Raw genomic sequence first — 230,686 nt, 5'->3', positions numbered from 1 at the left:
ATAACAATTGTCTTCTTTGGCGATAGCCTGCTTGGCGTAGTAAATCCCGTAAAGCACCTTAGACTTGTGGTAAATCTCACTTTCGGGACTGTTCAAATATTTTGCAGCCTTTTTATCATTAGTGAGAATACGACCACCAAAACCTAAAACCCTTCCGCTTAGCGAATGTATAGGAAACATGACACGCCCCTTAAAACGGTCAAATTGCTTTTCCTCTTTTACGATGCTAAGCCCGGTTTTCTCTAAATACTCCAGTTTATAGCCTTTGCGCAGCGCTTCACTGGTAAAGGCCTCCCATTCATCGGGAGAATACCCCAACTGAAATTTTTCTATGGTTTCATCAGTAAAACCGCGTTCTTTAAAATAGCTGAGTCCAATAGCCTTTCCCTGTTCGGTTTTTAGTAAGGTTCTGTGAAACCAGTCGCGGGCAAATTCAGACACCACATACATACTCTCGCGCTCGCCGGCGAGCTCCTTCTGCTCATCGGTTTGCTCGGTTTCTTCTACCTCGATATTGTATTTTTTAGCCAGGTATTTTATGGCTTCGGGATAGGTAAAATGCTCATGCTCCATTAAAAATGCCACGGCATTGCCTCCTTTTCCGCTTGAAAAATCTTTCCAGATCTGCTTTACCGGAGAAACCATAAAGCTTGGTGAGCGCTCGTCTGTAAACGGACTCAAACCTTTAAAATTAGAACCCGACTTCTTTAATTGCACAAAATCACCTATCACCTCCTCTACACGGGCAGTCTCAAATACATTGTCTATGGTGGTTTTTGAAATCAATTCTGAGGTTAGTTGTTATCGGTTAATTGTTAATTGGAGTTTGCTTTCTGCTAAAGATAAAACAGGCTGCAAATTTACTACATTAAAAAATCCTGCACGATCAGGAACCCTGCTGAAAGATTATTTTCTAAACTTACGCAACCAATATCTAAAAACGCGATCTGAATAATAAACCAACACATTATGAAAAAATTAAAATTAATCGCGTTTTCGGTATTTGTAGCTATGCTAAGTTCTTGTGACCCTGATCAGGAATCGACACAGGAGCAAGATCTCCAATATCTCAATCAGCTGCTTTCTGAAATTGAAGTTTTGGCAAACAGCAAAGACTGCACTGATGCTGAAGAGTGGGATTTTACAGGTATCGGCACTAAATCCTGCGGGGGATATGTCGGATTTATCGCCTACCACAAAGACATTGACACCGAACTCTTATTCCAAAAAATTGAAGAGCATATAGAAGCTCAAACCATCTACAACCAAAAATGGGGGATTGCCAGTGACTGTGCCATAACTGTTGAACCTACCGGAGTGGTTTGCGAAGAAGGTAAGGCGGTTTTAACGTATTGAAGCTTTAGATTTCACTATATTTTAAAAAAAATAAAGCTCTGGCAACTTCAAAAGAAATTCCAGAGCTTTATTGATTGTTTCTGTAGAATTTGCCAACGCTGCAAGCACTAGTCCATATCAAAACGCAGACCTACAGAAAAATTGCGCTCTTCAATAGGATTGTCTTTAAATATGGGATTCAGGTCATACTTAACATAAAGAGCAGTATCTCCAAAGGCCAGATAACCACTTACGCCGTAAATGAAATTGTTAGTGTTGAAATTCTGCTTGAATTTATCTTTACGCTCATCTCCGTTTTCTTCATACTTCAGTTTTTGGATGGTTAACAAATTGAAACCGGCATAACCTCCCAAACCCAATTTAAACTGATTTTTGGTTGAATACCTGATGTAATTGTCTCCGGTACGCTTGGTTGAAGGTCCGATCTCAAAATGCACCGGAAAAACCAGATGATCCATTCTGAATTTTGATTTATCAAGATCAACAGGATAGGTTTCTAAAACCGTTCGTTCCCCATCTTCTACAAAATACTGGTTATCATCGAGCTTTAAGCCGTTAAACATAAAACTAAAACCGTATTTCAATCTCAAAAAATTGGTGTTATCAAACACGCGGGTTTTCCACGCGATGCCCAGTTCAAAAAAGCGACTGCCTCCAATTTTATAAGGCGAATCATTTAGCGAACGACCTTCACTCAACGCGTTATTGAAGCCGATACCCAAAACCAGGTCTGATGTGGTACGGCGATCGTAAACCACCTCTTCTTTATCACTGCCCAGTCTTAATTTTTCGTTTCCAATAAAAATCCCAAAAACCGAATCGTCTTCAATGGAATCCTCGTTACGCTCCAGCAAGTCGATCTTGCTTTCGATGATCGCAAGCTTGTCTTCGATATTTCGGGCGTGTTTGGTCGCTGCCTCCTTTTTCAAAAGATCAGCCTCTTCTTTGCTGATTTCTCCATTTTCAAAACGCTTGTTAATAGCAAGCACTTCAATTTTCAAAGCCTGTTTCTCATCGATAACCACCTGTTCTTTCTGGGCGTTTAATTGCTCGATGGTTTCTGCAGTGGTCTCGCTCTGAGCCTGCATTTCAGGGGTCGCAAATCCCAAAACTGCGATAAAAAGTAAAATTAAAGTTCTCATAATGTTTAGTTTAGTTTCAGGTCACCTCCCTCCGCCCCAAAGGCGGAGAGCAGCTTCCCAAAGATTGATGAATGAATGTTTGTTAATTGTTGCGCGAAGCCACAGCCTCCCGTGCTTTTAGAAATCCCTCTTTTAGCGCTTCAAAAACACGGTCTTTAAAGGAAGGATCCAATTCTTCTTCGACCTCGTAGAGCAGTGCCTCAGCATTTACCGCATTGCGGTCCTTAGCCAGTAGTTGTTCAGAAATGATATCGCGTTGTGCATCGCGCAGCAGTTTGTCAATTTCGGCATCAGAATAGGCTAAGCCTGCGTTTTGCTGCTCGGTAACCGTAGTTAAAAGCTTCTCAACCTCAGCATCTATTTTTTGCTGCACAGGCTCCTGTAATGGCTGATTTCCTGTTTCCTGAACCGCGACAGACTCTGTTTTTTTAACGCTCGTATTAGCAGGAACCGGTTTTACAGTTTCCGGTTTTTGCTGTCCTTTTTCTGCGGAAACTACCGGGGTCGTCTCTTCAAATTGCTCCTGTTGGGGCTGAAACAACTCCTGCTGAGAACGGGTTTCTATCTTTTGCTCTTCAACCGGGGTATCTACAACCGGATTTTGGTTTACTTCAGGAGTTATAAACAGAACCTTTCCGGCCAGGATTAATATTCCTATAAAACCTGCGGCCACTAACCAAACGGTGTATCCCTTTTTAGTTTTCCGCTTTGCGGAAGTATCCAAACCCTGCTCAATGCGTTCCCAGGCTGAAGCCGAAGGTTTAAGTTCGCGCTGCTCCAGTTTTTCTCTAATATTTTCTTCAAATTTTACCGGTGCCATAGCTGTAGGTATTAAATTCTTTTAATTTTTGCTGAAGCAGTTTGCGTGCCTTAAACAACTGACTTTTTGAGGTGCTTTCTGAAATATCAAGCTTTTGCGCAATTTCCTGATGCTTGTAGCCTTCTACCGCATACATCACAAAAACGGCACGGTAACCTTCGGGAAGCGCATCTATCAACGCCTGAATTTCCGCTACTTCCAGATTGCTGTCCTGCGGACTGTAGGTAGGATCATCACCTTCCTGCTCATAATCTGTAAACTGCATTTTGCTTGTCTTGCGCAGATACGAAATAGACTCGTTAACCATAGTGCGACGCACCCAACCCTCAAAACTACCCTCATCGCGAAAGGAATCCAGATTCTGAAAAACCTTTAAAAAGCCGTTACACATAGCTTCTTCGGCCTGCATGAGATCACTAAGATATCTTCGGCACACGCTCAGCATTTTTGGCGCATGAATTTCATACAGTCTTCGCTGGGCCTCGCGATGCCCGCCTGCCGCTTTTTTAATGAGCTGCTTTTCGTTATTGAAAAATGTAATGACTTTCACAAAACCTGTTTTAAACTGCCTGGTTAGACTCTTTATTAAGTCAGACTGAAATTCTTAAAACCGCTTTCTTAAGCAAACGGCCTTATCAAAACTGCCTTCATTTATAGAGACGCAGAAAATTGAGAAATGGTTGCCTGAGGTTTGAAAATAATTTGAAAAAATTTTAAATAAATTGATTTACAGCTATTTATGTTTTAAAAAATTAAAAAACATACTGAACCAAAACCAATCTGGCTATGATCAGGTCTGCGTGTTTCGTATCAATTCTAAAAACAAGCTTCACAAACCCTTACTTCAAAGGAAGGGCTTACGAGACGAATTGTTTTCAAAAAATCTATTTCTCACGCTCGATGACGTAATTCACCATCAGGATTAGCGATTCTTTATAGGGCGAGTTGGGGTATTTTCTGAGCAGGTTTAGAGCTTCCTGCTGAAGGGCTTTCATCTTGGTGACTGCATAATCTAAACCACCAATTTCTTTCACATAAGCGATAACTTCATTTACCCGGGTTTTATCCTTATTGTGATTCTTAACCGAATTGATGAGCCATTTGCGCTTTTCGGGGGTGCTGTTATTTACCGCATAAATAAGCGGAAGCGTCATTTTCTGCTCTTTGATATCGATACCCGTAGGTTTACCGATGCGCTGCGTTCCGTAATCAAAAAGGTCATCTTTAATCTGAAAAGCCAGGCCGATGAGTTCGCCGAACTTGCGCATATTCTCTACATCCTTTTTGCCGGCGTGAACCGCGCAGGCGCCCATAGCGCAACAGGCGGCGATTAAAGTTGCCGTTTTCTGGCGAATGATCTCGAAGTAGATTTCTTCGGTAATATCGAGTTTGCGGGCTTTTTCGATTTGCAGGAGTTCGCCCTCACTCATCTCGCGTACCGCTACGGAAATAATTTGGAGCAAATCAAAATCTTCGTTATCAATGGAAAGTAATAATCCTTTAGAAAGCAGAAAATCGCCAACAAGAACTGCAATCTTATTCTTCCAGAGGGCATTTAGACTGAAAAATCCGCGGCGACGATAGCTGTCATCAACCACATCATCGTGTACAAGCGTCGCGGTATGTATCAATTCTATAACCGAAGCACCACGATACGTACGGTCGTTAAGACGCTCGTCACCCAGCATTTTGGCCACCAGAAATACAAACATGGGCCGCATTTGCTTCCCTTTTCGGTTTACAATAAAGTGCGTGATGCGGTTAAGCAGGGGTACTTTTGATTTCATCGAAAGCGAAAACTTTTGTTCAAAAAGTTCCATTTCGTGCGCAATAGGCTGCTTAATTTGTTCGACTACTTTCAATTCCTATTTCTATTATTATTTTAATTGCTTTTACTAACCATTTTTATTAGCAAGCTGCCCACAGGCGGCGTCAATATCTTTTCCTCTGGAGCGACGTACGGTTACCGTAATACCACGGTCTTCAAGCTTGGCCACATAGCGATTAATCGCCTCGGGATCTGCCTGCTGAAACTGCCCATCGTCAATAGGGTTGTATTCTATAAGATTAACCTTGCTGGGAACAGCCAGACAAAAATCGATCAAAGCTTCAATGTCCTTATCCTGATCATTGATACCCCGCCAAACCACATACTCATAGGTAATGCGTTTTTTAGTCTTTATGTACCAATACTGAAGCGCTTCTTTGAGTTCGTGCAAAGGCATTTGCTCGTTAAACGGCATAATATCGGTACGCACCTCGTCTAACGCAGAATGCAACGAGACGGCAAGCTTGAATTTCACCCCGTCGTCAGCCATTTTTTTGATGATCTTAGGTACTCCCGAAGTGGAAACGGTAATACGCTTGGGCGACATATTCAGTCCGTCTGGCGCTGTGATTTTTTCGATAGAGGCCACCACGTTTTTGTAATTCATCAAAGGCTCGCCCATACCCATAAACACAATGTTTGAAAGCGGACGGTTGTGATATAAACGGCTTTGCTGATCTATTGCCACTACCTGATCGAAGATTTCGTCAGGATTTAAATTACGCATACGTTTTAAACGTGCTGTGGCACAAAACTTACAATTGAGACTGCAGCCCACCTGAGAAGATACGCAGGCGGTGGTGCGTGAAGCGGTAGGAATCAAAACCGATTCTACAGTAAGACCGTCGTGCAATTTAACCGCATTTTTGATGGTGCCGTCATTGCTGCGTTGCATCTGGTCTACCTTGATGTGATTGATGACGAAATGGGTATCGAGAAAGCTTCGGGTTTCTTTAGACAGATTGGTCATATCATCAAAGGAATGTGCACCTTTAGTCCACAACCACTCGTAAACCTGATTGCCGCGAAATGCCTTTTCGCCCTGCTCCACAAAAAAATCACGCAACTCCTCGCGTGTTAATGCCCGTATATCTTTCTTGCTGTCTTTCACGCTGCAAAGTTACCAATTAAGAGGCTGTTAGCTTAAAATCATTTCAAACTTTTAGCAATAAACCATCTCGGGACAAACTCACAAGGCATCCCAAGTAAAAAAAGCCTTGATTTTAAAGCATCCCGATAGCAATCGGGACTGAACATTATACCCTTTGGCAGAGCCAAAAAAAAATCCCCGATACAGCGTACCGGGGATTTTTATAATACTATCAGTTTAATTAGATGATGAGCATTGCATCACCATAGCTGTAAAACTTGTATTTCTCTTTAACGGCAAGCTCGTAAGCCTCTTTCATAAAATCGTGACCTGCAAAAGCAGATACCATCATCATAAGCGTAGACTTAGGCGTATGGAAATTGGTAATCATACAGTTTGCAATGCTGAAGTCGTAAGGAGGAAAAATAAACTTATTTGTCCAGCCGCTAAACTCGTTAAGTGTGTGGTTTGAACTTACCGCACTCTCCAAAGCACGCATAACTGTGGTACCAACAGCACAAACTCTTCGGTTTTCCTGAATCGCCTTATTGATAACCTGAGTTGCAGGTTTCTGTATAAAAGCTTCTTCACTGTCCATTTTATGTTTGGAAAGGTCTTCAACCTCAACCGGGCTAAAAGTTCCCAAACCTACGTGAAGGGTTACTTCGGCAAAGTTGATTCCTTTAATTTCAAGGCGTTTTAGCAAGTGTTTGCTAAAGTGTAAACCGGCAGTTGGCGCGGCTACAGCCCCTTCTTCTTTTGCGAAGATAGTTTGATAACGCTCTGCATCTTCCGGCTCTACCTCACGCTTGATGTATTTAGGAAGCGGGGTCTCACCCAGCTCGGTCAATTTATTTCTGAATTCCTGATACGAACCGTCATAGAGGAAACGCAGCGTTCTACCGCGGCTGGTGGTGTTGTCGATTACCTCAGCAACCAAACTCTCATCATCCCCGAAATACAGCTTGTTCCCGATACGTATTTTACGGGCAGGATCTACTAAAACATCCCAAAGACGGGTTTCAGAATTCAATTCGCGCAGTAAGAAAACCTCGATGCGGGCACCGGTTTTTTCTTTATTACCGTAAAGACGAGCGGGAAAAACCTTGGTATTATTGAGCACCATTACATCTTCGGGCTCAAAATAATCGATAAGGTCTTTAAATAACTTATGTTCTATTGTTTTGGTTTTGCGGTTAAGAACCATTAAGCGGGCTTCATCCCTGTTTTCTGCAGGATATTCAGCCAGCAATTCTTTTGGCAAATCAAAGTTGAAATTTGAAAGTTTCATTCCCATGAGCGGTCTTTTTAAGGTATTTAAAATAGCGTGCAAATATACAACCTCAGGGTAGGGGTTGTCAAGTAAAACAGCGTTTAATTTGTGACGCAGTGACTTATGCCTGAAGCAGCAGGTATTTTAAGGCTTTAGGTGAAAAAATCAGCGCTCGTTTATTTCAAAACCAAGGGATTTGAGGTCATCCCAATAATCGGGATAGGATTTATTTACGACCTCGGCATCTTCAAAAGCAATAGGAACACGCAATGCCATAGGCGCAAAAGCCATCGCCATGCGATGATCCTGATAGGTTTTGATGGTAACATCTGCCTGGTAGTTTGTTCCCGGTTTCAGGTGTAAGGAGTCGTTAGACACGCTAATTTCAGCGCCCAGCTTGGTAAGTTCAGCCTTTAAAGCTTCAAGCCGGTCGGTTTCTTTTATTTTGAGGGTATGAAGACCGGTTAAATCACAACCTATTCCCAGGCCGTAGCAGGTAACAGCGATTGTTTGCGCAATGTCAGGACTGTTTGCCAGGTCGAAAGCAACACGTTTCGATTTGGGCTCCTGTATTTTTTTCAGAAGGATTTCAGTATCCAGATAGGTAGTTTCCACGCCCAGTTCCGTATAGATTTCGGCCAGTGCCGAATCACCCTGTAAACTGTTTTTCTTATAGCTAGACAATTTCAGCGCTGCTGAATCACAAAGTGCTGCAAGACTGTAATAATAGGAAGCGCTGCTCCAATCAGACTCCACCACCATTTCGCTTATATCTACCGAAGATACCGGTTTGACGGTAATGATTTGGCCTTCAAAAGTACTGTCAATTCCCAATTGGGTGAGTAAAGACCGGGTCATTTCAATGTAAGGCACTGAAGTGATTTTCCCAATAAGTTCGATTTCAATTCCATTAGGCAGAGAGGCGCCCACCATCATCAAAGCCGAAATGTACTGGCTGCTCACATTAGCCTCAAGAGCCACTTTATTTTGCTCCAGCTTTTTACCTTTAATCAAAAGCGGCGCGAAACCCTCATTCTTAAGATAGGTAATATCTGCACCCAGACTATTGAGGGCGTTAACCAAAAGACCTATGGGTCGCTCCTGCATACGGCTGCTCCCGGTAAGTATAGTTTCGCGACCTTCATAAGCCGCAAAATAAGCAGTTAAAAAGCGCATTGCAGTACCAGCATGGTGGATGTCTACCGTCTTTTCTGTAGATGCCAGCGCCTGCTGCATCATATCACTGTCTTCGCTATTAGACAGATTTTTTATTTCAAAATTGCCAAAGAGCGCCTGTAATAGTAAAAGTCGGTTGCTTTCGCTTTTAGAGCCGGTAATACGTACGGTTCCGTTAAGGTTGGGCTGTTTTTGCTGAAGTTTTAGAATCAAAATGCAGTATTAAAACGTAGTTGTTATTTCAGTTTTGTATTGGAGTGATGCCTGTCGTGATCCCTTTTGGTTTTAAGATCCAGTTTTTTATCGAAGGCTTCCTGAAGGTCAATTCCGGTCTGGTTGGCCAGGCAAAGCACTACAAAAAGCACATCGGCGAGTTCTTCCCCCAGATCTTTGCTTTTATCGCTTTCCTTTTCGCTTTGCTCCCCATAACGACGTGCGATAATGCGGGCGACCTCCCCTACCTCTTCGGTAAGCTGAGCCATATTGGTAAGTTCATTGAAATAGCGTACTCCGTGTGCTTTGATCCAGTCATCAACGGCTTTCTGAGCGTGGTCAATCTTCATAAAACAGGAATCTTAATTTAGGTGTGCTAAATTAAAGCAAAGCGCCTAACTATCCCATATTAAGGTTGTCAAATACTGAAATCTTCGAGCTTTAGACCTTTTCCAAGACCACTTTCTCATTCTCCTTTTCTATCCTTAGCCTGTAAAACTCTTTGAGTAATTGATAATATTCTGTTGGAATCAAATTTTGTTTGATTTCAAAATGCAATTTTGCCTGCAGCATCCCTCCTTCTTGCTCTTTAATTGTATACGTAAAATTACCTGCATCAAAAGGAATTGCCAGGTTAACATCTTTTGGCAATGTCACTACCTGATATTCTTCCGGAATCTGAATGTTAACAAGAATTTCTGAAACAAAAGGATAGTCAAAGTTAATGGGATATTGACGAACTTCTGACTTAAACGGATTTTCATTTAATTTCAGGAAAATCAGTGGCGAAATAAAAAGTTTATCCCCAACCTGGTCAGCGGCTTTATCCAAATTAAATGAAAAGGACTTATATAGGGGTTCTTCGAATTTTTCCAGGCCTTTCAACTCGTAATCATTAAAAGATTCTAAGCCGTATCGTGTCAGTTCACGAATTCTCCATTCTTCAGGGTTATGCAGAGCATGAGCCTGCCTGAAGTTAAGCGCTTCTAGACTTACCAATCGTTGTAAGACTGATCCTTCAAGGCTTCCATCCTTTTGAAGTTGGGCTGTAACAAAAGTTTCTGAAGATGGAGCAACAGTCTCATAAAGATTAATTTCCTGACTTATGCCATTTTTATTAATCATTCTACCCGTCCAGTTATATACCCTTCCAGGAAGAATATTTACTGCTGATAACGGCTCTGTAGCATCCAGTAAAAGCGTTTTACCCATACTTCTTATACCCGCAATTACATAATTAAACCCTTCGAGTGTAGGAAAAAGTGGTAATCCATTTGATTTTGTACTTATCACCACGGGGTTTGCCTCAAAGCCACATTCCCGAAGTAAAGCGACAAGGATTAGATTAATTTCAGCACTATTACCCACACCTTCTTTTAAGACCTTGCGCAAATTGTTATCTACTAAAACACGATATTCTCCATTCCACGTCAATTTAGATTTTACAACTTGCAATGCAGCATCTATTTTAGCTTCATCAGTAGTATTGTTCTCCTTAATGTCCTTTACAATTTCAAATAAATAGGATGTGTTTTCGAGATGAGGGCCAAAGTCCGGATGCTTGAATATACTTTCAGCTACTTTTTCCCAGGTAGTTGCATATTCTTTTTTTTCACCTTTTTGAAATTCGGTTGATACCAACTCATACACAATAGACATCCTGTAATTTTGAAGATTATCTATATAGGGCTCTTCCTTTAAAGCAGGAATATCATTCTTCTTATATTCTGCAATTATCTCGGTAAAAGACATTACCTGATTATATCGGGAAGCGTGAGTACTGTAACCAAAGGCGCCTTTTTGATAATGACTCATACTTAAAGTGCGATGTTCTACCTTCTCTTCTGGCTTTATATCAAAGAAGCCTCTTCGCATCCTACTAAATGTAAAAGGGCTTGGCGTTGCTATTCTGGCATAGTAATCAACGACGGGGATATCTTCCTGAAGGATTAAATCATCTATCTTATAGAATGGAGAAATGAGTTTATACCCCCATTCAACCACAGAACCGACCTGAACATTGGGCATGGTGAAAGCTGTTTCATCAAAGTGTTCAGAAACCTCACGCTCAAATATTGCCGATTTTTCAAGTTTTTCTATATCGACCATACCATTCTCCAGATTATGGGTTTTACCCCACACCTCGGTAATGAGCTCTTTATCTTGGTCACGCTTGTATGAAGATATCTTTTTAGTGGCATAATCTAATCCTGTTTTATTGAGAATTTTAATACGCTCGGTGTACTCATTAACAATAATAAAACCATCCTCTTCTGTATAATCGAAATAAGTCTCCCTGTACTTATTCAAATAAATTGCCGGTGCAGCCGAATCCTTCGCATAAACCGTCATTTTAAGTTCCTCTTCTGAAACCGGTTTCAGTTTTGAACCTTGAGCCAATGCAGCCTGGAAAAAAAGCATTAGAAATAAAGAAGCAATTCCTCTTCTGAAATCCATAATTAATTCATATTTTATCAAGTACAACTTTCTCATTCTCTTTATCTACCCGGAGTTTGTAAAACTCTTTAAGAGACTCGTAGTATTCCACCGGAATTACGTGCTTTTTCAGCTTAAACCGCATCATAACCTGCAGTATCCCATTATTTTCGGCTATTGAATAAAAGAACGTACCGGAATCATCGGGCAAACCCAAATTAGTACTCTCAGGCAGGGAAGAAACTTTATAGCCCTTGGGCAACTGCATATTTATAGTGATGTCTTTTGAAAATGGATAGTCAAAGGAAATAGGAAACTGGCGGCTATCTGATTTAAACGGATTTTCTGATAAGCGCAAAAACCCAAGCGGACTCACAAAAATCTTATTTCCTACCCGATCTACACCACGCTCAACCTTAAAATTGAATGACCTAACGATAGGTGCTTCAAATGCATCAACCCCTTCAAGATCGTAATTGAGTATTTCACTAACAGCGTATTTTTCCTGCTCCTCCTCTTCCCATTCTGACTTATCGTGCGAAAAGTAATTGTGCCTAAAATTAAGAGCCTCAAGACTGCTCAATCGCTCTTTATAATCGCCTTCAATTATACCTTCTTCGGAAATAGAAGCCTTTAAAAATATGGTTGAAGCAGGCGCTATGTTTTCAAATAAATCAATTTCCTGCGAAACACCCTGAAAACTAACCATTCTTCCCGTCCAGTTATACACTCTGTTAGGAAGTATGTCTGGACTGCTCATTTTATCTGTTGCATCAAGGAGAATGACTTTGCCTTTGTTTCTCACTCCCGCAATGACGTAATTATAACCCTCCAAAGTAGGATATAATGGAATGCCGTATTGCTTTGAACTTAACAAAACCGGGTATACCTCGAGACCACACTCCTTAAGTAAGGCAATGAGGGTTAAATTGATTTCGGCCACACTTCCAGAGCCTCTTTCATATGATTCATCAAGTTCATCTTCAGCATATTTAGTATACTCGCCGTCCCAGGTCATTCGGGATTTGATGTGATCTAGAATAAAATCGATCTTCTCGGCATCGCTCAATTGCTTTTGAAAAATCATCTCTTTCACGTCTTTTAAGAAACGGGTTCGCTCGAGGCGCTCTCCAAAACGGGAATCTTTAAAAATCGTGCGGGCTACCTCATCCCAGGTTGTTGCATATTCTTTTTTATTTCCCCTGGTAAATTCGGTAGAAACCAACTCATAGATTACGCTCATTCGGTAACTGCGCGGGTTGGTCACATAAATCTCTTCTTTAAGAGCAGGCACATCTTCTTTTTCGTAAACGGCAACAAGCTCTGAAAACGACAATCTTGCGCTACGGGAGTTTTGAGTATTAGTGCCGTAACTATCTTTCATATTGTACGTTACACCCAGAGTGCGCTTTTCAATTTTCTCATCCGGCTGTACATTAAAATACCCTCTGCGTATTCTTCTAAAAGTAAATGCTCCGGGAGTTCTTATGGTAGCGTGATAAGCGACAACCGGTATATCTTCCTGAAAAATAAGATCATCTACCTTGTAAAAAGGAGAAACCGTCTTGTAACCCCATTCTACGACCGATCCCACCTTGGCATCGGGCATGGTAAAGGCCGTTTCATCAAAGTGTTCAGAAACCTCACGCTCAAATATTGCCGATTTTTCCAACTCTTTCGAATCAATCTTACCATTCTCCAGATTATAGGTATTTCCCCAGACTCCTGTGACAAATTCTTTACTTTCGTCGCGTTTGTAAGAAGATATCTTTTTGGTGGCATAATCCAATCCGGCTTTATTCAGAATTTTGATACGTTCGGTAAATTCATTGATTATGAGGAAACCATCTTTATCTGTATAATCAAAATAGGTCTCTCTGTGTTTGTTTAAATAAATTGCCGGTGCAGCCGAATCCTTTGCATATAGGGTCATTGTTAACTGATCTTCGGTCACCTTATCTAAAGGATTTTTTTGAGCGAAACCTTCAATCGAAAACAATACTCCAAAGCACACTACTGCGGTGTAAAACTTATACCAATTCAAATCTTCTATATTTTAGCTAAAACAACTTTTTCATTCTCTTTAGAAACCACCATAGCATAAAACTCCTTTAGCCCCTGATACAAATCTGGTGTGATTATAGAGCTGTTAATTACCATTTCTGTGGAAATCTGAATGGTATTGTTGGTGTTTGAAATGAGGTATTTAAACGAGCCCAAATCATCTCCAAAAGTAAAAATCCCGTTCTCCGGAAGGCTTTCAACAGTATAGCCTTTGGGCAAATTAATGGTAATAATATACCGGTCTTTCCAGGGATAACCAAAATCTACCGGATGCCGCCTTTGCTCAGACTTAAAGGGAGTCTCCTGACTGGCTAAATGCAGCAACGGACTGATAAATACTTTATCGCCTACGCGCTCTACCCCATCTGCCATTTCAAAATCATAACTTATTTGTACCGGCTCGTATGGATTCTCCAGATTTTCTATTTGAATTTGGTTAAGTTCAATACCCGAATACCTCCGCTCATAGGCTTCAAGCTGCTCCTGCTCATCTTTACCCCCAAAGTTTTTGCGGTGACGCAAACCATAGTGACCTGTAAATTGACTTCTCACTTTGGTATTCAATGCAAAATTTTCATCAATTTCAGCATTAACCATTGTGTTTTCCTGAGCATGACTCCCGGGATTGAGACTTACCCAGTCTGAAGTACCGTCTTCACGTATAAGCCTGCCATTCCAGTTCAATAAAGCCTCTTCAAGCAAATTAACGGCCCCAATCTTGTTTGTAGCATCCATCAATAAAACAGTACCCTCTATAACCACCCCTGCGATGACGTGGTTAAACCCGTTGCGGGTGGGAAAAATAGGGATCCCATTATCGCGGGTGCTCAAAATAACCGGATTTGCATCAAGCCCGGCATAACGCAGCATATTAACTAAAGTTAAATTGATGTCTGCACTGTTTCCGGAGCCTTTTTTATATGCGTTTTTAGCACCTTCATCGGCATATATACCTAAATACCCATTCCAGGTCATTCTGCTTTTGGCATACTCAAAAATGCGAACAACCTTTTCTTTAGGATCGCTTACGCCTTGCAAAATCTCATCTAAATCATCATCAAAATAACGATCGCTTTTAAGCTGACCACCAAAACCCTCAGAATCATAAATGGTTTTACAAACAGCTTCCCAACTACTGGTTCTGGTTTCTATAGGCTCGTTAGGAAACTTGGTGTACGACAGTTCAAAGCTAACAGCAGCTCTGTAGTTGTCTATATTAGAGGAGAAGGCTTCTTCCCGCATCGCAGGCACATCCTGCACCTTGATGGAATAGGTCTTATTCATCAAATCGATACTTTGGGATTGCAAAGTCCCTCTGCTTCCTCCCCGTAACCCGGCATTATAAGCACCTACCCGGGAAGTAAAATTTATCTTATCTGCCTTATTGGTTTCCTGTATATCTAAAGGAAATAAACCTTTTCGATGCAATTGAAAAACCAACCACTCCGGACTTTCAAAGGTTAGTTCTGCCTTGTTTACCGGGATGTCTTCCTGAAATCTTATCTCATCAACATCGCTAAGGTAGGGAGAGAAAAATTTATACCTGAATTCAACGATGCAACCGGGTTGTAAATTGGGCATTGTAAATTTTTCGACATTAAAATTTTTACTTCGCTCTTCTTTAAAAATACCGTCATTATCTAATTTATACTCTTCGATCTTCCCATTCTCAAGAGTGTAGGTAACCGCCTTTAAGTTAGATACGTTTTCATCTTTGGTTCCGCCTACAAAAACGGGAATTACGTGGGTTCCCCAGTCAAAACCGTCTTTGTTATAAATTTTAATACGCTGAAAAATTTCGGTTGTAAGAGTAAAACCGTCATTAGGCGAATATTCAATATGTGAATATTGCTCTTTATAAAGTATTGCTGCATTTGCTGCAGAATCTTTAGGATGTACCTGTTCCTGTAATTCTTCTTCAGAAACTTTACCAAATCTGAAATCCTGACCGTAGCTTAATGCACTTCCCAAGAGAAATGCGTAGAGTATTAGTTTATGCATAACTTAAATTTTCTCGATAAATAACTTTTGATTATCCTCGCGTACTACATTCTTGTAGAATTCCCGATACTTTTCGTAAGCTTCAACGGCATAGCTCCCTTCGTTTAATTTGAAGGTACGCTTGTAGCTTACCGTATTTTCATTTACCTGTATTTCGGTTTGATAGCTTCCAAATTCTTCCTCCAGGAGTGCGGGCTCGGCAATTGCGCCAAGCTTGTACCCTTCGGGTATTTTAAAGCTAAGCTCGTGCTGACGGATAAAGCCTCGGAGGATAACGAAATCTGATTTACGGTCTGTATAACGGGGAGGAATCATGTCGTTAGACCATGAAAAGGGATTTATTTTCGCCAGATAATCCTCGCCTATTTTGGAAGCGTAATTGCGGGCATTTAGTTTTAACTCCTCTTCATAAACCACGCGGTCGCGATCATTTACAAGTTTAATATCTGAAACGCTCAGACTTTTTACCCCGGAAAAATTCTCGTAGTAATAATCACTAAGATCTTTCTGATCTTTATTTTCCAGACCCATTTTTGAGGAATAGAAAATTCCTTTAGAAGTTTCGGTATACGTGCCGGTAAGGTTTCCTTCGGCATCCAGTTCAATCTGAGCAACGATCTGCCCTATATTATCCTCCTGATTGTATTTCGTTGTTCGTGCAAGTTTGCCACCTTCCTCCGTAAGCAGCAAAACATCCCGATCGTCTGTGAAGGTACCCATATAAGCAAAGGGCGTTTCCTGACTGGTACATTCTAAAAATTTAATTTCATCACCCAACTGCACCCCCAGGATAGCATGATTTCCCTGAATGGCAACAACATCTGTATCTAAAGACTGTTTATCCTCGTCTGCATAAAGCAATGTGTAATAGGATTTAACACCTGCAACATTGAGCAGGCTTTGAAGATAATTACTTAAGGCCTTACAATCGCCGTAACTCAATCTGTGCACGTCTGATGCTTTCATAGGTTTCCAGCCGCCTATTTCAACCTGAATACTTATATAACGTACTTTGTCCTGTAGGTATTGATATAATGCCCTTGCCTTTGCTTCATCGTCTGGTAAGTCTTTCACCAAATTTTGTACCTCCTGAATAGTTGCTGCATCCAGCTCCTGAGTATCCTTAATTAAATCATCATATACCCATTTTCCAAATGCCTCCCAGGTACCACCCACCCCGGGTACACCTTTGAGATAAAACTTATCGAAATAGGCTTTTACCCGTGGAAATCGCTTTTCAAACGCCGGAGATTTATACTCATAAGATACCGGCTTTATGTCACGTGCGACCCACACAGTCTGCTCGGGCGTTTCAGTATATTCAATATCGTAACCCTCAAAATTGGTCGCCTTAAAGTGCAGGCTGTCTTCGGGTTTATGTATGATTGTAAATTTAGAAAACTGCGTGCCGCTGTCATATTGAGAAACCGGCATCCATGATCTTACAAAAGCCGTGGTTTCTGAAACCGTTTCTGAAGAAAACCGAATGGTAAAAGGATAGCGTGTTGGAGTATAGTCAAGAGCCAGAACACGATTATCCTCGTAAAGACTAATCTCACTTACCGCACTATAATCCTTAAAATCACGCTTTTTTATTTTTTCAGTCTCATTACCTATAAGATCATAGATAATGGCTTCAATATGGGTAACCTTTGAGTTATTATCATAACCTACACCTGCTTGCACATCCCGCAAACCAGCTTTATTATAAACGGTTACAATACGGTCAATAGTCGTTTTTAATTTTCCTTCATCAGAAAAATCAAGGGTAATATCTTCATACCGCAATACACTATCTGCCCCCTCTGAAAGTGCAGGATCTACACTTAAGGCGGAAAAATCTTCTTGGTTTTGACTAAATGTTAGTAGGGGGGTAACAAGTAGAATAAAAGCTAACGTTCTAATCATCATAAGAAAGTTGCCAATATACTAAAATATTGTTAAAAACTATTCTTTATTTTTTGAATCGATAAAAATAGTCACCGGTCCGTCATTTATAAGAGCTACTTTCATATCTGCTCCAAAGACTCCCGTTTTCACCTGTTTATGCAATTTTTTGGAGAGTTCACTGTGAAATTTTTCATAGAGCGGGATGGCCACATCAGGCTTGGCAGCCCTTATAAATGAGGGCCTGTTTCCCTTTTTGGTAGAAGCGAAAAGGGTAAACTGACTTATAAGTAAAATAGCTCCTTCCTGATCCTGAATACTCTCATTCATCAATCCTTCGGCATCGCCAAAAACACGTAAGCCGCAAATTTTAGAGCTGAGCCATTCTATATCTGCATCGGTATCTTCGGGCTCAACCCCAAGCAATACCACAAAACCTTTACCAATCGTGCCGGTAATCACATTGTCTATAGTAACCGAAGCTTCACTAACGCGTTGTATGATTGCTCGCATGAATTTTTGGTTTTATTGATTTTGATCGTAGTTGGTTCTGCGGTAGTTTTCATCGTCTCCTTCCAGAATTTGGCGGTAACTTTGATATCTGGACCAGTACAATTTATCTTCTTCCAGGGCAGCCTTTATAGCGCAATGCGGTTCTTCAAGATGCAGGCAATTATTGAATTTACACTGATCTTTCAGCTCAAAAAATTCGGGAAAATAGTCTCCTACCTCCTCTTTTTCCATATCAACCACTCCAAAACCTTTGATTCCGGGGGTGTCGATAATACGGGCGCCAAAATCAAGGTCAAACATTTCGGCAAAGGTGGTTGTATGCTGCCCCTGCATATGCTGATCGCTGATCGCTTTGGTTTTTAAATCGAGCGCAGGCTCAATGGCATTTACCAATGTGGATTTCCCTACCCCGCTGTGGCCTGAGAATATACTGGTCTTACCCTGCATCAGAGCCTTTACTTCTTCTATATTTTTGCCTGTTTTAGCCGAAATGCCAATACACGTGTACCCGATATCCCGATACAGTTCTGCCAGAAATTTTACCTCGCCAAACTCCTCATCACTCAACGCGTCTACCTTATTAAACAGAAGCACCGCTTCAATATGATAAGCCTGGCAAGTGACTAGAAATCGGTCTATAAAAGCCGTAAATGTAGGTGGATTGTTTAGCGTGATGACCAAAAAACACAAATCAACATTAGCCGCAATGATGTGCGTTTGCTTTGAAAGATTAACCGATTTACGGATAATGTAGTTCTCCCGATTTTCAATATCTTTTATGACACCCGTTACGGCATCACCGGTTTGCTCGAGCTCAAAGACTACACGATCGCCTACCGCGACAGGATTGGTACTTTTAATACCCTGTATTCTGAAGCGCCCTTTAATACGGCAATCGTAGAACGTGCCATCTTCTGCCTTAACGCTGTACCAGCTTCCTGTTGATTTGTAAACGGTTCCTTTCAAATGGTATTTTTACTATTTTAGTTTTGTAAAACTACTTTATTTTAGACGAATCAAATTCCTTAAACCTTAAATTCCTATTATGAAAAAAACTACGTTTTTGTTTCTGCTGTTTGTAAGCTTAAATCTGAGCCTTTTTGCACAGGTTTTTGAATATCAAACGGTAACCGTTATTGAATCTATTATTCCCAATGGTCTGGGAAGATCCCGAATGATCTCTACCCTTGAAAGTCGGGATTATAAAGAATTTACTTCAGAACGTTCTGAAGAAGATGATTCCAGAAACAAGTCAGACCGAAGCGAGATTCGTCTTAAGAACTTTGAGGAAACCAAACTTTTAAACTTCTTCAATATCGGAGGTATTCGTTTTCAAAATATTGCAGCAAACGATGCAGTTGTTACTTCCAAAATTAACACCATGGCCGAAGAAGGCTGGGAACTGGCCTTTGTTAATAGCGGAGTTGAAAGCTATGGAGGCGAAGGGGATGAGAATGGCATCTATGTAACCCGCTATATTTTTAAACGGGTTAAGCAGGTTCAAGAGTAAAAAAAATAGGCTGCCGTTTCCCGGCAGCCTATTTTTTTGTTTTAAGCTCAAGATCTTAAGCTTCCTCCATTCTGGAGATTTTTTTCTGGTGGTTAATCGATTCCTGGTGAATCGCTTTAAACACACGCAAAATAAACTCTTCGCTCAAATTGTGTTGCTCTCCTTCAAGAATCATAGCCCCAAGAATTTCATTCCAGCGTTTAGACTGAAGAATAGCTACGTTGTTTTGGGTTTTTAACTCTCCGATCGCGTCTGCGATTTTCATACGCTTGCCCAGATTTTCAATCAACTGATGGTCGATAACATCAATTTGGGTACGCAGGGTATTCAGTTTATTATTAAACTCTGCAGCAGTACCTTCCTCTTTACGGATTTTCAGATCTTTCATAATCTGAACCAAAGTAGAAGGGGTAATTTGCTGCTTGGCATCACTCCAAGCGTTGTCCGGATCGTAGTGTGTTTCTACCATAATCCCGTCATAATTTAAATCAAGACCGGTTTGGCACAAATCAAAAATGATATCGCGGCGTCCTGCAATATGTGAAGGATCTAAGATCAAAGGTAGATCAGGGAATTTATTCTGAAGATCTACAGCCAACTGCCACTCCGGATTGTTGCGGTATTTGGTTTTCTCATAGGTAGAGAAACCTCTGTGAATCACACCCAGGTTTTTAACATCCTGCGCGTAAAAACGCTCGACTGCACCTAACCATAAGGCCAAGTCAGGATTTACCGGGTTTTTGATAAGTACCACTTTATCAGTTCCTTTTAAAGCTTCAGCAATTTCCTGAATGTTGAATGGAGAAACCGTGGTACGCGCACCAATCCACAAAATATCAACATCGTGTTTAAGGGCAAGTTCTACGTGGTTGGGGTTTGCAACCTCGGTAGTGGTAAGCATTCCGGTCTCTTCTTTGGCTTTCTGCATCCACTTCAGACCTAAAGCACCTACTCCTTCAAACATTCCCGGGCGGGTACGTGGTTTCCAGATACCTGCTCTAAAAACAGTTGCATCGGTATCTTTGAGTTCGTGAGCAATTTTAAGTACCTGCTCTTCGGTTTCTGCGCTACATGGACCAGCTATTACAAGCGGGTGGTCCAGATTGAAAGCGTCTAACCAGTTTCTAAGTTCTTTCTTATTTTCCATATTCAACAAATTTACAGCTTTAAGCCAATTACGATAATCCTTTAAGTATTGATTTTATGTGGTTTGTGTTGTGCATCTCGTTATAAACCTCCTCGTAATCCCCTGCTTCGAGCACGTTTTTGAAATGCGTTAAATTAGTTATGTATTCAGATAAGCTTTCGAGTACGTTAGCTTTATTTTCTTTAAAAATAGGAGTCCAGGTAGCAGGATTACTTTTTGCCAGACGCACGGTTGAAGCAAAACCACTCCCGGCCATATCAAAAATATCCTTCTCATTTTTCTCCTTTTCGATGACCGTTTTACCCAGCATAAAACTGCTGATGTGCGACAAATGCGAGACGTACGCGATATGCTTATCGTGTGAATGCGGATTCATATAGCGGATTTTCATTTCTAAAGCTTCAAAAATCTGCAAGGCTTTATCCAGCAAATCGTGACGTGTTTTTTCTACTTCGCAAAGTATCATCGTCTTGTTTTTAAACAGATGCTCAATCGCTGCCGAAGGCCCCGAAAACTCCGTTCCTGCGATAGGATGTGCTGCCAAAAACTGATCGCGTCGTGGATGCTCCTTTACGGCATCGCACACACTGCCTTTTGTGGAACCCACATCTATAACCAGCGCATCTTCCTTTAACGCATCGAGAATGGGCGGCAAAAACAGATTTGCCTGATCAACAGGTATTGCCAATATGACCAGATCTGCCTGATTAATGGCCTCAAATCGTGACGAATGATCGATAACGCCCAGGCCAATAGCTTCATCCAGGTGATCTTCATTGCTATCTACACCATACAGCACAGAATCGGGCAAAATGCGTTTAAGATCGCGGGACAGGGAGCCTCCTATAAGGCCTATTCCAAGTATGTGTATGTTTTTAAATTCGTTCACCTTATTTAAATCTACTAATGGCTTCCTTAATTTTTTCTTCAGTTACGCAAAGCGAAAAGCGTATGTAACCGGCACCTTGTGATCCAAAAATAGTCCCCGGGGTAATGAAAACACTTTTATTGATCAAAATATCATCGATAAAGGCTTCGGCATCCCCTGCTCCTTCAGGCAATTTGGCCCAAATAAACATACCCGCTGTATCCTTATCATAGCTGCAACCCAGGATTTCTGCAAACTGCCACATCAACTCCCGCCGGCTTTTATAAACCTCGTTCAACGATTGAAACCACTCTTTTCCTTCCTTTAAAACAGCAGCAGCTCCTTTTTGAATGCCATAAAACATACCGCTATCCATATTGCTTTTAACCGTAAGCACCGTGTTTATGTATTCCGGGGCACCCAGCAACATACCCACGCGCCAGCCAGACATATTGAAGGTTTTACTCAGGGAGTTAAGCTCAATAGCGACTTCTTTAGCACCTTCAACTGCCAGAATACTTTGTGGATTTTCGTTTAAAATGAAACTGTAGGGATTATCATTCACCAAAAGAATCTGGTTTGCTTTCGCGAAAGCGATCAGTTTTTCAAAATCTGCCTTCGAGGCCTTGGCTCCGGTGGGCATATGCGGGTAGTTGACCCACATTAATTTCACTTTGCTTAAATCTCTTTGAGAAAGCGACTCAAAATCGGGCATCCAGTTGTGCGCTGCGTCCAGATTATAATAAACCGGCTCCGCCTCTACCAAATGGGTTACAGAGGTGTAGGTTGGATAACCGGGATTGGGAATCAACACCTCATCCCCGGGGTTTAAAAAGGCCATGCTGATGTGCATAATACCCTCTTTTGAACCCATTAGTGGGAGAATTTCGGTCTCTGCATCCAGATCAACATGATATTGTTGTTTATAAAAATCTGACATCGCCGCAGTAAGCTCGGGCAGGCCTTTATAGCTTTGGTATTGATGAGCCGGACCGTCAACCAGAGCCTTCGTTAACGCGTCTATCACGTGCGGAGGCGGTGGCAAATCTGGGCTTCCAATACCCATATTGATAATGGGTTTGCCCTGTGCTGCCAGTGCCCGCACTTCTTTCAGCTTTCGCGAAAAGTAGTATTCTGCAGTTTGATTTAACCGGTTTGCCGATTCTATAATCATGATTTTCGGTTTTTATATTCCCCAAGCACTTTAAACTCCTGTGCCATAATCTCTAATAGTTTTTTAGCCTTTTCAAAATCTTCATAACGCTCAAAGGTAACATCAACAAAAAAGGCGTATTTCCAGGGTGTTTCAATTACCGGTAAAGACTGAATCTTCGTTAGGTTTAACCGGCAATCGCTCATCACATTGAGCACTGCCGCAAGGCTTCCCCGCTTGTGGTCTGTGAGGAATTTTACCGATGCCTTATCGGGTACATCAGCCTCGGTGCGTCCGTTTGTATTTAGAATAAAAAAACGCGTCGAGTTTGCCTTTATGGTTTGTATATCTTCTGCCAGCAACTCGAGACCGTAAATCTGTGCAGCTGTTTTACTGGCAATCGCTCCTACCCCCCGGGTTTTAGCATCTGCAATACGCATAGCTGCCGCAGCCGTATCATCCTGTTCCACCAGCCTGATGTGTTCATGATTCTGAAAGAAATCATGGCACTGCAACAAAGCCATAGGATGAGACCAGACTTCTTTAAGGTCTGAAAGCTTTTGCCCCGGCAAAGCCATTAAATTCTGACTGATTTCCAGATAACGCTCTCCCTCGATGTTCAGGTTGTTTTTGTCAATTAAAGCATAATTGGGAATGATGCTTCCGGCGATCGAATTTTCAATAGCCATCACCGCATCTGTTGCAGTCTCTTTAAGCAAACTGCCCACTACATCCTGAAAACTGCCGCAAGCCACTACTTCGACCGCTTCACCAAAAAAGTCCTGTGCCACTTTGTGGTGAAAAGACCCCCGTATTCCCTGTATGGCTACTTTATGTTTCAATGCGTTGCTGCTGTTTTTTTATTTTTAATCCTTTTAGTTTCAACAAAAAAAAATCCCGATTTATTAAATCGGGACCTAAGTGCTTTATGTACTATAAGTTACTTTATAGCGGTCCCGTCTCTCTCCAGAAGAAAAAGAAGTAATAGCGATTAAAGAAGTAACCTAGATTGATCATTATCTTGATTTTTACGCTGCTAAAGTACTTAAATATTTAAGAACGCCTAGAAGAATGGGCAACTTTTACACATATCCAAATAAAACTTTACTTTTATTAAATGAACTTTAATGAGGCATCCGTATTTGTGAGATTTGTTAGAAATTTCATTATTCAACAACGTTTTCGTACAGATTGTATTTATTCTGCCTGCTAATTTTATGTTTTAATATAGAAGAGGCTGCAGTCTAATTGAGTAATTTTAGCCTTAAGCATAATTACAGCTATGTCTATACGGGTTAAAGATATTTCAAAGAAATTTGGTGAGCAGAAGGCTCTTGACACAGTAAATTTCGAAATTCAAAAGGGAGAAATCACCGGTTTTCTGGGACCCAACGGAGCCGGAAAAAGCACGTTGATGAAAATACTCACCACTCTGCTTAAACCTACTTCGGGGGAAGCTTCGGTGATCGATTTTTCTACAGAAAACGCTCCACGTAGCGTACAGCAACATGTGGGCTATCTGGCCGAAAACAACCCGCTCTATCCCGAAATGTATGTGCGGGAGTACCTAAAACTCATGGCCAATTTGAGTAAAGCACCTGCAAAACGTGTTGATGAGGTCATAGAAATGACCAGACTCAGCCCTGAAGTTTCAAAAAAAATAAAGCAACTCAGCAAAGGCTACAAACAGCGCGTGGGTCTTGCAGCCGCCCTCTTACACGATCCCGAGGTGCTTATTCTTGATGAACCCACAACAGGACTAGACCCCAATCAGCTTCGTGAAATAAGACAGCTCATACGCAGTTTGGGAAAAGACAAAACCGTGTTGCTTTCTACCCATATAATGCAGGAAGTAGAAGCGATGTGCGACCGGGTAATCATCATCAACAAAGGTAAAATTGTCGCAGATCGCAGACTTAAAGAGCTTACCGAAGCTACAGACCAACTTATTGAAGTAGAATTTGATTATCGGGTTGAAGAGGTAGCGCTTCAAAAATTACCTCATGTAAAGCAGACCAAAAACACCAGGGGTTTTGTTTATGAAATCACTTTTGAAACCACAAAAGACATGCGGCCTGCGCTTTTTGACTTTGCCCACGATAACGGTCTCAAAACCCTGCAACTCAACCGAAAAAATCAAACCCTAGAGCAATTATTTCACGAGCTTACCAGCAATTAACAAGCCTATGATTCTCTATAGTTTTGCCGTCTTTCTGATCGTCATAGCCCTATTGCCTTTAACTCGGGGTACTCATTGGATCGTAAGAGGCTGGGATTTTATTCGTGTTCAAACCTCTTTTCTGCAAATTCTCACCATCCTGCTTATAGTAATTTTAGAATTTCCCGAGGAATCCTGGGAATACACAACATTAATAAGCCTTGTTGCTGCATTTATATTTCAGGTGTTTGTGGTTTTCCCGTACTCCAAATATTATCCTTTAAGCCAGGCAAAGCCGAAGAATGCCGAATCTTTAAAACAAATAAGTTTAATAAGCAGCAATGTCTTACAAACAAACCGGGACTATGATAAACTCATCAGGGAAATTCAGGATAAAGATCCCGATCTCTTTCTGGTTATGGAAACCGACAGCCAGTGGGAAGAGGCCCTGCAGCTTTTTGAAGCAGACTATCCACACGTAGTAAGGGTACCTCTCGATAATTTATACGGTATGCACCTGTACAGCAAACTCGAACTTTCTGAAACGCAGGTAAATTACCTGGTCGAAAAAGACGTGCCCTCTATTTTCACCAAAGTACATTATGGTGGCTTTAAGCCGCTACATCTCATTTGTGTACATCCCGCCCCTCCCAGCCCTACGGAAAACGAAACCAGCGAGGAACGCGATGCCGAATTATTAATAGTAGGTAAAGCGGTGCGCGAACTTGACGATGACGCTCAGGTTATTGTTTGCGGAGACCTTAATGATGTGGTCTGGTCGCGCGTGAGTAAATTGTTTGCCCGAATCACCGGGTTGATTGATCCTCGTATAGGCCGGGGTCTCTTCCCCACTTTTCATGCCGATTACTGGTATCTGAGGTTTCCTATTGACCACCTGTTTCACTCCAAAAATATTACCGTTGATAATATGAACCGGTTAGGGCATATTGGGTCAGATCACTTCCCGATGTACTTTACCTTTTGGCTTGAAGAGTTCAAAAAAACTGAAAAACCCGAAATAGATCAGGAAACTGAAGAAGAAGTTGAGGAACGCATTGAGGAGGGTATTGAACGTGCCGAATAATTTTAAAAAAAGCTGAAATATTTACGGAGGCCTTGTAAATAGTGGCTTTACATAAATTCTCACTTATACTATAAAAAGAAAGCCTCCTTGCGGAGGCTTATTTGCCAGAATTAAGTGTCCATTGCTGAACTAGTCCCTAAACCCAATCTGACATTTTCTTAGGGGCCACCCTGGCTAACACTTCAAAACCAAAATTTAAAGATCTGGTGGCCTCTTAATCTTTCGAGCTACAAATATACTAAACTATTTTCAGTTATATTTTCAAAAATAATATATTTTTTATAAAAATTACTTGTATTAATCTACGAAGCCTTTTAATGGCTGTGATTATTGAAATCCGCAGGTTTCTTTAAAAAGATAAATGAGTTCATAATCATCTGCTATCGTCAATTCCTCATCAGTAGCAGTGAGCCTTACATTAAGAGGATAAGCGATTCCCAGAGATTGAATAGCGGCGTATTGAGCAGCAAAATATTCCTGTGCTTCGATCGCTGAACCAAAATCTACAGGATTGGTATTGACCAGAAGCGTCAGCGGATAGATCACTTCAAAGCAGCTTCCGGCTTCTGTAATCACATCGGTATAGGTAATTGCCTCATAACCGCAATCCTGCACAACCTGCATAAAGCCAGCTTCATCAGTTATCAAAACCTCCTGACCCGAATCACGTTTCACAATGCGGAATGGATAAGCAATTGAAATAATATGCCGCTCCAGGGTTTCCGACAAAATAACTTCAAGCAACCGATCGTAATTTTCGACCACGATAGTTTCACCCGTGTTATAACCTAAAGAAACAGGATAAACAAACTGAAAACACAACTCATTGAGTCGGCTTTTTGTAAGGGCAGTTTTTTCTTCGGCACTTTCTGAAATCCTCTCCAGAGTTATACGCAGGGCTGTGCTCGTTTCAAAAGTATCTTCAGGAAAAGTTTCTGATTGAGATACGGGTTCGACCGCACAGGCGGTTACTAAAAATGTTACAAGTATTAATAACGGATTTAAACGCATTTTGAGTTGTATTGAAGATGAACTCAAATATACACTATTAAGTCTTTAATCGGCTAATAAAAACACTTAAGCCGATTTACCCCTATAGCTCTGAAGGTTTTTCTGATTTTGTGCTTAGACCAAATTTCTCGATTACCTTCCCAACGGTAAGACCCTGTACAATTATGGAGAATACCACTATGATATAGGTTATTATAAGAAATAAATCCCGGTGCATTTCCTGAGTCAGACTTAAAGCCAGGGCGATTGAAATCCCCCCGCGCAAGCCGCCCCAGGTCATAATTTCATTTGTTCGGGGCACAAAGTCGAGCTTTTTGGCAAAGTAAGATATAGGCAGTAGCAAAGCGATATAACGACAGGCCAGCACCACCGGAATAGCTATAAGTCCTGCAACAACAGCATCAAATTCAAAAGTTAAAATGAGTAACTCCATCCCAATGAGCACAAACAGAATGGTGTTGAGCAAAATATCGAGAAGTTCCCAAAACTTGTCTACATAAGTCTCAGTAAGATGCGACATCGTATTTTTTCGGGAGGTATCGTTACCTACCAGCAGGCCTGCCGTTACCATTGCCAGCGGGGCCGAAGTATGCAACTTTTGAGCAATTACAGTACCGCCCATAACTGCTGCCAATGTAATGATTACCTCAATATCATAATCGTCTATACTTTTGAGCAGCTTGTATGTGATATATCCCAAAATCAAGCCCAATAAAATCCCTCCAAAAACTTCAATCCCAAATAACTTGATCACATCTAAAGCCGTAACGGGCTCTGCTGAGCCTGCTATACGAAACAAGGTCAAAAAAATTACAACTCCTACCCCATCATTGAAAAGCGATTCCCCTACAATTTTGGTCTCGAGTTGCTTGGGCGCTCCGGCCTTTTTTAAAATGCCCAAAACAGCGATTGGGTCTGTAGGCGAAATAAGTGCCCCAAAAAGAAGGCAATAGATAAAATCTACCGGAATCCCCAAAAGTACCAGTATAAGATATAATGCCCCTCCCACTAAAAAGGTGGAAGTCAGCACGCCTATGGTAGCAAAAGCCAAAACAGGGCCCCTTTGCACCTTGAGCTGCTCAAAATTGGTGTGCAAAGCACCTGCAAAGAGCAAAAAACTCAACATCCCGTCGAGCAGGACTTTTTCAAAATTTATACTTGTAATGAGCTCTCTTTCGGCCTCAAGCAAGGCGTCGTTAAAATGACTTAAACCTACTGCTGCCAGAGTAAAAAGGAGCGTTATGACCATTAAACCTATGGTATTTGGCAATTTTAAAAAACGCACATTGACGTAGCCAAATAGTGCCGAAAGCACAATTAAAATAGTACAGATGAGGTAAAAGTCCATAAAACTGCCGGTTTTTTATAAGGTATTCGTATTCACTTCTATCCAGTATCCATCGGGATCTTTCAGGTATATCTGACGCACTCCATCCGGCCGGGTGTTGGTAGTACCGGCTTCTCCGGGCCAATTTTCAAAAGGAATTTTCTTCTGCTTAAGAAACTCCATAAAAGCGTCTAAATTATTAACGTTAAGAGCCAGATGCACGCCTTTATGCGGAGTGAATTCTTCACTGCTTTCGATCAAATGAATTTGGACCTTATTATCCAGCTCAAACCATCTGAACTTCGGTCCAAGACCTGCGTTATCAATCTCCTTCAATCCCAAAATTTCGCTGTAAAAAGCAGCTGCACTATCGAGGTCTTTAACTAAAAGTGCGTCATGATCTTTGGTAAAGGTAAATTGCTGCGCATGTGCTGTCTGCATAACTAAAAGTATTACTGCCGTATTGAATATAATTTTTAAGGCGTTCATATTAATAAATTTCGTGAATCATATTGGCGATTAAGGCAGTCCATCCGGTTTGATGCGAAGCTCCCAATCCCCTGCCGGTGTCTCCGTGAAAATACTCATAGAAAAGTATCAGATCTTTAAAGTGTGGATCTTTATACATTTTTTGATAATTCTCATTTACCGGTCTGTTTCCGTCCTCATCCTCCTGAAAAAGAGTCAACAGACGCTTCATCAGGTCGTTGCGAATATCATTAAGACCCATAATCTTTCCGCTTCCTTTAGGATATTCTACCTCGAGACTCTTGCCGTAATAATCCCTAAACTCTTTGATGGCCGTGATAAACAGATAATTAAAAGGTAACCACACCGGGCCGCGCCAGTTTGAATTGCCTCCAAACATAGATGATTCTGACTCGGCAGGCTCATACTTAATCTCGTAATTTGTCCCGTCTATGTCTATTCTGTAAACCTTTTCGTGCACTTTAGAGAGTGACCTCAGCCCGTGCTTGCTTAAAAACTCCTTTTCATCAAAAACAGCATTGAGCATAATCTTCACCCGCTCTTTGGGAACCAAAGCCAACAGCAAATCTGAATCTTCAGAATATTCCTGAATCACAGGATACTTCAAATTCTCTTTACGGTATTTTCTAAACCAGTTTATACTGTATTTAAAATTAGGCAGTCTGTCTAAAGTCGTTTTACTTATGTGCAGCACGGCTACCAAAGACATCAAGCCCACGATAGACCGCACTTTTATAGGCTGAAAGTTTCCGTTTTCAAAAACCAGCTTGTCGTAAAAGAATCCCTCTTTTTCATCCCAGGTACCCTCATACTCCTCATTGAGCTGGTTGAGCGCTTCTGCAATAAAAATAAAATGCCCAAAGAACTTGGTCGCCATTTCTTCATAGGAAGGATCAACCAATGCGATCTTGATCGCGATCTCGAGCATATTGAGGCAATAAAGCGCCATCCATGAAGTACCATCAACCTGCTCCAGAGTTGCATTACCCGGGATTCCGCTGCTTCGATCAAAAACCCCGATATTATCAAGACCTAAAAAGCCTCCCTGAAATACGTTGTTTTGCCTCTTGTCTTCCTGATTAACCCACCAGGTGAAATTGAGCGACAGCTTGTTGAAAATGCGTTTGAGGAAATCAATATCCTCATAGCCGGTGCTGTCCCGTTCTATCTTATAAATCTGAAGTGCTGCAAAAGCCTGAGTAGGCGGATTAACATCACTAAAATTCCACTCGTAAGCCGGGATCTGCCCATTAGGAGCCATATACCATTCCTTGGTAAATAGCAGTAATTGTTTTTTGGCAAACTCGTGGTCTATGTAGGCCATCGTGATGCAGTGAAAGGCACTGTCCCAGGCGGCATACCAGGGATATTCCCACTTGTCGGGCATCAGATGAATGTCGTGATTTCTCAGGGTTTTCCAGTTGTGATTGCGACCGCTGGTGCGACTTTGCGGCGGTGTTGATACTTTAGGATCACCTTTAAGCCACTGCTCTACCTCGTAATTATAATATTGTTTGGTCCAAAGTAAACCTGCAAAGGCCTGCCGTTGAATTGCCTTAGCCTCGGGATCTTTAATAGCGTTGATACCTTCATAAAAATCCAGGCACTCCTGGAATCGTGTATCAAAGGTGTCATCAAAGTCTTCATTAAAGGCTGCCTCAAGCTCTTCTTTTGAGAGTCTTAATTTAAAAACCACCGTTTCTCCCGCAGGCACATCACGCTGATAGTGCGGGGCAAACTTCGTTCCTTCGGTTTTCTTTTTGGCCAGCTTATAGTCTGCCTTGATTACCGTATCATGGAAAAAATCTTTTTTGTAGGGATGATCATTGGGCTGCCCGTAAAGTCGCTGATCGTTGGTTTCATTTTCGGTAAACAGAAAATGCTCGGGTTGCTCAAAGTAGAAATTGTATTCTCCGGTATAGGGATGATTAATGTGTACCGAAGGCGTTTTGCTCTTTTTATTTTGTGTTATCTGGGGTTTAAAGGGCATATCCCGAATGCTCCAGAAATTACGAATCCACAATGTGGGTAGCACGTGCAGCTTAGCACTTTTTGAGTTTCGGTTAGTAACCGAAATACGGATGCAAATATCATCGGGACCTGCTTTTGCATATTCGGTTACAACATCAAAATATTCATTTTTATCAAAAAGACCGGTATCCAGTAGTTCATATTCCTGTTGCTTTCGATCTCTGCTTCGGTTTTTTGCAACCATTTCATCATAAGGAAAAGCATTCTGCGGGTATTTGTACAAATGCTTCATGTACGAATGTGTAGGGGTATTTTCCAGATAATAATACAGCTCCTTTACATCTTCGCCATGATTCCCTTCGGGCCCGGTAAGTCCAAACAAGCGCTCTTTTAAGATATTGTCTTTACCATTCCATAGAGCGAGGCCAAAGCACACGTTACAGTACCGGTCTGTAAAACCGGCAAGACCGTCTTCTCCCCAGCGATACATTCTGCTTCGGGCGTGATCGTGCGGAAAATACCCCCAGGCATCTCCGTTTACACTATAGTCTTCGCGTACGGTTCCCCATTGGCGCTCACTCAGGTAAGGACCCCAGTGTAACCAGTCTTCTTCCTGTGCATAATGCGCGTCAAGACGTTTTTGTTCTTGAGTATTTTTTTTAACCATTTGTAGTAAATCCGGGATAACAGGTCATACCTCCGTCAACAAAGAGGGTCGTACCATTAATATATTCTGATTCGTCTGATGCCAGCCAAGCAGCCGCACTGCCTATATCTTCGGGAACACCGATGCGCTTGTAGGGAATGAGTTCATTTAATTTATTAAGTGCTTCCTGAGTTTCCCAGGCATCGCGATTGATATCGGTCTTAATGGCTCCCGGCGCTATACTATTACAACGCACTTTAAGTGGTGCATATTCCTGACAGATACTTTCCATCAACATAACCAGCGCGCCTTTGGAAGCGGCATAATTGGTATGCCCTGCCCAAGGAATTATCTGATGCACAGAGCTCATATGAATAATTTTCCCTAAAGATTTTGAAACACCCTCACGCATGCCTCTGCGCATAAATTCGCGCAACGCCTCACGGGCACACAGGAACTGGCCGGTTAGATTGACATCAATAACCAACTGCCAGTCTTTTAGACTCATCTCATGAAGCGGGGCGTCCCGTTGCAAACCCGAATTGGCTACCAAGATATCTACGGTCCCAAATTTTTCAATAGTTTGCTTAAACATGGCCTGCACCTGATCTTCCTTACTCACGTCGCATTTAATAACAAGAGCCTCACCACAGGTATTGTCCTTATTGATTTGGGCTGCGATTTCCCGCGCCTCCTTTTCTGAAGAATTGTAGTTTACCACTACATTTGCACCATCTCTTCCCAGTGCAAGGGCTACGGCTGCCCCTATACCGGTGCTGGAGCCGGTTACTATTGCGGTCTGACCTTTTAAACGTTCGTTGGGTTTTTGCATATATTTTTAGTTTACTAAACTTACAAATCTTCTAAATTAAACTATTACTCATAGGTTAAGCCCGGTATTAACGTATTTTATAATGACACAAACACGAAATTTGATAACCTTTCAGCAGATTAAACTCTGGTTATCAAATCCTGAAAAAAATACTGCTTAACTGCTAAAAATGCAAGCTCTGAGCCGGCATTTGTTAAAGAAGTTTATGAATTGAAGTGGTAAACTCAGACGGAAGCTTTCCAAACTGCTCTTTAAATATCTTGCGAAAATACTTGGGATTATTAAAGCCCACTGCCGAAGCTGCTTCAGAAACGCTATAGCCTTCCTCACGCATAAGCTGGCTCGCCTTATTTACTTTAATGCTGCGCACATAGCTATTGATGTTCTCTCCGGTAAGGACGGTAATTTTCTTATAGAGCGAAGTTCTGCTCATCCCCAGTTCGCGGGTGAGCTTGAGAATAATAGAACCTTCAGAATCTTTAAACTTTAATACTGCCTTTTCAAAATCTGCCAAGAAAACCTTCTCCTTGTCAAGTACGCGGGTCTCTGTAGAACTAAGCTCCTGAGTATCTCCCAGACCTTTAAAATAAGTTTGCAGCAGCATTCTGCTATCGAGCAGATTTCGCACACGCGCCTTGATCAATTCGGGCTCAAAGGGTTTTGTAAGATAGTCGTCTGCACCTTCTTTATAACCGGTTACCTTAACGGCAGTATCTGCCTTGGCAGACAACATGATGATAGGAATGTGGGACGTCTCCTTAGCAGATTTGAGTTCGTGACACAAATCTATCCCATCTTTTACCGGCATCATGACATCGGTAATAATAAGATCTGGCGAAAATTTACCGGCCATGCCAATTCCTATTTCGCCATTTTCAGCGTGTATTAAATCATATTTTTCACTCAAAATAGCGTCTAAGAGTTCCAGAATATCCGGATTATCTTCAACCAGTAAAATGAGTTCGCGCTCTTTATCTCCATTTAAAATAGCCTTCTTATCATAGGTCTTGGTCTCATAACTACGCATATATACGGCAGAAGACTTTCCTGCTTTAGTCCCGGAAGCCAATGGCTCTGTGGCGTATTTAATTTTATCGGAAGGTATTTGCGATAGATCAAAAGGTATTTCTATGACAAAAGTACTTCCCTCACCCGGACGGCTGTACACCCGAAGACTACCGTTATGAAGCTCTGCAAAACGTCTGGATAAAGACAGCCCAATGCCCGAACCATTGCGTTTTACCGAGCTGTTTGAATGGTAGAACCAGTTAAAAATATGATCAAATTCTTCCGGCAATATGCCTACTCCCGAATCTTCTACCGATAGGCTGTAGGCCCTTTCGTCTGCGGTGAGTTTAATCCTGATTCGGCCCTTTTCTAAGGTGTATTTTAGCGCATTACTCATCAGGTTATTAAAGATAATCTGCAGCTTGTCTATATCGTTTGTGACGCTTAGATGAGAAAGATCAGACTCAAAACGCAGATCTATTTCCTTAACCTCGGCAGCATTGGCGTGCAGGTTTATCCATTCATCCAAAACCGGAATCAAATCATAGGTTTGTACATAAAGAATACTTAGCCCTTCTTCGGTTTTTCTAAAATCAAGCAACCGGTTTATAGAAGCCAGAAGCTCAGAAGCATTTTTCCTGATGAGATCTACCCGTGCATTATGACGTGTGGTTTTAAGCTCCTGGGCCAGAATTTCAAGCGGAGCCAGAATCAGGGTCAGCGGGGTTTTCAACTCGTGAGAAAATCCGGAATAAAACCGCATACGCTCTTCGTTAAAGTCGTGCTCCAACTGGCGTTGTCGTTTTTCGAAGAGCAGGGAGTTTTTGAGCTTTAAGCGTTCGGAATAGTATTTAAACCCAAGATAAATAAGAACAACCGCTAAAACAAAATACAGCAGATAGGCCGGCATCGTAAGCCAAAAAGGCGGCGTAATGGTCAAAGGTAACTCGCGGGTGGTTGCTGCTCCAGATTGCTCAACGGCTTTAATTATAAGTTTATACTTTCCTGAAGGCAGGTTTGTAAAATTGATGTGACCGTTAGTTCCCAGTTCGACCCAGGTGTTGCTGTACCCTTCAAGCAAATACGAGTATCTCACGTCCTGTGAAAACGGATATTTTAAAAGCGCAAAATCTATTGAAAATAACTTCTCTCGGTAGGTAAGCTTCAGGAGATCAAGTGCATTGAGGCTTTTCGGTAAGAGTGCAGCTTCGGCTTCAGGCTGTATTGCCACCTGTTCATTATTCACACTTAATCCTTTAAAAACTATACCGTATTGTTTGTCTTCGCCGTACAAATTTTCGGGCTTGAAAATATTTAAACCTTTATTCCCCCCAAACCATAAATTTCTGCGTTCATCCAGAAGTGCAGTACCTATGTTAAACTCACTTTTTTGGATTGCCCGGGGATTTAAGAGATTAGAAACCGTGTTGGTTTTAAGATTATAGGCGCTCAATCCATTATTTGTGCTTAACCACACTTCATCCTCGTCATATCTTACAATACTGTTTACCGTGGTATTAGGCAGGCCATCTTCTTCATTGATTATGTCAAAATCAGCAGTGCGGGTATTGAAACGGATGAGTCCACCAAAACGGCTGCCCGCCAGGAGTTCTTCATCATTAATTAAAATAAGTGAAAAGAATATATCTGACGGAAGTCCTTTAAGCCGCTGTGAATTAAAATTTGAATACTGCCGGGTAACCGGATTGTATTTTAGAATACCATCCCCATAGGTTGCCATCCAGAAATTGCCGCGACTGTCCTGAGCTATAGCCCGAATATCCCGTTTACCCAACAATTCGACATAATCAAAAGTATCATTGACTTCGTCGTATTTATAAAGTCCGCCCCGGTTTGTACCTACCCAAATGGTTTTCTGATCATCTTCAAAAATGGTACGCACATCATTACCGGCAGCCTGACTTTCCTGAAGATAATGCGACCAGATCCCATTTTTCATTTTATTGAGTCCGCCCTTGTAGGTACCAGCCCAAAGTCGCCCCTTTGAATCTTCAAGAAGAGCCAGCACATAGTCGTTACTAAGGCCAGACTGATCCCGGCTTGAGGCAAAAGGAGTTATTTTTCCGGTTGCAGCGTGATACAAATCAATACCACCGCCATCTGTACCAATATAGACATTGCCTTCGCGGCTGTTTGCTAAAGAAGCGATACGGTCGTGACTTAGCAGTCCCCGCACCGATGATTCTTCATTTATAAGCTTAATAGGTTCCCCTTTAGGGTTTACAAAATTGAGTCCGTTACTGGTGCCAATCCACATATTACCTCCCCGGTCTAATTTAAGAGCCGAAACGGTACGGTTAAAAACACTGCTTCCGTCTTTGCGCGGTAAAAAACGGGTAAGCTGTATTTCACCTTTTCCTTCAACGAAAGACTTCATGTTTAAGATATTGAGCCCTCCATTGCGGGTACCAATCCACATTCTGCCCTGATTGTCTTCGGCAAAACATAAAATCTCTTCATCGCTGAGCGCATCTTCAGAACCGGCACCCAGCGAATTAATCACACCATCCCTGCGAAGTACAAAAAGACCGTTTTGGGAACCAATCCACAGATTTTGACCGGCATCGAGATGAAGGGCCTGTACGCCGGGTTGCTCCTCATTGTCAGGAAGCTGTTCAAAATAAATTCGGCTTACTGTTTTAGATCTGAGATCAATACGATTAAGGCCTTTGCGATAGGTTCCCACCCAAAGAATCGAATCTCCCTGAAGCAGCATACTGGACACTTCGTTATAACTCAAGGAAGCTTTGTTTTTGGGTTCATGCCTGTATGCGGCAAGCTCACGATAGTTAGCATCAAATACCCGAACACCTGCATGGGTATAGCCCACATAATAATTACCGTTTGCACCCTTTTTTACCGCACGTACATTATCTGAAGGAAGATCAAAAGCAGCAATCTTCGTAAAAGCATCTGTTTTGCCGGAATACAGATCTAAGCCTTCATCTGTTAAAACTAAAAGGTCACCGTTCTGCTCATAATTAATATGATCTACATAATTATTATAAAGACTTAGGGTGTCTGTACTGCGATGTCTGTAAATTTTAAATGAACTACCATCGTAGCGATTAAGGCCGTCGATGGTTCCTACCCAGATAAACCCCGAAGCATCCTGCTCAATACTGTTAATGTAACTGTTTGAAATACCGCTTGATAGATCAAAATTATAAAAGGTGAGTTGCTCATCAATATTTTCAACCGGCTTACAACGCACTTGACCACTAAGCGTGTAACCACAAAAAATCAGAAGAACTAAGGGAATTAACTTCATAAACTTTAAGAGGGGTTTAACAATTATCAAATTTACAATTTCGGGCTTTAAAACTTGTTACATCACTAAAATTAAGGGTTTATTATTCACAATTACCATTTTGTACCCCTTAAAATGACAGTGCCCCCCCTTTATTTAACATAAAATTGTTAGAAAATTGTAACGTCAACGAAAACGATTACGTGAAGAAATTGACACAATAAAAACAACTAAAACACGAATGTATGACTAATTATTATTTGACTAAAAAGGCCGCTGTTCTCTACAGCATGCTGCTTTTTCTGTTTTCCTGGAGCATAACTGCACAGGAAAAACAAATAACGGGTGTAGTAACAGACATGAACAATACACCCTTACCCGGTGTGAGTGTTCTCGTTAAAGGCACCTCTACCGGTACTGTTACCGGTTTTGACGGCGATTTCAGCATCACGGCATCTGCCGCTGATGTACTGGTTTTCTCGTATGTAGGATTTACAGAGCAGGAAATCACTGTTGGAACTAAAAATACGATCAACGTTAAAATGCAGGAAAACGTTGCAGAACTCAACGAAGTCGTTTTAGTAGGTTATGGCCAAAAGTCTAAAACTACCCTTACAGGATCTGTTTCAACCGTAAAAGGAGAAGAATTGGTTAAAAGTCCGCAGCCTAACCTGTCCAACTCGTTTGCCGGTAGGTTATCTGGGGTTGTAGCCAACAACAGATCTGGTGAACCGGGAGCTGATGGCGCGACCATCCGCATTCGCGGGATCAGCACCACAGGCGACAACAATCCTCTGGTAGTAATAGATGGTATCCCAAACCGATTGGGAGGTCTGGAGCGTCTTAACCCAAACGACGTAGAAAACATCACCGTACTTAAAGATGCTTCTGCTGCAATTTATGGGGCTCAGGCTGCAAACGGGGTTATTTTAATAACTACCAAACGCGGTAAAATGGGTAAACCCAGCTTTAGCGTAACAGCAAACCAGGGATTTTCAACACCGGCGAACTTACCAAAATTAGCCGACTCGCCTACCTACGCTACTATTCTTAATGAAATCAACTTCTACCGAAACCCAAGCGGTGGTATGAATCAGATCTACAGTCAGGAAGAAATTGCCTTATTTGCTAACGGAAGTGACCCTGACAACTACCCAAATACCAGCTGGACCGATGAAGCAATCAGCGACTGGTCGCTACAGGACAACGAAAATGTTTCTATACGAGGGGGTGGTGAAAATTTCAGATATTTTACCTCTTTAGGCCGTACCAATCAGGATGGTATTTACAAAGATGGAATCAACAATTACAAGCAGGTAAACCTGCGAGCCAACCTGGATGTTGATGTGACTTCAAACCTCACCCTGGGCGTAGACCTCAACTACCGCAAGGAAGATCGTATATTCCCAACACGTAGTGCGGGAGATATTTTTAGAGCGATCTACAGAACCTATCCTACAATCCCTGCCCGTTATTCTAACGGTTTGCCTTCTGCAGGTGTTGAACAGGGACAGAACCCCATTATTATTCCTACCGGAATTCCGGGAACTGATGTACAGCCTACAACGGTATTGAACTCAACCCTTACGTTAGACTATAAATTACCCATTGAAGGTCTGTCTATAAAAGGTTTTTATTCTGAAGACCGAAGCTTTGCAGCCCGTAAACGCTTTGCAATTCCCTTTACGGTCTATCAGATCGACAATAGCACAAACCCGCCTTCATTTAATGAAGTAACCGCAGGCCCAGATTCCCGTACACCCGAATTATTACAGGCTCAGGACAACAACCAGCTCCAAACGGCAAACATACGCCTTAACTTTGAGCGCAGTTTTGGACTGCACCACATCAATTCGTTTATCGCTTATGAGCAGCAGGAAAGTGACCGCAGCTATTTTGATGCGTTCCGCAGTGGGTTTATCTCAGCCGAAATTCCTGAGTTTAATCTGGGTGGTGGTGAACCGGAGCAAAGTACTAACAGCGGTTTTAGCCAGCGTTTTACCCGTCGTAACTACTTTAGCCGTATTTCTTATGATTATGACCAAAAATATTTGGCAGAAGTACAGGCCAGATACGATGGTTCTTCCCGCTTTGCAGACGGAAACCGCTATGGCTTTTTCCCAAGTATTTCTGCAGGTTGGAGAATTTCAGCAGAAGAGTGGTTTAAATCTGAAGATGTAAAAAACCTAAAAGTTAAAGCCTCTTACGGTTTATTAGGTAATGACCGAATCAATCCGTTTCAATACTTAAACACCTTCGCATTACGTCCTACAGATTTTGTAGATCCAAACGGCACTCCATTACCTATTTTTATCATCAACCAGCTTGCAAACCCCGGAATCACCTGGGAAACTGCCCGAAAACTGGATATTGGTGTAAGTGCAGACCTGTTTGACAGCTTCAGTATTGAGCTTGATTACTTTCACGAAGTGCGTAGCGATTTGTTAACTGCTCGTAGCGGGTCCTTACCTTTAGTTTCAGGTATCGTTAATGAGGTGGGTCTGGATGCAATCATTCCGCAGGAAAATATTGGTGAAGTTAAAAACCGTGGTTTTGAAGCCGTGTTGGGCTATGATAAAACCTGGGGTGAGTTTAACTTTTTTGCCGATGCAAATTTCACCTTCAATAAAAATGAAGTTGTCTTCTTAGACGATCCACAGGGTATCCCGGATTATCAGTTATCAAAAGGAAAACCCCTTGGTTCAGAACTACTTTACGAAGCAATTGGTATCTTTAGAACTCAGGAAGATTTAGACAATAACGTAACGCTTCCCGGGCAGCAATTGGGAGACCTCATCTACCGCGATGTGGATGGCGACGGTGAAATTACACAGTTAGACCGTGTACGTCAGGAATTGACAAATGTTCCGCAAATTGTTTACGGTTTAACTCTGGGAGCTAATTATAAAAACTTTGATTTGACCGTCTTATGGCAAGGTCAGGCGCGTTCGGTGCAGTATGTAGCTCCGGAGTCTGGAGAGGTAGGAAACTTCTTCAGCAGCTGGGCAGACAACCGCTGGAGCCCTACCAACCCTAACGGAAGCTATCCACGCGTAGATGTACGTACCTCTTCAAGCATTAATGAGGGATTGTTCAGAAATGATTTCTGGCTGGTGAACACTTCGTTCTTAAGGCTGAAAAACGTGGAGTTGGGCTACAGCCTGCCTCAAAGCAGCTTGTCGTTCTTAGGCATCTCAACGGCTCGAATTTATGCAAGCGGCTACAACCTGGTCACTTTTACCGAGTCTAAAGATGTTGACCCGGAAGGTGCCAGCAACAACGGGCAATTCTATCCGCAATTAAAAACATACAACATAGGTATTAACGTTAACTTTTAAGTGATGAAGAAATTAATAATGATGTTAGCTCTGGGCAGTCTTTCATTGGTTCATCTGAGCTGTGATGAAGATTTACTGGATGTAGAAAGTACAAGTTTAACAGACCAGGCCGTATGGGCAGACCCTGTATTAGCAGAAGCTTTTGTAAGAGGTTTGTACACCGGTGTGCGCCTGGCAGACAAAGAGCCCGGGCATAATGGTGGTGACACCCCTGCCGGTTTTGGGCGTGGTTTTCACTGGGCGATGTGGGCTTCGGTTTCTGACGAGGCCATCTACAGCAATGATGACGCAACCTACCTGGTACAACGCGGCCAAATGAGCCCAAGTAACTACGGTTTTATGAGTACAACCTGGGGACGCAGCTTCCGAAATATTCGCGAGGTAAATTTGGCGCTTTCCAATATTGATACAGACTCCTCGCCTTTTGATCAGGAAACCAAAGATCTATTGATAGGTGAATTGCATTTCATACGTGCGTTCAGGTATTTTGAACTGTTAAGAGGTTTTGGCGAAGTCCCCCTTATGGGAGACGAGGTTTACGACCTAACCAGCAATTTTGACGCGCTTTACGATAGAAAGAGTAAAGACGAAGTGGTGGCTTATATCGAAAGTGAACTGGAATTGGCTATAGATTTACTGCCTGCTTCTAACGGAGCACGTGCAACAGATGCAGCAGCAATGGCTTTAAAATCAAGATTATTATTGTATGCAGCAAGCCCGTTATTTACTGATGGTGTAGACGACACTGCAAAATGGGCCAAAGCCGCTCAGGCCGCCAAAGATGTGATGGACCTTAACCGCTTTAGCCTGGTTACCAATCTCGATTCAGACCCTTCTGAAAACTTCAGAAAACTGTTTGTTACCCAAAGTATGACCAGCGAAGACATCTTTATGCGCTTTTATATGCCTGCCAGCAACAGTGGCGGTCGCGCTATTCCTATTGAGCGTATGAACGGACCTAACGGTTCAGGTGGCTGGGGAGGTAACTGCCCTATGCAAAACCTGGTAGATGATTTTGAAATGATAGACGGCTCCGACATCGAGGATGCAAACTCAGGATACGACCCGCAAAACCCTTATGTAAACCGTGATCCGCGTTTTTATGCAACTATTGTTTACAACGGTTCTACCCTTAGAGATCGTGCTTACGAGTCTTTTGTGCCTAACGGAAAGGACAGCCCCGATGGTAACGAGCCCTGGAACACCTCTCCTACCGGTTACTTAATGCGCAAATTCATTCAGGAAGATATAACCCTGAACGACTGGAATAATATGGGAGCTTCTCCCTGGAGGTATTTTAGATATGCTGAAATTTTGCTCAACTATGCCGAAGCACAAAACGAAGCTGCAGGTCCTGATCTGTCTGTTTACAACGCCGTAAACGCGGTGCGCCAGCGTGCAGGTATGCCGGTTTTAAGCGGACTCACCAAAGCCCAGATGCGTGAAGCCTTGCAAAACGAGCGCAGAGTAGAATTAGCTTATGAAGAGCATCGTTATTTTGATGTACGTCGCTGGATGATCGCAATGGATGTTGAGAACGAACCTGCAAAATCTATTGAAATTACCAGAGCTTCAAACGGCAACCTTACCTATGAGGAAGGTATTGCCCTGGAAGGCAAAAAGTTTGAAGAAAAACACTATTGGTTCCCAATACCTTTAAGCGACATCACCGCATCGGGTGGTAAGCTTCAACAAAACCCGGGATATCAACAAGGTAACTAACGTTTTCCATAAAAGGGAAGGAATTATTTTCCTTCCCTTTTTTTATTTAAAAACCTGAAAGATGAAACATAAACCCGCACTTAAAACTCTTGCAGCACTTTTCTGCCTGATCCTCTCCGCTTCGTTTCTAACGACTCAGGCTCAGGAAAGCGGCAAGAAGCTTTTTAATGACAACTGGCAGTTTTACCGGGGAGATCTTGATCTCAAGGAACAGGATCTTCAAAACGCAAACTGGCGAGCTGTAAGCCTACCCCACGATTGGAGTATTGAAGGCCCTTTTGACCCTCAATGGGCAAGCGGCACAGGCTTTTTACCCGGTGGTATCGCCTGGTATCGCAAAAACTTTGATATCGATTCATACGATACCCATAAACGCTATGCGATATATTTTGACGGCGTTTATAAAAACTCGGATGTTTGGATCAACGGGACGTGGATTGGCAGAAGGCCTAATGGCTTTATAGCTTTTGAATACGACCTCACCCCTTACCTCAAGCAAAGCGGAAATGAGATTTTGGTACGTGTAGATCATGCTCAATATGCCGATTCGCGTTTTTACACCGGCTCCGGCATTTACCGTAACGTGTACCTAAAAACCAAAGCCCCCGCTCATTTTAAAACCTGGGGTATCAGTTTTCAAACTCCCAAAGTAACTCCCGAAGAGGCCGGCATTCTGATAACGGCTGCTTTTCAAAACACCTTAAATGCTTCGGCTAAGCTGGAGGTAAATGCCGCTCTTAAAGATGCTTCCGGTTACACCCTTTATACCGAAAGTCTTCCTGCAGAAACGCTCGCAAATGCTTCCGCAGCTGTTACCTTTAAAGGAATCGTCAAAAGTCCAAAACTTTGGTCCCCAAAACACCCCAACCTCTATACCTTAACCCTAAACCTCCTGAAGAATGGAGAACTAATAGATTCCCAAACGCAACAGGTAGGTTTTAGAAGCTTTCACTTTGATGCCAATACCGGTTTTACTTTCAATGGGGAAAATATGTTGCTGAAAGGGGTTTGCATACATCACGATGCCGGTGCTCTGGGAGCTGCTGTGCCTAAGGAAGTATGGGCAGAACGCCTGCAAATTCTGAAAGATTTGGGTTGCAATGCCATACGCATGAGCCATTATCCACATCAGGATTACCTTTATGAACTTTGTGACGAGATGGGTTTTTTGGTGCAGGATGAAGCCTTTGACGAATGGGCACGTGGTAAAAATAAATGGATTGAAGGCTGGAATGTAGGCACACCCGGCAACGATGGTGCTTTTGAGGCCTTCTCCGAATGGGGAAAACGCGATGTTCAGGATATGATCAGGCGCAACCGCAACAGACCTTCAATCATTATGTGGAGCATTGGTAACGAGATTGACTATCCTAATGATCCGTACACGCATCCGGTTCTCGACACCGGAAGAAATCCGCAGATTTTTGGACGCGGCTTTAAACCCGGCAATCCATCAGCTGAAGCTTTAGGCATATTGGCCAAAGAACTTGTCGCCGCTGCAAAAGAAATCGACACCACCAGACCCATAACTGCGGCACTGGCCGGTGTACCTATGTCTAATGAAACCACCTATCCCGAATCTTTAGATCTCGTGGGTTACAATTATCAGGAATACCGGTATGCGGAAGATCATCAAAAATATCCCGGTCGCATTATTTACGGAAGTGAAAATGGGGATGCCTATTCAGCCTGGAAAGCAGTGACCGATAACCCGTATATCGCTTCTCAATTTATCTGGACGGCTTTCGACTTTATAGGCGAAGCACTTCCCTGGCCTAAACGTGGCAGTGAAGCCGGCATTCTGGATCTGGCCGGAAAGCCCAAGCCCGATTTCTTTTTCAGACAGAGCTTATGGAGTGATAAGCCTGTGCTTTACATCGGGGTAACAGACAGTGCAGAGAACGCTCAGAAACGCCGTAAAATCAAAACAGAATGGTCAGGAGAGGCAGGAGAAATGAAGTACATTCCTTTTTATACCAATGCCGATGAAGTAGAACTGGTTCTCAACGGAAAATCTATGGGTAAACAACCGGTCACTTACGCAGATAATGCCATGCCTCATTTTAAAATCCCCTATCAGGAAGGAAAACTGGAAGCCCGCGGTTACGTAAATGGAATTGTGGTTGCACGCAGTATGCTTCAAACACCGCAAAAGCTTAAAGAAATCAAACTCACCAAAGCGGCTTTACCAAAAGTCATCACAGAATCTGAAGTTTTAATAATCGACCTTGAGCTGGTTGATAAAAACGGAACGCTTATAAGGAACGAAGACCAGGAAGTGAACTTTGTAATCGATGAATCTTTAGTCCTGCTGGGAGTTGAAAATGCAGATCAAAGCAATCACCGCTCCTTTACAGCTTCAACACAAGCTACCTACAATGGAAAACTCAGAGCCTATTTCAAAAAAACAGGCAGAAGCGGAGTGTTGAAAATCATTCCACAAAATAAAAAGCTAAAATCACGGAGCTATACGATTGAATAGTACCTAACACACTGCAGAAAAGTCCGTTTGAAAAACCAAACGGACTTTTTTCTTTTAAAGACTTGCTATACGGTCGAGTTCTATTTCATTAACCGGCAGTTCCATAATTTCTATTACGATTTTATGAAGGTCGGGGATAACCTGACTAGCCAGCGGGGTAAGGCTGTTGAACAAAACACAGATTCCCAGATCTTCTTCCGGAAACAAAGCGATTTCATTTCTAAAATTACTCACGCTGCCGCCGTGGTGAATCATTTTACTTTGAGCTCCGCTTTCGGCATTTACAAACTCGTGTATGCGCCAGCCGTAAGCGTAGGAAGAACGCAGGTGACCCTTCCAGCGTTGATAGTATTTACGCTCATCGGGCAATTCTATCTGAGGTTCAAAAACTTCAGCCAGACCGTCTTTATCAAGCACTTCTTCTTTATGTCCTAAAAGAAAGCGCATCCATTTGCCCATATCATCTGCACTGGCGTTAATTCCCCCGGCCGGAACCGCATTAAAGTATTTTCTGTTTACGGGTAATCGCTGCCATCCCTTGTAGGTGCTTTTATGCGGATATGCATAATTACCGGTGTTGACCATACCTTCATAATCTGTAGAAATGGTTTTCATATCAAGCGGGGTAAATAGTTTATTTTGCAGCAATTGCTGAATGGTATTCCCGGTTGCAGCTTCCATCATAGTTCCGCTAAGCGCAAACATAGCATTCTGATAGCTGTGCACCAGCCCCGGTTTTGTGTAGGTATTGATAATTCTAAAACGCGAAGCGACTTCTTCTAATGGAAGTCCATCTTCTATGAGATTGGTATAACAGTGGTACGGTACGCCTGTAGAATGCGAAAGCACTTCCCTAAGAGTAATTGCACGGGCGTGATTTTTATTTTTTAAATCGAACTGCGGCACTGCCTCGATAAGTTTATCATCCCAGGAAATGGCTCCTTCCTTTACCTCAATCCCGGCCAGAACACCCGCGAAACCTTTAGAAAGAGAACCGAGTCTGAATACCGTCTTTGCATTAACCGTGTCTGTCTCCTTAAACGCATTGCGCTTACCGAAGCCTCCCTGAAACATAACCGAATCACCGGCAACGATATTTACACCGGCACCAATGATCAGTCTTTTTTTAATGGCATCTTCAAAGTAGGCGTTCAGGGCCTGCTCAAGAAGTTTTTTGCGGGTTTCAAAAGCCTGGGAAGCACGCTTTTCTTCTTTGGCCTGTATGGGATTTACAAACTCTGCAGAAGGAAGTTTGGGCTTTGGGGATTTGTACTGATTAGAACTAAAAATAGCGAAGAAAGACATCAATACGACCACCGTACTGAATACCACAGGTTTTTTAACAATCATTTTGAAGTTGGGGGTTATTTTGTTAATCGGCTCGAATATACGATAAAAAACACATAAAACCGTTTAAGTGCTATATAAATTAAAAATTTAACATAATTCAGAAGTGCTGACTCTCAGCACCAAAGCTTGATTTTGCTACTAAACAAGCCTGTTTTTAGAATCTTTTCGCAGACTAAAAAAGAGCTTATCGAATTCAGAATTGTAAGATTTAATCCTACATTTTAACTATAAATAAGTCTTAATTAATTCCTAAAAATCTGAGATTCTTTAACTGTTCAACAAGAAAAAAGCCGCTTTAGTATGTACGAAGTAAACCTATTTTAAACTTTAACAAATTTCGAAAAGCTGAACATCATCAAACCTCTTTAAATCAGATCAATACGGAAAAAGAGAAGCCGAAAATCAGGCGACAGCTAAATGTTACTTTCAGAAGCATAACATATAAAAAAAGGCTTCCATTTCTGGAAGCCTTTTTGGGCAATGTGGCTCCAAAGCTTTTCCTTTATTAAGATTTTCTTGTTTTACTTCCATCTGCTTTTTCAGTATTACCCATTCCATCCCAAAATCGGAACACTATATTGGAATCCCAGTTTTGACAGCTTATTCCTGACGTCTACAATTATGTAAATAGTTATAATCGAAAAATATCTGCAACGGTTTGAGTAAATAATTCATTCCATATTTTATAGTCGTGACCACCATCATATTCCTTGATTTCCAACTTCGCCTCTTTCCCGCTGTAACAACCTTTTAAATTTTCAGCAGCATCTCTCAAAAATTGGGGTTCCTCACTACCATAATAGAAATACAAGTCTGGTAGACTAGAAGCGTTGTACCAATCTTCAACACTAACTTCGCCGCCAAAAGGTGAAAAACACAAATAGGTCCCAATTAGTTCCGGATGCGTCTTTAATAAACTGAGCCCGAAGCCTGCTCCATTGGACACTCCATAAAAATACCTCTCTTCAGATTTGAGATCCTTATTAAAATCTGACTCAATTGCTGGTATAAGTTCCTCCGTAAAATAACTCATATGCTCATTAAACCTCTTTTTCAACAATGAATCACGGGAGTTGGTTTCCACATATTCAAAATATCTAAACTTTAAATAAACCTTATCACCGTTGCCTCGAGTCATACTTGTGCTATCTGCATCTTTTTTATTTGCATGACTTTGAACAAAAATAATAGGCTCAATAATCTCATTTTGAACGAGGGAATCTAAGATTTTCTTATAATAACTATTCTCGATATTGTCTTGCCCATCTGTACCATAAACTATTGGGTAACTATTTGCTTTTGAAAATCCCTTTGGCAAATAAATGTTATGCCTCCTATATTCATTTAAATTTTCACTGTAAATAGAGTCTATATAGAATCTGGAATCGGAATTTTGCTGTAAATCTTTTGATTCAAAAGTTGTAACTAACAAACTAAAGCCAGCTAAAAGTAGAATTAGGTATTTCATAAACACGATTGACCTGCTTAATTATTTCAAGAATTATTTTCAAGTTGAGGATTTAAAATAAACCATAAAACTTTATTTGTAGTCATAAAAACTAAATTTTTAGGGTATGAGGCTAATCCATTCCGTCTAACCTATATAAGTTTCTCCTAAAAAGAGTCATCCTAAGTATTTAGATAAAATACAAATAACGATGCTTAAAATAAAAAAGGCTATTTACCTATGTAACCTTCGTGGGCAATGAGGCCCCGAAGCTTCGGGGGAACCCGCCGACCCTTAATTGGATCATTCTCAAAAGTTGTGTGTGAATTGAATGAATAGTTTGATTTTTGTTTTCTAAACAGGAGGCATTGGACGCATATATAGATTTACTTAAGATTTTATTACCAGAATTATTGATTACCCATTTTAACCTTACCGGTCATCAAACAGAGGGAGATATACTGCACCTGCATTTTGAAGAAAAACCAGAGGTCCCTAAAGAGTTTTCTTCAAGCCTGGTCACAGCGCACGGGTTCCATAAAGAAATAACCGTTCAGGATTTTCCTGTGCGTGGCAAAAAAGTATTCCTGCATATAAAGCGACGTCGATGGCTCAACAAACAAGACAAAAAAGTTATTCAGCGTGACTGGAACTTAGTAGCACAGGGAACCCGAATGACCGTCGAGTTTGCTGCTTTTTTAAAAGTACTTAATCAATACTAAAGCTTCTGACTGTCATACCATAGGTGGGTTCTACGGAGTAAACGGTAAAAAACTTCAACGCCAGTACAAAGACCAATTAAGCGACTTCAAAACTTGGGAGCAAAAACCACATGCTAAGCAATGGCTCATCTTTCCAGAGAATATAGGAAGATACTTATCTATTGACGAAACTGCGCTATCCAGAGGGGAGCTCTACACCATAATCACAAATAAAAAAGCAAAAGGTAAAAAAGGATGCATTGTTGCGATCTTTTCCGGCACTAAAGTAGAGCCTATCATAGAGCAGCTCCTTCAAATACCAGCAAAGAAACGAGCCAAAGTCAAAGAAATCACTTTGGATATGGCTAATTCAATGAAGACCATTGCAAGAAAATGTTTCCCAAAAGCAATACAGGTTACAGACCGATTCCATGTACAGAAACTGGCACTGGAAGCCTTACAGGATATAAGGATCAAACACCGATGGGATGCTATAGATATGGAGAACGAACAAATTAAACAAGCCCGGTTAAAACAGAAAAGTTTTACTCCCAAAACCTTTGACAATGGGGATACCAAAAAACAGTTATTAGCCAGGAGCCGGTATCTGCTCTATAAAGCACCTTCAAATTGGACAGAAAACCAATACCAGCGAAGTAAAATACTCTTCGAGCACTATCCAGATATAAAGTTGGCATTTAAGCTCACGCAAAGACTTAGGGATATATTCAACAAAGCAAAATCAGTGGAAGTGGCTTATACAAAACTGGCTCATTGGTATAAAGATGTAGAGAACACAGGATTTAAGGCATTCAATACCATTGCTAATACCATAAACATTAATTATAGATCAATACTCAATTACTTTATAAACAGAAGTACTAACGCTTCAGCTGAGTCCTTCAATGCAAAGATCAAAGCATTTAGAAGCCAATTTAGAGGAGTAAAAAACATAGAATTCTTTCTATACAGATTAACTACAATTTTTGCTTAAACACAACAATTAGGATTGATCCTTTAAAAGTCCTTTTAAGTAATTATATTTTTAGGCTTTTTGGAATTCAACTCCCATCAAGTGGGCAATGTAGCCACGAAACTTCGGGGGAACCCACCGATCCCTAACTCCCAATATAGCAGCGCAAAATAAAAAGCATAAAAAAAGGCTTCCATTTCTGGAAGCCTTTGTGGGCAATGAGGGATTCGAACCCCCGACCCCCTCGGTGTAAACGAGGTGCTCTGAACCAACTGAGCTAATTGCCCTTCTCGTTAGCGGATGCAAATATAAACCAATATTTAAGACTGCAAAACACTTTTTGAAAAATAATTAAACTATTTCTGCTACCACAAAAGTACTCCCGCCTATAAAGATCAGATCCTCAGCAGTTGCCGCACGTTTAGCCGCCTCTAAAGCCTCTGAAATAGTTTTATATTTTTTTCCATTCAGGCCAAATTGCGCCGCCTGATTTTGTAAAACTGCCGCATCTAATCCTCGTGGAACATCCGGTTTACTGAAGTAATACTGTGCCTCAACCGGAAACAGCGGTAAAACACTTCCCAAATCTTTATCTGAAACCACGCCCAAAACGATGTGCAGCTGTTCAAACTCTTCCTGACCCAGCTGTGCAAAAACCTGTTTTAATCCTTCGGTATTATGACCGGTATCACAAATAATCCTTGGGTCTGAGGCCTGTAAAACCTGCCATCTGCCCATTAAACCGGTATTGGTAACTACCCGGGCGACTCCATCAATCAAATGCTGCTCCCCTATTTCCAGATCGGTAAACAAGCGCAGTACCTCAACCGATTTCTGCACGGTCTTGATGTTATGCACCTGATAACTGCCTTTAAGTTCACTTTCCAAAACCGGAAAGGTCTCGTCACTGGCAAAAAACAATGGCGCTTGTTCCTGTGCTGCCTTTCCCTCAAAAACGGCTGTAGTTTCTTCCTGTCGCTCCCCTATAACCACCGGTATTTGAGGCTTGATAACTCCGGCTTTTTCACCTGCGATCTCAGCCAGGGTATTTCCTAAGAATGCGGTGTGGTCCATACCAATATTGGTAATTACCGAAAGTATAGGTGTAATGATGTTGGTAGAATCGAGCCTGCCGCCCATTCCCACCTCTATAACTGCAACGTCTACCTGTTGCTCTTTAAAATACTGAAAGGCCATCCCTACGGTGAGTTCAAAGAACGACAGCTGATGCTGCTCTAAAAAGGGCTTATGCGCCTCTATGAAGCTTACCACGTATTCTTCGGCGCACAACTCGCCATTGATGCGAATGCGCTCTCTAAAGTCTTTTAAATGCGGTGAAGTGTATAAGCCCACCTTGTAACCGGCTTCCTGCAATACCGAAGCCAGCATATGGCTGGTAGAGCCCTTACCATTAGTACCTGCAACATGAAGGGTTTTATAAGCAGTATGGGGATGACCCAGATGCTCATCAAGGAGAATGGTGTTTACAAGATCTTTTCTAAAGGCGGAAGCTCCCTGACGTTGATACATAGGAAGACGATTAAACATCCACTGTACCGTTTGCTCGTAGGTCATTACTCTGAAAGGCTAAACTTATAGATGATTTTACCGATTTGTCGTGAAGGAGCATCGGTATCGCTGTTGAATTTTGTTGCCAAAGCGGCAGCTTTTGCAGGATCAAGCAGGCATCGGCTGTTGTTTGTGGTACCTCGCACGCCGGGCACGGCTTTAATCACATTTCCGTTACGGTCAACCTCTATGCTTACCACCACAATACCGGCCTCATTACATTCCTGCACGCGCTTGGGCTTGCTTAAGGCTTTACGCCCGCCCAGCTGGTAATTGCCATCACCATCTAAACCTTTACCGGTGCCGTAATAGCTTGAAGCGTTGGGATCGCCATTTGGATCGCCCTTATCTCCCGCCTGATTGCTATCACCCTCACCACCCGAAGCTGTCCCCGAACTTTTGGGTCCGTTGAGGATGCTTGACAGGGCATCGGTAGTTGATTTATCGGGTTTGGGGTCCGGCTTTTTAGCCTCAACCGGTTTGGTTGTGGTTTGTTTAGGCTGCTCTGTAACCTGTTTTTTAATGTCTTTTTTGGGTTCGTTTTTAATAACCGGTGCTTCTTCAGCATCCTGAGTTACTACTTCTTCTTTGATTTCGGAAGATTTCTGAACCTGAGGTTCGGGAGTTGTATTTCGGGGAGCAGATTGTATGGCTGCTTTAGGCTGAATGTTACCGGAGCCTACATCTGAGGTTCCAAAGTTTATGGCGATACCACTTTCCGGAGGCGGATCGAGATATTTCAGGCCTGCAAAAAACAGCACAACGAGTAAAAGCGCATAAATCACCGTAGTTAGGGTGAATGATTTTCGCTTATGTTTGGTATCTAAAAAACTCAAGGCCTGTAGTATTTAGTTATCTGACTGTTACAAAATCCGGTCCATTCTTGAAATGCGTTAAGGATTGAAGCGGCATCCTCCTAATTGCCATCAGGATATTCTGCTCCTGATGGCAATTAGGAGATACAGCTGAAAGCCTGACGGCGATAGCCGGAACGCACAACACTTAATTAGGCCGAACCGCTAAAACGATCTTATACCGGTTGCGGTTTGCGATATCCATCACGGCAACGGCTTCTTCAATAGGAACTCCTTCTTCTGCCCGAAGAATGATTACCGGCTCCTCCACACCCTGAAGTTCGCTTTGAATAAAGGCTTCCAGGTTATTTTCGGTCACACGCTCTTTATTGACGTAAAAGTCTAAATCTTTGGTAATGCTCACCGAAAGATTTTGCTGATTGCTGGTCTTTCCTTTTGCTTTTGGCAAAATAAGATCTAGCGCATCGGGCGTAATGGCCGGAGAGGTAAGCAGAAAGAACACCAGCAACAGAAACACGATGTCTGTCATGGAGCTCATACTAAACTCGGGGCTTACTTTATTTCTTCCGCGTAGGTTCATCTTAGGCGGGTTCGTTTAAAAGGTCTAAAAAGTCAACTGCGGTTGCCTCCATCTGGTGCACCACTTTATCGGTGCGCACCACGAGGTGGTTGTAACCGATATAGGCCACAATACCCACGATCAAACCGGCAACGGTAGTAGTCATCGCGGTATAGATACCTTCTGCAAGGTTACCCATCTCTGCCTGACCGCTACTGGTAGCCAGTTGATGAAAGGCTAAAACCATCCCGATTACCGTACCCAGGAAACCAATCATAGGCCCTGCACCGGCAATAGTTGCCAGAACACTTACATTTTTCTCCAGACGGTACACTTCTAAACGGCCCGAATTTTCTATTGCTGTGTTGATGTCTTCAAGCGGACTCCCAATACGGCTGATGCCTTTTGCGGTTAATCGCGATACGGGACTGTTTTGCTGCGCGCACAAAATTTTTGCGGCCTCAATATTACCGTTTGCCACGTGATCTTTAATCTGGTTCATAAAGTTGCTGTCAATACCGCTCGCGGCTTTGATTGCAAACAAACGCTCAAAATAGATGTAAATGGCCACAAACAGAAGTACAAAAAGCACGATAATGATAATCTGCCCGGAAATACCACCGCTCATCAATAAATCAAACAACGAAAGGGTTTTTTCTACTGGTTCTTCTTCCGCGGCTAACGAAGGCAAATTTTCTGCACCTTCCTGCAACAAGGTTGTCAACATAGTGTTCTTAGATTAGATATGAGGTTAACGCATAAAGCAGCATAAAAGTATATGCTGCCTGTTTGATTTGGTTTGTTAAATTATAAGACCATATAGACCCCAAGCAATCCTACACCACCCAATACGATGGTATAAGGTAATGCCATTTTTACCATTTTACCATAGGATAAATTGATAAGCGGAGCCAGTGAAGAGGTTAGCAAAAATAAGAATGCTGCCTGCCCGTTAGGCGTCGCAACACTAGGCAGGTTAGTACCGGTGTTGATCGCTACCGCAAGATGGTTAAACTGCTCGCGGGTAATATTACCGGCATCGTAAGCCACCTGTACCTCGTTAATGTATACAGTTGCCACAAATACGTTATCACTAATCATCGAGAGAACGCCATTAGCCAAATAGAACATTGAAGGCTGTGTCTCTACCGGAAGAGTTAATACATAATCGATAATAGGTGTAAATAAATGCTGATCGTGAATCATCGCAACAATCACAAAGAACACTACCAAAAGACCGGTAAACGGAAGCGCTTCTTCAAAGGCTTTACCCAGGCTGTGCTCATCGGTAATACCCATAAATGCGGTTTGAACTACAATCAGGAACAGACCTATAAATCCTACCGGAGCCAGGTGAAGTGCCAAGCTTAAAATAAGCAGAATAGCAGAAATTCCCTGAACCCAAAGTCCGTAAGTTTCCTTTTTGGTACGTTTTTCATCAACTTCTTTGGTGTAGTTCTCGATAATACCTCTGGCTACATCGGGAAGCTTAGCTCCAAAGCCGAAGATTTTGGTTTTCTCAAGAATAAAAGTGGTTAACAGACCGGAAATCAAAACCGGAATCGTGATTGGCGCCATACGCTGGAAAAACTGTATAAAATCCCAGCCCATTTTTTCACCAATCAACAGGTTTTGAGGCTCTCCTACCAGAGTACAAACCCCGCCAAGAGCGGTACCCACCACACCGTGCATAATCAAGCTACGCAAAAAGCTTCTAAACTGCTCTAAAGTTTTACCGCCAAGGGCCTCGCGATCTGGCACCTCATCCTTATCATAATCGGCGTTTTCCATCGAAAGTATCTTATGGTAAACACCATAAAATCCTACAGCTACACTTATTAATACCGCGGTTACGGTAAGCGCATCCAGGAAAGCCGAAAGCACGGCTGCCAGAAACACAAAGAGCATCGAGAGCGCTACTTTAGATTTTATCTTGGTAAATACTTTAGAGAAGATATACATCAGCATAGGCTTCATAAAGTAAATACCGGCAACCATAAATACCAGAAGCAATACTACTTCCAGGTTTTGGGCTACCTCTCCATAGGCTGCTTCAGGACTGGTTAATCCTAAAATCAAAGCTTCCAGAGCCAGTATACCACCTGATTGCAGGGGATAACACTTAAGCGCCATGGCCAGTGTGAAAATAAATTCCCCTATAAATAACCACGCGGTTATCGTAGGACCTAAAATATAATAGGAAAAGATATTGAATACCAGAAAAGCGATCATCGCTAACTTAAACCACCTGGGGCTGCTGCCTAAAAAGTATTTTAACATGTGTCTTAGTTGTTGTTGGTTAATGTTCTCTTTATAATCACACCAGTTGTTGCAGGGCCAGTTCAAAAGCCGTACGGCTTATGTTCTTACTGCTGCTGTTGTGATTGTATGTTTTTTCTATTGCATTTTTAATTGTAAGCGAGGTATCGTTAAAGATAGCCTCATCAGTCATTTGAACGCGTCGCTCCATAAAATAAGCAAAAACACGTGCCATCCCGCAATTGGATATAAAATCAGGAATTACAGATACCCGCTCATCGGTATGTTCCATAATGGGACCGAAGAAAATTTCCTTATCTGCAAAAGGCACATTTGCGCCACAGGAAATCACTTCCAATCCGTTAGCGATCATTGAGTCTATTTGCTCCTGAGTCACCAGACGTGATGCCGCACAAGGTAAAAATAATTCTGTTTTTAGTTCCCAGATGCGCGAATTGGCTTCTTCAAAAGAAATCAAATTTGCTGCCGCGAGCTTATTGCCCTGCTTTGCCAAAAATAAACTCTTGATCTCTTCAAAGCTAAAACCGGCTTCATTAATGAGCCCTCCGGCTGCATCGATAATACCTACGATTTTGGCACCCTGCCGCGATAAATAATAAGCCGCTGCAGAACCTACATTACCGAAGCCCTGGATTACGGCACGTTTACCGGTAAGATCACCGCCATAAATATCATAAAAATGACGTGCGGCCTCTGCCACTCCGTAACCGGTTATCATATCGGCAACGGTGTACTTTCGGGTAACATCAGGGGAATATGCCGGGTTTTCAAGCACTTTAATAACACCCTGTCGCAACTGACCAATCCGGTTGATCTTATCTGCTTCGGTGGGTTTAAAATGCCCGTTAAAGACGCCTTCCTGAGGATGCCATACCCCGCTTTCTTCGGTGATTGGGATTACTTCGTGTATTTCATCTACATTAAGATCACCTCCGGTGCCGTAGTAACTTTTCAGCAAGGGCGATACCGCTGCATACCAGCGCTCGAGCACCCCTTTTTTACGGGGGTCTGCCGGGTCAAAATTAATACCGCTCTTGGCGCCGCCAATAGCAGGCCCCGAAACGGTGAACTTCACCTCCATCGTCTTGGCAAGGGATAACACTTCATTACGGTCAAGACCTTTACGCATTCGGGTACCCCCTCCTGCTGCTCCACCGCGAAGTGAATTGATCACCGTCCAGCCTTCTGCTTCAGTCTCGGGATCATTCCAGTGAAATACAATTTCGGGTTCCTTGTTTTCGTAACGTTGTAGTAAATCTTTCATTAAATAATTTAGAGGGTTCACAAATATAACGACTTCGCTTGTTTTCCCTATGTTTTTGATATTAATTTAAGGGGAATATACCAGTCCTGCACAATGATCCTGCGGGGCTCCTGTTACACAGCCAAGTACGTTTGGAGTGTTTCGCAGGCGCAAAACCCCCATAAATGCAAAAATGAGCGCTTCTTTAAATTCGATGGTCTGCGCATCAGGAATTATCAAGGCCAGATTAGAAAGCGCTGCTATACGCTCAATAAGAAAACTGTTATAAGCTCCGCCACCGGTTATCAAAATAGTTTTGCGCGCAGCACCCGCCACGCTAAATCTTAGATTCTGTGCAATTTGTGCAGCCATATGCTCGGTATAGGTGGCGATGCAATCCGGTACAGAAAGCTGCGAATCTTTAAGAATTGGGAATATCGTTTCGGTCACCCACTCCAGGCCGAGGGATTTTGGAGCCGGTTTTTGGTAATACGCCAGGGTATTAAGCTGTTCTAAAGTTGGGGAATGCACACTGCCAGACCTCGCAATCGCCCCGTCCCTGTCAAAATCCAATCCCAGTTTACGGGCGTAGGTATTGAGAACGATATTAGTAGGACAGATATCATAAGCCACACGGCGCCCTGCTTCCTCAAAGGAAACGTTGGCAAAACCTCCTATATTAAGACAGGCTGCATAGTCCGCAAAAAGCAGGCGATCTCCTATAGGCACCAATGGCGCACCCTGACCTCCCAAAGCCACATCCTGCACCCTAAAATCACAAATAACCAGTTTACCGGTATAATCTGCCAGCTCGGGTAGATTTCCTATTTGATAGGTAAGACCCGCTTCGGGACGGTGCAAAATGGTATGCCCGTGCGAGGCAATTGCATCAAAATGCCTGATGGGATGCTTTTTTACAAACGCATTAATTAGCGAACTCAAGTAACGCGTATAGTCTTCATCGAGCAGCTGCAGCGCATCGGCAGAAAGGGAAACAGCATGCTCCAATCGCCCTACCCAGTCTTTAGTGTACGGAATGGTCTCACTTTGCAAAACTTCATAGCGCCAATTTTCAGACTTCTGAAAGCGTACATAGGCCAAATCAACGCCATCAAGCGAAGTACCACTCATAACGCCCAGAAGCACATAAGATGTTGCATGCATAGTTTTTGAAATTAAATAAATTCTTAGTATTTTTCGCTTATGTTATCAATAATTTAATTTAATAGTATAATATCTACTATTTTTGAATTTTTGTTAAAATATTTAGAGTGGTCGCATTTTTATTATGCAAGCATAGTAAATTTTCAGACATTTGAAAAAACCTTACGCAAAGGTTTGAGTTGGATCTTTTATGTCGGCTCTAAAATCTTTTAAGGGTCTTTGCGTGCCGCCGAAGTTATTAAGAAAAGAATAGAATTTTAATTTAATACCAAATATTGACCATGAATTTCAGTTTGAGTGAAGAACACGAAATGATACGTGATGCTGCCCGTGAATTTGCGCAAAGCGAATTGCTTCCGGGAGTTATTGAGCGGGATGAGAAACAACAGTTCCCTAAAGAACTCATTAAAAAAATGGGCGAAATGGGATTTTTGGGCATGATGGCTCCTACTGAATTTGGCGGAGGCGGCATGGACACCATTTCTTATGTTTTGGTGATGGAAGAATTATCGAAAATTGATGCTTCGGCCTCTGTGATCGTATCGGTAAATAACAGCCTGGTCAATTATGGTCTGGCAGAATACGGAAGCCAGGAACAAAAAGAAAAATACCTGTCTAAACTAACAACCGGTGAGAAACTGGGTGCATTTTGTCTTAGTGAACCCGAAGCCGGAAGCGACGCCACCTCACAGCGAACCACAGCGATTGACAAAGGTGATCATTATATTCTTAACGGAACAAAAAACTGGATTACAAACGGCGGATCTGCAGATTATTATCTGGTCATTGCTCAAACCGACAAAGAGAAAAAACACCGGGGTATCAATGCGTTTATCGTTGAGAAAGACTGGGAAGGTTTTGAGATTGGGCCCAAAGAGCAAAAACTGGGTATTCGCGGCAGTGACACCCATTCTCTTATATTTAATGATGTAAAGGTTCCTAAAGAAAACCGTATTGGTGAAGATGGTTTTGGATTTAAGTTTGCGATGAAAACGCTAAGCGGCGGTCGCATTGGTATCGCAGCTCAGGCTTTGGGTATCGCTTCAGGAGCTTATGAACTTGCTCTTGATTATTCCAAACAGCGCAAGGCTTTTGGTACCGAGATTTGCAACCACCAGGCCATCGCCTTTAAACTGGCCGATATGTATACCGAAATTGAAGCCGCACGTCATTTGGTTATGAAAGCCGCCTGGCTAAAAGACCAGAAGCAAAATTATGACCTGGCCAGCTCGATGGCTAAACTATATGCTTCCAAGGTAGCTATGGACACCACTGTTGAAGCCGTACAGGTTCACGGCGGTAATGGTTTTGTAAAGGAATACCACGTAGAACGCCTGATGCGCGATGCTAAAATCACCCAGATCTATGAAGGAACTTCTGAGATTCAAAAAATTGTGATCTCCAGATCGATTATAGATAACTAGAATAAAAATCTGGTTAAATAAAAAAGCTGTCCATCAAGACAGCTTTTTTAATTTTTGTGGAGATCCTGATTTTGCTAAAAATTATAGCCTAATCTGAAAAAGATGTCTGGAAAAAAATAAACCGAATTTCCATATGTTTCTTCCAAATCTGCCGCAAAGCCCGCACCCAATCCCAGTTCAAAACTAAAATGATCCCAATATACGCGACGCATACCTCCATTGAACGTCATTCCCAATGTGGTATTGATGCGTACATCATCGTTAGAAATCAAAAACAAATCGGGCACAAAAAAGGACCTCAGGCTTAGAAAGTCTGCCGAATTATTTGCTGTGTTTTTTCCTTTTCGAGACCGGCGATCCAGATTGCGGTACCATCTGGGTTCTACATGCAGAATGGGAGCGAGAATATAATTAAATTCATTATTGCTTCCGTAAAAAGCCGCATCAAAACCCAATTCGGTTCTTAAGGCAATGGTTCGGCTTAATTTTGATTCATTATGTGCCCAAAAGCCTAGAAGCCCCGTTTGCACTCCCCAAATCGAAGTTTCAACTGATACGCTGTCTTTGGTTTGGGCACCGGCATTTGTAACGTTTAAAAGGAGCACTACTAGTACTAAAAATGTTCTGAACATGATCGTTTTTTGAATGATTGAGCTACAATACTAGAACATTAAATCCTAAAATACGCTTGAGCCATAAAAAAACCCGGTCTGTTTTAGACCGGGCTTTAAATAGTTTTGTTACAGGAGTTTTATTTTGCGAAATACACGTAAATCGCAACAACTATAACACAAATAAGACCTCCTACGGGTTTTACATATTTATAAGGCTCAATAGAAACTTTCTTGGTGTATTCAAGTTCAAATGGAGTTGCTCTGGGGTATAACTTACCAATAATGAGCATAATGATGATGTTAGTAACAAATAAGATTGCCATAACGTGGAGATAGTGCGGGTACGCATCTACACTGATCATTCGTAAAGTTTCAGCATCTGTTATTCCACTTGTTTCTGCTGCTTCCACAGCATTCCCGCGAATCATAGGATCAAGCCAAAACTGGCTGATGATGTATAACAGTGAACCACTGAAAATACCGATTTTTGCTGCAATAGCAGGTACGCGTTTCGTAGCGTAACCAATTACAATTACAGTAAAAATAGGAATGCTATAAATCCCGTTTATCTCTTGCAGGTACTGAAACAAACTGCCGGCATTTGAGATCAACGGTGCAATAAACATCGCTGCCAGAGCCAGACAAACCCCAAAGATTTTACCGTATTTAACCACGGTTGACTCAGAAGCGTCCTTATTAATGTGTTGTTTGTAAATATCAATACCAAATAAGGTAACCGAACTGTTCAATACACTATTAAATGAACTCAGGATTGCACCAAATAAAACGGCTGCAAAAAACCCTACTAAAGGTTTTGGCAAAACCGCACGTACCAGTTCAGGGTAAGCCAGGTCGCTACTGTCAAGACCTCCTTCAAAATAATAGAAAGCGATCATTCCCGGAAGCACCAAAATTATTGGACCTAAAATCTTTAAAAATGCGGCCAGCAACAGTCCTTTTTGTCCTTCCGCGAGACTTTTAGCCCCTAAAGCCCGCTGAATAATTTGCTGATTGGTACCCCAGTAAAATAATTGCACCAGCATCATTCCCGTAAAAATGGTCGAAAATGGCACTTCCTGCCCCGGCTCTCCCGTAGAGTCAAAACGCTCCGGATTAGAATCAATAAGTACATTAAGACCGTCTATAATTCCACCATCACCAATAGCCATAAGACCAAAAACAGGGATCAACAAACCTCCAATGATTAGCCCCACTGCATTTATACTGTCTGAAACAGCAACCGCCTTTAGGCCACCAAATACAGCGTATATCGAACCGATGATTCCTATACCCCAGATACAAATCACCAGGGCCGTCATATCAGAAACCCCTAGTCTTTCCGGAATATTAAACATCCCGCTTACCGCTACAGAACCAGAGTACAAAATCACCGGAAGCAAGACAACAACATAACCCGTTAAAAAGAACGCAGAAGTTATCGTTTTAGTTGAAGTATCAAAACGCTCGGCGAGAAACTGCGGCACCGTGGTAAGCCCCCCTTTTAGATAACGAGGCAATAGAAAAATGGCAGTTACCACGATTGCGAGAGCCGCCAGAGTTTCCCAGGCCATAACCGAAAGTCCGTCTTTGTAAGCGCTTCCGTTAAGACCTACAATTTGCTCGGTCGAGAGGTTAGTAAGTAACAGGGATCCGGCAATTACGCCGGCAGTAAGACTTCGTCCTCCCAAAAAATAGCCGTCAGAGGTCGATTCATCAGAATTTCGTACGGCCCACCATGAGATGACGGCTACAAGAATTGTAAATGCTAAAAAGGAAATTATTGCCATAAGCTAAGGAGTTAAGGTTTTTCGCGAGAGCTGATTTAACAAATTTTTAAAACGCCACTAAAGTAATACAATAAACATTTTAAGACGAAGTATTGAGGTTTAAAATCTGTCAGAAAGCCACAAATGAGTATCATTTTTTGATAAATCGTTTAAAATCATAAGACTTTTTTATCGCTATTACGTTATAGTATCATCTACACTATATTAGCCCGAAACATCTTTTTTTAAATGTAAAAAATACGTTTAATTAAACTTTTAGTATATTTGTCCTCAAAATTGAAGTATTAATTAGCACGGAAAGGTTTTGCAAAACAACAACATCATCTCACACTCGCCAGAGCAACTTGCCCAAATTGGGAACTTTAAGGCCGAAGTAACCCTTAACTCACCCGGAAGGGTAAATCTTATAGGGGAACATACCGATTACAACAATGGCTTTGTAATGCCTACAGCTATTGACAAATCGATTATTTTTTATCTCAAGAAAAACAAGTCTCAAACGCAATGCAGCGTTACCAGCCTCAACTTTCAAAGCACCTACGAATTTGATTTGAGCAAGCCCGATGAGACCGGTGAAGAATGGACGCGTTATATTACCGGCGTGACTGAAGAAATCAAAAAAAGAGGGCGCAGCCTTTCTGGTTTTGACTGTCTGATGTTTAGCAATTTGCCCATGGGCGCAGGCATCAGTTCGTCTGCAGCGCTGGAGTGCGGCCTGGCAGCCGGACTCAACGAACTTTTTGATTTAAAGCTTACCCCGCTTGAAATAGTAGAGCTTTCTCAAAAAGCCGAACACAATTATGTAGGCACTATGTGCGGGATTATGGACCAGTTTGCTTCGGTGATGAGCAAAGAAAACCACGTGATCCAACTCGATTGCGAAAGTCTGGATTACAAGCTGGTTCCTTTCAATATTGAGCCTTATGCGCTACTGCTGCTAAACACCAATGTATCACACAGCCTTTCGACCAGTGAATACAATGTGCGTCGCAACGAATGTGAGCAGGGCGTAAAATTGCTTCAAAACTGGTATCCTGAAGTTAAAGCCTTGCGGGATGTAGAACCGGAACAACTCGAAGCGCATAAAAACGATTTTGACCCGGTGATTTACAATCGCTGTTCGTATGTAATTGAAGAAAATCAACGCGTAAATGAAGCCGCAAAGGCCTTAGAACGCAATGATCTGGAGACTTTTGGAAAGCTTATGTACGGCTCGCACGAAGGACTTCAACATAAATATGAAGTAAGTTGTAAAGAACTTGATTTTCTTACCGATTTTTCACGAAATTATGATGCGATTTTAGGCTGCCGGATGATGGGTGGAGGTTTTGGAGGCTGTACCATAAACCTGATTCATCAGGATTTTGTAGAAGCCTATATTGCTTTGGCCAAAAAAGCATACTATGAAGCGTTTAATATCAATCTAACCGCCTTCAAAGCTATGCCGGCAGATGGCGGAAAAGTAATCTGATCCCCTTTCACTTAATGTAATTTTTGAAACAAAAAACGGAATACCATGCTTGACTTTAATGATAATTCACACAGAAGGTACAACATTCTTACAGGAGATTGGGTACTTGTTTCTCCGCACCGTACCAAGCGTCCCTGGCAGGGAAAGGAAGAAGAGGTAATTATTGAAGAACGCCCTTCTTACGACCCTTCCTGTTACTTATGCCCCGGAAACGAGCGTGCAGGCGGACATAAAAATGAAGAATACAAAGAGCCATGGTCTTTCACAAACGATTTTGCCGCACTTAAAAGGGATGTTCCCGAAGAAAAATTTAAGTCGGGATTACTGAAAGCGGAGGCTGAAAGCGGAACCTGTAAGGTCGTCTGCTTTTCTCCCGATCATTCCCTCACGCTTCCGGTGATGGACGTTGCCGAAATTGACAAGGTTATTGCCCTATGGCAGCGTGAGTTTAGAGAACTCGGTGCCAAGAAAGATATCAATCACGTTCAGATTTTTGAAAATAAAGGTGCTATTATGGGCTGCAGCAACCCGCACCCGCACGGCCAAATCTGGGCGCAGCGCACCATCCCCCTTGAGGTCACCAAAAAATGCAAACAGTTAACCGAATACTGGAATAACAATAAGGTAAGTCTGCTTAGCGATTACCTCAAGCAGGAACTTCAGGCCAAAGAGCGTATTATTGTTGAAACTGAGTATTTTGTAGCTCTGGTGCCCTACTGGGCAGTATGGCCTTATGAAGTGATGATTATTCCCCGTAATCAACACCGCACTATTTTAAGCCTCACTGAAGAAGAGCGAAAAGATTATGCAAAAATCATCAAGGCAGTGACTATCAAATATGATAACCTGTTTAAGATTTCATTTCCGTACAGCTCCGGTATACACCAGGCGCCTACAGACGGGAGAGATTGGGACAGCTGGCATTTTCATATGTTGTTCTACCCACCGCTGCTACGATCTGCAACGGTTAAAAAGTTTATGGTAGGCTATGAAATGTTTGCAACTCCCCAGCGCGATATCACTGCAGAGATGGCTGCCGAAACTTTACGTAACTTACCGGACGTACATTATAGCAAAACCTAAATATGGCACACAAAACCACCTTAAAAGCAATTGCAGAACATCTTAATCTTTCGATCTCCACGGTCTCTAAAGCTTTAGCAGACAGTCCTGAGATTAGTGATGCCACAAAGCTGGTGGTTAAAACCGCTGCACGACAACTCAAATACAGGCCAAACGCAATGGCCAGGGGCCTCAAAAGCAGCCGCACCAAAACCATTGGAGTTGTTATTCCCAACATCATGCATAACTTTTTTGCTAAAGTGATTATGGGAATGGAAGATGAAGCCACTAAAAACGGGTATTCGCTGGTAACCTGTATTTCAAACGAATCGCTTCAGAAAGAAAAGCAGAGCATCCATATGCTTAGTGATGTTTCGGTAGATGCGATTATCATAAGCCTCAGTTCAGAGACTCAGCAAACTGAAGAATTAGAACACCTTAATGACATTCTTTACTTTGACATTCCGCTGGTGCAGTTTGATCGTGTAAATGAGAAGCTGCTTTCGCACAGCGTGGTGATCAACGACTTTAAAGGTGCTTACGACTCTACTATGCATTTGCACAAAACGGGATGCAGGCATATCGCACTGCTGTCTATCCTAACCAACACTTCTGTGGGTAAAAAACGGGCTGAAGGCTATGAAGCTGCTGTACGTGAACTGGGCTACGAACCCAAAATAATAAATACCAGACTCGAAAATCTGGAGGCTGACCTCAGCGCTTTTTTAAAGGATAATGCTCTGGACGGAATTGTCACCACAGACGAATCGAGCGCTATCTACGCGATGAATGCCCTGCGCATAAATAACCGTATTGTACCGGATGATGTAGGCGTAATCGGCTTTACCGACGGTGCTTTAGCCCGCAATTATTTCCCCCCACTTACTACAATAAAACAACAGGCTGAGATAATTGGTAAGCGCACCATACAAATCGCGATAGAAAGTCTTGAAGCTAAAACCAAAAAAGACCCTATTCAGGAAACTATTGAGACCGAACTGGTTATACGCAAAAGCACACGTACGATCTAAAATGAAAAGCTGTGCGCGTTATTGAATACCGCGCACCTTTTTTTCCCATTTCCAGGCAGAATCTAACGCATCTGCCAGGCTAAGTTCTGATTTCCAGCCAAGCTCGTTGTTGGCTTTTTCGGTATCGGCATAGGCTGCAACCACATCTCCTTCGCGGCGGTCTACAATTTTATATGGGAGTTTTACCCCGGAAACTTTTTCAAAAGTCTCGATTACTTCTAAAACCGTACTTCCGGTACCGGTACCTAAGTTAAATACCTCGTAGTTGGATTTATTTTTCCCTTCAATCAAGCGGGTTAAAGCCATCACGTGAGCCTGAGCAAGGTCAACCACGTGTATATAATCACGCACGCAGGTGCCATCGCGGGTAGGGTAATCATTACCAAAGACTGAAAGTTCTTGACGCAAGCCGGCTGCTGTCTGGGTGATAAAAGGCACCAGGTTTTGTGGTACTCCCAGAGGCAACTCGCCTATTTCAACACTCTCGTGTGCCCCGATAGGATTAAAGTAACGCAGGGCAATCGCTTTAAAGTTTTGGTATTTATGAGCCGTATCCCTTATGATCTCCTCGCCTATTTGCTTGGTGTTTCCGTAAGGAGATTCGGCCGGTTTTACCGGGGCACTTTCGGTTATGGGCAATTCATCAGCCTGCCCGTAAACGGTACAGGACGAACTAAAGATAAAGCTGGCTTCGTTTTTCTCTACGAGTTCCTGTAACAGGTATATCAGAGAATTCAGGTTGTTTTCGTAATACAATAAAGGTTTGTGTACACTTTCGCCCACGGCTTTTGAAGCTGCAAAATGAATTACGCCCTCAACATCTGCGTGCTTCTTAAAGAAGGCAGACACAGCATTACGGTCGCGAAGGTCTAATTTTTCAAACTCGGGTCGGGTCGAAGTAATAGCTTCAATACCATCTAAAACAGATTCTGAAGCATTAGAAAGATCATCAATAATGACCACTTCATAGCCTGCATTTTGTAATTCAACCACGGTATGAGAACCTATAAAACCAAGTCCTCCGGTAACCAATATTTTCATGTATTCGTTTTTATATTTTTAGTCTTATCGCATTAAAGAAATAAGGTCCTAAAATTCTAAATAATTATTTTCAACAGAAAGCTTTTCTAACGCTGCATCGATATCAAAACCTTTTAAAGATTCGATAATCATATCTGGGCCATACGCATAGGCGGCAAGATCTTTCTGTTTAGATACTCCCGAAAGGGTTAAAATGGTTTTATAACCCATTTGAATGGAGCCCAGAATATCGGTATCCATCGTATCTCCTATCACTATGGTCTGATCTGTGGTCAATCCTAATTTTTTGCGTGCGGCACGCATCATCACCGGACTTGGTTTTCCAACAGAAAAAGCTTTACGGCCACTGGCCTCTTCAATCATTTTTACAATGGCTTTAATACCCAGATTGGCCCAGCCCTTTTTCATAGGCGAAGGGTCAAGGTTGGTTGCGATAAGTTTTGCACCACCTAAAATCATATCTACGGCATTATTTGCCATCTCAAGCGTAAAGTTTCGGCCTTCGCCTACCACTACATAATCAGGATCCTGAGTCACGAGACTATAGCCATGCTGATGCAGGCTGCTCAACAGACCTCCCTCTCCCAAAACGTAAGCAGTACCGTTAGGCTTGGTAAAACCTAAAAACCACGCGGTAGCCATGGCACTGGTGTACACATTGTCTTCGGTGATTTTTATCCCCATAGGCTTAAGCTTATTCACAACATCAATAGGACTGCGCTGACTGTTGTTAGTCATAAACAAAAAGGGAATACCGCGGTCCTGTAATGTCTTGATAAATGTATCTGCACCCGGAATTAAATCGTTACCGCTGTAGATAACTCCGTCCATGTCAATTAAAAAGCCTTTGTCCATAATGGTTTTGTTTTAAGCGTAAAATTAACGTTTAAATTCTAAAATTGCTCCTGTAGCCTGTACTTTTTAGGCAGTAAACTCCTGATCGTAAAAATGGGTTGCGTCGTAGATGAGTTCATCTAATTTCTCGTTTTCTTCCTGCACGCGCCGCTCATCCCAATCTAAATAATTTACAAAATCTTCAATAGCCAGATCCCGATATGCATTTACCGTTTTGATATCAAAATACAGACGACCGGTACGACGTACAAAGAAATCGGCCAGGCTGTTTGTCATCTCAAAGTTTACCGAATACCAAAGTTCGGCACGCACCAGACGCTCATTAACATCCTGATTTCTAAAATAATTGATCTTATTTTTTATTATGTCGGCCTGCTTACCATAGGTTGAAGTAAGATACCAGGCTTTATACTCGGGTTTATCGATTTTCAGATAATCAAGAGCGGCTTCCAGTTCTTTACGGTAGGTCTCTACTTCTTTGGTATTGCGCATAGCATGCGAGGTAAGTGCAATATGCTCGGTACGGGATTCTTCAAACTGCTCGGCATAGTCGCCCTTAAGACGCTTCAGCACCGCTTCATTTACCCGTTGCGCCATTTTGCGGTAACCGGTAAGTTTTCCGCCGGCGATAGAAATCAAACCACTTTCACTCTCAAAAATTTCATCTTTTCGCGAAAGCTCAGAAGGGTCTTTTTCATCCTCGTGAATTAAAGGCCGAAGTCCTGCCCAGCTCGATTCAATATCTTCTTCGGTCAGGTGGATATCAGGGAAAGTTGCATTTACTGCATCGAGTAAATAATGAATATCGTCTTTTGTAGCTACGACCCGATCGAGGTCACCGGAATAATTGGTGTCTGTCGTGCCCACATACGTAACTCTGCCGCGCGGGATGGCAAAAATCATTCGGCCATCGGGGACATCGAAATACAGGGATTGATGTACGGGTAATTTTTTGCGCTCAAAAACCAGGTGCACCCCTTTAGTAAGGTGCAGGTGCTTGTTATTCATCGACTCGTCTTTCGCCCGAAGTTTATCGACCCAGGGACCCGCAGCCGAAACAAAGGTGCGCGACTCAATCTCAAAAAGGCTTCCGGAATTGTGATCCCGGCATTTTACGGCTGTGATTCGGCCTTTATAATCGTAAACGAAATCGCTCATCTCACAATAGTTGAGGCAAATGGCCCCAAAACCGGCGGCTTTCTTCAACAATTCAATTGTAAGCCGGGCGTCATCGGTTCTGTATTCCGCATAAAACCCGCCACCCAAAACTTTGGTTTCGTCCAGAATAGGTTCGCGCTTTAAGGTTTCTTCCTTAGAAAGCATTTGGCGCTTATCATCGCCTTCTACATTGGCCAGAAGATCGTAAACCTTTAAGCCTACTGAAGTTAAAAATTTACCGTACTGCCCGCCTTCGATTAAAGGCAAGAGCATTTTTTCGGGCACTACAAGGTGTGGTGCCAGTTTGTGCACAATCGCGCGCTCGGTCCCGGTCTCTTTAACCAGACCTATTTCCATCTGTTTGAGATAGCGCAGACCGCCGTGAACCAGCTTGGTGCTTTTATTGCTCGTGCCGCTGGCGAAATCATTTTTCTCCACCAGACACACACTCATCCCGCGGGTAATGGCGTCGAGGGCGATACCCGCTCCGGTAACTCCGCCACCAATGACCACGAGATCAAATTTTTTCTTTTTAGCTTTCTTGATATAGCGCTTACGGTCAACAATACTGAAACGCAACGGCTTCTTCTCTTTCACCAGACTTTCGGCATAACCAGAACGGGTGCGTAAAACGGCAAGTTCCCAGCCTTCTTTTTTATGATTGCGCTCTCGGATGCCCATTTCGGGTTTAAAGATGTGATCAATTTTTCTCAGGGAAGCGATGTCATTTTGCGACCAGACTCCGGCTTTAATACCTGCCAGCAGTGCTGCGCCCAGCGCAGTCACTTCGAGCATTTGAGGCCGGTCAACCTCAGCATCCAGAATATCTGCCTGAAACTGCATCAGGTAATCGTTAGCGCAGGCACCACCATCTACTTTGAGGCTTTTGATCTGATTGCCGCTGTCTTCAGTCATGGCCGTAATCAAATCATCTACCTGATACGCCAAAGCTTCAATCGTAGCCTTAACGAGTTCTTTTCTGCCGGTACTAAAAGTTAATCCCTGAATGCTTCCTTTGGCGTTTCCATCCCAATACGGCGCGCCCAGACCGTTAAAAGCAGGCACCATATACAAATCATTTAACGGCGGAATACTTTTACAGATAATACTGGTTTCGTTAGCATCATCAATGAGCTTTAGCGAATCGCGAAGCCATTGTACCGAAGCTCCGCCTACAAAAACACTACCCTCAAGGGCGTACTTTGGTTTTTTATTTTCAAGGGTGCAGCATAAGGTAGTGATGAGTCCGTTTTTAGAAAACGAGGGCTTTTTCCCGGTATTGAGCAGCATAAAGCAACCCGTACCGTAGGTGTTTTTGGCCATCCCAGACTTGTAACCACCCTGACCAAACAAGGCTGCCTGCTGATCACCTGCAACCCCGTAAATCGGATAGGTATGACCCTTGTGCGTGATGCTTCCAAAATCGGAAGACGACGCCTGAACCCTGGGCAACATCGATTTCGGGATTTCCAAAATCTCGAGCAATTCGTCATCCCATTTCAGCTTTTTGATGTTGTACAACATCGTGCGGCTCGCGTTGGTATGATCGGTAAGATGCTGACCGGTAAATTTGTAAATGAGCCAGGTGTCTATGGTACCAAAGAGCAAATCGCCGTTTTCGGCCTTTTCGCGGGCGCCATCCACATTATCGAGAATCCATTTTATTTTGGTGGCCGAAAAATAACTGTCGATGACCAGTCCCGTATTTTTTGAAATATAGCGCTCCAGGTCACGCTCGCGCAAACCCTGACAGATGGGTTCGGTGCGCTTGTCTAGCCATACAATGGCGTTATAAACCGGCTCGCCGGTATGTTTATCCCAAACGACAGTGGTTTCCCTCTGATTGGTGATTCCTATAGCTTTAATCGCATTGGGTTCAATCCCGGCTTCGGCAATCACCTGCTCAAAAGCGGCCTTTTGATCGGTATAAATTTCCATGGGATCGTGCTCCACCCAACCCGATTGCGGATAGTGCTGGGTGAGTTCTTTTTGGGAAACCTGTACAATAACGCCCTGCTCGTCAAAGAGTATGGCGCGGGTACTGGTCGTTCCCTGATCAAATGCGATTATATAGGATTTACTCATAACTAAAGGTATAACGTACATCGTGCTCGTAACGCTGCGCAGGTTTTAAAACCGTGCTCGGGAAATGCTCGTGATTGGGCGTGTCGGGAAAATGCTGCGGCTCCAGACACAGACCGGGACAATTTCCTGCGATTTTACCGTGTTTGCCTTCAAAATCAACAATACCGTTTGCGCTGTAAAACTGAATTCCCGGCTGGGTGCAGTACAACTCCATCTTCAATTTTCCATCCGGTGAAATCAATTGCGCGGCGGGTGCATCGCCTCTGTTTTCGTTCAAAACGAAATTGTGATCAAAGCCACCGTCAATCGCGGCGATAGCGGCTTTCAAATCAACCGGCTTTTGTAAATCAAACGGACTTTCTGCAACCGGTTTTAGTTCACCAGACGGCACATTTTGCGGAGTCTTGGGCAAATAAGCAGACGCGTTGATCTGCAATTGGTGATTGGTAATTCCATTACCTGAAGCGGCATCCATATTAAAATACTCATGGCGGGTAAGGTTTACGATGGTTTCCTTATCGGTAGTCGCTTCATAGCGCATTGCCAGCGTATTGTTTTCTTCCAGTTTTGCGTAGAATTTGGTTTCCAGATTTCCGGGAAAACCTTCATCGCCATCGGGGCTGGTATAGGTAAAAAGTACGGCGTCACCCAGATCGGTAACAGACCAGATTTTTTTACCAAAAGATTCAAAACCGCCGTGAAGTTGATTTTTACCTTCATTTGCCGAAAGTTGTACTTTCTTACCGTCCAGGACGGCTTCGGCATTAGCGATACGGTTGGCATTTCGGCCTACTAACTGGCCCATAAAATAATTATCCTCTTCATACGACCCAAGGTCTTCATAGCCCAGCACCACATCGGTTTGGGTGGAGCCTGTAGGAACTATAAGGCGCTGTAATATGGCTCCGTAGGTTAAAAAATGGGCTTCCATGCCCGCTTTATTTTTAAGTTTCACGTTATAAACGGCCTGGCCGTCCCGCGTTTTTGAGAAAGGTTGGATCGTGATCAAAAGAATACTGTTTAAAACCCTAAATATAGAAAATACATTTGCGAAACGCTTTCATCTCAATCATCAACTTTTAAACGGATGCGCTTTTCAAGCCTTTTGTAACAGCTCTTCAGTTTAAAAAACCACAAATAGCTCCTTTGCGTATCTATAAAAAAGCCCCTTCTAATTTAATTAACATGAAAGTCAAACCAACCGCCTTAACTTGGCGGCATCAAATACTGAAACGACCTGCTTCTATGCATTTAAAATGGATGATTGTCCTGCTTTTTCTTTCCTTTTCGGGCTTTGCCCAAAAAAAATCAATCGGCAAACTGCTTAGAACCTACAACAGTGGCAGTGTACCTTATATTTCTGTCGAAGAATTGAAAATGAAACAAGATGAGTATCTCATTCTTGATTCGCGCAAAGCGGAAGAATTTGAGGTGAGCCATCTCCCCAATGCCATACGCGTGGATGATCGGCTCGACGAGACTACGCTGGAGCGCATTCGCAAATCGAATAAGAAAATTGTGGTCTATTGCAGCGTGGGGGTACGCAGTGAAGATTTTGGCGAAAAATTGCAGAAGAAAACAGGTCAACCTGTTTTTAACCTGTATGGGGGCATTTTTGCATGGAAAGACGCCGGGTTTCCTATTTTTAACGATGAGGGTAAACCCACAGAGCGCGTGCATACTTTTTCAAAAAATTGGCAAGATTATTTAAGCACAGGCATTGCGGTTTATTAATTTTGACAGCCATTCTTAAAACCAAACTATGGGTCTGTTAAGCAAAAAAGACACCGGGGCCGAGGCCGATTTTGAAACCGAATTTCACTTTCCCACATCAGATAAAACCCTGCTGATTTTTAACCGCAATCCCGAACTGGGCAAGGTGAAAACCCGCCTGGCGGGTGGCGTAGGTGATGAAGCAGCCCTTGAGATTTATAAATTTCTGCTGAAACACACCGTGAGCATCACGCAAAACCTGCGGGTAGACAAACAGGTTTTTTATTCCGAAAAAATACGATCTGAAGATCTTTGGGATACCGAAAAATACATCAAAAAACTACAGCACGGCCAAGACCTGGGTGCTCGTATGCAACAGGCCTTTTCGTGTGCATTTAGCGATGGCTATCGCAAAGCGATCATCATTGGCAGCGATATGTACGACCTGTCACAAAGCGATCTTGAAGAAGCCTTCGCTGCTCTGGACCATCACGATTTTGTTATAGGCCCGGCACAAGATGGCGGGTATTATTTATTGGGAATGAAGTTTCTCAAACCTGAACTTTTTCAGCATAAAAACTGGGGAACCGAGACGGTTCTCGAAGACACGCTGCAAGATCTAAAAAGCGAATCGGTTAAATTGCTTGAGGTGCGTAATGACGTAGATTATTACGAAGACATTAAAGATATTGATGCCTTTAAGCCCTTTTTACCCGATCATTTAAAATAAGATGCCGAAGTTTATCCTATCTTTTTGGCAAAATACCTTTTAAACTAAATTGATGAACTGCACCTTACAATTAGACTACTTCAAAGTGCTACTTGTTGTGCATTACATCTCACCAATTAAAAAACACTTAAAATCTTAAACAGATGAAACGATTTATTGAAGAGTCTGCGCATTTCCTTAAAGAGCGTGGCTTTGAAGCTCCCGAAATTGGTATCATTCTAGGTACCGGCCTGGGGCAATTTGTAGATAAAGTAGAAATCATCAGCTCGGTGAGCTATAATCATATCCCCAATTTTCCTACAGCTACTGTAGAATTCCATACCGGCAAACTCATCTACGGAAGCCTGGGTGGTAAAAAAGTGGTGGTTATGCAGGGGCGCTTTCATATTTATGAAGGCTATACCCTACAGGATGTGAGCTACCCGGTGCGGGTGATGCGCGAGCTGGGCATTTCAAAATTACTCATCAGCAATGCCGCAGGTGCCATCAATCTCAACTTCAAAAAAGGCGAGATTATGCTTATTGAAGATCATATCAATTTGCAGGGCGGTTCGCCCCTGGCCTTTAAAGGCGTAGGTCTTTTAGGAAGCCGTTTTACCGATATGAGCGCGCCTTATGATGCCGAAATGGGCAAAATTCTAAAGGAAATCGCAAACGAAAACAACATTACCCTGCACGAGGGCGTGTATACCTCAGTAGTAGGACCTCAGCTTGAGACCCGTGCCGAATACCGATACCTGAAAATCATTGGTACAGATACGGTGGGGATGAGTACAGTTCCCGAAGTGATTGTGGCCAACCATCTGGATTTGCCGGTTGCCGCAGTATCGGTGATTACCGATGAATGCGATCCCGAAAATCTGGCACCGGTAGACATTCAGGATATTATGGATGCTGCCGCCAAAGCAGAACCCGATATGGTGCTTCTGTTCACCAAACTCATCGAGAAACTGTAGATTTTCAGGCTGAAAAATGCTTGTAGAATAGTCTCAAAATGCAGAACCCCGGTTTTATCCCGGGGTTTTTGCCTATTTTTCTTCAGTTTTAAAACCAAAGACCGACAAATACCGTAACTGTAATGTCGGTTTATTTCATTAAACCCAAAAAACACATTGATAAAATGGCCAGTAACAACTATTACGATCCTGCAGACCTTAGAAAATTTGGTAAAATCACCGAATGGAGCGAAGAGCTGGGAACTAAATTCTTTGATTATTACGGAAAAGTATTTGAGGAAGGTGCGCTTACCGCACGCGAGAAAGCCCTAATCGCTCTTGCCGTAGCCCATACCGAGCAATGCCCTTATTGCATTGATGCCTATACCAAAGACACCCTGCAGCGCGGCGTGACTAAAGAACAAATGATGGAAGCCATACACGTAGGTGCAGCCATCAAAAGCGGAGCTACCCTCGTACACGGCACCATGATGATGAATAAGGTTAATAAACTGGAAATGTAAGTTTTGAACGGTATTTCTATCAACTTAATCCTATATTAGCTACCGCTGAAAAAGAAAAATTAAAACTTCTATGTCTGTTACCACAACAAAAAAATCTTTACATAAACGCCATGATGATCTGGCCCAGGCCAATAAGCAACTCGAGATTCTCTCGGGAGGTATTTTTGCCGATGGAGAGTTGCCCACCTTTGCCAAAAAAATAAAGGAGACCGGGCAATTTCCGCTCAGACCTAAAAAGCTGGAAATCCTGCAGATCAACGTGGGCTACATGTGCAATCAGGTGTGTGAGCATTGCCACGTAGATGCCGGCCCTGACCGAAAGGAAATTATGACCTGGGAAACGATGGAGCAGTGCCTGGAAGTGATTAAAAACACCGGCGCGCATACCCTCGATCTTACCGGTGGTGCACCCGAGATGAATCCCCATTTCAGACGCTTTGTAGAAGAAGCCAGCAAAGCGGGAATCAAAGATTTTATCGTGCGCAGTAACCTCACAATCATCAGAGCCAATAAAAAATACCACGATTTACCGGAATTTTTCAAAAAACACAACGTGCACGTGGTGAGCTCTATGCCTCACTGGACGCGTGGTAAAACCGATAAACAACGTGGTGAAGGGGTTTTTGACAAGTCGATCAAAGCTTTGCAGGAACTCAACGCAGTTGGTTATGGGATGCCGGACAGCGATTTACGCCTCGACCTTGTGTACAATCCTAACGGAGCTTACCTGCCTTCAGACCAGGCCGGGATGGAAAAAGACTTCAAAAAAGCCCTGATGGAAGATTTCGGCATTCAGTTTCACAACCTGTTTGCAATTACCAATCTGCCCATCGCGCGCTTTCTCGATTACCTCATCGCTTCCGAAAATTATGAAGACTATATGTACCAGCTTGTGGAGGCATATAACCCCGCCGCTGTTGCAAACGTGATGTGTACCAATACCATTTCGATAAGCTGGGACGGATGGCTGTACGATTGTGACTTTAACCAGATGCTCGATCTCAAAGTTAACAGCAAGGTGAAGCACATTTCAGAATACAACGAAGATTTATTAAACGACCGCAACATCATCATCTCGCAACACTGCTACGGCTGTACCGCCGGTGCAGGAAGCAGTTGCCAGGGTACTGTTGCCTAGCTTACGGCTATGAATACCAAAACCGCCATACTTATTTTTGCCCGCTCCGCGCAGGCAGATGCCGGTCACAAAAGACTGCGCAATGGGGTTTCGGTATTTGAAAAACTCAATTTACAGATTGAGAACACTGTAAAGAAAACCGGTCTTCCCTATTTTATTTATACCGAAGATTTGCAACGCGGTGCAGATTTTGCCTCCAGATTTACCAATGCGCTTCAGGATATTTACAAGTTGGGTTTTGATAACGTAATCAGTGTGGGGAACGACAGCCCGCAGCTTACCAAAAATCATCTGCTCACCGCAGCTGAAAAACTCAAAACCTGTCCGCTGGTTCTGGGTCCCTCACACGACGGCGGCTTCTACCTGATGGGCTTGAATAAAACCCATTTTGACGCCCAATCCTTTTTGAATTTACCCTGGCAAACCGCCTCACTGACGCGCAGTATCCTGCGTTTGGTTCAGGCTAAAAAAATACATGCTGAATTGCTTCCGGCGCTACGCGATCTGGATACTTCGGCAGACGTTACGCTGCTATTGAGCAGCACCAAAAAGCTTTCGTTTCAGTTACGGAAACTTTTAGCAAAATCTGCTGTTCAGAACATTCACAGGTTCAGCTTTAAATCCCTTAACGCCTGGCTTTTTTCCCATCCGGTTTACTTCAATAAAGGTTCGCCCCTTAGTATCGCTTAAAACGCTATTTCAGGCAGGGCTTCCTCACCGAAGCCTCACAAGTACTAATCCTATCTTTATTTAATGAAACACCTTTATTTTGGGCTTACGCTCTTGCTTTGTGCATTTGCAAACGGCCAGACTTTAATTTCGGGTACCGTAACCACCTCTAGTGACGGTTCTACAGTCCCTTTTGTAAACGTCGTCGCCGTAGATGCCGATGCCAACACCATCACAGATGAGAACGGTTATTACAGCTTAAGCGTTTCTGCGAAAGCGACCCAATTGCGCTTTTCGGCAATTGGGTTTATCACACAAACTATCTCAATAAACGGGCAGCAAACCATCAATATCGTTTTGCAGGAATCTACTACAGATCTTGATGAAGTCGTAATTACAGCCTTGGGACTGGAGCGCGAAACCAAAGAGCTAGGCTATGTGGTTCAAACCATTGAAGCCGAAGAAGTATCAGCCGTAAAAGCGCCTAACTTTCTGGACAATCTCGCGGGGAAACTAGCCGGGGTTACCGTATCGCAGGGTGCAACGGGAGTGGGTTCTTCCTCTAAAATTACCATTCGCGGGGAGGCTTCTTTTTCCAATAACAATCCGCTGTTTATCGTAGACGGAACGCCCATCAACAACAACACGGTTTTCAACAACACCAATGAAGCCGCTGCCGGTTTTCAGGAAGTAGATTTTGGTAACGGTGCGATGGAAGTCAATCCCGATGATATCGCTTCGGTAAGTGTATTGAAAGGTCCCAGCGCCGCTGCCCTCTACGGAACCCGGGCGTCAAATGGTGTAATCATTATCGAAACCAAAAACGGAAGCAACAGCAAAGGTTTAGGAATCAGCGTTAATACCTCAGTGTTTGTGGATACACCTTTTAAACTGCCCGAATTTCAAAATCAATACGGGCAGGGCAACTCGGGTCAGTTTGAGTTTGTTGACGGTCTGGGTGGCGGTGTTAACGACCTCATCACCTATTCCTGGGGTCCGCGTTTAGATCAGGGCACCCTCATTTCTCAATTTGATTCTCCGGTTACCTTACCAGATGGAACAGTTGTACGCGGGGGAGACACAGCGCTTTATGACGGACTTCCCATCACGCCTACTCCATTCAACTCGCACCCGGACAATCTGAAAGACTTTTACCAAACCGGAGTCACCACCATCAACAACGTTGCCATAGGCAGCGGTTTTGAAAAAGGCAATTACCGCCTTTCCTTTACCGATTTGCGCAGTGAAGCCATCATTCCCGGTGTAAATCTCGACCGCCAGACGGTGGCCGCCAAACTCAACTTTAAGCCTACCGATAAGACCCGTTTCAATGCGACGGTCAATTATGTGAATTCGGGAAGTGACAACCGCCCGTCTAACGGGTATGGAAGCGAAAATGTCAATTATTCACTGGTTGCCTGGGGTCCGCGCTCCCTGGATATGAACAGCCTGCACCGCTACTGGCAACCCGGACTTGAGGGTGTGCAACAGTTTTCATTTAACTACACCTATTTTGACAATCCGTTTTTCATTATGTATGAAAACCGCAACTCCTTCAATCGCGATCGCGTTTTTGGAAACCTGTCGCTTAAACACCAGTTTACCGAAAATCTAAGCCTCGCCGTACGCAGCGGGATGGATTACACTTCCGAAACCCGCCAACTGCGTCGTGCCTTCAGCTCGAACCGCTTTAAAAATGGGGGTTACGCCGAGCACGATGTGTTGTACAGAGAGGTAAATACCGACTTCCTGCTGAATTACAACAAGATTTTTGGTGACGTATCTGTTGACGTTTCGCTGGGCGGAAACCGACTCGATCAAAAGGCCTCAACCAAACAAAGTCAGACCGTAAACCTCGCACAACCCGGCATTTTTAACCTCAACAACGCGGCTTCACCCATCGATGTGTTTCAGTTTGAATCGCGCAAGCGCATCAATTCGTTTTACGGCATAGCCAAACTGGGCTACCGGGATTTTCTGTTTCTCGACATCACCGGGCGTAACGACTGGTCAAGCGCGCTTGCCACGCCCTTTTCGGTAGATGGGACTTCATTTTTCTATCCTTCGGCCTCTGCGAGTTTTATACTCTCTGAAGTGGCAAAGCTTCCGGAAACCTTCTCGTATGTGCAACTGCGTGCCAGCGTGGCTCAGGTGGGTAACGATACCCAGCCGTATCAAACCAGCGGCGCTTTCATTTCGCAGACCCCATACAACGGGCAGCCTACCTTCAGCAATCAAAATTTTATCCCGAACGCAAACCTCAAACCGGAGCAAACCACTTCGTTCGAGGTAGGCGCTGATATTCGGTTTTTAAAAGACCGCATCAGGCTTGACGCGACTTATTACAACAACCTGACTCAAGATCAGATCATCTCGCTGCCTATCGCGATTTCTTCGGGCTACAACCAGCAGGTAGTAAACGGTGGCGAGGTACGCACCCGCGGAGTCGAACTCATTCTTAACGCCACGCCGGTATTGAACTCAAACTTTAAATGGAACACCACTTTTAACTTCAGCACTTCCCGTTCTGAGGTTGAAAGCCTGCCGCAGGCAGACGGGCGTTTGACTTTGGCTTACAGCCGAATCTACGACAGTGCCAATCAAACCGTGTGGTTTCAGGTGGAAGAAGGCGGAAGAATAGGCGATATCTACGGTACCGGTTACCGTAAAACCGAAGATGGCCAGTTTATTCTCACACCTTCCGGAAGCTATATCGCAGACAACACCCTAAAAAAACTGGGCAATTACAACCCCGATTTTATGCTGGGCTGGAACAACGATTTCACCTACAAAAACTGGAACCTGAGTTTCCTGTTTGACTGGCGTCAGGGAGGCGAACTCGTCTCGCGAACACGTGCTTTGGGGACTGTGGGCGGTCAGCTTGCCGAGACGGCAAACCGTCCCGAAGCAGGAATCGTACCGCAGGGTGTTGTGAATACCGGCACCGCAGAAAATCCGCAGTACGTGCCCAACACCACCGCCGTTTCGGCAGAAACCTATTACCGCCAGTTTTACGACCGCAACCACGAGGAAAACAACATTTATGACGCGTCTTTCCTGAAGTTGCGCCAATTTTCAGTAGGCTACACTTTTGATCTGAAAGACGGTTTTCTGGGTCTTGCTAACGGCATGAACATCAATCTGGCACTGGTGGGCCGCAATCTGTTTGCGATTTCGGAGATTCCGCATTTTGACCCGGAACAACTTGCGGTACAGGGCAACACCTTTGTAAGCGGGGTTGAAGATATGAGTTATGCCACCAGCCGCAGCATCGGCTTAAAAGCGGGCTTTAATTTTTAAGGCCTGAAGGCTCAAAAACATTTAGAAGATGAAAAAACTATACAGCATATTGATTCTGGGTCTGACGCTTTTTACGGCCTGCACCACAGATTTTGAAGACCTCAACACCAATCCCAATGCGCCGGTAAACGTGCAGCCGGGCTTGCTCCTGCGGCAGGTGATTTATGATTTTGGCGAACAAATGAGCTACGAGGGTTTTGCCGCCGGTGATTTGCTGTCTCAGCATCGCACCGCGCTCGATTTTAACCTGTTTGACCGTCACGCACTGAAGTCGCCTCAACTGGGTGGCAATCCCTGGCCGGTTTTTTACACCAATTTGCGGGATAATGAGATTTTACTCAAACAGGCGCAACGTGTGGAAACCTTCAGGGTTTATGAAGGTCCGGCCCTGATTTTAAAAGCCTATATGGCTCAGGGGCTTACCGATTTGTTTGGCGACGTGCCTTACTTTGAAGCCTTCAACGGCATTGACGGGACGGTGACTGCTGCCTACGACGCACAGGAAGACATCTATCTCGCCGAAGGCGGAATTCTGGACAATCTGGACAAAGGTATTGCTGCTCTTGAAGCCTATCAGGGAGCGGTTGCTTTAGAAGGCGACCTGTTGTTTTCGGGAAATCTGGAAAACTGGGGAAAATTTGCAAATTCCCTAAAGCTGAAAGCCCTGATGCGAATTTCCGGGCGTGAAGATGTGGCGGCTCAAATTGCGGCTATTTACGCTGAAGGAAACTTTATCGCGAGCAATGCAGACAATGCGACTTTTGATTTTACTGCAAGCGCTCCAAACAGCTTCCGCTTTGCACAATTGCGTGCAGGGGATTTTAACAACTTTGTACTTTCAGAAACTATGGAAGACATTTTAAAAGAGCTGAATGACGATCGCATTGCGGTATTCTTTCGCCCCTTTGCAAATTCGACTTCCGGAGATTTCAATGGTTTGATCAATGGCATCAATGCCTCCCAAACTTCCATTGAACCGGCAAACTTTTCGCTTGCGGGAACCCTTTTCAGAGAACATACAGCAGACCTCAACGCCAATTTTATGACGGCTTGGGAAACGCATTTTATTTTGGCCGAAGCAGCTGCAAAAGGCTATATTAACGCCGATGGGGCAAACCTGTATAACACCGGCGTGACGCAGGCTTTTGAATACTGGCTTACCGACTTGCCTGCAAATTACCTTGCGGGACCGGCGGCATACAACGCCCCAGGAACGACCCCGGTGCAGCAAATCATCACCCAAAAGTGGATCGCCAATATCATAAACGGCTACGAAGGTTGGATTGAATGGCGCCGCACGGGCTTCCCGGCTTTTAAACCGGTTGCTGCCAGTCTTAACGACGGCAAAATACCGGTGCGTATGCCCTACCCGGCAGAAGAAGAAGCATTGAACGCAGACCATTACCGGCAGGCGGCGCAGGCCACAAATGGTAACAGTCTGGACACCCACGTATGGTGGGATAACTAAAAAACTAAGAATTTGAGTACACTAATGTGGCAATGGGTTTTGATTATCGGGTCAAGTTTGATCCTGTTTTTACTGTCCCCGCTTGCCAAATCGACTGATGATTTTTTTAAGGCGACCCATCGCAATAAAGCGCCTAATGTGTTTATGCTTACCGGGAGCCTCGTCATCTCTTGGATTTTTGCCAAGAGCATTACCAATGCCGCAAACCTGGGCCTTGAGTTCGGGATCGTAGGCGGAGTCGCATACGCGGGCTACTACCTCTCCTTTGCTGTTGCCGGGATACTCATCTACTTTATGCGTAAAAAAGGAGGCTTTACGAGTCTGCATCAGTTTTTAACCACAAGGTTTGGGAAAAACGCGATGCGTGTCTTTTCGATCCTCATCTCCATACGCCTGTTTAACGAGGTATGGAGCAACACTATGGTTATAGGCAGTTACTTTGGCGCGGTGGATACCGAAGCCTATTACGCCGCCATTATCGTTTTTAGTTTACTCACGCTGGCATACTCGCTAAAAGGCGGACTCAGCAGTTCGATTTTTACCGACGTGATCCAGATGGGGCTTTTCACCATTTTATTATTTGTGGTGTTATCAAACATTTACTCGGTTCCCGGTTTTACCGTGAGCCAAACGGCCAGCAGCGGAATCTGGAGTTTTGAAACGGGATTAAACCTGCTTTTTGCGGCCCTGATTCAGTCGTTTAGTTATCCCTTTCACGATCCTGTATTGACCGACCGTGCTTTTTTGAGTTCGCCGCGGGTAACCCTTAAAAGTTTTCTCTGGGCCAGCGTTTTGGGCGGTGCCTGCATCATCCTTTTCAGCATCGTGGGCGTGTATGCTCAGGCCATGGGAATGCAGGGGCAGGCAGCGGTTGAAGTAGGCAAAGCCTTTGGTACCGTTATTTTACTCATCATCAATTTTATTATGATTACTTCGGCGGCTTCTACTCTGGACTCTACCTTTTCGTCCTTCTCAAAACTGGTTGCGGTTGATTTGAATTGGGGCGAAAGCATCACGCTGGGGCGTATCGCTATGGGCGTTCTGGTCATTTTGGGAACTATTCCCATCTTTTTAGATGCCAAAATCCTGTCGGCTACCACCATCTCGGGGACTATGGTTATTGGTCTTACACCCGTATTTTTATTTTGGAAACTGCCCGCGCCTAAAATCAGTTTTTACCTGAGTGTGGGTTGCGGACTCCTGTTTGGTTTTCTCCTGCTGTTTGACCTCATCCCAAAAAACTGGATTCTTACTCAGGGGAATTATGCCGATTTGCTTTGGGTAAATATCTGGGGAATCGCTTCATGTTTAATCGTATATCTCATAACTTCATGGATAAAGCTGTGGTAGACCTGGGTTCGCTAAGCGGAAAAGTGCTGCTTTTTGGAGGTGTTTACAGCAATTTGCAGGCGCTGGAAAAGCTGAAGAGCATTGCCGAAAAACAAGGCATTCCTCCTGAAAATTGCATCTGTACCGGAGACATTGTGGGCTATTGCGGCCAGCCGGAAGAAGTGGTGCAACTCTTTAAAATATGGGGTGCCCGAAGCATTCTGGGGAATGTTGAGATTCAGTTGCGGGACGGCGCTGAAGATTGCGGTTGTGATTTTAGAAAGGGTTCGCGTTGCGACGGTTTTAGCCAGATGTGGTTTCCGTATGCACAGAGTAAACTCAGCAAATCTTCGCTTGATTTTATTTCGGAATTGCCTGATCACCTCGTATTCCGCTTTGCGGAAAAAGAAGTCTTTGTGGTACACGGCGATTACTTCAATGTTTCGGAATTTATCTATAAGTCAACTCCCTGGGAGAAAAAAAAGGAAAATTTTGATGCCCTTCAAACCGATGTGATCATCGCAGGGCATTGCGGCTTGCCGTTTAACCATGAGCACGATGATAAGCTGTGGATCAATCCGGGTGTGATTGGGATGCCGGCCAATGACGGGCAGCCGCACGTATGGTACGCACTTTTAGAAGAACAAAACGGAAGCTTCGGCTTTACCCATCACACGATGCAGTACAATCATAAACTCGCCAACGCACACATGCAAAACGAGTTTCTGCCGCAGGAATACGCCCGAACCCTGATCACCGGAATTTGGGATAACACCGAGATCCTTCCGCCCTACGAAAGCGGGTTACAGGGTTTTGGCATTCAACTTTAAAAAATACAAATCAAAAAAAAGAACTATGAGCTACTTAGAAACGACCAAGAATGTATATCGCGATGCCGCTTTAACGCCCGATGTAGGACTTTGCTGCACCACCAATCCCATCTGGGAATTACCGGGTCTGAAAATCCCGAAAATCATGCAGGAAATGAATTACGGCTGCGGCAGCACGGTAAACGCACGCGACCTCACTAACAATCCGCGGGTGCTGTATGTAGGCGTGGGCGGCGGCATGGAGCTGCTGCAATTTGCCTATTTCTCGCGCCAGAAAAGCGGTGTGGTGGGCGTTGATGTGGTTGACGAAATGCTCGAAGCTTCGCGTAAAAATTTTATAGAAGCCGAAGCGCAAAATCCCTGGTTTAAAAGTGATTTTGTAGACCTTAAAAAGGGAGATGCCCTAAACCTGCCGGTTGAGGATAACAGCATCGACGTGGCCGCTCAAAACTGCCTCTTCAATATTTTTAAAGCCGAAGATTTAAAGAAGGCAATCGCCGAAATGTATCGGGTGCTGAAACCTCACGGAAGATTGGTGATGAGCGATCCTACCTGCGAGCAGGATATGAACGAAACGCTGCGTAATGACGAGCGTTTGCGCGCACTGTGCCTCAGTGGAAGCCTTCCGATTAGTGAGTATGTAAAAGCCCTAACCGATGCCGGTTTTGGAACTATCGAAATTCGTGCCCGCAAGCCCTACCGCATTCTCGACCCGAAAAATTACCCTACAGACGAACTCATCTATATCGAATCTATTGAGGTAGCCGCCATCAAAGACCCTATGCCCGAAGACGGTCCGTGTATTTTTACCGGAAAAGCTGCGATTTATTACGGGTCTGAAAATCACTTTGATGACAAAAAAGGCCATGTATTACTGAAAAATCAGCCGCTAGCCGTTTGCGATAAAACCGCGGGAGCCTTAAAGGCTTTAGGTCGTGACGATATTTTTATCAGCGAAAGCACATTTCACTATGATGGTGGTGGATGTTGCTAACCACTGGCCGGCTTGCAGCCGGTGGCAGAAAATAAGAAAAGCCCCGCATTGCGGGGCTTTTTTAGTTATAAATAACTATTTCCGAATTCTCATCTAATTCAAAATTCAAAAAGGTTCTATACTTTACCCGCTTACCATAAAGAACAAGAGGTTCCCACTTTTTCAACTTATTGACAATTTCAAGTGTAACAGACTCGAACGCATTTCGAGGTTCGGAATATTTATTCTTTGGTAAATTGAGATCATAAATCGTGTCTACAATTTCAATTTCTATGTTTTTTCGAGGACTCAGGTTTGCTCGTGTCAAATTACCTTCTCTATCTACATCAATCCAAAACGGAGCAAAGCTCTTCGGCTTTAAGTTCAAATTCTTGAAATTGTATTCAGATAAAATAGAATCCAGGTTTGTTATCGGCTTTGCTTGGTAATAATGATATCTATATTTACTTATATCCAGAGCATTGCCATTATTCAAGACCTTTTGCTCAGCATTTGAAATTTTGTGGTTACCATTTACAGGTTTACTGTTAGAGCAGTAGAAACTAAATTTTTGCTCTCCGCCAATTTCTTTACTGTAAACCAACCAGTACTCTCCAAGTTCTACATTCCAGTTGCAAGATGTGAAACTACCTATAAAACCTCCCTCAGCAGGTAGTTCATAATTTAAAAAATCTGGATTATCTCCTGATTTATAATGTTTGAAAACCTCAAATTTTACAGTGTAAGTTAAGGAGTCTGCTGAATAGATTTTACTAACAGCCTTACCTTCAAATACATAATCTGATTCAAAAAATTCCAGAGCAGGTTTTGGCACATCACAATCACAAGCAAATCCGTGATAAGCAAAATTTAAAATGGAAAGGATTAGCATTAATTGCTTCATATCAAATTCATTAAATTATGCTCCTAGACTCCAAGAACCGTGCTAATCATAAGCACCAATATAAAACAGGCCTTAAAAAGCATCTTATATTCTTTCTACAGATCAAAATCGAAAAAATAGGCTTTCTCTAGCCTTGAATCGTACCAAAAATATTTATGATAGTTATTCCCATTAGACCAACTATACTTCTGTAGTTTCCTAATATCTTCTTTATTCCACCAGTCAAAATCGTGCTGAAGACTAAAAGCATTATCAACATTAATGGTATCTATGTCTAGATTGTGAATTTCAATAATTTCCTGGGCGGTCGCCTCATTACAGCTGAAAGAAAACATATAATCTGAATTGATTCCAATTGCGTCATCAAAGCAATAAATGTTCTTAACGTCGGGACTTAATTTGACTTTGATAAATTCTGCAAAGCGCCTTTTATTGGCCGGAGTATCACTTATTTCAGAATCAAACGTAGGAAATAATTTATCCTTTACCTGTGTTTTCTTCTCGGTGATTAATTCGCAAGAAATGCAGCACAAAAGCATAATACTACTGAGAACAAATGCGCCTAAAGATTTCATGAAAAATAATTTAAAGCCACTACTTCCCGTTATATCCAAAGCGACGCAGCTCGCGCTCGCTGCTTCTCCAGTTTTTGTTGACCTTTACGTAAAGTTCCAGATGCACCTGCTTGCCAAAGAATATTTCGAGATCCTTTCGGGCTTCGATGCCTACACGTTTTAGGGCTGCACCTTTATGGCCGATGATGATGCCCTTCTGGCTATCGCGCTCTACCATAATGATGCTGCGCATCCGAATAATGTTGTCCTCTTCAAAAAATTCTTCGGTATCGATCTCCACCGAATACGGAATCTCCTTTTTGTAATGCATCAAAATCTTTTCGCGAATGATTTCATTTACAAAAAAACGTTCGGGCTTATCGGTAAGGGCATCTTTAGGATAAAACGGCGGAGAAACCGGCAAAGCCTCGAGAATGCGGTTAAATACTTCGGTCACCCCAAAATTCTCCAGTGCCGAAATAGCAAAAATCTCTGCATTAGGCACCTGCTCCTGCCAATGCGTACGGCTGGCTTCGAGCAATTCTTCATTACCCTGATCGATCTTGTTGATCAACAGCAACACCGGAATATCCGTATTGCGTATTTTCTTAAAAAACTCCTCGTCTTTGAGTTCCTTTTCGCCCAACTCAACCATGTACAGCAAGACATCAGCATCTTCAAAGGCGGACTTTACAAAGTCCATCATCGAGGCCTGCAACTCATACGCAGGCTTAATGATACCGGGCGTATCGCTTAGAATCACCTGAAAATCATCGCCGTTTACGATACCTAAAATACGGTGTCTGGTGGTTTGCGCTTTTGAGGTAATGATAGAAAGCCGCTCGCCTACCAGCGCATTCATCAGGGTTGATTTTCCCACGTTGGGGTTACCAATAATGTTGACAAAACCGGCTTTATGCGGTTTGTTTTCAGCAGATTCGGGCTGTAACGGATTGTTATTTTGAGATTCCAAGCAACTTAAGTTTTAATATAGGCTGCAAAGATACGGTTAAAAATTAGGGTTTGGGATTTCCGCTCTCGCGGAATTAAGACCCCTCCGTTTTCAGCAAAGCTGAAAACACCTCCCCTTTTTAAGGGGAGGAGCTATTTCCTAAGCGCTTCGCACTATTCAAAAATAAGTCGTCCGGTATAGGTCTCTTCAACCTCAACGACTGGCGGGCGGTTGACGGAGATCAGGTCGCCGGTGCTGAGCACCCTGCCACGTAAAGCCTGAATGGGATTTACAATCACTTTGTTGGTCCCGCGGTGGAATACTTCGAGGTTTTGCACTTCAAAATCGGCGCCTTCAAAGCGGATATCGCCTTCTAGGAATTCGAGATTGGCGTTTTCGGCTTTGCCGGAAATGAAGAAATTCGAGAGTCCGTTTGCCGTAATGTTTAGCGTGTTTACATCAAGCTCCAATCTGAAATCCCCGTCTTTATGATAAAGATCCTCTTCCTCCAAATCCTCGCTGGTGAGTGTGAGCGCATTGAAGGTAAGGACACCCTCACTTTGCACCTCGTAACCCGAAGCATTGCGGATTTCGGTAAGATTTGGGGTAGTCACCACAACCCTGCTGATGTTGTAATCGCGCACCAGGTTACAGCCGTTGTCGTTAAACAACGTTAGCACTCCGTCAGAAACGCTGATTTCAATATCGTTTACCAGGTTTTCGCCGGTCTCCAAAACTACTTTTTGCTCGGCGCCCTGTTTGACGATGAGTTGCAGGCGCTCTTCGACTACAATTTTGTTGAAATTCTCAAGGGTGTATTCGATTGCAACCCGCTCTCCGGGAGCCTGAAAGCAGTTCAGGCCCTTTTCTGAATCACAGGAAAGCAACAGGAGAAAAGCAACTAGAAAGAAATGATTTTTCAAAGCCAATTTTAATAAAGGCTAAAAATAAGCAACTGCTGCAAGTATTGTTATTGTTATTGCTATTATTATTTGAAATTGAAACACCCATCCCTCCTTTGATACGATGCAACTTGGGGCGCATCACTCAGGAAACCTATTCCAAAGAAGGGAGTTGTTACTCTTGTTCACCCTCAGCCATAAAAATCTCGCGGTTGAGTTTATCGCGACGTTCGCGGGCGAGGCGCAATACGCGGTCGTATTTCGCATACTCGCTCTCACTGTATTTCTTTATAAAATCTTCGTAGAGTTTTAAAACCGCACGCCGGTCTTCGTAATAGTTATCTGCTACGATGACTTTGGTGTATTCGGCATTTTTATTTTTAGGGTTTTCTTCTAAAGAAAGGTTTACGTACTTCATTGCATTTTTCCAGTCCTTTTTCATCTCATAGGTACGGGAAAGGGTATAGTACTCCTCATCTAATGGCTGGTCTTTAAAGAAAACAGCAAGTAGACCGTGCGACTCTGCAGCTTCCAAATCTTCAACGTGATTGTATAGCTTGGCGAGGGTCGCGTGGAGGTACTCATCTTCAGGTGAAAAATCTAAAGCTTCCAGATATTGTTCGATTGATTTCTCATACATCCGGTCTTTGTAATACGAATTCCCCAGTTTCTCGTGAATGAATTGCGTGCTTTGACCCAGTTCGATTAATCGTTCAAACCAGGTAATCGCTTCTTCATTCCAGCCTTTGTAATAATAACTCTGTGCCAGTGTACCGATGATTTCCACATTGGTAGGATAACTTTCCAGAGCTTTAAAGGCTAATTTTTCAACCATAGGATACTCCTTTAGTCTTAAATGAAATACCGCAAGTTCGCCCAAGGCTTTTTGATGGGTACTGTCTAATGCAACGGCTTTCCTATAATCTAAAACGTGAGGAAAAATGTTTTTTGCTGAAGTAGTTGTAGAATCTGTGGCATCAATTTTTATATTACGGGGTATATTTTCTTTTGCTCTTCCGCGCTGGTAATAGAAATCGGGATTGGTTTGATAGACGTTGATCAATTCGGTAAAAACCGAATCGGCTTCTTTGAATTTGCGTTTGGTGATGAGCAGTTTACCGTATTCATTCATCGCGATGACTTCATTTGTACCGGTCGCAGCCTGCGCATAGTAATTGAGAGCATCATCAAGCGTTCCTTTGGCCTGATGCGCGCGCGCGAGTTTAAGGTAGACCGAAGTGTCTTTTTTATCCAGGCTTTCATATTCGGCTATGGCCTCGCTGTAGTTACCTACGGCATACAGGCTGTCTGCAACGGCCGAGACCGAAACAGATTGTGCTTCGGCCCGGCTGGCTAGTATTAAAAAAATAAATAGATAAAGTTTGTGCATCTTTAGTTTGTCTGAAAAACAATAGGCAGTGAGTACAATACATTTACCGCCTCTCCATTTTGTTTGCCCGGAGTCATATCGGGTAATTGACTTACCACACGTATAGCCTCCTCTTCTAATTTAGGATGAGGACCCCGAGAATCGACATCGGTAATTCGACCATTTTTATCAATTTTAAAACGCACATAGATTCGATTGATGCCCGTAAGGCCTAATTCTTTTCCTAAGGCTATATTGAAGTTTTCATTTACTAATGACGACACCTTTTCAGACATACATTTTTTGCGCTGGTCGTTATCTAAACCTTCACAACCCGGAAAGGTTGGCACCTCTTCTATTACGGCAAAAGGCACGTCTTCATATTTCTTTTGACTTTCGGTCTCCACGACTTCTATAATTTCAACTTCTTCACCTACAGGAGCCTCATTAAGTGGAATCGCCTCATCAAGCCCTTCTACGACCTCAATGACTTCCACTTTTTGTTTATACTGCGCTTCGAGTTCCTGTAAAGAATTTAATTCTTCGGGAGTAATGCTCTCTTTTGCATCAAGAGTTGCCCGTAAATCCTGAATCTGCTCCTCCAGGCTTAGGGTGGTCTCATTTTCGGCTAGTCCGCTATCATCGGTACAGCCCACATAGGTGAGAATACCGGCGATAAGTGGGAGCAGGAAGAGATACTTCCATTTTGCATTGCTTTTTGATTGTTTTTGTAACATAACGATTCGTTTTTTGATTAATGAATGATTGAAAAAGGTATTGATGAATGAGATTTGTTGCGTACCAAAAGCGGTATTGAGCAACTGATTGTAATAGGATTTGATTTCGGTTTTGCGCAGTGCGTGAGCATCTGCAATGTACTCGTGCAGCTCGGCTACTTTGTTTTGATAGACATACACCAGCGGATTAAACCAGAATACCACCCGCAGGACTTCAAAGAGCATCAGGTCGAGCCCGTGCCAGTGCTTCAGGTGTACCTCCTCGTGCGCCAAAATATGCCGGCGCGCTTCGGTGTTGATCTTTTCACCCAGAAAAATGGTTCCCAAAAAGGTAAAAGCCGCATCGCTATTTGGAATTTCGATAATGTTCGTTCCGCTTTCCGAAGACTTTTTAAACCGGAAATAGCGCTTGATCTCAAGGTATTTCCGGAATAACATTCCGGTGCTAAAAAACACTCCGGCTGCATAAATAAGCCAGTATATACTCCAGTCTGTTTGTGTTTCAGCAGTAACCGGACTTGCCTGCGGTGCCGCGGCATTTATCACGACTTCGGGCAAAAATGTAATGTTTTCGCGAAGCGGAATTTGATTTTGAAAGATTTCAAACTGCATAAACGGCAAGGCGAAAGCCACCAGCGCACTACCTATTAAATAGGCGCGATTGACGTTGAAAAAGGTTTCTTTGCGCAACCAAAACTGGTATACAGCCAAAAACAACGCCTGAATCACAAAAACTTCGAGTAGATACCGTACCATAATTAATCGTCTTTTTTATTGATTTCCTTTAAAATAGATTCGAGTTCGCCTGCGGTCATCTCTTTTTTCTTGACGAAAAAGGAAACCATACTTTTAAAACTCCCGTTGAAGTAATCATTGACCATTTTTGACATCGAAGCGCTGCTGTAGTCTGACTTGGCCACGAGCGGAAAGTAAATATGCCCCCTGCCCTGTTTCTTGTAGCCCACAAATTCTTTGGTCTCCAAAATGCGCACAATGGTTGATACCGTGTTGTAAGCGGGTTTAGGCTCGGGCATTTGCTCTAAAATGGTTGCCACATTTCCTTCTCCCAAATCCCATAGGATTTGCATGATTTCTTCTTCTGCTTTGGTAAGTTGTTTCATAATTTCTAACTAGTTAGGGATTAGTTTTTTGTTCCTGAACACTTCAAATATAACTAATTTATTAGTTTAACTAACTAATTAGTTTAAAAAAATTTGAAAATAATTCGTTTAAGACCTCAAAATAGTCCAAAAAAATGAAATTCTCAGGCTTTGATTACAGGCTTTTAGGCGGAGACCGAGATGCTCACCACGTAACCTTCAGAATTGCGTACATTAAAGACGGTTCCATCTTCAAAAAGCAGGTACTGGCCTTTAATACCTTTTAAAACGCCCTGATATTCGGGTGTTTTCTCAAGATTCAGGCTTTTGAGTTTGGTAGGATACTGCAACACGGGAAACTCAATATTGGTCTCTGAGTTGCTGGCAATAAAATATTCGAGTGCTTCCTCGGGGATGTATTGCTTAAGGGCGTCGCGTTTAGCTACCAGATCCTCGTCTTCAATAGCATTGGTAAGCATCTTACGCCAATTGGTTTTATCTGCTATATGCTCTTTTAGGGCAACTTCAGTAATCCCTGCAAGATAGCGGTTGGGCACCTCAACAATTTCTATTGCTTCATGCGCACCCTGATCGATCCAGCGCGTTGGGACCTGGGTTTTTCGGGTTACTCCTACTTTGATGTTGCTGGAATTGGCCAGGTATACAATATGCGGCTGCAGTTGCACTTTTTTCTCATATTCCAGATCGCGGTCTTCCTCATCGAGATGGGCTTTGCTGAGTTCGGGCTTCATTATCCAGTCTGCAGCCTGAGGCACCTTATAGAAATCTTCATAGCAGTAGCCCTGGCGGTAGATTTTCTTATTTTTACCGCAAGCCAGGCACTGGTATTTTAAAAATTCAATACGCAGTTCTTTGTCCAGAAGTTGATTAACGTGAATGAAATCATCCTCAAAAACAAGATAATATTGCACGGGATGATCAAGCTCGGTTTGCATTTTGGTAAGTACGCCCTGGTATTGCATAAAAGTGACTGCTATTGGAAATTTTCAGTTAAAAAAAAGCTAATTTTAGACGCCCTTTTTTAACAATTCAAGAATTTAAAGCTCAAATATACTAACAAAATGCCGATACCCTTAGTCAATTCTATCGCAAGCTGGTTCTTAAAGAAACGGATTCACCAGATGGAATTGTTTCTAAAATATCCACACGACGTGCAGCACGAATTGCTGCACAAGCTCATTCAAAAAGCGAAGGGCACAGAGATTGGAAAAAAGTACGGGTTTAAAGAAATACGCTCCTACCGCGATTTTGCAGACCGGGTACCGGTAACAAACTACGAGCAGGTAAGCGATCTTATAGAACGCGGGCGTCAGGGCGAAAGCAACATCTTCTGGCCATCAACCGTAAAATTGTTTGCTCAAAGCAGCGGTACGACCAATGCAAAAAGCAAGTACATCCCGGTAAGTCCCGAAGCGCTTGAAGATTGCCACTATGCAGCCAGTAAAGACCTCCTGTGCGTTTACCTCAACAACAATCCGGACTCGCAGTTGTTTACCGGAAAAAGTCTTCGCTTAGGTGGCAGCAAGCGCCTTTATGAAAGCAATGGCACCTCGTACGGCGACCTTTCTGCGATTCTGATAGACAATATGCCGTTCTGGGCCGAATTTAGCAGCACTCCCGGCAATGAAGTCTCCCTGATGAGTGATTGGGAAATCAAGATGAAAGCCATTGTGCAGGAAACCATTCAGGAAAAGGTCACCAGCCTTGCCGGCGTACCCTCGTGGATGCTGGTTTTGCTAAACAATATTTTAGAAACCACCGGCAAGCAACAACTCTTTGAGATCTGGCCCAACCTGGAAGTTTACTTTCACGGCGGAGTAAGTTTTGAACCGTATCGCGAGCAGTATCAAAAAATCCTGCCCAGACACCATTTTAAATATTACGAGATCTATAATGCTTCTGAAGGTTTCTTTGCTATTCAGGACCGCAATGGCTCAAGCGACCTGCTTCTGATGCTTGATTATGGTATCTTCTACGAGTTTATACCTATGGACGCCTACGGGCAGCCTGAACAAAAAATCATTTCCCTTTCTGAAGTTGAAGTCGGCAAAAATTACGCTATCGTCATCACTACAAATTCCGGTTTGTGGCGTTATAAAGTAGGTGACACCATTCGCTTTACTTCGGTAAACCCGTATCGCATTCGCGTAAGTGGGCGCACCAAGCACCACATCAATGCTTTTGGCGAAGAACTGATTATCGAAAATGCCGAGCAGGCCCTTAAAAAAGCCACCGCGCTTACCCATTCTGAAATTGTAGATTATACAGCCGGCCCCATTTTTATGGAAGGCAGAGAGAAAGGCGCCCACGAGTGGTTTATAGAATTTAAAGTGTTACCCCACAATAAAACCGAGTTTGAGAACGTATTTGACAAAGCGCTGCAGGAAATCAACAGCGATTATGAAGCAAAGCGAAAGAATAACATGACCCTGAATCCCCCAAAAATTCATTTCGCCCGTACCAACCTGTTTTACGACTGGTTAAAATCTAAAAATAAACTGGGTGGCCAGCACAAAGTTCCCCGATTGAGCAACAGCCGCGATATGCTGGAAGAATTGTTGATTTTAAACAGCAATCAGCATCAACCCAATCCTAACCCATAAAAACCATTCAACGAATTTTAAAACCCTTAAACTAAAATTTTATTTAATGTCCCCCCTATCCCCTAACTTGGACGTAACAAATCAAAACTCACATTACTTTTACTCAAAGTTACTCGCTTTGACTCTGGCAGTAATCTTCCACTCAGGATTACTGCCGGCACAAAGCAAACTACGTGATCACGATTTAGCGCTAAACAGCGAAACTCCCACAAAATCAAAATCCGAGACTAAGACTTCCGTTTATTTTTATACCGAAGAATTACCTTTTAATACCAGTGCACACGAATATGCGACGGGCTTTTATGATAATAATCTTATCGTGGTTTCTACCCGCAAGGTAAATTCAGCTAAAAGAAGTCTTTTTGATCAGAGTGAATACAAACTTTTAGGATTTACTAAATATCAAAACCTGTGGAAACAGCCGCAACTGCTTCCGGGTATTTTTACAGGAACTGAAGATCACGGCGGCCTTACCTTTACCGAAGATCTCAAACGGGTTTACTACACCAAAGCTTCAACCCAACATCCTAAATCTTTTCAGCTGTATACTGCCGAACGGCACTCTAAGTTCAGTAATTACTGGAGAAATCCGGTTAAGGCTTTGGTGATTGACGAAACCTATTCTGTTGAAAATCCCTGGCTGTCGGCTTCCGGAAAACTTTTGTTTTTTGCAAGCAACAAACCCGGCGGTTATGGAGGTTATGACCTTTATGTAGCTTCGGTAAGGGCTGATGGTAGTTTGGGAAACCCAAAAAACCTGGGGCCCAAGGTCAATACTCCCGGAGACGAAAATTTTCCGAGTCTGAGTACAGACGAAACTCAATTTTATTTTGCATCTAACCAATCGGGCGGTTATGGAGGCTTTGATCTCTACCACTGTTTTACGAGTCAGGGCGATTTCAGCACTCCGCAAAATCTGGGATCTACGGTAAACACTACCTCAAATGAAGTAGGACTGATTCCGGTTTCCGGAAGCACCGGCTTCTTCAGCTCTGATAAAGATGCCTTACGTCAAAATGGTCTCAACGTTTACAGTTACCAGATCGCAGACTAAAACTCCATTTACCATGAGTCTAAACAAAAACACCCGGCAGCGAACTGTCGGGTGTTTTGGTTTATAAGCTTCTATGATTTATGAAACTGCTTTCAGCTTCTTAATCGTTGACTTTTCGAGCTTAAATTCGGCATACTCCTTATCTACTTTAAATTCTGTAGTGTCAGAGCTGGGCAGTTCAAACATCGCATCGGTGAATATTGCTTCACACAAGGATCGCAAACCTCTCGCGCCTAATTTATACTCAATTGCCTTCTGAACGATATAGTCCAGTGCATCCTGAGTGATTTCAAACTCAATATCATCCATATCAAAAAGCTTTTCGTATTGCTTAATGATCGCGTTTTTCGGTTCGGTTAAAATCGCACGCAGGGTTGCTGCATCAAGCGGATCCATATGCGTTAGAACCGGCAAACGACCTATAATTTCAGGGATGAGTCCAAAATCTTTGAGGTCTTTTGGAATGATGTATTTAAGCAGATTATCACGTTCAATAACATCGTCGCTCATACTGGCACTAAAACCTACTGCCTGCATATTGAGACGCTTGCTGATGACACGGTCAATACCGTCAAAAGCACCTCCGGCTATAAAAAGGATATGCTCGGTATTGACTTCAATAAATTTCTGATCGGGATGCTTACGCCCACCCTTCGGCGGAACGTTTACCGTGGTACCTTCAAGCAATTTCAAAAGTGCCTGCTGTACCCCTTCACCACTCACATCACGCGTGATGGATGGATTGTCGCTTTTACGGGCGATTTTATCAATCTCATCAATAAATACAATACCGCGCTCGGCTTTTTCCAGGTTGTAATCGGCAGCCTGAAGCAGACGGGTTAATATACTCTCAACATCCTCGCCTACATATCCTGCTTCGGTAAGAACTGTGGCATCTACAATCGCAAGCGGTACATTAAGCATACGTGCGATGGTTTTTGCCATAAGGGTTTTTCCGGTACCGGTTTGCCCCACCATTATGATATTACTCTTCTGGATGTCGATATCATCTTCGGTATCGGGCTGCAACAACCGCTTGTAGTGGTTATAAACCGCAACAGACATTACCTTTTTGGTAAAATCCTGCCCGATGATGTATTCATCTAAAAAGCTCTTGATTTCCTTGGGCTTTTTAAGGGTAAGGTCGCTGTTTAAATTGCTTTTATTGATGTCTTTTGCTTCCTCGAGCACAATTCCGTGAGCCTGCTCGATACAGCGGTCACAAATGTGCGCATCAAGACCTGCAATAAGCAAATTGGTCTCGGGCTTTTTGCGGCCACAAAAGGAACATTCTAATTCTTCTTTCGCCATAATTCGATCATTTTGATCTCAGGGTAATCCCTAAAATCCTGTTTACAGATCTAAACCTGTGTGTACTTAGTCTCTTGCGAGTATTTCGTCTATCATACCGTATTCGAGCGCTTTATCTGCTTTCATCCAGTAATCACGGTCACTGTCTTCATATACCTTGTCATAAGGCTGACCTGAGTGTTTTGAGATGATTTTATACAACTCTTCTTTTAAGGTTATAATCTCGCGGGCTGTGATCTCAATATCACTGGCCTGTCCCTGTGCACCGCCTAAAGGCTGGTGAATCATCACTCGTGAGTGTGTAAGACCGCTACGCTTGCCTTTGGCACCTGCGCACAAAAGCACAGCTCCCATAGAGGCCGCCATACCGGTACAGATAGTCGCCACATCAGGCTTAATAAACTGCATGGTATCGTAAATCCCCAGACCGGCATACACGCTACCACCCGGTGAGTTTATGTAAATCTGAATATCTTTAGAGGCGTCAGTACTTTCTAAGAACAACAACTGAGCCTGTACGATGTTTGCTACCTGATCGTTAATCCCTGTTCCCAGGAAAATGATACGGTCCATCATTAAACGTGAAAACACGTCCATCGCGACAGCATTCATCTGGCGCTCTTCAATAATATTAGGCGTAAGACCCACGGGATGCATACTGCTTACGATCTTGTCGTAATAGGTGCTGCTGATCCCCTGATCTTTAATCGCGTATTTTTTAAATTCTTCTGCGTAATTCATAGTGTTTTTTGAATGTTTCAGGATACCATCCCAAAATTGAAATTTCATTAAAAAAGGTGTAGACACACCTCCTAAATTTTAAGTAAAAAAGGCGTTTCAACCCCAAAGTTAAAACGCCTTAAAGATACTATATAATTTAGAGAATTACTAGTTGTAAACTTCTTTGACAAACTCGTCAAAGGTCACTTCCTTCTCTTTTAATTTTACGTGCTCTTTGAAGAAATCAAGCAATTTTTTGTTCATCAACTGCTCAGAAAGGCGACGTACCTCATCCTGATTGCTCAAAATGCGGGCAGCAATACCCTCAAGCTCCTCATCGGAAGGGTTCATCTGGCCATATTGTGCCATTTGCGCCTTAATCATTTCTTTAGCGTATTCTTTAATTTCTTCGAAAGTAATCTGCAGGTTGTTATCTGCAATGATTTTACCCTCGATAAGCTGGTAACGCAAGCCTTTTTCAGAACGCTCGTACTCTTCTGCGGCCTCTTCAAAAGTCAACTCTTTCTCTCCGCTTTGCTGAATCCATTTCTTTAAAAATTCTGCCGGAAGATCAAAATTGGTGTTTTCGATGAGCTTTTCGGTCACATCATTAAGCAACTGCTGATCGCTCTGTTGTTTGAATTGCGCCTCTCCTTCTTCTTTAATCTTTTCGCGAAGCTCAGTAACAGAAGTCACCACACCTTCACCGTATAATTTATCAAAAAGCTCCTGATCTAAATCTGCAGGCTCTCTGTGATTTACTTCGGCGATGGTAAAAGAAACTTCAAGATTTTGCTCCTTAGCCTCGTCTTCAGTAAGACCCAAGTGCGCACGATAATCTCCGGCTTCAGCAAATAAACCTTTGGTAGTAACAGTTATGGTATCACCTACTTTAGCTCCTAAAAATGCCGAAGTATTCGCTTTGCCTTTCAGCTTAGAAACTTCAAAAGTGGTCTTTTTATTAAGCTCTGCTTCTTCGTTTACAAAACTACCGCTTACTTCATCACCGGCTTCAACTTCCTGCTTGCTGGTGATTTTACCGTATTGCTTCTGAATAGTCTTGATTTGATTGTCAAGCATTTTATCATCAACAACTATTTTATAGCTGGTGATTGCCTCTTTAGGCTGTAAATCCACCTCAAACTTAGGAGAGAGACCCAGTTCAAATTCAAAAGTATAATTGTCCTCATCCCAGTTAAGATCTTCCTGGCCTTTGGGTAATGGATTACCCAAAACATCCAGTTTTTCTTCGGTAAGGTATTTTTGAAGGTTGTCCTGAAGCAATTTATTTACCTCATCAACTTTAACCGCTTTGCCGTACTGCTTTTGCACAAGCCCCATAGGCACGTGACCCTTTCTAAAACCTGGGATATTTGCAGATTTACGGTAATCCTTTAGCACTTTTTGCACTTTCTCGCTGTAATCATCTTTAGCAATAGCTACTTTGAGTACTGCATTGAGCTCATCAATATTCTCTCGTGTAATATTCATCTTCTAGTGGAATTTTCCTATAAAATTTGGAGTGCAAAAGTACATCTTTTTTAGACGCCTGCAAAGTTTATAACCACTTAGCATTCAGCCGGGTTCTATTCTTCTTTAATCAAAGCGAAAAGCAGGGATTGAAAGAGCGAAAGCAAGAGGCTAAAAATCAATGCCCACCAAATACCATCTACAACAAAACCACTAACAAAATATCCTGCCAGCAAAATGATGATCGCATTTATAAAAAGCAGAAAAATACCGAAGGTGAGAATGGTAATGGGTAGCGTTAGAATTATTAATATGGGTTTTACAATAAGCCGAAGCAATGCAATCACTACAGCCACAACAAGAGCGGTTAAGAAAGATGTGACGCTAACGCCGGGCAACAAATAGCCCAAAACGATAACCGCAATAGCGGTAAGCAATAGTTTTACCAGTGTTTTCATAATATTTGGTTTTTACCCGACGGGATTAAATGCCCCCTGATAATTTATTTAAAAATAAAAAAACGCCGTCAGTAGCTGACGGCGTTGTATCATAAAACCTACTTAAATATTTAATTGGCCTGGCTAGCAGTTATGGTGTTGTAATCCCCAATATTTACTTTAGGAACCGTTGAACCATAGGTAGCATTAATAGCATCGATAGCCAGGTTTGCAAGATACGCATAGCCTCTTGGCGTAGGATGCACTCCATCTAGAGAAAACGCGCCTCCGGTAGCAAACGTGGAGGTTAAGGTTCCGGCATCATAACTAATTCCTCCATTAGCCAACTGTTGTAAAGTCGCCCGTGCATCTACCAGAGCAAGACCTCTAGCCTGAGCAACATTTGAAATAGTCGCGTTGTAGGCCGTTTGCGCATTAGCAATTGCCGTAAGCTCAGCAGTATCTAAGGCATCTTTATCATCAATACCATTAACAGCAGCTAAAACCAGTCCTGCTTCCTGAGGGGTAATTTGCATTTGCTGCTGCAGTTTACCTAAAACCTGAAGTACTTGAGGAGAAAGGGCTACAGAACCATATCCCTGAGTTCTTAAAGCAGCCTGATTTATGGTTAATAACAACAATTCGTTTTGGGTCATCTGACGGAAACCAAGCGGATTGGTCTGCGTTACCGGAACATCAATAATGAAACGATTAGGACCGGCGCTAAATCTAATAGCATACTGCGCTCCCAGTGCCTGAGCCTGCGTTGCGGGAACACCTTGCTGTATCGCTCCCTGAATAAAAATGCCACTCACTGCTCTAAAGAATCCGGTTAGACTGGCTGCCTGTTCTGCTGTAAGCACAAGTGCATTATTGGGCACCGTTGTGAAAAATGGGATTGAAGTAACATCAGGAATGTTAAACAAAACCCCTCCGGTAGCCGAACCATCTAATGCTTCAACTTCCTGACTGTAAACGCTCGCAAAAACATTAGGATCTGTAATATCATTTGGGCCGTAGGATGCAGGATTCAAATTTCCTTTTTGATCAACACCTACACCACCACTGGTAGCGTAGCTCAAAATATCGTTGTTACCTATCCATAAGGAGAAAAAGCTTGGACTCTGCGCAACTGCATCAGCAATAACTGTTGCATTAGGGCTGCTCGCAAAACGCACGAAGTATGGGTTAGCTGCCGGTAAGTTTGCTATGTTTCCATAACCCGGAGCAACCAGATGAAAGCTTTTTGCTCCCGGCACTCCCATATTATTGAATGGCCCTGAAAGTATATTTGTTATATCTGTGGTTGCTGAACCTTCGAGACGAACAGGCCCGGGGTTACCACTACCATCCACTGAAAGAACAAAGCGATTTTGAAAACCCGGCAAAGCTGTACCGCCATTGACCAAACCGCCTAAATTATCATTCATTAAAGGCTGCGTAAACTCACCGCCGCCCACCAGGGCAAACTGCCCCGCAAGAATATTGGGAAAGCTGTTTTGTTGGCCGGTAATGTATAAGGCTCCGTCAGCATATCCCGAAGTAAGGGAGTTACCTACTGCAACGTAGTTAGAGAAATCTGCAGAACCGCTGGTATACACTCCGCCGTCTTCGATGGGATTGTCTAATTCTGCTTCACACGCAGTGAGAAACACGGCAGACAGGGCCACTATTTTTATATAATTTTTCATCTTTAAAATTGTTATAATGTTTTAGTTACCGGAAACCTCCTGACTTAAAAAGAGACTTTACCGGCTGCTTCACCTGTACTGCTTCAGTTACATTTTATAGGTAACCCCTATACCCGGAATAAAAGCACTTGATTTATAAGTACCCCCAAAAGATGAGCCGTCATCAACATAATCGTATGACTCGTTGATTTCTTTAAATCTCACATATAGGAAAGAGGCGTCAATTGCAAAACTGTTTGAAATATCAAAAGACAGACCTGCGGTAAAACCATTGGCATCGTTACGAGGAGTTTCGGGGGCGAAATAGCCCGAACGTATAGGTGACTGGTCAAAATAATAACCCGCTCTTAAGGTGAATTTCTCACTTGGCGCGTAGGCCATACCAAACTTATAAAGCGACGAGTTGCGATAATTTCTGGGGTTGATAGATTCCCTTCCGTTACCGAATACAATATCCAAATCAGTATAAACATCCCAAAAAGTTCGGGTAAAGTCAAAGTTGAAAACCCATTTATCAAAATCATAAGAAAGACCCACAGTAAGCTCGGCCGGCAAAGGCAGCGAAGCTTCAAAACTGGTATCCCCATTTGAAGGGGTAAGCGGAGAATTAGGGAAATTTGCAAAAGTTGCAGTGCCTTCTGTTGATTCTAAAATAATTTCTGAGCGGTAATGCGCTCCTATTCTGAAATTATCAGAAACATTAAACAAGGCTCCCAGCGACCAACCCCAGTTGGTAACGCCGCTATCGTCTACGGTAATATTAGATCGATTACCTTCAAGATCGGTAAGGGTACGGTTTGCATTACGGTTAAAATTCACATTACCGGTAACGAAAATAGGACCACCACCAATACTCATAACGTCATTAATTTTAAACGAAAGCAAAGGCTGAACAAATATTGCCGAAAGTTCAATGTTATTTACCAGATGCGATCCTGCCCAGTCTGTTGGCCACTCTACGGTACTACCATAAGGGGTATATACCGCAAGACCTGCACTCATCCACTCTGTAAGAGCATAAGAGCCGTAAAGATAGAACGGCGTACCCATAGGGCTGTCTGTCTTTGCAAACTGACCTGTACTTTCATTTTGCCAGGCTACACTGGAGAACACTCCAAAACCACCTGCCGAAATATTGAGCTTATTCTCTAAATAAACCAATCCCGCAGGATTAAAAAATGCAATTTCGGCCGTGTTCACATACGCCACACCTGTGTGCCCCATTGCCAGAGCTCTTTGCCCTTGAAGACCTACCCGGTAGCCTCCCGCAAACGTTGTAGCAGAAGCCAGGAGAAATAAGGACGCTAGTAAAATTTTTCTCATGATACGATTTAAATAATTATGACTAAGAGGGAAAAATATTGAAGAATACACGTCTAAATTGCTATGTATGCATAATAAATTTCTAAAACAATGTTATAAAATTTTCTTGAGTTCTTAGAATAAATAGTCACTTTTTATGAATACTCTAAAACTAATTCGATTTAACAGCTATTTTAAGACATACAACACCACGACTCTCTAAGAATCTTTAGCTTTTTTCCCTTCATTCAAAACAAGAATAACAGGAGCCTAGTTATGCATTTTGAAGAAATTGCAGCACCTCTTTATAAAAATCCTCCGGATTTTCTGCGTGAAGCCAGTGACCGGCATCTTTAATGCCTACAATTTTAGCCTGGGGAAAGTGCGCCTGAATAAGATGTGAATCTTCGGGCTTAATATAATCTGACTTCAGGCCATTTAAAAACAACACCGGACCATCGTACACAGTCTGAGTGGGCAGAGCCTCCCCTATAGATTCAACCTTGTCAATCAAAACCGGAAGATTTACCCGTAATGCAAGGGTTTTATCTTTCTGCCAGTACAGGTTTTTAAGCAAAAACTGGCGTGTGCCCCAATCCTTAATTCGGGTGCTTAAAAAATCATCTGCTGCACCGCGCGAACTGCGTGCTTCCTTATTTTGCGCAAGCGCCTGTAGCCCTTCAAGAATTTCCTGATGGTGTGGCGCATAATATTTGGGTCCAATGTCGGCTATAATAAGCTTATCAATCAGCTCAGGATATTGCATCGCAAAGAACATTGCGGTCTTGCCGCCCATTGAATGCCCCAGCAAAATAATATCACTCAACTCATGCGCATCGCAATATTCCTTTAAATCTGCAGCAAGAACATCGTAATTAAACACATCGCTGTGAAAGCTACGCCCATGATTGCGCTGGTCAACCAGATGTACCTCATAGCCTGCCTCAGCAAACTGATTGGCCATCGTTTTCCAGTTATCCCCCATACCTAGAAAACCGTGCAGAAAAACAAAAGCTTTTCCTTCACCCGTTATACTGCTGTGTAAACCCATTACGACAGCGCTTTTAAATACGACTCAATGGTTTTTTCCAATCCCATATAAAGTGCTTCCGCAATTAAAGCGTGACCTATAGACACTTCGAGCAATCCGGGAATACTGTCTGCGAAATATTTAACATTCTCCAGTGACAAATCGTGTCCTGCATTCAGACCCAGATTGAGATCCTGAGCCAGGAGCGCTGCTTCCACATAAGGTTTTACCGCATTAGGATGTCCCTCTTTAAAACCCAGCGCAAAAGCTTCGGTATACAACTCGATGCGATCTGCACCGGTTTCTTTAGCTCCTTCCACCATTTCCAAAATGGGATCAACAAATATAGAGGTGCGTATTCCGTTAGCTTTAAATTCTGAAATGACTTCCTGTAAAAACGACCGGTGCGCAACGGTATCCCAACCCGCATTTGACGTGATGGCATCAACGGCGTCAGGAACCAGTGTTACCTGAGCAGGTTTAACCTCAAGCACCAGATTGATGAATTTTTCTACAGGATTCCCTTCGATGTTTAATTCGGTTTTAACCACTTTTTTAAGATCACGGGCATCCTGATAACGAATGTGACGCTCATCGGGCCTCGGGTGAATAGTAATACCCTGTGCCCCAAAAGATTCGATATCTAAAGAAGTTTTAACGAGATCAGGCACATTACCGCCGCGTGCATTGCGCAGCGTTGCGATCTTATTAACATTTACGCTTAATTTAGTCATTTCAATAATTGTAACTTTGTCTGCAAAAATACAAAGTAACAGGGCGTTGCCCCTTACTTTTTTGATTAAATTGCTTGAAGTGCAACTATGGAAATTACCGACTACATATTAAAAGATATCGATCCTCTTGAAGAACAGCGCCTCATAGGCGATGCTCAGGAACTTTTCTCACAGACCACTTACTCTCACATCCCCATTATTCGGGAAGGTGTATATGTAGGCTGTCTTAACGAAAACGACGTGCATTGTCTGGAAGCTTCTACCCGGATTGCAGATCACGCCCATATGTATGAAGTCTTTTTTGTGACTACCGAAACCAACTGGCTGAATGTTGTAGAAGTTTTTGCGCAAAACAGCACCAATTTAATGCCTGTGCTCGACGCCGAAAGCGCCACGTATCTGGGTTATTATGAACTGGCCGATGTGATGACCTATTTCAACAACACGCCATTTCTCAATGAAGCCGGAAGCATTATCGTGATTGAACACGGCATACACGATTACAGTTTCAGTGAAGTGAGCCAGATTGTAGAGTCAAATGACGGAAAAATCCTGGGAGCATTTATTTCCAGAATTGCCAATGATGTCGCTCAGATCTCGATCAAAATTGGTTCTAACACCAGCTTTAATAACATTTTGCAGGCTTTTAGACGCTATGGCTACACCATCGTCTCCCAGCATCAGGAAGATGCCTTTGTTAAAGAACTGAGAGATCGCTCTCAATATCTCGAAAAATACCTGAACATCTAGCAACTATCCTTTATGAAAGTAGGTATCTACGGTCAATTCTATCACGAAGGTTCTGGCAAATATGTGCAGCAGCTTCTGGACCTTCTCGATCAGAAAGGTGTTGAAGTAATCATCGAAGAGCATTTCTTAAAGCTTATTCACGCTAACGAAGACATTGAGAAAACCTACTCACATTTCAGCACATTTGAGGAGCTCGACAATTCTTACGATCTTTTTTTTAGCATTGGCGGGGATGGCACGATCCTGCAGACCATTACCTATGTGCGCGATCTCAATATTCCTATTGTAGGTATTAATACCGGAAGGCTGGGTTTTCTCGCAACGGTAAACAAGGAAAAGCTGGTTTCTTCTGTAGAAGAAATTTTAAAGAAAAATTACAGCATTACCGAACGTTCACTCATATGCATAAAAGCTTCTACTCCTAATGCCACGCTGGAAGAACTCAATTTTGCATTAAATGAAATCACGGTAAGCCGAAAAAATTCGACCTCTATGATTTCGGTAGAAACCTCTCTTAACGGGGAACATCTTACCAATTACTGGGCAGACGGTCTTATCATCTCGACACCCACAGGCTCTACAGGATACAGCCTGAGTTGCGGAGGCCCCGTAATAATGCCAAAGACCTCAAGCTTTATTCTTACTCCCATCGCCCCTCACAACCTCAACGCCAGGCCCATAGTAGTACCGGACTCCACGGTGATTAAATTAAAGGTAAGTGGCCGAGAAGCCGATCATCTGGTTTCTCTGGATTCCCGTATTGCCACGCTACCCGTTGAAACAGAAATGACCCTGACCAAGGCGCCTTTCAGCATTAAATTGGTTTTGCTCGAAGAAGACACCTTCTTAACCACGCTTCGCAAAAAATTACTTTGGGGCGAAGACAAACGCAACTAAACAATAAATCGGGACACTTCCTGTTTATGAGGAAGAAAAGAATCGCACGAGCGCGACACGAAACAATATTGTTATATTTGCAAACTTTTTAAAATCGATGAGGTATTTTACAGTTCTTATTCTTGCCATGCTTTTTGGGGTTGAAGCAAACAGCCAGACCTACGAAATAGGACTCTATGCCGGAGGCAGCAATTTTATAGGAGATGTAGGAAAATCCAATTACATTAACCCAAATGCACTGGTTTTGGGAGGAATTGCCAAATGGAACCGCAGCCCCAGACACGCCTTTAGAGCTACATTACTTTACGCAAATCTTCAGGCCTCAGATCTGGAAAGTGATGATTTACGAAGACAAAATCGAGGGTATCAATTTAGCGGTTCGCTTATTGAAGGATCCCTAGGAATTGAATACACCTTCTGGGATTTTGACATGCACGCCAGTTTTAACAGACCTGCCAGCCCTTATTTATACACGGGCTTAACCGGTTTTTATCACGATTCGTTTGCGCTTGATGCGGTAGAAAATGAACTGGTAAAAACAGACCGGGAGCTCGACCTGGCCATCCCCATGGTTTTAGGCTTTAAAGCTCAGGTAAGCAGCAGTTTTGTTCTGGCTGTTGAAGTAGGCGCACGGTATACCTTTGCAGATAATCTGGACGGAAGTTTTCCGGGAGATGAAGCTTATGACAATGTAAGTTTTGGCAATATCAATAATAAAGACTGGTATATGTTTTCAGGAATGACAATAACTTATACCTTTGGCAGGCAACCATGCTATTGCGGTTTTTAATACAATTTGAATGGAATTTTTAAGCCAACTTAACCTTGAGAGACTGCCCCAACACATCGCCGTTATTATGGATGGCAATGGAAGATGGGCAAAAAATCAGGGATTATTACGGGTAAAAGGCCATAAGAAAGGCACTAAAGCCGTACGACAAACCATCGAGGCATGTGCAGAACTGGGAGTACCTTATGTAACCCTCTATGCATTTTCTACCGAAAACTGGAACAGACCCAAGTTTGAAGTAGATACGCTGATGAACCTTTTGGTTTCCTCTTTAAAGAAGGAAATTAAAACACTTCAGGATAATGATATCTCACTTTCGGCGATAGGCAGTTTAAACAGCCTGCCCGAAAAAGCCCAGAACGAGCTTAATGAGGTTATCGAAAAAACAAAAACGAATTCCCGTTTAAAGCTTACCCTCGCCCTGAGTTACGGCGCGCGGGAGGAGCTTATAAAAACAGTTCAGGAAATCAGTCAAAAAGTTAAAAAAAACTTAATTTCGCCACATTCAATAAACGAGTCAGTCATTAAGGAGCATTTGTACACACACGATTTGCCTGACGTAGACTTACTTATACGTACCAGCGGTGAGCAGCGTATAAGTAATTTTTTATTGTGGCAAATTGCCTATGCCGAGTTGTATTTTACACCGGTCCTGTGGCCCGATTTTACGAAAGAACATCTGTACGAAGCTATTTATAACTATCAGAAAAGAGAACGACGATTTGGAAAGACGAGTGAGCAAATTAATTAAACAGATGCCTGTTAAACAGCGCCTTTTAATGTCCCTATTAGTAAGCTGTTTTACGTTTACCTCCCTTTTTGCACAGCAGGATTTACCGGTGTCAAACGGTAAACAATACACTATCGGTGAGATATCGGTAGTAGGTGCAAAACAATACAACGAGCAAACCGTAATTGCCTTTACCCGCTTGAGACCCGGGGAGCAGGTTTACCTTCCCGGTGACCGCATCAGCAATGTAATCAAAAAGCTCTGGGATCTTGATCTTTTTAGCGACATCAATCTCTACGCAACCATCAATGGCGATGTGGTAGACCTCAAATTTGAAATTGAGGAGGTACCCGAGCTTAATAAAGTAACCGTAAATGGTATTAAGGAGAAAAAAGCCAAAGACATCATTAAAGACAATGATCTTAAAAAAGGCGCCAAGGTTACCGAAAACCTGATTACCAAGACCAAATTCTATATTGAGAACAAATACAAGAAAGAGGGTTATCTCAACTCTAAGGTAAGCATCATCACCCGGCCTGTAACAGACTCTGTAGGTGGGCAAAAGGTAGATATGCTCGTCAATGTAGAACTCAGCGACCGTGTGAAGATCGAAGACATTGATTTCATTGGCAATGAGCAGTTATCAGACTCCAAGTTGCGCAAGCAAATGAAAAACACCAAGCAGAAAAACCTCATCCGCTTCTGGAAACGCTCTAAATACATCGCAGAGAACTATGCCGAGGATAAAGTTTCGGTAATTGATAAATACAAAGAGAAAGGTTTTAGAGATGCACGCATCGTTTCAGACACGCTTATTAAAAGCGGTGAGGATCTAATCACCCTAAAACTTACCGTTGAAGAAGGTGACAAGTACTACATAGGTGATATAGATTTCTTAGGAAACACCGTATATTCAGACCGTGAACTCGCCATGCAACTTGGCCTTGAGAAAGGAGATGTTTACAACGGAGTTCTGCTTAAAGAACGAATTTCTAAAGATGGGGATCCTAATGCAGATGACCTGTCTAACCTGTATAAAAACAGTGGTTATTTGTTTTCTTCTATCAACCCTGTTGAGACCAATGTAGAAAACGACACCATAGATTTTGAAATACGCATTACTGAAGGTAAACTCGCATATTTCGACCGCATTACCATTACTGGTAACGACAAAACCAAAGACCGCGTAATCTATCGCAACCTGCGTACCCGTCCCGGGCAGCGTTATAGCCAGGCAGCCGTATTGCAAACAACCCGTGAATTGGGACAAACCGGTTTCTTTGACCCGGAACAGCTTAATCCGCAGTTTTTGAATGCCAACCCGTATGACGGCACCATTGATATCAACTACGCTCTTGTAGAACAGGGCGCCAGCCAGATCGAACTTCAGGGAGGTTACGGTGGCGGTGGCTTTGTGGGAACTCTGGGGCTTTCGTTTAACAACTTCTCCATCCAAAATCTGTTTAATAAGGAAGCCTACAAACCGCTTCCAATGGGAGATGGTCAAAAATTCAGTTTACGTGCTCAGGCCAGTACCTTTTATCAAACCTATAGTGCTTCACTTGTTGAGCCCTGGTTAGGAGGCAAAAAGCCGGTGCAATTGCAGTTAAGCTTTTCACACAGTGTACAGTACCGTTACGACTTTACAAGTGGCCGTGCAAAACCTGACCCGAACCAGCGCTTTTTGATTACCGGTGGATCTATTGGTCTGGCCAAACGATTGGAAGTCCCTGATAACTTCTTTACCATCTCACATGCTATAAGCTTTCAGCACTTTGATTTAAAAAACTACAACGTAGGTCTGTTTACCTTTGGTAACGGCTCTTCTGAAAACCTGGCATATACCATTGGTATTTCGCGTAATGAAACCGACATCAACCCAATTTTTCCAAGATCAGGGTCTAAATTTAATCTAACAGCCAAGCTTGCTCCACCCTATTCACTATGGAATGGGACGGACTATAAGCAACTTGCAGAAGAACGCGCGGCTGCAGATCCTGTCCTAGACCGCGAAAGAATTGCAGAAATTGACCAGGAACGCTTTAACTGGCTTGAGTATTATAAAGTGAAGTTTGAAGGGCAGTGGTTTACGTCTCTGGTAGGTAAACTGGTTTTAAGCAGCAAGGTAGAGTTTGGTTTCCTCGGCGCGTACAACAACGACCGTGGCATCCCGCCATTTGACCGCTTCTTTTTGGGTGGTGACGGCCTTGGTGGTTTTGCACTGGACGGGCGTGAGGTTATTCGTTTAAGAGGTTATCCAAACCAATCTGTACTTCCTCAGGATCGATCTGAAAACCCCGATTTAGATCCTAATGATGGTGCAACCATCTACAACAAATTTGAGTTTGAATTGCGTTACCCTATAACCTTAAAACCTTCCGCATCAATCTATGCACTGATGTTTGCAGAAGCAGGTTCTTCGTTTGACAATTTTAGAGATTATAATCCGTTCTTAATGAACCGTTCAGCCGGTGCAGGTATTCGTATATTTATGCCCGCATTTGGTTTGCTGGGTATTGATTTTGGTTATGGGTTTGATCCTATTCCGGGAACCGTTGGAGGTCCTAATGGTTGGGAAACACACTTCATAATCGGTCAGCAATTTTAATTTTGGCACGATATTTTCTAAAGTACCTGTATTTATGAGAGCACACGTTTTAATTTTCAGTCTCGCATTGAGTTTCTTTGCGACCGATTTAAAAGCACAGCGTAGTATTCGAATAGGTTATGTTGACATGAATTACATTTTAGAAAATGTTCCCGAGTATCAGGAAGCACAAACCCAACTTGACAAACGCGTTGCCGAGTGGAAGAGTGAGATCGAGAAACGCAACAATGAAATAGAGCAAATGAAGCAGGCTCTGGAGAACGAGCGGGTACTGCTCACGCAAGAACTCATTAAGGAGCGCGAAGACGAAATTCGCTTTATGCAAAATGAAATTTTAGAATATCAACAAAAGCGTTTTGGCCCGGAAGGTGATTTGATGAAGCAACGCAGCGTTTTAATTGAACCCATACAGGATCAGGTTTTTAATGCGGTTCAGGAAATAGGCGCAGCCAGACAATATGACTTTGTACTTGATAAATCGTCAGATTTGGTTATGTTGTATGCCGATAAGCGCCACGATGTAAGCGATCAGATTCTATTGAGCATCAAACGCTCTTCAAAACGCAATCAGGTTCAATCGCGGTCAGACAAAGACGATCTGGAGCGCACGGAAGCCCTAAGCGTTGAAGAAGTACGCGAACGGGAAGCACGCGAAGCGGCAAATAACGCCAAGCAAACCGAACGCGAACAGCTTATAGAAGCACGTAAAGCAACTCGGGATTCTATACAAAACGCTAAAAGGGAAGAATTTGAACGTCGACGACGTGAAATCATAGAAGAACGTCAACGCAGAAAAGACTCGGTCGAGGCTGCAAGATCCGGAGGCAGTAACTCCAGCAATCCACCGGGATTGCCGGGCGAAACACCACCGGGTACGCTAACGCCGGAACAGCGCAGAGAGCAGATTTTACAGGAGCGTCAGCGCCGAAGAGACAGTATTTTAGAGAGCAGAAAAAAACAAAAGGATTCTATTAACTAAAAATTTACTCCGGTCACGAGTTTAAAAGGGCAATTACTTTTTAAATAATTATAACACTTAATATCAGAACAATGAAACACGTTAAAACCCTAGTTGTAGCCTTAGCCCTAATTTTAGGAACGACAGGATTTATGCAAGCTCAAGATTTAAAAGTTGCCCATATTGCGACTCAGGATTTGCTTACCTCTATGCCTCAATATAAGCAGGCTCAGGCCGACTTAGAAAAACTTCAAAGCTCTTATGATGCAGAGATGAATACTATGGCCGAAGAGCTAAAGAAAACCATGACCCGTTATGGTAATGAAGCTCCTAACCAAACTGACGAAACCAACTTACAGCGTCAGGCTGAAGTGGAACAAACCCGTAACAAGATTATGGAATACCGTCAAAATGCGTTAAGAGATCTTCAAAAGAAAGAAGCTGAAGCTTTACAACCTATTATTGAAAAAGCGCGTACCGCGATTCAAAAAGTAGCACGTGCAAAAGGTTTTAAATACGTCCTGGACAGTACTACAGGAACCGGTTTAATCCTTGCAGACGGTTACGACCTTATGCCGGATGTAAAGAAAGAATTAGGTATCTAAATCTTAAATCCTAAATAAAATAACTGCCCTTTTGAGCAATCGAAAGGGCAGTTTTTTATTTTTGAAGCTATGAGTAAGCAACCCATCGGTTTTTTTGACAGCGGCGTAGGAGGCACTTCTATTTGGAAAGAGGTCATTAGCCTTCTTCCGCACGAAAACAGCATTTATCTGGCCGATAGCCGTAATGCGCCCTATGGCGAAAAATCAGCCGAAGAGATTCTGGCACTTTCCGTAAAAAATACCGAAAAGCTACTTGAACTCCATTGTAAACTCATCGTGGTTGCCTGCAATACCGCTACAACAAACGCCATTGACTTCCTTAGGAAAACCTATCCCATTCCGTTCATAGGGATTGAGCCCGCAATTAAACCTGCTGCCTTATCTTCCAAAAGCAAAACCATTGGCATTTTGGCCACCAAAGGAACTTTAAGCAGCGCCCTTTTTGCCCGTACCTCAAGCCTGTATGCGAGCGATTTAAACGTAATTGAGGTCATAGGCACAGGTCTGGTAGAACGTATTGAAAAAGGGCTCATAAACACAACCGAAACACGCGAATTACTCCAAACCTATCTCGACCCAATGATTGCTGAAAATATGGATTATCTGGTCCTGGGGTGTAGCCATTACCCGTATTTGATTCCCATTTTAAAAGAATTGTTGCCGGAAGAAGTACAAATTATAGACAGTGGCCGGGCGGTTGCCCTTCAAACGCGTAAGATTTTGGAGTCTAATTCCTTATTGAATACTTCTAAAGAAAAAGGAAGCCATAGCCTCTATACCAATGCATCTGTAGAAACCCTTGCAAATCTCACACAGGATGTTGTATCAAAAAAAGAAATAGGTTATTTGGATTTTTAATTAATCGCCGGACAGTTACATTCATAAGGCTCCCGTCGCTCGCCAAAATCGTAGCCAAGGGTGATCTGGTGGAAACCATTACTAAGAACGATGTCATTTCGCTGATACGAGTAGGTATATCCTACCAGAAAGCGATTATAGGTAATCCCAACAAATGGCGTAAGGTATTGTGAGCGCTGGCTTGTCACCGCTCCGTCTTCTGTAAGGTATTGCGCACCATCCAGATTGCGGCGGTACGACAGGCCGCCCCAAAGTTTGCCCCAGTCAAATTTACGGTACACCTTTCCGTTGACATCGATACTCACTTCCTGAGTCTCATCAGTTGCCTGAAGCATCAAAGATGGCTCATAACTCCACGGACTGTTGAACTTTCCAAAAACATAACCCACAGAAGCTAAATACCGCCGCTGATTGGTTGATTCTAATTCCGGAGTAAAAATTGCACGCTGACGCGGTAAAACATTCTTAACGGTAGCGTGTGCATAAAAATCAAGGAAGTAATAGGACATCCCAATATCTACGTTGAAGTAATTATCGGTCTGGCTTCCGCCGGAAATTATGGGATCAAAATCGGTTAAATCAAAAGCACTTTCATCAAGGGTATTTTGCATTACCCCCACGTTAACGCCAAATGACAACTGATTAAGATCTACGTAATTGCGTGAAAGCAGTAAGTGATATGCAAAAGTTCCGAAAAATCCGCGTTGCGAGAAGTTTCCATTCTCATCTGAAAATAAAATAGCACCCAGACCTACCTTATCCCCCACACGGCCGTTAACCGAAGCTGTGTACAGATTAGGTGCGTCCTCAACATCAAACCATTGCTGTCTTCCGGTAAGTCGTATCTGATTTGAATTTGCAGCTCCCGCCATCGACGGATGCAGTAAATACAGATTTTCGGTAAGATAATCCCAATAGACCGGGATACCCTCCTGCGCCCGGCTCGACAAGCCCCATAAAAGCAGTAAACTGAAAAGAATTTGTTTATTCAACATGAAGCTTCTAAAAATGCTGTTAGTGCGATTGATACCTAACGTTGTAAATCTAAATAAATTATGATTGGCAAGCGAGTTAGACCCTGAAAAAAATACACGTCCCGTCTAAAAAAACTAAATTTGCATCAAAATTTTTTACTATGAGCACTTACTCCATTACTATAGAGCCCACATCAAATCCTGCTATTAAAAAATTTCAGGCAAATAAATTTCTCGTAGACCATAACAGCTATGAGTTTCACAATATTGACGAGGCTAAAAACTCACCTTTGGCACAACAACTTTTTTACCTTCCGTTTGTAAAAACAGTTTACATTTCTCAGAATTTTATAGCGGTAGAAAAATTTAACATCGTAGACTGGATAGATGTGCAGGATGAACTTGCCGGACAGCTGGAAAACTTCCTGAATGACAACGGAGTTTTTATCATTGAAGACGCCACTGCCAAAAAAATACCGGTCACTGTATATGCGGAAAGTACCCCAAACCCCGCTGTGCTCAAATTTGTGACCAATAAAAAAATTGTAACCGAAACCCTCGAGTTTAAAAATATTGATGAAGCTAAAAATGCCCCTCTGGCTTTGCAGCTTTTTCACTTTCCTTTTGTGAAAGAAGTATTTATGGATTCTAATTACGTAAGCATCCAAAAATATGAGGTAGCAGACTGGGATTCCGTTTTTCAGGAAGTACGGGAATTTATTAAAAACTGGATTGAAGACGGCAAAGAAATACTTTCTGAAAACTTCAAAAAAACGCCTCAGGCTGTCGAAGCCCAAAAAGAACAGGATTTTGAAAATATGGACGATACCTCTAAAGAAATCGCCAACATTATTGAAGAGTATGTAAAACCGGCCGTAGCCAGTGACGGCGGCAATATTATGTTTAAGCATTACGATCCGGAAACCAAAAACGTACAGGTTGTTTTGCAGGGAGCCTGCAGTGGATGCCCTTCTTCTACTTTTACACTCAAAAACGGGATTGAAACCATGCTTAAGGAAATGCTGCAGGGCAGAATCAATAGCGTTGAAGCTATAAATGGCTAGCTAGATTAACAAATCATTAAAGCTTAACTGCTCGAATTATCGTAAATTGAGGATTTAAGAATTTAAATAACCAAAAAAGATAATTATGGCAGTTTTAAAAGTAATCGAAGTATTAGCCAGCTCTAATAAAAGCTGGGAACAGGCAACCGCTAATGCGGTGAAAGAAGCTTCAAAAACCATTAAGAACATCCGTTCGGTTTATGTAAATGAACAAAGTGCTGTGGTTACCGGAGATACCGTATCAGAATTCAGGGTTAATGTTAAGATTACCTTTGAGGTGAAATAAAAACAGCTCACTAAAAATAAAAACCCGCAGAAAATTCTGCGGGTTTTTTTATTGTCAATTAACACCTATTATTCTCAATAAACTAACGCCCGATCAAGGCATTAGAATTAACTTAATTTAAACAAGGGTATTTTTTATTTCTGCAGTGTATCCCAGACCTTTGTAAAAAATTTAAATATGCAATTTGATATCAACCAAGTAGAAGATTATGCCAATAAATTTGGCGAAAAAATTATAGACTTTTTACCCAGTCTTTTAGGTGCTATTTTGACTTTAGTCGTCGGTTTTTGGATCATTCGGGTGATCAACAAACTGGTGAAAAAATTCTTTGACAAAAAAGACTACGACCTCACCCTTGAAAAATTTATAGCAGACCTCATCAACTGGTCTTTAAAAATACTCTTATTCGTTGTGGTTATCACCCAATTAGGAGTAGAGTCATCATCACTCATTGCCGTTATTGGTGCTGCCGGTCTGGCAATAGGTCTTGCCCTGCAGGGCTCTCTGGCCAACTTTGCCGGTGGAGTGCTTATATTGCTCTTGAGACCGTTTAAAGTAGGAGACTGGATTTCGGCTCAGGGAGTAGACGGTTCAGTTAAGGAAATCTCTATTTTTAACACACGCCTCATCACCTTTGGAAATCAGGAGGCAGTAATTCCTAATGGAAAACTTTCAAACGACAACATTATCAATTATACCTCGCAAGGCGTAAGACGTAATGCACAAACCTGGGGGATTTCGTACGACAGCGACATCAAACTCGCTAAAGAAATTCTTCTTAAACTGGTGAATGAGCAGGAAACCGTATTGCACGACCCACATCCCGAACCTATGATCGTGGTAACCGAACTTGCAGACAGCTCTGTAAATCTGTCCCTGCGTTTCTGGGCTACAAATGATGATTACTGGGCGCTGCACTGGCACATACTTGAAGAAGGTAAACACAGACTTGAGGAGCAAGGCATCGTAATTCCATTTCCGCAACGCGATGTACACGTGTTTAATGAAAGTGGGGCGAGTTTTACCGGCAAATAAATATCACTTCTTTTTTGAAGTAACAAAAAAGTCTTTGAGATAAAAAGGCTCGAAATAAGCGACATCTTCGGTGTCGCTTATTTTATATTTGGCTAAAGCCAAAGGCATCATTTCCCGGGCAGAAGGCAGAGCCTTATCATTAAAACGGGCGTTGGGATGTTTAATCAGGTCTTTCAGCTTTGCTGCACCATTTCCTATAAACAAGACCTTACCGGAATCGAGATAGTTAAGAAAAGAGCTTTCTTCTACAATTTGAGCTTCAATACTTCGTATTTCATCAAAAACCGGGTTAAAAACCGCGCTGTAGACCTCCATACGCCGGGCGTCCAGCACAGGAATAATATACTTAAACTCATCACCAGACTGGTTGGCCTGTATCGCAAGCGCTTTAAGTGTATTTGTGGCAATTAAAGGAACATTCAGGGCGTAGCATAAACCTTTTGCAGCACTTACGCCTATTCGCAAACCGGTATAAGATCCCGGCCCTTTGCTTACGGCAACTGCATCGATTTCCGATTTAGGAATATCAGCCTCCTGCAGTACTTCTGCGATGTAGTGATGTAAGCGCTCGGCGTGTGAATAATCGAGGCCCATATCTTCTTTAAAGGCCAAAATCACATCATCTTTTGACAGTGCTACAGAACAATTGGTCGTGGTGGTTTCTATACCTAAAAGGATTGCCATAATCTAGTCTTCTTCTGAAGGCTCAAATTTAGCATCTTTTTTAACCTCCACCAGATCTCCGTCCTTAAGTAATTTGGTCACCGTGTTGTACGGCCCTGTAATTACGGTTTCCCCGGTTTCTAAACCTGAAGTAATCACGATATCGGAATCATCCTGAATACCGGTGGTAATACGCTTAAGTACCGCCTTATCTCCCTGCTTCACAAACACGGCTTCATATTGATTTTCACCAAAGGCAGCACTGGTCTGCGTGGTATCGCTCTTGATTACCACCGCACTAATAGGAACAGCCACGGCATTCTTCACACTTTTGGTAATGATGTCAACCGTTGCAGTCATTCCCGGTCTAAAGGGCGAATAACTTTCAGACTGACCTTCGAGCAGATCCTTATACGATTCTTCAAGAATGCGCACTTTTACTTTAAAATTGGTAACCTGGTCTGCAGTCAGATTACTTTCCGCAGAGTTAGCTATTTCGGTTACTTCACCTTTAAAAATCTTTTTGAGGTACGCATCAACCTCAACGCGGGTAGAATCACCAATATTGATTTTAACAATGTCATTTTCGTTTACATCTACCTCAACCTCCATATTACCCAGGTCTGCAACCCGCATAATTTCGGTACCGGCCATTTGCTGGGTACCTACCACGCGCTCGCCCAGTTCAACATCAAGCCTGGATATGGTTCCGCTTATAGGCGCATAAATAGTGGTACGCGATAAGTTATCACGCGACTGGTTAACGTTTGCTGCTGCACTTTGCACGCTGTAATAGGCAGACTTTACATTAGCCTGTGCCACTTCATAATCTGAGACCGACTGATCCCAGGCTGATTTTGAAATCACCCCTTTTTCAAAAAGGGTTTTGTTACGCTCATAATTAGCTTTTGCATTCTTTAGGGTAGCTTCAGCCTGAGCCAGATTTGCCCGTATATTTTGCAACGAAGCCTGCGCCTGCGTTAATGCAGACTGAATCAAATCTGGGTTTATACGCACCAACAAATCACCTTTCTCAACCTGCTGGCCTTCAACCACCGGTAGCTCTATAATCTCGCCGGAAACTTCAGAAGAGATTTTAACCTCTACTTCAGGCTGAATTTTTCCGGTAGCCGCTACAGTTTCGACCACATCTTCAAGGACGATTTCCTGAACTTCAACCGGTTTAAAATTTCCCGATTTGCCGAAAAGCCCTGCTTTTTTAGCACCAATAAGTGCCAAAATCAGAACAACAATAACAGCAAGAATAATGAGTAAGGTCTTTTTTTTCATCGTTTAGTTACTAAAATCAATAGTTTCAGTATTAAAACTTCAATTGATCTACAGGTACACCAAAATAAAGTTCTAAAACTTTTAGTTTAAATATGTAATCGTACTTAGCCCTGTTTACGTCTATTTGCGCATTGTCATAGCGCTGTTTTGACTGGCTGAAATCAAAGGCATTTATCAAACCTACATCGTAGCGGTCTTTTGCATAGGAATAGGCCAGTTCCTGAGATTCTACAGCTGATTCAGCAGCCTCAAAGGTTTTTAAAGCACCCTGAGCGTCCAGATAAGCCTGGTACACATTAGACTCCAGGTCAAGCTGTGCCTGTTCTAAATTGATTGCTGCACGCTCTGCCGCAATCTTATTCCGCTGAACATTGTTGCGCACCTGAAAACCGTTTAGAATAGGTATGTTAAGGCGTAAGCCATAAGATATACCGTCATTAAGATACAACTGCTCCTGAAAGGTGTTTTGAATATCCTGTTCAGAATACCTTGTGCTATATCCAAAAAAGGCATCTAAAGTGGGCAATTTTGCGCCTTTAGCAATCTCGACATCCTTTTCGGCAAGATCAAGATTATTTTCTGCAATGCGTACTTCATAGCGCTCCTCTTTTGCAGACTCTGTTATCTTCTCGGGACTTAGTGCTAAAATCTCTTCTCCATAAATATTAAAATCACCCTCTGCGATGTCAAAAGTTTTATAATCTCTGATCAGTAAGGTTTGCGCAAGGCTAATAAGTGAAATCTGCACCGCATTTTCAGCAGCGGTAATATTTTGAATCTCAGTAGCATTTTGTGCCTGCACCTCAAGCAAATCTCCCCGTGGCGAAACCCCACCATCAACTAATTCACGAGTCTGCTCAATCTGACGCCGGGTCACTTCATTTTGCGAACGCAGTACTTTTAGGTTTTCCTTATTCAGTATTACCTGCAAATAGCCATTAGCAACGGTAAGGGCAATATCATCCTGCAGCTTTTCAAGCCCATACTGTGCAGAAAGTGCTGTAAGCTTGGCACGCTGTATCTGTTTAAAGTTACGTAGACCGTCAAACAAGGTATAGCCCGCATTAATACCTCCACTGGCAGATAAAAACTGGGTTGTTGTAGCCAGGTTACTTGTAGGGTCAAAGTTCAAACCGGTATTTTTAGACACTGAGCTGTTGGCGTTGAAACTGGGCAAAAAGTTACCAATCGCGTCTGAACGATCAATCGCAGCACCTTCCAGATCAAGCTCTGCCTGGCGTATTTGAATGTTTTCGTCAAGTGCCCGCTGTATGCATTCCTGCAGGGTCCACTTTTGCTGAGCAAAACCGGATACCCCCGCAAAAACCAAAAGAAAAATGAATAAATAATTCTTCATAATTGAAATTCTGTTTGATAAGTAGTTGTTTGATCAGAAATGTTACATCTGATTTTTAATTTGGTTTAAAAGGATTGAACCGGTACGGTTGCATTCCAGACTTTAATTTCGTCTTCAGGCTTTACTCCTTCAAGGATTTCCACGTAAATACCATCACTCACACCCAGTTTTACATCGCGTCTTTCAAACTGCTGATCGCCCACGGCAACTTCAACAAAGGGTTGCTGGGTTTTTGTATCATATTGAATAAGCGCTTCTTTAACCGCAAGTACATCTGTAGCTTCTTCTAAAATAATAGATGCATTAGCACTAAGACCGGCTCGTATAAATGTCGAATCTACTTTTGCCAAAGTTCCTTTGATCTCAAATTGAATGGCACCATTTTCTGCGATTCCCTTTGGTGCGATATAATCAAGTGTGGCATCAAAACTTTTATCTTCAATGGCTCCAACAGTAATCTTAAGCGGAAGCCCTTCGGTAATTTTACCTACCTCGCTCTCGTCTACCTTGCCTTCAAAAATCATATCATTTACATTAGCCAGAGCCGCGATTGTAGTACCATCATTAAAGTTATTGGCTTCAATAACCTGATTGCCTTCCTTTACGGGGATTTCCAAAACCATCCCGTCGATGGTCGCCTTGACCTGAGTGGTGGCAGCGTTGCCCAAACCGGCAGTAGTACCCGTACGCACGATATCATAGTTCTGCACCGCAGAGTTGAGGCTCACTTGCTGCTGTCTCCATTCCTGCACAGCCCTGTCGTATTCCCGTTTATTAATGTCAAATTCATTTGCCGAAATTACCCCACGCTCATACAGCGAACTCTGTCTGCTGAATATGCTTTTCTGATTTTCATAAGCCAGCTTGGCAGTCTCCAGTTGATTACGAGCACTTTGAATGTTATTTTTGGCACTGACCAAAGAAGACACATTGGGCACCACATCAATTCTCGCTATCATATCTCCCTGCTTGACGATCTGACCTGCTTCCACATAAATCTCGGCGATAATACCCGAAATATTGGGCTTAATCAAAATCTCTTCATTAGGTACAATACTCCCCGTAGCCACTGTTTTTTTAATTATGGTTTGTCGGGAAGGCTTCTCGGTTTTATACACAACAGGATCTTCCTGGTTTTTCTGGTAGAAATAATACAGAGAGCCTACAAACACGAGGCCTATGACAACCAGAATAATGATAGTAACAGATTTTTTCATAAAATAGAGTCGTTTTTATTGATGTTTTACTCGTCGCGCAATGCGTCTATGGGTTTAACTTTAATAGCGTTTTGAGCAGGTATAAATCCGGCTAAAAGGCCCGAAGATATAAGAATGAATAAGGCGATTAATATGGTTGATAAATCCACGCTGGGATTTGAAAACATTTCTACCGGACCGTTGGCATCGAGAATTTTGTTTAAAACATAGATCACCAAAGCTCCCAAAGAAATACCGGCCATCCCCGATATCAGGGTTAAAAAAACCGATTCGGTAAGAATCTGACTGCGTATTGACCAGGGACTTGCGCCCAGTGCACGGCGTATACCAATCTCTTTGGTACGCTCTTTTACGACAATCAGCATAATATTGCTGATACCAATTATTCCCGAAAGCAATACTAAAATACCCACAAAATAGGCTACCGCTTTTAGAGCTATAAAAAGACCGTCTACTTTTTGGTATTGCTCGTAAAGATTAAAGTTTCCTATGGCACGATCATCCTCGGGATGTATGCTATGACGGGTTTTTATAATGTCAAAAACCTTCGTTTTTAATTGGGTTATGGAATAGCCGTCTTTTGCAGTGATTGCCATCCAGCCGACGTCGTTACCCATATTAAACGCCTGGGAAAAAGCAGTAAATGGAACATAAATCTGCTTTTGCTCTTCTTCAGAATCTCCATTGCTTGCGACAACCGCATAAGTCCCTACAACCATAAAATTCACGCCGTTGATTTTGATGTAAGTCCCTATAAAATCTTCTCCCTTGTCGTAAAGGGCATTGCGCACGCCTTCGCCTATTACGGCAACTTTTCGCCTGGCTTCAATATCCCCGTAATTCAGGAAACGCCCGGAAGTGATATTCATAGGCTGCTGCTCTATATACTCGGGATAATCTCCATAAACATTAAAAGCACCGGTATTGATTCCGCGTACCACATTATTTGCTCCGCCAAAACCTCCCAGCTGGTTACGCGGCGATACAAAGCGCAGCTCAGGAATACTTTGCTTAATAGCAGCAACATCATCAAGATCATAGCTGAAGCGGCGTCCCTTAGGAAGTCCTTTGTAGGGTTTAGAGATGGTCTGCGTCCACATAAACATACTGTTGGTTGCTATATTCCCAAAATCTTTCTTCACCCCATTCTCAAGCCCCTTACCTGCAGCAAGCAGGATTACCAGAATGAAAATTCCCCACAAAACCCCAAAAGCAGTAAGGGCCGTTCTAAACCAGTTACGGCTTAAGGCTTCTATAATCTCATCCCAACTGTCTTTACTAAACATAGGTCAACGGGTTAACTTTTATCATTTATTCTTCGCGCAGGGCAACAATAGGTTTGATACGGGCGGCTCTCCAGGCAGGCACAAAACCGGCCAGCGCACCGGCCAGCACCAGTATAAAAACGGTCGTTATGGCCACATTAAAGTTTACGGTGGGGTTTCGTATATAATCCATCTGGAGATTGGGGCCAATCAACTCCAGTAGTCCCATACTAAAAAGCAGGCCCGAGAAGCCGGCAATTGCAGTCACAAAGATCGACTCGTGCAAAATCATGCTCACAATAGACCAGGGTTCTGCACCCAGAGCTTTACGTATCCCTATTTCTTTTGTGCGTTCTTTCACAATAATGAGCATAATATTACTTACGCCTACCACACCGGCGATGATGGTAAATATTCCCACAATCCAAAAGAAGAGCTTAATCATACCTATAAGATCGTAAAAGCGCTTTGCGTCTTCGAGGGTGTTATTGATATTGATTGCACTGGTATCATCGGGAGCCACGAGATGACGTTCTTTAAGGAAAGCTTCAATCTCATTGGAGAAATTGATAGACTGGGCCAGTGTTGCTTCAAAATTTGCTTTTGGTTTTAACGTAAAGCCCAGATTACGCACTTTGTCTGCACCACCAAATACGCGCTGCGAGGTAGAAATAGGAACAAAAACCCGGGTCTCTTCGCGTTCACCACCGGGATCACTGTAAACACCCACCACATAAAAATTTATACCATTTACCTGAACCAGTTTGCCCAAAGCATCTGTGTTACCAAATAAATCCTGTTTTACTTTATTGCCGATGACCACAACCTTGGTTTTGTCTTCCTGATCAGAATAATTGATGTAGCGACCACTCACCAGACTTTCGTTTTCCAGAAACTGATAGTCAGGATACACTCCTTCTACCCTATAGCTGCCAGACTCTTTACCGTAGGTTAAAATACCGCTCCAGATGCGGTAAACAGCAGATTTAAATTCAAGGTTGTCCTCGTATTTTTCGATCAGATAGTTGTAATCGGCATTGGTCATCTCTATAGAACGACCGGGATTGAGGCCTTTGTAACCAACAGAGGTTACACCGGTATAGACTGAAATTCGGTTTGTGGCATCGCGCTCAAACTCTTTTGCAATACCATTTTGCATACCCTGACCCAGCGCGAGAAGAATCACCAAAATAAAAATTCCTGAGGCTACCGATAAGCCTGTGAGAAACGTACGGAGCTTATTTTTCCGGATGGTTTCAAAAATCTCCTGCCAGCGCTCCAGACTAAACATGAGATGCCGCTCTTACCTGATTGATTTTTGTATCGTCTATAATCAAGCCATCTTTCAGGTTTACGATACGTTTGGTCATGTGGGCTATATCATCTTCGTGAGTAACCACAAGAATGGTTTTTCCCTCGTCATTAATTCCCTGAATGAGCTCCATGACTTCATAACTGGTTTTGGTGTCCAAAGCACCGGTAGGCTCATCGGCAAGAAGTACTTTAGGATCTGAGGCCAAAGCTCTGGCGATTGCCACACGTTGCTTTTGCCCCCCGGAAAGTTCATTGGGCATATGATGTGCCCAGTTTGCCAAACCTACCTTTTCGAGGTAAGCCATCGCTTTATCGGTTCGCTCAGCGCGTTTCATCCCCTGATAGTACAAAGGCATGCCTACATTATCTAAAGCACTTTTGTAATTGATAAGATTGAAAGACTGAAAAATAAACCCCAGGAACTTGTTTCGATAGCGTGCAGCAATTTTTTCGTTTAAATTCTTAATGGGAGTGCCGTCAAGGGTATAGGTACCCGAATCGGCCTCATCAAGCATGCCCAAAATATTAAGCAGCGTAGATTTACCGGAACCTGAAGAACCCATAATACTCACCAACTCACCTTCCTCAACACTAAAGTTGATTCCTTTAAGCACGTGCAGGGAGTTCGAACCCATTGTATAGGACTTGTGAAGGTCTTTTATAGCAATCATAATGATGGTTTAGAGTACAGGAGGCCTGAAAATTATAGCGTTAGCCCTTAAATAGACTATCAAAAGCTGTAAATGTTACATTTAAAACAGAATAAATTAACATTTAGAGACTTTCGAAATAAGAAGAGCTCTTCGGGAAGTCTAAACCAGCCGCTTGATCTAAGGAGATTTTCGGCGGCTTCTGTAAATAAACCAAATCAAACCGCCCATAAGCAGGTATGGAATTGCAGCTAAATAAACAATGCCGTTGTTAACCCCTTCGGCCATGCTGTTATCGGTCTCGCTTTCCAGTACTGCACGACACATGGCACACTGTGCCTGCATTGCAAAGCTTACTATTAAAAAGACTAAAGTGAGAACGAAACGCTTCATCATTACAGAATTAAACAGGATAATACGGAAATATCATAAAGTAAACCACCACCCCGGTAACCGCAACGTATAGCCAAAGCGGAAAGGTGATACGTGCGACTTTACGGTGCATCTCAAATTTGCCCAGTGCCGCCCTTACGTAAGTAATAAGCACAAAAGGGATCACGCCTATTGAAAGAAGGATGTGAGAAATTAAAATGAAATAATAGACGTATTTAAAAACACCTACAGCCGCATTCTCTGCATCTGAAACCACCCCGTCAAGGTTTGTATCTCCGAATTTTGTAGAATCTGAGGTCGCATGATACACTACATAGAGCACCAAAAAAACAACCGAAAGACCTATACAAACTTTCATAAGTTTCTCGTGTGCTTTGCGATTGCCCTTTTTTACCTGAATAACCGCGGTAATTAGTAAAATAGCGGTAAGCGCATTAATACCGGCATAAATTGGAGGCAAAAAGCCCAGGCGCTCCACATTGGGAATACGCACCATAAATAAAAGCGCCACTGCAATAGGTATTGCTACAGAAAGTACAACAATCCATCTGTTGTACAGCTTTTCTTTTCTTACAAGATCGTTCATCTAGGAATTGTTCTTATTCAGTAATTTTCTTATGTCCTCAATGAGGATGTCTATTTGAGAAGTTTCTTCTCCTTGCACCTCCTCAGCTCCCTGAGGAATAAAACCGCGGTAGTAAATGAGGGGATTTCCAAACTCATCCCTTCTCGATCTAATAAAACCGTTTTGGTCTACCAGAGCAAACAACCCGGAATGCTGAAAGTTTCCATCAATATTGGGATTTTCCTGAGCCAAAAGGTTAAAACCTACATTAGCCAGTTCATAAATCTGCTCCCGCTCACCCGTCATCAAATTCCAGTCGGGATCTGTAACCCCATAACGATCTGCATATTCCTTTAACACCTCTGGACTATCATGCTCGGGGTCGATACTGAAACTGGCTATACCAAAATCAGGATTATCCTGAAACGTGTTTTGTATCAAAACCAGGTTCTTGTTCATAGGGATACAAATGGTAGGACAACGGGTAAAGAAAAACTCTACCAAAAAGACTTTTCCTTTATAACGTTCTTCTGTTATGGTGTCGCCATATTGATTGACAAACTCAAAATGCGGCACTTTACGGTCTTTACCATTTATGTTGATATAGGCCAGCTTGCCGTCATTTTCTTCCGTATCTATAGTAGCAACATTAAGCCGGTCATTCTTAACTACTTCTCCACGCTTTAAACGGTCTATTATTTTGGGAATTGTAAGTATCCCAAAAATCAGCACGATGACTGCAATACCTATGTAGGTTTTCTTTTTATTCATGGTAATTAGCGTTCGGCATTATTTTTCTTCAGCGCAAGACGGTATTCCGCAAGGATTATCTTAACGTCGTCTTTCATCTTATTAGACAATTCTGCAATATCAGCACTGTCGTAACCGTAAAGAACTCCTTCATCCTCATCATCATCACGACCTCTCAGTTTTCGGTCTTTATCGAGTATAAAAATATACTGCGATCCGCCATCTGCCATAAGATTATACGGGGTTTTCAAACTGCTGAAGACCGCTTCAATCTGCTCCTGCGGAAGCATTACGAAATGCCAGTTGGAGATATCTGTAAGTCGGCCTAATTCGGTTTTTACCTTGTACAGTGCGGTAGTATCAATTGATTGCGGAACCAAATACACAAATTGAAAATCATCGAATTCCCGGAAAGGCTTAAATATTTTCTGATTGAGATTGAATAAATCGCCCCCGTCGCGTTCAATCGTATTTCCAAGAAAACCCAATACGGTTATTTTATTTTGAAATTGCACCCCGCCGGACGAATCAAGCTCAGTAATCGCTTCCCGAAGTACGGGTAATTTGGCAAAATTATGGATGCCCGAAGCAAAGAACAGATAAGCCACAATGGGCAGTATAAATAAAACACCTAAAACAAAATACTTTTTCATAGCAAACCGTCTAAATTGGGGTCATTTAGGTTTTTATGTACAGCTTTGGGAGACCTTTCCAAAACCGAATGCAAAGGTACATCACAGAATGTTTGCATTAAAACAAGACATAAAAAAAGACGACCCGAAGTCGTCTTTTAAAAATTTTTAAAGGATTAAAAATCCCAGGCCACATAACCTTCTTTGTATACATCGAAGATATAATCCCCTTCCGTAAGTAAAATAAAGATCAGGTAACAAACCAGGAATATCCCGGTCCACACTACAGATCTCCTTAAACCTTTGGTCTCATGCTCCATGTGCATAAATGCCCAGGTGATTAAATAAGCCTTGTATAAGGTAAGTATAATGAATATCCAGTTTAATAAGTGCATTCTTAAGAAATCGGTCTCTATCAAGAAGCCAGGTCTTACAATACCTAAAGCTACTTCGATGATGGTCACTATAGAAAGTATCCCAAAAACCGTCCAGATTCTTTTAGTAGCCGAACCGTGATGTGCTGAATCGTGTGCCATTATATATGTTTTAAAGCTTCCGCTTTGCGGAATAAAATTTTAAAATTAAACCAGGTAAAAGAATGTGAATACAAATACCCAAACCAAATCTACAAAGTGCCAGTACAAACCTACTTTTTCAACCATCTCATAGCTGCCTCTGCGCTCGTAGGTCCCCAAGATCACATTGATAAAAATGATAATATTGATGATTACTCCTGAGAATACGTGGAAACCGTGAAAACCGGTAATAAAGAAAAAGAAATCTGCAAAAAGTGGAGGTCCGTACTCATTGTGCACGAGATTAGCTCCTTCAACCACCTGCTTTCCGTCATTTTCTAATTTGGCTAAAGACTCCTCACGGGAAAGAATGGTTTTCTGACCGTTTTCGGCAATTAACTGCGTTCTAACCAATAAATCGGGATTGGCTTTAAAACCTTCAATTACTTCAGCTAGCTCATATTCAGGAAGACTGCTTTCAGACTGATACCAGAGTGCCTCGCTTTTGGTAAGACGGGTACGGTCTGAAGGAAGATCAACTGCAAAAGACTCAATTGCCACCTGCTCGCCTTCAGCATTTACAAACTGAATGATCTTACCTCCTTTGGTTTCAACTGCTCCATACTCACCAGAGATGAAGTTTGCCCATTCCCAGGCCTGAGAACCCACAAAAACCACACCACCAATGATGGTAAAGAACATGTACCAAATCACTTTGTTTTTCTTCATTTGATGACCGGCGTCTACCGCAAGCACCATAGTTACCGAGGAAAAAATAAGGATAAAAGTCATCAACGCCACATAATACATAGGAGCATCTACTCCGTGTAAAAAAGGAAAGTGAGTAAACACTTCATCGGCGATAGGCCAGGTATTTATAAATTTAAAACGGGAGAATCCGTAAGCTGCGAGAAAACCGGAAAATGTGAGCGCATCCGAAAGGATGAAGAACCACATCATTAATTTACCGTAACTCGCTTTTAGAGGTTGTTCATCCCCGCCTCCCCAGACTTTGCCTTCTGTGCCTGTTTTAACAGCTGTAGCGTTCATATTTTAATATCGGTTAATAAGCGTTGCAAAAATAGGTATTTTAAAAATGCTTTTCAAAGCAATAATCGGTATTTATAACCATTCAAAAAAAAGAAATTTTAAAGCTTTTTTAATAAAAACAGCTTCTTATCTAGTGAATGAGATCTTCTGCAAACATGAAAAACAGCAAAAGATAAACCCATAGGATATCTACAAAATGCCAGAATGTTGCCCCAAGTTCAAGACCAAGCGTCTGTCCCTTAGCATATTTACCTCTCAATTGCTGAACCAGCACAACAAGCAACACCAAAATTCCTGCTACCACGTGAACCACGTGACTTATCACAAAAGCATAAATAAAAGAAGTGGTTACATTGCTTTGGCTTCCGGTAAAGAAATATCCCTCCTGTACGATTTCACCAAAGCCTTTAAACTGAAAAATGACAAAAGCCACTCCCAGTACTGCCGTAGCAACAAGAGCCAGGGTGCCAAGCGAATTCTTTTCGCGGGAAATGGCTCTTTTGGCCACCAGCATAGTGAGGCTGCTCAAAACTATGAGCGCCGTACTGATGTAAAACGCCTGAGGGAGCTGAAAGTCGTGAAGCCAGTCTTTGCGCTCGCTGCTTACAATATATGCACTGGTAAGTCCGCCAAACATCATAGAAAGACTTACAATACCAAACCACAGCATCATCTTTTTGGAACGTGCGATTTTAACCTGTTCTGATTGCGATGTATAATCCATTACCTTAGAAATTTATCTGCTACGTAAATAATTTGTATTAAAGTGATATAACTCACGCTAGACAGCATGAGTCGCTTGGCGGTAAGGTTGTTTTTGTAAGTATATAATCGAAGTGCGTAATAAAGCAAGCCCAGACCCAAAATCCCTACTAAAACAGCAGAAACCGGAGTGAGGTAAAGCCTTCCGGTAACTCCAAACACCGGAATGATAGAAACTAAAATAGTCCAGATGGTATAAAGAACTACCTGTATGGCTGTTCCGCGGTCCCTTTCGCCGGTAGGCAACATAAAGAAACCTCCTTTTTTATAGTCTTCATATAAAAACCAGCCAATGGCCCAAAAATGGGGGAACTGCCAGAAAAACTGAAGCATAAATAAGGTTCCGGCCTCTATGCCAAAATCTCCGGTTGCGGCAATCCAACCCATCATAAAAGGAATAGCTCCCGGAAAAGCTCCAACAAAAACCGAAAGTGGCGTTTTGGTTTTAAGCGGAGTATATACGCACACGTATAAAAAAATTGAAATCGCTCCAAAAACTGCCGTAATGGGATTGATAATATAAAGCACTACAAGACCCAAAACAGTAAAGATCGTTGCGATAGCAAAAGCAGTACGCACAGACATACGCCCGGCTGCTACAGGACGGTTTTTGGTACGATCCATCAGGGCATCAAGATCTCTTTCGATGATCTGGTTGTAGGCATTTGAAGCCCCTACCATTAGATAACCGCCTACTGCAAGCAATAAAACCGTAAGCCAGTCAATACTATAAGCCCCCAGAAGATAGCCTGCCATGCTCGAAAACACCACGCTGATAGCAAGGCGCATTTTGGTGATTTCTTTAAAATCCTGCCAAATACTCGGGGACAATTTATGGGTTTCAGTAAGGCTCAAAAGCGTGTTTTTCAAGGGCTTTAAAAAGTCGTGCAAAGATACCACACACTCGGCATCTGCACAAGGGTTCTTGAAGATATCTAAAAGCCTCTTCTTTTAATAAACCACGATCTTCTTTACCGTAATTGGTTTGTCGTTCCTAAAAACTTCAATCAGGTAGATGCCGGCACTTTCAAAAGGCAATTCCAAACGGTCATTAATACGCAGCAACATTTCATTAAATACCTGCCTGCCCTGCAAATCATACACGCTAATTTTAAGATTATCACCTCTTGACAAAAGTTTAAGTTCATCACCACGCCTTAGCGGATTGGGATAGGCATACAAATCGTTTTTAAAAGGCAGAAAAAATGAGACTGAATTTGTTTCAATTTCTGAACCATCCTCCAGAACGATTACCGCATCGTATAAAACCTCACCTTCAGGCAGGATCGTGTCTGAAAATTGAAGACTTAAATTTGTAAACGGAGGTTCAAACCGCCCTATTATACGGGTCTGACCGGCCAAATACTGCCTAAAAAGCACCTCACGGATGCCGATTGCCTTACTCAAATCAAGAGAAAGCCTGGCAGCAAGCAAATCATCCAGAAAGCCAAAAAAGCTCGTAAAATAACAGGAAACCCCCTGCCTCGTATAATCTAGTGTAACACCAGACGGGCCGGCCTGATTCTGAAAATAAGGCTTTACCGAAAAATACGAGTTGTCAAACCGCTCTTTATTAAAAACATATACGGTATCGGAGACAAAGTCGATCTGCTTAAGCTCACCCTCATCTAAACGAAGCACTTCATAGCCATCAGCGTTTGAAACCTCAGGCCAGCTCAACATAAAATCTTCATCGCAATTGAACTCAACTTTGGGCGTCAGTTCAGGCCCCACTGTAAATACCCCGGTTTCAAAAATGGAAGTGCTGCTTCTCATTCTTAAATTTACAAAGCCCGAAATCCCTGTAAAATCTACCAATTCATAACCTGTATTTAAATCAAGGCCTGTTTTTAAAGTTTGCCAACCGGTATTATTGAGATTATACTCAAGGTCTGCGGTGTTTTGCGAAAGCGTGCTGTCCCAACGCACATAAATTTGATTTCCGGTCACCAATGCATCGGTTGTCCTGGGATATTCCCATTCAAAATTTTCGCTTTGCGAAAACGTATAGGCTACAGCAAAAGCTTGTGAAATTCCTTCCGAAATCGCACCACGAACCTCAATAGTATAGACTCCCGGCTCAAGATCCTGAATACTTATGAATTCATTGTTATTGAGATGATCTTCACCGCGGGTTGCCGGAGCATTAAGACTTTGCTCAGTTGCTTCGGCATTGAGAATCCATGGCATAACGGTGTTTCCAGATGGACTAATAAGCCTTAAATCCAGATCGTGAATTAAGGCTGACGCTGCACCAACACCGGCAGGCAGATCAATCCAACTCAAGGCCATACGCAGTTTTGTAGCACCCTGAGGAATGCTTATGGGTTGCCTGAAGACTTCCTTCCCGGAAACTGATGCCTCAACATACCCTCCTTCTTCTAAAATATCAAGACCTGACGAAGCATTGAGACTACCGTAGCCCGTTGCAAAATCCACACCGGGCAAATGCACATCATTTGCCCCGGCTATCAGGACTGCTCTGATTAAATCAGACCGGGGCAGCATGCCTTTTTTCTGTTTATAATGCTGCTGTAAAAGCAGCGCGGTTCCCGAAACCAGTGCCGCAGCATCTGAAGTGCCGTTTAAGGCATAGGCTACGAGCTCTGGTTTTACCCTTCCGTCATAAGCCGGCCCTTTTGAACTGCGACCTATAACCTGCTCCACCGCATTAAGCGCACCGACACTCAGGGTGTTCTTTGACATTTTAAAATTGCCGGTAAGATTGGCAAAACCTGCTATTCCGGCATAAGTACCTTCCTCTGAAGCTTCAAGACCACTATTTCCCGAAGAAAACACGTGAACCAACTCCTTCAACTCATATGTCTGCGCATCGTAAGCCGCTGCAAGCTCACCATATTGGTTTTCGATTTTGGTGCCGTAAGAATGATTTTGAACAGAAATTCCCCGGTTTCTAAAAATCGAATTATCATCAGGCCTTAAATCATAGAAACTGGAACTGCTCACAAATGCCTGTGGGGCAACTCCAAGACCGGTTCGGTCAGAATTACCGGCCCCGGCTATTTGTACCGCAATACTCGTCGCGTGCTGATCTGTATTTTGAGATTCACTACCGGTAAGTTGTATGCGTGGCTTTAGATCTATAGCAGTCGTATCAAAAAGCTCTTCTTTGATGGAAACCTGCATACCCATCCCGTTTATATTCGGATACCGGAATTTTGCCAATGTGAGGTTATTCAGGCTAAAATCATACGGACTTATCTCAAAATATTCCTGCTTCGGGAAATCTGAACTCAAATCATATACTTCGCAATGGGCACAATCAGCAGGTTTACCCATCAGAAGATGTGCCTCGTTTTGCCCATCAATACGCATATTCAGAGCAGGAAAATCAGTCAAAAAGCCCTCCACATTATTCCGCTGAGCAATACATGTATTTACTACAAGTAATTGCAGAATTATGTTAAAAGCAAAGATTTTCATACACATACTTGAAAATAAACGAGAATATTTAGCTATTATTGGAAACTTTTTAACACTAATTATTAATTAAACCCTAAAAAATGAAAACAATTAAGTCAACTATTTTCTCGGCGCTGGCAATAGCCACACTCACGTTCACTTCGTGTTCTGAAGATCAGGTAGAGACCACAGAACAGCAGGATTTAACTGCAATTTCTGAAAAACTTAGCAATTTAGGCTTCGACGTGGAAGATTTACACGCCACTACTTTTCAGGGCTTGAATGGTTTTGTAGTTGAAGGAGATATTTTCCTGACTATAGATCAAATCAATGAGCTTTCTCCAAAAATCACAGTGGGAAATAATGAGGTAAATTCAGAGCATTACCGCACCAACAATATTGTAAGCACTCCGCGCACGCTTAGCGTTTATATGGATGCTACATTTGGCTCAGATATGCAGGCAGCTTTTGACGAAGCTCTTTCCCGCTACAATGCTTTAAATCTGGATATCACCTTCGCCCGTGCAGCAAATTCTGGTGCCGATATTGATGTTCTTGCACAAAAACTTCCTAAATACAGAGGAGGTACTATTCTGGGAAGAAGTGCCGGTTTCCCTGATGCGTCTGGCAACCCTGCAACCCCTATCGTATTGAATTCAGATATTTATGTACCCCGCAGAGGTGGTGTTCCTGCAGATGCGGTAACGGTAATTGCACACGAAATAGGTCACGCGATCGGTTTCCGCCATACTGACTATTTTGACCGTTCGTTTAGCTGCGGAGGTTCTACCGCTAACGAGGGTGACGGTGGCGTAGGAGCTGTTTACATTCCCGGAACTCCATCTGGTGCAGAAAACGGTTCATTCATGCTTGCCTGTAGTAATGGTACTGACCGCCCATTCACTTCCGGTGATCGCACAGCACTAACAACCGTTTATTAAAAACATCATTTTTATAAAGCCAAAAACCCGGAAAGTAATTCTTCCGGGTTCTTTTTTTTATTCCTTAGTCTGTATCACTCAGAAAGCCCAACAGCATCATAAACCTGTACCCGATCCCACAAATGAGAAGCTTCTTCTACAAACTTGAGATGTACCGGTTCTTTTTGGTACCGATCCTGAATCTCTTTTGACGGAAAGGTTAAAATAATAGAGTAGGTCCAGCTGTTATCTACCACCTCCCGGGGCGTATTTGCCGGCGTGCCAATGAATTTGGTCTGGGCGTATTCGCTGGTGTTTAGAAATTGCTTCAATGCCTTTTCAAATTCAGCCCGGTCTTCGGTACTATCGGGATTGTTTAGCCAAAAATAAACCACATGTGCAAAATTGGAATCAAAAGCGATTTCCGGTTTTTCTGTTTTCTCTTCGCATGAACTCAGTACAAGAAGCATAATGAGTACGACACTGTTTTTTAATAATTTCAAAGCCAAACTTTTTAAGTTAGTAATCAAAATACCAGTTGAACAAATCGGTTCTAAAACCGAAATTCACCCAAACGGTCTGTTCGTTGAGGTTTACCGGATCAAATTGTTCTATGCGATTATCGCGGTATAATATGGAAGCATACACCTTCAGGTTGGTAGAAGGGTTTACGAGATACCCCAATTCTACATTCCCAAGAAAGGTATTGGCCCGGTTGCCCTGGCCTATTTCGATACCCAGTTCTGAGGGAATATTTTCATCATTCCCATAAATGCTTCCACCGTAATAAACCTGGTTGATATCGCCAATTTCAAAACCGCGTTCTCCGTAAATAAATTTTGCTGCCCCAAACCAACGGTCATTGCGATACCGCGCAATAGCTATAAGCTCCCTGAAGTTTGCACCCCACAAGTGCGCCATGGACTGATTGTTATGACCATAATTGAGTTCGATCTCATTATTTGAGTACACATAAGGTCTTACCTGATTAAACTCCACTTGCAATTGTAAATCATCTATATGGAAAGCATCGTAATATTTAAAACCCAGCTGCACGCCCTGTTTATTTTGAAATGACTTATCACTGCTAAAAACTGCTCCGGTAGAAAATTCATCGATGATGACCTGTGCGTAGGCATTAAATCGATCACTGAATTTGTACTTACCACTAAACCCGATCAGGGCATTACCCCCACGCGAACCGGTAGAAAATTCAATTGCCCGGTAAAAAATTACCGGATTCAGATAATTCAGGTCAAACCCGCGATCGTTATCATTAGTCCAGATTACATTTTCAAAAAGCCCAATATTGAGTCTTTTAGTCACATTTAAACTCAAATAATGATTGGCCATATATTTGGTTTTAAATGAACCGTCTGCAACTACTTCAGGGCGCACGTCGCGTAACGACATCCAGGTATTGGTGTATTTAAGTTTCCAAAATGTAGTGTTCAGCTTAAAAAAAGGGTACGGACTCGCGTTATCTGAAAGCAACAGGGAGCGATACCCGTCACCAATAAAGTTTTTACCATGACCAAACTGAAAGTTGAAGTATTTATTTGGCGTATAGGAGAGATAACCTTCTGCAACCGGGTAATCAAAATCGCCGGAAGCTGATTCTGCAGCTACCCCCCTGCCCGGAACAATCGCAGGGTTTCCACCATCTGGCCTTATAGAACGTGCAAACCTGTTAAAATAGCCCGCAAAAGCGCCCTGACTTTCATAAACAACTGTATAAAAGTTTAAATTTTTTCCTAAACCTCCCTGAAAAATAACTGCCCGGGTATTGTTATAGGTATAGCTTTGATCTTCATTATTTGCAGTCTCAAAGCCCAACTGCAAATCTGCAGCAGGATCTAAAGTAAACCAGTAGTCCTCCCCTTGCAGGGCAACCATATGTTCATTCCATAATTTACGCCCGAACCACGACTCTTTTTTTTTATATAAACCTTCACGAGCCTCTTTAAAGTTGTAATAGGTATTTACATTATCATAAGTAAAAGGCTTTCCTGCCGTGTGCGAGTTTGCACCCACCCTATTGAGCTCCTGATCAAACCTGCTATAGGTTTCGTGAGAAAACGGAATGAATAACTGCGAATTGTATTCCCGGTTTTCAAATGGAAATATTTTGATAACATCATATTCACTTTGCTCCTCCAGTTTTTTCACCGGCACTGCTCCTGTTTTAAAATCTTTAATTGCGGAAGAATCTTTAGAAAACGGAATAGGTATAGGCATATTAAACTGCATATACGTTGGGCGGGCATTATAGGTTGCCGGTTTTATCTGAGGCAATTCACCAAACACCCGGGTGATCTCACTGCGCAATTCCTCATAAATACCGGTTACATGAAGCAATTCAAACTTACCCTCTTCTGTGACTTCAAACAAAACGACCAAATCGCCCTGATACTGCTCATCAAGCACGCGTTGGGGCATCTTGAATTCAGCTTTTATCTTATTGATCAGGGTTTCGTTGAAACAGATTGAAAGCGCAACAGCCGGAACATTTTCGCACTCTTCAAAAATGGGGTATTGCTCAAAGTTACCCGTGATAAGCTGAGCCTGCAAGGCAGAAACTGTAAATAAGGCCAGGCCTGCCGCAAAAGTCTTGAATGACATGAACTTATGAGATTTAGGAGGCGGAAAGATACTATTTTTTCAACATCCTCTTTTTACAGATTCAAATACTTTCAGGCACACCCCAATCCAATGCGCGCTTTACCTAAAAAAACAGCCCGCCTGATGGGGCGGGCTGTACTAACCTGAAATGTAATTTTAATCCTGAACCTTAAATTTAAGAGGTTGAAAATAAATGACCCGCACATTGCGATCCCGCTGCTTGCCGGGCTCCATTTGAGGTAATTTTTCCATAACGCGTACGGCCTCTTTCTCAAGAGCAGGGTGCGGAGCTCGTGTTTTTAAGTCTGTTACTTTACCAAATTCATCAATAGTAAACTGAATATCCACCTTATTGACACCTTGTAAACCATAGCGCGCTCCAATACCGGTATCAAAATTACGATTGATGAACTGGTTCATCTTTTCCTGCATACAAGCTTTCAACTCTTTGTTAGAGTTAAGGCCTTCACATCCGGGAAAAACCGGAACACGTTCTACCGCAACAAACGTGGTAGTTTCTACCGGAGGCTCAGGAACCGGTTCAAAACTAGTTATGCTGATCGTTTCATCTGAGGCTGGCGGTGTTGGATCGACAAATTTAAAATCAGGGATCTCTACTTCATTTGGTTTTACTACCGGGGGCAATAACTTTGAAACTTCAGGCACCTCCGGCTTAACCTCTTTTACCTCTTCACGCCTGATCTCCCTATTCCAATCGTCGATAGAGACTGTTGCCACATCAGGCAATGCAGGTGATTCGTAATGAGTGACGGGAGATTTAAGCTCAAGAACGACTATGGCCAGAATAAGAGCAGTGATTAATCCCACCTGAAAATAGACCACCGTGTTTTTTCGTAGATTTACATCATGCTTGCTTGTTGTGCGATCTGCGCTTTGCCGAGCGACAGATTCGCTTTTTTGAGAATTACTCATAAATAAAGTTTTAATGGTTACTAATACTTAAAACTTTAACAAGAAGCTTGCCATAAAAAAACCCGTCTCGCTTTCGCGGACGGGTTTTGATATTTTTTTCAGATAATGGAATTAATCCTGCACCTGAAATACGATAGGAAGTGAGTAAAGTACCCCTACTGCCTTACCACGCTGCTTACCTGGAGTCATTTGCGGCAACAATTTAATTACGCGCTCTGCTTCAGATTCTAATCGCGGGTGTGGACCACGGGATCCTATATCTACGATATTTCCTTTTTGATCAATTTTAAATCGCACATAGATTCGGTTAATACCTGAAAGACCTAATTCGCTACCCAGTTCAGTATTGAACTTACGGTTTACGAAGTCGCTGATCTTCTCAGACATACACTTCTTCTTGGCGTCGTTTCCTTTTTCGTTCTCGCAACCTGGATACACCGGTACGTTTTCGATAACTGCAAAAGGCACATCTTCAATAACTTCTTCTTTTGCGAAAGAAACTTCTTCAACCTCTACAATCTCTTCTTCCTGACTGGTTTCAGTAGACTCGATTACGGTTTCTTCAATTTCTTTATCATCCTCAACAACCTCGATGATTTCCGGTGCTGGTGGTGGCGGTGGAGGTGGCGGTGGAGGTGGTGGAGTGTTTAACTCTGTAATAGGCACATCTTCTTCCAGCTCATCAGTCATTTCAAGCTGTCCGATATCGATGACCTCTTTCTCATACGTTTTCCACTCGATAGCCAAATAGGTAAGCCCGAGTATCAAAATAAGACCTAACTGAAAGAAGAGTACACTTCTTTTAGACAGATCTGCTTTGGGATTTTTCTTAGGTTCCATGAATCTTGTTGTTAAGGATTGCTAATTTAAATAAAAAAGGCTTCAACTCGAAATTAAAATTTTGATTTCAGCTTTGAAAATTGATTTCTAAAGACCAAAATAACCAGTAATGCGCCGGAAATTCCGGCAAGATTGGCTAAGAAATCATTAAAATCTGCTGATCTCGAACGGGTTAGAGCCGCTTGTAAAGCTTCAATAACTATACCATAAATAATGGCAAAGCTGCAGGATTTTATCAAAGACACTTTAAAATAATCACTATTTGGTCTTAAAAAATAAAAAAATGCAAACCATAGCAACGTAAAGATGACGTAAGTCACTACGTGCACCATCTTATCGCTATGCTCTGGAGCTTCCTGTATATGAGGCAAAGGTATCAGGCAAATCACTGCAATGAAGAGTGTATAGCCATAAGCCCCATATCGCAGTAATCTAGCCACCTATGAGTTCCTGATAGGCTTCGGCACTCAACAAACTGTCAAGCTCGCTATCGTCTGTAAATTTCACTTTTATCATCCAGCCTTTTCCATAAGGATCTTCATTTACCATTTCTGGTTCTGACTCCAAAGCCGAATTAAACTCAATAATCTCACCGCTTAGAGGCAAAAACAAATCGGAAACGGTTTTTACGGCTTCTACTGTACCAAAAACTTCTTCGCGATCCAGGGTTTCTCCTTCGGTTTCTACTTCTACATAAACGATATCCCCCAACTCTCCCTGAGCGAAATCGGTAATGCCCACGGTTGCCGTATCTCCTTCAATACGCACCCACTCGTGATCTTTAGTGTACTTTAAATCTGCTGGTAAACTCATATGTGTATTTAATTAATTTCCAAAATTATATTGCAAAGTCAGTCCCGACCGTATTGTTGTTTGCGGGTAGGCAGTTGATATCGCATAGGTTGCAAATGCATGATCGTAATAAAAAATTGCGGTCAGGTTTTTACTTAGCGCATAGTCTGCCGTAAATGTCAATCCGTAAATATCCTGACCTGCTGTAATCTGACTGTTATCTACATCCAGATACCTTACAATCGTTTCATTCTGTCGTAGCGATAGGTCTGCCTTAAAGTTTAAATCACTCTTTAAGATGGTACGTCTACCCCCAATATTGGTTGCAAATCTAATATCTTTTAAACGATATCCCAGCCCTATTATATACTCATTTCCGTGAATTTCGGTTAACAGATTATTATCAAAACTCAACGAAAGCGTTCTGTCTTTACGCAACTCGGCCAGTATTTTAACCGAATTGTTCATTTCAAAATCCAAACGAATGAGCGGCGAAAACATCTCTGTAAGGTTAATATTGGAATATAACGTCTTACTTATAAAGTCTCCGGCCTGATTAACCTGTGCATCCTGAGGGTCGTTATTTAACCTGCGGTTGTAATTGAGGTTTGTTCTAAACTGATTTATGGTATAACCCGCCTGATAGCCGTGATTTACCGAGAAGCGCTTGAACCGCTTTTTAAACCAGTCAAACTTCATAAACCCGGTGTACTTTAAATTCCAGTTGGGCAATGGAAAACTTCTAAATGCCCCAAGCGAAACGCTTTCTGCATTTCCGGGAGTATAGGCCGATAAAAAAGCAGGAAGCAAAACCTGTTGACTCGATCTGCTAAAGCCTACAGGATACCCATTCTCATCCCTTGGGTACTGATCATTTCCGTAGAAATCTTCAGCAAGGCGCTCTGCCACTATTAAGCGGTTTTCACGAAAGCGGTTGAAGTTAAGCGATGACTCCAGCGAACTCGTATTAAAAGCTGTGCCTATCATCAGGGTTGAAATACTAAAATTACCCAGTGTATTTCCGGTGAGACTTGTATACGCTCTGGTAAGCGGATCAACCCGATAATTCTCGGTATAGGTTTCCTGATAAATGCGATTCATATTGATGTCAATCGTGAGATCTTCCAGAAAACTGGTTTGGGCCTGCACGTCAAATTTACGCACCTCATTTTCCCCGTATTGTTCGTTATACTCCTGATATAGCGTTAACCAACCCTGGCGGGCAGCATAATCGCGTATTTCGGCCTGACTACCAAATACAAATCCGGTTGTGGGACGTGTTGTACCTAAAAATCCTACACCCGGCAAATAACCCGGTAAATACATACCATTAGTTTGCTCGTAGTTGATTTGTATTTGCTTAATTCCTGTTGCCAGGCCTATAAGCAAATCTTTGGTTTTGCCTCCGCCCGAATTAGCCTGTGATTGATTATTCTGAGCAGACTGGGGATTTCCTAAAGTAGGTACAGCCCGGCTTCTGGCTTCTCTGGAAGTAGGACCTCCACTTTTTTTACCAATGCCCAGTGTCGTATACAAGCTCTTCATATCTAATGTAGTCTGAAGCGTGTGCGTATTGGCATTTTGCACCGAATTCCCCAGATCGGGAATACCTTCTAAAGACTGTAACTGGTATGATCCCCGGGTCCACTGAAAGTCTGCATTGTAAGAATAGGTCGATTTTACAAAATCCATAAAAGGCAGTTTACCCACAGGCAAATCGTAGTTAAGCTGCATATTCTGATTGTGCCGATCTGGAGTTCCCACGTCAAAAAACTGAGAGTAAACACCCCCCGCATTAGGATCTATAGTGTTATCTGCATTTAAATAATTACGCACTATGCGGTTCTGAAACTGGTTAAGGTTTACCCGCAGGGATTGGGTAATCGGGAAGTTTACGGTAAAATTTCGGTCAAACTGGTAGTTGCGCTGCACATAGACCGGCGTGGTATTGATAAAGTTTTCGTTAGCCAGCAAATCTCTAAACTGCTGCCGGTTAAATTGCCGGGTAATATTTGAAGTGAGATTAACACTTGCCGGAAGGTAATTGAAATTGAAATCCTTCAGAAGTTTCCAATACTTGCTCGTAAAGAGCGAATCATTCTTTTTAAAAGGTTCTATAGGTTTTTGCTTAAAGGCAAAACCATAGGTAGCTCCCAGACGTACATTTTTATTCACCGCCTGCTCGATCTCAAAATCTTTATGATTTTCCTGATTGTGACTGTATGCAAAAGTGAGGTTCTCTACATCCCAGGGCATTGGCTTTTTATCCCCGGTACGCTCTTTACGCACCCCTATAAAATTGATACTCTCACGGGTGGTGCGCTCAATAGCCACATTCTCTATACTGTCCCGGGCAGCTGCACTGGCCGCATTGGCAAGACTCTGCTCCAGTTTTAAATCGGTATAAAGCGGGTCATACTGCGGGGTAATGGTCTGGTTTCCTTTAGCGTAATTAAAAGGAATCTTCACTCCCCATTTCTTTGGCAAAAGCTGGCCCAACTCTACATTGCTCACCACATCATAGGACTTAACATCTTCACGGGCACGCTGATTGGGTCCTGCATCGATACTACCAAAGCCTATGGTTGATTGACGAGCTGTACCGGATACTGTAGCAAAATCTGCAAGATTGGCATCCAGGTTTAAAATACCGGCCCAGCCTCCCTGATTTTGAAGTCCGCTAAGCCGTAGTTCATTAAACCAGGCCTCGGCACAAACGGTACGACCACCTTCATCATTTGCATTTTTAACACCCAGCATCAGCAAGCGCACATCGCCAAAACTGGGGTTTCCTTTTATCCCTACCCGCACCCTTCCGGTCTCGTAAGGCGTTCCCGCAGGGTCGGCAATAGGATTTCCATCCTGATCAAAATAGGTTATGGCATCCTGCAGGGTGTTAAAGCTTCCATTAAAAAAGGTGGCTTTTACAGTCTCAAGAACCTCCAGAGGCACTTTTAGACGGTTTGCTTCCGGCCAAATTAAATCGGGACTACTCGTGTTGAATGCGGTTGGGGTAAGTGGCAATTCGATCTGATAGAAATTCTGCGTAAGATCGGTTCCCATTCTAATAAAGGCTACGACCTCATTATCCTGAACCGGATTTTCATTCAGCAAAGACTCCAAATGCACAAACATCTCCAGGTTTTCGTACTGGCGCATATCAAGTCTGAAATTCTTATAAACCGCACGACTGTCCTGAGTTTCAAGATCGCAAACTTCAATAGATAACGACTGCTCATTCTGCCGAATGTTGTTATTGTTGTTGATAAGCTCCTCGCGGTAAACACCCGGCGGAAGCACATAGGGAATAGGATTGCGATTGCTGTTTTCCTCAACATTTACAGAAGTGACCTCAAAGCGCGTATTTTCGGTATCGGGATCTGAGTCGTCAGGATCAAGGGTATAAAGATAGCGACGGTAATCTCCCCGCACCAGATCCATCGCTCCCATACGTAAAACAATGGGCTGATTCCATTCACTCATAAACATACGCATAAAGCGAATAGACCTGAAGTCGTTGATCCCGCCCTGTCTTCCGGTAGGTTGGCTTATGGGAATTTTAAACTGATACCAGGTTACAGGCAGGGTGTTGCCATTTTGCAAGGTTACTTCAATATCGCGCTGGTCTACGATATACTCGTTTTGCACATTAAGACTTTGGCGGTTGATCTCGAGCTCATACTCGTAATAACTGTCAACCGTATTCATGGTAAAGTCCCGGTTAAAATCTTCTACATCGGGTACGGTGGTAGAACCACGATCCTGTTGACTTACATTTACGGGCGAGTTCCCTTCCTGACCGTTATATCGCTTATAACGATCTAAAACCGAACCCTGTGCCGACACGAAGAACTGATAGTTATCGCCCGAAGGATCTTCGAGACCAGCAAACTCGGGATAATTAAGCGCTTCCTGCTCATCGCTTAAACCGTCGTAACCCACATCCTGATTGGTACGTGCAGCCCCTTCGGTATCAAAAGCGTAAATCAGCGCCTGATTGGTAGGTACTTTACCCCAAACGGTTGCCACCGTATTTGAAGCAGAGCCATCCTGAGGTAACCCATTTTCATACTGCTTGCGCCCGTCTTTCAACACATCTTCAGAAATATTACCCAGATTCAGTGTGAGTTTACCTCCGGTATTTGCAGCGTTTTCCGCATAAATAAAGGGATCCATCAACCAGAATTCAATAAACTCAACGTTAGACTGCTCAAAATCTGTTGAAGCAAACTGACGCATAATTCCGCCAAAATTTTGCTCGGGATTTTCTAAAATACCATCCTGCGCATCGGGGCTGAAGTTATAAGCTCCCCGCTCCTGAGGATAATAGGCCATGTCGAGTGTAAACAAAGCCTGTGTAGTACCGGCAACAATATCCTGTTGCGGAAATATTTCATCTCTAAATACCCTGCGTGTTGCATAGGTCGACACATCGGCATCGGTAATACCATCAGGACGCTGATTGGTATAAAAAATAGGATCTATAGAATACCAGGCCAGTTTTGCACGGCGGTAACCGGTGCGTAAATCGCCGTTGTCAAACTCCCCTCCAAAACCAATGGGCACCGAAGCCAGATACCATTGCAAGGGCGAACTGATATCAAGCGAGGTCTGCGCTCCTTCAAAGTCATCGATATAAGAAGCTGCCTCCCCGCCAAAATTGGTCACCTTGGGCTGCCCGGGAATGAGGTATGCGATTTCTCCGCGAAGCGAAATATTAGAAGGCACATCGGTATCGATGTTTGGCAACTTATTCACCAGTCGGGTCAGGAAAGGAACCTCTGTCGAAAAATTAGCGTTTAGGCCAAAAATGGTGTTATTGATGGGCTCAAAACTATAGGTTGCCTTTTGGGTAAGGGGTCGCTCGTTGAGATTGATAAGCGTCCCTCCCACGATAAATTTTTCGCTAAACTGATGCTCGATGTTTAAACCCGTAAAGCGTTTGGTTTGCTGGCCAAACAAGGTATTGTTTTCGGTAGAAACCTGAATGGGAACACCCGAAGCTTTTAAGGCCTGATCGAGTATAATTACACGTCCCCGTTGATAATCTACCGAATAATCTAAACCTTCCTGCAGCACGCGGCCACCGGCAGTAACGGTAACAGAACCCTGTGGCACATTAAAACCTCCTATAGGAATGCCCTCTTCCTGCCTGGATTTATAAGTTCCCTGCATCTGAAACAGGTTTTTATCGGCGTTATCCTGAGCAATGGTTTTGGTGGAATTGTACAGCGAGCGGTAAACATACTTGCGCTGGTTTGCATTATACGTATCGGGGTTGCCGTAAGTCTCAGCAGGCTCGCTTCGCAGTTTGTTAAAAAGATATTCCCCAAAAGGCTCTACCGAGGTGAAAATGATACTTCCATTACGGGCATTAACAGTTGTCCCTTCCTGAAAGTCAAAGAATCCATCCCCTCCCTCCTGCGGATCTCCAAACTGAGTCAGGTTATCCAGATTAAACACATTCAGCAGCGGCGTATTGGCTACATCTTCGGGCAATGCCGGACCGCCCTCAGCAGGTGTAAGGTAATTGATAGGGGAAGGCGAATTGTACACAATATTCATCCTGAAACCCTCTTTCTCTAACTGCCCTACTCCCAGACCGTAGATGTTTTTCATCATTAAATCCCAGACCGGCTCGTTGACATCGGTGATATTACTTTTGAGTAATTTAACCACCAAAGCCTGCGAAGTACCTCCCTGTCCCGGAGTTATAAAACTATCCAGAATTCCATCATTATTAATATCCTGCCCATTGGTCTGATCTGCATCTGCCGCGTCTGCAACCTGATCGCCGTCTGTATCCTGGCCATTATTATTTACCCCGTCCCCATCAGGATCTACATCAACGAGATCCGGAACGCCGTCTCCATCGGTATCGGGATAAGCGCCACCGGTAGCATCAACCCCGTCATTGGCAAACTCACCTACCTGATACACTTCCCCGTTTACCGTATATTGAAAAGCCACGGCCAAAACCTCGTCATTATTCAAACGCTGGTTGAGTGAAATATAGCCCAGTTGCGTATTCAGCGTATATTCTGAAAGTGAAAGCTGGCGGGCATTTTCTAACGAAACATAATCAGACCCGTCTGCCACCTGTACATTACCAAAACCCTGATCTACCGTTGCCGAACTGCGTATTGCAGAGGTTAGCACGGTTTGCCCGTTGCCGGTTAGACCAAACGGATTGAAGTCATTACTTGAGTTTCTGGGAAAGGCCCCTGAAGGAAGATTAATAAAACCCGCGGGGATATTCGGCAAGCCTATTTGGTTTGGGTTTGATTCTCCAATATCCTGTATCGCAACAATGTTTCGGGTGTTTTCAAAGCGCTGGGTACGATTGGTCACCCAGACCTCAATACGCGTGATTTGAACATTTGAGTTGATAAAGGGATAATTAGCCAAAGCTTTATCGTAATTATCGCGAAAATACTGGGCTAAGAAATAATGCCGGTTTTCGTCATACTCCAGTGCAAAAATCTGAAAGTCCTGAATGGTACCATCGCCCTGGGCCAACACCTGGTTGGTTTGCGACTGCTGCTCTGAAAATACGCCGGTAATTGTGGTTTTACCAAACTGCAATTGCGTCTTTACCCCAAAAAGACTCTGTGAACCCTGAATAAGCGCAGAATTAAGGGGCATATTTACGTTACCCACTTCTATTTTCTGGATGATATCATCCTCGTTGGGTGTGTACTCGAGTTTGATCTGGTTTTGAAAGCTAAAGGTAGATTCGGTATCGTAAACCGCGTTCACCTGTAGACGGGTCCCTACCTTCCCCAGCAAGCTCAGACTTATGCGCTGGTCAAAATCAAAGCTAAAATTGGTACGGTTACGCGGCGAAAAACTGGGATTATCCTGTTTGGTAAACAAGCCTCCTATATCCATGGCCACGCTACCGGTAGGTATAAACTCTATGGTATTGCCGCCAAAAATGCTTTCAAAAAGCCCGGAATTCACATAAAAATTGGGTAATAGGCTCTTTTGATCTTCCTTTCCCTCTTCGGTACGCCCGTCAACCGCAGCGATTTTCTGCTGAAAATAAGCCTGCATTCGTTCTTTTTGAACGAGCTCCTTGAATTCTTCAGGGGTGAGAATACGGGGATAATTGATGTTATATCCTCCCAAACTTTCGGTATAGACATACCGGTCTGTTAGCGGATCGTAGGTGTATTTGGAAACTATGGAATTTGGGTTTTTAAGCGCAAGCCTTCCGTAGGAAAAGCCGGTTTTAACCGAATCCTGCTCTTCTTCTTCCTGAGCAAAAACAGATAAGGGACAGCAAAACACCCCTATAATGACCAGAATTTGAAAAGAATACCCGCGTAGTTTTGTACCCAAAGTCTCTTAAAGTTTTTTAAGTGCCAGTTTTATAATCTGCTCAACGCTTGCCTGTGGCTCATCGCTCACAATAGCATCACACACACGTTCAGCTTGCTTTCGGGCAAAGCCTAAAGTCTCTAGAGCAGATAACGCTTCTTCTTTATTGGTATTGCTTGGCGCAGCTGAAACTTCATCAATATCATATACTTTAAGAATTTTATCCTTAAGATCAAGAATAACACGCTGAGCGGTTTTAGCACCAATACCTTTAACCGCCTGAATAGTCTTAACATCACCCGTTGCAATGGCCTGCTTTACCTGAGAAGGTTCTAAAGAAGACAGCATGGTGCGGGCAATACTGGTACCCACTCCGCTCACAGAAATGAGCAGTTTAAATATCTCCCGTTCCGATTTTTGGGCGAAGCCATATAACGTATGTGCATCTTCCTTGATGTGCAAATACGTGTACAGCATGATATTTTCGTCAGCAGGTAAAAGCGAAAAGGTGTTGAGCGAAATGTTTACGAAATACCCCACGCCATGACATTCTATAACGACATCGGTGTGGTTTTTCTCAATAAGTTTACCCCTTAAAAATGTGATCATTAGTGCAAAAAAGATTTGGGATTTAAATGTACTAAAATAATTCAGCACGGGCATAGGCTTAAAATGCTGCCCGAAACCCTGGCTTATCTTCCTTTTAACTCTTCCTGAAGTTTTTTGCCTTTTTGTTGCGCATCGATAACTGCGACGGCAGACATATTTACGATTTCATCAACCGAAGCTCCCAACTGCAACACGTGTACCGGCTTATTCATCCCCATCATTATGGGCCCGATGTTATCTGCCTTATTGAGTTCTTTAATCATTTTATAGGTGATGTTTGCCGAGTCGATATTAGAAAACACAAACGTATTTACCTTTTTACCCGCAAGCTTGGAGAACGGAAATTTACTCTTCAGCATTTCTGAATTTAAGGCAAAATCGGCCTGCACTTCCCCATCTACCGAAAGATCCGGGTAATATTTATGCAGGTAGGCTACAGCCTCACGTACCCGGTCTGCCTGTTCATTTTTAGAAGACCCAAAATTGGAATACGAAATCATCGCTATCACCGGTTCCATCCCAAAAAGGCGTACGGTACGTGCGGTCATCAAAGCGATTTTGGCTAATTCTTTCGCCGTAGGCTCAATATTTATAGAGGTATCTGCCAAAAACAAGGGCCCTCTGCTGGTATTCATCAGGTTGGCGGCCGCTACTTTTTGCACGTTGGGTGCTGCGCCAATTACCTCAAGTACCGGTTTTACAGCTGAAGGATAACTGCTGCTGTAGCCCGTAATCATCGCATCTGCATCGCCATGCTTCACCATCATCGCCGCATAGTAATTGCGTTGTCTCAATAATTTCTGAGCATCATAAAGGGTAACCCCCTTGCGCTTCCGTTCTTTCCAGAACATATGAGCATATTGATCAAGCTTTGGCTTTTCTTCTTTGGTTTTGGGATCTATAATTTCAATATCTGCATCAAAGTCAAGCTCCTCCATTAACTCAACGATGGTCTCCCGATTTCCTAAAAGCACCGGGGTACCTATACCCTCATCGTAGATGATTTGAGCTGCCTTGAGCACATCAAGCTGATCTGCCTCGGCGTAGACCACGCGTTTAGGTTCGGTCTTGGCCCTGTTAAGAATGAGTCTGACAATTTTATTATCTGAGCCCATACGATCCAGAAGTTCGTCTTCGTACTTAACCCAGTCTGTAATAGGATGGCGGGCTACGCCACTATCCATAGCAGCTTTTGCCACTGCGGGTGGTACTTTGGTAATCAAACGCGGATCAAAAGGCTTGGGAATTATGTATTCTCTGCTGAAGTTGAGGCGCGTCTCCCCATAAGCGATATTCACCTGTTCAGGCACCGACTCTTTAGCCAACTCAGCCAAAGCCTTTACGGCAGCCATCTTCATATCTTCATTAATCTTGGTAGCACGCACGTCAAGCGCTCCTCTAAAAATAAAAGGGAAACCCAAAACATTGTTCACCTGATTGGGATGATCTGAACGACCGGTAGCCATAATGATGTCTTCCCGCGTATCCATCGCGAGATTGTAATCAATCTCAGGATTGGGGTTTGCCATAGCAAAGACGATGGGATTAGGAGCCATAGTCTTAAGCATTTCGGGCGAAACGATATCGGCAATGGAAAGGCCTATGAACACATCGGCATCTACCATTGCTTCTTCAAGTGTATCTATTTTTCGGTCTGAAGCAAACTCCGCTTTTTCTTCTGAAAGACTATCGCGGTCACTGCGAATAACCCCTTTACTATCCAGCATTACAATATTTTCGCCTCTGGCGCCAAAAGCTTTATACAGTCGCGTACATGAAACCGCGGCTGCACCGGCACCACTCACCACTATGCGAATGTCTTCCATCTTTTTACCGGCGAGTTCGGTTGCATTTAATAAGGCAGCAGCAGAGATGATGGCGGTACCATGCTGATCGTCGTGCATTACCGGAATATCAAGCTCGGCTTTTAAACGGCGTTCAATCTCAAACGCTTCGGGAGCTTTAATATCTTCGAGATTGATTCCTCCAAAAGTGGGTGCAATATTTTTTACGGTAGCGATAAACTCATCAACATTCTTGGTATCAACCTCAATATCAAAAACATCAATCCCTGCAAAAATTTTAAAGAGCAAACCTTTACCTTCCATAACCGGTTTGGAAGCTTCAGGACCTATGTCACCCAGACCCAGAACTGCCGTACCATTTGAAATCACAGCTACCAGATTTCCTTTAGCGGTGTATTTGTAAGCGTTCTCCTTATCCTTTTCGATCTCCAGACAAGGTTCTGCAACCCCGGGAGAATAGGCAAGCGAAAGATCGCGCTGAGATGAATATTTTTTAGTAGGCACCACGGCGATTTTACCGGGTGTTGGTTTTGCGTGATAGATTAGGGCCTCTCGGCGTTTGCTTTCTTTACTCATAATATTCGCGTTAGCTCTGCTACAAAAATAGGGCTATTATTAGTTCAGGCTAGTAAATTCTTAGCTTTATCCCTGCTAATTTTACCCGGGACTCTGCCAAAAATAAAAAGCAAAAGCTAAATCTCCTCAATACGGGCATATTTAGCTTTTGACTTCATTTATAAAACAAACGTATACTGCGTTTATTCTGGTATGTAAATTTTATCTGAAGAATAGCTCTTTTTAAGACGAAGAGCCAATAATGCGGCGATAATAAAGAATACGCCGCCAAATAAAATCGCATTCACTGCATTGTCGTTGAGCAGATTTTTAATAATAGGACCAAAAGTTACCGTTTGTATAAGCATAGGGATCACTATCATCATATTAACGATGCCCATATATACCCCGCGTTTTTCTTCAGGAATAACTTTTGAAACCATAGAATAGGGAATACCCATCATAGCTGCCCAACCGATACCGAAAAGGATCATCGGGACCAGTAATGCGTATTCATTTTTGATATACGGCATGCTCAGCATGGCTACCCCGGTAAGCACTAAACTAATCACATACACATTGCGCGAACCATACTTTTTAGCGAATGGCACCAGAGCCAGAGCCACAATCATCGTCACAAAGTTATAGGTACCGTTCATCAATCCCGTTTGCGCCAATGCCTGTTCAGACACCTGCTGAAAATTTTGAGCAAATGCGGTATCCCCGGTCCCGATCACACCACCGCTTCTGCAGGCTTCCATAATGCCCTCAAAACGCGTATTGTCTTCCTGCGATAAACCGTACATACTGCTGCGCAACATCGGCGTGATAAACTGCCAATAAACAAACAGGGCATACCATTGAAAAAAGTAAACCGCGGCCAACTTCTTAAGCATTGTTGGCATCTTACCAATGGCACCGGCAATTTCGATAATGGGTTCAAACAAACGCGAAGCAAAGGTTGACTCTGCCTTTTCCCGTTTTAATTCGGCCAAATCTTCATCAGTAGGGGGAATTTCGGGGGTTTTCCACACCGACCAAAGCACGGTAGCAATAGAGCTAAAGGCTCCCAGAAAGAAAGAATAATACACCCAGGTCGGAATACTTGAGATCGTCTCGGTAGCGCTCGAACAAAGAGCAGCGCCTTCTTCGGCGGGTGCCCCAAACCAGTCCTGAAATAAGAAAAGTGAGAAATTTGCAATCGTAATCCCGGCTCCCACAAACAAGCTTTGCATCTGGTAGCCAAAAGTAATCTGATCATCATTGAGCTTATCCCCTACAAACGCGCGGTAAGGCTCCATCGCCGTATTGTTACCCACGTCAAGAATCCACAATAAACCTACGGCAAACCAAAGCTCAGAACTATAGGGAAAAGCCAGCAAACACAAACTTCCCAGAATCGCACCGATTAAAAAGAAGGGCTTGCGTCGACCACCCCATTTGGGCAACCAGGTTTTATCTGATATAGCACCAATTATAGGCTGAATAATTAATCCCGTTACAGGACCTGCAAGGTTTAACAAGGGTAATTCGGCGTGATCTGCCCCTAGAAAAGAGAAAATAGGATTTATAGCGGTTTGCTGTAAACCAAAACTAAATTGAATTCCGAAGAATCCTACATTCATATTCCATATCTGCCAGAAAGAAAGGTTAGGCTTGCGAATGGCACTTATAATCTTATTCATACTATTTGATAGCGTATTGTTTCGGTTTGACTAAATCTTGCAAATCAAAAAATTAAAACGTTGTAGATGATTGAATCTTGAAAAACGTTTGACAATATACACGAATAGCTTAAAATATTAACAGCATATTTAGAAATTAACGGTAAGAATTGAGTCGTTATTTTTGAGAAAGCGCAGCAATGTTGCGCATCAGACCCTCGTACCTGGTGCGCTTTACCGGTGATTTCCTGAAAACAGATGAAAAAACTTCCTGCGTGAGTTCTTTCCATTCTGACTTTGAATAGTTAAGAATCTCAGGCCGGGGTTCAAAAAGAGGCTCGTTATGGGGTTTGGAGAAGCGATTCCAGGGGCATACATCCTGGCAGATATCACAGCCAAACATCCAGTCTTCCATCTTATCCTGCGCATAGGCGGGGATTTCGTTTTTTAGTTCGATGGTAAAATAACTGATGCATTTGCTGCCATCTACCACATACGGATCAACAATGGCCTGAGTGGGGCAGGCATCAATACAGGCCGTACAGGAACCGCAATGGTCAGTTACCGGTGTATCGTAATCCAAATCCAGATCAATAATCAATTCGGCTATAAAATAAAAAGAACCTGCCTGCTTTGTAAGCAGATTGCTGTTTTTACCAATCCAACCCAAACCGCTTCGGGCCGCCCAGGCTTTATCAAGAACAGGTGCCGAATCGACAAAGGCCCGCCCTTCTACCTTACCTATTTTTTCCTGAATATTGAAAAGCAATTCTTTCAGCCTGTCTTTAATCACAAAATGGTAATCGGTACCGTAAGCGTATTTTGAAATCTTAAAGCTATCCTTCCGCTGCTGCGCTTCAGGAAAGTAATTAAACAATAGAGAAACCACGCTTTTCGCACCGGGCACCAGCAGAGTTGGATCCAGACGTTTATCAAAATGGTTTTCCATATATCCCATTTCGCCGTGCCGGTTTTTAGAAAGCCAGTCTTCGAGTCGCGGGGCCTCGTCTTCTAGAAAGCCTGCCCTGGACACTCCACACGACATAAAGCCCAGACGTTTTGCTTCGGCTTTTATAAACTGTGTGTTTGTAGTTTTAGTGTTCACGTTAACGGTTTCTGAAGGTAAGCGAAGCGTTTTGAGGCTTAAGGGTTATGAGTGGTTTAATTTCTATAGGCCTTCCGTCTGAAATGATCTCATACCGCTTCACCAGAGCTGCAACTGCCAAAATCATTTCGTACATCGCAAAATTATTGCCAATACACATACGCGGACCGGCTCCAAAAGGAAGAAAATAGGGTGAATATTTAAGCAGGCGCTCGTCTTCAAACCGCAAGGGATTGAATTTTTCAGGTTCCTCCCAAAAATCCGGATGCCTGTGTATCTCATAAATGGAAAAAAGCAGACTGGTGCCGGCCTTTATCTTGTAATTCTCAAACGAATCTTCCTGCAGCGCGATTCGGTCTATAAAATAAGCCGGCGGATATAACCGCATAGATTCGTTTATAACCAGATTGGTGTACGTGAGGCTTCTTAACTGAAGTCCCAAATCTTCGTGCTCACAGGCTTTGGCTTCCTCATATACGCGCTGTTGCACTTCGGGATGCAAACCGAGCAGCTGCGTTATAAAAGTCAGTGCATTTGAAGTAGTCTCGTGCCCGGCAACAAACAGAATAAATATCTCATCTACAAGCTGATCTTTACTCATTGCAGTATCGTCATCATAACGGGCATCGAGTAACATATCGAGCAGATCGTCCTGCCGCACTCCTAAAGCCTGGCGCTCTTCGACCAACTGCTCCAGCAATTTGCGGGCCTCCCGGGTTTTTTGAATATTATCCTGCAGTTTACCGGAGATTTTAAACCACCAACCTAAATAGGGCTGACGCAACTCTTTCACCAGCATAGCCTGAGCTTCTTCGGTTATTTGCTGCAGTCTGTTAATGACTTTCTGATCTGCCGCTCCGCTAAACAAAGCCTGTACCACCGTCTGAAAAGCCAGGTCATTGTAAACCGGAAAGACATCAAAAGGCTGATCGGTTTTAATTTTATCGAGTTCGGCTTCAATAACCTCCTGCATTTTAGCGATGAGTTGTGCCAAATGCTTTTTATGAAAAGCGGGTTGAATAAGCTTGCGCTGAGTTGCCCAATGCTGACCTTCTGCCGTGAGTAAGCCCTTGCCTACGTATTTTGCAAGATCCTGCGTTTGTATGGGTGACTTGGTGTAGTTTTTCTGATTTTTTTGAAGCACGTATTGGGCAAATGCGGCATTACGCGAAAAAACCACACTCTTACCGAAACCTAATTTCAGCCAAAACGTATCTCCTTTTTCCCTGAAGTTTTTCTTATGAAAAGGCAGGGGGTTCTTCAGTATCTTAAAGGCCGACCTTAAGAACTTATGCACGGGCACTATCGGAAAATCTGCCATAGAAATGGATTAACTAAAAGATTTAGAAAAGACCTCCCTGAACCGGACCCTTAACTCGTTTTAAATGCCTGTAAGCAGCTTCGGTAACCTCCCGACCTCTTGGGGTGCGGATAATAAAACCCTGCTGTATCAAAAAAGGCTCATATACCTCTTCGATGGTCTCTGCACTTTCTGAAACGGCAGTTGCCAAAGTTGTAATTCCTACAGGGCCACCCTTAAATTTATCAATAATAGTCGCCAGTATTTTATTATCCATCTCATCAAGACCGTGTGCATCTACATTGAGGGCTTTAAGACCAAAACGCGCAATGGCAATATCAATGCTCCCGTTACCCTTTATTTGGGCGAAATCACGCACCCTGCGCAGCAGCGCATTGGCAATACGCGGAGTCCCCCGGCTTCTGCCTGCAATCTCGATCGCAGCTTCTAAACTTATGGGTACTTTAAGAATCTCTGCACTACGCTGCACAATGGTCGTCAGCAATTCGGTATTGTAATACTCCAGACGGGAAGATATTCCAAAACGTGCCCGCATAGGTGCGGTTAGCAGACCTGAACGGGTGGTAGCGCCAATAAGGGTAAACGGATTGAGATTAATCTGAACGGTACGCGCATTGGGACCGCTTTCGATCATGATATCAATCTTATAATCCTCCATGGCCGAATAGAGATATTCCTCCACAACAGGACTTAGCCTGTGAATTTCATCAATAAATAACACATCCCGCTCTTCCAGATTAGTCAACAATCCCGCCAAATCTCCCGGCTTGTCTAAAACAGGACCACTGGTGACCTTTATGTTTACCTGGAGTTCATTTGCCAGGATGTTGGCAAGAGTTGTCTTTCCCAATCCCGGAGGACCGTGAAAAAGGGTATGGTCTAAAGCCTCTCCTCTACGGTTTGCAGCCTGAACAAAAATCTCCAGATTCTCAAGTACCTGTTCCTGTCCGGCAAAATCACTGAAGCTTAGCGGCCTCAGAGCACGCTCTACGTCAAACTCTTCGGGTGTAAAGGCTTCCCCGCTTGCATCTAAATTTTCATTCATAACGTAAATATAAGAAATAGCAGATGCTAATAATAGCAGCCGGCAGATGCAGACTAAAATTTAGCATTCGCATCAAAACCTGCTAAAACTAAAAAACCCGCTTGATGCGGGTTTTTTATTATTCTAAGATTTTTTAGTGATTCATTTCTTCCTCTCCCGGTTGTAACGGGATGTTTTGAGGGATATAATCCTGACCCGGAATTACATAATCCGTTTCATCTTCATTTAACTTACTGTAGTCATAAGACCAACGGTAAACGTGAGGAATCTCACCTTCCCAGTTTCCGTGGATGTGCTTAAGCTCGGTTGTCCATTCTAAAGTATTAGACTTCCAGGGGTTCTTAGGACCTCTTTTTCCGTAGAAAATAGAAGAAATAAAGTTATATAAGAATACCAGCTGAACTGCGGCAGTAATGATAGCGGCAACAGTAATCATCGTATTTACGTCAGCTAAATCATCAAAATACGGGAATGCCGTGTTTGAATAATATCTACGAGGCAAACCGGCCATACCTATAAAGTGCATAGGGAAGAATACCGCATACGAACCTATAGCGGTAACCCAGAAGTGTACATAACCCAGGTTCTTGTTAAGCATACGCCCTTCAAACATTTTAGGAAACCAGTGGTAAACCCCGGCAAAAAGACCGTACAATGCCGAGATACCCATTACCAGGTGGAAGTGAGCCACAACGAAATAGGTGTCGTGTACGTTAATATCCAGCGTGCTATCACCCAAAATAATACCGGTAAGACCACCCGTTATAAAGGTAGAAACCAGACCGATGGAGAAAAGCATTGCAGGGTTAAACTGCAGATTACCTTTCCATAGGGTAGTAATATAGTTAAAGGCTTTAACCGCTGAAGGTATAGCGATCAGCAGTGTAGTAAATGTAAATACCGACCCAAGGAATGGGTTCATACCCGACACGAACATGTGGTGACCCCAAACGATGGTCGAAAGGAATGCGATTGCCAGAATAGATGCGATCATAGCGCGGTAACCGAAAATCGGCTTTCTCGCATTGGTCGCAATAACCTCAGAAGAAATACCCAATGCCGGAAGCAATACGATATATACCTCCGGGTGACCCAGGAACCAGAATAAGTGCTCAAAAAGTACCGGAGAACCTCCCTGGTTGTGTAATACCTCTCCACCAATATAAATATCAGAAAGGAAGAATGAGGTACCAAAGCTTCTATCCATAATAAGCAATAAAGCCGCAGATAAAAGAACAGGAAAAGAAACCACACCAATAATAGCAGTCACAAAGAATGCCCAGATGGTGAGCGGAAGTCTGGTCATAGACATCCCTTTAGTTCTCATATTGATCACTGTAACAATATAGTTTAGTGAACCTAATAGAGATGAAGCGATAAAGATTGCCATAGACACCAACCAAAGCGTCATACCCGCACCAGATGCAGATATCGAATTTGGCAATGCACTAAGCGGAGGATAAATCGTCCAACCTGCTGCTGCCGGCCCCGCCTCTACAAACAGCGAACAAACCATAATTACTGCAGAAAGAAAAAACAACCAGTATGATACCATGTTTAAGAATCCTGAAGCCATATCGCGGGCACCAATCTGAAGTGGAATTAACAGGTTACTAAACGTACCGCTTAATCCCGCAGTCAATACAAAGAACACCATAATGGTACCATGTATCGTTACCAATGACAGATAGATACTTGCATCCATAACCCCTTCCGGAGCCCATTTACCCAGAAATATCTCAAATATGGTAAAACTTTGTTCCGGCCAGGCGAGCTGAATTCGAAACAAGATAGACATGGCGATACCAATAACACCCATAAGCAAACCTGTAATCAGGTACTGCTTTGAGATCATCTTGTGATCTGTACTAAAAATATATTTGCTTATAAACGTCTGGTGATGATCATGATGCCCGTGATCGTCGTGGGCATGATGGTCTAAAGCTGTAGCATCTACTGACATAATTTATTTTCTTTTAAATCTCAATTTTTTTTTACTCGGTCATACTTTGTGCAAAGGTCTTCTGACCTTTTATCCACTCATCATATTCTTCCTGAGTTTCCACAATAATTTTCATCTGCATATTATAGTGACTTTTACCACAAATTTTATTACATAGCAAATAATAATCAAATTCGTCGTAAGAATCAAGTGCAGGTTCGCCTTTGGCCACTAGTACCTTGCTTTTTTCATTGCGTATTTGTTGAATGGTACGCATTTTTTCCTGCATATAATCTGTTTCTCTGATCTCTTCTGTCGTAACAGTTGGGGTAAATGAGAACTGGGTAATCATACCCGGAACCACGTTCATTTGAGCTCTAAAATGAGGCATATAGGCAGAATGCAGCACGTCCTGAGAACGCAGCTTGAAAACAACCTGTCTTCCAACAGGCAAATGCAATTCTGTAGTCACCACATCATCACTACCGTCTGTATCACTAGGGTCAATACCTAACTGATTTATTCCTTCGATAAAGCGCACGTTGGCATCTCCTAAAATATTATCATCTCCGGCATAACGGGCTTTCCAGTTAAAACGCTGTGCATACAGCTCAACTACCAGAGCATCTTCATCTTCCTCAAAGTTCATAATATCAGACCAGGTGAAAAGGCCATAGATAATAAGACCAGCCAATACGATAACAGGAATGATCGTCCAGATAAACTCAAGCTTATCGTTATCTGCATAGAACAATGCACGCTTACCTTTTTCTCCTTTGTATTTATAGGCAAAGAAGTGAAGTAAAAACTGCGTGATCACCTGAACAACCATGATCAAAGCAATAGAAATAAACATCAGGTTATCATACTTGCTCCCGTGTGCAGATGAAGCTTCAGGCAAATAAAATTTAGAATAATGCCAGAAACAATAGAACATCAGGAAGTATAGGAAAACCATAAACATCACCATTAATTTGGCGTTGATACGGTTATCTTTCCCATTAGCTACTTCTCCGTTATCCCCTTGTGAGTTCCCTTTAGAGAGTGCATATATTTTACTCATTTGCCAGATTGCCACGGCAAAGAGTGCGATTACAATAAGTACTAAAAAAACGGTCATTGGTGTGTTTTTTCTGTTTCGTTGCTATTAATAGTGAAAATGTTCGCTTTCTACCAGGAACGGATTATTCTTAGGTCGTAATGACACCTTAGACAGCCCCATTCCAACGGTGAATATAAAAAGACCCAGAAAGAAAAGCAGTGCTGCCAGCTCGGTGATACCAAAAGAACCATAAGGCCCTACTGTAGACGGCATTACCAGTAAGAATATATCTATATAGTGTCCTACCAGGATAATGATACCGGCGATAACTACAAACCAGGATACACGTTTAAAGTCACTATTCATCAATATTAAGATTGGGAATACAAAGTTAAGTATAAGCATACCAAAGAAGATAGGATTATACTCCTGAATTCTTAGAATGAAATAAGTAACCTCTTCCGGAATATTTGCATACCAGATCAGCATAAACTGACCAAACCAAAGGTAGGTCCAGAAAACACTGAAACCAAACATAAACTTAGCAAGATCGTGCAGGTGACTGTCGTTAACAAACTCAAGTTGACCAATCGCTTTTAATGAAACAGTTACTATAGCGATAACGGTTACTGCAGATACAATGATGCTGGCAAAGATATACCACGCAAAAAGAGTACTGTACCAGTGTGGCGTCATAGACATGAACCAGTCCCAGGCCATTGTAGACTCGGTTACAATAAAGAATGCAAGGAAGTAAATAGAATATTTAAAAATATTCTTATAAGGCTGAAGACCTTCAGCAGTGTCCAGATCTCTGGAGTTCTTCACTACGAAATAACGGTATAGATTCCATCCTGCAACATAAATGATTCCGCGAATTAACCAAAATGGGAAATTAAGGTAACCCGATTTGCCCTGAAGAATTTCATCTTCAGCAACGAGTTCGTGATTCATCCAGGGATAGAAATGCTCGCCTGCAAAAATAACAATCAACAAAACAATCACAGAACCGGGAAGTAAATAGGCGGTTATACCTTCCATAACCCGAAACAGCAACGGAGACCATCCTGCCTGTGCTGCATTTTGAATTGCATAGAAAACCAGGGTTCCCAAAGCAATCATCATAAAAAAGAAAGCTGCAATAAAAGTAGCCGACCAGGGTTTGGTTTGCATTTGGTGCAATACGTGCTCCATATGCTCGCCATCATCGTGTGCAGCATGACCCATATCTTTATCACCGGCCATTGCTCTTTCAGAATAGCCAGGCTCTCCCTTAACTTCGTCAACAAAGTTAGCTTCTTCATGATGTTCAGCTCCTTCTTCGTGGTGGGCTGCGCCATCCTCGTGATGCGCCTCACCTCCACTGTGGTGAGCTTCCTGTGCTGCAAGAATTTCGTTAGCTTCTTCAACTGTTCCGGGAACAGATAAGAATCCAAATACTAATCCTATTAAACCCAGTACCATACAAACTATGGCGAAAAGTCTTAATTTACTAGAAAACTTGTACATAATTGAAATATCCTGCCTTTATTATTCTTCAGTTTGTGCTTCTTCAGACATCACCTGCCCTTCTTCAGTCATTTCTTCCTGTTCTACCAGAGTTTCCTCTTCGGCAGCAGTCTCACCTTCAAAGGCACGCTTAGGCTTACCGTCTAATGCATCCTTAAGGTCCATAACGTAGTGATTGATCAACCACAATTCACGCTCGGTAGTCTGTGTCGCATAAGATCCCATAGTATTCAGACCATAATACATCACATGGTACACGCTACCTTCTGTAATGGCTCTACCCTGATCGTTATAAGCAGGTATACCCAGAATTTTTTCGCGCTCGGCAAGTGTACCCTTACCATCACCTTTATCACCGTGGCAAATAGCGCAATAAATGGTATAAAGCCCTTTACCCTCGTTTAAATTATCTTCAGTATACGGCACCGGATTGGTAAGATTTGCCTTCGCTGCTGCATAACCTTCGGTACTGTTTTCATATTCGTAAGGCATCCAACCGCGAGACACACTTCCTTCCACCGGCTGCATAGCCTCCATTTGATTAGGAAATACGTCATACTTTCCATAAGCCTCATAACTTACTTCCTCATACATGTTTGGCATGTATTCATAGTTTCTGTAGTCTTTGTCCTGACAAGAAACTATCAAAACCAGCATGACTAATGAAGATACTATTTTGATACTATTTTTCATTTGTTAAGCGTGTTCTTCGTTATGAATTAGACTTATTTCTGATGCTCCTGTCTCGTAAAGAAACTTCGACAGCGAATCGATATCGTGACCTGCGGCATCTACTTCAAGCAGAAAATGATCATCAGTTGTACGAGGATCCGGGTTTTCGGCTTTTTTAAATGGCCATATTTTACTTCTTAGATAAAATGTTATCACCATAAGGTGAGCTGCAAAAAATACGGTCAACTCAAACATAATAGGCACAAAAGCCGGCATATTTTGCAAATAAGAGAAACTGGGTTTACCACCTATGTTTCTTGGCCAGTCTTCAATCATAATAAAATTCATCATTAAAGTAGCCACACTTAAACCTATAAGACCATAGATAAAAGAGCATATTGCAAGGCGCGTATGAGGCAAGCCCATCGCTTTATCGAGACCGTGAACAGGAAATGGTGTGTAAGCCTCGGTGATTCGATACTTTTTTGCACGTATTTCCTTTACTGCTTTCATAAGGACGTCATCATCATTATAAAGCACATGTAGAACGTTTCCTGATGCCATAATTAGTTTTTAAGTTTTTGTGCCTGACCTGCCCAATCATCGCGCTCTGCCCTACCCGGGAATGCATCGATAATTTCATCTAACAAATCGTATTCTTTTTTTGTCATTTTACTAACCTGATCATAGGTATAAATCCCCAGTTGATGCAGTTTTTGCTCCAACACAGGACCTACTCCACTTATCTTCGTAAGATCATCAGGAGTTTGGGTCGCAGGATCATACGTACCAATACGCGCAAGTATCATATCAATTTCTGCCTTCTTAGCTTCGGTATCTACCAGTGCATCTGCATTTACAGTTGACTGATGATGTGTCGCACCTGCATTTGAAGCTACGCTTAATGATGCAGGACGCTCCGCATAAGTAGAAGTACGTTTATCTGTTGCAGTACCGGCAAGGTCTTTACCTGACTCCCGGATACGCTTGTAACGCGCACCTGATGATTTAAGAATACTCTTAACTTCAGCCTGTGCAATAACCGGGAATGTACGTGCATACAATAGGAATAATACAAAGAAGAATCCAATTGTACCTACAAATACGCCAATATCTACAAAAGTTGGCGAGAACATAGACCAGCTAGATGCCAAACGGTCTTTACTCAAACAGATTACAATAATATCAAAACGCTCAAACCACATCCCGATATTAATCACAAGAGCCACGATGAATGTCCACAGGATATTACGTCTCCACTTCTTAACCCAAAGGGTTAGCGGCACAATCAGGTTACATATAATAAGCGCCCAGAATGCCCACCAGTATGGTCCTGTTGCAGCTCCAAAAGACAGATAGGTATAGTTTTCATAAGGAACTCCTGAATACCAACCGATGAAGTATTCGGTAAGGTATGCTACCGTTACGATACCACCGGTAAGCAGAATTACCTTATTCATAAATTCAATGTGCACAATGGTGATATAATTCTCCAGGCTAACAACCTTTCGCATTACCAAAAGCAGCGTTTGCACCATCGCAAAACCGGAGAAAATTGCACCCGCCACAAAATACGGAGGGAAAATAGTACTGTGCCATCCGGGAACTACAGAAGTTGCAAAGTCAAAAGATACAATCGTGTGTACCGAAAGTACCAGTGGAGTTGCAAGACCTGCAAGCACCAGCGAAACTTCTTCAAATCGCTGCCAGTCTTTAGCGCGACCACTCCATCCAAAACTTAGGATACCATATATTTTTTGCTGAAACGGACTCTTAGTACGGTCTCTGATCATCGCAAAGTCAGGCAGAAGACCGGTCCACCAGAATACTAACGAAACCGATAGGTACGTAGAGATCGCAAACACGTCCCAAAGTAGTGGTGAGTTGAAGTTTACCCAAAGTGAACCAAACTGGTTCGGAATAGGAAGTACCCAATACGCCAACCAAGGACGACCCATGTGAATAATTGGGAACAAACCGGCCTGAACAACAGCAAATATAGTCATCGCCTCCGCAGAACGGTTGATAGCCATACGCCATTTTTGACGGAATAAAAGTAATACCGCAGAGATAAGAGTACCGGCGTGACCAATACCTACCCACCAAACGAAGTTGGTAATATCCCAGGCCCAACCAATGGTTTTATTGAGACCCCAAACTCCAATACCGGTAGAAACGGTATATACAATACAGCCCAAGCCCCATAGGAATGCAACAAGCGCTATAGAAAATACAATCCACCAAGATTTATTGGCCTTCCCTAAGATAGGAGCACCTACATCCACGCTAATGTCGTGGTAAGATTTCTCTCCAAGAATCAAAGGCTCTCTTATGGGTGCTTCGTAGTGTGACGACATATTAATATATTGATATTTATATTTTAAACTAGATTAAGCTTCAGCAGTATTCTTAACTTTTACGTGGTAGAATACATTAGGCTTAACACCTATATCTTCCAGTAAATAATACTTGCGTTTATCGTTTTTAAGAGCTACAATTTCAGAGTCCGGGATGTTTACATCACCAAACTTAATCGCACCCATATCACAGGCATTGCTACAAGCTGTTGCAAACTCACCGTCTTCAATGACGCGTCCTTCGCGCTTGGCATCAAGAATTGTTTTCTGAGTCATCTGAATACACATAGAACATTTTTCCATAACCCCACGTGAACGCACTGTAACATCAGGATTTAGAACCATACGACCAAGATCGTTGTTCATATTATAATCAAACTCATCATTCTCGCTATACAGGAACCAGTTGAAACGACGCACTTTATAAGGACAGTTGTTTGCACAGTAACGGGTACCCACACAACGGTTATACGTCATCTGGTTTTGACCCTGTCTACCGTGACCAATCGCCGCCACCGGACACACCGTCTCACAAGGTGCATGGTTACAGTGCTGACACATCACCGGCTGAAATGCAACCTCCGGATTGTCATAAGATTGAATCTCAACAACCGAATAGCTATCCATAGCAGGAAGCTCTTCCAGTGCTTTGGTTTCTTCTGCAAAAGTATCTTCAGAAGAGTAATAACGGTCAATACGCAACCAGTGCATATCTCTAAAGTTTCTAACTTCCTGCTTACCTACAACCGGAACGTTGTTTTCGGCGTGACACGCAATCACACAAGCTCCGCAACCGGTACAGGCGTTAAGATCTATAGAAAGATTGAAATGCGGACCAAAGGTATCATCAAACGATTCCCAGATATCAGCATTCTTATCACGAACTGAAATCTCAGAGTGATTGTAATCTACGTGACCTACGTGGTTCCACTCACTGGCATCTTTAGTATTGAAGATCTCAAGCGTGGTTTCTTTAATAATATCATCTGCGCGACCGGCCATGGTGTTCTGCATCTGAACACAGGCAAACTCATGCCATCCACCGGTTTTCTTAATTTGCACGGTTTGGGTAGACTTAAAGTCTTTATAAAGCGGATAGGCGTTAACACCCACCTGCATCTCTTCCTGAACCGCAGCTTTCTTACCGTATCCCAGAGCAAGACCTACAGATCCCGGAGCCTGACCGGGCTGAATAAATACCGGTACGTTTTCTAAAGTAACATCACCAAGTGTAACTGTAACGTAGCTACCGTTAAGTGCGCCTTTAGAAGTAATTTCATTTTCTACACCTAAACGATCTGCGTCTTTCTTAGACATCGTCAGGTAGTTATCCCAGGAAGTTCTGGTGATTGGATCAGGGAATTCCTGCAACCAGGGGTTGTTTGCCTGCTCACCATTACCCAAACCGGTACTGGAATATAACGTAAGCTCAAAACCATTACCTGCAGATTCTCCCTCCTGAACCAAAGCCGCAAGCGCACTTGAAAGCGTAATCGCTCCATTAGAAGTGATACTTTCTTCAGTAACTTCAGCAGTTTCTGCCGCAGGAGTCATAACACCTGAAGCTATACCATCCTGAAGCGCCTGATTAAAACTCTTTTCAGCATTAGTCCAGTTAGACTTCAGGTAATCATAATAAGACATATCGTTGTTGGTCCACTTCAAAAGTGATTCCTGAAACTGTCTCGTATCAAACAGAGGCTTAATCGTAGGCTGCATCAAGCATACGTAACCTTTTTTCATTTCAACATCACCCCAGGACTCCAAATAATGCGGAGTTGGAGCTAAATAGTTACAAAGCAACCCGGTCTCATCCTCTTTCATATTGAAAGAAACACGTACTTCTACCTTTTCAAGACCTGATTTAAATTCGTTTACATTAGGAAGACTGTATGCCGGATTCACACCCACCACAAACAGTGCACCCACAGCACCCGAATTCATATCGGAAACTAACTGGTTTACTGCCTGTGCATTTCCCTGACGGGTCATTTTTGGAGCAGCAGTATCAATAATAGTACTACCTAAAGCTTCATTTACCGACAAAGCAACCATCTGAGCATTGGCATCATCAACACCGGTGATAAACACACCTTTGCTTCCTGCATTGCGAAGTTGTTTTGCAGCACTCTTTACAGCAGCGTCAAGTTCGGGAGAAAGACCTGTATTAGCACTTCCACCGGAAATCAAACTCTGGATAGCCGCAACGATTTTCTTTTGCTCTGATGGAGTAGCCAGCACACGCTTATCAGCATTACCACCAGACAAAGTCATGTTAGCCTCAAACTGAACGTGGCGGGACATTTTCCCATTCTTGGGAACACGGCTTTTTGCGTAAGTAGGCCCAAACCCACCACCTTGCCAGTCACCCAGCAAATCAGCACCAACCGAAACGATAACTTCTGCTTCAGAAAAATCGTAATCCGGCAATGCACGCATTCCGTATTTACTCTCAAAAGCATCAAGCGCGGCATTTTCTCCTATTGAATCATAAGTTACATGCTTCACATTAGGATAGGCAGCCGAAAAATCAGCTATTAATTTTGTTGTTGACGGACTGGCAAAAGTCTGGGTAAGCAACACAATGCTTTTACCTGCCAAGCCATTAAGCTTCTGACCGAGTTTTTGATCAAACTCCGACCAGCTCACCGAACTGCCGTCAATTTTTGGCCCTTGCAAACGCTTAGTGTCGTACATAGAAAGTACTGAAGCGTGAACACGAGCATTATTACCTCCTAAAACAGAGGCCATCTTGTTATTTTCAATTTTGATAGGTCTACCCTCTCTGGTTTTAACCAGCACGCTCGCAAAATCAAAACCATCTGCCATCACAGTGGCATAATAATCTGCCTTACCAACGGTAATGCGTTCTGGAGCAACCACATAAGGAATGGACTTCACCACAGGCCCCTCACAGGCCGCAAGCGAAGCTGCGGCAGTAGAAAAACCAACGTATTTTAAGAAATCACGACGCGTAGTTGAGGAAGAATCCAAAGTATCTTTGTTTCCCAGAAATTCATCAGTAGGAATCTCATGCGGAAACTCATTATGCTTAAGCGCCTCAACAATAGAGCTATTTTCATTTAGCTCCTCAACACTTTTCCAGTATTTCTTGTTTGATGACATAAAATCTATTGTTATTTATTTTGGAACGCGAGTCAGACTACACGTATTCTTTATCTATTAATAGTGGCATTTACCACACTCCAGACCACCCATTTGAGCAGCTGTCAACTCTTCTACACCGTACTTCTTAGAAAGCTCTTCGTGAATCTTTTCGTAGTATGGGTTACCATCCATCTTAACGTTAGTCTCACGGTGACAGTTAATACACCAGCCCATGGTAAGCGGAGCATACTGATACATAATCTCCATCTCCTCAACAGGACCGTGACAGGTTTGACACTGAATATCAGCTACACTTACGTGCTGCGAGTGATTGAAGTATGCAAAGTCAGGAAGATTGTGAATGCGCACCCATTCTACAGCCTGAGTCTCCCCGGTGTAAGATTGCGTGGTTTGATCCCAACCTACTGCTTTATATAACTTCTGGATCTCCTTATCGTAAAATTCTTTAGAATAATCTTCAGTAACTGAGCTATACTCACTGGTGGCATCAGCAACTTCAGAAATACTCTTGTGACAGTTCATACACACATTCAAAGAAGGAATTCCTGAGTGCTTGCTCGTACGTGCAGAAGAGTGACAGTATTTACATTCGATCTGGTTCTCACCGGCATGAATTCGGTGTGAATAGTGTATAGGTTGAATAGGCTCGTAACCCTGATCAACACCTATCTGCATCATCCAGCCGTAAGCGAAATAGGCACCACCTAAAAGCAATACGATTACAGAAACCAATACTAAAAACTGATTTTCAACAAAGGCTTTCCAGATTGGCTTGCGTGATTCTTTAACCGGAAGTTCAACACCCTGTGCAACAGCAAACTTTCGCAATGTATTATTCACAAGAAACAACACAGCAACCAGCATCACCAACACAACCGCAAGAATACCCAGAATTACCGTGCTTGAAACACCATCCCCGGAACCACCTCCGCCTCCGGCTTGTTCAGCAGGAGCTACAGGTTCTGGCTTGGGAGTATTGGTATAGGCAAGAATATCATCTATGTCCGCATTACTAAGTTGCGGAAAGGCGTTCATAGCGGTTTGATTGTACTCATTGTAAATAGCAATTGCTTCAGCATCACCTGAATCACGCAATTCCTTATTATTTTTTATCCAACGATACAACCATTCGCGGTCACGACGCTCAGTCACATTATACAATGCAGGACCCGTAGCCCTGTCGTACAATTTGTGACAAGCCGCACAATTTGCATTAAACAATGCCTTACCGGCCGCAGCATCACCTCCCTGAGCCGCAGGTGAGGTTTCAGATTCTGCCGCTCCGGCTGCATCAGCAGTTGCAGTCGTATCCTCCTGAGCAAACAGAAAAGAAGAGAATGAAAGCAATAAAGCCAGAGTGATTAAAGAAAATCGAGAAGCTGAATTAAGGTTTTTACCCTGTTTCATAGTATGATAGAATTGTCATCTTAGCGCGGCATCTATCTAAGTGTTTAATGCTTTTAAAAACTAAAAACAATGCCGACAAATTTGATCGCAAAAGTAAGACTTAGAAGTGGAATTTTGAAGTGTTAGCAAAGCGTTAAGAACTAATTTATATCTGTTCTAAATAATAAATCTATACGCATTTGAGTTATTACTTTTACTTTTACAAAAACAATTTTAGCAATGAAAAATACTTTACTGAAGCTCACTTTTTTAGGTTTTTTTGGAATGCTCATTCAAGCGACTTCCTTTGCGCAAAGCGGAAGTGTCTCTATAAATCAGGATAATAGAATCAGCGAATTGCTCAGCATCAAATCAAAAATGGCCAGCAATAATGAGCTTAACGATCGCTATAAAATTCAGCTTTTTTACGGTTCAATTACCGAAGCCAACAGCATACAATCGCGTTATCGCTCTAAATACGACAACTGGGAGCCGAGTATCGTTTACGAAAGCCCTAATTATAAGGTATGGATAGGCAATTTCAGAAACCGACTTGAGGCCGACCGTGCCCTATTACAAATTCAAAAAACCTTTCCAAATGCTTTTGTTATGAAACCTGAGAGGTAATAACATCAGGATATTCTCAAGGAAAGGCGTTCTTAGGATCGCCTTTTTTTATGCAATACCTTGAGATATCACAGGATCATCTGATGATAGAACCGTCGATCTCCCGCCCCTGAAAAAAGCCATTTAAGACTTCTGGAATACCCTTGTCAAAACCCAAATGAACCCACACTGAAGCCACAGTGAACCCACACTGCACCCACACTTTATAACAGTTTTTGTAGACCAAGAAGGCAGCACGATGGCTACACTGTAAATACATATCGCCGGGCATCCTTCAGCCTATACCTAACCAAAACGGATTGAATCTTCCTCAAGCCATTGGATTCTGGAAAAACCAACGAATAGACTATTCTCCGAGCCACAAAAAAAAGAGGCTGCCTGAGGCAACCTCTTTTTAAAACTTAAAATGTTATTTCTTATTTCAGCTTCTTCTTAACAGCTACTTCCTGGTAAGCTTCAACAATATCTCCTTCGCGGATGTCATTGTAATTCTTGATCTGCATACCACAGTCGTAACCTTTACTTACTTCTTTAACATCATCCTTAAAGCGCTTCAATGAAGCCAACTCTCCGGTATAAACCACCACTCCGTCACGTATTAAACGCACGCCCGAGTTGCGGTATATTTTACCGGAAGTAACCATACATCCGGCAATGGTACCGATTTTAGAGATTTTAAAGGTCTCCCGTATTTCAGCAGTACCTGTTATTTCCTCTTTCATCACCGGCGACAACATACCTTCCATGGCATCCTTAAGATCATTAATCGCATCGTAAATAATAGAATAGGTACGGATGTCGATTTCTTCCTTGTCAGCTACCTGTCTGGCATTACCGGCAGGTCTCACATTAAAGCCTATAATGATCGCATCTGAAGCCGATGCCAACAACACGTCACTTTCAGTAATTGCACCTACTCCTTTATGAATGATGTTTACAACAATCTCTTCGGTAGAAAGCTTACCAAAACTATCTGTCAAGGCTTCAACCGAACCATCCACGTCACCTTTAAGAATAATATTAAGCTCCTTAAAGTCTCCAAGAGCGATACGTCTACCTATTTCATCAAGCGTAATGTGTTTCTGAGTACGTACCGATTGTTCCCGCTGCAGCTGCGTACGTTTGTTTGCGATGTCTTTAGCTTCACGCTCATCTTCCATCACATTAAACTTATCACCTGCCTGTGGCGCGCCATCCAATCCCAGGATTGAAACCGGAGTTGCAGGACCGGCCTCTTTAACCTCCTTACCGCGCTCATCGTGCATAGCCTTAATCTTACCACTATTGGTACCAGCTAGTACATAATCACCTATTTTTAAAGTACCTGATTGAACGAGAACAGTAGAAACATAACCACGTCCGCGATCTAAAAAGGCCTCTACAACGGTACCGTTTGCACGTCTATCCGGGTTTGCCTTAAGTTCTAATATTTCAGCTTCAAGCAATACTTTTTCCAGAAGCTCTTCTACACCCTGCCCGGTTTTGGCAGAAATATCGTGCGATTGTATCTTACCTCCCCAGTCTTCAACAAGCAGGTTCATACCAGCCAATTGCTCTTTGATTTTTTCAGGATTGGCCGTAGGCTTATCTACCTTGTTAATCGCAAATATTATAGGAACTCCTGCCGCCTGAGCGTGCGAAATCGCCTCTTTGGTTTGCGGCATCACATCGTCGTCTGCTGCAACCACGATAATCGCAATATCAGTAACCTGAGCACCCCGTGCACGCATCGCCGTAAAGGCCTCGTGACCCGGAGTATCCAAAAATGCTATTTTCTGACCATTCTTCAGGGTTACACCATAAGCACCAATGTGCTGGGTAATACCCCCGCTTTCGCCGGCAATTACATTCTCTTCACGAATATAATCGAGCAAAGATGTTTTACCGTGATCAACGTGACCCATAACGGTTACGATAGGAGCTCGCGGCTTAAGATCTTCGGGAGCATCAACTTGCACAGCTATAGACTCTTCGATATCTGCATTCACAAACTCAACCTCATAACCAAATTCATCGGCTACAATAGAAAGAGTTTCTGCGTCCAGACGCTGATTCATCGTTACCATCATACCTAAAGACATACAGGCAGAAATGATTTGAGTAACCGAAACATCCATCATCGTAGCCACTTCGCTAACGGTTACGAACTCCGTCACTTTCAATACTTTGTTTTCTGCTTCCTGCTGCGCCATCTCATCCTCGTTCTTTTGACGATGCTGATCACGCTTATCTCTACGGTATTTCGCTCCTTTTCCTTTATTGGATTTACCCTGAAGTTTTTCAAGGGTCTCCCGTATTTGTTTTTGTACTTCTTCTTCTGTAGGCTCTTCCTTAACAACCTGAGCGCCTCTTCGGCTTCCGCCACGCTGATTGTTGTTACTGCGACCGCGGTTGTTGCCCGCTGCTGCATTAGGATTTGCCCCCGGAGTTTTGCTGATACGCTTGCGTTTACGCTTGCGATCATCATTACTGGTAGTAGGTTTCTTTTTCTTTTCCGGTTTTTTAAACTGCGAAAGATCTATTTTCTCACCGGTGAAATTAGGTCCCTCCAACTTCTTATAGTCGGTTTTGACCACATCATCCCCGAGTTTTGGAGCCTCTTTCTTGGTTTTCTCTTCAACAGGCTTAGCTGGCGCCGGTGCAGGTTTTTCGACCTTAACCGGTTCTTTCTTCTCTTCAACAGGCTTAGCGGGCTCTTCTTTCTTAGCCACGGGCTCTTCAACCTTAGGCTTAACCTCGGGTTTAACCTCTTCAACCGGTTTTTCTTCGATCTTCTCTTCCTTTGGAGCCTCTTTCTCTTTAGGCTTACCGGCACGATCGAGATCGATCTTACCTACCTGTTTAGGACCCTGAAGGTTAGTTTTAGCGCGAATCACTTCTTTCTCGGGTGCGCGATCCTGTCGCTTCTCCTCGATTTCCTCTTCGCGAGCCTGTCTTATAGCTTCCTTCTCCTTTTGTTTCTCCTGAGCAGCTTCTTTTGATGCTACTTTTTTATTAGCATCAGTCTGAAACTGATCTGATAATACCTCGTATACTTCGGCAGAGATTTTAGTAGTAGGGCGCGCCTCAACATCGTAACCTTTTTCCTTTAGGAAATCAACGGCACGGTCGAGTGAAATATTAAGTTCACGCAATACCTTGTTTAATCTCATGTTCTTTACTTCTGCCATAAATTGCTTTAATTCGCTATAAAATTAACCTAAAAAACCTGTATTCTCCTATTATTATTCAAACTCTTCTCGAAGAATACGCATCACATCAAGTACGGTTTCTTCTTCCAGGTCTGTTCTTCTAACCAGATCTTCTACGTCTTGTTCTAAAATACTTTTTGCGGTGTCTAAACCTATTTTTGAAAATTCGGCAATCACCCAATCCTCGATTTCATCAGAGAATTCGGTAAGCTCAACATCTTCCTCAACACCTTCTCTAAACACATCGATCTCGTAACCCGTTAACTGCCCGGCAAGTCTGATGTTATGACCGCCACGACCTATAGCCTTAGACACCTCTTCGGGCTTAAGCATAACTTCAGCGGTTTTATTCTCGTCATCTATCTTGATTGACGTGATTTTTGCAGGACTTAGTGCTCGGGTGATGTACAATTGCAGGTTATTGGTATAATTAATCACATCGATATTCTCATTACCCAACTCACGTACGATACCGTGAATACGAGAACCTTTCATCCCCACACAGGCACCCACCGGATCTATACGGTCATCGTAAGAATCTACAGCCACTTTGGCTTTCTCTCCCGGAATTCGCACGACTTTTTTAACCGTGATAAGACCATCAAAAACTTCGGGAATTTCAGATTCAAATAATTTTTCAAGGAAAAGCGGTGAGGTACGCGACATAATTATTGCCGGTTTATTTCCTTTAAGCTCTACGCTTTCAATAATACCCCTTACGTTTTCGCCCTTGCGGAAAAAATCTGAAGGGATTTGCTTGTCTTTAGGCATAATAATCTCGTTGCCCTCATCATCCAGCAGGATAATTGCACGATGTCGTATATGGTGCACCTCTGCATTATACAACTCTCCTTCAAGTTCTTTAAACTGCTTGTAAATATTGGTATTATCGTGCTCGTGTATTTTACTGATCAGGTTTTGACGCAAAGCCAGAATGGAGCGTCTTCCCAAATCGATAAGCTTCACCTCTTCAGAAACATCCTCTCCAACCTCAAAGTCAGGCTCGATTCTGCGGGCTTCACTAAGACTAATTTCAGAATTCTCATCTTCTACCTCGCCATCAGCGACCACCACACGATTACGCCATATTTCTAAATCACCTTTATCCGGGTTGATGATGATATCAAAATTATCATCGCTACCGAAACGTTTTTTTAAGGTACTTCTAAAAACTTCTTCGAGTATTGCCATAAGCATTACTCTATCTATGAGTTTATCGTCTTTAAACTCTGAAAATGATTCGATTAACGCAATATTTTCCATTCTATATTCTTAAAATTTGATCTTAACTTTTGCCTGATTTATCGCGTCATAGGCGATTTCCTCATTTTTCTCTACCGTCGTTTTTCCTTTACCTACCTCTTTAGGCACCCGTTCTTTCCAGGAAAGCAGAATACCCGCATCGGTAACAGCATCAAGAGTACCGGTTAATTTTGAACCGTCATTAAGCTTGACTTCAAGATCACGACCTATATTTTTCTTATACTGGCGCATATTTACCAAAGGTTCGGTAGCACCTGCAGAGGCAACCTCCAGGGAAAAATCTTCAGACTCCCTGTCTAAATTGTGCTCAACTTTGCGACTCACGTTTACGCAATCCTGCACGGTAACACCCTCATCACCGTCGATTATAACGCTGATTTCATTAGCGCCTTTTACACTAAAATCTATTAAAAACAGTGAGGTATACTCTTCGAATGCTTCGTCAAGAAGCTCTTTAACACGTTCCTTCAACATTGGCCCTATAAAAAGAGGGGACTTTTAAGTGTCCCCTCAGATTAGTTTCTTAATTCAACAGTGCAAATATAATAATATTTATCAACATATAAAATAGAAGCTCCTCACTATTAAATGCTTAACTTTAATACAGCCACGCAACTTCACTATGCCATTTTAAACCAGTCTGTTATGATCACAAAAATCCTCGTACCTACCGACTTTTCAGATCAGGCAAAATATGCTTTTGAAGTAGCCTGCCAGATCGCAAAACGCCATATGGCTGCCATACACCTCATCCATTTAGTCGAATTGCCCTATTCTATTTTTGACAGCCGCAAGAATCCCGATTTGCCGGAAGCACTCTATTTTCTCAAACTGGCCCAGCAAAATTTCACGCAGTTTAGAGCAGCCTGCGGCGCACTTAGCGAAGGCCTTCCACTCAGCGAAAGCGTAAAGTTTAACAGCGTCCAGGAAGGTATTGAAGAATACATCAGGGAACACCAGATAGATATTGTCGTGATGGGCTCGCATGGTTCGAGTGGTCTCGAAGAACTCTTCATTGGTTCTAATACCGAAAAAATTGTGCGCAATGTGGAAGTGCCGGTTTTTGTGATCAAAAAACAACATCTAAACTTTCAGGTCGAACGCTTTGTTTTTGCCACAGATCTGGAAAACGACACGAAGCAGGCCATGCTTCAGGCAGTTGCTTTTTCCAGATTTTTTGATGCCCGTTTAAAATTTGTTTTTATCAATACTCCCGAACATTTTAAGACTACCGAAGAATTGCAAAAACGGCACACCCATCTTAAGTCTGAGCTCAACCTGCCTCTTGATAATCTGGAAATCTACAACGACTTAAACGTGGAACGAGGCATTCTTAACTATGCCAAGCAAGAAAAAGCAGATCTCATTGGGATTGGCACTCATGGGCGTAAGGGACTGGCCCATTTTTTAAACGGATCATTAAGTGAAGACCTGGTCAATCACGCCAAAAGGCCGGTACTTACCTTCAAAATCTAATTCGTTAATAAATATCTAAATAACATATTATTATCAGAAATGATTTGAAATTTTAAATAGTTTTCAAACTCAATACCGAAAGCTATGAACAAAGAAGATCAAACTACTTTAGAACCTCTTTACGAACTGCTCAAACACGATGCAGTGCTCAGTGAATCTGAAGCCGGAAGCTCTATTCAACGGGCTATATTGAAAAAGTTTTTTAAAGCTTCCCGCGTTACTATTAAAAAAATAGATGCCGGTTATAAAATAAAGATTTGGCCTATGCTGTCTATCAAAAAAACGGCTTCCTTTATTTTTAAAATCCCGCAAGCTCAAATGCCGCAATTTCTGCAAAGCTGTATTAAAAACGACACTAAGGGAAGAGCATTTTACACCGGTATGATGCAGTATTTTGTATTGAACAGGACTTCTTCAGCCGAATAGCCGCGAATGATTTAAAATTTTCGAGAGGTACGTTTTTGTACTCCATTAAGGAAGGGCTCGATTTAAAACACATCGAGATCATTTGATCCCATAAAAAAATCCGAACAGTTCTGTTCGGATTTTTTTTTGTTGGCCTACTAGGGCTCGAACCTAGACTCTTCTGGACCAAAACCAGACGTGTTGCCAGTTACACCATAGGCCATTGACCTGTATTCTTACAATCGCCTGACTTGCGAATGCGGCTGCAAATTTAAAACAAACTTTGAGTTCACCAAACAATTTTTTCAGAAAAATTAGGTTTGCTGAAATTTTCGGGCATTTACCGCGTTAGCTCATTACTGCCTTACCACTAAAGGAGACTCTAAAAACGTATTGCTCAAATAAAAGGAAAACCATTAGCGTATTAATTCATAAATTCGCTGCTCGTTAAATTTGCCTTATGACACACTTCAATTTCCCGAAGTACAATAAAATTTTTGGCTGGCTTGCCTTTGCAATAGCCCTTATTTGTTATGCACTCACGGTTGAACCTACTGCCAGTTTCTGGGATGCCGGGGAATACATATCCACTTCATCCAAGCTAGAAATAGGCCACCCTCCCGGAGCGCCGCTATACCAGATGCTGGGTGCTTTTTTCTCTGTATTCGCTCCCGACACCACCTATATTGCCCTGTGTGTCAACTTTATGTCGTGCCTGGCTTCGGCATTTACCATACTCTTCATGTTCTGGTCAATCTCTTTATTAGTCCGCAAATTACTCAAGCGCAATAAAGAGACTTTAACCGCCACAGATCAAATGGCTGTTATTACAGCCTCTTTTACAGGCTCGTTAGCATTTGCATTTACAGACAGTTTCTGGTTCAATGCCGTAGAGGCTGAAGTATATGCGATGGCGATGTTTATGCTTTCGGCTTTATTTTATATAGCACTGCTTTGGGAACGGGATATGTTTAAACCCCGTGGCAACCGCTGGCTGATGCTTATCTGCTTTATCATTGGCCTCTCTTTTGGGGTTCATTTTATGGCTTTGCTCACCATTCCGGCAATCGGATTTTTATATTTCTTTAAAAACTATAAGAAAATCACGGTTAAGAATTTTATTCTGGCCAATGTGATTGTGGTAGCCATCCTGATGTTTATATTCAAATTTCTACTACCCTACACGCTGAGCTTTTTCGGCTATGCCGAAGTATTTTTTGTAAACACAATCGGACTTCCGTTTAACAGCGGGACCATTATCGCCGGCCTTGTATTTATTGCCATTTTTTATTTTCTGCTTAAATACACCCGTAAAAAATCGTATTACCAGCTTAACACCCTAATCCTTTCGATCCTGTTTATTTTTATAGGATTTTCGAGCTGGCTGATGCTTCCCATACGCGCTAACGCGGGAACTACCATCAACGAAAACAACCCGAATAACGCCCGGGAGCTTCTCGCCTATTACAACCGCGAGCAATACCCCGAAACCCACTTATTCTATGGCCCACAGTTTACCGAGATTTTTGGCGGACTCGATGCACAGAATCCTTATGTAGACGGCAAGCCCAATTATGAAAAGGATGAAGAAAGCGGCAAGTACATTATCGTAAACGAATGGAAAAACGCCGTTCAGAATTCTGAAGACCGTCATAAGGTATTTTTACCCCGTATGTGGAGTACCGATCATATTGCAAATTATATGCAATTTACCGGTCCGCTTGATTTTCAGGTAAAACCGGAATATGCAGACAATCAGGAGTTGCAGCAGGCCGTTGCCCAGTTTAAATCAGATTATGCGCAGGGGCGTATTGATAACGAAGGGTTTCAGTCTTTCCTGATGCGTATTCGACAGTATGTTGATGTAGAACCGCCATCATTTGGGGACAACCTGGCCTATATGTTTGACTTTCAGTTTGGCTATATGTACTGGCGCTATTTTATGTGGAATTTCACCGGGCGTCAGGACGATATTCAGGGGAAATACGATGACATACACGGCAACTGGCTCAGTGGAATCCCTTTTGTTGATGAAGCCCGCCTCGGGCCTCAGGACAGTTTACCTACTGATGCTCTGGACAACAAAGCCCGAAATACTTATTTCTTCCTACCTCTTATTTTAGGTCTCTTAGGCCTGGTATTTCAGGCCAGTAAAGACAAAAAAAGCTTCTGGGTACTTCTGGTTCTTTTCCTTTTTACAGGGATCGCCTTAAAGATTTACCTTAACGAGCGTGCCTTTGAACCGCGCGAGCGGGACTATGCACTGGTAGGATCATTCTACGTGTTTGCGATGTGGATTGGCTTTGGTGTTTATGCGCTTTATGATTTGCTTAAAGAAAAGCTGAGTTCTAAAGTAGTGCTACCCATAGTTACCGTATTCTGCCTGCTGGCAGCCCCCGTCATACTGGCTGCTCAGAACTGGGACGACCATGACCGCTCCGGGCGTAAAACTGCACTAGCAATGGCCAAGATGTACCTGGACAGTTGTGATGAAAATGCTATTTTATTTACCATTGGGGATAATGACACCTTCGCGCTATGGTATGTACAGGAAATTGAAGGCTATCGCCGCGATGTGCGCATTGTAAACACCAGCCTCTTCCAGACGGCCTGGTATATCGATGATATGAAGCGCAAGGCGTACGAAAGCGACCCCATCCCATCACAACTTACTCACGACAAGTATGTCGCGGGTAACCGGGATGCAGTCATTTATAATGAATTGAGACCCAATGACACCCTCGACATCAAGACCTGGATGAACTGGATTGCCAGCGACGACCCAAGAACTATGAGCGAGTTGCAAAGCGGAACCATGGTCCACACCTTCCCTACTAAATTTGTAAGGATACCCGTAGACAAAAACACCGTTATCGCTAAGGGCATCGTACCGCAAAAAGATGCAGATCTTATTGTTTCAGATATCGTTATTGAAATAAAAGATACCTGGCTTTACAAAAATCGCCTGCTGATGCTTGATGTGATTGCAAACAACAACTGGGAGCGCCCTATTTATTTTACGGGCGGAAGCTTTGGTGATGACGATTACCTCTGGATGAAAGATTACCTGCAGCTGGATGGCGTTTGCTACAAGCTTGTGCCGATTCAAACACCAATAGATCCGCAGGCGCCTTATGATATGGGACGTATTGATACCGAAAAATTCTATGATATCGCGATGAACTGGTATTGGGGCAATAGCGGTGATCCCGATATTTACCACGACACCGAAACCCGCAGAAACGGAATTACCTATCGCGGTAATCTCGCCCGCCTTATCGAAAAACTGATAGCTGAGGGGCAACTCGACAAAGCCAAAAATGTGCTCGATCTGGCTATGGAAAAAATGCCGGTAGATATTTTTGAGTACTACACCTTACTCGAACCTTATGTAAACGGTTACTACGAGGTTGGCGAACAGGAACGCGCCCGTGAATTGTGGAATCAGGTAGCCAAAAAATATCAGGAAAAACTCGATTACTGGAGCACGCTCGATCTTAACAGACAGTATCAGTATGCACAGGATATCATTACCGATATCGAGCGCTACCGCAGTCTGGTCGATCTGCTGATCATCAATCAGGATCAGGAGATTTTACCGGAGAAGGCACACGAATTCAATACGTATCTGCGTAAGTTTAGCCAGTTTTACGGGGAAGATGAGACCGAACCGGAGACTGCTCCTTCTGTAGAACCTACACGAGATACGTCTTTAGCAATTCCGGCAGAAACAGATACGCTTGAGTAAACTTTTTAAAATAGACTTACCCGTAAAGACGCCTAAGTGGCTTAAGCGTCTTTACCCGGGTTATGTCTGGGATCAAAAAGACAACCCGGAAACTAAAAGGCTGTACCTCACTTTTGACGACGGCCCCATCCCGGAGGTGACACCCTGGGTACTTGAAACCCTTAAAAGTTATAATGCAAAGGCAACGTTTTTTTGCATTGGCGAAAACATTACAAAACATCCGGAAATCTTTGAACAACTGCTTAAAAGCGGAAACAGTATAGGCAACCACACTTTTAATCATTTAAAAGGCTGGAGTACTAAAGAGGATGTTTATCTTCAAAACACCGCGAAGACCGAAGCCCTGCTGGAGCAAGCCGGTATTCACAACAAGCTATTTCGGCCGCCTTATGGCAAGATCAAACGCGGGCAGGCCAAAAGGCTGAAGAAATTAGGGCATCAAATCATTATGTATGATGCCATTGCCTATGATTGGGACGCAACAATTTCGCCTGAACAATGTGCCCTAAATATTATAAATAATGCAGAGCCCGGAAGCATCCTGGTGTTTCACGACAGTTTAAAAGCAGAAAAAAATATGAAAGCTGCACTAACCCGGGTTTTGGAGCATTTTAGCAGCCTGGGGTATACGTTTGCCCCGCTTAAATGAATTTTTGCACGATAGCAATCAGGGAGTTGGCATCCTGCTCTCCGCTTTGGCGCCACTTCATCTCGCCTTTTTTGTAAATCACAAGCGTAGGAAGTCCTTTAATACGTAAAGCTTCGGCCAGCTCCGGATTTTTGTCAATATCAATTTTGATAACCTTAGCCTTATCTCCCAATGCTGCAGCTACATCACGCATTACCGCGTGCATAGTATTCGATTCTTCATTCCATTCCGTATAAAAATCAAGAAGAACCGGAATATCAAGGTCAATGAGTGCTCCAAATTTTGACATAGTCACGCTCTTTAGTGCCCTAAATATAAGGTTAAAAGCCAAATTGCCATTGATTTAAGAAAATATTAATTACGCGGGGCGCTTATTTGATATTTACATTCAGCGAAAACACAACAATATTTGTAGCGCTATTAACTCCGCCTGTATTGGTAACCAGTCTTTGCCCCCATATCTCTATAAAATCATTTGGTGCAAGCTCAACCGTACCCGAGATAGAATTACTCACCACGTCTGCAGTTGTATTTACTCTCATAATGGTATTGGTTTCAGTAAGTGTCGTAGTGCCGTTTTTTCTGATGAAAAAAGCGTAGAAGCTTCCCACGTTATCATTGCCCCGAACAGAAAGTGAAGCATTTACCTGAAAAGTACGCGTTCTCTTCCCCATGTAGGTAAGCCGGTTATTTTGCGGCGAAGACATTCGGAACAAATTCACCGCAGTTGTTGAATTTGAATTGGAATTTCCCTGAAGATTGAAGGCGTTTTGATTATTTACCGTCTGGAGAAAACCTGTCGTAATAGTCCCGTTATAGTATACGTTTCCGGTTGCAACATTGTCTGACTCCACAGGAATACCGGGACAATTTATAGTCCACGCATTGGTAAAGTTATATCCGGTATAGGATCCCGTTGTATACTTACTGACATAAGGATTTGAAGAAGTTCCCGAAAAAACAGTACTCAAAATAACGCCGTTGCTCACGGAAGGATTTGCACTTACATCAAAAGCTATGGCCGAACCGGCAACGGTGCTAAAACCACTTACCTTTTGAACCAGGCCAAATGTTCCGGTTAGTTTCTCAAATGTGCCCGCATTTGAACTAAACCATGCCTGATTATTAAGCAAAAGGTTCCCAATATTAGCGTAAGTTATTCCATTGCTGTTAGAAATAAACTGCACAACATTTCCAAAGAACAATCCTATATTTGAGATAGATCCCACGCCGGTGGTCATTCCGGCAATTACCGTATTTTGAAGTAAAATAGATTCTACACCGGTGCCGGTAATATCAAATGCTTTGGCACCGGTAAGCGTAACATTACGGATACTACCCCCTGAACTACCCGTAAAAATAGTTCCTCCGGGAAAGCTTAATACATCTTCAGTAGCATCGAGTCCCGAAATGTACGCACCGTTTAAATTTATTGATGCCGACAGATTTATCACACCATTAATCTCATAATAAGTGTTTTCATCAAGCGTTATGACACCCCCGGATGCGGCGGGCAAATCAGTTACACTTTTTACCAGAATATAATTATCCCGAGCCATTGCCCCCTTAAGTTGAGACCATGCAGAACCCAAGTAGTAGTAAAAAGAAGACTCATCGGTATCATAAACCAATAAACCGGTAGCAGGAGCTGCTATTGCAAGACGTTGAGCGGTGGTTAATCTCGGCGTTAGGATTCCCTGAGTTTCAGATTGCATATCGAGCAATGCTGAGGGATCAGGAGCAGTGGTTCCAATACCAACCTGAGCCTGTGTAAAGCAGTTAAATAATAAAATATTTAAGACGAAAAATACTCTAAAAATCTTCATAGGGGTCAGGTTTAGAACCTAACCAAAATATGCATTTAGAAGATATAAATGGTTCTTTCGTAGAACTTTAACACGATTTGGATTTATTACAAGTAAGAAATAGCTTACCTATTTTAATCGTCTGCGCAGCTCTATAACAGTCACCTCGGGCCAAATACCCACGCGTCCGGGGTAGCCTAAATATCCGAAACCACGATTTACATTAAGAACCTTTCCTGCTTCTTTATAGATTCCGGCCCAATTATCATAACGGTACTGTACCGGACTCCATCGAATAAAGCCCGGAATCTCAATACCAAACTGCATCCCGTGGGTATGTCCGCTTAGGGTTAACTGGTAATTATTAGGATCATTTTTAAGTCGCTCTGACCAATAGGTAGGATCATGACTCATTACCACTTTAAAATCTTGAGGCATTAAGCCGTTTGAAGCTTTGTCAATATCGCCGGCCTGCTTAAACCCTGCACCCCAGTTTTCAACACCAACAAGAGCAATACGTGAGTTCCCCCGCTCTAAAAAAACGTGTTCATTGAGCAGCAGCCTCCAACCCATATCCCGCTGCAACTTTTTAAGGGTATTCAGGTTTTCGGTCTTGGCAGCCTGAGATTCCCAGTCTGCATAATCGCCATAATCATGATTGCCCAAAACCGAATAGACCCCATCCTTTGCTTTCAGTTTTGAAAAAAGACCCGTCCAGTCTTTCATCTCGTGAGCAAAATTATTGACCAAATCACCTGTAAAAAGAATGACATCACTTTTCTGCTCATTAATAAGATCAATACCATACGTGATTTTTTCGGCATCGTCAAAGCTTCCGCTGTGAATATCACTTATCTGAGTAATACGGTATCCTTCAAAAGATTCCGGCAGGTCTTCAAATTCTAAGCTGTAACTCAATACTCGATAGCGGTACTTGCCCCGGTACATCCCATATATTAAAGACGCGAACGGAATGGCCGCAACACCCAAAGCGAGTGCGCTTATAAATTTTCGCCTGGATGGCAATTCAAAAGAGGTCTGCTCTGTAAAAAAGCGGTTGTAAGATGCAACAAGCAATCGCAGGATATCTTCACCAAACATGAGCAGCACCAGTATCAATTTCGGCACAAAAAAAGCCAGAAACCAACCCAGCATATACATCTCACGCACTTCGATACCCCTCGAGCGGTCGAGTGTGGAAAGTGTATAGATAAACGCAGCTAGAAAGGCTAACGATATAAAAACATAAATGACGGAAAGAACGGCGCTTTTAGAAAAAGTTCTAAACGCCTGAAACGCATAGACATCTACTAAAATGTAGATCAAAATAAAAATGAACCAACGCATAGGAGTTGTTTAGGGCCCTAATATTACTGAAGTAAACCCGGAGATTCCCTAAATAAAACCTAATTTTTTATGCTCATTCCGCTGAAATTAATAGCAGGCTTAGTAAATTACACCCTCTTACAGCATTCACTATGAAAAGACGCAACTTTTTGACCTCAGGAGCATTAAATACGCTGGCCCTGGGTTTTGGGCTTTCGGGACTGGCTAAACCTAATTTAAACCTGTCTTCCTCATCAAAATCAAGAACTAAAAAATCAAAAGCTTCGGGACCTGTAGCTATTTGCACCTGGGAGTTTACCCAGGCCAATGCTACTGCCGGAAAATTGCTGGACGAAGGTTACAATGCCCTTGATGCAGTAATACAGGGTGTAGCGGTTGAAGAAGAAAATATTAAAAATACAACGGTTGGAAAAGGCGGCTCTCCAGATCGTGAAGGCAATGTCACCCTAGACGCCTGTGTAATGGATCACACCGGCAACTGCGGGGCCGTGATGTGCGTAGAAGACATTACACACGTGGCGGCACTGGCCCGCAAGGTCATGGAAGACACTCCGCACGTGATACTTGCAGGAGAAGGCGCTAAAGAGTTTGCGCTAAATAGTGGATTTGAAGCTGAAAATTTATTGACGGAAGCCTCTGAAAAAGCCTGGAAGGAATGGCTTAAAGAGTCAAAATACCAGCCCATCATCAATATTGAGAATCACGATACCATTGGGATGCTGGCTCTTGACGCGAAAGGGAATATATCTGGCGCCTGCACCACATCGGGACTCGCGTATAAGATGAAAGGACGTGTGGGCGACAGCCCCATTATAGGAAGCGGACTCTTTATAGACAATGCGATAGGCGGTGCAGTCGCAACCGGAATGGGCGAAGAAGTTATCAAGACCGTAGGCAGTTTTTTAATTGTTGAATTGATGCGAAACGGGATGAGTCCTCAGGAAGCCTGCGAAGAGGCCGTGCGACGTATTGTGACTACAAATCCCAATCACGTGAATTTTCAGGTGGCCTATATTGCCATTAACAAGGAAGGAGAAACCGGTTGCTATTGCATACACCCCGGCTTTAAGATGATGAAGTACGAAAAAGGTGCTAATAATCCGATAGTTGCGGGAAGCTATTTACAGAAAAATTAATTTCCTCGATTTTAACTGTATTTGAACTAACTCTTTTTAAAGTGCTAACTAATTATACTATGTTTGCACCGTGCTGAAAAGCGGAAAATATTTAAAATTGTTGTAATTGACTTGTAATAATCAATTATGATTTGGGGTGAAAGCCAGCTCTCAGAGCTGGCTTTCTTTGTTTATATGCCGTTACCCAAATCATAAAGGGGTGGCAAGCGAGGGTTAAACCCATTTTTGATCCTTTTACTGAATATCAAAACCCGAAGCGAGGGGTTTCTATCTTAAACCGAAGAACCAGATTTCTTTATAGCGCTAAATACAATGAACTTGAAGAAGAATTAGAAATTGAAGAATTCTACTTTAGAAGCAATTACAATCACCTGAAAAACCCCCGCTAAAGATTCTACATAACAGACCGACGGGATTCTGCAGTATTGTAAAGATGCAATACTATTCTGAGGGTATTATTTTTTCAGATACAAACATTCGTACTGATAGTCTATAACAGCCTTTCCCTGTTTTAATATATCTGCGCCAATAATTCCACTTACGGGCTGGGCCTTATGATTGGTCAATGCCGTATTAACATGAGATAAATCAAACAGAACAATAGAGGCCTTTTTGGTAGACCATTCTCCAATTTCGATATGATTATTCTGCGATAATTGAGTCAGCATATCTATAGCACCGGCACCGGCAGCCTTAATATCACTATCTTCCGCAAACAGCTTAAAACGTTCCAGATCTTCAAAACCTATACATGTATTAGACGCACCTGTGTCTAAAATAAACTCGCCTGCGACTCCATTGATTCGTGCATCAAATTTAAGATGTCCGGTACCTACAGTTTTTAAGGGAACTCTTATGTAATCTTTTTTGGTAAGATGTCGGCGCAATGAACCCATTTTCAATATAGATTTTTTCAAACTTAGACTAAATAAAACAGGAAGGTTTTAAATATTCACTAAAGTTTTGTGCTTAGGCTTACCCGAAATTTTAAATTTGCCAACTTATGTTTATAGACACCCATACCCATTTATACAGTGAGTCTTTTAAAGACGATCGCGATGAAGTCATAGAACGTGCGCTTGAAGCCTCAATTAAAAAATTTGTGCTTCCGGCCATAGATTCTACTTACACAAAAGCCATGTGGGACCTCAAGGCGCAATACCCGGAATCCATGCACCTTATGACCGGTCTTCATCCTACACATGTTGATGCCGAAACCATTCAGGCTGAAATGAAACATGTAAAAGAAGAACTCAATTCAAAATCCTATTGCGCAGTTGGTGAAATTGGCATTGATTTATACTGGGATCGCTCTACCGAAGCCCTGCAAAAAGAGATTTTTGCCGAACAGATCCAATTGGCTAAACAATACGACCTGCCCATTGCCATACATTGCCGGGACGCATTTGACGAGGTTTTTGAAGTACTGGAAGCAGAAAAGAGTGATGCGCTTCGCGGAATTTTTCACTGCTTTACCGGAAACCGGGAACATGCCCAAAAAGCTATAGATCTTAATTTGCTGTTGGGCATAGGAGGCGTGGTCACATTTAAAAACGGAAAAATCGACCAGTTTATAAATGAGATTGATCTGGAGCATATCGTTCTGGAGACCGATGCTCCCTATCTTGCTCCCACTCCCTACCGCGGTAAACGCAATGAAAGCAGCTATCTCATTGAGGTTGCACAAAAATTAGCTGCCATTTATGATTTACCCGTTGAGCAAATCGCAGAACAAACAACGCATAATGCTAAAAAACTGTTTAGACTTGACTGATCCCTAAAATAGTTCGTTATTTACCCTAAAACAAAAGAGCACGTGTCACAATTTGACTCCATAAGACCGTATTATGATTCTGAAGTCCACGAGACTTTGCAGGAATTTCAGAAGCACCCGATGTTTCTGGCCTTACTTCAGTTCACATTTCCTGAAAAAACGGAACAGGAGATCAAAAGTATCCTGAATAGTTGTCATTCTATTTACGATTTTCAAACCCGCATCATCTATCAATCGATACAGCGGGTAATGGAAAAAAGCACCGATGGTTTTTCCACTTCCGGCTTTGATGACCTGGAACGCAATAAGGCCTACTTTTTTCTGTCCAATCACAGAGACATCATTTTAGACACATCGTTTATAAACGTGGCACTTTACGACCACGACTTAGTGATGACTGCATCAGCTATAGGAGATAACCTGGTTAAAAAGTCATTTTTACTGGCACTTGCCCGGCTCAACCGAAGTTTTATGGTGCAACGCAGCCTGAGTCCACGGGAAATGCTGGTAAGCTCCAAGAAACTTTCTGAATACTTAGCCTATTTGCTTGAACAAAATCAGTCGATCTGGATGGCTCAACGGGAAGGCCGCACCAAAGACGGCAGCGATAAAACGCAGCAAGGTGTTCTTAAAATGGCAGCAATGGCGCGTGGAGATGTACCGGTGATGACTTATTTAAAAAATTTGAATATTCGTCCGGTCGCTATTTCCTATGAATTTGACCCTACAGACATATTAAAAGTGCCCGAACTTATCGCAAAAAGCGAGGACATAGCCTACGTAAAAACCAATAACGAGGACTTTAACAGCATCATGCGCGGCGCTTTGGGCAACAAAAAGAGAATACATATAGCAGCAGGTAAATTAGATTCTTCAATATTCGACAAATTAGAAGCCAGCGACCTATCTGACAATGATAAACTCCAGGAGCTTGCCAAAAAAATAGATCACGAGATTTATCGTATTTACAAGCTATGGCCTTCCAATTTTGTAGCCTATGACCTTTATCACAAAACTACAGACTTTGCACACGCTTATACCGACCGTGATAAACGCAATTTTGAACGCCGTATAGAGCGCAGGGTAAATCCCGATAGCACCATAGCGATGGAAAGCTTCTTACTTATGTATGCAAATCCAGTAATCAACAAGTTAAAGAGTCTTGAGCCAGCAAACTAAAATTCTTCTTATTTACACCGGGGGTACCATCGGGATGATTAAAGATTTTGAGACCGGTGCCTTGAAGGCATTTGACTTTAAAGATTTGCTCGAAAAAATTCCTGAGTTACGCCTGCTCGATTGCGAAATCAGCACAACCGGATTTAACAAGCCCATCGACAGTTCAAACATGAACCCGGCTTTATGGGTTCAATTGTGCCAGATCATAAAAGACCATTACGATTCGTATGATGGTTTCGTTATTTTACACGGAAGTGACACTATGAGCTATACCGCCTCTGCATTGAGCTTTATGCTCGAAAACTTAAGCAAACCCGTTATTTTTACCGGTTCACAACTACCCATTGGTGATTTGCGTACCGACGCTAAAGAAAATCTCATTACCGCGATCCAGATCGCCGGACTCAAAAAAAGAAACCGTCCTTATATAAGTGAAGTATGCCTGTATTTTGAATATAAGCTCTATCGGGGCAACCGCAGTTCAAAGATAAGCGCTGAGCATTTTGAAGCTTTCAAATCGCCCAACTACCCACCACTGGCAACATCAGGTGTGCATTTAACTATCGAAGATGATAAGCTTTTGCCTTACAAACGAAAAAAACTTGTTGTTCATGAAGACCTGAAAACCGACATTCTGGTCCTGCACCTCTATCCCGGAATTCAAAAAGAACTGTTAACAGACACCTTTGAAAAGTTAAAGTTTAGCGGAGTGATTTTGCTCACCTTTGGCTCTGGAAACTGCTCTACAGAAGAATGGTTCTTAAAATTAATTCAAAAAAATATTCAAAAAGGGATACCTGTGGTTAACATTACACAGTGTACCTGGGGAAGTGTTCAAATGGGTAATTATGAGACGAGTACGACGCTTAAAAAAATCGGGGTTATTTCGGGAAAGGATTTAACCATTGAAGCAGCAGTAACCAAAATGATGTATCTAAATAGCCAAAACTTGTCATTAAACGTCTTTAAGACTATATTTGAAACCTCTCTAAGGGGAGAGATGAGTTGACAGAAACAATGAGCCGTTGGTATAAAACCTTTTGGAAATCGATATTTTTTTTGTTAATTGGCTCCCCATTGAAGATAAAGGCTGCGGCCTACTAAAGAGAGGTGGCCGAGTGGTCGAAGGCGCACGCCTGGAAAGTGTGTATACGCCAAAAGCGTATCGAGGGTTCGAATCCCTTCCTCTCTGCTAATTTTTAATAATTGAATAATTAATTTTATATCTTTATCACTTTACTAACTAAATTTTTAAGATCAAAGCAATGAAAAGAGTATTTTCTATTCTAGTAATCACAGCTGTAATGGCGTTAAGCAACCTAACGGCTCAAGCAAATACTGCAACTCTAATGACTGCTAACGCAGCAGTGATTACAGCAGTTCAAGATGAACCGGCTGATGATGCAGCAGCACCGGCTGATGATGAAGCAGAATCAGTTTCTTTCACTCAAGAGTTAAAAAAGCGTTTTATTGAAGGTGGTCCTGGCTTTATGGGTATCGTACTTTTATGTTTGATATTAGGTCTTGCTATCGCAATTGAGCGTATTATTTATTTAAATCTTGCTACTACAAACACAACCAAACTAGCGCAGGATGTTGAAGACGCATTAAACAGTGGTGGTATCGAGGCTGCAAAAGAAGTTTGCCGCAATACCAGAGGCCCTGTAGCTTCTATATACTATCAAGGTCTTGACCGTGTAGACGAAGGCGTTGAAGCAGCTGAGAAAGCAGTTGTTGCTTACGGTGGTGTTCAAATGGGTCTTCTTGAGAAAAACGTTTCTTGGGTATCTTTATTTATCGCACTTGCACCGATGCTTGGTTTCATGGGTACGGTAATTGGTATGATCCAGGCATTTGATAAGATTGAGGCTGCCGGTGATATGCAACCATCTCTTGTTGCGGGAGGTATTAAAGTAGCACTTTTGACTACCGTATTTGGTCTTATCGTGGCGATTATTCTTCAGATTTTTTACAACTATATCATTGCTAAAATTGACAGCATCGTTAATGATATGGAAGATGCTTCTATCACTTTGATAGATATGCTTGTACGTTACAAGAAGTAATAATTCCCACTTTAAATACACAGACTCATTATGTTACATAAAATATTAAAAATTGTCGCTTTAATACTGTCGGTTCTTGGAGCTATCTGGCTTGTAAGAATTCTATTGGCAGGTGATACAGCGATTACAGATTCAGCAGATTTACAGAGCAGTCTGGTAACTCCTATTATCTATATTGCTTACGTGACTATCGCAATAGCTATTGTCTTTGTACTGGTATTTGTTCTTAAAAACCTATTTAGCAGTGGCTCTTCCTTAAAGAGTACTCTGATAGGAGTTGGTGCATTTCTTGCAATAGTTGTTATCTCTTACGTTCTGGCTTCAGGTGAAGAAGTAACTATGCGTGATGGCGAAGTAGTATCTGCTAGTGCATCCCGATGGATTGAAGCAGGTATCTATATGTTTTATATTCTTGCTTTAGTTGCAATTGGTTCAATGGTATTTTCAGGAGTTAAGAAATTAGCTAAATAAGAAAAATTATGGCAAAAAGAGCAGCACCAGAAGTAAATGCAGGATCGATGGCAGACATTGCGTTCTTACTGCTTATTTTCTTCCTGGTAACCACAACAATCGAAACAGATAGCGGTATCAGCCGTAAACTACCTCCCGAGCAGGAAGAGAATCAACCTCCTCCACCTGTAATTAAAGAGCGTAATCTATTTACAGTAATCGTAAACAGCAACGACGAGTTGTTAGTTGAAGACGAGGTAATGCAATTAAAGGATTTAAGAGCTGCAGCAGTAGCATTTTTAGACAATGGAGCTGAAGATTGTTCTTATTGTCAGGGTGCCAAATCTGAGACCTCTTCTGTAAATCCACAAAAGGCCATTATTTCTCTGGTTAACAACCGCGGTACTACCTATAAAAGATATATCGCAGTTCAGAATGAACTCGTTGCAGCTTACAATGAGCTACGGGATCGTGAAGCACAAAGCAAATACGGAGAGTCTTTTGTTTCTATGGAAAAAAGATACAATGACCCCCGTACTTCAGAACGTGATAAGGAGCGCTTAAAACCTCGTGTTGAGGAAATACGTGAACTCTATCCGGAGAAACTTTCTGAAGCTGAGCCTAAGAAAAACTAAAAACTTTTAAACCTATTATTTATGTCTAAGTTTAATAAGAAAAAAAGTGGTGATCTACCGGCTATTTCGACAGCTTCGTTGCCTGATATCGTTTTTATGTTACTTTTCTTCTTCATGGTTGCTACCGTAATGCGTCAAAATACCTTAATGGTTAAAAATGACTTACCAACAGCTAACCAGGTTGAGAAACTTGATAAAAAAGATCTTGTAATGTATATCTATGCCGGTGAGCCTGTAGAGCGTTATCAAGGTACTTATGGTACTTCTGCAAAAATTCAGCTTAATGATAAATTTGCAGATGTTTCTGAAATACAGGATTTCATCTATCAGGAACGCGCCAGCAAACGCGAGGAAGTAGTTCCATTTTTGACTACCGCTTTAAAAGTTGATGGAGATAGTAAGATGGGTCTTATTTCAGACATTAAACAGGAACTTCGCACAGCGAATGCATTGAAAATTAATTATGTTACCAAAAAAGGTGACGCTGTTGAAAACAACAATTAATACTCGATTAGATTTATTGCATATCTCTTAAAATTAATTTGAAAAAACGCTCTGTACTATTCAGAGCGTTTTTTTGTTATTTTATAGTATAGCGAAAACCCACAACATATGAGGCTTAATCATTTTCTTATTGTAATCGTCTTGCTGATGAATTCCGGTTTGTATGCTCAGGAATCTATTGAAAATGACTCGACTCGCGTAGATGACCGCTTTAGGGAAGATCAGTTCTATTTGGCGGTGACCTTTAACCTGCTCACCAACAAGCCTGAAGCGATGGAGCAAAACGGCTTCAGCGGCGGACTTCATTTGGGCTTTATACGGGATATGCCTATTAATGAGCGTAGAAACTGGGCTATAGGAGTAGGCGCTGGCTTATCTATGAACACCTACAACCAAAACCTCTTCGTTGGGGAAATGCCTTCAGAAGAAACTATATTCCGAATTATTGATAATCAAATTGACTACGACAAGAACTGGTTTAGCACCTATCTGGTTGAAATGCCCATACAACTGCGCTGGCGCACTTCTACAGCCTCAACGTATAAGTTCTGGAGGATTTACAGCGGTCTGCAATTGGGATACGTTTACGCGTACAAATTCAATTTTGAGCAGGAGGGAAATCAGGTAATTCAGACCGATGTTCCCGAATTTGAACGCTATCGCCTGGGTTTAACCTTTTCCTTTGGCTACGACACCTTCAATTTTTTCTTTTACTACAACATCAATTCCTTTTTCTCTGATGCTGTAAGTCTTGAAGGAAGTCCGGTTGAACTAAACAGCTTAAAGCTGGGACTCATGTTTTACATCTTATAAAAAACAAAGAGCAGGATCTGCGGAAGTCCACCTACTACTAAACCCGCAAGTAACTCGGGCATCGTATGAGCCTTAGACTGAAGACGGGAAGCTGCTGTAAAGCCAATTGCAATGACCAGGAAACCGATGAGCAGCAAAAAATTAGACTGGTACAGCATACTTAAGCCCATTACAAAGAGTAAAACACCACTCACCCCTATCATATGCAGACTTACCTTGAAGCGCAGTACAGCGCATAAAAATGCAAAAGCAGCTGCTATTAATATCCCAAAGAAAAACAAATAGAGTTCGGGAAACTCATAGCCATTGATGATCAGTTTTAAAATAAGCAGCGTAATGGCTACCTGTATCAATAAAGGTACACGTCTCTCTTTCACCAAAGCAAGTTCTTTGTCTGAGACCACATTTACACTTTCTAACAAAAAATAAAAAAGAACCGGCACTACGATAGTCAATATGCTCAACGCAAATAATTTGGCATACATAAAGGACTCGGGCACAAATTTTGGCGTAACATAAAAGTAAATGACAACTCCAAGAATAGGCATTAGGAGTGGATGCATCAGGTACGAAAAAAAACGAAGCACTATTCTCATTAAATTTCTTTACGCAAACGTGCCACCGGCAAATCAAGCTGTTCCCGGTATTTAGCAACTGTTCTCCTCGCGATGGGATACCCCTTTTCTTTAAGTATCTTAGCCAGTTTATCATCAGTAAGCGGCTTACGCTTATTTTCTTCCTGAATGGTGATCTCAAGGATTTTCTTAATCTCCCGTGTAGAAACTTCCTCGCCCTGATCATTGGTCATACTTTCGCTAAAGAATTCCTTGATGAGTTTGGTACCATAAGGTGTATCTACATACTTACTATTTGCAACCCTTGAAACGGTAGAAACATCCATATCAATCTCATCGGCTATATCCTTTAAGATCATTGGCCTTAAATTACGCTCATCACCGGTAAGGAAGTACTCCTTCTGATAGTTCATAATTGAGCTCATCGTGACGTAAAGCGTTTGCTGGCGTTGCTTTATAGCTTCAATAAACCATTTTGCGGCATCAAGCTTTTGTTTGATGAACATCACCGCATCCTTTTGGGATTTACTTTTCTCCTTCGCGGCTTTATAGCCTTTTAGCATATTGGTATATTCCTGCGAAACATGCATTTCGGGAGCATTGCGGCCATTGAGCGTTAGCTCTAGTTCCCCGTCGTTTATTTTTATGGTAAAATCTGGAATTACATGCTCAACAATCTTGGTATTTCCGGCGTATGAACCTCCCGGCTTTGGGTTGAGATGTTCTATTTCGTCAATAGCATCGCGAAGCTGATCTTCATTGATGTCAAACTTCGATAATAGCTTAGTATAATGCTTTTTGCTGAAGTGATCAAATGCTTCTTCCAGAATATCTATTGCCAAAGAAACCGAGGCAGTCTCGTCTTTTCGACGGAGCTGAATCAGTAAACATTCTTCCAGGCTGCGCGCCCCTACTCCTGCGGGATCCAGATTTTGAACCACCTTAAGGATTTTGGTCACCTGCTCTTCTGAAGTATAAATATTTTGAGTAAACGCCAGGTCGTCAACCAAATCAACAAGATCACGACGTATATACCCACTTTCATCAATGCTTCCAATTAAAAACTCGGCAATCTCCATCTGCTCATCAGTAAGCCTGTAGGTATGCAACTGGCTCATCAAATGCTGGGTAAATGAGGTTCCTCCTGCATAAGGTATCTGGCGCTCCTCATCATCTGCACTGTAGTTATTGGTATTTAAGCGATAGCTGGGAATCTCATCATCAGAGAGGTAATCATCAACATCAATCTCTGTTTCAATCTTTTCTGAATCGTAGTCTTCTTCCCCACTGTTATCAAACTCCTCATATTCATCCTTTATCTCTTCCTTGCCACTATCCAGTGCAGGATTTTCTTCAAGCTCCTGCTTTACGCGCTGCTCAAAAGCCTGCGTAGGAAGTTGAATAAGTTTCATCAGCTGTATTTGCTGAGGCGAAAGCTTTTGAGATAATTTAAAATTGAGTTGTTGTTTAAGCATAAGTTATAGCCATCTGTACCTACAAAAGTAACGAAATTGACTTTAGAAAGATATATCAAACTTTTGTTAATACAGTGCCGAAGGGTTTTAATATCCCCGGTTAGGGTACGAAAATCTTATTCTTAATCGCATAAATCACAAGACCGGTTCGGTTTTTAAGTCCTAGTTTTTGAAAAACAGACTCCCGGTAACCTTCTATGGTCTTGGGGCTCAAAAACATAACCTCGGCGATTTCCTTGTAGGTCATTTCGGTGCAGGCATGCTTTATAAATTCGAGCTCCCGCTCCTTTAAGGTAACTTCATCCTCATGCGATGCCTCATTACGTTTAACCAGTTTTTCAACCGTATTGGTGTAGTAAAAACCGTGTGTCAACACCTCATTAAGCGCCTGCTCGAGGATCGCTTTACGCGTGTCTTTAAGCAAATACCCTTTTGCTCCGGCACGAATCATTTGCAACACTACACTCTCCTCCTCCTCTATAGAAAGTGCAAGCACTTTAATATCCGGATGGTGTTTGCTAAGGTGTGTAGTGGTTTCGACACCACCCATAACCGGCATCTTTACATCCATCAGCACTATGTCGGGCTTAACTGCCTGATCGGAATTAAGGTAATCAACAAACTCCTTACCATTTAGTCCAATATACACCACCTCAAAATTATCAAACTGACGTACCAGTCCGGCGATAGCTTCAGACAAAAGGGTGTGATCATCTACAAGGGCAACTCTATACATAGTTTTATTTTAATGGATAAGTTAACACTAAACGCGTACCGGCACCGGGAATAGAGCTTATCCTGGCTTTTGCTCCTATTAGTTCTGCGCGTTTATCAATATTACTTAGGCCGATACCTTTTTCAGCCAATTTTTCGGCATCAAAACCCACACCGTTATCCAATGCGGTAATTTCAAGTGCTTCGACCTTAAACTGAACACTGATTTTAAGGTTTGCAGCCTTAGAATGCTTCATGGTATTGGTCATAAACTCCTGTACAATACGGAATAATACTATTTCTACTTTAGGATCAATGACAATAGGATCGCCCAGCAACTCATAATCTGCAGAAAGGTATTTTAAACGATTAAAACGGGCTACCTCCACCTCCAGAGAATGAATAAGCGATTGACCGTTAATCGCTTCGGGATTAATAGACTTTGAAAGTGCGCGTAACTCGTTTAAACCTGTACCAATGGTTTCTGCTACCTCCAGCATTTCTTCGCCGCCTTCAATGTTTTGAGCTTTAATTTTGGCCAGGGTGAGCAACTGACCAATATTGTCGTGCAATTCCCAGCTGATGTTGCGCAGGGTTTCTTCACGAATTTCAATCTGCGTCTCGGCAATGGCGCGCTCGTATCGTTTTTCGGCTTCTATTTGTTCACGCAATAATGCGTTTTTACGCTTCATAAACACCGAAAACAAGACAAAGACAATCACTGCCAGTAAAAACAAGACCAGCAAGACCACTAAAATCAATAAAAGTTGCGTTCCCTGATCCATTTAACTTTTGACCTCTTGAGGTTTTGCTTTATAAAAACCGTATGCAAAAATGAAATACATCAAAGCACCGGTAAATGTACCAACGTCACGCAAAATCTTATAAAATTCCATTCGGGGTCCTGTATCACCTCCAATTTTTGCCCATCCCAAAAAGGTCGTTACCGATGTAGGAATATTTACTACCAAATAAATCAAAAGACCTAATCCTAAGTATATGAGAATATTATCCTTTTCTTCAGAAACTCTTGCGGAATAAATAATTTCAACTAAAACAAACAAAACACTTATCATTATTAGAAAATCCCCTAGTAATGACGATAACAAAGCATACTCTAAAATCAAATCAGTTGTGCATAACAAATAAACAAAGCTCACTAACCAAGTTATATAAAACAGAAAAAGTGCCATTCTAAAACTTTTCCAACTTATTGAATAGTAAAAAAGGGAGAAATAACTGCTGATATATATTACCTGATGAACATTGTAAAAAATCGTATTATTATTGCCCAAGCCGCTTATGTAATAGGCTCCAGCAACCATTTCATTAAAAAAATTATATCCTAGAAAAAGTATAAACCAACTTACAGGGGTTCTTTTAAACTTTTTCAAGTAAATCATTCCTAAAACAAAGCTTAACAATTCCGCAAAGTTTAAAAATAGGACCCACGGATTAGAAACAACATGCGAAAGCCGCTCTTGCCAATCAGATATAACTACTAATGGTTCAGTCAATTTTGGGTGAAGTATTTTCTCTATTGAAAATCATTTGGATCAGTAAAGGGTGGAGGAATTATTTGTCCACGATCCCCTGATTGCGAATCTACTTCTTCTCCTTCAACAACTCCCTCTTCTCCTTCTTTTGGATTGAGAATTTTACCTACCATTTCAGCACGTTTCTTACCATCAACGCCGGTTATAATAGCGTAACTCACGGTATCTTTTTTACCATCTGCCAAAGTAAATTCTGATGCAGGATTTAAAAATACGGTAGCCCGGCCTTTTTTATTTTTTTGCTTAAATGTGTTTTGGTACTTACCAAAATAGACCCTCAGTTCTAAAATATCTACTCCTGCAGCATCAGCTTCTTGTTCAATGTATGCCAAATACTGCTTAAGCTCTTTATAGGAAAATTTAACGGCCCGGGTCGCTTTCTTATAATTGACGTCATCCTTTGGAATGGTATCGCCTTCTTCGGTGATATTTTCAGCCATTTCGATTAAAGACACACGGCTGTTACCGTAGTTTTGGTACAGCGAATCAGCAACCTGTAAAGGAATAATATTACCCGGAACTCCGGTTATCGGTGCTTCCGCCTCCTCACATTCGCAAGGTTTATCGCAGGAAGTGACTAAAAAAGCAGCAAGTAGTGCTGCCGTAAAAAAAGTAATTTTTCGCATAAGGGTTAGTTTTAATGAATGGCTGAAATTAAGCATTATTTAACACAACCGTCTATTTCCCCTGAAAAAAGGGGGTTTATCCCCGTAACTTTTTTCGGCTGAAGCCAAAAAAACCCGATTGTTGAAATCGGGTTGTTCTTTAGTTTAGGTTTACCACTAGAATTCAGCATTTTGCGGAAAACGCGGATACGGAATCACATCCCTAATGTTTGTCATACCTGTGGCAAAAAGCACCAAACGCTCAAAGCCCAAACCAAAACCACTGTGTACGCAGGTACCAAAACGACGGGTATCGAGATACCACCACAATTCTTCTTCGGGGATATCAAGCGCAGCCATCTTTTCCTGAAGCACTTCTAAACGCTCTTCCCGCTGTGAACCTCCTACAATCTCCCCAATTCCCGGGAAGAGAATATCCATGGCACGTACAGTCTTCCCGTCATCATTTAAACGCATATAAAACGCCTTGATGTTTGCGGGATAATCAAACAGGATCACTGGGCACTTAAAGTGTTTTTCAACCAGAAAACGCTCGTGCTCACTTTGCAGATCGGCACCCCACTCTTCAATGATATAATTGAATTTTTTCTTTTTATTGGGTTTTGAATCCTTGAGAATATCAATCGCCTCGGTATAGCTTACGCGTTTAAAGTTGTTTTCGAGTACAAACTTCAGCTTTTCGCGTAGCGGCATAGGCGCACGTTCTGCTTCGGGTTTGGCCTTATCTTCCTGAATGAGTCGGTTTTCTAAAAACTCGAGATCATCCTGCCCGTTATCCATCACATACTGAATCACGTATTTGATGAAGTCTTCGGCCAGATCCATATTGGCATCCAGATCGTTAAAAGCCACCTCCGGCTCAATCATCCAGAACTCAGCAAGGTGACGACTGGTATTGGAATTTTCAGCTCTAAAAGTTGGCCCAAAAGTATAAATCTGCCCCAAACCTAAGGCATAGGTTTCCCCTTCCAATTGTCCGGAAACCGTCAGATTGGTTTCCTTTCCGAAGAAATCTTTTTTATAATCGATGTTTCCGTCTTTATCCTTTGGCGGATTCTTAATGTCTAAGGCCGTAACTTTAAACATTTCGCCAGCACCCTCTGCATCACTACCGGTAATGATGGGTGTATTTACATAATAAAAACCTTCTTTTTGAAAATACTGATGCACGGCAAAGCTCAGTTGTGAACGCAGACGCATCACCGCGCCAAAGGTATTGGTACGCACGCGCAGGTGAGCCTGCTCACGCAGCTTCTCGAGTGTATGACGCTTGGGCTGCAGGATGGTGCGCTTTACCTCTTCAGGATCTGCATCGCCAAGTATTTTAACCTCCTTCACGTCAACTTCAACCGCCTGACCACCACCCTGACTGGCTATTAGATTTCCGGTAACAGCGATTGCGGCACCTACCGTGATACGTTTCAGCAAAGCCGGGTCTGTATTTTCGAAATCAACCACACACTGTAAATTATTGATGGTTGACCCGTCATTAAGCGCTATAAACCGGTTTGCGCGAAATGATTTTACCCAACCTTTAACCGTGAGCTCCTGCTCTTTTGGTTCGTCTTTTAAAATGTGTACGATTGTTTTTTTCATCTAATTCTATTTTAGAAAGATCCCGCTAAGGTTCTTTTACTTTTAAGTTTAATTGTATTGTCGGCAAAGATAAATTTTACGGCAGTTCCAGTCAAAAAATGGGCTTTTAATTACTATCGCGATTAAACTCTTCCAGATCGTCCTCATCAACCTCGTCCAAAATTTGAATGGCGGGTTTCTTAAAGTCTTCTTTGTTGGCGATATTTCGCTCCAGCGAAAGCAATAAAGACGGCAGTAATACCAGATTGGAAAGCATGGCAAATATCAGCGTTACCGAAACCAAACCTCCCAGCGCTACGGTTCCCCCGAAGCTACTGATCATAAAGACCGAAAAACCAAAAAACAAAACAATCGAGGTATAAAACATACTTACTCCTGCTTCTTTAACCGAAGCATAGACCGAACGTTTGATCTTCCAGCCGCTGCTGCGCAGTTCCTGACGGTATTTGGCCAGAAAGTGAATGGTATCATCGACTGAAATTCCGAAGGCAATACTAAACACCAAAATGGTTGAAGGTTTTATAGGAACGCCCAAAAAGCCCATAAGTCCGGCGGTGATAAGCAGCGGCAACAAATTCGGGATCAGGGAAACCAAAATCATCTTAAGCGACCGAAACATAAAGGCCATAAACAGAGCGATAAGCAAAATGGCCAGCGAAAGACTGATAACCAGATTATTGATCAAATAATCGGTGCCCTTCTGAAAAACCAACGCTTTACCGGTCAGGGTAACGTCAAACTTATCTTCAGGAAATAGGATATTGATCTTGTTGTACAGGTTTTCTTCAATGATTTCCATACGGTCTGTGCCGATGTCCTGCATAAAGGTCGTCATTCGAGCATACTGCCCCGTAGAATCTACATAACTGTCCAGCAAACCGGCTTCATTTGAAAAACTCTGGGCGTAGGGCAAAATAAAATTGCGTTCGTTTGAAGTAGGCAATTGATAGTATTGCGGGTCGCCATTGTAAAACGCCTGCTTCCCGTACTTCACCAGATTCACTATTGAAACCGGCTTGGAAAGCTCCGGTGTTTCAGAAATCGTGGTTGCCAGTTCATCCATCCGTTTTAGGGTAGGCAGCTTCATCACGCCTTTGGGACGTTTGGTATCAATAAGAATCTCGAGCGGCATAATGCCGTCAAATTCGGTTTCAAAAAACTTAATATCCTTGTAAAACGCGGTTTTCTTCGGCATATCTTCAATAAGACTGCCCGAAACGCGAATGTTGTAAATCCCAATCATACTGGCGATAAGCAAAACCAAAGCCACACAATACACGGTAACGCGCTTGTTGCGTACCAAATGCTCAATCCAGTTCACAAAACCTTCAATCCAGGTTTTACCCAGGTGTTTGAGGTGACGCTCTTTAGGCGGGGACATATAGCTGTAAATGATGGGAATGATCAACAGGCTCAGCAAAAATATCGCGATAATATTGATAGACGCGACAATACCAAACTCTTTCAACAGCGAACTTTGCGTCAAAATAAAGGTCGCAAAACCCGAAGCCGTAGTGATATTGGTCATTAGGGTGGCGTTACCCACTTTGGTGATTACACGCTGAAGCGCTTTAATTTTATTACCGTGATTTTTATATTCCTGCTGGTATTTATTGATCAAAAAGATACAGTTAGGAATCCCGATTACAATAATCAAAGGCGGAATCAGCGCAGTAAGAACCGTGATTTCATAACCTAAAAGTCCCAAAAATCCAAAAGCCCACATCACCCCAATTACCACCGTAATCATAGAAATAAACGTGGCCCGATACGATCTGAAAAAGAAGAAAAAGATAAGCGAGGTGACCAAAAGTGCACCACCTACAAAATAGCCGATTTCTCCAATTATGGTTTTGCTGTTGAGTGTGCGTATGTAGGGCATCCCACTCGTGTGCACCGTAATGCCGGTTTCATCTTCAAAATCCTGAATCAGCGGGATCAGGTCATCGAGAATGAAATCTTTTCGCGCTGCGGTATTGACAATGTCTTTTTTAAGGTAGACCGCAGTACGTACCGTACCCGTCTCTTTGTTGTAGATGAGTCCCTCGTAAAAGGGCAGGTCTGTAAAGAGTTTTTTCTTTAAGGCTAACGCCTGAAGTTTGGTATTAATATCGCCTTCAATAAAAGGCTCCAGATCAAAACGCTGGGGGTCTTCTTCCTTCTGAAGGATTTTTAAATCTTTTAAGGAAACCGAAAGCGCGACTGCGTCAAATTGATTGATAGAGTCTGAAAGCGCATTCCATTTATTGAGAATTTCGGGCGTAAAAAGCGTGGAATCTTTTATACCAAAAACCACCAGATTGCCTTCTTCCCCAAACTGATCGAGAAAGCGGTTGTATTCGAGGTTTACCTCGTGATCATCGGGCAGCAGATTGGCCTCGGTATAGGTAAAGCGCATATACTGCCATTGCGTTCCCAGAAATACTGTAAAACCGGCAATAAGAAAAAGAATAAATAGCCGATTGCGTAAAATAAGACGCGCGACGCTGTTCCAAAATCCGTACCCCAAAAGCTTGGTCATCGTTCTAATTTAAGAGGGCGCAAAGGTACTCAATATAAGCCGATTTTACCGCAAAGCAACAGGAAAAGAGGTGCTGCTAACAGCCAAAAGTGCTGATTGAATCACAATTGGAGATTGAAGGTGAACTTAAAAGCAAGATTGTCTGCAGTTCTGGGCAAATGATACGCTCCATATCTGTAGGTCAGACTGGTACCAAAACCAAAGAGAATCTTATTGATCTCCAGGCCAGATTCGGTGTAGCCTTTATTCAGCCTGCCGAAACTAACATCCTGATGCCTTTCCATATTTGAAATATCGCCTATAGCATAGCGTGTGATCAAAACCATTTCAGGTTTAAACTTTTCGCCTAAATCTAAAGGTCTCAAGCGGTGCTTGATTTGTAAAGTCGCGAGACGATCTGAAAAGAACTCCCCAAAATACATCGTTTCAAAACTGTTTACCCCAGCCACCGAAAAGCGCTGCATCACCGTTTCTTTAGTTGGCGCATTCGGGTAAGCGTGAAATAGATGCGTTAGTGGCACCTCTCCAAAAGCCATCTTCCCCTCGATTAAAAATTCGGTGGTTGATTTATTAAGTCGTTCTACCTGATAAAAAAACTTGGCACCCAATCGGGTGAAGTCAAAATCTCCGTTAAGCAAACCTGAGATTCCTCTGGAAACCTGTGCGGTTACCTTAGGATAGCCATCATAAATCTCAACCGTACCTTTTTCAGATCGCATAATTTTGCTGGAAGGGCTCCAACGCAATCCAAAAGTAGCTTCGGTAATATCGTATTCGCTATACGCCTCATCACCAAGAACAAAGGTATAATCCTGAGTTTGCAGCACGTTTGTCTTGGCAAATTGAAACTCCGAAAGGATTTTTGGCGTGATTTGATATTCCTGATTCAGTCTTAGGGTTTTGTAGTCAAAAAACTGGGTGATGTTGACCAGCCGGGGCTCGAAAAGCGAATAGACGCGACGGTCTGTAAGGTAATTGAAGCTTCCCACTTCCTGCAAATCGTCGTTGTAAGTGAGACTTAGCCAGGCCCCGTGCGATTTGTTGAGCATAATACCGCCACCTATACCGTACTTCCAGGTATGGTCTTTAAACCCGTAGGCGGTATAGCCTTCCAGCCGGAAACGCTCACTAAAATCGGCATTGGTAACTCCACCCAAGCCCAGGCGCAAACCTTCGTAATTGTTGAATTTAACCGGATAGGTCAGATCAAAATCAAAGAAATCAAGCGTGTAATAACCGATCCCGAAATTGTTAATGACTGCAAGGCGACGCTCAATATTTTCAGTCTTGACAACATCATTCAGGTATTTAAAACTGTTCAAATCCCGTTGGGAAAGAGCCTGATCGCGGTATTCTTCCCAAAACGTTTCCGGTTTTGAGCCTGCATCTTCCAGTACTTCGATTGCCAGATTGGGGTGTGTGATTTTTTCGCTTTGCGAAAAGTTAAAAGCCGAATTGTACGAGGTAGATAAGAGATAGCGCCCTTCAATTGCTTCCTTAACCGGACTGTTTTCTAGCGTTCCTACGGAAATTTTACCTCTGAAAAAAGAAAGGCGTTTTGAAGTATCGCCTTTTTCGATGTACAGCTTATTAGACGCGGGCATATAAATATCCTCCTGTGCAAAGTAGCGGTATTCCTGCTCGATACGGGCTATCAATTCATCCTGAATCGCAATTTGCATTTTTTGAATGGCAAGCGTTTGAGCATCCAGATATAAAACTCCGCTCAGACCGGGAATGGTTTCAGACCGCTGTGGCCAAAACTCGATCATCAAACTCGACCGGTTTAGAATCATGGTATCTTTTACAAAAGCGTAGTAGTAATTTTTGAGTCCGCGGGTAGATAAAGGGCCGGCGTAGCGGTAATTAAAAATCTCGTAATCTTCATCGTAAAATGAGCGGGATTGCAGGGTGATTCCCAAAACCTCATAACGAGGCTCAGTAAAACCGGCCATGTTAAACCCCAAAACTTCTTCCTTAAAACCAGCAGTCTCATCGTATTGATTTTCTGAAACCTTCTCTGCAAAAAAGGCGTGCGCATTGTTCTCGCGCTCGAGCGAATCGGTAATAATTGTTTTCTCGTACGTGGTATAACTAAAATACGGTAGTGCCTGCTGTGGATTGTTTTCTGAACGATTGGCAATCGCCTTTTTAATCACTGAATCTGTATAGGTCATTTGCTGTTGCGCAAAGCCAGAAGCCAGGCAGAGAGCAAAAAAAGAGCAAAAAAATAGGATTTTATGCATTACAGAACGGGCAGATTAATGTGCATTACAGAGTGTAATTCAAGCCAAATGTCTAAAATTAGGATAAAAAAAGCGACCCTTGGGTCGCTCTTAGGAGTAGTTTAACGTCTGTTATACGGTAAGAATTTCTTTTTCCTTTACCGCAAGCAGCTCGTCTATTCTTTTAATATGAATATCGGTAAGCTCCTGAACATCTACCTCGGCATTTCGACATAAATCTTCTGCGAGACCTTCTTTCTCAAGTTTTTTAATCTCATTATTGGCATTCTTACGATCATTACGCACCCCGATTTTAGAATCTTCGGCTTCGGCTTTGGCTTGCTTTACCAAGTCTTTACGACGCTCTTCAGTAAGTGGCGGTACGTTGATGATCACACTCTCCCCGTTATTCATGGGGTTAAAACCCAGGTTTGAATTCATAATCGCCTTTTCAATTTCAGGAATCATCGCCTTTTCCCAGGGCTGAATAGAAAGCGTTCTACCATCAGGAGTGTTTACATTGGCCACCTGCGTAAGCGGAGTCTGGCTGCCGTAGTAATCAACCATCACACTACCTACCATTGACGGACTGGCCTTTCCAGCTCTGATATTGGCAAATTGCTTTTTCAGGTGAACGATGGCATTTTCCATCGCTTCTTTAGCCTCGTCTAGTATAAATTGAATGTCTTCGTTCATAGCTTTTAGAATTTTAGCTTTTTAAAAAAACCAGTTAAAAATAGTAAAATCATTTTGGTAATAACCGCTGCGCAAAAAAATGCACGGCTTTTAATTCGTGATTTGGCCTGTTAGAGGTTTACGGTAGTACCTATGTTTTCGCCCTCAACCACTTTAAGCAGATTGCCCTGTTTGTTCATATCAAAAACGATAATAGGCAATTCATTTTCCTGACTTAGGGTAAATGCTGTAGTATCCATTACTTTTAAGCCTTTTTGCAGGACATCTTCAAAACTGATGAAATCAAACTTCACAGCTTTGCTGTCTTTCTCGGGATCGCTGGTATAAATACCATCTACGCGGGTTCCTTTTAGGATTACATCTGCATTAATTTCTATAGCGCGTAATACCGCGGCAGAATCTGTAGTAAAATACGGGTTACCGGTACCACCACCAAAGATCACCACACGCCCTTTTTCTAAGTGCCGAATAGCACGGCGGCGGATAAACGGCTCTGCTACTTCATTTATTTTGATAGCACTTTGCAGACGGGTTTGAATCCCGGCTTCCTCAAGGGCGCTTTGTAAAGCCAGACCGTTGATTACGGTTGCCAGCATTCCCATATGATCGCCCTGCACGCGGTCCATCCCGCGGCTGGCACCGGCTACTCCTCTAAAGATGTTTCCGCCACCAATTACGATTGCCACTTCTACTCCTTTATCTAAAACACTTTTGATCTCATCTGCATATTCTGCTAAACGGTCCGGGTCAATGCCGTACTGGCGTTTTCCCATTAATGCTTCACCTGATAATTTGAGTAGGATGCGTTTGTATTGCATGGCTGTAGAAAATTTTGGGCAAATATACGGTTAAATGTGGTTGTGGTAAAAGTGGAAATACCTTGTATAGTTTATTTAGAAAAAAATACTATATTCATCTCCTCCCTACAGCATAATGTAACTAAACTTTTAACTCGCATTATGATGAAAAAAAATTACTTTCAAAGATTACGTTTTACTTTACTGGTTTGCATCAGTTTTTTGCTATTTCAAAGCTGTGAAAAAGATGATACAACCGATTTAATTTTAGAACAAAAGCAGGAGAAAACAAAAACAGTCTCAAAAGACGAAGCTTTTCAGTTCCTGAATTCAACTAATCAAAATAAATCATCTCTACATTATTTTGATCTTAATTACGATAAAGCTTTTTACGAAAACATTGATCGATTTCCAGACAGTTTATTCGTTGTACCTACAAAAACCGTTTTATCCTCAAATAAGAATGATATTTATTTATTGAGGGTAAATGACTCTATTAAAGCTTCAATACTTCATTATTACCCAACAGGCAAAACGGACAAAAAAAACTTTACAGGCACCATAATAACTACTGATATCGCCGGAAATTTCTTGATGGGTTATAAAATGCAAAGCGGCTATTTACTGGCTACCTACACTTCTAAGATTGAAAATAAATCTAAAACCAAGAATAACCAAAAATCAGGAGAGTGCAATGAAGACCTAAACACAAACTCTGATTTTTGTGAACAAGATTTAGAGGAGGTAATTATTACCACTGCCTATAAGCCTCCAGTAACATACATTGCCTATACCAGTATCGTTCCCCCCGTAACAGAAGATGAATACCCAACTTCAGGGGGATATACTTCAGGCGGTGGTGGCGGGAGTTCTCCTACAACTACTGAAAACCCTCCTCCAAGTTGTAAAAGTTTTGATTTTAAAAATGTTGCCACCGACTGGCAAGCAGCAGTAATTTCAGAATTTTATATGCGTGTTAAAGTAGGCACTATGTCTAATTACCAACACTATGAGATAAAGATTCCGTTACTAACTTTTGAAACTTGGTCTAAAGATAGATTTAACAATACGCTTTCCACAGGAGCCGCTGCTGAGTTATCTGCTGAGTCTATTCAAAAAGCAGCTTGGGATACAGTAAAACATTTCCAAGATAAGTATGACTTTTCAGAATACGATGTTAATCGATGGTTTGAAGATAGACTAAAACAAGTGTTTAGAGAAAGAAGTGATGGTGGTTCAGTTCGTAGAGGGAATCCATATAACCTTAATTCAAAAAAATATGAAACTGGTAAAATGGGAGGATGTGCATGATTTGGAGAAATACAACAGTATTTTCAAAAAAACCTATTCAAAATCAAATTGTTATAAAGAACTAAATAAAATCAAGTCGTGGCAATATGAATTGAGATTAAACGGTACTATAATTCATATTAATCCAGAAATATGCGCTAGCAAATGCCTAAGTTTCCTAGAGGATTTAAAAAGACAAAATGATTACACTACTGTTCAAGATTATACTTTACCACTTTCAACTGGCATCTGTCACAATGTTCAACTAATAAAAGATAATTATGAAAAAAAAAATAGTCATTCTATTTGCATTAACTTAAGTAGAGTTATACCCTTTTTTCATATTCATGTTTTAAACTTAAATAGAGAAAAAGATAACTTTCCAAAATGGAATGGGTTACCATATAGAGTAGAATCTTTAGAAACTCAAGAATATACTAAAATTATACGTAAAATACGTATGTTCTTATCTTCCAAATTGGGTTTATATGAATTTCCAAATGAACTAGTTGACAAAAAAATATCTGCAATTCCGAGTGGCGAAAAATTCACATATTACAATGCTTTTTTTGCAGAAAGTTTTTACACGAGATAATATGTCTAAATTTCTAAAAATATGGATAACATTGAGTGCTTTTTTATTATTAGGAATTTATATCCTTTGGGATGAACTATTATATATAAATATCAAAGATCTGTACGTCGTTATTGCGTATCCGTATATTTTAATTTTAATATTTCTATTCTTATCTAGTATTCTTTACACTGTTCGATCCAAACTATGAAAATAGTATATTCTTATAATATTTTGCACTTTGTCTAGTCAAAACATAGCAGGTAAATGGCTACTGATGGTCGACGAAACCACCTATACTGTTCCTTCTTGCATTATATTAGAATACGAAAACAATATTGAAAGAGCGTATGAGTTTAACAAACTCATAAATGAATTTCCAGTTGAGATAGACTCTTTAAATAAGACTATTAAAAAAGGTAGCCAGACAGAATTTTACAGGTTCATTGATAATGATTGTTTAGAAATTACTACAGAAGAAAACGGCAATTCGAAATATAAACCACAATTTATAAGAATAAATCCTACAGTTTTGCTAAATCCTTTTGATCTTACCGAAACACTTTCTTTTAAAGAAATTTCACGAAACTCAAAATACAACAAGGATATCATAACTATAAACAAATCTGATTTATCGCCAAAACTTAAAACATTTTCCAATTACAAGTTTGAGGATTCATTTTTGAAAATTGTAAGCTGGCAAAATACTTATTTTTTAGCTCTTACCAAGGGAAACCAATTCTAAAAAATATGGCCTATTCAAGAAATTGGCAAAGATTATTTCATTTTATATGGAAGAGCAGATGTAAAGGGACCTATAAAATATTTGCTAATTGAAAATTAAATTATTCTGAATTCAAAAACAAAGAGGTCTATTTTATAAATCGTCTAAACAAAAAAAAGGCTACCAATTGGCAGCCCCCTTAGAAATATAATTTCGTCTAGACGAATTAAGCCAAACTTACACGCTTAAAGCCTACAACTTCTGCATCACCCTGGTCTTTTACGTACTGAGCAACATTCTTGCTGTCGTCCATAATAAATACCTGGTCTAGTAATGCTTTCTCGTTATCAAGAGTAGTGTTGTCTGCAACAAAACGCTCTAACTTACCGGGAACGATACGATCCCAGATTTGCTCAGGCTTACCTTCTGCTTTCAACTCTTCTTTGATATCTGCTTCTGCCCTAGCCATAACTTCAGGAGTTAACTGAGACATAGAGATGTAAAGCGGTACGTTCTTTTTGGTTTTACCTAAACGACCTAACTCTTCATTTTCTTTTTCGATAGCTGCGATACGCGCTTCGGTTTCGTTAGCAACAAATTCAGGATCAAAATCCTTGTAAGACAAAGTTGTTGCACCCATAGAAGCAACCTGCATAGATACTACTTTCGCAGTTTCTTCAGCATTGTCTGTAGCTTTAGAAAGACCGGTCAATGCACCGATTTTGTTTCCGTGCACGTAAGAACCTACGAAAGGAGCCTCAAGCACTTCAAAACCGCCTATTTCTAGTTTCTCACCAATAACACCGGTTTGCTCGATTAATTTTTCAGAAACGGTCATTCCACCAAAATCTGCTTCAAGGAAAGATTCTTTTGAGTCGTGGTTGATTGCGATTTCACCCAATTTAGTAGCCAATTCTACGTAGGTATCATTTTTCGCAACAAAGTCGGTCTCACAGTTCAAAGAGAATACCACACCTTTATTGTTAGCGTCGTTGATTTTTGCTACAACAACACCTTCGCTTGAATCGCGATCTGCACGCTTTTCAGCAACTTTCTGACCTTTCTTACGAAGTACAGCAATTGCTTTGTCAAAATCCCCGTCTGCCTCTACTAATGCATTTTTACAATCCATCATACCGGCACCGGTAGCCTGTCTTAGTTTATTTACTTCTGCGGCTGTTATTTTTGCCATGTTATTTACGTTTTATGAGTTAAAACAAAAGTCGTTTAGTTTAGTGCAAAATTGCAGTATACTAAACGACTTCAGCTATTATCAAATTGTTAAATACTATTCTTCTTCGTCGCTAGCTACTGCCTTGGCTTTTTTAGCTTTTGCAGGCTTGTCAGCTTTTTTAGCTTTTGGCTTATCGTCTTTGTCTTTGTTTGCCTTACGCTCAGAAAGACCTTCTACGATAGCGTCTGCTACGTTAGCGATGATTTTCTCAATAGATTTAGAAGCATCGTCATTAGATGGGATGGCATAATCAACCTGACGTGGGTCTGAGTTGGTATCAACCATCGCAAAGATTGGAATGTTTAATTTTTGAGCTTCTTTAATCGCAATGTGTTCACGCTTGATGTCAACTACAAATAAAGCTCCCGGAAGACGTGTCATATCTTCGATAGAACCTAAGTTCTTCTCGAGTTTGTCACGCATACGGTTCATTTGTAATTGCTCTTTTTTAGACAAGCTGTCAAAACGACCATCCTGCTTCATACGGTCTACGGTCTGCATTTTCTTAACCGCTTTACGTATGGTTACAAAGTTGGTTAACATACCACCCGGCCAGCGCTCTGTGATGTAAGGCATCTTAGCACGGCTTGCGTGATCTGCAACAATTTCTTTTGCTTGTTTTTTGGTAGCTACAAAAAGTATTTTTCTACCTGAAGCTGCGATTTTACTAAGTGCTTCTGAAGCCTCAGCAAGTTTTGCAGCTGTTTTGTACAGATTTATGATGTGAATGCCATTGCGCTCCATATAGATATATGGTGCCATGTTAGGATCCCATCTTCTGGTTAGGTGACCAAAGTGTACACCAGCATCCAGTAAATCCTTTACATTTTCTGTTTTTGCCATTTTAAAATTCGTTTACGTTCCCGTTGTAGTAGCAATAGTTAAGTGGTTGGTGTTAAACCGCGCCTTAGCTATTTAGATGCTAAACTCATTTCCCGACGTATCGGGACAAGGACATTTATTAAATTAATTTCTTTTTGTTTTCAAAAACCAGACGGAAAATAAAATCCGAAAGGGTTGAAAAACACGTTTTCTTAACGTTTTGAGAATTGGAATTTCTTACGCGCTTTCTTCTGACCGAATTTCTTACGCTCTACCATTCTTGGATCTCTGGTCAATAAACCTTCAGGTTTAAGGATACCTCTGTTCTCTGCGTCTACTTCGCACATTGCTCTGGAAAGAGCAAGACGTACAGCTTCTGCCTGACCGGTAATTCCGCCACCGTAAACATTTACTTTAACGTCAAAGTTTTTGTCATTCTCAGTCATTACTAATGGCTGGTGTACTTTGTACTGTAAAGTCCCTGTAGTAAAGTAGTCTTTAAGATCACGCTTGTTAATGGTGATGTTACCAGAACCAGGAGCTAAATAAACACGAGCAACGGCGGTCTTTCTACGACCAATTTTGTGAATTACTTCCATTTACTTGAGTTCGTTAATGTTGATTACTTTAGGTTTTTGCGCTTCCTGCCCGTGATCTGCACCGGCATAAACCTTTAAATTGCGATAGATCGCTGCACCTAATTTGTTTTTAGGCAACATACCTTTTACTGCATTTTCAACAAGACGCGCAGGGTCTTTGCTGTACATTTCTTTTGCAGTTAGGCTTCTTTGACCACCAGGATAACCCGTATGACGGATGTAAGATTTAGAATCCCACTTGTTTCCTGTTAAGTTGATTTTAGAGGCATTGATAACAATTACATTGTCTCCGCAATCAACGTGTGGTGTGTAGTTAGGCTTGTACTTTCCGCGCAAAAATTTTGCAACGATAGTAGACATGCGACCCAACGTTTGTCCTTCAGCATCAATAACAACCCACTCCTTATTAACGGTGTTCTTGTTGGCAGATACTGTTTTGTAACTTAATGTGTCCACACTGTTTTATTTAATTATTAAACATTCCATTTCCTGCTCCCGCGCTCACGCGTGAAAACAGGGCTGCAAATGTACAATTATATATTGATTTGACAAACGGGGCTTTGACTTAATTTTAAGACCTTAATCCGTTTGATTGTCAATACTCTATAAGACCCGTTTTAAAGAAGAATAAAAACCGGAGTACATTCAAAAGGAATTTGAAGTCTAACCGGCGTTTTGATTGGCCAGTTCTACAAAAACATTAGGATCAGTTATAAACAAGACTGCTAATACAATTAGTACAAGAACTACATAGCAAAAAAGAAGAATTGCCAAGAAAAACAATGTACGTAGTAGAATACCCTTTACGCTCAATGTATAAAGGCGTTTAAAAATATATACATTATAAATGATATAAAGGGGAATAGTTAGCAACCCGAAAAGCAGGTAATTCATCCCCGTAATCAAAAAAACAATCCCAAGAATAGATCCCAAAATAGACAAATGGGAATAGCTATACATTTGAATAATTAAGTGCTCCGTATAGTTATGTTTCTTCAAAGTAAGAAACGTGAGCCAACCCATAAATGCCAATATTGGAATTGTCGAAAACATCACGACGGGTTGATATTCCATCGTTGAATTCTGAATCATTTCAGTTAACGCATTATTCTGACCATCCAAAGAACTCATCTCTTTAATGATATCAGGATAAAAACGCTTCAGTACAAATACCTGAAATCCCGAAATAGTAATCGCAATGGTAAAATAGCTAAAGGCATCGAGATATCTTTTGCGCAGGCCCGCGAGAAAACCACCAATAACTGCTTCAGGCTTCAAGAACAAATCTTTATATGTGCGCAGAAATCTATTGTCTAAATTGAATATACGCTCTCCGGCTTCGTGCATCACCCGCCGAACCGTAAAGCGCTCTTCGATTTTTTTTGCTCCGCAGCCTCGACAAAAATGATCTTCGTTGTCAAACTGCACGCCGCAGTTGAGACATGTGTCTACAGGCTGAAAAGTTATTTGATTTACAGGTAACATAATAGAATTATTTAAAACACTATTTCTGATTAAAGATCATTCTCTTCCACCAAAAAAAGCAACAATCAATCCTTGGCCAGACATAAAATATGCCTTCCCTTTATACCGATCAAAAATATAAATTAAACCAACTGCCTTACCCCCAACACTAAGTTATAGAGAGCCTGCAACATTTATACTACAGATGTATTCAATTTCTTCAAAAAAAAACCAAAAACACATCCCTTAATACAAAAGTGTTATCAAGACACTAATTATAAATTATTGAAATTTTAATAAGAAAAAAGGTCCTTTTATTCATTATCATTAAAAAACTAAAATATCGAAATCAATTTTTATGAATATTCAACAATAATACAACCAACCGATTATTTGATAATCATTTAACTTAATTTCCGATTTATAACCAAAATTATTATTAAATGATAAAAAATTTATTTTTTATGATTTTGTTCTGCCTGAGTCTGACGGCTTTCGCTCAACAAAAAACCGTTACCGGAACTGTTACGACAGCTAACGGTATGCCCTTACCGGGAGTTAGTGTAGTTGTTAAAGGCACAACTACCGGTACTCAATCCGATTTCGACGGCAACTATTCGATCTCGGTTGAATCTGGTCAAACTTTGGCATTTACATATGTAGGTTTCAAAAAAAGTGAAATTACGGTTGGTGCTCAAAGCCAGATTAACGTAAGTCTTGCTGAAGATACCGAAGCACTTGATGAAGTAATTGTAGTTGCGTATGGCACCACGACCCGAGGCGAAGTAACTGGCTCTTTAAGCACTGTAGACGGGGCAGCAATTGAAAGCAGACCGCTTACCAACGTAATATCAGCTCTTGAAGGAACCGCTTCAGGCGTCCAAATAGCACCAAGTAGTGGACAACCCGGCTCCGCACCAGATATCAGAATTCGAGGATTTGGATCCGTCAACACAAGTCAGGATCCTCTTTATGTTGTAGATGGAGTCGTATATAGTGGAAGTTTTGCGAGTTTAAATGCTAATGATATTGAAAGCTTTACAATTTTAAAGGATGCTGCTTCTACCGCAATTTATGGTTCTCAAGGTGCTAACGGTGTAGTTGTAATCACCACAAAGAAAGGTAAAAAAGGCCCCGCACAGGTCAACATCGAAGTAAGTCAAGGTTTAGCCTCTAGAGGAATACCAGAATATGACCGTGTAGGTCCATCACAATACTACGAACTTATGTGGGAGGCCTATAGAAATAGTTTAGTCTATAGAAGTAGCAATCCACTAACCGTACAACAAGCAAGTACTGAAGCATCTGCGAGAATTTATGGCCTTTTAGGCTATAACCCATTCAATGTGCCTAATGATAATATTGTAGGTACTGACGGAAGAATAAATCCGAATGCGAGTTTACTTTACAAACAGGACTTAGATTGGGAGGCTGCGCTTTCCCGAACAGGAACTATACAAAATGTAAACCTTTCGTACCAAGGTGCCACAGACAAAACCGATTACTTTGCATCTTTAAGCTATTTAGATCAAAAAGCTAATGTTATAAACTCTGATTTTGAACGAATCACAGCACGTATCAATTTAAACTCAAAAATAAAGGATTGGGTAAAGACAGGTTTAAATTTAACTGGCGCTACTTCTACTTCAAATCAAGCTGTGGATGGTGCAGCGAATAGTAATGCATTTGTAAACCCTTTTAGATTTTCAAGAGTTATCGGACCTATTTATCCTGTCTACCTACATGACTCAGAGACCGGAGCATTCATACTTGATGACGCTGGAAATAGAATATTTGATACCGGAGACATTAATGAAATCAGGCCTGCAGGAGCTTCACCCGGGAGACACGCCATTCAGGAAAACTTGCTCAACGTAGATAAAGACGATCGATTTGCTGTAAATGCTAGAGCGTATGCTGAATTTTATTTTCTCAATGGCTTTACATTCACTGTAAATGCTGGTCTGGACAAAAACTTTTTTAACAATGAAAATTTTGACAATAAAATAGTTGGTGACGGTGCACCAGATGGTAGAGCTGGAAGAACAGCTTCAAATACAACAGTTGTTACATACAATCAATTATTGAACTATAACAAGTCTTTTGGATTACACAATTTAACTGCCCTTCTCGGCCACGAGAGCCTAGAATACAAATTGAATTTCTTAACTGGCTTTAGACAAAACCAGGTAGTAGATGGCAATACAGAATTAATCAATTTTGCAACAACAGTTGACCTTGAATCATACAGCCGTGAATATGGAAAAGAAGGGTACTTTTCAAGATTAAACTATAATTATGACAACCGTTATTTTATAGCTGGATCATATAGAAGAGATGGGTCTTCAAGATTTGAAAGAGATGTTCGTTGGGGTAATTTCTATTCCGTTAGTGGAGCCTGGCGTATTGATCAAGAAGCTTTTTTTGGAAATATTGACTGGGTTAACTTCTTAAAACTGCGCGGTTCTTATGGCCAGGTTGGAAATGATTCAAATTTATCAAACGCTGCTTTAAGCTTCTTCGCAAGCCAGTCGCTTTTAGGTTTGGGAAATAATAATTCCGCTGAACCAGGAATTTTAATTAGTGCACCAGGAAATCCCTTCTTGGAATGGGAAACTCAGAAACAAACCGATTTAGGATTGGATTTTGGTTTCTTTAACAATCGTATTAGTGGTTCTTTCGCATATTATAAAAAAGTAACAGATGGATTAATTTTTGACGTACCCCTTCCTGTTTCTTCAGGATTAGACAATTTTCCTGCTAACATCGGTAATATGTTCAATAGAGGTTTAGAGCTTGATTTAAATCTGGGTATAATCCGTAATCAAAACTGGAATTGGAATTTAAACATAAACGCATCTACTATTTATAATGAATTTACAGAGCTGCCTCAGGAGGAGATCATAACAGGAACTAAAAAATATGTAGTCGGAGGCTCCATTTTCGACTATTGGCTGAGAGATTTCTATGGAGTTGACCCTGCTGATGGCGCAGCTCTATACGTTTTAGATACTGAGCTTGGTACTAATACAGACGCAGACGTAAGAACAGTAAACGGTGACCTCGTAACTACCAATCAAAATAAAGCCCTTTATCATTTTGCAGGAACTGCTTTACCCGATTTATTTGGAAGCGTTACCAATACTATAAGTTTTAAAGGAATTGAATTAAGAACCTTGTTAACTTATAGCATAGGTGGAGAAACCTATGATACAAATCAAGCGGCCTTGCTTCACACAGGTAATTATGGTGCTGCTTTAGGTACCAGAATTTTAGATAGATGGCAACAACCAGGAGACATTACGAATATTCCGAGACTTGATACCGATCAACGCGCAGCTTTTGAGGCAGCATCTGATCGTTATTTGCTTAGCTCAACTTATCTTGGCTTGAGACAAGCCTCCCTTTCCTACTATTTTGACAATTCTCTTACTGAAAAGCTTGGTCTTACAAATGCTAAGGTTTATTTAAATGGAGAAAACCTCTACTTCTGGACTTCTCTTAAAGGTCTTGATGTGGGACAGAATTTCAACGGAACAACACAAAACAGATTTACTCCTTCAAGAATAGTAAGTCTGGGTTTTAACCTGACATTTTAAAAAAATCAATATGAAAAATTCGTTAATCTATATTTTTTCGGCATTAATGCTTCTCTCAGGTAATTCTTGTAGCGAGGAATTTCTTGACAGAACGCCGACTGAAGATGTACCTGCAGCTGCAGCTACAACAACAACTGGAAACCTATTTCTTGTTGTAAATGGAATACACCGATCACTTTACCAGCGTTATAATTCGCAAGGCGAAGGTGGTATTGGCTGTATGATGATTCAAGCAGATGTATTAGGTGAAGATTTTGTTATGACCTCAGCTGGTAATGGTTGGTTTAATAATATGTACAAATGGGTTGATCACACCAATGCTACAGATGCAGACAACTTATTCCCTTACAGAGTCTTGTATCGTATAATACGTAATGCAAACGTAATTATAAATGGAGCGGAAAACGCCGTAGGCCCAACTGCTGATAGAGATGCGGCATTAGGGCAGGCTTTAGTTTATAGAGCATTTGCGCATTTCCAATTAGTTCAACTTTTTGGAAAGAGATATGTCGCGGGATCTAACAACAGCCAGCTGGGTGTTCCAATAAGATTAACTCCTGATAATGAGCCTCTTGCACGATCAACAGTTGAGGAAGTTTACGCTCAAGTAAATCAGGATTTAGACGATGCAATTTCACTCTTAAGTGCTTATGAAAGACCCAACAAATCACATTTTGATGTTAGTGTAGCCAAAGGACTTAAAGCCAGAGTTGCTTTAGTTCAACAAAATTATACGCTAGCAGCAACTTTAGCAAATCAAGCAAGACAAGGCTATACACTCATGTCCAATGACGAATATTTCAACTCGTTTAACACTTATACAAACAGAGAGTGGATGTGGGGAAGTTTTGTTCAGGAAGACCAAACCATTTTCTTTGCAAATTTTGGCGCATATGTTTCACGCAATTTCAGTTCCACAAACATCAGAACCAATCCTAAAGCTATAAGCACTAAGCTTTACGCACAAATAGCCAGTACCGACGTACGCGCTCGACTTTTTGACCCGACCGGTCAACACGCAAATTTACCACCAGGTGTTGTACTTGCATCTAACTTTGCAAAAAGACCTTACACCAGTCAAAAGTTTATTGCTGCAGGCACGGGAGATAGTAGAATGGATATTCCTTACATGAGAGCCGCAGAGATGTATCTCATAGAAGCTGAAGCACTATCATACTCCAATGAAGCAGCAGCGAAACAAGTTCTATTTACACTAGCCTCAAATAGAAATCCAAACTATACACTTTCAACCAATACTGGTCAGGCTCTCAAAAATGAGATTTACACTCAACGACGCATCGAGCTTTGGGGCGAAGGCTTTCGCTTTTTTGACTTAAAAAGGCTAAATCAACCTCTTGACAGAACCGGTGCAAATCATCAGTCAGATCTTGTTGGCCAACTATTTCAAGTTCCTGCGGGTGACCCAAGATGGGAATGGCAAATTCCGCTTGACGAAATCAATTCTAATCCTTTAGTTGAACAAAATCCTTCATAGATTTTTATAACTAGCCAAAAAACCCGCTTTAGATACCTAAAGCGGGTTTTTAATTTTTATCGCTTTCAAGACTTAATGCGCTTCAAGCCAGTTCTCCCCTACACCCAGCTCTACATCTAAAGGCACATCCATCTTAAAGGCGTTTTCCATTTCCGTTTTGATCATGGTTTTTACCTGTTCCAATTCGGGTTTGTAGACGTCAAAGACCAATTCATCATGCACCTGAAGCAGCATTTTAGTCTTTAATTTTTCAGATTTAAGCTTTCGGTGGATGTTGATCATCGCAATTTTGATGATGTCTGCAGCGCTTCCCTGTATGGGCGCGTTTACGGCGTTTCGCTCTGCGGCACCACGCACCACTGCATTGTTGCTGTTGATATCCTTCAAATAGCGACGACGGTCTAGCACCGTGGTAACATAGCCGTTTTCGCGCGCAAAATCTACCTGCTCGCTCATGTAATTGCGTAATTTGGGATAGGTCTTGTAATAGGTGTCAATCAAATCTTTTGACTCGCTTCGGGATAAATCGGTTTGATTGCTGAGCCCAAAAGCCGAAACCCCATAGATAATACCAAAATTTACCGTCTTGGCATTGCTACGCTGCTCGCGGGTCACTTCGTCAATAGGTACATTAAACACTTTGGCCGCGGTTGAAGCGTGAATATCTTCGCCATTTTTAAAGGCTTCCATCATCGTCTCTTCCTGGCTCAGAGCTGCGATAATACGCAATTCGATCTGCGAATAATCGGCAGCGAGCAAGACATAATCTTCATTGCGCGGAATAAAGGCTTTGCGCACCTGCCGCCCGCGCTCAGTACGGATTGGGATGTTTTGCAGGTTAGGATTATTTGAACTCAAACGCCCGGTTGCAGCCACCGTTTGCATATAATCGGTATGTACGCGGCCGGTTTTAGGGTTTACCTGTTCGGGCAGGGCGTCAACATAGGTACTTTTCAATTTTGAAAGTCCGCGATAATCCAGCACATGCTGAATGATCTCATGATTGGGAGCCAGATAGGACAACACATCTTCAGCGGTTGAATACTGCCCCGTACGTGTTTTTTTCGGTTTATCTACCAGTTTAAGTTTGTCGAATAAGATTTCGCCCAATTGCTTCGGCGAACCGATATTGAACTCTTCGCCTGCTTCTTTGTAGATCTTTTCTTCCAGCGAAAGGATATCATTGTTAAGTTCTTCCGCCAGACTATTGAGAAATGCTTCATCGAGATTGATTCCTTCAAGCTCCATATCGGCAAGTACCTGCACCAGTGGAATTTCGATCTCGTTAAACAATTTTTGCGTATTAGCCTCGCCCAGTTCCTTTTCAAAATGCTCTTTGAGCTGAAGCGTCACATCTGCATCTTCCACCGCATATTCGGTCTGCTCTTCAAGCGGCACGTCTGCCATCGACTTTTGATTCTTCCCTTTTTTACCAATGAGTTCTTCAATAGAAACCGGAGTGTAATTGAGATAGGTTTCGGCCAGCACGTCCATATTGTGACGCATATCGGGATTGATCAGGTAATGCGCAATCATGGTATCAAAGAGTTTTCCTTTGACCTCTACGTTGTATTTCGCCAGAACTTTGATGTCGTATTTTAAGTTTTGGCCTATTTTCTCAATGTTTTCGTCTTCAAAAAACGGGCGTAGTTCTTCAATTAAAGCCTGAGCTTCCTCTTTTTCAGCCGGGAACGGAAGGTAAAATCCTTTGGTCTTTTCCCAACTGAATGCAATTCCTACCAACTCGGCCTGTAGCGGATCGAGATCAGTAGTTTCGGTATCAAAACACACCGAAGTTTGCTTCATTAGATTCTTCAAAAAGAGCTTGGTCCCCATTCCGGGAGCGACGCTTTGGTAAAAATGCTCGGTATCCTTAATCGTCTTGCGGGTATTGCGTTCTTCAATTTCCATCCCATCGCTTCCGTCTGCAAACAGATTGTATTGCCCGGCTCCTGCGGCGGCAGCTTTTTCAGAAGAAGAAACCAGTTTTTTAGCCGTTTCGGTATTGCTTACAGCGGCACCGGTATCGCTATCGGCTTCGCCGGAAAATATCTTGATAAACTGATCTTTAAGTCTTCGGAATTCGAGTTCGTCAAAAATCTCCTGCACTTTATCGGCATCCGGTTTTGAGAGTTCGAAAGATTCTGCATTGAACTTCACGTCACAATCGGTCATAATCGTAGCCAGCTTGTAGGAAAGTCTACCCAGCTCGGCGCTCTCGATCACCTTTTCTTTCATTTTACCCTTAAGATCATCGGTATTGGCCAGCAAACCTTCGAGTCCGCCGTATTCTTTGATGAATTTCTTTGCGGTTTTGTCGCCTACTCCGGGTAATCCCGGAATATTATCAGACGCATCCCCCATCATTCCCAAATAGTCAATCACCTGCTCGGGACGCTCCACCTCAAACTTTTTCTGAACTTCGGGAATCCCCCAAATTTCAATACCATTCCCCATTCGGGCCGGTTTGTACATAAAGATATTTTCAGACACCAACTGCGCATAATCTTTATCTGGAGTTACCATAAAAACCTGGTAACCTTCTTTTTCGGCCTGCTTGGCCAGCGTACCAATCAGGTCATCTGCCTCTACCCCTTCAATCTCCAAACAGGGCACGTGCATCGCCTTAAGAATCTGCTGAATGATAGGAACTGCAATACGTATCGCTTCGGGTGTTTCGTCCCGATTGGCTTTATAGTCTTCATACAGCTCTACACGCTCCGAGCTTCCGCCTTTATCAAAAGCAACCGCAAGATGATCGGGCTTCTCGCGTTTAATTACATCGAAAAGCGAATTGACAAAACCCATAATCGCCGAGGTGTCCTGGCCTTTTGAGTTTACCCTTGGGTTTTTAATAAGCGCATAATACCCGCGGAAAATCAAAGCATAGGCATCAAGCAGAAAAAGACGTTTTTGAGTGGACATATATGGAATGTGTTTGGTTCGAAAAATTCAGAACATCAAAAATAGGAATTAGTCTTTTGATATGGGTTTGGTTATCTTAAGCATTTTAAAATTTAGCTGAAAGCTTATGAAAATACCCGAGACCTATACCGAATTTGAAGATTCACTTCAAACTTCAAAACCACCCATAAACTGGCCTGAATCTTTAAAAGCACTTTGGTTTATGGCCAAAGGAGATTGGGAAGCTTCTCACGATATCGCTCAGGACCTGCACACCCCAATGGGTAGCCTTACTCACGCACATCTGCACCGGGTGGAAGGCGATGACTGGAATGCGAAATACTGGTATCGGAAAGCGGGGAGAACCTATACAGATATACCCTTTGAAGAAGAGCTTAGAAAGTTGATTGAAGAGGCCCTACAAGGCACTTCTTAAATCCCCTTGCTATTTCAGAGGTAAAACCCCAACGACCAAAGCATCAAAAACCCCTTGAATTTCAGTATTTTACCCTGCTTAACTAGATTTTGAAGTTGCTACTTTCCCTATTCACAAAAAAATACAAGCAAATGGCAACACTACAATCTAGCTGGGCTCCCGAGCCCTTAGACCTTACCGAGTCTTTGAATGATGAAGTATGGACCGGCTCTTATGAAAATCAGATGGAAATTCCCGGTGGATTTCTATGGGCAAAGAATGATGCAGAATTTCTATATATGGCCGTTGATTTCGTTGAAGACACTCAAAACGACCCCGGCACCGGCGATTATTTCTGGCTCACTTTTGACACCAACCGCAATCGCGCCATAACCCCTAATAGTGATATCAATTACGGAGTTTACCCTAATCAACCCAACAAGATGGGTAAGCAATTGTACTTAGGACCCGGCCGCTGGACAGGTTTACTCAACACTCCTTCTGATTCGGCTTGCAGATACGACTTTGGCGCATCACCAAATTCGACAACGCCTCACCGCATCTGGAAATTGAAATTAGACCTCAGCGAACTCAATGTTAGCCTGGCGACCTGGTGGTATTTGCCCTATACTTTTTTTGGTTTACGTATTCATTCTTCTGCTCCTAATCTCAACTACGATACTCCGGCAAATTTTTACACCTCGTTCAGCAATCTGCATCGTATTCAGTTTTCGAGAAAACCTACTATCGCGCAGTCTTTACAAGGACCCGAAATTGGAAGTGTTGGACTCATCCCCGCTACCCAAATAGATACGACTACAGGAAGGGCGACAACAGCAAGCACTTATTATGTAAAAACAAATAATCACGCCTTTGGCGGAACACTCAACCTTATCGGAAACCGCCTTAAAATGCAGGCTGTATCTGATATGGCCGGCTCGCAATATTACCGCGTTCTACACAGAGAAGGAACCAGCGGAAGTTTTGAAAACTTCACTTCAGGATGGACTAATTACCGCCTTGTAGACACGAACTACATCCCGGTAAACATTGCACCAAACAACGCCGGATATTACTTCTTGTACAACCCGTCGAGCTATGATTTTTCGATAGATGATTTACTGATGCAGTTTGATTCCAAACTTTTAGCAACTGGTTTACATCAATTTCAGGTGGAGTTTTACACGTATGGCTCGGGAACATATTCAAAGATTTCAAATGCTATTCAAACCTTGACTCTTTATATTGACAATAATGTGCCACAGGTAAGCATTGACGCCATAATGAACGGATCCCAGGAGGTAAACGCCTGCGGAATCGTAAATCTAAATGGTAATACAACCGGTGGTATTAAAGTCAAATTTGATGCTTATGACGGTGAGGGTAATTTGCTAAGCTATAATGTATATGCAAAATACGGCGAGGGTCATACCCAAAGCCTGCGCAGTGCAACGCACGCAGATTCGGGTATCGCACTCTGGCAGGGCGCTAATAACCTCGAGGCTCCGTCAAGCGGTGTTTACATACCACCGGTTACCTGCGCTTATTCCTTTAATGTTGTCGCTCACGCACGTACTACTAATGGCTACGGACAAATAGGCCACAACAGCGCAAGTAGGTTTATAACCATACTCAAGTAAATAAAAAACGGGTCTCAAATTGAGACCCGTTTTTTATTAATGTTATGCCTAAACTTAAAGTTCAAGAGCCTTAAGCACATTATTATCCATCAACAATTCTTCGGGATTCTCTAGCGCTTCTTTAACAGCAACTAAAAAGCCTACCGATTCTTTCCCGTCAATAATACGGTGATCGTAAGAAAGAGCAACGTACATAATAGGTGCAATTGCGATAGCCCCATCTTTAGCGATAGGACGTTCTACGATGTTGTGCATACCTAAAATAGCCGATTGGGGAGGATTGATGATTGGTGTAGAAAGCATACTGCCAAATACTCCACCATTTGTAATGGTAAAGGTACCACCGGTCATCTCGTCAACGGTGATCTGACCGTCACGGGCGCGTAAAGCCAAACGCTTCACTTCAGACTCCACACCACGGAAACTTAGGTTTTCGGCATTTCTGATTACCGGCACCATAAGTCCTTTTGGTCCTGAAACGGCAATTGAAATATCTTTAAAGTCGAAAGACACCATTTCTTTCTCGTCGATCATCGAGTTTACAGCAGGATACATATCTAAAGCACGCACACAAGCCAGGGTAAAGAAGGACATAAAGCCAAGACCTACACCGTGCTTAGACTTGAAGTCTTCTTTATATTTTTCGCGAAGCGCAAAAATTGCAGACATATCTACCTCGTTGAAGGTAGTAAGCATCGCGGTTTCGTTTTTCACGGTAACCAAACGCTCTGCTACTTTACGACGCAACATAGACATTTTAGAACGGCTCTCTCCACGGCTTCCGGTTCCCGGAGTACCCATAGAAGGCTTGGCGTTTACCGCATCATCTTTGGTAATACGACCATCACGACCGGTTCCTTTAACGTCTTTAGCATCAATTCCTTTTTCATCCAAGGTCTTTTTAGCCGCAGGCGAAGGTGTTCCTGTCGCGTAGCTCTTTTTATCCTGAGACTGAGACGGAGTACTTGATTTTGAAGGCTCTTCCTTTTTAGCCTCACCTTTTTCGTTGGTGTCAGCTTTTTCAGAATCTTTTTTAGCAAGTTCTTTTTCGGCATCACCACCACTACCTTCATCTCCTGAAGCTTTCTTGTCACCACCTCCCGGTTTTGGAGCATCGATATCAATAAGGCAAACCACTTCACCTACCGCAACTGCATCACCTTCTTCCGCTTTTAGGGTAATAATACCACTTGCTTCTGCTGGCAACTCAAGGGTTGCTTTATCACTATCTACTTCGGCTATTGCCTGATCTTTTTCAACATAATCCCCGTCTTCTACAAGCCACTGGGCAATTTCAACTTCGGTGATCGATTCTCCCGGTGAAGGGACTTTCATTTCTAAAGCCATAATTCTTCTTTGTTAACTTTTATGCTTTCGCGAAAGCGAAAAATCTTTTTATTGGTTATTTGAGTTTTTGTCAAACACGTCGTCTATAACGCGCTGATGTCTGCGTTTGTAGCGTACAGAACTACCTGCGGCAGGTGCACCATAGAATTTACGACTGCAAATTCTGAATTTCTGAGCCTCCGGTAAATGCATCAGCAGGTGCCCGTAAGCCCCCATATTGCGCGGTTCTTCCTGAGCCCAAACCACATCATCTGCATTCTTGTATTTTTCAATAGCCGCTCTGATTTCTTTTTTAGGCAACGGAAATAATTGCTCGACACGCACCAAAGCCACGTCTTCACGGCCCAGTTCTTCACGCTGCGCAAGCAGGTCGTAATAGAACTTTCCGGTAACGAAAACCAGCGTTTTCACATTTTCTACATCAACCGAATCATCATCAATCGTCATCTGGAAACTTCCGTTTGCCAGCTCTTCTTTCGTAGAAACCACTTTAGGATGTCTTAGCAAACTCTTTGGCGTAAATACGATAAGTGGTTTTCTAAAATTGGTTTTCAGCTGGCGGCGTAACAAATGGTAAAAGTTTGCCGGCGTGGTGCAGTCTGCAACATACATATTATCTACGGCACAAAGCTGTAAATAGCGCTCCATACGTGCCGAAGAGTGCTCTGCTCCCTGACCCTCATACCCGTGAGGCAGAAGCATCACAAGTCCGTTTTGAAGTTTCCATTTGTCCTCAGCGGCAGAGATGTATTGATCTAACATGATCTGCGCACCATTGCTAAAGTCACCAAACTGCGCTTCCCAAATAGGCAGGGTTTGTGGGCTTGCCATGGCATAACCATAATCAAAACCTACAACACCGTATTCTGAAAGCAGCGAGTTGAAAATATAAAAATGACCCTGCTCCCCTTTCAGGTTATTGAGCAGTACGATTTCTTCTTCGCTTTCTTCTACTTTGGTTACCGCGTGACGGTGGGAGAAGGTACCGCGCTCCACGTCCTGACCAGTCATACGCACGTCAAAACCTTCTTTTAACAGCGAACCGTACGCCAGTAATTCGGCAAGACCCCAGTCAATTTTATTATCATCAAAGTACATCGTGCGACGCCCTTCGATAATCTTAACGATCTTACGCATAAACTTTTTACCCTCGGGAAGCTGAGTAATGGTCTCTGCTATTTCCGTCAGGGCATCCAGATCGTAAGTCGTATCTATAGGCTGCATCATCTCATCTTCGGTGGCGGGTTCAAAACCTTCCCACTCATCCTGCATGATTGCGGTGATGCGCGTTGTGTCTTCTTCACGTGATTTTTCAAGCTTTTCTTCGAGCTTCTCTTTATACTCTTCTTCAAGCTTGCTCACATAATTCTCATCGATTATGCCTTGTTTGATAAGCTTTTGGGCATAAATATCCCGGGCATTGTCGTGTTTTGAAATCGCCTTATAGAGTTTAGGCTGCGTAAAACGAGGCTCATCACCTTCGTTATGCCCATATTTACGATAACCCAGCAGGTCTATAAATACGTCGCGGCCAAATTCCATTCTAAAATCTAATGCAAATAGAGAGGCGTGCACCACAGCTTCAGCATCGTCTGCATTTACATGCAGTACCGGTGAAAGCGTAGTTTTTGCCACGTCTGTACAATAGGTTGAAGAACGTGCGTCCAGATAGTTTGTGGTAAAACCAATCTGGTTATTGATCACAATGTGAATGGTACCTTTGGTAGTGTAGCCATCCAGTTGTGCCATTTGTATTATTTCATACACAATACCCTGACCGGCGATTGCAGCATCCCCGTGCACCACGATAGGCAATACCTCGTTAGGCTTGTCAAAATGATGACGGTCTTGTTTTGCCCGTGCAATCCCTTCAACCACAGCTCCCACAGTTTCCAGGTGAGATGGGTTTGGGGCGATGTTTATATTGATTTCTTTTCCGTTATCGGTTTTGCGACTTGATGTCCAGCCCAGGTGGTATTTTACGTCTCCGTCAAAAACTTCCTGATCGTAGTCTTTACCGTCAAATTCGCTAAAGATATCCTTTGCGTTCTTGCCGAAAATATTGGTAAGTGTGTTGAGACGACCCCGGTGAGCCATACCCATCACAAACTCTTTAACCCCCCGGTCTGCAGCTGCTTCAATAATCGCATCTACAGCAGGGATAAAACTCTCTCCACCTTCTAAGGAAAAACGCTTTTGCCCTACATATTTGGTATGTAAGAAAGTTTCAAAAGAAACCGCTTCATTGAGTTTTCTTAAGATTTTCTTCTTGGTGTCTGCAGAAAAATCAGGATGGTTGTCATTGACGTTAAGCTTATCCTGAATCCACTGAATTTCTTCAGGCTTTCTGATAAACATATACTCCACACCTATCGAATCGCAATAGATCTTTTCAAGATGGGCTACAATTTCTTTCAGGGTCGAACTGCCAATCCCCAAAATTTCACCGGCCGAAAACGTGGTATCCAAATCGCTCTGGCTGAGTCCGAAATTTTCCAGAGCCAGAGTTGGCGTGTATTTACGACGCTCGCGAACCGGGTTTGTTTTGGTAAACAAATGCCCGCGGGTACGATAGCCGTCAATAAGTTTTACAACCTGAAATTCCTTTTGTAAACGATCGGGGACTGCTTCCTGTGCAGGAGCTGCATCAGGCTGCGAGTCAGAGAAGTCTGCGACAATACCGCTTTCTTCAATACCGAAGTCAAAGCCCTGGAAAAATGCTCTCCAGCTAGGCTCCACACTGTCAGGATGTTGGAGGTATTTATCGTAAAGTTCTGCGAAATATGCAGTATTAGCTGCATTGAGAAATGAAAATCTATCCATTTTATATATTAAATCTGTCGATTTTTTAAGCAATAATTGGGCAAAAATACAATATTTACCATCCATTTAGGTGCTGCATTTTCAATTTATACATATCCTTAACATTTAGGAACGCCAGAAAAAACGTATTTTTTCGTATACCGAGTCTTCTTAATCGTAAACTATGAAAATTCTTAACCTAATTTCTGTATTTGTGCTGTGCTTATTCCTGTCTAATCAGAGCCTTAAAGCCCAATCGCTGGAGGCGGGTTTTTGGGACAGGGTGCAATATGGGGGTGGATTTGGGCTTAACTTTGGAAGCAATTATTTTGCCCTAAACGTCGCACCCAGTGCCATTTACAACTTCAACGAATATTTTGCCCTGGGACCCGGACTGAGTTACTCGTACATCAAAAATGGTGCTTTTAAGACTTCAATAACCGGAGGAAGTGTCATTGCACTTTTCAATCCCTTGAGTCAGATTCAGCTTTCAGCCGAACTGGAAGAGTTATACGTAAGTCAAATTCAGGAACTGGACGGCGGCAACCGCAACAGGGATTTTTGGAATACCGCCCTCTTTTTGGGAGCCGGTTACCGCAGCGGCCCCATGACATTTGGCGCTCGCTACAACCTGCTGTTTGACGACACTAACGGGATCTATGCCAGTGCCATACAACCCTTTATCCGGGTTTATTTTTAAATGAAGTTTTTAAAAGTTCGCGCTCTAAAATCAGAGCACTTACGACCCCGGTAAGTTCGTGCACCTCCATTGGCGGCAGAGCTTTAATTTTTGCTTCGGAAACATCTATGGTGTAAAGCAGGGTAAGGTAGGTTTCAAAATCAGATAAAATCTGATCGTACAGAGTTGCCTGTAGACTACGCGCCAAAGCTTCCGGCTTTATATGCTCATCAAACTGTTCTGAGAGACCCGCTCTCAGAAAATCCTTATTGAGTTGACTGATCAACGCATCATATAAACCACCGGCTTTTGCCTTCTCTAAAATCGCTATAGCTTCCACCTTTAAACCGTACGTCGCATCAGCGCGTGCGCAAATTTGCGCAGCACCTCTTTGCCTTCCTCCTTGATTTCCATAGTATCGAGAACGCCCAGTGCACGATGGGTATAGGCTTCTATCTCTTTCTGAATTTTAGCAGCAGCACCAGAATCCTGAAATAATTGCTTAACCGTTTCTATTTTTTCGGAAGGATCCTGCGGATTTACACTGAATAAATGCCGAAGTTGCACACTTTGCTCCGGCTCTAGATCTTCTAAAGCCGTTAGGTATAAGAATGTCTTCTTGTTCTCAATAATATCACCCCCCACCTGTTTACCGAAGGTTTCCGGATCACCAAAGGCATCCAGGTAATCATCCTGAAGCTGGAAAGCGATGCCCAGGTCGCGGCCAAACTCGTAAATACGCTCGCAGTTAGACTCTGTAGTCTCTGCCACAATGGCTCCCATTTTAAGAGCGGCACCTACCAGAACGGCTGTTTTGTATTCAATCATTTTGAGATATTCGGGCAGGGTGACGTCATCCCTGCTTTCAAAATCAATGTCGTACTGCTGCCCCTCGCAGACTTCAATGGCCGTTTTACTGAATAATTTGGCCAGTTTTCTAAAGGTTTCGCCCTCATAATTCTCAAAAAGCTGATAGGCATTAATCAACATCGCATCACCCGATAAAATACCGGTGTTGATATCCCATTTTTCGTGCACGGTTTCCTGCCCGCGACGTAAGGGTGCATCATCCATAATATCATCGTGTACTAATGAAAAATTGTGAAACACCTCAACGGCCAGCGCTGCATCCAATGCTTTTTTATAATCGCCTTCAAATACCGAAGTAGCCATCAGGGTAAGCACCGGGCGCAAGCGTTTACCCCCCAACTGCAGGATATAACTTATGGGCTCGTAGAGATTTTTAGGCTCTTTAGCAGTGATTTTTTGATTGAGATAGTCGGTAAATAGACGGGTACATTGATCAATGGGCAGCATGCGCGATTTAATTTTCCGCTAAAATAAAACACTCTGAGCGAACACAAACGACAATACTTAAAGAAGGTCTTAAAAGGATTTGTTAAGAAAATACTAAATCTAAAATAAACCGAGGAAACTATTTTAGTTTTTAAAGTTTCCGCCGTAGGTTTGCACGGCAATGAAAGACGAAATTTTAAAACATTCCAGCGAGCTTTTTTTAACCCAGGGGTTTAAAAGTGTAACAATGGACGATATCGCCACACATATGGGCATATCTAAAAAGACGATTTATACCAGCTTCACCAATAAAACCGAATTGGTGCGCGAGGTAGGTTCAAAAATTCTTGCAGATTTAAAGCAAACCATCGAATGTCTTGTAGGTGAGCATATGAATCCCATAGAAGAACTGTATGAGATTAAAAAATATGTGATGCACTACCTGAAGGGTGAGCGCAGCTATCCCATTCAACAGATGCAAAAATATTATCCTGCTATCTATGATGAACTTAAAAATGACCAGTATGAGTTTATGCAACGTTGTGTGCTTAGAAACCTAAATCACGGTCTTGAAAAAGGGCTCTATCGCACAAACATTGATCCTGAATTTATTTCCCGAATCTACTTTTTAGGAATCACGGGTATTAAAGATCAAAGTCTATTTCCCATAGAGCAATTTGCACCTGCCAAACTGCACGAAACCTATCTGGAATATCACCTGAGAGGTATTGTCACCCCCGAAGGGCGTAAAATTCTTAATAACCTAATCCAATCAAACGAAGACTAATGCAATTTAAATCAACATTTCTCCTCCTGTTTTTAAGTCTGGGCTTTTTTGCTAATGCTCAGGACAGCACGGCAGTTGAGACTTACGCGCTGAGTCTGCAGGATGCCATTATATATGGTCTGGAAAATAACTATAGTGCAAAAAATGCACAAACAGACGTGGCTATTGCACTGAAACAAAAATGGGAAATCATCGCACAGGGTTTACCCCAGATAAGCGGTGAAATCACTTATCAAAATCAGCTCATTCAGCCTACATCGTTTATCCCTGCTCAATTTTTTGATCCGGATGCAGCTCCCGGAACTTTTACTCCGGTGCAATTTAGCCCCAAGCAAAGTGCTTCGGCTACCGCTACCTGGAACCAGCTCATCTTTGACGGGTCCTACATAGTAGGGGTTCAATCTGCGAAAACACTATTGCAAATTTCAGAAAATGCCAAGGTCAAGACAGATCTTGAAGTCAAGCAGGGTATTATTGAAGCTTACGGAAACGTGCTTCTGGCCGAAGAAAGCGTACGCATTCTTCAGAAAAACCTGGAGACTATAAATAAAAACCTGTTTGATACACAGAAGATCTTCGAAAACGGACTTACCGAAGAAGAAGACGTTGAGCAACTGCAAATCACCGCACTCGATCTGGAGACCCAACTGAATAATACAGTACGCCAGCTCGCTATCGCTTATGATATGCTAAAACTAACATTGGGCATTCCCATTGACAGCAAGTTGCGCGTGACCGATCAACTTCAGGATCTTGCGATGCAATATTATGACCTCAACCTGCTTGCAGCTAGTGTAGACCCGGAGAACACCATCGATTTCAGGATTGCTCAGGATCAGGCTAATCTGGCAGAAATTCAGGTAAAGCTGGAGAAAAGTAAAGCACTCCCCAGACTTACCGCATTTGTGAATTATGGAACAGCCGGTGCGAGCAACGAGTTTACCTTTTTCAGCAATGAGCAACGCTATTTTGAGCAGTCGGTCGCCGGAGTTTCGCTTGCCGTACCCATTTTTAGCAGCGGTATGCGCGCGGCGCGTACGGCGCAAAAAGAAATGGCCTACCAGCAGAGTCTTGAAGATCTGGAGCAGGCACGCAATCAGGCAAAACTACAAATTGCTTCGGCCCGCAACGATTACCAGTTTGCCCTTGATAATTTCGCCACACAGGAAAAAAATCTGGAACTCGCAGAACGTATCGAAAACAAGAATTCCATCAAATTCTTTGAAGGTATTGCAAGCAGTTTTGAGCTAAGCGAAGCCCAAACCCAACTCTATCAGGCTCAGCAAAATTATTTACAAGCCATGTACGAAGTTATCGCGAATAAAGCCGCTCTCGAAAAAGTACTGGATACCTCTATATATCAACCAAAAAACGATTAAATCATACACCTGTCATTTATGAAAAATATAGTTACACTCATCATGCTAAGTCTTTTGATTGTTTCCTGCGGAAACAAAAAAGACTCTGTTGAAGATATTATTGAAAACGGAAGTCTTGACGAGATGCGAGCCAAGAAAACCGAATTGCTTCAGGAGCAATCCAAGCTTAAAGTGAGCATTGATTCCCTTACGGCAGCAATTGAAGCGAAGGACACTGCTAAAAAAGCAGCACTGGTTACCACAACTACCCTGAAAGACACCTTGTTTGAGCATTATTTTGAAGTACAGGGCAATGTGGAAACCGATCAGAATATCGTGCTTTATCCCGAATATACCGGAGTATTGACTCAGGTTTACGTTAAAGAAGGCCAACGTGTTGCTAAAGGCCAGCGTCTGGCCCGTATAGATGATGGCGGTTTGGGCAGCGAACTTGCACGTCAGGAAGCTCAGCTTGCTTTGGCTAAAACTACTTTTGAGCGTCAAAAACGCCTTTGGGACCAAAAAATTGGTTCAGAAATCAGTTATCTGGAAGCTAAAACAAACTTCGAAGCTATGCAGGCGGCTACAAACCAAATGCGCTCCCGTATTTCTAAAACCGTGATTACCGCTCCATTTTCAGGTGTGATTGACAATCTTATCGCAGATCAGGGACAGGTGGTAAATGCCGGTCAGACTCCGGTGATCCGACTTATAAACCTGAGCGATATGTACGTTAACGCTTCGATCCCTGAAGCTTATTTAGGAAAAGTAAACGAAGGTACCGATGTAAAAATCAGACTTGCTTCCATAGGCAAAACCTACGAGGGTAAGATCAGACAGGTTGGTAATTTTGTGAGCCCCGATAACCGGACTTTCGACGTGAAAGTGGCCCTGCCAAACGCAGACAGCGCGATCAAACCAAACCTTATTGCTACCGTTATGGTTAACGATTACACTTCAGAGAATGCTATTGTAATTCCTGAAAACACCATTCAGCAAAATGCAGCCGGCAACAGTATTACTTATATCTACGTACCTCAAGGTGATGGTGCTATTGCAAAACAGGTACAGATCGAAAAAGGCTATACCGCAGATAAACAGGTCGAAATTATTTCAGGCTTAAAAAGCGGAGATCAGCTTATTATTGAAGGGGTACGCACCCTGAGAGACGGGCAGGAAGTGACCTTAGAAAATCAAAATTCAAACAACCAGTAACATGGCAAAAAACAATTATAAAGAATTTGGCATCTCGTCCTGGGCGATAGACAACCGGATGACGGTGTATGTAATTACAGCCATCATTCTCATAAGTGGTCTTGCAGCCTATTACAGTATGCCCCGTGAGGCGTTTCCCGAGATTATTGAGACTAAAATTTACGTAAGCTCGGTAAACCCGGGTAATGCTGCCGAGGATGTAGAAAAATTCATCACCGAACCTCTTGAAGAAGAATTTAACGACATAGGCGGGGTTAAGGAAATTACCTCTACCACCCTTCAGGATTACAGCATCATCATCGTAGAATTTGAAGAAGATGTAGATGTTAACGTAGCCAAAACCAAGGTAAAGGATAAAGTTGACCTGGTTAAAGCCGAGACCACCTGGCCTACCCTCGATAACGGTGCCAAGGTTGAGCCTAACATCTTTGACCTGAATATTTCAGAAGAACAACCCATTCTCAACATCAACCTAACCGGTGACTTCCAGGTGCAACAGCTTAAAGATTATGCAGAGCACCTTCAGGATAAGATTGAATTGCTTCCGCAGATTAAAGAAGCAACGATACGCGGTGCCGAAGAACAGGAAGTTGAAGTAGCTGTTGATATTTATAAAATGACGGCTTCTCAGGTGAGTTTTGATAACATTCTCAATGCGATCAGGGCCGAAAACAACACCATTTCTGCAGGTAACGTAATTACCGACGGCTTGCGAAAAAACATCCGCGTTTTGGGCGAAATTGAGAATCCGGAGGAGCTTAATGACATTGTGGTGAAGCGCGATGGCGGAAACATTTTCCTGAAAGATATCGCTACTGTTCGTTTTAAAGAAAAAGACCCCACCACGTTTGCCCGGGAGTACGGAAAGCCGGTTGTGATGCTCGACGTTAAAAAACGAGCCGGTAAAAACATGATCGAAGCGGTAGAATCGATCAAGAAAATTGTAAAAGAGGAAGAAGCCAATTATTACCCGGAATCTTTAAAAATAAGCCTTACCAACGACCAGTCTGTTAAAACCGAAAGTCAGGTTGATGACCTGGTAAACAACATCATCTTTGGGGTGATCCTGGTGGTTGTGGTCCTGATGTTCTTTCTGGGCTTTAGAAACGCGCTTTTTGTAGGTTTTGCGATTCCGCTTTCGATGTTTATGTCCCTCACTATTCTTTCGGCGCTGGGCTTTACGCTTAATACGATGGTGCTTTTTGGTCTCGTAATGGGACTGGGAATGCTGGTAGATAACGGGATTGTAGTGGTAGAAAACGTGTACTCCCTGATGGATCAGGGCATGTCGCGCATTAAAGCAGCCAAACAAGGTATGGGCGAGATCGCCTGGCCTATTATCGCATCAACAGCAACTACGCTGGCAGCCTTCTTCCCGCTGGGACTGTGGCCGGGTACGATAGGTAAGTTTATGATTTACTTCCCCATAACCCTTTCGGTGGTGTTGAGTTCGTCACTCTTTGTGGCGCTTATCATCAACTCGATGCTTACTTCGCGTTTTATGAAAACTGAAGAGGAAGAGCTTTCGAAGAAAAAATTAATACGCTACAGCCTGATTCTTGCCGGTGTAGGTATTATCGCTTTGGTAAGCGGTTTCATTACTGATTCAGGCGGACTGCGAGGTATTGGTAACCTGATGTTGCTTCTTGCAATATTACTTTGGGCTTACAAATATTTTCTTGCCCGTGCTGTGCGCTACTTTCAGTACAAATCACTTAAAGATCTGGAGAACTTCTACGAGCGCTTTTTAAAGTTTGCGCTTCGCGGAAAACGGGCCTATGTATTTTTCTTCGGAACCCTTTTGATGCTGGTTCTTTCGTTTATACTCATAGGTATTGTGCAACCGAAGGTTCTGTTCTTCCCGGAAAATGAACCTAACCAGATCATCACGTACATCGAATATCCTGAAGGAACCGCAATTGAAAAAACAGACGCCCTCACCAAGGAAATTGAGCAACGTGTTTTTGACGCCATTAAAAAATATGAAGATCCTGACGGATACAACTTTATGGTAGAAAGCGCCATCTCACAGGTCGGCCAAGGTGCCGGAAACCCACAAACCGATGGCGGGCAAAGCAACGAGATGCCGCATAAAGGTAAGATCACGCTTTCTATGCGTGACTTTAAACTGCGCCGGGATGTAAAAAGTAGCACCGTGCTTAGTGAAGTGCGTAATGCGGTAAAAGGATTTCCCGGAGCCTCGGTAATTGTGGAAAAAGATGCTGCCGGTCCTCCGGTAGGATATCCTATCAATATCGAAATAAGCGGTGAGGACTATGAGGAGATGCTTCTCGCTGCCGAAGACATGCGTACCTACATTGAAGATCTGGGCATAGGCGGTATTGAAGAACTCAAACTTGATGTAAACCGCTCTAAGGCCGAACTGGGTGTCACGGTTAATCGTGAAAAAGCGGGTCAACTGGGTATCTCTACTGCCGCGATTGGACAGACTTTGAGACGTTCGGTTTATGGTGAAGAAGCTTCGACTTATAAAGAGGGAGATGATGATTATGAGATCAATGTGCGCTTTAATGACGAGTACCGCTACGATGAAAATGCGCTGTTCAATCAGCCCGTTACCTTTAGAAACAATCAGGGTCAAATTGTTCAGGTACCTATTTCGGCTCTGGTAGATAAAAAAGCATCTTCAGCCTTTAGTGCAATTAAACGAAAAGAACTGAAACGCGTAATCACCCTGTATTCTAACGTGCTTACCGAGCAGGGCTACAACGCCACCGAGATTGTGGGTCAGCTTAAAGAAGAATTGAGCGGCTACAATACTCCGGCCGGCATTTCATACAGCTTTACCGGAGAACAGGAAGAGCAGGCAGACAACCTTAATTTCCTGTTGATGGCACTGGGTATTGCGATGGGATCTATTCTATTGATTCTTGTTGCGCAGTTTAACTCGCTGTCAAAACCCATTATCATTTTGATGGCAGTAATCCTGAGTTTGGTTGGGGTATTCCTGGGTCTGATCATCTTCCAGATGGACTTTGTAATTCTGATGACGATGATGGGTATTATCTCGCTTGCGGGTATCGTGGTGAATAATGCGATTGTATTAATCGATTATACGCAGATTCTTATAGATCGTAAAAAAGAAGAATTGGGTGTTGAAGACGAAGATTATCTAACCCGCGAAGAATACTTCAGACTTACGGTTGCCGGAGGTAAATCGCGTCTAAGACCGGTATTGCTTACTGCGATTACTACGGTATTGGGCTTGATTCCACTTGCGGTAGGTCTTAATATTGACTTCTTTGGGTTATTTACCGATTACGATCCGGGAATTTACATAGGTGGTGATAACGTGATTTTCTGGGGTCCACTGGCCTGGACGGTTATTTTCGGATTGGTTTTCGCGACCTTCCTGACTTTGGTAATCGTACCGGTGATGTTTTATCTGACCAATCGTGCCAAGGTAAAATTTGCAGACAAGCGCAAAGCCCGTGAAGAAGAGAAAAGACTGGCAAAAGCCGAAGCCTCAAACTAAAGTAAACTGCCTCGTGGAAACCCCGGAGGAATCCAGGCACTACTTTCAAGGCTAAACCCGAAATATTAAACCTTTTGGCCTAGCCGCTAAAAATCATTTGATCCAAATGCCCCGCTCATACCGGGGCATTTGTAGTTTAAAATAGATCGTTCTATCTGCCCGGAGTTGGTATTCGTCGAAAAGTGTTTTTCATATTCTTAAAATAATTCTAAATTATGACGGTATTCTAATCCGCATTCCATGCAAATAATCGAAGATGCCACGTTCTACGATGCCATAATCGTAGGTTCGGGCGCCGGTGGCGGTATGGCCACCAAAATACTCTCTGAAGCAGGTCTTAAAATCGCCGTGGTTGAAGCCGGCCCATTCTTTGACCCTGCAGATCCCGATCAGCGTACCCAATTGCGCTGGCCTTATGAATCCCAGCGACGCGGTCGCGGAAAAACCCGCCCTTTTGGGGAGTTTGATGCTGCCTACGGCGGTTGGGAAATTGAAGGTGAACCCTATACCCACAAAGACGGCACCGAGTTTGACTGGTTCCGGTCGCATATGCTGGGTGGGCGCACCAATCACTGGGGGCGTATTTCGCTGCGCTTTGGCCCAAAAGATTTTAAACACAAAGATGTTGACGGTCACGGTGAAAACTGGCCCATCTCCTATGATGACATCAAACCCTATTACGACCGGGTAGATAAACTAATCGGAGTTTTTGGCACCAACGAGGGTCTGCCTAACGATCCCGATGGTTTCTTTTTACCACCACCAAAACCGCGTCTTCACGAACTTTTCTATATCAAAGGAGCTCGTAAGACTAATTTGCCGGTTTATCCCTCGCGGATGTCTATGCTTACCAAACGCATCAATAACGAGCGCGGGGTATGTTTTTACTGCGGGCAATGTGGACGGGCATGTTCGGCTTATGCTGACTTTTCCGCAGGAACCTGTTTGGTTTTTCCGGCGCAAAAAAGCAAAGGCCAGGTTGACCTCTTTGTAAATTGTATGGTGCGTGAAGTCACCACCAATGAAGAAGGGAAAGCCACAGGTGTTTCGTACATCAATAAAGAAGACCGCAAAGAATATAAACTTAAGGGACGTGTTGTAATTCTTGGCGCTTCAGCCTGTAGTACCGCACGTATTTTGCTCAACTCCAAGAGCAAACAACACCCTAACGGTCTGGGCAACAGCAGCAATCTGGTAGGTCGTTATCTGCACGATTCGACCGGTGGGGATCGTATGGCTTTTGTGCCCGATTTGATGAACCGTAAAGTTTCGTATAACGAAGACGGTGTGGGGGGAATGCACGTGTACACACCCTGGTGGGGCGATAACTCCAAGCTCGATTTTGCCCGCGGTTACCACATTGAAGTCTGGGGTGGTATGGGAATGCCCAGCTACGGTTTTGGCTTCAATGTAAATGATTTCAATAAATTCTTTGGTACTCAGGCCGGCGGCTATGGGGATATTTTACGCAGTGATGCCAAGAAATATTATGGTGCCATTGTGGGAATGAGCGGCCGTGGTGAGTCTATCGCACGTTATGAGAATTACTGCGAAATCGACCCGAATGTGGTTGATCAATACGGTATTCCCGTGTTGCGTTTTCACTACAAATGGTCTGATCAGGAGCGCAACCAGGCTAAGCATATGCAGGATACTTTTGAGGAAGTACTTACCAATCTGGGCGGAATTCCATTAGGTGACAAACCGGGGAAAGAGCAGGATTACGGCTTGCACAAACCCGGAAGAATCATTCACGAAGTGGGAACGACGCGCATGGGTGACGATCCTAAAACTTCGGTAACCAATAAATTTCAGCAGCTGCACGATGTGGATAATGTGTTTGTGGTAGATGCGGGAGTATTTGTCTCGCAGGCAGATAAAAACTGTACCTGGACCATTTTGGCTTTATCGATGCGCGCTTCCGAATATATTGTTGACCAACTTCAAAAACAAAATCTCTAAGCTATGGATAGAAGAGACAGTATAAAATCTATGGTGCTGGCTTCTCTGGCGGGAGGTCTCGCACTTCAGGGTTGCAAGCCAGATGTTGAAGCGCCGGCACCGGTTGCAACAAAACCGGCAGAAGGCGTTAAATGGCGTACCGCAGCAGAAAATGCAGGCATTGAAGAAATCATGGAAGGTGAATTTCTCAATGAGCACGAGCGCGAGAGCCTCAGTGTAATTTGCGATCTTATTTTGCCTAAAAGCGATGCGTTTGCCGGCGCTTCAGATGCAGAAGTAGTTGAATTTATCGAGTTTACAGCCTTGGATGTTCCGGAAATGCAAAACCCGCTGCGCGGTGGTTTGATGTGGCTCGATCATGAGTCGAACTCCAGATTTGATGCCGAGTTTAAAAAAGCTTCCGCAGACCAGCAAAAAGAAATCCTGGATGATATCGCCTTTTACGACCCCAACAAACCGCAAAGCGAACGTTCGTTTCAGGTGAACTGGTTTTCGCTGGTGCGCAACCTCACGATGACCGGTTTTTACACTTCAGAAATCGGTATAAAAGAAATAGGTTATAAAGGAAATCAGCCCAATGTTTGGGATGGTGTGCCTCAGGATGTACTCGATCAGCATGGCGTTGCTTACGAAGAAGAATGGCTGGCCAAGTGTCTTGACCCCACTAAAGCCGGCGATATTGCCGAATGGGATGAGAACGGGAATTTGATTACCTAATCCGCTCGTTTTAGAAAATTCTGATAAAAAATCAGGCTTCTCCTAAGTAGCCTGATTTTTTTTGCCTGAACCCCAGTCTTTCTTTTGGCGCTGCCAAGCTATTTTGTGTGTATTTAAGTCCAAATACAGCCTTATCTTCTTAAATTTGCAGCTTCAAAATAGCAAGCATGTACAGAACGCATAACAATGGCGCATTACGCGCCAGTCACATAAATGAAACGGTTACCCTTGCAGGTTGGGTACAAAAAACCCGCGATAAGGGATTTATGATTTGGGTAGACCTGCGCGATCGCTACGGGATCACCCAACTTATTTTTGATGAAGAGCGTACTCCCAAAGACGTGATGGAACGTGCTAAAACCCTGGGACGCGAATTTGTGATTCAGGTGACCGGTAAAGTGATTGAGCGCGAATCTAAAAACCCAAAAATGCCTACCGGTGATGTGGAGCTATTGGTAGAAGAACTCAGCATTCTAAACGAGGCCAAAACGCCACCTTTTA

189 protein-coding genes and 3 tRNA genes (2 of these 192 running past the window's edge) are annotated in these 230,686 nt (G+C 42.5%); 68 read left to right on the top strand and 124 right to left on the bottom strand.

Annotation, left to right across the window (positions count from 1 at the left end; all coding sequences use genetic code 11):
* Nucleotides 1-786, bottom strand: the start of a protein-coding gene (gene dnaG / locus ACSSS3_RS10180; protein ID WP_442844531.1) for a DNA primase. 1,176 nt of this gene lie to the left of the window's left edge; only the first 786 of its 1,962 coding nucleotides appear in the window; the start codon lies at nucleotides 784-786; its stop codon lies off the left edge, out of view.
* A 183-nt stretch (nucleotides 787-969) separates the two neighbouring features.
* Between dnaG and ACSSS3_RS10175 the strand changes: the two genes are divergently transcribed.
* The gene (locus tag ACSSS3_RS10175) at nucleotides 970-1,356 is read left to right on the top strand and encodes a hypothetical protein (protein WP_442844530.1); all 387 of its coding nucleotides are present in this window, start codon (nucleotides 970-972) and stop codon (nucleotides 1,354-1,356) included.
* Nucleotides 1,357-1,463: 107 nt separating this feature from the next.
* Here the strand turns inward: ACSSS3_RS10175 and ACSSS3_RS10170 are convergent, their stop codons facing one another.
* The 14 genes from ACSSS3_RS10170 to rsgA form a co-directional block, all read right to left on the bottom strand.
* Nucleotides 1,464-2,498: a hypothetical protein gene (locus ACSSS3_RS10170; RefSeq protein WP_442844529.1), complete on the bottom strand. Its 1,035-nt coding sequence runs from the start codon at nucleotides 2,496-2,498 to the stop codon at nucleotides 1,464-1,466.
* 82 nt (nucleotides 2,499-2,580) lie between these two features.
* The gene (locus ACSSS3_RS10165; RefSeq protein WP_442844528.1) at nucleotides 2,581-3,318 is read right to left on the bottom strand and encodes a hypothetical protein; all 738 of its coding nucleotides are present in this window, start codon (nucleotides 3,316-3,318) and stop codon (nucleotides 2,581-2,583) included.
* Nucleotides 3,299-3,868: an RNA polymerase sigma factor gene (locus ACSSS3_RS10160; RefSeq protein WP_442844527.1), complete on the bottom strand. Its 570-nt coding sequence runs from the start codon at nucleotides 3,866-3,868 to the stop codon at nucleotides 3,299-3,301. Before ACSSS3_RS10160 ends, ACSSS3_RS10165 begins: the two co-directional genes overlap by 20 nt.
* 334 nt (nucleotides 3,869-4,202) lie before the next feature.
* Entirely contained in the window at nucleotides 4,203-5,180 is a 978-nt protein-coding gene (locus ACSSS3_RS10155; protein ID WP_442844526.1) for a polyprenyl synthetase family protein, read from the bottom strand.
* 33 nt (nucleotides 5,181-5,213) lie between these two features.
* Nucleotides 5,214-6,257 carry a 23S rRNA (adenine(2503)-C(2))-methyltransferase RlmN gene (gene rlmN / locus ACSSS3_RS10150; RefSeq protein ID WP_442844525.1) on the bottom strand — a complete coding sequence of 348 codons (1,044 nt, stop codon included), beginning with the start codon at nucleotides 6,255-6,257 and terminating at the stop codon, nucleotides 5,214-5,216.
* Between the two features lie 220 nt (nucleotides 6,258-6,477).
* Nucleotides 6,478-7,527 (bottom strand): tRNA preQ1(34) S-adenosylmethionine ribosyltransferase-isomerase QueA, encoded by a 1,050-nt coding sequence (gene queA / locus ACSSS3_RS10145; protein ID WP_228231225.1) that lies wholly within the window; start codon nucleotides 7,525-7,527, stop codon nucleotides 6,478-6,480.
* A 147-nt stretch (nucleotides 7,528-7,674) separates the two neighbouring features.
* Nucleotides 7,675-8,898, bottom strand: a complete 1,224-nt coding sequence (locus tag ACSSS3_RS10140; RefSeq protein ID WP_442844524.1) for a 3-phosphoshikimate 1-carboxyvinyltransferase — start codon at nucleotides 8,896-8,898, stop codon at nucleotides 7,675-7,677.
* 23 nt (nucleotides 8,899-8,921) lie between these two features.
* A complete protein-coding gene (locus tag ACSSS3_RS10135) occupies nucleotides 8,922-9,248 on the bottom strand; it encodes a nucleotide pyrophosphohydrolase (protein ID WP_099644780.1) in 327 nt (108 codons plus the stop codon).
* 91 nt (nucleotides 9,249-9,339) lie between these two features.
* Nucleotides 9,340-11,355 (bottom strand): transglutaminase domain-containing protein, encoded by a 2,016-nt coding sequence (locus ACSSS3_RS10130; RefSeq protein ID WP_442844523.1) that lies wholly within the window; start codon nucleotides 11,353-11,355, stop codon nucleotides 9,340-9,342.
* 7 nt (nucleotides 11,356-11,362) lie between these two features.
* The gene (locus ACSSS3_RS10125) at nucleotides 11,363-13,378 is read right to left on the bottom strand and encodes a transglutaminase (protein ID WP_442844522.1); all 2,016 of its coding nucleotides are present in this window, start codon (nucleotides 13,376-13,378) and stop codon (nucleotides 11,363-11,365) included.
* 5 nt (nucleotides 13,379-13,383) lie between these two features.
* Nucleotides 13,384-15,399, bottom strand: coding sequence for a transglutaminase domain-containing protein (locus ACSSS3_RS10120; protein ID WP_442844521.1), 2,016 nt, complete (start codon nucleotides 15,397-15,399; stop codon nucleotides 13,384-13,386).
* A gap of 3 nt (nucleotides 15,400-15,402) precedes the next feature.
* Nucleotides 15,403-17,310, bottom strand: a complete 1,908-nt coding sequence (locus tag ACSSS3_RS10115; protein WP_442844520.1) for a DUF3857 domain-containing protein — start codon at nucleotides 17,308-17,310, stop codon at nucleotides 15,403-15,405.
* A 36-nt stretch (nucleotides 17,311-17,346) separates the two neighbouring features.
* Nucleotides 17,347-17,799 carry a D-aminoacyl-tRNA deacylase gene (dtd, locus tag ACSSS3_RS10110; protein WP_228231205.1) on the bottom strand — a complete coding sequence of 151 codons (453 nt, stop codon included), beginning with the start codon at nucleotides 17,797-17,799 and terminating at the stop codon, nucleotides 17,347-17,349.
* 12 nt (nucleotides 17,800-17,811) lie between these two features.
* Nucleotides 17,812-18,765, bottom strand: a complete 954-nt coding sequence (gene rsgA / locus ACSSS3_RS10105) for a ribosome small subunit-dependent GTPase A (protein ID WP_442844519.1) — start codon at nucleotides 18,763-18,765, stop codon at nucleotides 17,812-17,814.
* A gap of 79 nt (nucleotides 18,766-18,844) precedes the next feature.
* Between rsgA and ACSSS3_RS10100 the strand changes: the two genes are divergently transcribed.
* Nucleotides 18,845-19,309: a hypothetical protein gene (locus ACSSS3_RS10100; protein ID WP_442844518.1), complete on the top strand. Its 465-nt coding sequence runs from the start codon at nucleotides 18,845-18,847 to the stop codon at nucleotides 19,307-19,309.
* Nucleotides 19,310-19,364: 55 nt separating this feature from the next.
* On the opposite strand, the gene ACSSS3_RS10095 is transcribed toward ACSSS3_RS10100, so the two are convergent.
* From ACSSS3_RS10095 to ACSSS3_RS10080, 4 genes are read right to left on the bottom strand one after another with little or no spacing between them, the layout of a single operon-like run.
* A complete protein-coding gene (locus ACSSS3_RS10095; RefSeq protein ID WP_228231208.1) occupies nucleotides 19,365-20,456 on the bottom strand; it encodes a bifunctional 3-deoxy-7-phosphoheptulonate synthase/chorismate mutase type II in 1,092 nt (363 codons plus the stop codon).
* Between the two features lie 28 nt (nucleotides 20,457-20,484).
* Nucleotides 20,485-21,345, bottom strand: a complete 861-nt coding sequence (locus tag ACSSS3_RS10090) for a prephenate dehydrogenase (RefSeq protein ID WP_442844517.1) — start codon at nucleotides 21,343-21,345, stop codon at nucleotides 20,485-20,487.
* Between the two features lies 1 nt (nucleotide 21,346).
* On the bottom strand, nucleotides 21,347-22,498 hold the full coding sequence (locus ACSSS3_RS10085; RefSeq protein ID WP_442844516.1) for a pyridoxal phosphate-dependent aminotransferase: 1,152 nt from the start codon (nucleotides 22,496-22,498) through the stop codon (nucleotides 21,347-21,349).
* A complete protein-coding gene (locus ACSSS3_RS10080) occupies nucleotides 22,495-23,319 on the bottom strand; it encodes a prephenate dehydratase (RefSeq protein WP_228231211.1) in 825 nt (274 codons plus the stop codon). Before ACSSS3_RS10080 ends, ACSSS3_RS10085 begins: the two co-directional genes overlap by 4 nt.
* Before the next feature lie 440 nt (nucleotides 23,320-23,759).
* On the opposite strand from ACSSS3_RS10080, the gene gldA reads away from it, so the two are divergent.
* Nucleotides 23,760-24,656: a gliding motility-associated ABC transporter ATP-binding subunit GldA gene (gene gldA, locus ACSSS3_RS10075; RefSeq protein WP_228231212.1), complete on the top strand. Its 897-nt coding sequence runs from the start codon at nucleotides 23,760-23,762 to the stop codon at nucleotides 24,654-24,656.
* Nucleotides 24,657-24,663: 7 nt separating this feature from the next.
* Entirely contained in the window at nucleotides 24,664-25,719 is a 1,056-nt protein-coding gene (locus ACSSS3_RS10070) for an endonuclease/exonuclease/phosphatase family protein (protein WP_442844515.1), read from the top strand.
* A gap of 327 nt (nucleotides 25,720-26,046) precedes the next feature.
* Here ACSSS3_RS10070 and ACSSS3_RS10065 read toward each other — a convergent pair whose 3' ends face one another.
* The 6 genes from ACSSS3_RS10065 to ACSSS3_RS10040 form a co-directional block, all read right to left on the bottom strand.
* Nucleotides 26,047-26,757 (bottom strand): hypothetical protein, encoded by a 711-nt coding sequence (locus ACSSS3_RS10065; RefSeq protein WP_442844514.1) that lies wholly within the window; start codon nucleotides 26,755-26,757, stop codon nucleotides 26,047-26,049.
* 55 nt (nucleotides 26,758-26,812) lie between these two features.
* On the bottom strand, nucleotides 26,813-28,078 hold the full coding sequence (locus ACSSS3_RS10060; protein WP_442844513.1) for a cation:proton antiporter: 1,266 nt from the start codon (nucleotides 28,076-28,078) through the stop codon (nucleotides 26,813-26,815).
* A gap of 15 nt (nucleotides 28,079-28,093) precedes the next feature.
* Complete coding sequence (locus ACSSS3_RS10055; protein WP_442844512.1) at nucleotides 28,094-28,498, bottom strand: VOC family protein; 405 nt, start codon at nucleotides 28,496-28,498, stop codon at nucleotides 28,094-28,096.
* A 49-nt stretch (nucleotides 28,499-28,547) separates the two neighbouring features.
* Nucleotides 28,548-31,184, bottom strand: a complete 2,637-nt coding sequence (locus ACSSS3_RS10050) for an MGH1-like glycoside hydrolase domain-containing protein (protein ID WP_442844511.1) — start codon at nucleotides 31,182-31,184, stop codon at nucleotides 28,548-28,550.
* The gene (locus tag ACSSS3_RS10045; RefSeq protein ID WP_442844510.1) at nucleotides 31,177-31,995 is read right to left on the bottom strand and encodes an SDR family oxidoreductase; all 819 of its coding nucleotides are present in this window, start codon (nucleotides 31,993-31,995) and stop codon (nucleotides 31,177-31,179) included. The genes ACSSS3_RS10050 and ACSSS3_RS10045 overlap by 8 nt, the downstream gene beginning before the upstream one ends.
* A 193-nt stretch (nucleotides 31,996-32,188) precedes the next feature.
* Nucleotides 32,189-36,295: a hybrid sensor histidine kinase/response regulator transcription factor gene (locus ACSSS3_RS10040; RefSeq protein WP_442844509.1), complete on the bottom strand. Its 4,107-nt coding sequence runs from the start codon at nucleotides 36,293-36,295 to the stop codon at nucleotides 32,189-32,191.
* 224 nt (nucleotides 36,296-36,519) lie between these two features.
* Here ACSSS3_RS10040 and ACSSS3_RS10035 point away from each other — a divergent pair, with 224 nt between their 5' ends.
* The 3 genes from ACSSS3_RS10035 (at nucleotide 36,520) to ACSSS3_RS10025 (ending at nucleotide 43,816) form a co-directional block, all read left to right on the top strand.
* Entirely contained in the window at nucleotides 36,520-39,612 is a 3,093-nt protein-coding gene (locus ACSSS3_RS10035) for a SusC/RagA family TonB-linked outer membrane protein (protein ID WP_228231220.1), read from the top strand.
* A 3-nt stretch (nucleotides 39,613-39,615) separates the two neighbouring features.
* The gene (locus tag ACSSS3_RS10030) at nucleotides 39,616-41,334 is read left to right on the top strand and encodes a RagB/SusD family nutrient uptake outer membrane protein (RefSeq protein ID WP_442844508.1); all 1,719 of its coding nucleotides are present in this window, start codon (nucleotides 39,616-39,618) and stop codon (nucleotides 41,332-41,334) included.
* Between the two features lie 61 nt (nucleotides 41,335-41,395).
* Nucleotides 41,396-43,816 (top strand): sugar-binding domain-containing protein, encoded by a 2,421-nt coding sequence (locus tag ACSSS3_RS10025; RefSeq protein ID WP_442844507.1) that lies wholly within the window; start codon nucleotides 41,396-41,398, stop codon nucleotides 43,814-43,816.
* Between the two features lie 54 nt (nucleotides 43,817-43,870).
* Here ACSSS3_RS10025 and ACSSS3_RS10020 read toward each other — a convergent pair whose 3' ends face one another.
* Together ACSSS3_RS10020 and ACSSS3_RS10015 are read right to left on the bottom strand one after the other, a co-directional pair.
* Nucleotides 43,871-45,166, bottom strand: coding sequence for a serine hydrolase domain-containing protein (locus ACSSS3_RS10020; protein WP_442844506.1), 1,296 nt, complete (start codon nucleotides 45,164-45,166; stop codon nucleotides 43,871-43,873).
* 631 nt (nucleotides 45,167-45,797) lie between these two features.
* Nucleotides 45,798-46,634 carry an alpha/beta hydrolase gene (locus ACSSS3_RS10015; protein WP_442844505.1) on the bottom strand — a complete coding sequence of 279 codons (837 nt, stop codon included), beginning with the start codon at nucleotides 46,632-46,634 and terminating at the stop codon, nucleotides 45,798-45,800.
* A gap of 347 nt (nucleotides 46,635-46,981) precedes the next feature.
* Here ACSSS3_RS10015 and ACSSS3_RS10010 point away from each other — a divergent pair, with 347 nt between their 5' ends.
* Nucleotides 46,982-47,335, top strand: coding sequence for an ISAon1 family transposase N-terminal region protein (locus ACSSS3_RS10010; RefSeq protein WP_442844504.1), 354 nt, complete (start codon nucleotides 46,982-46,984; stop codon nucleotides 47,333-47,335).
* A complete protein-coding gene (locus ACSSS3_RS10005; RefSeq protein ID WP_442847391.1) occupies nucleotides 47,325-48,308 on the top strand; it encodes an ISAon1 family transposase in 984 nt (327 codons plus the stop codon). The genes ACSSS3_RS10010 and ACSSS3_RS10005 overlap by 11 nt, the downstream gene beginning before the upstream one ends.
* Nucleotides 48,309-48,499: 191 nt before the next feature.
* Here ACSSS3_RS10005 and ACSSS3_RS10000 read toward each other — a convergent pair.
* From ACSSS3_RS10000 to ACSSS3_RS09965, 8 genes are all read right to left on the bottom strand, one after another.
* Nucleotides 48,500-48,574: transfer RNA gene (locus ACSSS3_RS10000), tRNA-Val, on the bottom strand.
* A 64-nt stretch (nucleotides 48,575-48,638) separates the two neighbouring features.
* On the bottom strand, nucleotides 48,639-49,862 hold the full coding sequence (locus tag ACSSS3_RS09995) for a bifunctional folylpolyglutamate synthase/dihydrofolate synthase (protein WP_442844503.1): 1,224 nt from the start codon (nucleotides 49,860-49,862) through the stop codon (nucleotides 48,639-48,641).
* Nucleotides 49,862-50,692, bottom strand: coding sequence for an energy transducer TonB (locus ACSSS3_RS09990; protein WP_442844502.1), 831 nt, complete (start codon nucleotides 50,690-50,692; stop codon nucleotides 49,862-49,864). Before ACSSS3_RS09990 ends, ACSSS3_RS09995 begins: the two co-directional genes overlap by 1 nt.
* Before the next feature lie 166 nt (nucleotides 50,693-50,858).
* On the bottom strand, nucleotides 50,859-51,251 hold the full coding sequence (locus tag ACSSS3_RS09985) for an ExbD/TolR family protein (RefSeq protein WP_099644758.1): 393 nt from the start codon (nucleotides 51,249-51,251) through the stop codon (nucleotides 50,859-50,861).
* 1 nt (nucleotide 51,252) lies between these two features.
* Nucleotides 51,253-51,957, bottom strand: a complete 705-nt coding sequence (locus ACSSS3_RS09980; RefSeq protein WP_228230585.1) for a MotA/TolQ/ExbB proton channel family protein — start codon at nucleotides 51,955-51,957, stop codon at nucleotides 51,253-51,255.
* Between the two features lie 80 nt (nucleotides 51,958-52,037).
* Complete coding sequence (gene nhaB / locus ACSSS3_RS09975) at nucleotides 52,038-53,510, bottom strand: sodium/proton antiporter NhaB (protein ID WP_228230584.1); 1,473 nt, start codon at nucleotides 53,508-53,510, stop codon at nucleotides 52,038-52,040.
* 37 nt (nucleotides 53,511-53,547) lie between these two features.
* The gene (locus ACSSS3_RS09970) at nucleotides 53,548-54,774 is read right to left on the bottom strand and encodes a Glu/Leu/Phe/Val dehydrogenase dimerization domain-containing protein (RefSeq protein ID WP_442844501.1); all 1,227 of its coding nucleotides are present in this window, start codon (nucleotides 54,772-54,774) and stop codon (nucleotides 53,548-53,550) included.
* Between the two features lie 66 nt (nucleotides 54,775-54,840).
* Entirely contained in the window at nucleotides 54,841-55,917 is a 1,077-nt protein-coding gene (locus tag ACSSS3_RS09965; protein ID WP_228230582.1) for an anhydro-N-acetylmuramic acid kinase, read from the bottom strand.
* 281 nt (nucleotides 55,918-56,198) lie between these two features.
* On the opposite strand from ACSSS3_RS09965, the gene ACSSS3_RS09960 reads away from it, so the two are divergent.
* Nucleotides 56,199-57,341: an acyl-CoA dehydrogenase gene (locus ACSSS3_RS09960; RefSeq protein WP_442844500.1), complete on the top strand. Its 1,143-nt coding sequence runs from the start codon at nucleotides 56,199-56,201 to the stop codon at nucleotides 57,339-57,341.
* Between the two features lie 74 nt (nucleotides 57,342-57,415).
* On the opposite strand, the gene ACSSS3_RS09955 is transcribed toward ACSSS3_RS09960, so the two are convergent.
* Both ACSSS3_RS09955 and ACSSS3_RS09950 read right to left on the bottom strand, forming a co-directional pair.
* On the bottom strand, nucleotides 57,416-57,973 hold the full coding sequence (locus ACSSS3_RS09955; protein ID WP_442844499.1) for a hypothetical protein: 558 nt from the start codon (nucleotides 57,971-57,973) through the stop codon (nucleotides 57,416-57,418).
* A 119-nt stretch (nucleotides 57,974-58,092) separates the two neighbouring features.
* The gene (locus ACSSS3_RS09950) at nucleotides 58,093-59,742 is read right to left on the bottom strand and encodes a solute:sodium symporter family transporter (protein ID WP_228230579.1); all 1,650 of its coding nucleotides are present in this window, start codon (nucleotides 59,740-59,742) and stop codon (nucleotides 58,093-58,095) included.
* Between the two features lie 304 nt (nucleotides 59,743-60,046).
* Between ACSSS3_RS09950 and galK the strand changes: the two genes are divergently transcribed.
* From galK to ACSSS3_RS09935, 3 genes are read left to right on the top strand one after another with little or no spacing between them, the layout of a single operon-like run.
* Entirely contained in the window at nucleotides 60,047-61,213 is a 1,167-nt protein-coding gene (galK, locus tag ACSSS3_RS09945) for a galactokinase (protein WP_442844498.1), read from the top strand.
* A gap of 45 nt (nucleotides 61,214-61,258) precedes the next feature.
* Nucleotides 61,259-62,296 (top strand): UDP-glucose--hexose-1-phosphate uridylyltransferase, encoded by a 1,038-nt coding sequence (locus ACSSS3_RS09940; protein WP_442844497.1) that lies wholly within the window; start codon nucleotides 61,259-61,261, stop codon nucleotides 62,294-62,296.
* Between the two features lie 2 nt (nucleotides 62,297-62,298).
* Nucleotides 62,299-63,306: a LacI family DNA-binding transcriptional regulator gene (locus tag ACSSS3_RS09935; RefSeq protein ID WP_442844496.1), complete on the top strand. Its 1,008-nt coding sequence runs from the start codon at nucleotides 62,299-62,301 to the stop codon at nucleotides 63,304-63,306.
* Between the two features lie 18 nt (nucleotides 63,307-63,324).
* Here ACSSS3_RS09935 and galE read toward each other — a convergent pair whose 3' ends face one another.
* From galE to ACSSS3_RS09915, 4 genes are all read right to left on the bottom strand, one after another.
* Complete coding sequence (gene galE, locus ACSSS3_RS09930) at nucleotides 63,325-64,347, bottom strand: UDP-glucose 4-epimerase GalE (RefSeq protein ID WP_442844495.1); 1,023 nt, start codon at nucleotides 64,345-64,347, stop codon at nucleotides 63,325-63,327.
* Nucleotides 64,348-64,395: 48 nt separating this feature from the next.
* Nucleotides 64,396-65,202: an HAD-IIA family hydrolase gene (locus ACSSS3_RS09925; protein WP_228230574.1), complete on the bottom strand. Its 807-nt coding sequence runs from the start codon at nucleotides 65,200-65,202 to the stop codon at nucleotides 64,396-64,398.
* Between the two features lie 66 nt (nucleotides 65,203-65,268).
* On the bottom strand, nucleotides 65,269-68,445 hold the full coding sequence (gene glpK / locus ACSSS3_RS09920; RefSeq protein ID WP_442844494.1) for a glycerol kinase GlpK: 3,177 nt from the start codon (nucleotides 68,443-68,445) through the stop codon (nucleotides 65,269-65,271).
* On the bottom strand, nucleotides 68,438-69,454 hold the full coding sequence (locus ACSSS3_RS09915; RefSeq protein ID WP_442844493.1) for an aldose epimerase family protein: 1,017 nt from the start codon (nucleotides 69,452-69,454) through the stop codon (nucleotides 68,438-68,440). Before ACSSS3_RS09915 ends, glpK begins: the two co-directional genes overlap by 8 nt.
* Before the next feature lie 176 nt (nucleotides 69,455-69,630).
* Here ACSSS3_RS09915 and ACSSS3_RS09910 point away from each other — a divergent pair, with 176 nt between their 5' ends.
* The 11 genes from ACSSS3_RS09910 (at nucleotide 69,631) to arsM (ending at nucleotide 82,075) form a co-directional block, all read left to right on the top strand.
* The gene (locus tag ACSSS3_RS09910) at nucleotides 69,631-70,179 is read left to right on the top strand and encodes a rhodanese-like domain-containing protein (RefSeq protein WP_442844492.1); all 549 of its coding nucleotides are present in this window, start codon (nucleotides 69,631-69,633) and stop codon (nucleotides 70,177-70,179) included.
* A gap of 28 nt (nucleotides 70,180-70,207) precedes the next feature.
* The gene (locus ACSSS3_RS09905) at nucleotides 70,208-70,888 is read left to right on the top strand and encodes a TIGR04282 family arsenosugar biosynthesis glycosyltransferase (protein ID WP_442844491.1); all 681 of its coding nucleotides are present in this window, start codon (nucleotides 70,208-70,210) and stop codon (nucleotides 70,886-70,888) included.
* A 143-nt stretch (nucleotides 70,889-71,031) separates the two neighbouring features.
* The gene (locus ACSSS3_RS09900; protein ID WP_228230569.1) at nucleotides 71,032-71,844 is read left to right on the top strand and encodes a purine-nucleoside phosphorylase; all 813 of its coding nucleotides are present in this window, start codon (nucleotides 71,032-71,034) and stop codon (nucleotides 71,842-71,844) included.
* A 164-nt stretch (nucleotides 71,845-72,008) separates the two neighbouring features.
* Nucleotides 72,009-72,347 carry an arsenosugar biosynthesis-associated peroxidase-like protein gene (locus ACSSS3_RS09895; RefSeq protein WP_099644740.1) on the top strand — a complete coding sequence of 113 codons (339 nt, stop codon included), beginning with the start codon at nucleotides 72,009-72,011 and terminating at the stop codon, nucleotides 72,345-72,347.
* Nucleotides 72,348-72,417: 70 nt separating this feature from the next.
* Nucleotides 72,418-73,485 (top strand): arsenosugar biosynthesis radical SAM (seleno)protein ArsS, encoded by a 1,068-nt coding sequence (arsS, locus tag ACSSS3_RS09890; RefSeq protein WP_442844490.1) that lies wholly within the window; start codon nucleotides 72,418-72,420, stop codon nucleotides 73,483-73,485.
* A 9-nt stretch (nucleotides 73,486-73,494) separates the two neighbouring features.
* Nucleotides 73,495-74,175: a TIGR04282 family arsenosugar biosynthesis glycosyltransferase gene (locus ACSSS3_RS09885; RefSeq protein WP_442844489.1), complete on the top strand. Its 681-nt coding sequence runs from the start codon at nucleotides 73,495-73,497 to the stop codon at nucleotides 74,173-74,175.
* 63 nt (nucleotides 74,176-74,238) lie between these two features.
* The gene (locus ACSSS3_RS09880; protein ID WP_442844488.1) at nucleotides 74,239-77,454 is read left to right on the top strand and encodes a SusC/RagA family TonB-linked outer membrane protein; all 3,216 of its coding nucleotides are present in this window, start codon (nucleotides 74,239-74,241) and stop codon (nucleotides 77,452-77,454) included.
* A 28-nt stretch (nucleotides 77,455-77,482) separates the two neighbouring features.
* The gene (locus tag ACSSS3_RS09875; protein WP_442844487.1) at nucleotides 77,483-78,922 is read left to right on the top strand and encodes a SusD/RagB family nutrient-binding outer membrane lipoprotein; all 1,440 of its coding nucleotides are present in this window, start codon (nucleotides 77,483-77,485) and stop codon (nucleotides 78,920-78,922) included.
* Between the two features lie 12 nt (nucleotides 78,923-78,934).
* Nucleotides 78,935-80,272, top strand: a complete 1,338-nt coding sequence (locus ACSSS3_RS09870; protein ID WP_442844486.1) for a sodium:solute symporter family transporter — start codon at nucleotides 78,935-78,937, stop codon at nucleotides 80,270-80,272.
* Nucleotides 80,254-81,081 (top strand): metallophosphoesterase family protein, encoded by an 828-nt coding sequence (locus ACSSS3_RS09865; RefSeq protein WP_442844485.1) that lies wholly within the window; start codon nucleotides 80,254-80,256, stop codon nucleotides 81,079-81,081. Before ACSSS3_RS09870 ends, ACSSS3_RS09865 begins: the two co-directional genes overlap by 19 nt.
* A gap of 25 nt (nucleotides 81,082-81,106) precedes the next feature.
* Nucleotides 81,107-82,075 carry an arsenosugar biosynthesis arsenite methyltransferase ArsM gene (gene arsM, locus ACSSS3_RS09860; protein ID WP_442844484.1) on the top strand — a complete coding sequence of 323 codons (969 nt, stop codon included), beginning with the start codon at nucleotides 81,107-81,109 and terminating at the stop codon, nucleotides 82,073-82,075.
* A gap of 61 nt (nucleotides 82,076-82,136) precedes the next feature.
* On the opposite strand, the gene ACSSS3_RS09855 is transcribed toward arsM, so the two are convergent.
* From ACSSS3_RS09855 to ACSSS3_RS09820, 8 genes are all read right to left on the bottom strand, one after another.
* Entirely contained in the window at nucleotides 82,137-82,958 is an 822-nt protein-coding gene (locus ACSSS3_RS09855) for a hypothetical protein (protein ID WP_442844483.1), read from the bottom strand.
* Between the two features lie 95 nt (nucleotides 82,959-83,053).
* On the bottom strand, nucleotides 83,054-83,533 hold the full coding sequence (locus tag ACSSS3_RS09850; protein ID WP_442844482.1) for a hypothetical protein: 480 nt from the start codon (nucleotides 83,531-83,533) through the stop codon (nucleotides 83,054-83,056).
* A gap of 19 nt (nucleotides 83,534-83,552) precedes the next feature.
* Nucleotides 83,553-84,485, bottom strand: coding sequence for a GTPase Era (gene era, locus ACSSS3_RS09845; protein WP_442844481.1), 933 nt, complete (start codon nucleotides 84,483-84,485; stop codon nucleotides 83,553-83,555).
* Between the two features lie 152 nt (nucleotides 84,486-84,637).
* Complete coding sequence (locus tag ACSSS3_RS09840) at nucleotides 84,638-85,387, bottom strand: head GIN domain-containing protein (protein ID WP_442844480.1); 750 nt, start codon at nucleotides 85,385-85,387, stop codon at nucleotides 84,638-84,640.
* Nucleotides 85,388-85,541: 154 nt separating this feature from the next.
* Nucleotides 85,542-86,756, bottom strand: a complete 1,215-nt coding sequence (locus ACSSS3_RS09835) for a tetratricopeptide repeat protein (RefSeq protein ID WP_442844479.1) — start codon at nucleotides 86,754-86,756, stop codon at nucleotides 85,542-85,544.
* 2 nt (nucleotides 86,757-86,758) lie between these two features.
* The gene (locus ACSSS3_RS09830; RefSeq protein ID WP_228230557.1) at nucleotides 86,759-88,228 is read right to left on the bottom strand and encodes a M56 family metallopeptidase; all 1,470 of its coding nucleotides are present in this window, start codon (nucleotides 88,226-88,228) and stop codon (nucleotides 86,759-86,761) included.
* Between the two features lie 2 nt (nucleotides 88,229-88,230).
* The gene (locus tag ACSSS3_RS09825; protein ID WP_228230556.1) at nucleotides 88,231-88,593 is read right to left on the bottom strand and encodes a BlaI/MecI/CopY family transcriptional regulator; all 363 of its coding nucleotides are present in this window, start codon (nucleotides 88,591-88,593) and stop codon (nucleotides 88,231-88,233) included.
* A gap of 164 nt (nucleotides 88,594-88,757) precedes the next feature.
* Entirely contained in the window at nucleotides 88,758-89,555 is a 798-nt protein-coding gene (locus tag ACSSS3_RS09820; protein ID WP_442844478.1) for a DUF2797 domain-containing protein, read from the bottom strand.
* Between the two features lie 99 nt (nucleotides 89,556-89,654).
* Between ACSSS3_RS09820 and ACSSS3_RS09815 the strand changes: the two genes are divergently transcribed.
* A complete protein-coding gene (locus tag ACSSS3_RS09815) occupies nucleotides 89,655-91,196 on the top strand; it encodes a GH3 auxin-responsive promoter family protein (RefSeq protein WP_442844477.1) in 1,542 nt (513 codons plus the stop codon).
* 118 nt (nucleotides 91,197-91,314) lie between these two features.
* Nucleotides 91,315-92,250, top strand: a complete 936-nt coding sequence (locus ACSSS3_RS09810) for a TolB family protein (protein WP_442844476.1) — start codon at nucleotides 91,315-91,317, stop codon at nucleotides 92,248-92,250.
* Nucleotides 92,251-92,328: 78 nt separating this feature from the next.
* Here the strand turns inward: ACSSS3_RS09810 and clpX are convergent, their stop codons facing one another.
* The 8 genes from clpX to ACSSS3_RS09770 all read right to left on the bottom strand — a co-directional run bounded on the left by clpX (nucleotide 92,329) and on the right by ACSSS3_RS09770 (nucleotide 100,945).
* Nucleotides 92,329-93,561, bottom strand: a complete 1,233-nt coding sequence (clpX, locus tag ACSSS3_RS09805) for an ATP-dependent Clp protease ATP-binding subunit ClpX (protein ID WP_228230552.1) — start codon at nucleotides 93,559-93,561, stop codon at nucleotides 92,329-92,331.
* 66 nt (nucleotides 93,562-93,627) lie between these two features.
* A complete protein-coding gene (clpP, locus tag ACSSS3_RS09800) occupies nucleotides 93,628-94,302 on the bottom strand; it encodes an ATP-dependent Clp endopeptidase proteolytic subunit ClpP (RefSeq protein WP_228230589.1) in 675 nt (224 codons plus the stop codon).
* Nucleotides 94,303-94,449: 147 nt separating this feature from the next.
* The gene (gene tig, locus ACSSS3_RS09795) at nucleotides 94,450-95,772 is read right to left on the bottom strand and encodes a trigger factor (protein WP_442844475.1); all 1,323 of its coding nucleotides are present in this window, start codon (nucleotides 95,770-95,772) and stop codon (nucleotides 94,450-94,452) included.
* A gap of 95 nt (nucleotides 95,773-95,867) precedes the next feature.
* A complete protein-coding gene (locus ACSSS3_RS09790) occupies nucleotides 95,868-96,209 on the bottom strand; it encodes a phage holin family protein (protein ID WP_442844474.1) in 342 nt (113 codons plus the stop codon).
* Nucleotides 96,210-96,319: 110 nt separating this feature from the next.
* Nucleotides 96,320-97,879: a G-D-S-L family lipolytic protein gene (locus ACSSS3_RS09785; protein ID WP_442844473.1), complete on the bottom strand. Its 1,560-nt coding sequence runs from the start codon at nucleotides 97,877-97,879 to the stop codon at nucleotides 96,320-96,322.
* Nucleotides 97,880-97,966: 87 nt separating this feature from the next.
* A complete protein-coding gene (locus tag ACSSS3_RS09780; protein WP_442844472.1) occupies nucleotides 97,967-99,202 on the bottom strand; it encodes an OmpP1/FadL family transporter in 1,236 nt (411 codons plus the stop codon).
* Between the two features lie 253 nt (nucleotides 99,203-99,455).
* Entirely contained in the window at nucleotides 99,456-100,232 is a 777-nt protein-coding gene (locus ACSSS3_RS09775; protein ID WP_442844471.1) for an alpha/beta fold hydrolase, read from the bottom strand.
* On the bottom strand, nucleotides 100,232-100,945 hold the full coding sequence (locus ACSSS3_RS09770; protein WP_442844470.1) for a pyridoxine 5'-phosphate synthase: 714 nt from the start codon (nucleotides 100,943-100,945) through the stop codon (nucleotides 100,232-100,234). The genes ACSSS3_RS09775 and ACSSS3_RS09770 overlap by 1 nt, the downstream gene beginning before the upstream one ends.
* Nucleotides 100,946-101,032: 87 nt before the next feature.
* On the opposite strand from ACSSS3_RS09770, the gene ACSSS3_RS09765 reads away from it, so the two are divergent.
* The 8 genes from ACSSS3_RS09765 to murI all read left to right on the top strand — a co-directional run bounded on the left by ACSSS3_RS09765 (nucleotide 101,033) and on the right by murI (nucleotide 109,141).
* On the top strand, nucleotides 101,033-101,695 hold the full coding sequence (locus ACSSS3_RS09765) for an acetoin utilization protein acuB (RefSeq protein WP_442844469.1): 663 nt from the start codon (nucleotides 101,033-101,035) through the stop codon (nucleotides 101,693-101,695).
* A 12-nt stretch (nucleotides 101,696-101,707) separates the two neighbouring features.
* Nucleotides 101,708-102,592 carry an NAD kinase gene (locus ACSSS3_RS09760; RefSeq protein WP_228230544.1) on the top strand — a complete coding sequence of 295 codons (885 nt, stop codon included), beginning with the start codon at nucleotides 101,708-101,710 and terminating at the stop codon, nucleotides 102,590-102,592.
* Between the two features lie 97 nt (nucleotides 102,593-102,689).
* Entirely contained in the window at nucleotides 102,690-103,382 is a 693-nt protein-coding gene (locus ACSSS3_RS09755; protein ID WP_442844468.1) for a DUF6089 family protein, read from the top strand.
* A gap of 10 nt (nucleotides 103,383-103,392) precedes the next feature.
* Complete coding sequence (locus ACSSS3_RS09750) at nucleotides 103,393-104,133, top strand: isoprenyl transferase (RefSeq protein ID WP_442844467.1); 741 nt, start codon at nucleotides 103,393-103,395, stop codon at nucleotides 104,131-104,133.
* 28 nt (nucleotides 104,134-104,161) lie between these two features.
* On the top strand, nucleotides 104,162-106,720 hold the full coding sequence (locus tag ACSSS3_RS09745; RefSeq protein WP_442844466.1) for a BamA/OMP85 family outer membrane protein: 2,559 nt from the start codon (nucleotides 104,162-104,164) through the stop codon (nucleotides 106,718-106,720).
* A 34-nt stretch (nucleotides 106,721-106,754) separates the two neighbouring features.
* Entirely contained in the window at nucleotides 106,755-107,699 is a 945-nt protein-coding gene (locus ACSSS3_RS09740; protein WP_442844465.1) for an OmpH family outer membrane protein, read from the top strand.
* A gap of 71 nt (nucleotides 107,700-107,770) precedes the next feature.
* Nucleotides 107,771-108,283: an OmpH family outer membrane protein gene (locus ACSSS3_RS09735; RefSeq protein ID WP_228230539.1), complete on the top strand. Its 513-nt coding sequence runs from the start codon at nucleotides 107,771-107,773 to the stop codon at nucleotides 108,281-108,283.
* A gap of 69 nt (nucleotides 108,284-108,352) precedes the next feature.
* Nucleotides 108,353-109,141, top strand: a complete 789-nt coding sequence (murI, locus tag ACSSS3_RS09730; RefSeq protein WP_442844464.1) for a glutamate racemase — start codon at nucleotides 108,353-108,355, stop codon at nucleotides 109,139-109,141.
* On the opposite strand, the gene ACSSS3_RS09725 is transcribed toward murI, so the two are convergent.
* Entirely contained in the window at nucleotides 109,138-110,136 is a 999-nt protein-coding gene (locus ACSSS3_RS09725) for a PorP/SprF family type IX secretion system membrane protein (RefSeq protein WP_442844463.1), read from the bottom strand. The two genes, murI and ACSSS3_RS09725, sit on opposite strands and share 4 nt — an antisense overlap.
* 140 nt (nucleotides 110,137-110,276) lie before the next feature.
* On the opposite strand from ACSSS3_RS09725, the gene ACSSS3_RS09720 reads away from it, so the two are divergent.
* The 3 genes from ACSSS3_RS09720 to ACSSS3_RS09710 all read left to right on the top strand — a co-directional run bounded on the left by ACSSS3_RS09720 (nucleotide 110,277) and on the right by ACSSS3_RS09710 (nucleotide 112,500).
* On the top strand, nucleotides 110,277-111,179 hold the full coding sequence (locus ACSSS3_RS09720; RefSeq protein ID WP_442844462.1) for a NifU family protein: 903 nt from the start codon (nucleotides 110,277-110,279) through the stop codon (nucleotides 111,177-111,179).
* 85 nt (nucleotides 111,180-111,264) lie between these two features.
* Nucleotides 111,265-111,465, top strand: coding sequence for a dodecin family protein (locus ACSSS3_RS09715; protein WP_009781592.1), 201 nt, complete (start codon nucleotides 111,265-111,267; stop codon nucleotides 111,463-111,465).
* Nucleotides 111,466-111,642: 177 nt separating this feature from the next.
* Nucleotides 111,643-112,500 (top strand): mechanosensitive ion channel family protein, encoded by an 858-nt coding sequence (locus ACSSS3_RS09710; protein ID WP_442844461.1) that lies wholly within the window; start codon nucleotides 111,643-111,645, stop codon nucleotides 112,498-112,500.
* Nucleotides 112,501-112,503: 3 nt separating this feature from the next.
* Here the strand turns inward: ACSSS3_RS09710 and tsaB are convergent, their stop codons facing one another.
* From tsaB to ACSSS3_RS09630, 16 genes are all read right to left on the bottom strand, one after another.
* The gene (gene tsaB / locus ACSSS3_RS09705; protein ID WP_442844460.1) at nucleotides 112,504-113,184 is read right to left on the bottom strand and encodes a tRNA (adenosine(37)-N6)-threonylcarbamoyltransferase complex dimerization subunit type 1 TsaB; all 681 of its coding nucleotides are present in this window, start codon (nucleotides 113,182-113,184) and stop codon (nucleotides 112,504-112,506) included.
* Nucleotides 113,185-113,187: 3 nt separating this feature from the next.
* Nucleotides 113,188-114,453, bottom strand: a complete 1,266-nt coding sequence (locus tag ACSSS3_RS09700; RefSeq protein ID WP_228230533.1) for an efflux RND transporter periplasmic adaptor subunit — start codon at nucleotides 114,451-114,453, stop codon at nucleotides 113,188-113,190.
* A gap of 31 nt (nucleotides 114,454-114,484) precedes the next feature.
* Nucleotides 114,485-115,810: a TolC family protein gene (locus ACSSS3_RS09695; protein WP_442844459.1), complete on the bottom strand. Its 1,326-nt coding sequence runs from the start codon at nucleotides 115,808-115,810 to the stop codon at nucleotides 114,485-114,487.
* Nucleotides 115,811-115,875: 65 nt separating this feature from the next.
* A complete protein-coding gene (locus ACSSS3_RS09690; RefSeq protein WP_228230531.1) occupies nucleotides 115,876-117,027 on the bottom strand; it encodes an efflux RND transporter periplasmic adaptor subunit in 1,152 nt (383 codons plus the stop codon).
* Nucleotides 117,028-117,053: 26 nt separating this feature from the next.
* A complete protein-coding gene (locus ACSSS3_RS09685) occupies nucleotides 117,054-118,313 on the bottom strand; it encodes an ABC transporter permease (RefSeq protein ID WP_442844458.1) in 1,260 nt (419 codons plus the stop codon).
* Nucleotides 118,314-118,338: 25 nt separating this feature from the next.
* On the bottom strand, nucleotides 118,339-119,583 hold the full coding sequence (locus ACSSS3_RS09680) for an ABC transporter permease (protein ID WP_442844457.1): 1,245 nt from the start codon (nucleotides 119,581-119,583) through the stop codon (nucleotides 118,339-118,341).
* Nucleotides 119,576-120,277 carry an ABC transporter ATP-binding protein gene (locus ACSSS3_RS09675; RefSeq protein ID WP_228230528.1) on the bottom strand — a complete coding sequence of 234 codons (702 nt, stop codon included), beginning with the start codon at nucleotides 120,275-120,277 and terminating at the stop codon, nucleotides 119,576-119,578. The genes ACSSS3_RS09680 and ACSSS3_RS09675 overlap by 8 nt, the downstream gene beginning before the upstream one ends.
* Before the next feature lie 159 nt (nucleotides 120,278-120,436).
* A complete protein-coding gene (locus ACSSS3_RS09670) occupies nucleotides 120,437-120,652 on the bottom strand; it encodes a hypothetical protein (protein WP_228230527.1) in 216 nt (71 codons plus the stop codon).
* Between the two features lie 7 nt (nucleotides 120,653-120,659).
* The gene (locus ACSSS3_RS09665) at nucleotides 120,660-121,235 is read right to left on the bottom strand and encodes a DUF420 domain-containing protein (RefSeq protein WP_442844456.1); all 576 of its coding nucleotides are present in this window, start codon (nucleotides 121,233-121,235) and stop codon (nucleotides 120,660-120,662) included.
* On the bottom strand, nucleotides 121,236-121,985 hold the full coding sequence (locus tag ACSSS3_RS09660; RefSeq protein WP_442844455.1) for an SCO family protein: 750 nt from the start codon (nucleotides 121,983-121,985) through the stop codon (nucleotides 121,236-121,238). It abuts the gene before it with no gap.
* 5 nt (nucleotides 121,986-121,990) lie between these two features.
* Nucleotides 121,991-122,617 carry a hypothetical protein gene (locus ACSSS3_RS09655; protein ID WP_442844454.1) on the bottom strand — a complete coding sequence of 209 codons (627 nt, stop codon included), beginning with the start codon at nucleotides 122,615-122,617 and terminating at the stop codon, nucleotides 121,991-121,993.
* Nucleotides 122,618-122,772: 155 nt separating this feature from the next.
* Nucleotides 122,773-123,132 (bottom strand): cytochrome C oxidase subunit IV family protein, encoded by a 360-nt coding sequence (locus ACSSS3_RS09650; protein ID WP_228230516.1) that lies wholly within the window; start codon nucleotides 123,130-123,132, stop codon nucleotides 122,773-122,775.
* 45 nt (nucleotides 123,133-123,177) lie between these two features.
* Nucleotides 123,178-124,161, bottom strand: coding sequence for a cytochrome c oxidase subunit 3 (locus ACSSS3_RS09645; RefSeq protein ID WP_228230515.1), 984 nt, complete (start codon nucleotides 124,159-124,161; stop codon nucleotides 123,178-123,180).
* Between the two features lie 130 nt (nucleotides 124,162-124,291).
* Complete coding sequence (locus ACSSS3_RS09640; protein ID WP_228230514.1) at nucleotides 124,292-124,885, bottom strand: cytochrome c oxidase subunit 3; 594 nt, start codon at nucleotides 124,883-124,885, stop codon at nucleotides 124,292-124,294.
* Nucleotides 124,885-125,793 carry a heme o synthase gene (cyoE, locus tag ACSSS3_RS09635; RefSeq protein ID WP_442844453.1) on the bottom strand — a complete coding sequence of 303 codons (909 nt, stop codon included), beginning with the start codon at nucleotides 125,791-125,793 and terminating at the stop codon, nucleotides 124,885-124,887. The genes ACSSS3_RS09640 and cyoE overlap by 1 nt, the downstream gene beginning before the upstream one ends.
* A gap of 81 nt (nucleotides 125,794-125,874) precedes the next feature.
* The gene (locus tag ACSSS3_RS09630; protein WP_442844452.1) at nucleotides 125,875-128,367 is read right to left on the bottom strand and encodes a S8 family peptidase; all 2,493 of its coding nucleotides are present in this window, start codon (nucleotides 128,365-128,367) and stop codon (nucleotides 125,875-125,877) included.
* An 80-nt stretch (nucleotides 128,368-128,447) separates the two neighbouring features.
* Between ACSSS3_RS09630 and ACSSS3_RS09625 the strand changes: the two genes are divergently transcribed.
* Nucleotides 128,448-129,287: a M57 family metalloprotease gene (locus ACSSS3_RS09625; protein ID WP_442844451.1), complete on the top strand. Its 840-nt coding sequence runs from the start codon at nucleotides 128,448-128,450 to the stop codon at nucleotides 129,285-129,287.
* 74 nt (nucleotides 129,288-129,361) lie between these two features.
* Here the strand turns inward: ACSSS3_RS09625 and ACSSS3_RS09620 are convergent, their stop codons facing one another.
* The 21 genes from ACSSS3_RS09620 to ACSSS3_RS09520 form a co-directional block, all read right to left on the bottom strand.
* Entirely contained in the window at nucleotides 129,362-129,769 is a 408-nt protein-coding gene (locus ACSSS3_RS09620) for a Dabb family protein (protein WP_228230512.1), read from the bottom strand.
* Between the two features lie 16 nt (nucleotides 129,770-129,785).
* Nucleotides 129,786-131,888 carry a gliding motility protein RemB gene (locus tag ACSSS3_RS09615; protein WP_442847378.1) on the bottom strand — a complete coding sequence of 701 codons (2,103 nt, stop codon included), beginning with the start codon at nucleotides 131,886-131,888 and terminating at the stop codon, nucleotides 129,786-129,788.
* A gap of 156 nt (nucleotides 131,889-132,044) precedes the next feature.
* Nucleotides 132,045-132,821, bottom strand: a complete 777-nt coding sequence (locus ACSSS3_RS09610) for an energy transducer TonB (RefSeq protein ID WP_442847377.1) — start codon at nucleotides 132,819-132,821, stop codon at nucleotides 132,045-132,047.
* A gap of 111 nt (nucleotides 132,822-132,932) precedes the next feature.
* Nucleotides 132,933-133,661 carry an energy transducer TonB gene (locus ACSSS3_RS09605; RefSeq protein ID WP_442847376.1) on the bottom strand — a complete coding sequence of 243 codons (729 nt, stop codon included), beginning with the start codon at nucleotides 133,659-133,661 and terminating at the stop codon, nucleotides 132,933-132,935.
* Between the two features lie 53 nt (nucleotides 133,662-133,714).
* Nucleotides 133,715-134,101 (bottom strand): VanZ family protein, encoded by a 387-nt coding sequence (locus tag ACSSS3_RS09600; RefSeq protein ID WP_228230506.1) that lies wholly within the window; start codon nucleotides 134,099-134,101, stop codon nucleotides 133,715-133,717.
* On the bottom strand, nucleotides 134,094-134,474 hold the full coding sequence (gene gcvH / locus ACSSS3_RS09595) for a glycine cleavage system protein GcvH (RefSeq protein WP_228230505.1): 381 nt from the start codon (nucleotides 134,472-134,474) through the stop codon (nucleotides 134,094-134,096). The genes ACSSS3_RS09600 and gcvH overlap by 8 nt, the downstream gene beginning before the upstream one ends.
* 12 nt (nucleotides 134,475-134,486) lie before the next feature.
* Nucleotides 134,487-141,797, bottom strand: a complete 7,311-nt coding sequence (sprA, locus tag ACSSS3_RS09590) for a cell surface protein SprA (protein WP_442847375.1) — start codon at nucleotides 141,795-141,797, stop codon at nucleotides 134,487-134,489.
* Between the two features lie 6 nt (nucleotides 141,798-141,803).
* A complete protein-coding gene (gene ruvA, locus ACSSS3_RS09585) occupies nucleotides 141,804-142,385 on the bottom strand; it encodes a Holliday junction branch migration protein RuvA (protein ID WP_442847374.1) in 582 nt (193 codons plus the stop codon).
* Between the two features lie 83 nt (nucleotides 142,386-142,468).
* Complete coding sequence (locus tag ACSSS3_RS09580; protein ID WP_228230502.1) at nucleotides 142,469-144,766, bottom strand: NADP-dependent malic enzyme; 2,298 nt, start codon at nucleotides 144,764-144,766, stop codon at nucleotides 142,469-142,471.
* Nucleotides 144,767-144,948: 182 nt separating this feature from the next.
* Nucleotides 144,949-146,430: an MFS transporter gene (locus ACSSS3_RS09575; protein WP_228230501.1), complete on the bottom strand. Its 1,482-nt coding sequence runs from the start codon at nucleotides 146,428-146,430 to the stop codon at nucleotides 144,949-144,951.
* Between the two features lie 157 nt (nucleotides 146,431-146,587).
* A complete protein-coding gene (gene queG, locus ACSSS3_RS09570) occupies nucleotides 146,588-147,514 on the bottom strand; it encodes a tRNA epoxyqueuosine(34) reductase QueG (RefSeq protein WP_228230500.1) in 927 nt (308 codons plus the stop codon).
* Between the two features lies 1 nt (nucleotide 147,515).
* Nucleotides 147,516-148,835: a cytochrome P450 gene (locus tag ACSSS3_RS09565; protein ID WP_442847373.1), complete on the bottom strand. Its 1,320-nt coding sequence runs from the start codon at nucleotides 148,833-148,835 to the stop codon at nucleotides 147,516-147,518.
* Nucleotides 148,836-148,857: 22 nt separating this feature from the next.
* Nucleotides 148,858-149,880: a Holliday junction branch migration DNA helicase RuvB gene (gene ruvB, locus ACSSS3_RS09560; protein ID WP_228230495.1), complete on the bottom strand. Its 1,023-nt coding sequence runs from the start codon at nucleotides 149,878-149,880 to the stop codon at nucleotides 148,858-148,860.
* Between the two features lie 133 nt (nucleotides 149,881-150,013).
* Entirely contained in the window at nucleotides 150,014-151,843 is a 1,830-nt protein-coding gene (locus tag ACSSS3_RS09555; protein WP_442847372.1) for a cytochrome c oxidase subunit I, read from the bottom strand.
* 31 nt (nucleotides 151,844-151,874) lie between these two features.
* The gene (locus tag ACSSS3_RS09550; RefSeq protein ID WP_442847371.1) at nucleotides 151,875-152,942 is read right to left on the bottom strand and encodes a cytochrome c oxidase subunit II; all 1,068 of its coding nucleotides are present in this window, start codon (nucleotides 152,940-152,942) and stop codon (nucleotides 151,875-151,877) included.
* Between the two features lie 27 nt (nucleotides 152,943-152,969).
* On the bottom strand, nucleotides 152,970-154,373 hold the full coding sequence (locus ACSSS3_RS09545) for a quinol:cytochrome C oxidoreductase (RefSeq protein WP_442847370.1): 1,404 nt from the start codon (nucleotides 154,371-154,373) through the stop codon (nucleotides 152,970-152,972).
* A 21-nt stretch (nucleotides 154,374-154,394) separates the two neighbouring features.
* Nucleotides 154,395-155,066, bottom strand: coding sequence for a c-type cytochrome (locus tag ACSSS3_RS09540; RefSeq protein ID WP_228230490.1), 672 nt, complete (start codon nucleotides 155,064-155,066; stop codon nucleotides 154,395-154,397).
* Nucleotides 155,067-155,069: 3 nt separating this feature from the next.
* Nucleotides 155,070-155,609, bottom strand: a complete 540-nt coding sequence (locus ACSSS3_RS09535) for a DUF3341 domain-containing protein (protein WP_228230488.1) — start codon at nucleotides 155,607-155,609, stop codon at nucleotides 155,070-155,072.
* Nucleotides 155,610-155,611: 2 nt separating this feature from the next.
* Nucleotides 155,612-157,402, bottom strand: coding sequence for an NrfD/PsrC family molybdoenzyme membrane anchor subunit (gene nrfD / locus ACSSS3_RS09530; protein WP_442847369.1), 1,791 nt, complete (start codon nucleotides 157,400-157,402; stop codon nucleotides 155,612-155,614).
* Between the two features lie 33 nt (nucleotides 157,403-157,435).
* The gene (locus ACSSS3_RS09525; RefSeq protein ID WP_442847368.1) at nucleotides 157,436-160,528 is read right to left on the bottom strand and encodes a TAT-variant-translocated molybdopterin oxidoreductase; all 3,093 of its coding nucleotides are present in this window, start codon (nucleotides 160,526-160,528) and stop codon (nucleotides 157,436-157,438) included.
* A gap of 57 nt (nucleotides 160,529-160,585) precedes the next feature.
* Nucleotides 160,586-161,938 (bottom strand): c-type cytochrome, encoded by a 1,353-nt coding sequence (locus tag ACSSS3_RS09520; RefSeq protein ID WP_442847367.1) that lies wholly within the window; start codon nucleotides 161,936-161,938, stop codon nucleotides 160,586-160,588.
* 219 nt (nucleotides 161,939-162,157) lie between these two features.
* On the opposite strand from ACSSS3_RS09520, the gene ACSSS3_RS09515 reads away from it, so the two are divergent.
* The gene (locus ACSSS3_RS09515) at nucleotides 162,158-162,544 is read left to right on the top strand and encodes an SPOR domain-containing protein (protein WP_442847366.1); all 387 of its coding nucleotides are present in this window, start codon (nucleotides 162,158-162,160) and stop codon (nucleotides 162,542-162,544) included.
* A 416-nt stretch (nucleotides 162,545-162,960) separates the two neighbouring features.
* Here the strand turns inward: ACSSS3_RS09515 and infB are convergent, their stop codons facing one another.
* Genes infB through rimP form a run of 3 tightly spaced genes read right to left on the bottom strand, consistent with a single transcriptional unit; the run spans nucleotide 162,961 to nucleotide 167,472 of the window.
* Nucleotides 162,961-165,714, bottom strand: coding sequence for a translation initiation factor IF-2 (infB, locus tag ACSSS3_RS09510; RefSeq protein ID WP_442847365.1), 2,754 nt, complete (start codon nucleotides 165,712-165,714; stop codon nucleotides 162,961-162,963).
* Nucleotides 165,715-165,768: 54 nt separating this feature from the next.
* Nucleotides 165,769-166,998 carry a transcription termination factor NusA gene (gene nusA, locus ACSSS3_RS09505; protein ID WP_228230480.1) on the bottom strand — a complete coding sequence of 410 codons (1,230 nt, stop codon included), beginning with the start codon at nucleotides 166,996-166,998 and terminating at the stop codon, nucleotides 165,769-165,771.
* A 9-nt stretch (nucleotides 166,999-167,007) separates the two neighbouring features.
* Nucleotides 167,008-167,472 carry a ribosome assembly cofactor RimP gene (gene rimP / locus ACSSS3_RS09500; RefSeq protein WP_442847364.1) on the bottom strand — a complete coding sequence of 155 codons (465 nt, stop codon included), beginning with the start codon at nucleotides 167,470-167,472 and terminating at the stop codon, nucleotides 167,008-167,010.
* A gap of 171 nt (nucleotides 167,473-167,643) precedes the next feature.
* Between rimP and ACSSS3_RS09495 the strand changes: the two genes are divergently transcribed.
* Together ACSSS3_RS09495 and ACSSS3_RS09490 are read left to right on the top strand one after the other, a co-directional pair.
* On the top strand, nucleotides 167,644-168,474 hold the full coding sequence (locus ACSSS3_RS09495; protein WP_442847363.1) for a universal stress protein: 831 nt from the start codon (nucleotides 167,644-167,646) through the stop codon (nucleotides 168,472-168,474).
* A gap of 84 nt (nucleotides 168,475-168,558) precedes the next feature.
* The gene (locus ACSSS3_RS09490) at nucleotides 168,559-168,900 is read left to right on the top strand and encodes a hypothetical protein (protein ID WP_442847362.1); all 342 of its coding nucleotides are present in this window, start codon (nucleotides 168,559-168,561) and stop codon (nucleotides 168,898-168,900) included.
* 129 nt (nucleotides 168,901-169,029) lie between these two features.
* Here ACSSS3_RS09490 and ACSSS3_RS09485 read toward each other — a convergent pair.
* Nucleotides 169,030-169,102: transfer RNA gene (locus tag ACSSS3_RS09485), tRNA-Gln, on the bottom strand.
* A gap of 237 nt (nucleotides 169,103-169,339) precedes the next feature.
* Between ACSSS3_RS09485 and ACSSS3_RS09480 the strand changes: the two genes are divergently transcribed.
* Both ACSSS3_RS09480 and ACSSS3_RS09475 read left to right on the top strand, forming a co-directional pair.
* The gene (locus ACSSS3_RS09480; RefSeq protein ID WP_442847361.1) at nucleotides 169,340-172,627 is read left to right on the top strand and encodes a protein O-mannosyl-transferase family; all 3,288 of its coding nucleotides are present in this window, start codon (nucleotides 169,340-169,342) and stop codon (nucleotides 172,625-172,627) included.
* Nucleotides 172,620-173,276: a polysaccharide deacetylase family protein gene (locus ACSSS3_RS09475; RefSeq protein ID WP_442847360.1), complete on the top strand. Its 657-nt coding sequence runs from the start codon at nucleotides 172,620-172,622 to the stop codon at nucleotides 173,274-173,276. Before ACSSS3_RS09480 ends, ACSSS3_RS09475 begins: the two co-directional genes overlap by 8 nt.
* On the opposite strand, the gene ACSSS3_RS09470 is transcribed toward ACSSS3_RS09475, so the two are convergent.
* From ACSSS3_RS09470 to ACSSS3_RS09460, 3 genes are all read right to left on the bottom strand, one after another.
* A complete protein-coding gene (locus tag ACSSS3_RS09470; RefSeq protein ID WP_350355191.1) occupies nucleotides 173,269-173,571 on the bottom strand; it encodes a thioredoxin family protein in 303 nt (100 codons plus the stop codon). The two genes, ACSSS3_RS09475 and ACSSS3_RS09470, sit on opposite strands and share 8 nt — an antisense overlap.
* Nucleotides 173,572-173,647: 76 nt before the next feature.
* Nucleotides 173,648-175,102 (bottom strand): hypothetical protein, encoded by a 1,455-nt coding sequence (locus ACSSS3_RS09465; protein WP_442847359.1) that lies wholly within the window; start codon nucleotides 175,100-175,102, stop codon nucleotides 173,648-173,650.
* A 108-nt stretch (nucleotides 175,103-175,210) separates the two neighbouring features.
* On the bottom strand, nucleotides 175,211-176,428 hold the full coding sequence (locus ACSSS3_RS09460) for a metallophosphoesterase (RefSeq protein WP_442847358.1): 1,218 nt from the start codon (nucleotides 176,426-176,428) through the stop codon (nucleotides 175,211-175,213).
* A 131-nt stretch (nucleotides 176,429-176,559) separates the two neighbouring features.
* Between ACSSS3_RS09460 and ACSSS3_RS09455 the strand changes: the two genes are divergently transcribed.
* Complete coding sequence (locus ACSSS3_RS09455) at nucleotides 176,560-177,564, top strand: isoaspartyl peptidase/L-asparaginase family protein (protein ID WP_228228712.1); 1,005 nt, start codon at nucleotides 176,560-176,562, stop codon at nucleotides 177,562-177,564.
* 455 nt (nucleotides 177,565-178,019) lie between these two features.
* On the opposite strand, the gene ACSSS3_RS09450 is transcribed toward ACSSS3_RS09455, so the two are convergent.
* Nucleotides 178,020-178,460, bottom strand: coding sequence for a retropepsin-like aspartic protease family protein (locus ACSSS3_RS09450; RefSeq protein ID WP_442847357.1), 441 nt, complete (start codon nucleotides 178,458-178,460; stop codon nucleotides 178,020-178,022).
* A gap of 107 nt (nucleotides 178,461-178,567) precedes the next feature.
* On the opposite strand from ACSSS3_RS09450, the gene ACSSS3_RS09445 reads away from it, so the two are divergent.
* The 9 genes from ACSSS3_RS09445 (at nucleotide 178,568) to ACSSS3_RS09405 (ending at nucleotide 184,985) form a co-directional block, all read left to right on the top strand.
* On the top strand, nucleotides 178,568-179,338 hold the full coding sequence (locus ACSSS3_RS09445) for a TatD family hydrolase (protein ID WP_442847356.1): 771 nt from the start codon (nucleotides 178,568-178,570) through the stop codon (nucleotides 179,336-179,338).
* 42 nt (nucleotides 179,339-179,380) lie between these two features.
* On the top strand, nucleotides 179,381-180,517 hold the full coding sequence (locus ACSSS3_RS09440) for a 1-acyl-sn-glycerol-3-phosphate acyltransferase (RefSeq protein ID WP_442847355.1): 1,137 nt from the start codon (nucleotides 179,381-179,383) through the stop codon (nucleotides 180,515-180,517).
* Entirely contained in the window at nucleotides 180,501-181,526 is a 1,026-nt protein-coding gene (locus ACSSS3_RS09435; RefSeq protein WP_442847354.1) for an asparaginase, read from the top strand. Before ACSSS3_RS09440 ends, ACSSS3_RS09435 begins: the two co-directional genes overlap by 17 nt.
* Nucleotides 181,527-181,621: 95 nt before the next feature.
* Nucleotides 181,622-181,709, top strand: a tRNA-Ser gene (locus ACSSS3_RS09430).
* A 73-nt stretch (nucleotides 181,710-181,782) separates the two neighbouring features.
* On the top strand, nucleotides 181,783-182,583 hold the full coding sequence (locus tag ACSSS3_RS09425) for a MotA/TolQ/ExbB proton channel family protein (RefSeq protein ID WP_228228707.1): 801 nt from the start codon (nucleotides 181,783-181,785) through the stop codon (nucleotides 182,581-182,583).
* A 30-nt stretch (nucleotides 182,584-182,613) separates the two neighbouring features.
* Complete coding sequence (locus ACSSS3_RS09420) at nucleotides 182,614-183,054, top strand: hypothetical protein (protein WP_228228706.1); 441 nt, start codon at nucleotides 182,614-182,616, stop codon at nucleotides 183,052-183,054.
* Between the two features lie 8 nt (nucleotides 183,055-183,062).
* Entirely contained in the window at nucleotides 183,063-183,668 is a 606-nt protein-coding gene (locus tag ACSSS3_RS09415) for an ExbD/TolR family protein (protein ID WP_228228705.1), read from the top strand.
* Nucleotides 183,669-183,689: 21 nt separating this feature from the next.
* On the top strand, nucleotides 183,690-184,172 hold the full coding sequence (locus ACSSS3_RS09410; RefSeq protein WP_228228704.1) for an ExbD/TolR family protein: 483 nt from the start codon (nucleotides 183,690-183,692) through the stop codon (nucleotides 184,170-184,172).
* 108 nt (nucleotides 184,173-184,280) lie between these two features.
* On the top strand, nucleotides 184,281-184,985 hold the full coding sequence (locus tag ACSSS3_RS09405) for a porin family protein (protein WP_442847353.1): 705 nt from the start codon (nucleotides 184,281-184,283) through the stop codon (nucleotides 184,983-184,985).
* Here ACSSS3_RS09405 and ACSSS3_RS09400 read toward each other — a convergent pair.
* From ACSSS3_RS09400 to pyrH, 11 genes are all read right to left on the bottom strand, one after another.
* A complete protein-coding gene (locus ACSSS3_RS09400) occupies nucleotides 184,973-185,581 on the bottom strand; it encodes a hypothetical protein (RefSeq protein WP_442847352.1) in 609 nt (202 codons plus the stop codon). The two genes, ACSSS3_RS09405 and ACSSS3_RS09400, sit on opposite strands and share 13 nt — an antisense overlap.
* Nucleotides 185,581-187,035, bottom strand: coding sequence for an RNA polymerase factor sigma-54 (rpoN, locus tag ACSSS3_RS09395; RefSeq protein WP_442847351.1), 1,455 nt, complete (start codon nucleotides 187,033-187,035; stop codon nucleotides 185,581-185,583). Before rpoN ends, ACSSS3_RS09400 begins: the two co-directional genes overlap by 1 nt.
* Before the next feature lie 100 nt (nucleotides 187,036-187,135).
* Nucleotides 187,136-187,771: a response regulator transcription factor gene (locus ACSSS3_RS09390; RefSeq protein ID WP_442847350.1), complete on the bottom strand. Its 636-nt coding sequence runs from the start codon at nucleotides 187,769-187,771 to the stop codon at nucleotides 187,136-187,138.
* Nucleotides 187,772-187,775: 4 nt separating this feature from the next.
* Nucleotides 187,776-188,534 carry a sensor histidine kinase gene (locus ACSSS3_RS09385; protein ID WP_442847349.1) on the bottom strand — a complete coding sequence of 253 codons (759 nt, stop codon included), beginning with the start codon at nucleotides 188,532-188,534 and terminating at the stop codon, nucleotides 187,776-187,778.
* Nucleotides 188,535-189,266: a hypothetical protein gene (locus ACSSS3_RS09380; protein ID WP_442847348.1), complete on the bottom strand. Its 732-nt coding sequence runs from the start codon at nucleotides 189,264-189,266 to the stop codon at nucleotides 188,535-188,537.
* Between the two features lie 20 nt (nucleotides 189,267-189,286).
* Nucleotides 189,287-189,931: a hypothetical protein gene (locus ACSSS3_RS09375; protein WP_442847347.1), complete on the bottom strand. Its 645-nt coding sequence runs from the start codon at nucleotides 189,929-189,931 to the stop codon at nucleotides 189,287-189,289.
* A 156-nt stretch (nucleotides 189,932-190,087) separates the two neighbouring features.
* Entirely contained in the window at nucleotides 190,088-191,527 is a 1,440-nt protein-coding gene (gene asnS, locus ACSSS3_RS09370) for an asparagine--tRNA ligase (RefSeq protein WP_442847346.1), read from the bottom strand.
* A 106-nt stretch (nucleotides 191,528-191,633) separates the two neighbouring features.
* Nucleotides 191,634-194,048, bottom strand: coding sequence for an efflux RND transporter permease subunit (locus ACSSS3_RS09365; RefSeq protein ID WP_442847345.1), 2,415 nt, complete (start codon nucleotides 194,046-194,048; stop codon nucleotides 191,634-191,636).
* A 101-nt stretch (nucleotides 194,049-194,149) separates the two neighbouring features.
* On the bottom strand, nucleotides 194,150-196,225 hold the full coding sequence (locus ACSSS3_RS09360) for a DUF5686 family protein (RefSeq protein ID WP_442847344.1): 2,076 nt from the start codon (nucleotides 196,223-196,225) through the stop codon (nucleotides 194,150-194,152).
* A gap of 180 nt (nucleotides 196,226-196,405) precedes the next feature.
* The gene (frr, locus tag ACSSS3_RS09355) at nucleotides 196,406-196,969 is read right to left on the bottom strand and encodes a ribosome recycling factor (protein ID WP_228228693.1); all 564 of its coding nucleotides are present in this window, start codon (nucleotides 196,967-196,969) and stop codon (nucleotides 196,406-196,408) included.
* A 110-nt stretch (nucleotides 196,970-197,079) separates the two neighbouring features.
* A complete protein-coding gene (gene pyrH / locus ACSSS3_RS09350) occupies nucleotides 197,080-197,787 on the bottom strand; it encodes a UMP kinase (RefSeq protein WP_099644638.1) in 708 nt (235 codons plus the stop codon).
* Nucleotides 197,788-197,928: 141 nt separating this feature from the next.
* Here pyrH and ACSSS3_RS09345 point away from each other — a divergent pair, with 141 nt between their 5' ends.
* The 3 genes from ACSSS3_RS09345 (at nucleotide 197,929) to ACSSS3_RS09335 (ending at nucleotide 200,375) form a co-directional block, all read left to right on the top strand.
* A complete protein-coding gene (locus ACSSS3_RS09345; protein WP_442847343.1) occupies nucleotides 197,929-199,077 on the top strand; it encodes a hypothetical protein in 1,149 nt (382 codons plus the stop codon).
* Complete coding sequence (locus tag ACSSS3_RS09340; protein ID WP_442847342.1) at nucleotides 199,046-199,651, top strand: hypothetical protein; 606 nt, start codon at nucleotides 199,046-199,048, stop codon at nucleotides 199,649-199,651. The genes ACSSS3_RS09345 and ACSSS3_RS09340 overlap by 32 nt, the downstream gene beginning before the upstream one ends.
* A gap of 220 nt (nucleotides 199,652-199,871) precedes the next feature.
* Complete coding sequence (locus ACSSS3_RS09335) at nucleotides 199,872-200,375, top strand: hypothetical protein (protein ID WP_442847341.1); 504 nt, start codon at nucleotides 199,872-199,874, stop codon at nucleotides 200,373-200,375.
* 205 nt (nucleotides 200,376-200,580) lie between these two features.
* Here ACSSS3_RS09335 and tsf read toward each other — a convergent pair whose 3' ends face one another.
* From tsf to ACSSS3_RS09310, 5 genes are all read right to left on the bottom strand, one after another.
* A complete protein-coding gene (gene tsf, locus ACSSS3_RS09330; protein ID WP_442847340.1) occupies nucleotides 200,581-201,546 on the bottom strand; it encodes a translation elongation factor Ts in 966 nt (321 codons plus the stop codon).
* A 96-nt stretch (nucleotides 201,547-201,642) separates the two neighbouring features.
* On the bottom strand, nucleotides 201,643-202,431 hold the full coding sequence (gene rpsB, locus ACSSS3_RS09325) for a 30S ribosomal protein S2 (RefSeq protein ID WP_442847339.1): 789 nt from the start codon (nucleotides 202,429-202,431) through the stop codon (nucleotides 201,643-201,645).
* A gap of 191 nt (nucleotides 202,432-202,622) precedes the next feature.
* On the bottom strand, nucleotides 202,623-203,009 hold the full coding sequence (rpsI, locus tag ACSSS3_RS09320; RefSeq protein ID WP_099644635.1) for a 30S ribosomal protein S9: 387 nt from the start codon (nucleotides 203,007-203,009) through the stop codon (nucleotides 202,623-202,625).
* Nucleotides 203,010-203,465 (bottom strand): 50S ribosomal protein L13, encoded by a 456-nt coding sequence (rplM, locus tag ACSSS3_RS09315; RefSeq protein ID WP_228228689.1) that lies wholly within the window; start codon nucleotides 203,463-203,465, stop codon nucleotides 203,010-203,012.
* A 207-nt stretch (nucleotides 203,466-203,672) separates the two neighbouring features.
* A complete protein-coding gene (locus ACSSS3_RS09310; RefSeq protein WP_442847338.1) occupies nucleotides 203,673-204,494 on the bottom strand; it encodes a DUF3667 domain-containing protein in 822 nt (273 codons plus the stop codon).
* 422 nt (nucleotides 204,495-204,916) lie between these two features.
* Between ACSSS3_RS09310 and ACSSS3_RS09305 the strand changes: the two genes are divergently transcribed.
* Nucleotides 204,917-208,072, top strand: coding sequence for a SusC/RagA family TonB-linked outer membrane protein (locus tag ACSSS3_RS09305; RefSeq protein WP_442847337.1), 3,156 nt, complete (start codon nucleotides 204,917-204,919; stop codon nucleotides 208,070-208,072).
* A 10-nt stretch (nucleotides 208,073-208,082) separates the two neighbouring features.
* Nucleotides 208,083-209,567, top strand: coding sequence for a RagB/SusD family nutrient uptake outer membrane protein (locus tag ACSSS3_RS09300; protein WP_442847336.1), 1,485 nt, complete (start codon nucleotides 208,083-208,085; stop codon nucleotides 209,565-209,567).
* Nucleotides 209,568-209,639: 72 nt separating this feature from the next.
* Here ACSSS3_RS09300 and polA read toward each other — a convergent pair whose 3' ends face one another.
* Nucleotides 209,640-212,492 carry a DNA polymerase I gene (gene polA, locus ACSSS3_RS09295; protein ID WP_442847335.1) on the bottom strand — a complete coding sequence of 951 codons (2,853 nt, stop codon included), beginning with the start codon at nucleotides 212,490-212,492 and terminating at the stop codon, nucleotides 209,640-209,642.
* 106 nt (nucleotides 212,493-212,598) lie between these two features.
* Here polA and ACSSS3_RS09290 point away from each other — a divergent pair, with 106 nt between their 5' ends.
* Together ACSSS3_RS09290 and ACSSS3_RS09285 are read left to right on the top strand one after the other, a co-directional pair.
* The gene (locus ACSSS3_RS09290) at nucleotides 212,599-212,907 is read left to right on the top strand and encodes a hypothetical protein (protein WP_442847334.1); all 309 of its coding nucleotides are present in this window, start codon (nucleotides 212,599-212,601) and stop codon (nucleotides 212,905-212,907) included.
* A 131-nt stretch (nucleotides 212,908-213,038) separates the two neighbouring features.
* The gene (locus ACSSS3_RS09285; RefSeq protein ID WP_442847333.1) at nucleotides 213,039-214,526 is read left to right on the top strand and encodes a hypothetical protein; all 1,488 of its coding nucleotides are present in this window, start codon (nucleotides 213,039-213,041) and stop codon (nucleotides 214,524-214,526) included.
* A 54-nt stretch (nucleotides 214,527-214,580) separates the two neighbouring features.
* On the opposite strand, the gene odhB is transcribed toward ACSSS3_RS09285, so the two are convergent.
* Nucleotides 214,581-215,873 carry a 2-oxoglutarate dehydrogenase complex dihydrolipoyllysine-residue succinyltransferase gene (gene odhB, locus ACSSS3_RS09280; protein ID WP_442847332.1) on the bottom strand — a complete coding sequence of 431 codons (1,293 nt, stop codon included), beginning with the start codon at nucleotides 215,871-215,873 and terminating at the stop codon, nucleotides 214,581-214,583.
* 48 nt (nucleotides 215,874-215,921) lie between these two features.
* Nucleotides 215,922-218,696: a 2-oxoglutarate dehydrogenase E1 component gene (locus ACSSS3_RS09275; protein WP_442847331.1), complete on the bottom strand. Its 2,775-nt coding sequence runs from the start codon at nucleotides 218,694-218,696 to the stop codon at nucleotides 215,922-215,924.
* A 163-nt stretch (nucleotides 218,697-218,859) separates the two neighbouring features.
* Between ACSSS3_RS09275 and ACSSS3_RS09270 the strand changes: the two genes are divergently transcribed.
* Nucleotides 218,860-219,375, top strand: coding sequence for a hypothetical protein (locus tag ACSSS3_RS09270; RefSeq protein ID WP_442847330.1), 516 nt, complete (start codon nucleotides 218,860-218,862; stop codon nucleotides 219,373-219,375).
* Here ACSSS3_RS09270 and ACSSS3_RS09265 read toward each other — a convergent pair.
* Nucleotides 219,356-219,694, bottom strand: coding sequence for a hypothetical protein (locus tag ACSSS3_RS09265; RefSeq protein ID WP_442847329.1), 339 nt, complete (start codon nucleotides 219,692-219,694; stop codon nucleotides 219,356-219,358). The genes ACSSS3_RS09270 and ACSSS3_RS09265 overlap by 20 nt on opposite strands.
* Before the next feature lie 2 nt (nucleotides 219,695-219,696).
* Complete coding sequence (locus ACSSS3_RS09260) at nucleotides 219,697-220,671, bottom strand: polyprenyl synthetase family protein (protein ID WP_442847328.1); 975 nt, start codon at nucleotides 220,669-220,671, stop codon at nucleotides 219,697-219,699.
* Nucleotides 220,672-220,897: 226 nt separating this feature from the next.
* On the opposite strand from ACSSS3_RS09260, the gene ACSSS3_RS09255 reads away from it, so the two are divergent.
* From ACSSS3_RS09255 to aspS, 7 genes are all read left to right on the top strand, one after another.
* Nucleotides 220,898-221,437 carry a TetR/AcrR family transcriptional regulator gene (locus ACSSS3_RS09255; RefSeq protein WP_350355190.1) on the top strand — a complete coding sequence of 180 codons (540 nt, stop codon included), beginning with the start codon at nucleotides 220,898-220,900 and terminating at the stop codon, nucleotides 221,435-221,437.
* Nucleotides 221,437-222,816 (top strand): TolC family protein, encoded by a 1,380-nt coding sequence (locus ACSSS3_RS09250; protein ID WP_442847327.1) that lies wholly within the window; start codon nucleotides 221,437-221,439, stop codon nucleotides 222,814-222,816. The genes ACSSS3_RS09255 and ACSSS3_RS09250 overlap by 1 nt, the downstream gene beginning before the upstream one ends.
* Nucleotides 222,817-222,834: 18 nt before the next feature.
* Nucleotides 222,835-224,010: an efflux RND transporter periplasmic adaptor subunit gene (locus ACSSS3_RS09245; RefSeq protein WP_442847326.1), complete on the top strand. Its 1,176-nt coding sequence runs from the start codon at nucleotides 222,835-222,837 to the stop codon at nucleotides 224,008-224,010.
* Nucleotide 224,011: 1 nt separating this feature from the next.
* Nucleotides 224,012-227,506 carry an efflux RND transporter permease subunit gene (locus ACSSS3_RS09240; protein WP_442847325.1) on the top strand — a complete coding sequence of 1,165 codons (3,495 nt, stop codon included), beginning with the start codon at nucleotides 224,012-224,014 and terminating at the stop codon, nucleotides 227,504-227,506.
* 240 nt (nucleotides 227,507-227,746) lie between these two features.
* Nucleotides 227,747-229,468 (top strand): GMC family oxidoreductase, encoded by a 1,722-nt coding sequence (locus ACSSS3_RS09235; RefSeq protein WP_442847324.1) that lies wholly within the window; start codon nucleotides 227,747-227,749, stop codon nucleotides 229,466-229,468.
* Nucleotides 229,469-229,471: 3 nt separating this feature from the next.
* The gene (locus ACSSS3_RS09230; RefSeq protein ID WP_442847323.1) at nucleotides 229,472-230,185 is read left to right on the top strand and encodes a gluconate 2-dehydrogenase subunit 3 family protein; all 714 of its coding nucleotides are present in this window, start codon (nucleotides 229,472-229,474) and stop codon (nucleotides 230,183-230,185) included.
* 167 nt (nucleotides 230,186-230,352) lie between these two features.
* Nucleotides 230,353-230,686, top strand: partial view of an aspartate--tRNA ligase gene (gene aspS / locus ACSSS3_RS09225; protein ID WP_228228671.1) — the 5' portion only. 1,418 nt of this gene lie beyond the right edge of the window; only the first 334 of its 1,752 coding nucleotides appear in the window; the start codon lies at nucleotides 230,353-230,355; its stop codon lies off the right edge, out of view.

Origin of the sequence: Leeuwenhoekiella sp. H156 (genome assembly GCF_052218455.1) — a bacterium.
Classification (GTDB): domain Bacteria; phylum Bacteroidota; class Bacteroidia; order Flavobacteriales; family Flavobacteriaceae; genus Leeuwenhoekiella; species Leeuwenhoekiella parthenopeia.
The sequence above is the reverse complement of the archived record's forward strand: the minus strand, read 5'-3'. Positions and strand labels throughout refer to the sequence as shown.

What these genes read in the sequence shown, in the direction of transcription:
- ACSSS3_RS10175 (WP_442844530.1), top strand. Translation starts at nt 970, where the DNA reads ATGAAAAAATTAAAATTAATCGCGTTTTCGGTATTTGTAGCTATGCTA.
- ACSSS3_RS10170 (WP_442844529.1), bottom strand. Translation starts at nt 2,498, where the DNA reads ATGAGAACTTTAATTTTACTTTTTATCGCAGTTTTGGGATTTGCGACC.
- ACSSS3_RS10165 (WP_442844528.1), bottom strand. Translation starts at nt 3,318, where the DNA reads ATGGCACCGGTAAAATTTGAAGAAAATATTAGAGAAAAACTGGAGCAG.
- queA (WP_228231225.1), bottom strand. Translation starts at nt 7,527, where the DNA reads ATGAAACTTTCAAATTTCAACTTTGATTTGCCAAAAGAATTGCTGGCT.
- ACSSS3_RS10135 (WP_099644780.1), bottom strand. Translation starts at nt 9,248, where the DNA reads ATGAAGATTGACCACGCTCAGAAAGCCGTTGATGACTGGATCAAAGCA.
- ACSSS3_RS10130 (WP_442844523.1), bottom strand. Translation starts at nt 11,355, where the DNA reads ATGGATTTCAGAAGAGGAATTGCTTCTTTATTTCTAATGCTTTTTTTC.
- ACSSS3_RS10120 (WP_442844521.1), bottom strand. Translation starts at nt 15,399, where the DNA reads ATGCATAAACTAATACTCTACGCATTTCTCTTGGGAAGTGCATTAAGC.
- ACSSS3_RS10115 (WP_442844520.1), bottom strand. Translation starts at nt 17,310, where the DNA reads ATGATGATTAGAACGTTAGCTTTTATTCTACTTGTTACCCCCCTACTA.
- dtd (WP_228231205.1), bottom strand. Translation starts at nt 17,799, where the DNA reads ATGCGAGCAATCATACAACGCGTTAGTGAAGCTTCGGTTACTATAGAC.
- ACSSS3_RS10100 (WP_442844518.1), top strand. Translation starts at nt 18,845, where the DNA reads ATGAAAAAAACTACGTTTTTGTTTCTGCTGTTTGTAAGCTTAAATCTG.
- ACSSS3_RS10095 (WP_228231208.1), bottom strand. Translation starts at nt 20,456, where the DNA reads ATGGAAAATAAGAAAGAACTTAGAAACTGGTTAGACGCTTTCAATCTG.
- ACSSS3_RS10085 (WP_442844516.1), bottom strand. Translation starts at nt 22,498, where the DNA reads ATGATTATAGAATCGGCAAACCGGTTAAATCAAACTGCAGAATACTAC.
- gldA (WP_228231212.1), top strand. Translation starts at nt 23,760, where the DNA reads ATGTCTATACGGGTTAAAGATATTTCAAAGAAATTTGGTGAGCAGAAG.
- ACSSS3_RS10070 (WP_442844515.1), top strand. Translation starts at nt 24,664, where the DNA reads ATGATTCTCTATAGTTTTGCCGTCTTTCTGATCGTCATAGCCCTATTG.
- ACSSS3_RS10060 (WP_442844513.1), bottom strand. Translation starts at nt 28,078, where the DNA reads ATGGACTTTTACCTCATCTGTACTATTTTAATTGTGCTTTCGGCACTA.
- ACSSS3_RS10055 (WP_442844512.1), bottom strand. Translation starts at nt 28,498, where the DNA reads ATGCAGACAGCACATGCGCAGCAATTTACCTTTACCAAAGATCATGAC.
- ACSSS3_RS10050 (WP_442844511.1), bottom strand. Translation starts at nt 31,184, where the DNA reads ATGGTTAAAAAAAATACTCAAGAACAAAAACGTCTTGACGCGCATTAT.
- ACSSS3_RS10045 (WP_442844510.1), bottom strand. Translation starts at nt 31,995, where the DNA reads ATGCAAAAACCCAACGAACGTTTAAAAGGTCAGACCGCAATAGTAACC.
- ACSSS3_RS10040 (WP_442844509.1), bottom strand. Translation starts at nt 36,295, where the DNA reads ATGAAGTTAATTCCCTTAGTTCTTCTGATTTTTTGTGGTTACACGCTT.
- ACSSS3_RS10035 (WP_228231220.1), top strand. Translation starts at nt 36,520, where the DNA reads ATGACTAATTATTATTTGACTAAAAAGGCCGCTGTTCTCTACAGCATG.
- ACSSS3_RS10030 (WP_442844508.1), top strand. Translation starts at nt 39,616, where the DNA reads ATGAAGAAATTAATAATGATGTTAGCTCTGGGCAGTCTTTCATTGGTT.
- ACSSS3_RS10025 (WP_442844507.1), top strand. Translation starts at nt 41,396, where the DNA reads ATGAAACATAAACCCGCACTTAAAACTCTTGCAGCACTTTTCTGCCTG.
- ACSSS3_RS10020 (WP_442844506.1), bottom strand. Translation starts at nt 45,166, where the DNA reads ATGATTGTTAAAAAACCTGTGGTATTCAGTACGGTGGTCGTATTGATG.
- ACSSS3_RS10015 (WP_442844505.1), bottom strand. Translation starts at nt 46,634, where the DNA reads ATGAAATACCTAATTCTACTTTTAGCTGGCTTTAGTTTGTTAGTTACA.
- ACSSS3_RS09995 (WP_442844503.1), bottom strand. Translation starts at nt 49,862, where the DNA reads ATGACCTACGAGCAAACGGTACAGTGGATGTTTAATCGTCTTCCTATG.
- ACSSS3_RS09985 (WP_099644758.1), bottom strand. Translation starts at nt 51,251, where the DNA reads ATGAACCTACGCGGAAGAAATAAAGTAAGCCCCGAGTTTAGTATGAGC.
- ACSSS3_RS09980 (WP_228230585.1), bottom strand. Translation starts at nt 51,957, where the DNA reads ATGTTGACAACCTTGTTGCAGGAAGGTGCAGAAAATTTGCCTTCGTTA.
- nhaB (WP_228230584.1), bottom strand. Translation starts at nt 53,510, where the DNA reads ATGTTAAAATACTTTTTAGGCAGCAGCCCCAGGTGGTTTAAGTTAGCG.
- ACSSS3_RS09970 (WP_442844501.1), bottom strand. Translation starts at nt 54,774, where the DNA reads ATGAAAGATTTACTACAACGTTACGAAAACAAGGAACCCGAAATTGTA.
- ACSSS3_RS09965 (WP_228230582.1), bottom strand. Translation starts at nt 55,917, where the DNA reads ATGCATGCAACATCTTATGTGCTTCTGGGCGTTATGAGTGGTACTTCG.
- ACSSS3_RS09960 (WP_442844500.1), top strand. Translation starts at nt 56,199, where the DNA reads ATGAATTTCAGTTTGAGTGAAGAACACGAAATGATACGTGATGCTGCC.
- ACSSS3_RS09955 (WP_442844499.1), bottom strand. Translation starts at nt 57,973, where the DNA reads ATGTTCAGAACATTTTTAGTACTAGTAGTGCTCCTTTTAAACGTTACA.
- ACSSS3_RS09950 (WP_228230579.1), bottom strand. Translation starts at nt 59,742, where the DNA reads ATGGCAATAATTTCCTTTTTAGCATTTACAATTCTTGTAGCCGTCATC.
- ACSSS3_RS09940 (WP_442844497.1), top strand. Translation starts at nt 61,259, where the DNA reads ATGCTTGACTTTAATGATAATTCACACAGAAGGTACAACATTCTTACA.
- ACSSS3_RS09935 (WP_442844496.1), top strand. Translation starts at nt 62,299, where the DNA reads ATGGCACACAAAACCACCTTAAAAGCAATTGCAGAACATCTTAATCTT.
- galE (WP_442844495.1), bottom strand. Translation starts at nt 64,347, where the DNA reads ATGAAAATATTGGTTACCGGAGGACTTGGTTTTATAGGTTCTCATACC.
- ACSSS3_RS09925 (WP_228230574.1), bottom strand. Translation starts at nt 65,202, where the DNA reads ATGGACAAAGGCTTTTTAATTGACATGGACGGAGTTATCTACAGCGGT.
- glpK (WP_442844494.1), bottom strand. Translation starts at nt 68,445, where the DNA reads ATGAGTAAATCCTATATAATCGCATTTGATCAGGGAACGACCAGTACC.
- ACSSS3_RS09910 (WP_442844492.1), top strand. Translation starts at nt 69,631, where the DNA reads ATGAAAGTCAAACCAACCGCCTTAACTTGGCGGCATCAAATACTGAAA.
- ACSSS3_RS09905 (WP_442844491.1), top strand. Translation starts at nt 70,208, where the DNA reads ATGGGTCTGTTAAGCAAAAAAGACACCGGGGCCGAGGCCGATTTTGAA.
- ACSSS3_RS09900 (WP_228230569.1), top strand. Translation starts at nt 71,032, where the DNA reads ATGAAACGATTTATTGAAGAGTCTGCGCATTTCCTTAAAGAGCGTGGC.
- ACSSS3_RS09895 (WP_099644740.1), top strand. Translation starts at nt 72,009, where the DNA reads ATGGCCAGTAACAACTATTACGATCCTGCAGACCTTAGAAAATTTGGT.
- arsS (WP_442844490.1), top strand. Translation starts at nt 72,418, where the DNA reads ATGTCTGTTACCACAACAAAAAAATCTTTACATAAACGCCATGATGAT.
- ACSSS3_RS09885 (WP_442844489.1), top strand. Translation starts at nt 73,495, where the DNA reads ATGAATACCAAAACCGCCATACTTATTTTTGCCCGCTCCGCGCAGGCA.
- ACSSS3_RS09880 (WP_442844488.1), top strand. Translation starts at nt 74,239, where the DNA reads ATGAAACACCTTTATTTTGGGCTTACGCTCTTGCTTTGTGCATTTGCA.
- ACSSS3_RS09875 (WP_442844487.1), top strand. Translation starts at nt 77,483, where the DNA reads ATGAAAAAACTATACAGCATATTGATTCTGGGTCTGACGCTTTTTACG.
- ACSSS3_RS09865 (WP_442844485.1), top strand. Translation starts at nt 80,254, where the DNA reads ATGGATAAAGCTGTGGTAGACCTGGGTTCGCTAAGCGGAAAAGTGCTG.
- arsM (WP_442844484.1), top strand. Translation starts at nt 81,107, where the DNA reads ATGAGCTACTTAGAAACGACCAAGAATGTATATCGCGATGCCGCTTTA.
- ACSSS3_RS09855 (WP_442844483.1), bottom strand. Translation starts at nt 82,958, where the DNA reads ATGAAGCAATTAATGCTAATCCTTTCCATTTTAAATTTTGCTTATCAC.
- ACSSS3_RS09850 (WP_442844482.1), bottom strand. Translation starts at nt 83,533, where the DNA reads ATGAAATCTTTAGGCGCATTTGTTCTCAGTAGTATTATGCTTTTGTGC.
- ACSSS3_RS09835 (WP_442844479.1), bottom strand. Translation starts at nt 86,756, where the DNA reads ATGCACAAACTTTATCTATTTATTTTTTTAATACTAGCCAGCCGGGCC.
- ACSSS3_RS09830 (WP_228230557.1), bottom strand. Translation starts at nt 88,228, where the DNA reads ATGGTACGGTATCTACTCGAAGTTTTTGTGATTCAGGCGTTGTTTTTG.
- ACSSS3_RS09825 (WP_228230556.1), bottom strand. Translation starts at nt 88,593, where the DNA reads ATGAAACAACTTACCAAAGCAGAAGAAGAAATCATGCAAATCCTATGG.
- ACSSS3_RS09820 (WP_442844478.1), bottom strand. Translation starts at nt 89,555, where the DNA reads ATGCAATACCAGGGCGTACTTACCAAAATGCAAACCGAGCTTGATCAT.
- ACSSS3_RS09815 (WP_442844477.1), top strand. Translation starts at nt 89,655, where the DNA reads ATGCCGATACCCTTAGTCAATTCTATCGCAAGCTGGTTCTTAAAGAAA.
- clpX (WP_228230552.1), bottom strand. Translation starts at nt 93,561, where the DNA reads ATGGCGAAAGAAGAATTAGAATGTTCCTTTTGTGGCCGCAAAAAGCCC.
- clpP (WP_228230589.1), bottom strand. Translation starts at nt 94,302, where the DNA reads ATGAATTACGCAGAAGAATTTAAAAAATACGCGATTAAAGATCAGGGG.
- tig (WP_442844475.1), bottom strand. Translation starts at nt 95,772, where the DNA reads ATGAATATTACACGAGAGAATATTGATGAGCTCAATGCAGTACTCAAA.
- ACSSS3_RS09790 (WP_442844474.1), bottom strand. Translation starts at nt 96,209, where the DNA reads ATGAAAACACTGGTAAAACTATTGCTTACCGCTATTGCGGTTATCGTT.
- ACSSS3_RS09785 (WP_442844473.1), bottom strand. Translation starts at nt 97,879, where the DNA reads ATGAAAAATTATATAAAAATAGTGGCCCTGTCTGCCGTGTTTCTCACT.
- ACSSS3_RS09780 (WP_442844472.1), bottom strand. Translation starts at nt 99,202, where the DNA reads ATGAGAAAAATTTTACTAGCGTCCTTATTTCTCCTGGCTTCTGCTACA.
- ACSSS3_RS09775 (WP_442844471.1), bottom strand. Translation starts at nt 100,232, where the DNA reads ATGGGTTTACACAGCAGTATAACGGGTGAAGGAAAAGCTTTTGTTTTT.
- ACSSS3_RS09770 (WP_442844470.1), bottom strand. Translation starts at nt 100,945, where the DNA reads ATGACTAAATTAAGCGTAAATGTTAATAAGATCGCAACGCTGCGCAAT.
- ACSSS3_RS09765 (WP_442844469.1), top strand. Translation starts at nt 101,033, where the DNA reads ATGGAAATTACCGACTACATATTAAAAGATATCGATCCTCTTGAAGAA.
- ACSSS3_RS09760 (WP_228230544.1), top strand. Translation starts at nt 101,708, where the DNA reads ATGAAAGTAGGTATCTACGGTCAATTCTATCACGAAGGTTCTGGCAAA.
- ACSSS3_RS09755 (WP_442844468.1), top strand. Translation starts at nt 102,690, where the DNA reads ATGAGGTATTTTACAGTTCTTATTCTTGCCATGCTTTTTGGGGTTGAA.
- ACSSS3_RS09750 (WP_442844467.1), top strand. Translation starts at nt 103,393, where the DNA reads ATGGAATTTTTAAGCCAACTTAACCTTGAGAGACTGCCCCAACACATC.
- ACSSS3_RS09745 (WP_442844466.1), top strand. Translation starts at nt 104,162, where the DNA reads ATGTCCCTATTAGTAAGCTGTTTTACGTTTACCTCCCTTTTTGCACAG.
- ACSSS3_RS09740 (WP_442844465.1), top strand. Translation starts at nt 106,755, where the DNA reads ATGAGAGCACACGTTTTAATTTTCAGTCTCGCATTGAGTTTCTTTGCG.
- ACSSS3_RS09735 (WP_228230539.1), top strand. Translation starts at nt 107,771, where the DNA reads ATGAAACACGTTAAAACCCTAGTTGTAGCCTTAGCCCTAATTTTAGGA.
- murI (WP_442844464.1), top strand. Translation starts at nt 108,353, where the DNA reads ATGAGTAAGCAACCCATCGGTTTTTTTGACAGCGGCGTAGGAGGCACT.
- ACSSS3_RS09725 (WP_442844463.1), bottom strand. Translation starts at nt 110,136, where the DNA reads ATGTTGAATAAACAAATTCTTTTCAGTTTACTGCTTTTATGGGGCTTG.
- ACSSS3_RS09720 (WP_442844462.1), top strand. Translation starts at nt 110,277, where the DNA reads ATGAGCACTTACTCCATTACTATAGAGCCCACATCAAATCCTGCTATT.
- ACSSS3_RS09715 (WP_009781592.1), top strand. Translation starts at nt 111,265, where the DNA reads ATGGCAGTTTTAAAAGTAATCGAAGTATTAGCCAGCTCTAATAAAAGC.
- ACSSS3_RS09710 (WP_442844461.1), top strand. Translation starts at nt 111,643, where the DNA reads ATGCAATTTGATATCAACCAAGTAGAAGATTATGCCAATAAATTTGGC.
- tsaB (WP_442844460.1), bottom strand. Translation starts at nt 113,184, where the DNA reads ATGGCAATCCTTTTAGGTATAGAAACCACCACGACCAATTGTTCTGTA.
- ACSSS3_RS09700 (WP_228230533.1), bottom strand. Translation starts at nt 114,453, where the DNA reads ATGAAAAAAAAGACCTTACTCATTATTCTTGCTGTTATTGTTGTTCTG.
- ACSSS3_RS09695 (WP_442844459.1), bottom strand. Translation starts at nt 115,810, where the DNA reads ATGAAGAATTATTTATTCATTTTTCTTTTGGTTTTTGCGGGGGTATCC.
- ACSSS3_RS09690 (WP_228230531.1), bottom strand. Translation starts at nt 117,027, where the DNA reads ATGAAAAAATCTGTTACTATCATTATTCTGGTTGTCATAGGCCTCGTG.
- ACSSS3_RS09685 (WP_442844458.1), bottom strand. Translation starts at nt 118,313, where the DNA reads ATGTTTAGTAAAGACAGTTGGGATGAGATTATAGAAGCCTTAAGCCGT.
- ACSSS3_RS09680 (WP_442844457.1), bottom strand. Translation starts at nt 119,583, where the DNA reads ATGTTTAGTCTGGAGCGCTGGCAGGAGATTTTTGAAACCATCCGGAAA.
- ACSSS3_RS09675 (WP_228230528.1), bottom strand. Translation starts at nt 120,277, where the DNA reads ATGATTGCTATAAAAGACCTTCACAAGTCCTATACAATGGGTTCGAAC.
- ACSSS3_RS09670 (WP_228230527.1), bottom strand. Translation starts at nt 120,652, where the DNA reads ATGATGAAGCGTTTCGTTCTCACTTTAGTCTTTTTAATAGTAAGCTTT.
- ACSSS3_RS09665 (WP_442844456.1), bottom strand. Translation starts at nt 121,235, where the DNA reads ATGAACGATCTTGTAAGAAAAGAAAAGCTGTACAACAGATGGATTGTT.
- ACSSS3_RS09660 (WP_442844455.1), bottom strand. Translation starts at nt 121,985, where the DNA reads ATGAATAAAAAGAAAACCTACATAGGTATTGCAGTCATCGTGCTGATT.
- ACSSS3_RS09655 (WP_442844454.1), bottom strand. Translation starts at nt 122,617, where the DNA reads ATGAAAAAGTATTTTGTTTTAGGTGTTTTATTTATACTGCCCATTGTG.
- ACSSS3_RS09650 (WP_228230516.1), bottom strand. Translation starts at nt 123,132, where the DNA reads ATGGCACACGATTCAGCACATCACGGTTCGGCTACTAAAAGAATCTGG.
- ACSSS3_RS09645 (WP_228230515.1), bottom strand. Translation starts at nt 124,161, where the DNA reads ATGAACGCTACAGCTGTTAAAACAGGCACAGAAGGCAAAGTCTGGGGA.
- ACSSS3_RS09640 (WP_228230514.1), bottom strand. Translation starts at nt 124,885, where the DNA reads ATGGATTATACATCGCAATCAGAACAGGTTAAAATCGCACGTTCCAAA.
- ACSSS3_RS09630 (WP_442844452.1), bottom strand. Translation starts at nt 128,367, where the DNA reads ATGAAAATCTTTGCTTTTAACATAATTCTGCAATTACTTGTAGTAAAT.
- ACSSS3_RS09625 (WP_442844451.1), top strand. Translation starts at nt 128,448, where the DNA reads ATGAAAACAATTAAGTCAACTATTTTCTCGGCGCTGGCAATAGCCACA.
- ACSSS3_RS09615 (WP_442847378.1), bottom strand. Translation starts at nt 131,888, where the DNA reads ATGTCATTCAAGACTTTTGCGGCAGGCCTGGCCTTATTTACAGTTTCT.
- ACSSS3_RS09610 (WP_442847377.1), bottom strand. Translation starts at nt 132,821, where the DNA reads ATGAGTAATTCTCAAAAAAGCGAATCTGTCGCTCGGCAAAGCGCAGAT.
- ACSSS3_RS09605 (WP_442847376.1), bottom strand. Translation starts at nt 133,661, where the DNA reads ATGGAACCTAAGAAAAATCCCAAAGCAGATCTGTCTAAAAGAAGTGTA.
- gcvH (WP_228230505.1), bottom strand. Translation starts at nt 134,474, where the DNA reads ATGAGTTTACCAGCAGATTTAAAGTACACTAAAGATCACGAGTGGGTG.
- ruvA (WP_442847374.1), bottom strand. Translation starts at nt 142,385, where the DNA reads ATGATCACATTTTTAAGGGGTAAACTTATTGAGAAAAACCACACCGAT.
- ACSSS3_RS09580 (WP_228230502.1), bottom strand. Translation starts at nt 144,766, where the DNA reads ATGAGTAAAGAAAGCAAACGCCGAGAGGCCCTAATCTATCACGCAAAA.
- ACSSS3_RS09575 (WP_228230501.1), bottom strand. Translation starts at nt 146,430, where the DNA reads ATGAATAAGATTATAAGTGCCATTCGCAAGCCTAACCTTTCTTTCTGG.
- ACSSS3_RS09565 (WP_442847373.1), bottom strand. Translation starts at nt 148,835, where the DNA reads ATGGCAGATTTTCCGATAGTGCCCGTGCATAAGTTCTTAAGGTCGGCC.
- ruvB (WP_228230495.1), bottom strand. Translation starts at nt 149,880, where the DNA reads ATGAATGAAAATTTAGATGCAAGCGGGGAAGCCTTTACACCCGAAGAG.
- ACSSS3_RS09555 (WP_442847372.1), bottom strand. Translation starts at nt 151,843, where the DNA reads ATGTCAGTAGATGCTACAGCTTTAGACCATCATGCCCACGACGATCAC.
- ACSSS3_RS09550 (WP_442847371.1), bottom strand. Translation starts at nt 152,942, where the DNA reads ATGACCGTTTTTTTAGTACTTATTGTAATCGCACTCTTTGCCGTGGCA.
- ACSSS3_RS09545 (WP_442847370.1), bottom strand. Translation starts at nt 154,373, where the DNA reads ATGTACAAGTTTTCTAGTAAATTAAGACTTTTCGCCATAGTTTGTATG.
- ACSSS3_RS09540 (WP_228230490.1), bottom strand. Translation starts at nt 155,066, where the DNA reads ATGAAAAATAGTATCAAAATAGTATCTTCATTAGTCATGCTGGTTTTG.
- ACSSS3_RS09535 (WP_228230488.1), bottom strand. Translation starts at nt 155,609, where the DNA reads ATGGCATCAGGAAACGTTCTACATGTGCTTTATAATGATGATGACGTC.
- nrfD (WP_442847369.1), bottom strand. Translation starts at nt 157,402, where the DNA reads ATGTCGTCACACTACGAAGCACCCATAAGAGAGCCTTTGATTCTTGGA.
- ACSSS3_RS09525 (WP_442847368.1), bottom strand. Translation starts at nt 160,528, where the DNA reads ATGTCATCAAACAAGAAATACTGGAAAAGTGTTGAGGAGCTAAATGAA.
- ACSSS3_RS09520 (WP_442847367.1), bottom strand. Translation starts at nt 161,938, where the DNA reads ATGAAACAGGGTAAAAACCTTAATTCAGCTTCTCGATTTTCTTTAATC.
- ACSSS3_RS09515 (WP_442847366.1), top strand. Translation starts at nt 162,158, where the DNA reads ATGAAAAATACTTTACTGAAGCTCACTTTTTTAGGTTTTTTTGGAATG.
- infB (WP_442847365.1), bottom strand. Translation starts at nt 165,714, where the DNA reads ATGGCAGAAGTAAAGAACATGAGATTAAACAAGGTATTGCGTGAACTT.
- nusA (WP_228230480.1), bottom strand. Translation starts at nt 166,998, where the DNA reads ATGGAAAATATTGCGTTAATCGAATCATTTTCAGAGTTTAAAGACGAT.
- rimP (WP_442847364.1), bottom strand. Translation starts at nt 167,472, where the DNA reads ATGTTGAAGGAACGTGTTAAAGAGCTTCTTGACGAAGCATTCGAAGAG.
- ACSSS3_RS09495 (WP_442847363.1), top strand. Translation starts at nt 167,644, where the DNA reads ATGATCACAAAAATCCTCGTACCTACCGACTTTTCAGATCAGGCAAAA.
- ACSSS3_RS09490 (WP_442847362.1), top strand. Translation starts at nt 168,559, where the DNA reads ATGAACAAAGAAGATCAAACTACTTTAGAACCTCTTTACGAACTGCTC.
- ACSSS3_RS09480 (WP_442847361.1), top strand. Translation starts at nt 169,340, where the DNA reads ATGACACACTTCAATTTCCCGAAGTACAATAAAATTTTTGGCTGGCTT.
- ACSSS3_RS09465 (WP_442847359.1), bottom strand. Translation starts at nt 175,102, where the DNA reads ATGAAGATTTTTAGAGTATTTTTCGTCTTAAATATTTTATTATTTAAC.
- ACSSS3_RS09460 (WP_442847358.1), bottom strand. Translation starts at nt 176,428, where the DNA reads ATGCGTTGGTTCATTTTTATTTTGATCTACATTTTAGTAGATGTCTAT.
- ACSSS3_RS09455 (WP_228228712.1), top strand. Translation starts at nt 176,560, where the DNA reads ATGAAAAGACGCAACTTTTTGACCTCAGGAGCATTAAATACGCTGGCC.
- ACSSS3_RS09450 (WP_442847357.1), bottom strand. Translation starts at nt 178,460, where the DNA reads ATGGGTTCATTGCGCCGACATCTTACCAAAAAAGATTACATAAGAGTT.
- ACSSS3_RS09445 (WP_442847356.1), top strand. Translation starts at nt 178,568, where the DNA reads ATGTTTATAGACACCCATACCCATTTATACAGTGAGTCTTTTAAAGAC.
- ACSSS3_RS09425 (WP_228228707.1), top strand. Translation starts at nt 181,783, where the DNA reads ATGAAAAGAGTATTTTCTATTCTAGTAATCACAGCTGTAATGGCGTTA.
- ACSSS3_RS09420 (WP_228228706.1), top strand. Translation starts at nt 182,614, where the DNA reads ATGTTACATAAAATATTAAAAATTGTCGCTTTAATACTGTCGGTTCTT.
- ACSSS3_RS09415 (WP_228228705.1), top strand. Translation starts at nt 183,063, where the DNA reads ATGGCAAAAAGAGCAGCACCAGAAGTAAATGCAGGATCGATGGCAGAC.
- ACSSS3_RS09410 (WP_228228704.1), top strand. Translation starts at nt 183,690, where the DNA reads ATGTCTAAGTTTAATAAGAAAAAAAGTGGTGATCTACCGGCTATTTCG.
- ACSSS3_RS09405 (WP_442847353.1), top strand. Translation starts at nt 184,281, where the DNA reads ATGAGGCTTAATCATTTTCTTATTGTAATCGTCTTGCTGATGAATTCC.
- ACSSS3_RS09400 (WP_442847352.1), bottom strand. Translation starts at nt 185,581, where the DNA reads ATGAGAATAGTGCTTCGTTTTTTTTCGTACCTGATGCATCCACTCCTA.
- rpoN (WP_442847351.1), bottom strand. Translation starts at nt 187,035, where the DNA reads ATGCTTAAACAACAACTCAATTTTAAATTATCTCAAAAGCTTTCGCCT.
- ACSSS3_RS09390 (WP_442847350.1), bottom strand. Translation starts at nt 187,771, where the DNA reads ATGTATAGAGTTGCCCTTGTAGATGATCACACCCTTTTGTCTGAAGCT.
- ACSSS3_RS09385 (WP_442847349.1), bottom strand. Translation starts at nt 188,534, where the DNA reads ATGGATCAGGGAACGCAACTTTTATTGATTTTAGTGGTCTTGCTGGTC.
- ACSSS3_RS09375 (WP_442847347.1), bottom strand. Translation starts at nt 189,931, where the DNA reads ATGCGAAAAATTACTTTTTTTACGGCAGCACTACTTGCTGCTTTTTTA.
- asnS (WP_442847346.1), bottom strand. Translation starts at nt 191,527, where the DNA reads ATGAAAAAAACAATCGTACACATTTTAAAAGACGAACCAAAAGAGCAG.
- ACSSS3_RS09365 (WP_442847345.1), bottom strand. Translation starts at nt 194,048, where the DNA reads ATGACCAAGCTTTTGGGGTACGGATTTTGGAACAGCGTCGCGCGTCTT.
- ACSSS3_RS09360 (WP_442847344.1), bottom strand. Translation starts at nt 196,225, where the DNA reads ATGACCTATACAGATTCAGTGATTAAAAAGGCGATTGCCAATCGTTCA.
- frr (WP_228228693.1), bottom strand. Translation starts at nt 196,969, where the DNA reads ATGAACGAAGACATTCAATTTATACTAGACGAGGCTAAAGAAGCGATG.
- pyrH (WP_099644638.1), bottom strand. Translation starts at nt 197,787, where the DNA reads ATGCAATACAAACGCATCCTACTCAAATTATCAGGTGAAGCATTAATG.
- ACSSS3_RS09345 (WP_442847343.1), top strand. Translation starts at nt 197,929, where the DNA reads ATGATGAAAAAAAATTACTTTCAAAGATTACGTTTTACTTTACTGGTT.
- ACSSS3_RS09340 (WP_442847342.1), top strand. Translation starts at nt 199,046, where the DNA reads ATGAAACTGGTAAAATGGGAGGATGTGCATGATTTGGAGAAATACAAC.
- tsf (WP_442847340.1), bottom strand. Translation starts at nt 201,546, where the DNA reads ATGGCAAAAATAACAGCCGCAGAAGTAAATAAACTAAGACAGGCTACC.
- rpsB (WP_442847339.1), bottom strand. Translation starts at nt 202,431, where the DNA reads ATGGCAAAAACAGAAAATGTAAAGGATTTACTGGATGCTGGTGTACAC.
- rpsI (WP_099644635.1), bottom strand. Translation starts at nt 203,009, where the DNA reads ATGGAAGTAATTCACAAAATTGGTCGTAGAAAGACCGCCGTTGCTCGT.
- ACSSS3_RS09310 (WP_442847338.1), bottom strand. Translation starts at nt 204,494, where the DNA reads ATGTTACCTGTAAATCAAATAACTTTTCAGCCTGTAGACACATGTCTC.
- ACSSS3_RS09305 (WP_442847337.1), top strand. Translation starts at nt 204,917, where the DNA reads ATGATAAAAAATTTATTTTTTATGATTTTGTTCTGCCTGAGTCTGACG.
- ACSSS3_RS09300 (WP_442847336.1), top strand. Translation starts at nt 208,083, where the DNA reads ATGAAAAATTCGTTAATCTATATTTTTTCGGCATTAATGCTTCTCTCA.
- polA (WP_442847335.1), bottom strand. Translation starts at nt 212,492, where the DNA reads ATGTCCACTCAAAAACGTCTTTTTCTGCTTGATGCCTATGCTTTGATT.
- ACSSS3_RS09290 (WP_442847334.1), top strand. Translation starts at nt 212,599, where the DNA reads ATGAAAATACCCGAGACCTATACCGAATTTGAAGATTCACTTCAAACT.
- ACSSS3_RS09285 (WP_442847333.1), top strand. Translation starts at nt 213,039, where the DNA reads ATGGCAACACTACAATCTAGCTGGGCTCCCGAGCCCTTAGACCTTACC.
- odhB (WP_442847332.1), bottom strand. Translation starts at nt 215,873, where the DNA reads ATGGCTTTAGAAATGAAAGTCCCTTCACCGGGAGAATCGATCACCGAA.
- ACSSS3_RS09275 (WP_442847331.1), bottom strand. Translation starts at nt 218,696, where the DNA reads ATGGATAGATTTTCATTTCTCAATGCAGCTAATACTGCATATTTCGCA.
- ACSSS3_RS09270 (WP_442847330.1), top strand. Translation starts at nt 218,860, where the DNA reads ATGAAAATTCTTAACCTAATTTCTGTATTTGTGCTGTGCTTATTCCTG.
- ACSSS3_RS09260 (WP_442847328.1), bottom strand. Translation starts at nt 220,671, where the DNA reads ATGCTGCCCATTGATCAATGTACCCGTCTATTTACCGACTATCTCAAT.
- ACSSS3_RS09255 (WP_350355190.1), top strand. Translation starts at nt 220,898, where the DNA reads ATGGACGATATCGCCACACATATGGGCATATCTAAAAAGACGATTTAT.
- ACSSS3_RS09250 (WP_442847327.1), top strand. Translation starts at nt 221,437, where the DNA reads ATGCAATTTAAATCAACATTTCTCCTCCTGTTTTTAAGTCTGGGCTTT.
- ACSSS3_RS09245 (WP_442847326.1), top strand. Translation starts at nt 222,835, where the DNA reads ATGAAAAATATAGTTACACTCATCATGCTAAGTCTTTTGATTGTTTCC.
- ACSSS3_RS09240 (WP_442847325.1), top strand. Translation starts at nt 224,012, where the DNA reads ATGGCAAAAAACAATTATAAAGAATTTGGCATCTCGTCCTGGGCGATA.
- ACSSS3_RS09235 (WP_442847324.1), top strand. Translation starts at nt 227,747, where the DNA reads ATGCAAATAATCGAAGATGCCACGTTCTACGATGCCATAATCGTAGGT.
- ACSSS3_RS09230 (WP_442847323.1), top strand. Translation starts at nt 229,472, where the DNA reads ATGGATAGAAGAGACAGTATAAAATCTATGGTGCTGGCTTCTCTGGCG.